At 68.6% G+C, this 216521-nt stretch carries 182 protein-coding genes, 2 tRNA genes and 2 pseudogenes (1 of these 186 only partly in view); 90 read left to right on the forward strand and 96 right to left on the reverse strand.

Features of this window, described 5'->3' with window-relative positions:
- The 4 genes from LRR16_RS10395 to LRR16_RS10410 all read right to left on the reverse strand — a co-directional run.
- Positions 1–1292, reverse strand: the 5' portion of a protein-coding gene (locus LRR16_RS10395) for an intermembrane transport protein PqiB (protein WP_006577949.1). Its footprint begins 358 nt before the window's first position; only the first 1292 of its 1650 coding nucleotides appear in the window; its start codon is at positions 1290–1292; its stop codon lies off the left edge, out of view.
- Between the two features lie 102 nt (positions 1293–1394).
- On the reverse strand, positions 1395–2198 hold the full coding sequence (locus tag LRR16_RS10400) for a paraquat-inducible protein A (protein WP_232205801.1): 804 nt from the start codon (positions 2196–2198) through the stop codon (positions 1395–1397).
- Positions 2195–2884, reverse strand: a complete 690-nt coding sequence (locus LRR16_RS10405) for a paraquat-inducible protein A (RefSeq protein ID WP_370646785.1) — start codon at positions 2882–2884, stop codon at positions 2195–2197. Before LRR16_RS10405 ends, LRR16_RS10400 begins: the two co-directional genes overlap by 4 nt.
- A 276-nt stretch (positions 2885–3160) precedes the next feature.
- Entirely contained in the window at positions 3161–3583 is a 423-nt protein-coding gene (locus LRR16_RS10410) for an Lrp/AsnC family transcriptional regulator (protein ID WP_064575770.1), read from the reverse strand.
- A 175-nt stretch (positions 3584–3758) separates the two neighbouring features.
- On the opposite strand from LRR16_RS10410, the gene LRR16_RS10415 reads away from it, so the two are divergent.
- Together LRR16_RS10415 and LRR16_RS10420 are read left to right on the forward strand one after the other, a co-directional pair.
- A complete protein-coding gene (locus LRR16_RS10415) occupies positions 3759–4679 on the forward strand; it encodes an arginine deiminase-related protein (protein WP_232205802.1) in 921 nt (306 codons plus the stop codon).
- A 42-nt stretch (positions 4680–4721) separates the two neighbouring features.
- Positions 4722–5801, forward strand: a complete 1080-nt coding sequence (locus LRR16_RS10420) for an ornithine cyclodeaminase (protein WP_232205803.1) — start codon at positions 4722–4724, stop codon at positions 5799–5801.
- Between the two features lie 112 nt (positions 5802–5913).
- Here LRR16_RS10420 and LRR16_RS10425 read toward each other — a convergent pair whose 3' ends face one another.
- The 5 genes from LRR16_RS10425 to LRR16_RS10445 all read right to left on the reverse strand — a co-directional run bounded on the left by LRR16_RS10425 (position 5914) and on the right by LRR16_RS10445 (position 12131).
- Positions 5914–6285, reverse strand: a complete 372-nt coding sequence (locus LRR16_RS10425) for a hypothetical protein (RefSeq protein WP_052511248.1) — start codon at positions 6283–6285, stop codon at positions 5914–5916.
- 196 nt (positions 6286–6481) lie between these two features.
- Positions 6482–7810 carry a sigma-54 dependent transcriptional regulator gene (locus LRR16_RS10430; protein WP_232205804.1) on the reverse strand — a complete coding sequence of 443 codons (1329 nt, stop codon included), beginning with the start codon at positions 7808–7810 and terminating at the stop codon, positions 6482–6484.
- Positions 7791–9653 carry an ATP-binding protein gene (locus LRR16_RS10435; protein ID WP_064575779.1) on the reverse strand — a complete coding sequence of 621 codons (1863 nt, stop codon included), beginning with the start codon at positions 9651–9653 and terminating at the stop codon, positions 7791–7793. The genes LRR16_RS10430 and LRR16_RS10435 overlap by 20 nt, the downstream gene beginning before the upstream one ends.
- 235 nt (positions 9654–9888) lie before the next feature.
- On the reverse strand, positions 9889–11199 hold the full coding sequence (locus LRR16_RS10440; protein WP_232205805.1) for a dicarboxylate/amino acid:cation symporter: 1311 nt from the start codon (positions 11197–11199) through the stop codon (positions 9889–9891).
- Positions 11200–11618: 419 nt separating this feature from the next.
- Complete coding sequence (locus tag LRR16_RS10445; protein WP_232205806.1) at positions 11619–12131, reverse strand: cupin domain-containing protein; 513 nt, start codon at positions 12129–12131, stop codon at positions 11619–11621.
- Positions 12132–12463: 332 nt separating this feature from the next.
- On the opposite strand from LRR16_RS10445, the gene LRR16_RS10450 reads away from it, so the two are divergent.
- On the forward strand, positions 12464–14266 hold the full coding sequence (locus tag LRR16_RS10450; protein WP_232205807.1) for a hypothetical protein: 1803 nt from the start codon (positions 12464–12466) through the stop codon (positions 14264–14266).
- A gap of 28 nt (positions 14267–14294) precedes the next feature.
- Here the strand turns inward: LRR16_RS10450 and LRR16_RS10455 are convergent, their stop codons facing one another.
- Positions 14295–17741, reverse strand: coding sequence for a diguanylate cyclase (locus LRR16_RS10455; RefSeq protein WP_232205808.1), 3447 nt, complete (start codon positions 17739–17741; stop codon positions 14295–14297).
- Between the two features lie 486 nt (positions 17742–18227).
- Here LRR16_RS10455 and LRR16_RS10460 point away from each other — a divergent pair, with 486 nt between their 5' ends.
- The 3 genes from LRR16_RS10460 to LRR16_RS10470 all read left to right on the forward strand — a co-directional run bounded on the left by LRR16_RS10460 (position 18228) and on the right by LRR16_RS10470 (position 21752).
- Positions 18228–18638 carry a hypothetical protein gene (locus tag LRR16_RS10460; RefSeq protein ID WP_006578197.1) on the forward strand — a complete coding sequence of 137 codons (411 nt, stop codon included), beginning with the start codon at positions 18228–18230 and terminating at the stop codon, positions 18636–18638.
- Positions 18639–19015: 377 nt separating this feature from the next.
- Positions 19016–19474, forward strand: coding sequence for a (2Fe-2S)-binding protein (locus LRR16_RS10465; RefSeq protein WP_232205809.1), 459 nt, complete (start codon positions 19016–19018; stop codon positions 19472–19474).
- A gap of 19 nt (positions 19475–19493) precedes the next feature.
- On the forward strand, positions 19494–21752 hold the full coding sequence (locus LRR16_RS10470; protein ID WP_232205810.1) for a xanthine dehydrogenase family protein molybdopterin-binding subunit: 2259 nt from the start codon (positions 19494–19496) through the stop codon (positions 21750–21752).
- Between the two features lie 141 nt (positions 21753–21893).
- On the opposite strand, the gene LRR16_RS10475 is transcribed toward LRR16_RS10470, so the two are convergent.
- Positions 21894–23825, reverse strand: coding sequence for a hypothetical protein (locus LRR16_RS10475; protein WP_232205811.1), 1932 nt, complete (start codon positions 23823–23825; stop codon positions 21894–21896).
- Between the two features lie 224 nt (positions 23826–24049).
- On the opposite strand from LRR16_RS10475, the gene LRR16_RS10480 reads away from it, so the two are divergent.
- The 7 genes from LRR16_RS10480 to groL all read left to right on the forward strand — a co-directional run bounded on the left by LRR16_RS10480 (position 24050) and on the right by groL (position 31778).
- Positions 24050–24340 carry a helix-turn-helix domain-containing protein gene (locus tag LRR16_RS10480; RefSeq protein WP_006578193.1) on the forward strand — a complete coding sequence of 97 codons (291 nt, stop codon included), beginning with the start codon at positions 24050–24052 and terminating at the stop codon, positions 24338–24340.
- 299 nt (positions 24341–24639) lie between these two features.
- Positions 24640–26277 (forward strand): alpha-amylase family glycosyl hydrolase, encoded by a 1638-nt coding sequence (locus tag LRR16_RS10485; RefSeq protein ID WP_232205812.1) that lies wholly within the window; start codon positions 24640–24642, stop codon positions 26275–26277.
- A gap of 63 nt (positions 26278–26340) precedes the next feature.
- Positions 26341–27966 carry an alpha-amylase family protein gene (locus LRR16_RS10490; RefSeq protein WP_232205813.1) on the forward strand — a complete coding sequence of 542 codons (1626 nt, stop codon included), beginning with the start codon at positions 26341–26343 and terminating at the stop codon, positions 27964–27966.
- A gap of 48 nt (positions 27967–28014) precedes the next feature.
- Positions 28015–28413, forward strand: a complete 399-nt coding sequence (locus LRR16_RS10495; RefSeq protein ID WP_006578150.1) for a sensory rhodopsin transducer — start codon at positions 28015–28017, stop codon at positions 28411–28413.
- Between the two features lie 40 nt (positions 28414–28453).
- Positions 28454–29431, forward strand: coding sequence for a TIGR03885 family FMN-dependent LLM class oxidoreductase (locus tag LRR16_RS10500; RefSeq protein ID WP_232205814.1), 978 nt, complete (start codon positions 28454–28456; stop codon positions 29429–29431).
- A gap of 304 nt (positions 29432–29735) precedes the next feature.
- Positions 29736–30026, forward strand: coding sequence for a co-chaperone GroES (groES, locus tag LRR16_RS10505; RefSeq protein WP_006578153.1), 291 nt, complete (start codon positions 29736–29738; stop codon positions 30024–30026).
- Between the two features lie 108 nt (positions 30027–30134).
- Positions 30135–31778: a chaperonin GroEL gene (gene groL, locus LRR16_RS10510; RefSeq protein ID WP_023265060.1), complete on the forward strand. Its 1644-nt coding sequence runs from the start codon at positions 30135–30137 to the stop codon at positions 31776–31778.
- Between the two features lie 343 nt (positions 31779–32121).
- On the opposite strand, the gene LRR16_RS10515 is transcribed toward groL, so the two are convergent.
- The 18 genes from LRR16_RS10515 to LRR16_RS10600 all read right to left on the reverse strand — a co-directional run bounded on the left by LRR16_RS10515 (position 32122) and on the right by LRR16_RS10600 (position 49817).
- Positions 32122–33777: an ATP-binding protein gene (locus LRR16_RS10515; protein ID WP_232205815.1), complete on the reverse strand. Its 1656-nt coding sequence runs from the start codon at positions 33775–33777 to the stop codon at positions 32122–32124.
- Positions 33767–34315, reverse strand: a complete 549-nt coding sequence (locus tag LRR16_RS10520; RefSeq protein ID WP_232205816.1) for a HEPN domain-containing protein — start codon at positions 34313–34315, stop codon at positions 33767–33769. The genes LRR16_RS10515 and LRR16_RS10520 overlap by 11 nt, the downstream gene beginning before the upstream one ends.
- A 400-nt stretch (positions 34316–34715) precedes the next feature.
- Complete coding sequence (locus tag LRR16_RS10525; protein ID WP_232205817.1) at positions 34716–35528, reverse strand: metallophosphoesterase; 813 nt, start codon at positions 35526–35528, stop codon at positions 34716–34718.
- A gap of 190 nt (positions 35529–35718) precedes the next feature.
- Positions 35719–36702: a type II secretion system F family protein gene (locus LRR16_RS10530; protein WP_232205818.1), complete on the reverse strand. Its 984-nt coding sequence runs from the start codon at positions 36700–36702 to the stop codon at positions 35719–35721.
- A gap of 9 nt (positions 36703–36711) precedes the next feature.
- Positions 36712–37725, reverse strand: a complete 1014-nt coding sequence (locus tag LRR16_RS10535; protein WP_064575798.1) for a type II secretion system F family protein — start codon at positions 37723–37725, stop codon at positions 36712–36714.
- Between the two features lie 12 nt (positions 37726–37737).
- Positions 37738–39117 (reverse strand): CpaF family protein, encoded by a 1380-nt coding sequence (locus LRR16_RS10540; protein ID WP_023265057.1) that lies wholly within the window; start codon positions 39115–39117, stop codon positions 37738–37740.
- A 61-nt stretch (positions 39118–39178) separates the two neighbouring features.
- On the reverse strand, positions 39179–40366 hold the full coding sequence (locus LRR16_RS10545) for an AAA family ATPase (RefSeq protein ID WP_232205819.1): 1188 nt from the start codon (positions 40364–40366) through the stop codon (positions 39179–39181).
- A 35-nt stretch (positions 40367–40401) separates the two neighbouring features.
- Positions 40402–40872, reverse strand: coding sequence for a TadE family protein (locus tag LRR16_RS10550; protein WP_043440475.1), 471 nt, complete (start codon positions 40870–40872; stop codon positions 40402–40404).
- A complete protein-coding gene (locus tag LRR16_RS10555) occupies positions 40869–41375 on the reverse strand; it encodes a TadE/TadG family type IV pilus assembly protein (RefSeq protein WP_006580052.1) in 507 nt (168 codons plus the stop codon). Before LRR16_RS10555 ends, LRR16_RS10550 begins: the two co-directional genes overlap by 4 nt.
- A 98-nt stretch (positions 41376–41473) precedes the next feature.
- Positions 41474–42739: a pilus assembly protein TadG-related protein gene (locus tag LRR16_RS10560; RefSeq protein ID WP_006577578.1), complete on the reverse strand. Its 1266-nt coding sequence runs from the start codon at positions 42737–42739 to the stop codon at positions 41474–41476.
- Positions 42740–42806: 67 nt separating this feature from the next.
- Positions 42807–43148 (reverse strand): hypothetical protein, encoded by a 342-nt coding sequence (locus tag LRR16_RS10565; protein ID WP_006577579.1) that lies wholly within the window; start codon positions 43146–43148, stop codon positions 42807–42809.
- Between the two features lie 21 nt (positions 43149–43169).
- Positions 43170–45092: a type II and III secretion system protein family protein gene (locus LRR16_RS10570; protein ID WP_232205820.1), complete on the reverse strand. Its 1923-nt coding sequence runs from the start codon at positions 45090–45092 to the stop codon at positions 43170–43172.
- Positions 45093–45175: 83 nt separating this feature from the next.
- Positions 45176–46027 carry a Flp pilus assembly protein CpaB gene (cpaB, locus tag LRR16_RS10575; protein ID WP_006578847.1) on the reverse strand — a complete coding sequence of 284 codons (852 nt, stop codon included), beginning with the start codon at positions 46025–46027 and terminating at the stop codon, positions 45176–45178.
- Between the two features lie 78 nt (positions 46028–46105).
- Positions 46106–47545 carry an ATP-binding protein gene (locus tag LRR16_RS10580; RefSeq protein ID WP_232205821.1) on the reverse strand — a complete coding sequence of 480 codons (1440 nt, stop codon included), beginning with the start codon at positions 47543–47545 and terminating at the stop codon, positions 46106–46108.
- 25 nt (positions 47546–47570) lie between these two features.
- Positions 47571–48110 carry a prepilin peptidase gene (locus LRR16_RS10585; RefSeq protein WP_006578845.1) on the reverse strand — a complete coding sequence of 180 codons (540 nt, stop codon included), beginning with the start codon at positions 48108–48110 and terminating at the stop codon, positions 47571–47573.
- Between the two features lie 53 nt (positions 48111–48163).
- Complete coding sequence (locus tag LRR16_RS10590) at positions 48164–48334, reverse strand: Flp family type IVb pilin (RefSeq protein ID WP_082928505.1); 171 nt, start codon at positions 48332–48334, stop codon at positions 48164–48166.
- A gap of 93 nt (positions 48335–48427) precedes the next feature.
- Positions 48428–48601 carry a Flp family type IVb pilin gene (locus LRR16_RS10595; protein ID WP_006578843.1) on the reverse strand — a complete coding sequence of 58 codons (174 nt, stop codon included), beginning with the start codon at positions 48599–48601 and terminating at the stop codon, positions 48428–48430.
- A gap of 817 nt (positions 48602–49418) precedes the next feature.
- Positions 49419–49817, reverse strand: coding sequence for a hypothetical protein (locus LRR16_RS10600; protein ID WP_232205822.1), 399 nt, complete (start codon positions 49815–49817; stop codon positions 49419–49421).
- Here LRR16_RS10600 and LRR16_RS10605 point away from each other — a divergent pair.
- Positions 49795–51075, forward strand: a complete 1281-nt coding sequence (locus tag LRR16_RS10605; RefSeq protein ID WP_232205823.1) for a glycosyltransferase family 87 protein — start codon at positions 49795–49797, stop codon at positions 51073–51075. The two genes, LRR16_RS10600 and LRR16_RS10605, sit on opposite strands and share 23 nt — an antisense overlap.
- Before the next feature lie 199 nt (positions 51076–51274).
- Positions 51275–52318: a glycosyltransferase family 2 protein gene (locus tag LRR16_RS10610; protein ID WP_023264417.1), complete on the forward strand. Its 1044-nt coding sequence runs from the start codon at positions 51275–51277 to the stop codon at positions 52316–52318.
- 80 nt (positions 52319–52398) lie between these two features.
- Here the strand turns inward: LRR16_RS10610 and LRR16_RS10615 are convergent, their stop codons facing one another.
- The 4 genes from LRR16_RS10615 to LRR16_RS10630 form a co-directional block, all read right to left on the reverse strand.
- Positions 52399–53175 carry a bifunctional 2-polyprenyl-6-hydroxyphenol methylase/3-demethylubiquinol 3-O-methyltransferase UbiG gene (locus LRR16_RS10615; protein WP_064575806.1) on the reverse strand — a complete coding sequence of 259 codons (777 nt, stop codon included), beginning with the start codon at positions 53173–53175 and terminating at the stop codon, positions 52399–52401.
- Positions 53176–53184: 9 nt separating this feature from the next.
- On the reverse strand, positions 53185–55434 hold the full coding sequence (locus LRR16_RS10620; RefSeq protein ID WP_232205824.1) for a GtrA family protein: 2250 nt from the start codon (positions 55432–55434) through the stop codon (positions 53185–53187).
- 52 nt (positions 55435–55486) lie between these two features.
- The gene (locus tag LRR16_RS10625) at positions 55487–56863 is read right to left on the reverse strand and encodes a sigma-54 dependent transcriptional regulator (RefSeq protein ID WP_232205825.1); all 1377 of its coding nucleotides are present in this window, start codon (positions 56861–56863) and stop codon (positions 55487–55489) included.
- A 904-nt stretch (positions 56864–57767) separates the two neighbouring features.
- Entirely contained in the window at positions 57768–58718 is a 951-nt protein-coding gene (locus tag LRR16_RS10630) for a LysR substrate-binding domain-containing protein (protein ID WP_064575809.1), read from the reverse strand.
- Between the two features lie 134 nt (positions 58719–58852).
- On the opposite strand from LRR16_RS10630, the gene LRR16_RS10635 reads away from it, so the two are divergent.
- The gene (locus LRR16_RS10635; protein ID WP_232205826.1) at positions 58853–60130 is read left to right on the forward strand and encodes a nitrate/nitrite transporter; all 1278 of its coding nucleotides are present in this window, start codon (positions 58853–58855) and stop codon (positions 60128–60130) included.
- Between the two features lie 12 nt (positions 60131–60142).
- On the opposite strand, the gene LRR16_RS10640 is transcribed toward LRR16_RS10635, so the two are convergent.
- The 4 genes from LRR16_RS10640 to hemL form a co-directional block, all read right to left on the reverse strand.
- On the reverse strand, positions 60143–60676 hold the full coding sequence (locus LRR16_RS10640; protein WP_232205827.1) for a TPM domain-containing protein: 534 nt from the start codon (positions 60674–60676) through the stop codon (positions 60143–60145).
- 12 nt (positions 60677–60688) lie between these two features.
- A complete protein-coding gene (locus LRR16_RS10645; RefSeq protein WP_052511478.1) occupies positions 60689–61510 on the reverse strand; it encodes a YgcG family protein in 822 nt (273 codons plus the stop codon).
- 110 nt (positions 61511–61620) lie between these two features.
- Complete coding sequence (locus tag LRR16_RS10650) at positions 61621–62265, reverse strand: LemA family protein (RefSeq protein WP_006577066.1); 645 nt, start codon at positions 62263–62265, stop codon at positions 61621–61623.
- Between the two features lie 118 nt (positions 62266–62383).
- Positions 62384–63676 carry a glutamate-1-semialdehyde 2,1-aminomutase gene (hemL, locus tag LRR16_RS10655; protein WP_232205828.1) on the reverse strand — a complete coding sequence of 431 codons (1293 nt, stop codon included), beginning with the start codon at positions 63674–63676 and terminating at the stop codon, positions 62384–62386.
- A gap of 202 nt (positions 63677–63878) precedes the next feature.
- Between hemL and LRR16_RS10660 the strand changes: the two genes are divergently transcribed.
- On the forward strand, positions 63879–64049 hold the full coding sequence (locus LRR16_RS10660) for a rubredoxin (protein ID WP_006577065.1): 171 nt from the start codon (positions 63879–63881) through the stop codon (positions 64047–64049).
- A gap of 110 nt (positions 64050–64159) precedes the next feature.
- Here the strand turns inward: LRR16_RS10660 and LRR16_RS10665 are convergent, their stop codons facing one another.
- Both LRR16_RS10665 and LRR16_RS10670 read right to left on the reverse strand, forming a co-directional pair.
- The gene (locus LRR16_RS10665; protein ID WP_006577064.1) at positions 64160–64402 is read right to left on the reverse strand and encodes a hypothetical protein; all 243 of its coding nucleotides are present in this window, start codon (positions 64400–64402) and stop codon (positions 64160–64162) included.
- The gene (locus tag LRR16_RS10670; RefSeq protein WP_064576124.1) at positions 64395–65831 is read right to left on the reverse strand and encodes an aldehyde dehydrogenase family protein; all 1437 of its coding nucleotides are present in this window, start codon (positions 65829–65831) and stop codon (positions 64395–64397) included. Before LRR16_RS10670 ends, LRR16_RS10665 begins: the two co-directional genes overlap by 8 nt.
- 206 nt (positions 65832–66037) lie before the next feature.
- Here LRR16_RS10670 and ppa point away from each other — a divergent pair, with 206 nt between their 5' ends.
- A complete protein-coding gene (gene ppa / locus LRR16_RS10675; RefSeq protein WP_006577062.1) occupies positions 66038–66565 on the forward strand; it encodes an inorganic diphosphatase in 528 nt (175 codons plus the stop codon).
- Positions 66566–66607: 42 nt separating this feature from the next.
- On the opposite strand, the gene LRR16_RS10680 is transcribed toward ppa, so the two are convergent.
- Positions 66608–68179: an ankyrin repeat domain-containing protein gene (locus LRR16_RS10680; RefSeq protein WP_232205829.1), complete on the reverse strand. Its 1572-nt coding sequence runs from the start codon at positions 68177–68179 to the stop codon at positions 66608–66610.
- A 301-nt stretch (positions 68180–68480) separates the two neighbouring features.
- On the opposite strand from LRR16_RS10680, the gene LRR16_RS10685 reads away from it, so the two are divergent.
- On the forward strand, positions 68481–73850 hold the full coding sequence (locus LRR16_RS10685; protein WP_232205830.1) for a putative nucleotidyltransferase substrate binding domain-containing protein: 5370 nt from the start codon (positions 68481–68483) through the stop codon (positions 73848–73850).
- Between the two features lie 172 nt (positions 73851–74022).
- Here the strand turns inward: LRR16_RS10685 and LRR16_RS10690 are convergent.
- Together LRR16_RS10690 and LRR16_RS10695 are read right to left on the reverse strand one after the other, a co-directional pair.
- Positions 74023–74760 (reverse strand): annotated as a pseudogene (locus LRR16_RS10690) (slipin family protein); the annotation flags it as partial.
- Positions 74757–76316, reverse strand: coding sequence for a nodulation protein NfeD (locus LRR16_RS10695; RefSeq protein ID WP_232205832.1), 1560 nt, complete (start codon positions 76314–76316; stop codon positions 74757–74759). The pseudogene LRR16_RS10690 and the gene LRR16_RS10695, both read right to left, overlap by 4 nt.
- A 209-nt stretch (positions 76317–76525) precedes the next feature.
- Between LRR16_RS10695 and LRR16_RS10700 the strand changes: the two genes are divergently transcribed.
- The 6 genes from LRR16_RS10700 to LRR16_RS10725 all read left to right on the forward strand — a co-directional run bounded on the left by LRR16_RS10700 (position 76526) and on the right by LRR16_RS10725 (position 81011).
- Positions 76526–77782 (forward strand): YbfB/YjiJ family MFS transporter, encoded by a 1257-nt coding sequence (locus LRR16_RS10700; RefSeq protein ID WP_370646787.1) that lies wholly within the window; start codon positions 76526–76528, stop codon positions 77780–77782.
- Between the two features lie 135 nt (positions 77783–77917).
- Complete coding sequence (locus LRR16_RS10705; RefSeq protein ID WP_023263398.1) at positions 77918–78703, forward strand: class II aldolase/adducin family protein; 786 nt, start codon at positions 77918–77920, stop codon at positions 78701–78703.
- A gap of 55 nt (positions 78704–78758) precedes the next feature.
- On the forward strand, positions 78759–78947 hold the full coding sequence (locus LRR16_RS10710) for a 4-oxalocrotonate tautomerase (protein ID WP_006578927.1): 189 nt from the start codon (positions 78759–78761) through the stop codon (positions 78945–78947).
- 79 nt (positions 78948–79026) lie between these two features.
- Complete coding sequence (locus LRR16_RS10715; RefSeq protein WP_006578928.1) at positions 79027–80058, forward strand: low specificity L-threonine aldolase; 1032 nt, start codon at positions 79027–79029, stop codon at positions 80056–80058.
- Positions 80059–80140: 82 nt separating this feature from the next.
- Positions 80141–80728, forward strand: coding sequence for an NUDIX hydrolase (locus LRR16_RS10720; RefSeq protein ID WP_232205833.1), 588 nt, complete (start codon positions 80141–80143; stop codon positions 80726–80728).
- 55 nt (positions 80729–80783) lie between these two features.
- Positions 80784–81011 carry a sulfurtransferase TusA family protein gene (locus LRR16_RS10725; RefSeq protein ID WP_006578930.1) on the forward strand — a complete coding sequence of 76 codons (228 nt, stop codon included), beginning with the start codon at positions 80784–80786 and terminating at the stop codon, positions 81009–81011.
- 67 nt (positions 81012–81078) lie between these two features.
- On the opposite strand, the gene LRR16_RS10730 is transcribed toward LRR16_RS10725, so the two are convergent.
- The 4 genes from LRR16_RS10730 to LRR16_RS10745 all read right to left on the reverse strand — a co-directional run bounded on the left by LRR16_RS10730 (position 81079) and on the right by LRR16_RS10745 (position 85886).
- Positions 81079–81507: a HEPN domain-containing protein gene (locus tag LRR16_RS10730; protein ID WP_232205834.1), complete on the reverse strand. Its 429-nt coding sequence runs from the start codon at positions 81505–81507 to the stop codon at positions 81079–81081.
- Complete coding sequence (locus tag LRR16_RS10735; RefSeq protein WP_064576133.1) at positions 81504–81842, reverse strand: nucleotidyltransferase domain-containing protein; 339 nt, start codon at positions 81840–81842, stop codon at positions 81504–81506. The genes LRR16_RS10730 and LRR16_RS10735 overlap by 4 nt, the downstream gene beginning before the upstream one ends.
- A 160-nt stretch (positions 81843–82002) precedes the next feature.
- Positions 82003–82872, reverse strand: coding sequence for a UTP--glucose-1-phosphate uridylyltransferase GalU (gene galU, locus LRR16_RS10740; RefSeq protein ID WP_006578933.1), 870 nt, complete (start codon positions 82870–82872; stop codon positions 82003–82005).
- A 146-nt stretch (positions 82873–83018) separates the two neighbouring features.
- Complete coding sequence (locus tag LRR16_RS10745) at positions 83019–85886, reverse strand: valine--tRNA ligase (RefSeq protein WP_232205835.1); 2868 nt, start codon at positions 85884–85886, stop codon at positions 83019–83021.
- A gap of 369 nt (positions 85887–86255) precedes the next feature.
- Between LRR16_RS10745 and LRR16_RS10750 the strand changes: the two genes are divergently transcribed.
- Both LRR16_RS10750 and LRR16_RS10755 read left to right on the forward strand, forming a co-directional pair.
- Positions 86256–86954 (forward strand): TetR/AcrR family transcriptional regulator, encoded by a 699-nt coding sequence (locus LRR16_RS10750; RefSeq protein ID WP_172682429.1) that lies wholly within the window; start codon positions 86256–86258, stop codon positions 86952–86954.
- A gap of 100 nt (positions 86955–87054) precedes the next feature.
- A complete protein-coding gene (locus LRR16_RS10755) occupies positions 87055–89415 on the forward strand; it encodes a UvrD-helicase domain-containing protein (protein ID WP_053822245.1) in 2361 nt (786 codons plus the stop codon).
- Positions 89416–89590: 175 nt separating this feature from the next.
- On the opposite strand, the gene LRR16_RS10760 is transcribed toward LRR16_RS10755, so the two are convergent.
- The 4 genes from LRR16_RS10760 to LRR16_RS10775 form a co-directional block, all read right to left on the reverse strand.
- The gene (locus LRR16_RS10760) at positions 89591–90385 is read right to left on the reverse strand and encodes a BPSS1780 family membrane protein (RefSeq protein ID WP_006579445.1); all 795 of its coding nucleotides are present in this window, start codon (positions 90383–90385) and stop codon (positions 89591–89593) included.
- A 68-nt stretch (positions 90386–90453) separates the two neighbouring features.
- A complete protein-coding gene (locus tag LRR16_RS10765; RefSeq protein WP_232205836.1) occupies positions 90454–91437 on the reverse strand; it encodes a homoserine kinase in 984 nt (327 codons plus the stop codon).
- Between the two features lie 179 nt (positions 91438–91616).
- Positions 91617–92057, reverse strand: coding sequence for a hypothetical protein (locus tag LRR16_RS10770; protein WP_064576136.1), 441 nt, complete (start codon positions 92055–92057; stop codon positions 91617–91619).
- Between the two features lie 178 nt (positions 92058–92235).
- A complete protein-coding gene (locus LRR16_RS10775; protein ID WP_023263557.1) occupies positions 92236–93204 on the reverse strand; it encodes a TIGR00730 family Rossman fold protein in 969 nt (322 codons plus the stop codon).
- A 4-nt stretch (positions 93205–93208) separates the two neighbouring features.
- Here LRR16_RS10775 and polA point away from each other — a divergent pair, with 4 nt between their 5' ends.
- The 4 genes from polA (at position 93209) to LRR16_RS10795 (ending at position 99656) form a co-directional block, all read left to right on the forward strand.
- Positions 93209–96022, forward strand: coding sequence for a DNA polymerase I (gene polA, locus LRR16_RS10780; protein WP_232205837.1), 2814 nt, complete (start codon positions 93209–93211; stop codon positions 96020–96022).
- Positions 96023–96158: 136 nt separating this feature from the next.
- The gene (locus LRR16_RS10785) at positions 96159–97487 is read left to right on the forward strand and encodes an NAD(P)/FAD-dependent oxidoreductase (RefSeq protein ID WP_232205838.1); all 1329 of its coding nucleotides are present in this window, start codon (positions 96159–96161) and stop codon (positions 97485–97487) included.
- Positions 97488–97693: 206 nt separating this feature from the next.
- Positions 97694–98569, forward strand: coding sequence for a dienelactone hydrolase family protein (locus LRR16_RS10790; protein WP_232205839.1), 876 nt, complete (start codon positions 97694–97696; stop codon positions 98567–98569).
- 262 nt (positions 98570–98831) lie between these two features.
- Positions 98832–99656, forward strand: a complete 825-nt coding sequence (locus LRR16_RS10795; RefSeq protein ID WP_006579668.1) for a ZIP family metal transporter — start codon at positions 98832–98834, stop codon at positions 99654–99656.
- A gap of 50 nt (positions 99657–99706) precedes the next feature.
- Here LRR16_RS10795 and LRR16_RS10800 read toward each other — a convergent pair whose 3' ends face one another.
- The 3 genes from LRR16_RS10800 to LRR16_RS10810 all read right to left on the reverse strand — a co-directional run bounded on the left by LRR16_RS10800 (position 99707) and on the right by LRR16_RS10810 (position 103195).
- Positions 99707–100585 (reverse strand): sulfurtransferase, encoded by an 879-nt coding sequence (locus LRR16_RS10800; RefSeq protein ID WP_064575849.1) that lies wholly within the window; start codon positions 100583–100585, stop codon positions 99707–99709.
- Between the two features lie 275 nt (positions 100586–100860).
- Positions 100861–101781: a DMT family transporter gene (locus LRR16_RS10805; RefSeq protein ID WP_232205840.1), complete on the reverse strand. Its 921-nt coding sequence runs from the start codon at positions 101779–101781 to the stop codon at positions 100861–100863.
- Positions 101782–102091: 310 nt separating this feature from the next.
- On the reverse strand, positions 102092–103195 hold the full coding sequence (locus LRR16_RS10810; protein ID WP_006578973.1) for an aromatic ring-hydroxylating dioxygenase subunit alpha: 1104 nt from the start codon (positions 103193–103195) through the stop codon (positions 102092–102094).
- A gap of 337 nt (positions 103196–103532) precedes the next feature.
- Here LRR16_RS10810 and LRR16_RS10815 point away from each other — a divergent pair, with 337 nt between their 5' ends.
- From LRR16_RS10815 to folE2, 4 genes are all read left to right on the forward strand, one after another.
- The gene (locus LRR16_RS10815) at positions 103533–103817 is read left to right on the forward strand and encodes an exodeoxyribonuclease VII small subunit (protein ID WP_006578972.1); all 285 of its coding nucleotides are present in this window, start codon (positions 103533–103535) and stop codon (positions 103815–103817) included.
- Complete coding sequence (locus LRR16_RS10820) at positions 103814–104698, forward strand: polyprenyl synthetase family protein (RefSeq protein ID WP_232205841.1); 885 nt, start codon at positions 103814–103816, stop codon at positions 104696–104698. Before LRR16_RS10815 ends, LRR16_RS10820 begins: the two co-directional genes overlap by 4 nt.
- A 71-nt stretch (positions 104699–104769) precedes the next feature.
- Complete coding sequence (gene dxs / locus LRR16_RS10825; RefSeq protein WP_232205842.1) at positions 104770–106707, forward strand: 1-deoxy-D-xylulose-5-phosphate synthase; 1938 nt, start codon at positions 104770–104772, stop codon at positions 106705–106707.
- A 207-nt stretch (positions 106708–106914) separates the two neighbouring features.
- Positions 106915–107730: a GTP cyclohydrolase FolE2 gene (gene folE2, locus LRR16_RS10830; RefSeq protein WP_232205843.1), complete on the forward strand. Its 816-nt coding sequence runs from the start codon at positions 106915–106917 to the stop codon at positions 107728–107730.
- A gap of 89 nt (positions 107731–107819) precedes the next feature.
- Here the strand turns inward: folE2 and tsaD are convergent, their stop codons facing one another.
- Positions 107820–108854: a tRNA (adenosine(37)-N6)-threonylcarbamoyltransferase complex transferase subunit TsaD gene (tsaD, locus tag LRR16_RS10835; protein ID WP_064575865.1), complete on the reverse strand. Its 1035-nt coding sequence runs from the start codon at positions 108852–108854 to the stop codon at positions 107820–107822.
- 220 nt (positions 108855–109074) lie between these two features.
- On the opposite strand from tsaD, the gene LRR16_RS10840 reads away from it, so the two are divergent.
- The 9 genes from LRR16_RS10840 (at position 109075) to LRR16_RS10880 (ending at position 119874) form a co-directional block, all read left to right on the forward strand.
- Positions 109075–110322 (forward strand): NAD(P)/FAD-dependent oxidoreductase, encoded by a 1248-nt coding sequence (locus tag LRR16_RS10840; protein WP_370646788.1) that lies wholly within the window; start codon positions 109075–109077, stop codon positions 110320–110322.
- Positions 110323–110392: 70 nt separating this feature from the next.
- The gene (gene rpsU / locus LRR16_RS10845; RefSeq protein WP_006576196.1) at positions 110393–110605 is read left to right on the forward strand and encodes a 30S ribosomal protein S21; all 213 of its coding nucleotides are present in this window, start codon (positions 110393–110395) and stop codon (positions 110603–110605) included.
- Between the two features lie 152 nt (positions 110606–110757).
- Positions 110758–111207, forward strand: coding sequence for a GatB/YqeY domain-containing protein (locus tag LRR16_RS10850; protein ID WP_064575871.1), 450 nt, complete (start codon positions 110758–110760; stop codon positions 111205–111207).
- Between the two features lie 188 nt (positions 111208–111395).
- The gene (gene dnaG, locus LRR16_RS10855; RefSeq protein WP_232205844.1) at positions 111396–113207 is read left to right on the forward strand and encodes a DNA primase; all 1812 of its coding nucleotides are present in this window, start codon (positions 111396–111398) and stop codon (positions 113205–113207) included.
- Between the two features lie 285 nt (positions 113208–113492).
- Positions 113493–116000, forward strand: a complete 2508-nt coding sequence (gene rpoD, locus LRR16_RS10860) for an RNA polymerase sigma factor RpoD (protein WP_082928510.1) — start codon at positions 113493–113495, stop codon at positions 115998–116000.
- Between the two features lie 61 nt (positions 116001–116061).
- Positions 116062–116140, forward strand: a tRNA-Ile gene (locus tag LRR16_RS10865).
- A 75-nt stretch (positions 116141–116215) separates the two neighbouring features.
- Complete coding sequence (locus LRR16_RS10870; protein WP_006578331.1) at positions 116216–116428, forward strand: KTSC domain-containing protein; 213 nt, start codon at positions 116216–116218, stop codon at positions 116426–116428.
- 53 nt (positions 116429–116481) lie between these two features.
- Entirely contained in the window at positions 116482–117258 is a 777-nt protein-coding gene (locus tag LRR16_RS10875; RefSeq protein WP_232205845.1) for a type II CAAX prenyl endopeptidase Rce1 family protein, read from the forward strand.
- Between the two features lie 174 nt (positions 117259–117432).
- The gene (locus tag LRR16_RS10880; protein ID WP_232205846.1) at positions 117433–119874 is read left to right on the forward strand and encodes a DNA polymerase II; all 2442 of its coding nucleotides are present in this window, start codon (positions 117433–117435) and stop codon (positions 119872–119874) included.
- 57 nt (positions 119875–119931) lie between these two features.
- On the opposite strand, the gene LRR16_RS10885 is transcribed toward LRR16_RS10880, so the two are convergent.
- The 3 genes from LRR16_RS10885 to LRR16_RS10895 form a co-directional block, all read right to left on the reverse strand.
- The gene (locus LRR16_RS10885; RefSeq protein ID WP_006578570.1) at positions 119932–120618 is read right to left on the reverse strand and encodes a hydrolase; all 687 of its coding nucleotides are present in this window, start codon (positions 120616–120618) and stop codon (positions 119932–119934) included.
- Positions 120619–120785: 167 nt separating this feature from the next.
- Positions 120786–121751, reverse strand: a complete 966-nt coding sequence (locus LRR16_RS10890) for a LysR family transcriptional regulator (RefSeq protein ID WP_232205847.1) — start codon at positions 121749–121751, stop codon at positions 120786–120788.
- A gap of 214 nt (positions 121752–121965) precedes the next feature.
- Entirely contained in the window at positions 121966–122751 is a 786-nt protein-coding gene (locus LRR16_RS10895) for an IclR family transcriptional regulator C-terminal domain-containing protein (RefSeq protein ID WP_232205848.1), read from the reverse strand.
- A 271-nt stretch (positions 122752–123022) separates the two neighbouring features.
- Here LRR16_RS10895 and LRR16_RS10900 point away from each other — a divergent pair, with 271 nt between their 5' ends.
- Positions 123023–124711, forward strand: coding sequence for an acyl CoA:acetate/3-ketoacid CoA transferase (locus tag LRR16_RS10900; protein ID WP_232205849.1), 1689 nt, complete (start codon positions 123023–123025; stop codon positions 124709–124711).
- Between the two features lie 284 nt (positions 124712–124995).
- Positions 124996–125994 (forward strand): tripartite tricarboxylate transporter substrate binding protein, encoded by a 999-nt coding sequence (locus tag LRR16_RS10905; protein WP_006579843.1) that lies wholly within the window; start codon positions 124996–124998, stop codon positions 125992–125994.
- 270 nt (positions 125995–126264) lie between these two features.
- Here the strand turns inward: LRR16_RS10905 and LRR16_RS10910 are convergent, their stop codons facing one another.
- A complete protein-coding gene (locus LRR16_RS10910; RefSeq protein WP_232205850.1) occupies positions 126265–127713 on the reverse strand; it encodes a D-serine ammonia-lyase in 1449 nt (482 codons plus the stop codon).
- Between the two features lie 157 nt (positions 127714–127870).
- Here LRR16_RS10910 and LRR16_RS10915 point away from each other — a divergent pair, with 157 nt between their 5' ends.
- Both LRR16_RS10915 and LRR16_RS10920 read left to right on the forward strand, forming a co-directional pair.
- Positions 127871–128884 carry a LysR substrate-binding domain-containing protein gene (locus LRR16_RS10915; protein ID WP_232205851.1) on the forward strand — a complete coding sequence of 338 codons (1014 nt, stop codon included), beginning with the start codon at positions 127871–127873 and terminating at the stop codon, positions 128882–128884.
- Between the two features lie 313 nt (positions 128885–129197).
- On the forward strand, positions 129198–130706 hold the full coding sequence (locus LRR16_RS10920) for a DEAD/DEAH box helicase (protein ID WP_023264864.1): 1509 nt from the start codon (positions 129198–129200) through the stop codon (positions 130704–130706).
- A gap of 97 nt (positions 130707–130803) precedes the next feature.
- Here LRR16_RS10920 and gluQRS read toward each other — a convergent pair whose 3' ends face one another.
- Positions 130804–131745, reverse strand: coding sequence for a tRNA glutamyl-Q(34) synthetase GluQRS (gene gluQRS, locus LRR16_RS10925; RefSeq protein WP_232205852.1), 942 nt, complete (start codon positions 131743–131745; stop codon positions 130804–130806).
- A 6-nt stretch (positions 131746–131751) separates the two neighbouring features.
- Complete coding sequence (locus LRR16_RS10930) at positions 131752–132675, reverse strand: LysR family transcriptional regulator (RefSeq protein ID WP_006579087.1); 924 nt, start codon at positions 132673–132675, stop codon at positions 131752–131754.
- A 150-nt stretch (positions 132676–132825) separates the two neighbouring features.
- On the opposite strand from LRR16_RS10930, the gene LRR16_RS10935 reads away from it, so the two are divergent.
- Positions 132826–133524 (forward strand): pirin family protein, encoded by a 699-nt coding sequence (locus tag LRR16_RS10935; RefSeq protein WP_053822219.1) that lies wholly within the window; start codon positions 132826–132828, stop codon positions 133522–133524.
- A gap of 240 nt (positions 133525–133764) precedes the next feature.
- Entirely contained in the window at positions 133765–134757 is a 993-nt protein-coding gene (locus tag LRR16_RS10940; RefSeq protein WP_232205853.1) for a CobD/CbiB family protein, read from the forward strand.
- Between the two features lie 89 nt (positions 134758–134846).
- Here the strand turns inward: LRR16_RS10940 and LRR16_RS10945 are convergent, their stop codons facing one another.
- The 3 genes from LRR16_RS10945 to LRR16_RS10955 all read right to left on the reverse strand — a co-directional run bounded on the left by LRR16_RS10945 (position 134847) and on the right by LRR16_RS10955 (position 137597).
- A complete protein-coding gene (locus tag LRR16_RS10945; RefSeq protein WP_023264867.1) occupies positions 134847–135152 on the reverse strand; it encodes a putative signal transducing protein in 306 nt (101 codons plus the stop codon).
- 214 nt (positions 135153–135366) lie between these two features.
- Complete coding sequence (gene rsgA / locus LRR16_RS10950) at positions 135367–136353, reverse strand: ribosome small subunit-dependent GTPase A (protein ID WP_082928512.1); 987 nt, start codon at positions 136351–136353, stop codon at positions 135367–135369.
- Entirely contained in the window at positions 136350–137597 is a 1248-nt protein-coding gene (locus tag LRR16_RS10955) for a M48 family metallopeptidase (RefSeq protein WP_232205854.1), read from the reverse strand. The genes rsgA and LRR16_RS10955 overlap by 4 nt, the downstream gene beginning before the upstream one ends.
- A gap of 139 nt (positions 137598–137736) precedes the next feature.
- Between LRR16_RS10955 and orn the strand changes: the two genes are divergently transcribed.
- Both orn and LRR16_RS10965 read left to right on the forward strand, forming a co-directional pair.
- Positions 137737–138402 (forward strand): oligoribonuclease, encoded by a 666-nt coding sequence (gene orn / locus LRR16_RS10960; protein ID WP_006578132.1) that lies wholly within the window; start codon positions 137737–137739, stop codon positions 138400–138402.
- Positions 138403–138526: 124 nt separating this feature from the next.
- Complete coding sequence (locus LRR16_RS10965; protein WP_232205855.1) at positions 138527–139408, forward strand: AEC family transporter; 882 nt, start codon at positions 138527–138529, stop codon at positions 139406–139408.
- A gap of 266 nt (positions 139409–139674) precedes the next feature.
- Here LRR16_RS10965 and mog read toward each other — a convergent pair whose 3' ends face one another.
- Positions 139675–140319, reverse strand: coding sequence for a molybdopterin adenylyltransferase (gene mog / locus LRR16_RS10970; RefSeq protein WP_006578129.1), 645 nt, complete (start codon positions 140317–140319; stop codon positions 139675–139677).
- Positions 140316–140930, reverse strand: a complete 615-nt coding sequence (gene yjgA, locus LRR16_RS10975; protein WP_304524538.1) for a ribosome biogenesis factor YjgA — start codon at positions 140928–140930, stop codon at positions 140316–140318. The genes mog and yjgA overlap by 4 nt, the downstream gene beginning before the upstream one ends.
- Before the next feature lie 137 nt (positions 140931–141067).
- Between yjgA and pmbA the strand changes: the two genes are divergently transcribed.
- Entirely contained in the window at positions 141068–142438 is a 1371-nt protein-coding gene (gene pmbA / locus LRR16_RS10980) for a metalloprotease PmbA (RefSeq protein WP_006578127.1), read from the forward strand.
- A gap of 211 nt (positions 142439–142649) precedes the next feature.
- Here pmbA and LRR16_RS10985 read toward each other — a convergent pair whose 3' ends face one another.
- The 3 genes from LRR16_RS10985 to LRR16_RS10995 all read right to left on the reverse strand — a co-directional run bounded on the left by LRR16_RS10985 (position 142650) and on the right by LRR16_RS10995 (position 144801).
- Positions 142650–143141, reverse strand: coding sequence for a dihydrofolate reductase (locus LRR16_RS10985; protein ID WP_064575895.1), 492 nt, complete (start codon positions 143139–143141; stop codon positions 142650–142652).
- Positions 143138–143932 carry a thymidylate synthase gene (locus tag LRR16_RS10990; protein ID WP_232205857.1) on the reverse strand — a complete coding sequence of 265 codons (795 nt, stop codon included), beginning with the start codon at positions 143930–143932 and terminating at the stop codon, positions 143138–143140. The genes LRR16_RS10985 and LRR16_RS10990 overlap by 4 nt, the downstream gene beginning before the upstream one ends.
- Before the next feature lie 170 nt (positions 143933–144102).
- Positions 144103–144801: a TerC family protein gene (locus LRR16_RS10995; protein ID WP_006578124.1), complete on the reverse strand. Its 699-nt coding sequence runs from the start codon at positions 144799–144801 to the stop codon at positions 144103–144105.
- Positions 144802–145479: 678 nt separating this feature from the next.
- On the opposite strand from LRR16_RS10995, the gene egtD reads away from it, so the two are divergent.
- Positions 145480–146607 (forward strand): L-histidine N(alpha)-methyltransferase, encoded by a 1128-nt coding sequence (gene egtD, locus LRR16_RS11000; protein ID WP_232205858.1) that lies wholly within the window; start codon positions 145480–145482, stop codon positions 146605–146607.
- A gap of 165 nt (positions 146608–146772) precedes the next feature.
- The gene (locus LRR16_RS11005; RefSeq protein WP_232205859.1) at positions 146773–148047 is read left to right on the forward strand and encodes an SUMF1/EgtB/PvdO family nonheme iron enzyme; all 1275 of its coding nucleotides are present in this window, start codon (positions 146773–146775) and stop codon (positions 148045–148047) included.
- 124 nt (positions 148048–148171) lie between these two features.
- Here the strand turns inward: LRR16_RS11005 and LRR16_RS11010 are convergent, their stop codons facing one another.
- From LRR16_RS11010 to LRR16_RS11040, 7 genes are all read right to left on the reverse strand, one after another.
- A complete protein-coding gene (locus LRR16_RS11010; RefSeq protein WP_023264137.1) occupies positions 148172–149848 on the reverse strand; it encodes an L-lactate permease in 1677 nt (558 codons plus the stop codon).
- 352 nt (positions 149849–150200) lie between these two features.
- Positions 150201–150845: a glutathione S-transferase family protein gene (locus tag LRR16_RS11015; RefSeq protein WP_232205860.1), complete on the reverse strand. Its 645-nt coding sequence runs from the start codon at positions 150843–150845 to the stop codon at positions 150201–150203.
- 46 nt (positions 150846–150891) lie between these two features.
- Positions 150892–152079 (reverse strand): PLP-dependent aminotransferase family protein, encoded by a 1188-nt coding sequence (locus LRR16_RS11020; RefSeq protein ID WP_006579864.1) that lies wholly within the window; start codon positions 152077–152079, stop codon positions 150892–150894.
- A gap of 105 nt (positions 152080–152184) precedes the next feature.
- The gene (locus LRR16_RS11025) at positions 152185–152649 is read right to left on the reverse strand and encodes a RidA family protein (RefSeq protein ID WP_064575904.1); all 465 of its coding nucleotides are present in this window, start codon (positions 152647–152649) and stop codon (positions 152185–152187) included.
- Positions 152650–152681: 32 nt separating this feature from the next.
- Positions 152682–153623, reverse strand: coding sequence for a DMT family transporter (locus LRR16_RS11030; protein WP_232205890.1), 942 nt, complete (start codon positions 153621–153623; stop codon positions 152682–152684).
- Positions 153624–153755: 132 nt separating this feature from the next.
- A complete protein-coding gene (locus tag LRR16_RS11035; RefSeq protein WP_232205891.1) occupies positions 153756–154409 on the reverse strand; it encodes a LysE family translocator in 654 nt (217 codons plus the stop codon).
- 5 nt (positions 154410–154414) lie between these two features.
- Positions 154415–155251 (reverse strand): alanyl-tRNA editing protein, encoded by an 837-nt coding sequence (locus tag LRR16_RS11040; protein WP_370646790.1) that lies wholly within the window; start codon positions 155249–155251, stop codon positions 154415–154417.
- A 237-nt stretch (positions 155252–155488) separates the two neighbouring features.
- Here LRR16_RS11040 and LRR16_RS11045 point away from each other — a divergent pair, with 237 nt between their 5' ends.
- The 4 genes from LRR16_RS11045 to LRR16_RS11060 all read left to right on the forward strand — a co-directional run bounded on the left by LRR16_RS11045 (position 155489) and on the right by LRR16_RS11060 (position 160767).
- Positions 155489–157105: a PLP-dependent aminotransferase family protein gene (locus LRR16_RS11045; RefSeq protein WP_232205861.1), complete on the forward strand. Its 1617-nt coding sequence runs from the start codon at positions 155489–155491 to the stop codon at positions 157103–157105.
- 190 nt (positions 157106–157295) lie between these two features.
- Positions 157296–159215 carry a molecular chaperone HtpG gene (gene htpG / locus LRR16_RS11050; protein ID WP_232205862.1) on the forward strand — a complete coding sequence of 640 codons (1920 nt, stop codon included), beginning with the start codon at positions 157296–157298 and terminating at the stop codon, positions 159213–159215.
- Positions 159215–159766, forward strand: a complete 552-nt coding sequence (locus LRR16_RS11055; RefSeq protein ID WP_232205863.1) for a DNA-deoxyinosine glycosylase — start codon at positions 159215–159217, stop codon at positions 159764–159766. The genes htpG and LRR16_RS11055 overlap by 1 nt, the downstream gene beginning before the upstream one ends.
- A 98-nt stretch (positions 159767–159864) precedes the next feature.
- Positions 159865–160767: a spermidine synthase gene (locus LRR16_RS11060; RefSeq protein WP_232205864.1), complete on the forward strand. Its 903-nt coding sequence runs from the start codon at positions 159865–159867 to the stop codon at positions 160765–160767.
- A 176-nt stretch (positions 160768–160943) separates the two neighbouring features.
- On the opposite strand, the gene LRR16_RS11065 is transcribed toward LRR16_RS11060, so the two are convergent.
- The gene (locus LRR16_RS11065) at positions 160944–162593 is read right to left on the reverse strand and encodes an ABC transporter substrate-binding protein (protein WP_232205865.1); all 1650 of its coding nucleotides are present in this window, start codon (positions 162591–162593) and stop codon (positions 160944–160946) included.
- Between the two features lie 225 nt (positions 162594–162818).
- Here LRR16_RS11065 and LRR16_RS11070 point away from each other — a divergent pair, with 225 nt between their 5' ends.
- Complete coding sequence (locus LRR16_RS11070) at positions 162819–163496, forward strand: tRNA (guanosine(46)-N(7))-methyltransferase TrmB (protein ID WP_232205866.1); 678 nt, start codon at positions 162819–162821, stop codon at positions 163494–163496.
- A 127-nt stretch (positions 163497–163623) separates the two neighbouring features.
- Here LRR16_RS11070 and LRR16_RS11075 read toward each other — a convergent pair whose 3' ends face one another.
- The 7 genes from LRR16_RS11075 to LRR16_RS11105 all read right to left on the reverse strand — a co-directional run bounded on the left by LRR16_RS11075 (position 163624) and on the right by LRR16_RS11105 (position 172987).
- On the reverse strand, positions 163624–164826 hold the full coding sequence (locus LRR16_RS11075) for a DUF2863 family protein (protein WP_006579014.1): 1203 nt from the start codon (positions 164824–164826) through the stop codon (positions 163624–163626).
- A gap of 198 nt (positions 164827–165024) precedes the next feature.
- On the reverse strand, positions 165025–165174 hold the full coding sequence (locus tag LRR16_RS11080) for a hypothetical protein (RefSeq protein WP_023264052.1): 150 nt from the start codon (positions 165172–165174) through the stop codon (positions 165025–165027).
- A gap of 191 nt (positions 165175–165365) precedes the next feature.
- Complete coding sequence (gene acnA, locus LRR16_RS11085; protein WP_064575918.1) at positions 165366–168071, reverse strand: aconitate hydratase AcnA; 2706 nt, start codon at positions 168069–168071, stop codon at positions 165366–165368.
- A 321-nt stretch (positions 168072–168392) separates the two neighbouring features.
- Complete coding sequence (locus LRR16_RS11090) at positions 168393–169847, reverse strand: bifunctional 2-methylcitrate dehydratase/aconitate hydratase (RefSeq protein ID WP_232205893.1); 1455 nt, start codon at positions 169845–169847, stop codon at positions 168393–168395.
- A gap of 101 nt (positions 169848–169948) precedes the next feature.
- A complete protein-coding gene (locus LRR16_RS11095; protein ID WP_232205867.1) occupies positions 169949–170569 on the reverse strand; it encodes a hypothetical protein in 621 nt (206 codons plus the stop codon).
- Positions 170570–170783: 214 nt separating this feature from the next.
- Complete coding sequence (locus LRR16_RS11100; RefSeq protein WP_006578854.1) at positions 170784–171764, reverse strand: CoA ester lyase; 981 nt, start codon at positions 171762–171764, stop codon at positions 170784–170786.
- A 239-nt stretch (positions 171765–172003) separates the two neighbouring features.
- A complete protein-coding gene (locus tag LRR16_RS11105) occupies positions 172004–172987 on the reverse strand; it encodes a malate dehydrogenase (RefSeq protein ID WP_232205868.1) in 984 nt (327 codons plus the stop codon).
- A gap of 413 nt (positions 172988–173400) precedes the next feature.
- Between LRR16_RS11105 and LRR16_RS11110 the strand changes: the two genes are divergently transcribed.
- From LRR16_RS11110 to LRR16_RS11225, 25 genes are all read left to right on the forward strand, one after another.
- A complete protein-coding gene (locus LRR16_RS11110; RefSeq protein ID WP_232205869.1) occupies positions 173401–174261 on the forward strand; it encodes a GntR family transcriptional regulator in 861 nt (286 codons plus the stop codon).
- 339 nt (positions 174262–174600) lie between these two features.
- Positions 174601–175011: a succinate dehydrogenase, cytochrome b556 subunit gene (gene sdhC / locus LRR16_RS11115; RefSeq protein WP_006578084.1), complete on the forward strand. Its 411-nt coding sequence runs from the start codon at positions 174601–174603 to the stop codon at positions 175009–175011.
- 66 nt (positions 175012–175077) lie between these two features.
- On the forward strand, positions 175078–175389 hold the full coding sequence (gene sdhD / locus LRR16_RS11120; RefSeq protein WP_052511249.1) for a succinate dehydrogenase, hydrophobic membrane anchor protein: 312 nt from the start codon (positions 175078–175080) through the stop codon (positions 175387–175389).
- 3 nt (positions 175390–175392) lie between these two features.
- On the forward strand, positions 175393–177171 hold the full coding sequence (gene sdhA, locus LRR16_RS11125; RefSeq protein WP_006578086.1) for a succinate dehydrogenase flavoprotein subunit: 1779 nt from the start codon (positions 175393–175395) through the stop codon (positions 177169–177171).
- A gap of 42 nt (positions 177172–177213) precedes the next feature.
- Positions 177214–177915: a succinate dehydrogenase iron-sulfur subunit gene (locus LRR16_RS11130; RefSeq protein WP_006578087.1), complete on the forward strand. Its 702-nt coding sequence runs from the start codon at positions 177214–177216 to the stop codon at positions 177913–177915.
- Between the two features lie 52 nt (positions 177916–177967).
- A complete protein-coding gene (locus LRR16_RS11135) occupies positions 177968–178252 on the forward strand; it encodes a succinate dehydrogenase assembly factor 2 (protein ID WP_006578088.1) in 285 nt (94 codons plus the stop codon).
- Positions 178253–178294: 42 nt separating this feature from the next.
- A complete protein-coding gene (gene gltA / locus LRR16_RS11140; protein ID WP_006578089.1) occupies positions 178295–179596 on the forward strand; it encodes a citrate synthase in 1302 nt (433 codons plus the stop codon).
- A gap of 175 nt (positions 179597–179771) precedes the next feature.
- Complete coding sequence (locus LRR16_RS11145; RefSeq protein WP_232205870.1) at positions 179772–181571, forward strand: methyl-accepting chemotaxis protein; 1800 nt, start codon at positions 179772–179774, stop codon at positions 181569–181571.
- A gap of 280 nt (positions 181572–181851) precedes the next feature.
- The gene (gene leuC / locus LRR16_RS11150) at positions 181852–183261 is read left to right on the forward strand and encodes a 3-isopropylmalate dehydratase large subunit (RefSeq protein ID WP_006578092.1); all 1410 of its coding nucleotides are present in this window, start codon (positions 181852–181854) and stop codon (positions 183259–183261) included.
- Positions 183262–183294: 33 nt separating this feature from the next.
- On the forward strand, positions 183295–183945 hold the full coding sequence (leuD, locus tag LRR16_RS11155; protein WP_023263465.1) for a 3-isopropylmalate dehydratase small subunit: 651 nt from the start codon (positions 183295–183297) through the stop codon (positions 183943–183945).
- Between the two features lie 82 nt (positions 183946–184027).
- Positions 184028–185095, forward strand: coding sequence for a 3-isopropylmalate dehydrogenase (gene leuB, locus LRR16_RS11160; RefSeq protein ID WP_232205871.1), 1068 nt, complete (start codon positions 184028–184030; stop codon positions 185093–185095).
- Positions 185096–185269: 174 nt separating this feature from the next.
- On the forward strand, positions 185270–185404 hold the full coding sequence (locus LRR16_RS24405; RefSeq protein WP_255674109.1) for a hypothetical protein: 135 nt from the start codon (positions 185270–185272) through the stop codon (positions 185402–185404).
- Between the two features lie 89 nt (positions 185405–185493).
- A complete protein-coding gene (asd, locus tag LRR16_RS11165; protein WP_006578096.1) occupies positions 185494–186630 on the forward strand; it encodes an aspartate-semialdehyde dehydrogenase in 1137 nt (378 codons plus the stop codon).
- A 310-nt stretch (positions 186631–186940) separates the two neighbouring features.
- Complete coding sequence (locus LRR16_RS11170) at positions 186941–188758, forward strand: FimV family protein (RefSeq protein ID WP_370646791.1); 1818 nt, start codon at positions 186941–186943, stop codon at positions 188756–188758.
- A 23-nt stretch (positions 188759–188781) separates the two neighbouring features.
- A complete protein-coding gene (gene truA, locus LRR16_RS11175; RefSeq protein WP_006577315.1) occupies positions 188782–189606 on the forward strand; it encodes a tRNA pseudouridine(38-40) synthase TruA in 825 nt (274 codons plus the stop codon).
- Complete coding sequence (locus tag LRR16_RS11180; protein WP_232205873.1) at positions 189590–190342, forward strand: phosphoribosylanthranilate isomerase; 753 nt, start codon at positions 189590–189592, stop codon at positions 190340–190342. The genes truA and LRR16_RS11180 overlap by 17 nt, the downstream gene beginning before the upstream one ends.
- Positions 190343–190456: 114 nt before the next feature.
- Complete coding sequence (trpB, locus tag LRR16_RS11185; RefSeq protein WP_232205874.1) at positions 190457–191650, forward strand: tryptophan synthase subunit beta; 1194 nt, start codon at positions 190457–190459, stop codon at positions 191648–191650.
- Positions 191650–192630 carry a site-specific DNA-methyltransferase gene (locus LRR16_RS11190; protein ID WP_232205875.1) on the forward strand — a complete coding sequence of 327 codons (981 nt, stop codon included), beginning with the start codon at positions 191650–191652 and terminating at the stop codon, positions 192628–192630. The genes trpB and LRR16_RS11190 overlap by 1 nt, the downstream gene beginning before the upstream one ends.
- Positions 192631–192632: 2 nt before the next feature.
- Positions 192633–193436 (forward strand): tryptophan synthase subunit alpha, encoded by an 804-nt coding sequence (gene trpA, locus LRR16_RS11195; protein ID WP_064575940.1) that lies wholly within the window; start codon positions 192633–192635, stop codon positions 193434–193436.
- A gap of 223 nt (positions 193437–193659) precedes the next feature.
- Entirely contained in the window at positions 193660–194532 is an 873-nt protein-coding gene (accD, locus tag LRR16_RS11200) for an acetyl-CoA carboxylase, carboxyltransferase subunit beta (protein ID WP_006579934.1), read from the forward strand.
- Positions 194533–194775: 243 nt separating this feature from the next.
- Complete coding sequence (gene folC, locus LRR16_RS11205) at positions 194776–196086, forward strand: bifunctional tetrahydrofolate synthase/dihydrofolate synthase (protein WP_232205876.1); 1311 nt, start codon at positions 194776–194778, stop codon at positions 196084–196086.
- A 108-nt stretch (positions 196087–196194) separates the two neighbouring features.
- The gene (locus LRR16_RS11210; RefSeq protein WP_232205877.1) at positions 196195–196989 is read left to right on the forward strand and encodes an SPOR domain-containing protein; all 795 of its coding nucleotides are present in this window, start codon (positions 196195–196197) and stop codon (positions 196987–196989) included.
- Positions 196990–197017: 28 nt separating this feature from the next.
- Positions 197018–197515: a CvpA family protein gene (locus LRR16_RS11215; RefSeq protein WP_006578036.1), complete on the forward strand. Its 498-nt coding sequence runs from the start codon at positions 197018–197020 to the stop codon at positions 197513–197515.
- Positions 197516–197610: 95 nt separating this feature from the next.
- The gene (gene purF / locus LRR16_RS11220) at positions 197611–199137 is read left to right on the forward strand and encodes an amidophosphoribosyltransferase (RefSeq protein WP_232205878.1); all 1527 of its coding nucleotides are present in this window, start codon (positions 197611–197613) and stop codon (positions 199135–199137) included.
- A gap of 192 nt (positions 199138–199329) precedes the next feature.
- A complete protein-coding gene (locus LRR16_RS11225; protein ID WP_232205879.1) occupies positions 199330–200535 on the forward strand; it encodes an O-succinylhomoserine sulfhydrylase in 1206 nt (401 codons plus the stop codon).
- Between the two features lie 153 nt (positions 200536–200688).
- On the opposite strand, the gene LRR16_RS11230 is transcribed toward LRR16_RS11225, so the two are convergent.
- From LRR16_RS11230 to fdxA, 8 genes are all read right to left on the reverse strand, one after another.
- The gene (locus LRR16_RS11230) at positions 200689–201558 is read right to left on the reverse strand and encodes an ABC transporter permease (protein ID WP_255674110.1); all 870 of its coding nucleotides are present in this window, start codon (positions 201556–201558) and stop codon (positions 200689–200691) included.
- A gap of 49 nt (positions 201559–201607) precedes the next feature.
- Positions 201608–202519, reverse strand: coding sequence for a nodulation factor ABC transporter ATP-binding protein NodI (nodI, locus tag LRR16_RS11235; RefSeq protein WP_232205880.1), 912 nt, complete (start codon positions 202517–202519; stop codon positions 201608–201610).
- 136 nt (positions 202520–202655) lie between these two features.
- Complete coding sequence (locus LRR16_RS11240; protein WP_232205881.1) at positions 202656–203057, reverse strand: VanZ family protein; 402 nt, start codon at positions 203055–203057, stop codon at positions 202656–202658.
- A 208-nt stretch (positions 203058–203265) separates the two neighbouring features.
- Positions 203266–203478: a 30S ribosomal protein S21 gene (rpsU, locus tag LRR16_RS11245; RefSeq protein ID WP_006578041.1), complete on the reverse strand. Its 213-nt coding sequence runs from the start codon at positions 203476–203478 to the stop codon at positions 203266–203268.
- Positions 203479–203712: 234 nt separating this feature from the next.
- A tRNA-Asn gene (locus tag LRR16_RS11250) sits at positions 203713–203788 on the reverse strand.
- Positions 203789–203821: 33 nt separating this feature from the next.
- Positions 203822–204055, reverse strand: a complete 234-nt coding sequence (locus tag LRR16_RS11255) for a hypothetical protein (RefSeq protein ID WP_157072095.1) — start codon at positions 204053–204055, stop codon at positions 203822–203824.
- 16 nt (positions 204056–204071) lie between these two features.
- Complete coding sequence (locus LRR16_RS11260) at positions 204072–205178, reverse strand: NAD(P)/FAD-dependent oxidoreductase (protein WP_006578042.1); 1107 nt, start codon at positions 205176–205178, stop codon at positions 204072–204074.
- Between the two features lie 109 nt (positions 205179–205287).
- Positions 205288–205611, reverse strand: a complete 324-nt coding sequence (fdxA, locus tag LRR16_RS11265; protein WP_006578043.1) for a ferredoxin FdxA — start codon at positions 205609–205611, stop codon at positions 205288–205290.
- Positions 205612–205957: 346 nt separating this feature from the next.
- On the opposite strand from fdxA, the gene pncB reads away from it, so the two are divergent.
- The 5 genes from pncB to rmuC all read left to right on the forward strand — a co-directional run bounded on the left by pncB (position 205958) and on the right by rmuC (position 211972).
- Positions 205958–207133: a nicotinate phosphoribosyltransferase gene (pncB, locus tag LRR16_RS11270; RefSeq protein ID WP_006578044.1), complete on the forward strand. Its 1176-nt coding sequence runs from the start codon at positions 205958–205960 to the stop codon at positions 207131–207133.
- Between the two features lie 97 nt (positions 207134–207230).
- Positions 207231–207917: a lactate utilization protein C gene (locus LRR16_RS11275; RefSeq protein WP_023265151.1), complete on the forward strand. Its 687-nt coding sequence runs from the start codon at positions 207231–207233 to the stop codon at positions 207915–207917.
- A 126-nt stretch (positions 207918–208043) separates the two neighbouring features.
- Positions 208044–209489 (forward strand): sodium:proton antiporter, encoded by a 1446-nt coding sequence (locus tag LRR16_RS11280; RefSeq protein ID WP_232205882.1) that lies wholly within the window; start codon positions 208044–208046, stop codon positions 209487–209489.
- Between the two features lie 8 nt (positions 209490–209497).
- The gene (locus LRR16_RS11285; RefSeq protein ID WP_064575950.1) at positions 209498–210523 is read left to right on the forward strand and encodes a D-glycerate dehydrogenase; all 1026 of its coding nucleotides are present in this window, start codon (positions 209498–209500) and stop codon (positions 210521–210523) included.
- A 63-nt stretch (positions 210524–210586) separates the two neighbouring features.
- Positions 210587–211972: a DNA recombination protein RmuC gene (gene rmuC, locus LRR16_RS11290; RefSeq protein ID WP_232205883.1), complete on the forward strand. Its 1386-nt coding sequence runs from the start codon at positions 210587–210589 to the stop codon at positions 211970–211972.
- 97 nt (positions 211973–212069) lie between these two features.
- Here the strand turns inward: rmuC and LRR16_RS11295 are convergent, their stop codons facing one another.
- The 5 genes and pseudogenes from LRR16_RS11295 to LRR16_RS11315 all read right to left on the reverse strand — a co-directional run.
- Complete coding sequence (locus LRR16_RS11295) at positions 212070–212348, reverse strand: hypothetical protein (protein ID WP_006576515.1); 279 nt, start codon at positions 212346–212348, stop codon at positions 212070–212072.
- A 186-nt stretch (positions 212349–212534) separates the two neighbouring features.
- Complete coding sequence (glp, locus tag LRR16_RS11300) at positions 212535–213854, reverse strand: gephyrin-like molybdotransferase Glp (protein WP_232205884.1); 1320 nt, start codon at positions 213852–213854, stop codon at positions 212535–212537.
- Positions 213855–213964: 110 nt separating this feature from the next.
- Positions 213965–214564 carry a molybdenum cofactor guanylyltransferase MobA gene (mobA, locus tag LRR16_RS11305; RefSeq protein WP_064575957.1) on the reverse strand — a complete coding sequence of 200 codons (600 nt, stop codon included), beginning with the start codon at positions 214562–214564 and terminating at the stop codon, positions 213965–213967.
- A gap of 66 nt (positions 214565–214630) precedes the next feature.
- Complete coding sequence (gene moaA, locus LRR16_RS11310; RefSeq protein WP_064575960.1) at positions 214631–215755, reverse strand: GTP 3',8-cyclase MoaA; 1125 nt, start codon at positions 215753–215755, stop codon at positions 214631–214633.
- 170 nt (positions 215756–215925) lie between these two features.
- A pseudogene (locus tag LRR16_RS11315) lies at positions 215926–216521 on the reverse strand (ribonuclease E/G); the annotation flags it as partial.

The raw sequence follows: 216521 nt of genomic DNA on the forward strand, positions 1-216521 counted from the left end.
TCGTCCAGCGCGCCCGGCATGGTCGGCAGCTCGGCGATCGCCGTATCGGGCGGCGCCTTGACCGGCTTGGCGTTGGGGAAGAAGTCGAGCGCCACGTACAGCTGACCGGTCAGCAGGTTGCCGGTGCGCAGCTGCGCGCGCAGGCCGCGCTCGATCAGCCCCAGCATCAGCTGGCGTGCGCGTTCGCGGTCGGCCAGGTCGCGCTCGCGGAAGCCCATCCGCGACGGATAGAGCTCGACCACGACCGGCAGCCGGAACGACCGGGTTTCGCGCACGTAGTCGATGCCGATCGACCGTACCTGGCCGACCACCACGCCGCGGAAGTCCACCGGCGCGCCCGGGGCGAGGCCGCGCACCGATTGCTCGAAGTTCAACACCGCCAGCGTCGGCGCGAGCTCCTCCGGCTCCTTCATCGCGTCGGCCTGGTCGCCGGCCAGCAGGAACTGCGTGTTCTCCTTGGCGGCCTCGGTCACGTACGAATTGGGCGGCGCCTGGAAGGCGACCCCGCCGAGCAGCATCGTCACCAGCGACTGCGTATTGAGCTTGAAGCCGCCTGCATCGAGCTTCAGGTCGACGCCGCTGGCATGCCAGAAGCGCGTGTCCGCGGTGACCAGTTCGTCGTAGGGCTTGTTGATGAAGACCCGCAGCGTGATGTCGCGACCGGCCGGTTCGAGCTGATAGGCGACCACCTGGCCGACCTGCACGCGCCGGTAGTAGACCGGCGAACCGATGTCGAGCGAGCCGAGGTCGGCGGCGCGCAGCACGAACTGCTTGCCTGAGGAGTCCGTCGTGACGACCGGCGGGGTTTCCAGGCCGACGAACTCGCGCTGGGTTTCCTCGGACTTGCCGGCATCGACGCCGACATAGGAGCCCGACAGCAGCGTCTCCAGTCCCGACACGCCGCTGACGGCCAGCCGCGGGCGCACCACCCAGAAGCGCGTGTCCTTGACGGCGAAGTTCTCCGCGTCCTTGGACAGGTCGATGGTCGCGACCACATGCGAGCGGTCCGGCGCCAGCCGTACCTGCTTGACCAGGCCGATATCGACGTCCTTGTAGCGCACCGGCGTCTTGCCCGGCGCCAGCCCCTCGGCGGTGCGGAAGGTCACCTGGATCTCTGGGCCGCGCTGCGACAGCGTATGGAACAGCAGCGACAGCCCGACCACGGCGGCGACGATGGGGATCAGCCAGACCACCGACGGCAGCCAGCGCGCGCGGCGCCGGCGCGCCGGCTCCCGGGGCTGCGGCGGCTGCGGCGGAGGAGGGGAGGAGGAAAGGTTGTCCGGATCGGGCATCGAAAAAAGTCCAGCGTACGTCGGTGTTCGGTATGGGTGATCGGTTCGGTGATCGGTTCGGTGTTCGGATCGGTGCCGGTATTCGGTAGCCGTCTCGGCGGCTTAGTGGTTCGCCCGTGCCGCAGCGGGGGCCGCACCGCCGGGCGCCTCTCCTTCCCCGTGGTTGTTCGCGTGACCGTCCACGTGGTCGTGCGCATCCCACAGCAGCCGCGGGTCGAACGACAGCGAGGCCAGCATGGTCAGCACCACCACCATGCCGAACGCCGCCGCGCCGGTGCCCGGGTCGACCTGCGCCAGCGCGCCCGCGCGCACAAGCGCGGCCAGCAGCGCCACCACGAAGATATCGAGCATCGACCAGCGGCCGATCAGCTCGACAAGACCGTACAGCTTCGTCTGCTGCCGCAGCCGCCAGGTCGAGCGCAGATGCACCGACAGCAGCAGGAAGGTCAGGATCATCATCTTCAGCAGCGGCACCACGATGCTGGCGATCAGCACCACGATGGCGAGCATGCGCGAGCCCGACACCCACAGATAGATGATCCCCGACAGGATCGTGTCCTCCTGCGTGCCGAGGATCGAGCGGGTGACCATGATCGGCAGCACGTTGGCCGGAATGTACAGAATGTAGGCCGCCAGCAGAAAGGCCCAAGTCCGCGACAGGCTGGCCGGCTTGCGATGGTGCAGCGTCGCGCCGCAGCGGCGGCACGGCTGGCCTTCCTGGTCGAGCGGGCTGAGCGCGTCGCAGGCATGGCAGGACAGCAGGCCCATCGACGTCGCGGTGGGCACCTCCGGCAGCGGCGTGCGCTCGTCGTCGTCGGCCAGCTCGTGCACCACGCCGGCGACCACCTCGCGCGAGCGGCGCAGCGCGCGCTGGCGCGCCGAGGGTTTGGGATCGGCTGGGTTCATCGCTGGCCGGCCTCCTGGCGCCGCTCGGCGTGGCGCCACAGGTCGCGCGGATCGTAGGTCAGCATCGTCGCCAGCACGATCACCAGCGCGCCGAACGACCACAGCGCGACGCCGGGCAGCACCTGGGCCATCGTCGACAGCTTCACCAGCGTGACCAGCACGCCCATCATGAAGACCTCGAGCATGCCCCAAGGGCGGGTCTGGCGGATGCCGCGCATGATCCGTTCGAAGCCCGGGGGGACGGTGCCGCGCATCAGCGGGACCAGCAGATAGGCCATCATCAGCATCTCGGTCAGCGGGAACACGATGGTGGTGGCGAACACCAGCAGTGCCACCAGCGTCATGTTGTCGGCATGCAGCGCCTGCACCGCGCCCCACAGCGTGGTCTGGGTGCGCACGCCCTGCAGGTCCATCTCGACGATCGGATAGGCGTTGGATACGACGAACAGGATCAGCGCGGTCAGCACCAGCGGCAGCAGCCGCCGATAGGCGCGCCGGCTCTCGTGGTACAGCTCGCCGCCGCAGCGCAGGCACTGCGCGCGCTCGCCGGGGCCGAGCACCATGCGGCGGTAGACCGCATCGCAATATTCGCAGGCCACCAGCCGGTCCAGCTCCGCGCGGTCGGGGACGGCAGGGCCCGGCGGGACCCGCTCCATCGACTTCTCAACCGGATTGCCGGACGTCATTCGAACAGATCTCCAACTGCCCGCCTCGTGGGCGGGAAACACGTCAATATATCGGAATTTGGTGGTGGGGCTTTTGAATCACTGCTTGTCCAGTGGTGGGCGGCGCGGGTTGAGCGACCGTCGTTGCCCTCTCCCCGGCCCTCTCCCGCGAGCGGGAGAGGGAGAGCACCCTCGAGCATCTCCACCGCCTGTGGTTTGCTCCCCTCTCCCGCTTGCGGGAGAGGGGCGGGGGAGAGGGCAGGCGGCATTCCCCATCCCGACAGCTTCCGGTCGCCCTCACAGCTTGTAAGTCGACAACAGGATGCTGGTCTCCGTCGCCGCGATCCCCTCGATCAGCCGGATCCGGTCCAGCGTCCGGTCGAACGCCTCCAGCGTGTCGGCGCGCAGCTCCGCGATGATGTCCCAGCGCCCGTTGGTCGTATGCACCGTCTGCACGTTCGGCTCGCCCCGCAGCGCCTGCAGCACCTTGCCGATGCGGTTGCCTTCCACCGCAATCGTCGTCAGCGCGCGGATGCGATGCGGCTCCGCCTCGGGCTTGAGCCGCACGGTATAGCCGACGATCACGCCGGCCTCCTGCAGCTTGTCGATCCGGTTCTGCACGGTCGCGCGCGACAGCCGCAGCGCCTTGGCCAGCGCGGTGGTCGGGGTGCGCGCATTGTCGCGCAGCAGCGCCAGCAACTGGCGGTCGATGTCGTCCATGGCGGCTCGCTGTTGGTGCGGAAAAAGAGGGTTGGCATAACGCTAGCCCGTGCCGGCATTCTGTCATGGTCACCGCGCTTTTTGCGCATTTTGTGCGCTATCCGCTGGCGTCCATGTGCACCACAATCCATTCCGACAACAACTGACAACAACCCGAAATGGAAGGAGCGCCGGCGTGATCACCGAACCCACCATCCTGCTCGTCGAGCCGACCCACTACGACGTGTCGTACAGCATCAATCCGTGGATGGACCCGCTGCGCTGGGCCGCCGATCCGCATGGCATGCATCGCGGCGCGCTGCGGGCCTTCGCCGAGCTCGGCGACGCGCTGCAGGCGGCCGGCTTCGCGGTCGAGGTCGTGGCCGGCGAGCCCGGCCTGCCCGACATGGTGTTCCCCGCCAATGCCGCGGTGGTGCTCGACGGCCGCGCGCTGCTGGCGCGCTTCCGCTATCCGCAGCGGCAGGGCGAGGAGGCGCCGTTCGCGCGGATCTTTGCCGGGCTGCGCGAGCGCGGCCTGCTCGACGAGGTCGCGGCGCTGGCCGACGGCTGCTACCAGGAGGGTGCGGGCGATTGCATCTGGGACGCGGTGCGCGGCCACTTCTGGGCCGGCTTCGGCCCGCGTTCGGCGCGCTGCGCGGCCGACGCGGTGAGCGCGTACTTCGGCCGCGAGGTCGTCGCGCTGGAACTGGCCACCGCGCAGAGCTACCACCTGGACGTCTGCTTCTGCCCGCTGGCCGGCGGCGAGATCCTGTACTACCCGCCGGCCTTCACCGAGGCCTCGCTGCGCGAGCTGCACGCGCGCCTGCCCGCCAGCCAGCGCATCGAGGCGAGCGCCGACGACCTGCGGCACTTCAGCGTCAATGCGGTCAATCTGCACGACCGCATCGTGATGGCGCGCACCACGCCGCGGCTGCGCGATGCGCTGGGCAAGCGCGGCTATCGCGTGCAGGAGATCGATCTCGCGCCGTTCATGCTGTCGGGCGGTGGCGCCTATTGCATGACGCTGCGGCTCGATCGCAGCAGTGGACTGCAGCAAGGGAGCGGCGTAGCCGGCGACGAAGCAGCGGGCGGGCAGGCCACGGTCGCCGCGGCCTGACGCACGCACACCGCTTCAGAGCATACCGACGAGGAGACGACGATGAAGGAAACCGCGATGACCCGCTTCCTGGACGCGACGGCAGTCGCGGCCCTGGTGCGCAGCATCGGCGTGCCGACCGCACTGCGGCAGCTGGCCGAACACGTGCGGCAGGACTTCCTGCGCTGGCAGCGCTTCGAGAAGTCCGCCCGGCTGGCCAGCCATTCGCCGGTCGGCGTGATCGAGCTGATGCCGGTCACTGATGGCGAGCAGTACGCGTTCAAATACGTCAACGGCCATCCGCGCAACGCCGCGCACGCGATGCCGACCGTGATGGCGTTCGGCGCGCTGGCCGAGGTGTCGACCGGTTTTCCGGTGCTGCTGGCCGACATGACGCTCGCCACCGCGCTGCGCACCGCGGCGACCTCGGCGGTGGCGGCCAGGGCCATGGCCCCGCACGGCACCACGACGATGGCGCTGATCGGCAATGGCGCGCAGGCCGAATTCCAGGTGCTGGCCTTCCACGCGATGCTGGGCGTGCGCGAGATCCGCGCCTACGATGTCGACCCGGCGGCGACCGCCAAGCTGCGGCGCAACCTGGCCGGCCTGACCGATAGCGGCGCGCTGCACATCCTGCCGGTGGCGTCGGTCGACGAGGCACTGGCCGGCGCGCATATCGTCTCGACCGTGACCGCCGACAAGACCCGCGCGACGATCCTGCGCGACGAGCAGATCGCGCCCGGCGTCCATATCAACGCGGTCGGCGGCGACTGCCCCGGCAAGACCGAGCTGGCCCCGGCCCTGCTGCGGCGCGCCCGCGTTGCGGTCGAGTACGAGCCGCAGTCGCGGCTCGAAGGCGAGATCCAGCAGATGCCGGCCGATTTCCCGGTCATCGAACTGTGGCGGATCTTGAGCGGCGAGGTCCCCGGCCGCACCACGGTCGAGGATGTCACGCTGTTCGATTCGGTCGGCTTCGCGCTGGAAGACTATTCGACGCTGCGCTGGCTGCATGCCGCCGCCTGTGCACGCCATGCGGGGCGCTTCGTGGAGCTGGTCGCCACGCCGGACGATACCCGCGATCTGTATGGCTGGTTGATGCGGCAGGACGAAATGCAGCGCGGCGCGCGCCGGGTAGCGGCGTGACGCCATCGTTCGTAGACGCAAACCTGTCGTCCCCGCGTACGCGGGGATCCAGCGGCGTTCAGAGACACTGGGTTCCCGCCTGCGCGGGAACGACCCAATAGAAACCGGGGGGCTACACCCACACCGCCGGATGGCGCATCAATCGCTGCACCCGCACGAAGGCCTCGACTTCGTCGTCGGTCGGTGCCTTCAGGAACACCATGATGCCCCAGCGCTGCAAGGTCTCGGCCATGCCGCGCGCGGCCTCGTCGGGCGCCACGACGGCGAACAGCACATGGCGCGCGGTGCAGAACGACTGCAGCTTTTCCAGCGGCTCCAGATCGCTCTCGCGCAGGCGCTCGACCTGGCACAGCACCAGCGTCGGGTGCGAATCGCCGGCGCCCATATAGGTGATCAGGGTCGCCTTGCCGCGCGTCAGCACGGTCCTCTCGAACGGCGACCGGTGGCTCGACATGCCGGCGCAGGATCTGGGATCGGGCTTCATCGCGGGGCTTCCTGGCAGGGAACGGGCCGGGCCGGCCGCCGTGCGGCCGCTCCGGGCATCGTGCCGCGAATCGTGGCCGCGGCGCTTTGCCCTGAGTATCCCCGTTGCGGCGGGCGCTGCTCTGTTCGCTAGCGGACAGAGGCAGCGGGGCCGGCACCGGCCCGGCAGGGCGCCGGCACGGCCCCGCTGCCTTCGCCTACAGCCCGTACTTCCTGACCTTGTCGAACAGCGTCGTCTTGGCCACGCCCAGCGCCTCGCTGGCCCGGCTCAGGTTCCCTTCATGCCGGCGCAGCGCATCGGCGATCAGCGCCCGCTCGAACTGCTCCACCGCCTGCGCCAGCGGCAACAGCGCCGGCTCATCCGTGCCCTGTTCGGGATTGCAGCCCAGTCCCAGCACATGCCGCTCGGCCAGGTTGCGCAGCTCGCGCACATTGCCCGGCCACGGATAGGCGACCAGCCGCGCCAGCTCGGCGGGGGAGGCCGGCCGCGCGTCGCGCTCGAAGCGCAGCGCCGCCTGCGCGACGAAGTGGTCGAACAGCAGCGGCACGTCCTCGCGCCGCTCGCGCAGCGGCGGCAGCTCCAGCGTGATCACGTTGAGCCGGTAGTAGAGGTCGGCGCGGAACTGGCCGGCGTCCGACAGCGCCTTCAGGTCGGCCTTGGTCGCCGCCACCACGCGCGCGTCGACCGGCACCGGCGTGTTGGAGCCGAGCCGCTCGACCACGCGCTCCTGCAGCACGCGCAGCAGCTTGATCTGCATCGACATCGGCATGCTCTCGATCTCGTCGAGGAACAGCGTGCCGCCCTCGGCGTGTTCGATCTTGCCGATGCGGCGCTTGGCCGCGCCGGTGAAGGAGCCGGCCTCGTGCCCGAAGATCTCGCTCTCGAACAGCTGCTCGGGCAGTCCGCCGCAATTGATCGGCACGAAGTTGCGCGCATGGCGGGTGCTGGCGTCGTGCAGGCAGCGCGCCACCAGTTCCTTGCCGGTGCCGGTCTCGCCGTGGATCAGCACGTTGGCGCTGGTGTCGGCGAGATCCGCGATCAGCCGGCGCAGCCGCTCCATCGCCGGCGACACGCCGATCAGCCGCGCCTCGAGCCGTTCGCGGCCCGCCAGCCGGTCGCGCAGTTCGGCGACCTCGAGCGCGAGCCGGCGCTGTTCGAGCGCGCGGCGCGCGACCTCGACCAGCCGCTCGGGGGCAAAGGGCTTTTCCAGGAAGTCGTAGGCGCCTTGCTTCATCGCCTGCACCGCCAGGCCGACGTCGCCATGGCCGGTGATCATCATCACCGGCAGCGCGGCATCGCGCGCCTTCAGCTGCGTCAGCAGCGCCATGCCGTCGATGCCGGGCAGGCGGATGTCGCTGACGACGATGCCGGGGAAGTGCGGGGCCACCGCCTGCAGCGCGGCCTCGGCGGTGCCGACGGCGCGCGTGGCGATGCCCTCGAGGCGCAGCGCCTGTTCGCAGCCGAGCCGGACGTCGGGGTCGTCCTCGACGATCAGCACCGACAGGTCATTGAGTTTGGGCGCCATCGTGCGTCTCCTTGCCGGCCATCGGCAGCACCATCGTGAAGCAGGCGCCGCCGTCGGGATGATTGCTGGCGACCAGCGTGCCGCCGTATTCGTCGAGGATGCCGGCCGACAGCGTCAGGCCAAGGCCCAGGCCCTGTCCGGCCGGCTTGGTCGTGAAGAACGGTTCGAACAGCCGCGCGAACGCTTCCTCGGACAGGCCGGGACCATTGTCGCGAATGGTGCATCGGACCATGCCTTCAGCCACCGCCGCGCGAAGTTCGAGCCGCGGCGGCTGCGGCCGTTGCGCCGGCCCGGCCGCCATCGCGTCGAGCGCGTTGCCGATCAGATTGACCAGCACCTGTTCGAGCCGGTTCGGATCGCAGGCGACCGCGAGCGTGCGGTCGACATCGCGAACGATCTCGGGCCGCACCGCCTGCACGCGCGTCTCCAGCAGGAACAGCGCGTTGTCGACCGCATCGGCCAGCAGCGCGCTGCCCTTGCCGTTGCGGCCCGGCTTGCGGGCGAACGACTTCAGCGCGCCGGTGATGCGGCCCATCTTCTCGACCAGGCCGATGATGGTGCCGAGGTTGTCCTGGGCCGTGGCCAGGTCGCCGCGCGCGAGGAATTTCTGCGTATTGCCCGACAGCGTGCGCAGCGCGGCCAGCGGCTGGTTCAGCTCGTGCGCGATGCCGGTCGACATCTGTCCGACCGCGGCCAGCTTGCCGGCCTGCAGCAGGCCGTCCTGCGCCTGGCGCAACTCGCGCTCGGTGCGGATCCGTTCGGCGATCTCGGTCTGCAGCAGATGGTTGGCGCTGGTCAGGTCGGCGGTCCGCTCGGCGACCTTGCGTTCGAGCTCGCTGTTGGCGGCCTCGAGCGCGGCGCGCGCGGCCAGCCGCTCGCTGACGATGCGCCGGCGCACGTTCCAGGCGGCGCCCAGCAGCAGCACGAAGGCGGTCAGCACGCCGCACAGCGCCGCGGTGTTCAGCGCGGCCATGCGCGCCTGCGAGGTATCGGTCAGCAGCGTCAGCTGCCATTCGGTGCCGGGCAGCATCGCGTTCTGTTCGAGCATCGACGGGCCGCGGCGCATGCGCACCAGCGCGTCGCCGTTGTTCATCGCGCGCACGCGGGTGAACTCCAGGGGCGCCAGCGGCGCGCGGTTGTACTGCAGGCTGCGGTTCAGCCGCTCGCGTTGCGCGGCGCTCAGCTCGCGGCGAGCGCGCAGTTTCCACGACGGCTCGGAAGCGAGGATCACGACGCCGTTCTCGTCGGACAGCAGCATCTGCATGTCGGCGCTCTGCCAGCGCTGCTCCAGCGGCTCGAGCCCGACCTTGACCACGGCGACGCCGCCGGGGCGCTGGCCGTTGCCGTTGCCCAATGGCGCCGACAGGTAGTAGCCCGATTCGTCGCGCGTGGTGCCGACGCCGTAGAAGCGGCCGAGCTGGCCGTCGATCGCGGCCTGGAAGTAGGGGCGGAAGCTCAGGTCCTCGTCCAGATAGCTGTCGGGGCGCTGCCAGTTGCTGGTCGCGCGCACGCGTCCCTGGCGGTCGAGCACGAACACCGCCAGCGTGCCGGCGCGCGCATTGACCGCGGCCAGGTGCGCATTGGCCGCGGCGACGCGGGCCGGATCGTCGGGGCGGGCCAGCAGCGCGCTGATTTCGTCGTCCAGCGACAGCAGGCTCGGCACGAAGTCGTAGCGCGCCAGTTCGCTCGACAGCGCCTGGCCGTACAGCCGCAGCTGCACCTGGCCGCGCTCGGCCTGGCGGGCCAGCGCGGCGTCGAACGTATAGCGGTAGCCCAGCCAGCCGGCCAGGCCGACCAGCCCTGCCAGCGCCAGCAGCGCAAGCAGCTGCGCGGCGGCCGCCATGCCGCGCTGGCGGCGGGGCGGGCGAGGGTGCGGAGATCGGGCCGGTCGGGAAGGGGCGGAAGGGGACGAAGACGACACGGCGGAGGACTGGCGATTCGGCATTGCGGTTGTCTGCATGCGCTTCCTTTTATCACACCCGGTGAGCCAGCTCGGGAATGCCATCGCCAAAGAAAAAGGCCCGGCCGCCGGATTGGCGGTCGGGCCCCTGGCACGCCCCGTGGAGCAGGCAGGGAGGCTACTTGCTCGCGAGGACCTGGACGGGTGCCAGGTCGGTAGCGCCGTCATCAGCGGTGTCGTCCGCTTCTTCCGGCACCGGCGCGCCGATCGCGCCTTCGCTTTTGGCGACGACGGTCGTGGCAATGGCGTTACCGAGCACGTTGGTGACGGTACGGCCCATATCGAGGACATGGTCGATGCCCAGCACCAGCAGGATGCCGGCCTCCGGCAGGCCGAACATCGGCAGCACGGCGGCGACCACCACCAGCGAGGCGCGCGGCACGCCGGCGATGCCCTTGCTGGTGACCAGCAGCACCAGCAGCATCGTGATCTGCTGGGTCAGCGTCAGCTCGATGCCGTAGACCTGCGCGACGAACAGCGCCGCGAACGAGGTGTACATGATCGAGCCGTCGAGGTTGAACGAGTAGCCGAGCGGCAGCACGAAATTGGTGATGCGCTCCTTGACGCCGAAGCGGGTCAGCTGGTCGATCACCTTCGGATAGGCCGACTCGCTGCTGGCGGTGGCGAAGCCGATCATCAGCGGCGCGCGCAGCGTCTTCAGCAGGCGGAACACGTCGCGGCCGAGGAACAGATAGCCGCCGAAGATCAGCGCGACCCACAGCAGCGCCAGCGCCAGATACAGGCTGCCCAGCAGCTTGGCGTAGACCGTCAGCACGCCCAGGCCTTCGGCGGTGATCACCGCGGCGATGGCGCCGAACACGCCGACCGGGGCGAACGCCATCACATAGTTGGTGACCTTCAGCATCACCTTGGCCAGGCCCTCGATCGCCGCCAGCAGCGGCTTGCCGGGACCGTCCTTGACGGCGCCCAGCGCGAAGCCGAAGAACAGCGAGAACACCACGATCTGCAGGATCTCGTTGCTCGCCATCGCCTCGGCGATGCTCTTCGGGAACATGTGGGTGACGAAGTCGCGCAGGTTCAGCGCGCCGGTCTTCAGGTTCGAGGTGGCGTCGGCGGGCGGCAGCGGCAGGTTCATGCCATGGCCCGGCGTCAGCAGGTTGGCCATCACCAGGCCGAGCAGCAGCGAGGTCACCGAGGCGACCACGAACCAGCCCATCGCCTTCATGCCGATCCGGCCCACCGCCTTGCCGTCTCCCATGCTGGCGATGCCGCTGACCAGCGTGGCGAACACCAGCGGGCCGATGATCATCTTGATCATCCGCAGGAACACGTCGGTCAGGATCGACAGATGGCCGGCGATCGATTTGGCCGCGGCGGCGTCGGGCGCCAGGTGGTGCGCGGCGGTGCCGGCCAGCAGGCCGAGCAGCATGGCGAACAGGATCAGGGTAGGCAGTCGGTTCAGTTTCATCGTGATTCAAACCTGAGGCGTCCGGCACGGGGCCGGACAGCTTGGGAAACGAAAGACGCGCAAGGCGGCGCACCGCCCCGCACAGGTCGACGGACGCCGAGGCGCCCGCGCGGCGACGCGCGCCCGCTTCAGGGCTGCGGGCGCGGACGCGGTCGGGAACGCTGTGTGGGCCAGGCAGGCGGGGTGGGGGCAGCCATGTCGTTTCCTCCATCGTTCTGGCGCAGCCGGGGGCGGCGGCGCTATAGATGGGGGCCCTAGTTCGCACGAGGCGTGCCAGCTTGCGAAGGCGGAAGGTGCCGTGCAAGTGCTTGAAACGAAAGGAAAAAGTTTGGTGGCTCGGCGGCGGCGTTCGGATTTCCGGGTGCGCGTGCCGTCGGCGTGTTCGGATTTCCGAACGGCGCGTCAGCCGATCCCGATGGTCACGGGGCCGAGGACATGCCGGCGTCGCCGCCTGCGCGCCGCCACGCGCCGCCGGCGGGTCTGAGCGCGCGTGCCCGTTCCAGCAGCCGATCGAGCGCCCGCGTCGCCAACCGCAGCGGCCACGGCACCTCGCGCCGGCAGAAGGCGATCTTGCGCACGTGGCCGTCGACCTCCCACAGCCAGGTCGTATGCGCCGGGAAATGCCCGACGTCGCCGGCGCGCAGCGTGCGGACCTGTCCGCCGGGGCTGGTCACGCGCACCTCGCCGTCGAGGATCAGCACGGTCTCCTCGACGCTGAAGCGCCAGGCGAAGGCCCCGGCGCTGCACTCCCACAGATGCGTGGACGCCAGTCCGTCGCGCGCCGTCGCATGCGTCGCGGCGCGCGCGTGCGGCTGGCCGGCGCGCACCCAGTCCGGTTCGATCGGGCAGTCCTCCAGCGTCATCGCGTCGACGCGGCTGAACACGCCTTCGGTGCGCGCGTCGTGCGCGGGGGCGGACCTGCGTGGCGGCATGGCGCGGTCTCCTGTCTGTTGCGGTAGCGCGAAAGCGTCCGGGACGGGCGTTGGCCCAGCGTAGCGAGGCCGCATACCCGGTCTCTGTGCGTTCACGCACGATGCCATCCCGCCTTTGCGGACCAAGATCGAGCCGAGGTTCTTCCGATTCGCTTGCCCGGAAACTAAAGAAGCACGCATTCCGCGTGACTTTTGCAGTTGCACACGTCGTACATTCCCGCCATCCCGAGTTCGATAGTGCGCCGCACCATGCGGTGCGTCGGTCTTGTGTCTGCAGTGTATTTGCGACGTGTCGCCCGCCGACGCCGGCGACCGTTGCGGGGAAGACCATCATGCCTCCAACCGGTTTTGCATCCTCCTTTGCGGGTTCACCGCTGACGACGCCCTGGCGGCAGGGCCCGCTGCCGCCGTCCCCGCCAGTCGGCAAGGTCGGCGCCGACGCCGCGGTGCTCGGCGGTGTGGTGTGCCGCATCACCGCGCACAAGGCCAAGCGGCCGTTTTCCCGGCTCGGCAAACTCGAGGCCGCGCTCTATGTGTGCTGGGACGCCGTGGCGGTCGCGTTGACCTCGGCGCGCGCCGCGCAACTGCCCGCGATGCTGCGCGACGGCGTGCCCCCCGGTTTCTTCGCCACGCTGAGCTTCAAGATCGGCGCCGCAATGCCGTTGCTGGCGGCGGTGGAGATCGCCGTGGCGTTTGGACGATTCCGCGGGGCGGTCGCCAAGCGCGGGCGCCTGGACGCGCGCCTGCGAGACAGCGCGGCCGATCACCAGCTGTGCGAAGCGGCGTTGCGCCGGCGGCTGGCATCGCGCAGCGAGGCGGCGCCGCCGGCCGAGCGCGCGATGCGGCGGCAGCAGCGGCAGGCACTGCGCGACGACGGCTACCTCGACGCCTTCCTCGCGCATCGTCAGACGCGGGCCGAGCGGGGCGACTGCGGCGGCAAACTGTTCCACAGCGGCCTGACCATGGCGCGCGACGGCATCGTGCAGAGCGGCGCGGCGGGGTTCTCCGCGATCCAGGTGCTCGGCCACCTGTTTCCGTTGATCGCGACCGCCTTGCCCTGGACGGGTATCGCGGGATGCGCGGCGTCGATGGCCATGTCGGCGGCGCATGTCGTCACCGGGGTCTTGCAGCTGCGCGACAGCGGCAAGCAGCGCGCGGCGTTGCATCGGCGGCGCGAGCTGCTGCGGCGTTCCCCGCTCGCGGCCGCGCTGGCCGGCCTCGAGCGCAACGGCGCGGCGGCCACCGTCTGCAAGGCGCAGCCGCTGTCGGCGCGGCAGCAGGCCATCGTCGGCGAGGCGGACCCCGGGCAGCTACGCCAGACGGCGGCGTTCTATCGCACCGCGATGCAGTACTGCGACGGCAGGCTCGGCGAGGCCATCGACAACGCCAACCGGGAGGGCCGCAACGCGAAGTTTCGGATCGCTTACGGCGCCGGCACGCTGGCGGTCAACGGCACGGTGCTCGGCCTGACGGTGGCCGCGCTGACCACGTTGACCGCGGCCACGGCCGGTATGGGACTGGCGGTGGCCGGCGCGGCCCTGGGCATGTGTTGGCTCGGCTTCGCGGTGTACAAGATGTATCGCTGGTACAAGTGCCGGCGGGCGTTGCAGGCCGCCGCGCGGACGGCCCGGCGGACGCTGCGGCCCGCCGGCGGCAACGACGCCGCCACCGCCAAGGCGATCGGCACCGCCTGCGCGCAACTCGATGCCGGCAACGCCAACACGCATCGTCATCTGATCGCGACGCGCGTGATCCAGCATCTGCAGGCGCGCGGTTCCGCGCAGGCGCTGGCCGAACGCAGCATGGCGCGCGCGCTGATGCGCACGCTCGGTGCCGATGCCGAAGTGGTGGCCGCGATCGAGGCCGCGCAGACGCCCGAGCAATGCCGGCTGGCGTTGAAGCTGGTGCAGCGCCATCTCGACGGGCGCTGCATCGATCCGGCGCGCGCGCAGCAGGCAGCGCCGATGCGCGAAGCCGATGGCGCGTCGACGTCGCCGGAGGCGGCGCGGTACGAGGCAAATCATGATGCAGATCACGACGCAAATCGCGATGCCCAGGAAGACGACGCCCGCACGCCGCTGTTGCGGCGGATGGCCGACAGCGCCGGTGCCGGTCTTGCTGCCAGCCACGGTTGAACCGCCGGGTAGCGGCGGCGCGCTGGCGCTACCTTGACGGCTGCGCGGTCCCGCCTGGCAGGCCCCTCGCGCAGCGCGCCAGGTAGTCTTCCAGCGGCATCGGCCGCCCGATCGCATAGCCCTGCGCATAGTCGACGCCGATCTCGCGCAGCACGTCCAGCGTCGCTTCGTCCTCGACCGATTCGGCCACGGTCAGGATGCCGAGCCGGTGGCCGATGTCGTTGATCGAGCTGACGATCTCGCGATCGACGGCGCTGCTGGCCAGATGCCGGATGAAGCTGCCGTCGATCTTCAGGTAGTCCACCGGGAACTGCTTCAGATAGGCGAACGACGACAGGCCGGCGCCGAAGTCGTCCAGCGCCATCGTGCAGCCGGCCTTGCGCATGTCGGCGACCAGCCGGTTGGCCGCGGCCATGTTGTTGATCAGCGCGGTCTCGGTGATCTCCAGCCGGATGCGGCTGGCCGGCAGCACCGAGTTCGACAGCTCGGCATGCAGGAGCGGCAGCAGGAAGGGCTCGCCCAGCGAATTGGCCGACAGGTTGATCGACACCGACAGCCCGGGTACCGCCAGCAGCCGCGCGCCGAAATCGCGCAGCACATGCTGGATGACCCAGCGGTCCACATGGCCCATCAGGTCATAGCGCTCGGCCGCCGGAATGAAGGCGCCGGGCATCACCAGGCTGCCCTGCTCGTCGACCATGCGCACCAGGATTTCGATATGGGATGCGGGCGCCGATGCCGGCGATGCAGGCGCCGATGCAGGCGACGAGGCTGGCGACGCCGGTCCGGACCCCGGCGCCAGCGCGCGGATCTCCTGCGCGAACAGCCGGAAGCGGTTGGCCTCCAGCGCCGAATGGATGCCCGCGGCGACCTGCAGCTCGCGATGGTGGCGGCGCGCGTCGCTCTCGTCGCGGCGATAGACCGACACGCGGTTGCGGCCGGCGGCCTTGGCGGCGTAGCACGCCACGTCGGCACGGCTCATCAGCTCGCCCAGCGGCGGCGCCTCGCGATCGATCGCGGTGATGCCGACGCTGGCGCCGACATCGTAGACCCGGCCTTCCCACGGGAAGCGCCGCGCGCGGATCGCGTCGATGACCTTCAGGCAGACGCGCTCGCCCTGGTCCACCGAGCAGTTGCGCAGCAGCAGCGCGAACTCGTCGCCGCCCAGGCGGGCCAGCAAGTCGTCCGGCCGCACCTGGCTGCGGATCACGTGGCCCAGCTCGCGCAGCAGCACGTCGCCGGCGGCATGGCCCGCCGTATCGTTGACGATCTTGAAGCGGTCCAGATCGATGAAGCACAGTGCATGGTGCTGGTCGAACTCGCGCGCCGACTCGCAGGCCTCGCGCAGGCGCTGCTCGAACCAGATGCGGTTGGGCAGCCCGGTCAGCGCGTCGTGCATCGCCGAATGCGCGAGCTTGCGCTGCAGCGCGCGGGCCGCCGTGATGTCCTGGAACACCAGCACCGCGCCGATCACGTCGCCGCGCGGCGTCAGCACCGGCGCGGCGGAGTCCTGCACGTCGTGGCGCTCGCCATGGCGGCTGATCAGCACCGCGCCATCCTCGAGATAGACCGGCCGCAGCGTCTGCAGGCACTTGGCGACCGGGCAGGCGATCGGCTGGCCGCTGGTTTCGTCGACCACGTGGAACACCGTGGCCAGCGGCCGGCCGTCGGCCTCGGCCATGGTCCAGCCGGTCAGCTGCTCGGCGATCGGATTGATGAAGGTGATGCGCAGCGACGCATCGGTGCAGATCACCGCATCGCCGATCGATCGCAGCGTGATATGCAGGCGCTCCTTCTCCTCGAACAGCGCCTCGGTCAGCCGATGGTGCTCGGTGATGTCCCAGTTGGTGCCTACCATCGACAGCGCGGTGCCGTCGTCGGCGCGCGACACCACCGCCATCGCGCGGATATGCCGCACCTCGCCGTCGGGCCGCAGGATCCGGTACTCGGTATCGAAGGGCTGCGCGCCCTTGACCGCCTGGCGCATCTCGTGCCGGGCGCGTACCACGTCGTCGGGATGCACCAGCGCGATCCAGCCGTCGAGGTCCGGTGCGCCGTCGGCGGCCGCGGTGCCGTGCAGCGCGTGCATGCGGCGGTCCCACGACAGCGTGCCGGCGGCGATGTCCCATTCCCAGATGCCGACCCGGCCGGCCTCGACCGCCAGTTCGGTGCGCCGCGACAGCGCCTCGAGCCGCTGCTGCGCGAGCTTGTGTTCGTGGATGTCCTCGACCTGCGCGATGAAATGCAGCGGCGCGCCCGTGGCCTCGTCGCGCACCAGCGATACCGCCAGCAGCGCCCAGATGAAGTTGCCGTCCTTGCGCCGGTAGCGCTTTTCCATCCGGTAGCTGTCGATGTCGCCGGCAACCAGCCGTTCGAGCTGCGCCAGATCGGCGGCCAGGTCGTCCGGATGCGTGATGTCCTGGAACGGAATGCGGCTGAGCTCGGTCGCGCTGTAGCCGAACAGCTCGCAGATTGCGCGGTTGACCTGCTGCCAGCGGCCATCGACGCTGACCAGCGCCATGCCGATCGCCGAATGGTGCATCGCCTGGCGGAAGCGCCGTTCGCTGCCGCGCAACTCGCTGCGGTCGCGGCGATTCTGTTCGCTCAGATAGGCGATGCAGACCGGGAACACCAGGATCAGGCTGGTCGACAGCTTCATCGCGTGGGTCAGGAACTGCGGCGCGTCGACCAGCCCGGCCTGTGCCGCGGCCAGTCCGAGCATCACCGTGACCAGCATCGACAGCAGCGTCAGCAATGCGGTGGCGAACGGGTTGGTAAACAGCGCGGCGACCACCAGCGGCAGCGACAGCACGCCGAACGGATCGTGGGTTTGCACCACCGCCACGCCGCCGACGGTCGCGGTCAGCAGCAGCAGCCCGGCCACCCGCGGCAGCCGCGTGCGGGGGAAGGTGTCGCGCAGCCGCTCGCGCGAGTAGGTCACCGACAGCGGCACCAGCATCAGCATGCCCATCGCGTCGGCGCTCCACCAGGTCGACCAGATGTCGCCGATGGGCCGGCCATAGGCGAGCGAAATTGCAGCGGAGCCGATGGTGGCGCCGATCACCGGGGCCAGCGTGCACGTCGCGCCCAGCATCAGCGCGAAGCGGGCCAGCGGCACCGCGCTGGCGCGGCCGATGCCGCCGCTGATGCTGGGCGCCAGCCACGCGACGAACAGGATCTCGGCGATGTTCGAGGCGCCCAGCACCAGCGCGAGCCACCACGGGTCGCCGAACATCGCGTTGGCGGCAATGCCCGCCACCAGCATGCCGGCCAGCATCCAGGCACGCTCGCGCGGCGGCTGGTGCAGCGTCACGCCGGCACCGAAGGCGGTGGCCAGCCAGACGATGGCGGCGTTGCCCGGATAGCGCGTCAGCGCGATGCCGGCGACGGCCAGCAGGAAGAACAGCGCGGACACAAGCGAGACGCGTTGCCAGCGGGGCAGGGCGGGCAGGGGCGGTTCCGGATCGGACGTCATGGGAACGTGGGTGGGCGCATGGCGTGGTGCCGGCGGCGGGCGGACAAGGTGCGGGGCCAGGGGTGTCCCCCCCCATGCGGCGCGGTGCCGGGCAAAAGGGGACCATGCCGGACGCGGGTCCGGCAGCATCGGGCGACTATAGCGCCGGGCCGATGCCGGCCATGCGCCGATCAGGCGCAAAGTCGGGGCGCATTTGGGGGTGGCGTTGGGCGGCGTTTTGAGGTAGGCGGGCCCGGTAGTGCGGCGAGTGGGGGATTGGGGCAGGGATTGGGGCGGGGATTGCGGCGGGGATTGCGGCGGCGATTGCGGCGGGGATTGGGGTGGCGTTTGGCGTGGGGATTGGTGCGGCGTTTGGGCGGAGATTGGCGCGGCGATTACCTCGCAGGTCATCGCATTGCGCACGGCCGGCGACGATGATGAAGCCATCGCAACCGCTTCCTCCTTTTCTTCCCTTCGCCTTTCCCCTGACCCCTACGGAGATCGACCATGCAAACCGTCCAACCGACCCGCCTGCTGCGCCATGTCCTTCTCGCCGACGCCATCGTCAGCGGCCTGATGGGCCTGCTGATGGTGTTCGACGCCAACGTGCTGTCGAACTGGTTCGCGATTCCGGCGTCGTGGCTGCGCTATGCCGGCCTGGTGCTGCTGCCCTATGCCGCGATCGTCGGCCTGCTGGCGACCCGCAACCCGATGCCGCGCGCGCTGGTGCTGGCCGTGATCGTCTGCAACGCGCTGTGGGCGATCGACTGCATGCTGCTGCTGGTCACCGGCTGGCTGTCGCCGACCTGGCTGGGCAGCGCCTTCGTGCTGCTGCAGGCCTGGGGCGTGGCGGTGTTTGCCTGCCTGCAGTGGGTCGGCCTGCGCCGCGCGCAGGGCCAGCGCAGCGCGATGGCCTGAGCGACGAAGCTTGGCTCGCACCGGCCTCGAACAACGCCCGCGCATGCGGGCGGCTTTCCTTGTTCAGCGATCCGTGAAGTCACTGGGTCCCCGCGTTCGCGGGGACGACGGTATCGCGGTCACGTCGTCCCCGCGCAGGCGGGGACCCAGCGTCTTTCTCCCCGGCAGAGGCCCAATCTGACACGAAGCTGTCAGCAGCCTTGCACCGCGCTGACAGCGCCGATTTCGGTCCCAACAAACGCGAAACTTTGCACTATGCTTGCGTGGTTTTCGCGCGCCCGGCATTCCGCCCCTTCTCTGCCTCTTTCTCTGCCCCCTTTCGCGGCGCGCGTTGCTGGCGGTCCCAAAAAGGGGCGGCACGACAAGGAACGATCCCCATGACGACGCTGGAAATCAACGGCAAGCCGATGCAGGTCGACGCCGACCCGAGCACGCCGCTGCTGTGGGCGCTGCGCGATCAGCTGCGGATGACCGGCACCAAGTTCGGCTGCGGCATCGCGGCCTGCGGCGCCTGCACGGTACACATGAACGGCCAGCCGATCCGCGCGTGCGTGACGCCGATCTCCGCGCTGCAGGGCGCGCGTATCACGACGATCGAAGGCGCCGGCACCGACAAGGTCGGCCGGGCGGTGCTCGAAGCCTGGGTCAGGAACGACGTATCGCAGTGCGGCTATTGCCAGAACGGGCAGGTGATGAGCGCGATCGGGCTGCTGCGCAACAAGCGCAAGCCGACCGATGCCGATATCGATCAGGCGATGGCCGGCAACCTGTGCCGCTGCGGCACCTATCAACGCATCCGCGCCGCCATCAAGGACGCGGCGCGCACGCTGGGCTGATCCGGGGCCGGGAGACATCATGCAAATGCAACGACTTGGAGCGCGGATAGCCGCGCTGTCCGGCGCCGCCGCCTCGGGCTCGCACGATGCGCCGGCAGCCGGCATCGACCGGCGCACCTTCCTGAAGCTGGGCGGCATCGCGGGCGGCGGACTGGCGCTGGGCATCGCGCCGCTGGCAGCGGTCCATGCCGATGAAGCGGCCGTGCCCGCGGCCAAGGGCCCGGCCGCGGCGCCACAGGCCTTCATCGTGATCGCGCCCGATAACACCGTGACGATCGCGGTCAACCGGCTCGAATTCGGCCAGGGCGTGCATACCGCGCTGCCGATGATGCTGGCCGAGGAGCTCGACGCCGACTGGCGCAACGTGCGCGCGGTGCTGGCGCCGGCCGGCGATCCGTACAAGGACCCGGCGATGGGCATCCAGATGACCGGCGGCTCGACCGCGGTCAAGCACTCGTACCAGCAGTATCGCGAGCTCGGTGCCCGTGCTCGCGCGATGCTGATCGCCGCGGCCGCGCAGCGGTGGGCGGTCGAGCCGTCGGCGTGCACCGCCGCGAACGGCGTGGTGACGGCCGGCAACCGCCGCGCGACCTATGGCGAGCTCGCGCAGGCCGCGATGGAGATGCCGGTGCCGCAGCAGGTCACGCTCAAGGATCCGTCGCGCTTCACGCTGATCGGCAAGCCGACGCCGCGGCTGGATACGCGCGGCAAGCTCGACGGCGCGGTCGGTTTCGGCATCGATACGCAGCTCGACGACCTGAGGGTCGCCGTGGTCGCGCGGCCCCCGCGCTTCGGCGGCAAGGTGCGCCGCTTCAATGCCGAGGCGGCGCGGGCGATCCAGGGCGTCATTGAAGTGCTGGAGGTGCCCACCGACGGCGGCGGCACCGGCGTCGCCGTGGTCGCCAATGGCTATTGGCCGGCCAAGCAGGGGCGCGATGCGTTGCAGGCCGAATGGGACGACAGCGGCTCGACGGTGTCGAGCGCGGCGCTGTTCGAGGAGTACGCGAAGCTGGCGCGCCAGCCCGGTAGAACGCCGCGCGCCGACGCCTTCGACCTGGCCGGGGCCGCGCGCACCGTCGAGGCCGAGTACCGCTTCCCCTATCTGGCGCACGCGCCGATGGAGCCGCTGAACTGCACGATGCAGGCCGAGGTGGCCGGCGGCAAGCCGACCCGCGTCAAGGTCTGGGCCGGCACGCAGTTCCAGACCGTCGACCACGGCGCGCTGGCCAAGGCCTTTGGCCTGCCACCCGAGCAGGTCTCGATCGTGACGATGATGGCCGGCGGCGGTTTTGGCCGGCGCGCGGTGCCGACCGCGGACTATCTGGTGGAGGCCGCGCAGTTGATGCGCGCCTGGGTCGCCAAGGGTCATCGAGAGCCGGTCAAGGTCATCTGGAGCCGCGAGGACGATATCCGCGGTGGCTACTACCGGCCGCTGCATCTGCACCATGCGCGCATCGGCATCGATGCGCAGGGCAGGGTGCTGGGCTGGGAGCACGCGATCGTCGGCCAGTCGCTGACGATGGGGTCGCCGTTCGAGGCCTTCCTGGTCAAGGACGGCGTCGACCACACGATGACCGAGGGCATCGTCGACCATGACTATGGTTTCCCGCTGCGGCTGTCGGTCCATCACCCGAAGGTGCAGGTGCCGGTGCTGTGGTGGCGCTCGGTCGGCCATACGCACACCGCCTTCGTCAAGGAGACGCTGATCGACGAACTGGCGACGGTGGCGAAACAGGACCCGGTCGCCTACCGGCTCGCACGGCTCGATCCGGTCAAGGGTGCGCGGCAACGCGCGGCGCTGCAGCTGGCGGTGGACAAGTCCGGCTACGGCAAGCGCAGGTTGCCGGCGGGACGCGCCTGGGGCGTCGCGGTGCACCAGTCCTTCGATTCGGCGGTGGCCTATGTGGTCGAGGTCTCGCTGCAGAACGGGCAACCGCACGTGCATCGCGTGACCGCCGGCGTGCATGCCAACCGCGTGATCAATCCACTGTCGGCGCGCGCGCAGATCGAGGGCGGCTGCGTGTTCGGGCTGGCGATGATCCGGCCGGGCTTTGCGATCGAGATCGACAATGGCGCGGTCAGGAACAGCAACTTCGGCGACTTCCCGCCGGTGCGCATCAATGATGCGCCGCCGGTCGAGGTGCACTTCGTGCCGTCCGACGATCCGCCTACCGGACTGGGCGAGCCCGGCGTGCCGGTGATCGCGCCGGCGGTCGCCAACGCGGTGTTCAAGCTGACCGGCAAGCGCCAGCGGCAGTTGCCGTTCGTGATGGCGTAGAGGGTGACGTTGGCGTTGGCTGTCGCGGCATCGCGGGTTGTCGTCCCCGCGCATGCGGGGACCCAGTGGCTTTGAAAGACGCTGGGTTCCCGCCTGCGCGGGAACGACATGATGGCGCTCGGGACGCCGTAGGTGCGTGGATTACAGCGCCAGGTAATGCGCCATCAGTCGCGGCATCGACATCAGCCGCACCGTTTCCGCGCCGTCCGTGCCTGGCAGGGCGACGCGAATCAGGCCGGACTGGTCAGCCGACAGTGCGCCCTGGCGTGCGACCGGGGTGTGCCGCGTCAGCGAGACCGAGCCCGACACCGCGCGCTGCCCAGCGGCCGCATCTTCGATCACCAGCGGCTGCGGCGTATCGATCTCGACGGCCATGCTCATGCCGCGCAGCTTCAGCGCCGCCCTGCCGCTGCCTGTGACCGAACCCGAACCGAAGTCGCTGCTGGCATCGAGCCGCACCTGCATGCCCTGCGTCATCGCAGTGGCGCCGCCGGGCGGCGTCATCATGAAGTACTGGCTGTCGATGCGCACCAGCGGCGTGGTGCCCGCCAGCAGCGGCCCGCTCGCGCTGAGCGGATCGCCGAAGGCCAGCCAGTCGGTCCACATGCCGGCCGCCTGCAGCAGCGGCTGCGCGTCGGTCGCCTTGGTCGGGTCCGGCCGCGACAGCGCGATGTCGAACTGCACCTGACCGCTGGCGCCGAAGACGCCGGGCTCTCCGGCGAAATAGGTCACCGTCATCCGGCCCGAGCGCGCCAGCACCAGGCCGGACAGCGGTTCGCGCGTCAGGCACTGGCGATAGTCCAGCGTGAAGATGTCGCCGTGGTCGAGCACGCCATTGGGCGTGGCGTCCTCGTAGGCGATCGTGACCTCGCCCTGCGTGCGCTCGCCGGCGGCACAGGCATAGGTCACCGAGCCCCTGGTCCGCGCCTCGTCGAGCCGCGCCGGCGTTTCGGCGCGCAGCAGCAGCGGCAGCGCGGCGGCGCGCATCGTCGCGGTCAGGTCTTCGCTGTCGACCGGCGCCTGGCTGGCGCTTTCCCGGGCGCGCGCTGTCGGATCCGGAGGACTGGTCATATGGGCCTGCATCAGCACCGTGGCGCGGTCGGCGACCGCGCGAATGTCCATCGCGCCTTGCGCGGCAAGCAGATCAATGCCCTGGGCGACGGCTTGCGCGACATAGGCCTGGGTCCAGTCGCTGATTCCCGCCGCCGTGCGGGACGCCTGGCTTTCCCGAATGGCCCTGGCGGCCCAGACCGCGAAGTTCTCGAAGCTGTTGGCGGACATCGGCGACAGGCCGGGGGCGGCCGCGTACTGCCGCTCGCGCAGCGCATGCAGCGTGGCGGCGACGACGCCGCGGGTGTCGGACGGCAGCGCCGAATTGCCCGACAGCGGTTGCGAGATCGGCGTGGGAACGACGCGCGCATAGTCGGCCGGCAGCAGCAGCGCCTTGGCGATCTCCGCCTCGAGTTCCTGCTTCAGCTGGTCGATCGCGGCCGTCATTTCCTGCTTGAGCCGCGCGGCCTCGGCCTCGTTCGCGGTCTGGATCGCTTCCTGGTTGGCGCGCAGCGAGCCGACCACCGGCGACGGCAGGTGCAGCAACAGCTCGTCGAGCATGCTGACCGGCTTGGTGCCCTCGACCTTGCAGATGTCGGGGACCAGCGCGCGAACCTTGTCGGCGGTGCTCAGCGCCTGCTGCTTTCCGGTGGCCTCGTCGAAGAAGACCGCGGAGGGGCCGCCGCTGACCGTGATCAGCCCCGGGCCGCAATTGGCGGCGGGGATCGTCAGCGTGATCTGGCCGACGTCGCCGATCGTGCCCGAGGCGATGACGCCCTTGCCGTCCAGTCCACCCACCGTGACCAGGCCATGCAACACCGTACCCAGATGCGGCTGTACCGTCAGCGAGTAGGTGGCGGGCGCCGTCGGCGTGCCGTTGTTGCCGCCGGTGTTGCCGCCGGTGTTGCCATTACCGGCCTGGCCGCCGCCACCGTCATCGCCGCCGCCGCAAGCCGCCAGCGTGCCGGCGACGACGGCCGCCAGCGCCCGCAGCGCGATGCGCGCTGTCCTGCCTCGATTCATTTCCCTTCTCCCGTCCAAGGTATCGGTGCGCGCCCGTCGGGGGCGACGGCCCGATGCCGACCCGTTGTTGAGTGTGGTTGTGTGTGGCTCTGTATGGATCTGCGTCCCCGGTGCGCCGCCATTTCGCGCCGCGCACCGGCGGCGCGTAGGCTAGCACAACGGTTGCGTGTGTCATCCCCCGAACGCGGCTTGCCATTGCAGGATGTGGCGCCTAATGTACGGACATGGACCCCAAGCAGGAAGCCACCTTGAGCTATGCCTTGCTGGCCGATCCGGCGCGCGCCGACATCTGCCGCGCGCTGCTGGAGGCCGGCGATGTCTGCGTGCCGGCCGCGGACCTGGCCGCCGCCGCGGGCCTGACCTTGCGCCGCGCGGGGCGGATCTTCCAGGAACTGCTGCAGGCCGACATCGTGGCGCTGACCGTGCAGGACCGGCAGGTCTGCTACAGCCTGAAGGCACGCCGCGAGATACGGCAGGCCCTTGGCTATATCGAGGACTCGGGGCTGTTGTCCTAGCGTCCTGACGCTTGTCGAAGCCCCGCACCGCCAGCTTCTCCCTTCTCTCCCTTCCCAGCCTTCTTCGCTTCCGCCGGGCACTCTTTTCGCTTCCCGGGCCGTCACGCCGACCGCTTGTCGGAAAAAATTACCGCGGCCGCGCAGGATTTGCGCATCGTGGCGCTGGCGGCGCCGCGCCCATATCGGTTCGCCATCGGACGACACCATGGACGACACCGTGGACGACACCGCGGATGCCGCCAGACGGGCATGGAAGCTGCATCGACAGGCGGATGACAACCGTCTTCGCCCGCGAGCCCATGAATGTGAATGTCCGTGCCACCGCACCGGCCGGCGCCATGCCCGGCCCTCCGCCCGATCCCTCGCAGACTGTCGAAGCAACGCGCGACACCTCGGTCTGGTGGAAGAGCGCCGTGGTCTACCAGATCTACCCGCGCTCCTTCGCGGATGCCAATGGCGACGGCGTCGGCGACCTGGCCGGCATCATCGAGCGGCTCGATCACGTGCGCGCATTGGGCGCCGACACGATCTGGATTTCGCCGATCTATCGCTCGCCGATGGCCGATGCGGGCTATGACATCAGCGACTACTGCGACGTCGATCCGGTGTTCGGCTCGCTGGCCGATGCCGACCGCCTGATCGGCGAGGCCCATGCGCGCGGCTTGCGCGTGCTGCTCGACTTCGTGCCGAACCACACGTCGGATCAGCATCCGTGGTTCATCGAATCGCGCTCGTCGCGCGACAACCCCAAGCGCGACTGGTACATCTGGCGCGACCAGCCGAACGACTGGCGCGCGGCGCTCGGCGCCGGCAGCGCATGGACATGGGACGAGGCTACCGGCCAGTACTATCTGCATCTGTTCCTGCCGCAGCAGCCCGACCTGAACTGGCGCAATCCGCAGGTCGTGCAGGCGATGCACGGCGTGCTGCGCTTCTGGCTCGACCGCGGCGTCGACGGCTTTCGCATCGACGTCGCCCATTGCACCGGCAAGGACCCGACCTTCGCCGATCATCCGCGCTGCCTGGCCGGCGAGCCGCTGGCCGACTTCAACGACGATCCCTACAGCCACGAGGTGCTGCGCGGCATCCGCAAGCTGGTCGACAGCTATCCCGGCGACCGCGTGCTGGTCGGCGAGGTCAATATCCGCTCGACCGCCACCGTGGTGCAGTACTACGGCGCCGGCGACGAGTTGCACATGTCGTTCAACTTCCCGCCGCTCGATGCGCCGTGGGACCCGGTGGTGTTCCGCACCTGCATCCGCGAGGTCGATGCGCTGCTGCAGCCAGCGGAGGCCTGGCCGACCTGGGTGCTGTCGAACCACGACAACGAGCGCCATCGCACCCGCTACGGCGGCTCGATGCGCCGCGCCCGCGCCGCGGCGGTGATGCTGCTGACGCTGCGCGGCACGCCGTTCATCTTCCAGGGCGAGGAACTGGGGCTGGAGGACGTGGTGGTCGAAGCGGGCCAGCGCGTCGATCCCGGCGGGCGCGACGGTCCGCGCGGACCGATCCCCTGGGACTTCGCGCCGCCGCATGGCTGGCGCGCGGCGCGGACCTGGCTGCCGTTCCCGCCCGAGGCCGCCACGCTGTCGGTGCAGTCGCAATGGTCGCAGCCCTCGTCGATGCTGCATCTGTACCGCACGCTGATCGCCGCGCGCCGTGCCAGTGCGGCGCTGCGGCTGGGCAGCTGGGAAGAACTGCCGTCGCCGCCCGAGGTGCTGGCCTATCGCCGCCGGCATGGCGAGGACGAGCGCGTGGTCTGCATCAACTTTGCCGAGCGGCCGCTGCCGGTCGATCTCGACGGCGACTGGCGCGTCGCGATCGACAGCCTGCCCGAAGGGGCGGACCGGCGTTTCGACGGCATGCTGCAGCCCGAGCAGGCCGTGCTGCTGGAGCCGCTGTCGCTGCCGAAGCCATCGCAGCCATCGCAGCCGTAAGCGCTGCGGGCGGTGCAGCCCGGGCCGCCCGCTGCCGCCGTTCAACCGTCAGGAGGAGGACCCATGCGTTCGCTCTGGTACCGCAATGCGATCATCTACCAAATCGACGTCAGCGTATTTCGCGACGGCAATAACGACGGATGGGGCGATCTCCAGGGCTTGACGGCGCATCTCGAATACCTGCGCGGACTCGGCGTGACCTGCATCTGGCTGTCGCCGTTCTACCAGTCGCCGTTTCTCGATGGCGGCTACGACATCACCGACCATCTCGCCGTCGATCCGCGCTTCGGCAATCTGGCCGACATGGTGGCGCTGCTAGAGAAGGCCGAAGAGCTCGGTATCCGCGTGATGGTGGAGCTGGTGGCGCACCACACGTCGGATCAGCATCGCTGGTTCCAGGAAGCGCGGCGCGACCGCAATTCGCCGTACCGCGACTACTACGTCTGGGCCGACGAACCGGAGGAGACCCACGTCAAGCCGATCTTCCCGACCGTCGAGGACAGCGTCTGGACCTGGGACGAGGAAGCGGGGCAGTACTACCGGCACGCCTTCTATTCGCACCAGCCCGATCTGAACATCGCCAATCCGGCGGTGCGCACCGAGATCGAGGAGATCATGTCGTTCTGGCTGCGGCTCGGCGTATCCGGCTTCCGCATCGATGCGGCGGGGCACATGATCGATGGGGCCAAGGAAGCGGACCCGCGCGACGACGGCTTCTGGCTGCTGAACGACCTGCGCGCGTTCGCGACGCTGCGCCGCTCCGACGCGGTGCTGCTTGGCGAGGTCGACGTGCCGGTCGAGGACTACGCGCGCTATTTCGGCAAGGGCCACCGGCTGACGCTGGTGTCGAACTTCTTCCTGAACAACCTGCTGTTCCTGGCGCTGGCGCGCGAGCGCGCCGAGCCGATCGAACGCGCGCTGCGCGAGCAGCCCGATCCGCCCGAGCGCGCGCAATACGCGGTGTGGGTACGCAATCACGACGAGCTCGATCTGGAGCGCCTCAGCGAGGCCGAGCGCGAAGAGGTGATGCAGCGCTTCGCGCCGGATCCGGACATGCGCGTCTACAACCGGGGTATCCGCCGCCGGCTGCCGCCGATGCTTGACGGCGACCAGCGCCGCATCGCGCAGGTCCATGCGCTGCTGTTCTCGCTGCCCGGCACGCCGATCCTGCGCTACGGCGAGGAGATCGGCATGGGCGAGGACCTGTCGCTGAAGGAGCGCCACGCCGTGCGCACGGCGATGCAATGGTCCGACGAGGTCAATGGCGGCTTCTCGCCCGCCGATCCCGAATCGCTGCCGGTGCCGGTGATCCGCGAGGGCCCGTTCCGCTACGACCAGGTCAATATCTACGACCAGTTGCTGCGCGACGATTCACTGCTGGCGAAGACCGGCAAGATGATCCGCGCGCGCGTCGGCATGCCGGAGATCGGCTATGGCGAATGCACGGTGATGGAGGTCGGCTGTCCGTCGGTGCTGGCGCTGCGGCACGAGCTGGACGGGCAGGTGGTGTTCACGTTCGCCAATCTGTCGGACAAGGACGTCGAGGTGAAGCTGCCCGAGGTCGAGGTCGGCGAGCTGCGCGACATGCTGGTCGATGGCCCGTACCCGCCGGCGCAGACCGCGCATACGCTGAAGCTGCGCGCCTACGGCTACCGATGGCTGCGGCAGCGGCCGTGCTTCGGGCCGTGATCGGCAGCATCAGTCCGGCAAAGACAGCGACAACCAGGGAGAAACGCGATGGAAGCGATCGGACAACGGCGCTGGGTCATTGCGGAAGGCTATCTGCCGCCGACCGACCCGGCCGCCAGCAGGCAATTGAACAGCCATGAAGCGGCCTGCCTGCTCAATACCGGCGATGCCCCGGCCCATGTCACGGTGACGATCTTCTATGCGGACCGCGAACCCGTCGGTCCGTACCGGCTCACGGTGCCGGCGCGCCGCACCTTGCATCTGCGCTTCAACGATCTGCGCGACCCCGAGCCGATCCCCGAGGACACCGACTACGCCAGCGTGATCGAGTCCGATGTGCCGATCGTCGTGCAGCACACCCGGCTCGATTCGCGCCAGGCCGCGCTCGCGCTGATGACCACGCTGGCCTATCCGGTCCCGGCCTCGGTGTCCGCGGCGTCCGGCTGACCGCGCCGCACCCGATCCCCATTTCGCCCAGGAGTCCGCCATGCCCTTGATCGGCTATCACGCCTCGCACGAACAGTTCTCGCCGGGCGACCTGCTGCGCTATGCGCGCGCCGCGCAGCTGGCCGGTTTTACCGCGCTCAGCAGCTCCGACCACTTCCATCCGTGGAGCGAGCGGCAAGGGGAGAGCGGCCATTCCTGGTCCTGGCTCGGCGCCGCGATGGCGACCGTCGACCTGCCGACGGGCGTGGTCGCCTGTCCGTTCGGGCGCTACCACCCGGCCGTGGTCGCCCAGGCCGCCGCGACGCTGGAGGCGATGTTCCCGGGCCGCTTCTGGATCGCGCTGGGCACCGGCGAGGCGCTGAACGAACACATCACCGGCCGGCCGTGGCCGCCCAAGCCCGAGCGGCAGGCGATGCTGTCCGAGTCGGTGGACGTGATGCGCGCGCTGTGGCGCGGCGAGGAGGTGACGCACCGGGGCAGCATCGTCGTCGATCGCGCCCGGCTGTACACGCTGCCGCAGCGTCCGCCGCCGATCTTCGCCGCCGCGCTGACCGAGCAGACCGCGCGCTGGGCGGGACAGTGGGCCGACGGCCTGATCACGATCTCGGCGCCACGCGAGACCATGCGCGCGGTCATCGACGCCTTTCGGGAGGGCGGCGGCGGAGGCAAACCGGTGCATATCCAGGCCAAGATCGCCTACGCCGACCCCACGCAGGGCGACGAGGCCGCGCGCCGCATGGCCTACGAGCAGTGGCGCACCAATGTGTTCGACAGCGAGACCGCGGCGAACCTGGCGACCCCGGCCGAGTTCGATGCCCGCGCCCGCACGGTGTCGCCGGACGACATCGAGCGCGCGGTCCGGATCTCCTGCGACGCCGCGCAGCAGGCCGCCTGGCTTGCCGAAGACCTGGCGATGGGCGCCGACGCGGTCTTCCTGCACAACGTCTGCGGCAACCAGCAGGCCTGGCTCGACGCCTGCGCGCAGACGGTGCTGCCGCAACTGCGGGGCGGGGTCTGAACCCGCCTCGTTGGCACCCGCTGGCGACATTCGCCTGAAAAAACCGGGCCGCACAATATAAGAGACAATGCCCGCCGGGCCTTGCACCGCGCCGGCCCGGGGCAAATTCCCTGCTTTTGTGCGGGTAAACCCGTATTCAGGCCTCGTCTTGAAAACCCGAAACCCCGTCCCTATAATTAGCACTCGCCGGGTGCGAGTGCTAACAGCGTGCTGTAATCTCCATCCGGCGTCCGATTTCAAGGGCCTCCGCAGTCCCGCGGCGGCCACTTTGCAAATAAATGCTCACTTGTACTAAGGAGTCCGTATGAATCTGCGTCCTTTGCACGACCGCGTGATCGTCAAGCGTCTGGACAACGAAACCAAGACCGCTTCCGGCATCGTGATTCCCGACAATGCTGCCGAGAAGCCCGATCAGGGCGAAGTGCTGGCCATCGGCCCGGGCAAGAAGGATGACAAGGGCGCGTCGATCGCCCTCGACGTCAAGGTGGGTGACCGCGTGCTGTTCGGCAAGTACGCCGGCCAGACCGTGAAGGTGGATGGCCAGGAACTGCTGGTCATGCGCGAAGAAGACATCATGGCGGTCATCAACAAGTGATGTCGCTGTCCGGGCGCCGCGCGTCCGGAACCCCCGGGGCGCACGGTTTCGCCGCTGCGGCGATCGCGCCCGGGACTTTTCCCGTACAGAATTCTGGAGATCTAGAACATGGCAGCTAAAGACGTAGTGTTCGGCGACAGCGCTCGCCACAAGATGGTCGAAGGCGTGAACATCCTGGCCAACGCGGTCAAGGTCACCCTGGGTCCGAAGGGCCGCAACGTGGTGCTCGAGCGCAGCTTCGGCGGCCCGACCGTGACCAAGGACGGCGTGTCGGTCGCCAAGGAAATCGAGCTGAAGGACAAGCTGCAGAACATGGGCGCCCAGATGGTCAAGGAAGTCGCTTCCAAGACCAGCGACAACGCCGGTGACGGTACCACCACCGCGACCGTGCTGGCCCAGTCGATCGTGCGCGAAGGCATGAAGTACGTTGCCGCCGGCATGAACCCGATGGATCTGAAGCGCGGCATCGACAAGGCCGTGGGCGCCGCCGTCGAAGAGCTGAAGAAGCTGAGCAAGCCGACCACGACCAGCAAGGAAATCGCCCAGGTTGGCGCGATCTCGGCCAACAGCGACGAAGTGATCGGCAAGCTGATCGCCGAAGCGATGGACAAGGTCGGCAAGGAAGGCGTGATCACCGTTGAAGACGGCAAGTCGCTGGCCGACGAGCTGGAAGTCGTCGAGGGCATGCAGTTCGACCGCGGCTACCTGTCGCCGTACTTCATCAACAACCCGGACAAGCAAGTCGTCCAGCTCGACAACCCGTTCGTGCTGCTGTTCGACAAGAAGATCTCGAACATCCGCGACCTGCTGCCGGTGCTGGAGCAAGTGGCCAAGTCGAGCCGTCCGCTGCTGATCATCGCCGAAGACGTCGAAGGCGAAGCGCTGGCGACCCTGGTGGTCAACAACATCCGTGGCATCCTGAAGACCGCCGCCGTCAAGGCGCCTGGCTTCGGCGACCGCCGCAAGGCCATGCTGGAAGACATCGCCATCCTGACCGGCGGCACCGTGATCGCCGAGGAAGTCGGCCTGACGCTGGAAAAGGCCACGCTGCAAGACCTGGGTCAAGCCAAGCGTGTCGAGATCGGCAAGGAAAACACCATCATCATCGACGGTGCCGGTGACGCCGCCGCGATCGAAGGCCGTGTCAAGCAGATCCGCGCCCAGATCGAGGAAGCGACCTCGGACTACGACCGCGAGAAGCTGCAAGAGCGCGTGGCCAAGCTGGCCGGCGGTGTTGCTGTGATCAAGGTTGGTGCCGCCACCGAAGTCGAAATGAAGGAAAAGAAGGCACGCGTCGAAGACGCGCTGCACGCCACCCGCGCTGCCGTTGAAGAAGGCATCGTCCCGGGCGGCGGCGTGGCCCTGCTGCGTGCCCGCGCTGCGATCTCGAGCCTGACCGGCGAGAACCCCGACCAGAACGCCGGCATCAAGATCGTGCTGCGCGCGATGGAAGAGCCGCTGCGCCAGATCGTGCTGAACGCCGGCGAAGAAGCCTCGGTCGTCGTGGCCAAGGTCATCGAGGGCAACGGCAACTTCGGCTACAACGCCGCCAGCGGCGAGTACGGCGACCTGGTCGAGATGGGCGTGCTGGATCCGACCAAGGTGACCCGCACCGCGCTGCAGAACGCCGCTTCGGTCGCATCGCTGATGCTGACCACCGACTGCGCGATCGCCGAAACGCCGAAGGAAGAGTCGGCGCCGGCAATGCCGGGCGGCATGGGTGGCATGGGCGGCATGGACGGCATGATGTAATCACGCCGGCCGTCGGCTTCGGCCGACTGCCCTGACTGCGCGAACCGCGTCAGTCGAAAACCCCCACGGGTGCAAGCCCGTGGGGGTTTTTGTTCATCCATTTCTTCGCGGGCTGTGAGGTGTAGAGATTGCTGCGAGATGCGGGCGATCCACCCTCGTACTCGGCCAAAGCAGCCCAAGACGTCGCCGCGTAAGACTGCTGGTGTTGGCTATGTCGCACTTCACACTCATAGGCTTTTCTTGATTTAACTACTGTTGTGAAGCGGAGACGTAGTGGTTATCCGCCGGCATGTACGTGACGCTGCCGTACCAAATCAGATGCCTCGATTGGCGTCTATTATTCTCACAAATCTGCTGACAAGCGAGAGGTGGCCGTTAGACTCGATAGTTCAAACGTTGGAGCTCTCCGAAGAAGAGCTACCAGTTTTAGAACGGTGTCTCCTATCCGAGCCGGCTCGGTGCTCCGTGTCCGTTTTAAAACCATGTGCCCACGCTCGAAGTCTAATACGTGAATACCTTGCTTAAGACGGGACCCAGAATATTGACTAAGATCGAGCAAGTACACTTCTGACCTCTGCCCGGCTTGGTGTTGATCGGAAAGGCTCGGATTGATCAAATGGAGCATTCTGAGATCGGCCAATGCCTGTAGAACCCGATACTCGGCCGAATGAGCCTCTTTGTCCCGAAAGTCCACCCGGAAATAGGTAATTTCCTTTTCAGATAGCAAGAAATCTCTGACGATGTTTAGGGAGGCTATGAGTTCACTAGAGCGGCCCCTCGTTGCCGCTGCATCGTCCTCTAATTCTTGAACTTTTGTTTGACCAGCAATACCGGCAGCATTGTTAACATCTTGCACCCCGACTGTCTTTGCATTTGGCCGTTGTCGTGCCTTCTCGATTGACGCGGCGCATAACGTCAAGAAGTCGCGCGGTACACCACCAGATGCAAGGACAAGTCGATCCAATGCCTGCGAACTCAGAACATTACTGAGAGGAAGGGCGTTGCACTCTTCTACATACCCTCTGAGTACGCTTTCAAGGAATTTCTTTGCTCGTTCCGGGTGTTCCAGCGTAACGTCCAAGTTGATGATCGTAGCATCATGACCCGTCTGCAGACCGGTCGGTGGAACAGGTATAAACCACCTGGTTTGATGTTGAATGCCGGCGATCTTTAGCCAAACGAGATTGTCCCTTGTTACACCATGCAGAAGATCCAGAAAATGCGGAACATCACCACTTGGAAGGTAATGTATATCATCAATAAATAAAAAAATCGTTCGCTGCGCTTGTAAGGTAAACCGGGAACACTCTTGCTGGAGTAGCGGAACCAATAGAGCGACGTCGTTTAGCGACGCGCCATTAGCGGCGAATCGCTGCTCGATCTTTGCACGAAGGGCGCGCAACGCATCAAGACCGGCCTGGGAAGGACGAACCGCGTCTTGAGATGACAGCAAAAGATCACAGAGCTTTAGGGCTACTGTCAAGAATGCGTTTCCAGTACCAAGACTCCGCAGAGATTGCACGTTGACCCATAGTACGTACGCGCCTTGATTTTCCAACAGTCTTTTTGCTTCCAACAAAAGAGAGGTTTTTCCCACTCCTCGACGGCCGAATATCAGGTGATGCCGGGGTGTAATCGCGACGCTGAGTCTTTCCTCGACGTCTTTAATATATTTAAGGCTCGGCTGACTCTCCGAAGTTCTTGAGCGCGTGCTCAGCAAGCTAAGCAAATCACCCACCCGAAGATCGTGGACCCCTACGACGGGGGTGTGTGCCCTCTTGACATTTCCCGCTTTGCCTTGTCGGACGGTTACGAAGCCGTTTTCGATCTGCGCGTCTAGCTCCTGAGCAATCGCCAGTGCACGTTGATAGTCCCGGTCGACTTCTACGATGGCGATTACCTCGCCCGGGAAGGTTCTAATCTGTACCGAAATGGGAACGATCCCAGCCTTCTGCATTTCCCGTTCGATTAGCCCTCTAATATCCGACTCAGGAACCATTTTTTGACCTTATTTCTTGATTGATATACCGCTGTGCTACGCGAATTAATTCTGTTGCGTCCTGAATAAGTGCGTCACAAGTGTCTTCGAATGCCGTATCGTCAACAGGATAGGGATCATAGTCAGCACGATTTCGCTCCAGTCGTGCGAACTTCAACTTGTTTCTCCACTGCTCCAGATCTGGGAAATTTGCGGGAAGTTTGCTGGGGAGAGCAGAATGTTCTTCGTGATCATCGCCCCCGTATGATAAATAGGTCGCGGCACGAGCCGCGTGGTACATGGCGTAATAAGCTCGGCTGACTGCTGCGCGACTGAGCTTCGGGGTTAATGCGGCCGATTTGATCGCGTCATTCAATTGCAGTTGTGCCAGTCTTAAGCGATCTTTGGCCACCCTCGCCCGCAAACGGTCGATGGTCGATCGTGATCTCCGACAGATAGAAACACCGTCTGCGAAATTCCTGAGTTTCTCCAATTTCGCTTTAGAAATCAGCAGTAGCTCGCTTTCAGTAATTCTCGCCATATTGTTGTTAGTTTGCAACGAATTTTGATCGAACGACACTGCTTGAGGCAGCGGGCCGCTCCTATCAATTCAAGCGGTCCGAAATTGTCTCACATCAGGTCTGATGGTTTGTTCGATTCTCAACCACGAGCTCCCCAATCTGCGCGGTCGCTGCGGCATGGGCTGCTGTCGAATTGCAATGCCGTCGCCAACCTATGCGGTAGCTAAAGAAGAGCTAGGGCAAGGTGCGGAGTCCACTCATGGAGCATGGGCTCAGTAGCGGACCGATACCTCTGCTGCATTGCTATACAAAGGGCGGCAACCAGCCCTCCATATTCGATGCGGCTCTTGACAATTCGAATACAGCCGTGCCCACATGACATGAAGGGCGTGCAAGACCAGCGTTTATGGTGTCGACAATACGCGAGTAGCGGTATTGTCACTGCGCGCTTCCGACCTCCACCACATATCCCCAATCGAACCTCGCGTTCTCCAGCGCCCCGTCGCCGCGCCGCACATAGCCACGCGGGTTGCAGACGACGCGGGCGCCGTCGACGCGGTAGTCGAAGCTGGTGTGCGTATGGCCGTGGATCCACAGGTCGGCGCGCTGGACCAGATCGGGCCGGCGCGAGATGAAGCCGGCCGACGCGAGATCGTGCGCATAGCGGGGGTCGAGGCTGCCCAGGTCCGGCGCATGGTGGGTGACCACCACGGTCGCGCCGTCGAACGGCGTTTCCAGCTCGGCGGCGAGCCACGCGGACTCGGCCCGGTGCCGCGCCAGCGCATCGGCCGGCGTGAAGCGCCGCAGGCCGCCTTCACCATCATCGCTGTCTGCTTCCACCGAGATCAGCCGATGGTCGAGCATCACCTTGGCGCAGGCCTGCATCGCGTCGTCGATGCGCTCGCGGCCGAACAGCGCGTAGTCGGCCCACCAGGTCGTGCCGAGCACGCGGACCGGCGCCTCGCCCGGCAGTTCGAACACCGCCACGCCGGCGGTCAGCAGATGCACCTGCGGATGCGCGGCCGCGGCGGCGGCCAGTTGCGCATCGACCCGCGTGAAGGTGCTGTCGTAGTACTCGTGGTTACCGGGCACATAGACGATCGGCCCGCGCAGATGACGGGCCGCCCAGTCGATGCCGTCGCGGCCGTTGGCGATGTCGCCGGCCAGCACGACCACGTCGGCATCGCAGTCGGGGACCGACTCGGGGGTATGGTGTTCCAGATGCAGATCGCTCAGAACGCGTAGCTTCATGCCGCCTCCAGCTGGCCTCCAGACGGGCCTGTGCCATCGGAGTGTTCAGCATGCAGCGGGGACGGTCAAGTGCGGACATGGCGGACCGGCACGGCGAACATACGCGCCAGCGAAAAAAGCCCGGACGAATCCGGGCGAAGGCTGTCCGCTTTGCCTGGGTGTGATGGCGGGCAGCCGAGGGACTTGCGGGTCAGCCACCCTGTCCGGTCATCGTCGGCAGCAGCACCCGCACAATCTGGATGAAAGCCGGTCCCAGCAGCACCACCAGCAGCGAGGGGAAGATCAGGAAGATCAGCGGGAACAGCAGCTTCAGCGCGATCTTGGCCGCCTGTTCCTCGGCCAGCATCCGCCGCTTGGTGCGCAGCATGTCGGACAGCACCCGCAGCGATTCGCCGAGGCTGGTGCCGAAACGGTCGGCCTGCACCAGCATCGCGGCGAAGCGCTCGACGTCGTCGACGCCGGTACGCAGCGCGAGGTTGGACAGCGCCTTCTCCTTCGAGAAGCCCGAGCGCATCTCCAGCAGCATCAGCTCGAGTTCGTTGGCCAGCACCGGGCAGCGCAGCGACAGCTCGCCGGCGACCCGCATCAGCGCCGCGTCCAGCCCGAGCCCGGCCTCGACGCAGACCGTCAGCAGGTCGATCGCATCGGGAAACTCCTCGAACACGGCGCGCTTGCGCTGCACGATCCGGCGTGCCAGCACCGCGTTGGGCAGGTAGTAGCCGACCGCGCAGATCGCGATCAGCAGCATCGCGAGCAGCGCGCCGTCGCTGGCCAGCGGCGTGCCGACGGTCGCCACCAGCGCCGCCAGCGGCAGTGCCAGCGCGAGCACGGTCTTGGCGGCGAAGTACAGCGTCGGCGCGGCGGTGCCACGCCAGCCGGCGTTCATGAAGCGTACCCGCAGCGCGGAATTCTCCCAGCCTTCCCGGGGCAGCGCCAGGCGCGACACCGGCCTGGCCCATTCGCTGAGCCGCGCACTCCAGCCGCCGCCGGCCTGCGCCGCGCCCGACGCGGCGCCCGATCCCGCGGTGCCCGCGCCGCCAAGCCGTTCGAGCCGCTCCAGCCGCGCGCGCAGCCGGTTCGGCGAACACACCAGCATCAGGCCGAGCGCCGCACCGAACGCGGCGACGAACACCAGACCGAGCAACAGCCATTGTTGTGTCTGCATGGCTTGCATGATTCCTCCCTATACCCGGATGCGGATGATCTTGCGCATCCACAACACCCCCAACGCCATCATGACCAGCGCCGTGCCCGCCATGCGGATGCCGGCCGGGTCCTGCCACAGCACGTCGAGAAAACCCGGGTTCAGCACCGAGATCAGCCCGGCCGTGCCGAACGGCAGCAGGCCGAGGATCCACGCCGACAGCCGGCCTTCCGCGGACAGCACGCGGATCTTGTCGAACAGCTTGAGCCGCTCGCGCACCAGCCGGCTGATCGTGTCGAGCACCTCGGCCAGGTTGCCGCCGCTTTCGCGCTGGATCAGCACGGCGATCACGAAGTAGCGCAGGTCGCCGACCGGCACCCGCATCGCCAGGCTCGTCAGCGCATCGTCGAGCGAGACGCCGTAGTTGATCTCTTCGAAGGCAAGCCGGAATTCAGGCCCGAGCGGGGCCTTCATTTCCTGGCCGACGGTGCCGAGCGCGCCGGCGAACGAGTGCCCGGCGCGCAGCGACCGGCTGATCATGTCGATCGCATCGGGCAGCTGTGCCTCCATGCGCTTCAGGCGCCGTTGCCGCTGCGCCAGCGTGCGCAGGCAGGGCAGCGCGGCGGCCAGCAGCGCGCCGCCGGCGGCCAGCCAGAACGGCAGCGGCAGCAGCGACAGCACGGCGAACGCGATCAGCAGGCTGGCGGCGCTGAAGCCCAGCAGCTGGCCGACCGACCAGGTACTGCCCGACTGCTGCAGCCAGCGGTCCAGCGCGGCCACGCGCGGCACCCGCATCAACAGGCGCTGCATGCGCGGGCTGCCGGCCAGCATCCGTTCCTTCAGGATCGACATCTGCTCGCGGCCGATCTGGCCGCCAGCGGACAACGCGCGGATACGCGCGTCGATGCGCCGTGCCGATGCGCCATGATGGCTGTTCCACCACAGGTAGACGGCCTCGATGGCCAGCACGACCGCGATGAACAGCAACACGCCGAAGGCGTACAGCGCATAGTGTCCCAGCTGTCCCCACTGTGCGAATGGGCCGAGGTTCATGATCGCTCTCCGTCAGGCCGCGGTGCCCTGGATCTCGAAGCGCCGCGACGGATCGTAGGTCTCGTCCGGCAGTGCGACGCCATAGACGCGCAGCCGCTCGGCGAACTTCGGATAGACGCCGGTGGCGCGAAAATGGCCGCGCACGGTGCCGTCCTGGCCGACGCCGGTGCGCTGGAACGTGAAGATCTCCTGCATGTTGATGACGTCGCCCTCCATGCCGGTGATCTCCTGGATGCTGACGATCTTGCGGCTGCCGTCGCTTAGCCGTGCCGCCTGCACGATCACCGTGATCGCCGACGCGATCTGGTGGCGGATCGCCTTCGGCGGCACGTTCATGCCGGCCATGCTGACCATGTTCTCGAGCCGCGTCAGTGCATCGCGCGGCGTGTTGGCGTGGATCGTGGTCAGCGAACCTTCGTGGCCGGTGTTCATCGCATTGAGCATGTCCAGCGCCTCGGCGCCGCGCACCTCGCCGAGGATGATCCGGTCAGGCCGCATCCGCAGCGCATTGCGCACTAGCGAGCGCTGCGTGATCTCGCCCTTGCCCTCGATATTGGGCGGGCGCGTCTCCAGACGCAGCACGTGGGGCTGGCGCAATTGCAGTTCGGCGGCATCCTCGATGGTGACCACGCGCTCGTCGATCGGGATGAAGCCGGACACGATGTTCAGCAGCGTGGTCTTGCCGCTGCCGGTGCCGCCCGATACCAGCAGGTTGACCTTGGCGTGCGCCAGCGCCTGCAGCAGCTGGGCCATCGGCGGCGTCAGGCTCTGGTACGCGACCAGGTCGGCGACCTGCAGCGGATTGACGGCGAAGCGCCGGATCGACAGCAGCGGCCCGTCGATCGCCGACGGCGGGATGATCGCATTGACGCGGGAGCCGTCGGGCAGCCGCGCATCGACCATCGGGCTGGTCTCGTCGATGCGGCGCCCGACGCGCGACACGATCTTCTCGATGACCTTCATCAGATGCGCGTCGTCGTAGAACGTGATGTCGGTCAGTTCCAGCTTGCCGCGGCGCTCGACATAGGTCTGGCGTGCGGTATTGACCAGGATGTCGGACACCGTCGGATCGCGCAGCAGCGGCTCGAGCGGACCGAAGCCGAACATTTCGTCGTAGATCTCGCCGATCAGCTGGCGGCGCTCGGCATCGTTGAGCAGGACCTTGTCCTCGTCGACGATCGCGCCGACCAGCAGGCCGATCTCGTGCCGGACTTGTTCGAGCGGAATATGCGCAAGCCGTTCCAGTTCGACCCGTTCGAGCACGGTCTCGTGCACGGTGCGCTTGAGCGCGCGGTAGCCGGTACCGGCGGGCAGCGCGGTGGCCGCGTGGCCGTTGACGGACAGGGCGGCAAAGCCCGGGCTGGCGTTCGACAGTTGTTCGCGGATCGACATGGCGGTCTCCGGCTAGAGTGGTTGGCGTGCGCGTTGCGTGTTGGCGAGCGATCGGCGCCGCTCAGGCGGCCTTGACCCGCAGCAGCAGCCGGCGCAGCGACGACGGCTCGCTGCCGCCGGCCTGCGCTTCCGGTTCCGCGGCGGCCAGCTGCGCGGCCAGCGACTGCAGCGCGCGCGCGATCGCGCTGCGCCGGTGCATCGCCAGTACCGCCTCGCCGTGGCTGATCGCCGCGGCGACCGTGGCCGCGTCCTCGGGCAGGGCGTGCCAGACCGGGGTGCCGCAGATCTGCTCGAGCGAGGTCCGGTCCAGCTCGTTGCGGCGATCGTCGCGGTTCAGCAGCACGCGGATCCTGTCGTCGGGGTAGCGCAGCGCCCGCAGGATGTCGAGCAGGCGCCGGCCAGTGCGCGCGTAGGCGATGGTCGGCTGCAGCACCACGCCGATGCGGTCGCTGCGGTCGAGCACGCCGATCGACACCGGATCGATCGCCTGGCCGGCGTCGACCAGCACGAAGTCGTAGTGGGGCAGCGCCAGCGACAGGATCCACTCGACCTGTTCCTTGCGCACCGACGCCGCCTTGATCGGATCGGCCGCACCGGCCAGCACGTCCAGGCCGTCGGCCACCGGCGTCAGGCACGCTTCGAGGAAGGCCGCATCCATGCGGTCGATCTGCGCGCAGACGTCCGGCAGCGTCGCCGGCGGCGTACGGTCGCAGATGGTATGCACCAGATCGCCGAACTGCCGGTTCAGGTCCAGCACCAGCACGCGCTTGCCCTGCGCGGCCAGCGCATGGCCGAGGTTGGCGGTCAGGAAGGTCACGCCGGCGCCGCCCTTGCACGACAGCAGCGATATCAGCCGCGCGGCGCGGCGGCGCCGCTGCGTGCCGGCGGCCTGCAGCCGGCGCAGCGCGTCGCCGAGCTGGCCCTGCTCCAGCGGCCATGCCAGCACGTCCCGGATGCCGCTGCGCAGCGCCTTGATCAGCAAATCGGGGTCGACCGCGTCGGTGATCAGGATGCACGGCAGCTCGGGATGCTGCTGCCGCATCGCCTCGATGCCCTGCATCTGCGCCGGTCCCATGCTGCCGTGCGCGATCACCAGCATGTCCGCCAGCGCCAGCTGGCTTGCATGGGACGCGATGCGCGCCGGCGCCTCGGCCAGCGCCAGCGTCTGGAACGAGCCGCACTGCGTGCATAGCCGGGTGATCTCGGACAGCCGGTCGGTTTGCTCGGAGGCGATCAGAATCGTCAGCATGGCGGCTTCTCCTGTTCGTTGTTCTGTGCGCATGTTCAGCTGCAGACGGGGCCGCCGGTCGCGCTGTTCATGCTTTCGCGCGACAGCGTGGTGGCGAACGGCGGCACCGGCAGCGTCATCGGAATCATCGGCACCAGCGTCTGCACGGTCAGGCCGGTGACGCTGACCGTCACGCTGGCGCAGCTGGCGCGCGCGGTATCGGGATCGCTGTCGCAGCCGGCAGGCTCGTAGTCGAGCGCGATGTTCGACGGCGCCAGCTGCGGCATCAGCGTCGCCATGCGGGTCTTGATGATCGCGGCATTGGCATCGCAGACCACGGCCATGCGCGCGCCCCAGCGCGTCGCCTCGCTGGCGGTGTTCCAGTGGAACAGCACGCGCGCCATCTCGACCACGCCGATCAGCAGCGTGAAGAACAGCATCGCGACGATCGCGAACTCGACCACGGTGGCGCCGCGCTGGCGCGCGCGCCGCATGCGCATGGCGCGACGGCGGAGAGCGGGATTCATAGCACTTGCCTCATCACGGTCATCACATCGGAAAAGACCAGGCCGCTGACATCGATCAGCGGCTGGATCGGCGAGTAGGCGAAGCCGGTGATCTTGACCGCCACCAGGTTGACCGTGCCGGCCGGCACACCGGCGCCGGCGCCGTTGTCGTAGGTATTGACGTTGGCGAAGGCCATGCCCGGACAGCCGCCCGCATCGACGCGGTCGCAGATCACCACCATCGCGGTACTGAGGCCGCCGACCAGCGGCGCACCGGTGCAGCCGGTGTTGCCATGGACCGCCATGCATTTGGCCTGCGCGGCCGGATAGCCGGCGTCGTCCGGCGAGAACTGCGACAGGTAGCGCGTGGCGCCGCGCGTGGCCTTGGTCAGCGCGTCGTACTGGTAGATCGCGCGGCCGAACTCGGCGACGCCGCACAGCATCAGCAACAGCGGGATCAGCAGGATCGCGAATTCGACCGCGGCCACGCCGCGCTGGCGCTTGCGCGCGCCGGCGCGGCGCAGCGCGAGCCGGTGCTGGCGCGCGGCAATGCCGGTGGCGGAGCGGGGGATCGGCGTGTTCACGATGGCCTCCTGATTGCGTCGCTGCTGTGCGGCCGCCGCTACTGCACCAGCACCGGCACCAGCGGGCCAGGCCCGCTGCCCAGGCCGGGGATGCCTTGCGTCGCGCAAGGACTGCCCAGCGAGCTCGATGCGCCCCGGTATTCGAGCCGCACCGAGTTGATGTTGCCGCCCCATTGCATCGGCTCGATCATCAGCAGGCAGGCCCACTCGAGCACGCTGGCCTTGTGCGTGCCGGATACCGCGAAGCCGCTGCAGTCGACCACCGGCGCCAGCACCATGCGCCGGTCGGCACCGCCCTGATGCGCGGCGGTGCTGGACGGCGAGCCCTTGGTATCGATCATCGCGACGCTGTCGCCCTGGTACGGCGCATAGGCCTTGCGCCTGGCGGTGAAGTCCGGATACGCGTTGGCCTTGGCCGGCCAGGTGGTGTCGTTGTAGGCATGGCCGGTGAAGTCCGGCACGCCGGCCACCTTGCCCGCCTTGACGATGCCGAAGCGGCTGTTCCACTCGTCCGCCAGCGACGACTTGTTGCCGGTGGTGCCGATCTCGGTGCCAAGCGAGGGCAGGTTGCATTGGCCCGAGCCCTTCAGCTGTTCGGCCAGGCTCTTGGTGCCGCTGCCGCCGCCGAGATCGGCCCAGCCGAAATTGCCGCCGCCATATTCGCCCTTGTTGCCCGCATCGAGCTTGGAAACCAGCCACTGGCCCACGGTGTAGGGCGGCTCCGGCGGGTCCAGGGTCTCGGGCTTGCAGACGAACACCGGGATCGCGCATGCGGTCTGCGCGGCGCCGACGGTGGCCACCGCGAATGACGACACCGTGCTCGGCCCCACGTTGCCGCCCGGCAGCAGGTTCAGCACCTGGGCGAACCAGTTGGCGATGCCCGCCCGCGAGGCCGCGCACTTGACGTACTTGATGGTGTCGAGCGCGTACGGCACGCTGCTCTTCGGGTAGAAGGGATTGGCCAGCGCGTCGCTGTAGGTGACGCTGCTGTCCGCGGCGAACTGCACCGATTCGCTCTGGAACAGCGCCAGATTGCGATAGCCGGCGGTGATGCCCGCTGCCTCGGACACCGCCAGCGGCGTGGCGCCGGTCAGGTCGCGCGCCGCGGCCAGCGCGCAGGCGTCGGCGCCGTTCTGCAGCTCGCTCTTGGCCACGTAGAGCTTGCCGAGGTCGAGCGCCAGCCCGAGAAAGCCCACCATCGCGACCAGCGCCAGCGCGACGACGATCGCGACGGCGCCTTGCTGGCGCCGCGGCGTCGCGGCCCGCCGGCGTGGACGCGGTCTCGCTGTGTTCGGCTGCATCATGGCTCTCTCCCTGGCTTGCGAACTGGCTGGCGAGCTGACTCGCTGCGCTGCACCGCGCCGCTGCGCGTCAGCGCGTGCCGATGCCGCCCGACATGCCGATGCCGCCCTGCATGCCGGCCCCGTTGCCATAGGCGCCGCCAGGCGACAGCCGCTGCAGCGAGCGGTCGTAGTTGCCCATCGCCGCGACGGCGGCCTTGCCGTCGACGCCGGTCAGCGAAGGCAGGCCCGCGGGCGCATTCGGGTTGATGATCTGGGCCTGCTTGACCGCATGGACCGACTGTCCGAAGCGGCTGTCCCAGACCGGCGTGGTGCTGATGCAGGCGGCCAGCAGCGGTGCGGCGAGCAGGGCAGCGAGCCCGGCGCGTACGCGCGACGATGGCGAGGGCTTGTGAATGGCGTGCTTGTTCATGGCGTTCTCCTGACGGTGCGCTTAGTTCAGGGCGGCGGGCTTGCCGTCCGCGCCCGCGGGCGTTGCCGCACGGGCACGGGCGAGCCGCGCGGCGGTCGCCTCGATCCGGGCGATCCGCTGGGCCTGCGACTCCTCGCGCGCCGCCGGTGCGGCAGCGCTTGCGACGGACGGCGCCGCGGATGGCGTGGTACGCGAGGCCGATGTTTCCGCCGCCGTGGGCGCTTCCGCGAGCGGCCGGCCCACCGGCAGCGCGGTGCGCGGCACCGGAGAGGGGGAGGCCGGCGGAGAGGACGGCGGCGGCGCCAGCGTGGCCGGTTGCGGCGCGGAGCGAGGGGCCGGCGCTTGCGGCGCCGGTGCGGGCGCGGGCGATTGCGGTGCGGCCGGCGCGGGCTTGCCGGTGGAGCCCTCCATATTGCCGAGCAGGTACAGCTCGAGCGGATTCGGCGTCGAGAAGCTGTCGGTCGGCAGCGGGGCGCCCGCTTGCTGCATCGGCTGCACCAGCCGCGGCGTGATGATGAAGATCAGCTCCGACATGTCCTGCTGGAACGACGTGCTGCGGAACAGCGCACCGAGCACCGGCACTTCGCCGGCACCGGGCAGCGCCTTCAGCGCGCCGCGCGCGTTGTTCTGCAGCAGCCCGCCGATGGCGAAGCTCTCGCCGTCGCGCATCTGCACGGTGGTGGATGCGCGCCGCGTGGTGATCACCGGCAGGATGGTCTGGCCCGTCAGCGTCGCGCCGGTGACGGTGGCGCCGGTCGGCGACAGCTCGGACACTTCCGGTGCGACCTTCAGGTTGATGCGGCCGTTGGCCAGCACGGTCGGCGTGAACTTCAGCCCCACGCCGAATTCCTCTTCCTGCAGCGTGATGGTCGGCACGCCGCCCACCACCGCGTTGCTCTGCGCCACCGGGATATAGATCTTGCCGCCGGCGAGGAAGCTCGCCTCCTGGCCGCTCAGCGTGACCAGGTTCGGCTCGGCCAGGATCTTGACCAGCGAGTCGTTCTTCTGCGCATCGATCGCGATATCCAGCGGCAGGTTGTTGGCCTTGCTGCCGAAGATGGCGGTGCGCGAGCCGGTCAGCAGCGAGGTGACCAGGCCGCCGGTCCACGAGCCGATGCCGCCCTGCAGGTTCAGCTGCGAGCCGAGCTGGTTCAGCAGCGTCTTCGAGACTTCGGCGACCTTGACCTCGAGCATCACCTGCTGCGGCGTGTCGACGCTCAGCATGTTCAGCACGCCGCCGTTCTTCGCCTCCTTGTCGCCCTGGGCGACCGCGGCATAGGCGCGCGCGATCTCGACCGCCTGCTGGGCCGCCTGCGCGCTCGACACGCTGCCGGTCAGCACCAGGTTGTCGGCCGCGGTGGCGACGCGGATGCCGCGCTCGGTGGGCATCAGCTGCGCCAGCGAACCCTGCAGGCCGCCGGCATCGACGTTGACCGCGATATTGATCACGCTGCAGGCGCCGCTGCGACCCTGCACGATCATGTTGGTGGTGCCCAGGCTGCGGCCGAGCACGTACATCGTCTGCGGCGACACCATGGTCGCCTGCACGACCTCGGGGTTGCCGACGGTCCGGTTGCGCACCGGCTCGGGCAGCGGGATCAGCGTCGACTTGCCGATCGGCACCACCACATGGCTTTCCTCGCGTACCGCGCCGCTGCAGTTCGGCCCGCGCGTGTCGGCGGCGGGCACCGGTGCGCGCGCCGGCGCCATGCTGATGGTCATCTGCATCGGCGCGCCGGATGCTGCGGCCGCGCCGCCATTCCCGGCCGGGCGGGCCCCGGCCGCGGGCGCCGTGCCCTTGGCAACCGTGCCGGCCTCGGCCGCAGGCTGCGCGCCGGCACTGCCCGCATTGCCGGCAAGCGCCAGCAGCAGGCACGCCGTGCCCGCCCCGCCCAGCGTGCCCGCGTTGCGCGCGCCGTCCCTCTGCTTATGGTTCGTTTTCATATCTCCCCCCGGAGAGAATTGGTGCTGCGTGATTCGCGGCATGCCCAGTCATGCCGTTGCCGTGCTGCCGGAAACCTTCGGCGTCAGAAACATTCGAGACTGCCCTGCACGCCGGACAACACGCCGATGCAGTGGCCGGCGCGGGCCGGCGCCGCCGGACGCGGGCGCGCCGGTGCGCTGACCTTGACCGGCTTGAGCGGCGCGGGCACCGGTGCGGCGGCGGGCGTGCCTAGCAGCGTGGTCTTCGTGGCGCCCTCGGTGTCGACCGCGGCCAGGTCGACCTGATTGCGCAGCACCAGCGACAGCGTGCCCACGCTGCGCGCGACGTCCAGCTTCTCGGCCTGTTCGGGCGTGACCTCCAGCGTCACCGCGTTGACCACCTTGGGCTGGGTATCGTCCCGGCTCACCTGCTGCGCGACCGCCAGCACCAGGATCTTCTCCAGCACGATCTTCGAGATGCTGGCGTCGCCGCTGCCCGCGCCGTTGCGCCTGGCGTCGGCGGCGGTGTTGACGATCACGTCGACCAGATTGCCCGGCAGCGCGAAGCCGGCCACGCCGACCACATCATTGACGCGCACCGTGATCGCGCGCCTGCCTTCGCCGATCACCGCCGACAGGCCGCCTTTTGTGCCCTGCGGCGCCAGCTTGGCCTCGAGCACCGGTTCGCCGCGCAGCACGCTGGTGCGTGCGACACGGCCCTGCAGCAGCGCGGCGTTGGTGAAGGCGCCGGGCGGCACGCTGGCGCTGGGCCAGCTGACCAGCCGCAGGTTTTCCGGGCCGATCGGCTGGCCCAGGTTGATGTCGCTGGCGGCGACCACCACCTGCGCGACCGAGTTCGATGACTGCTGCATCAGCCAGCGCGAGGCCGCGACCACGGCCGCTACCCCGGCGGCCAGTGCGACCAGAAGCATCAACATTGCCCGTGCGTTTTTCATGGAAGCTCTCCCCTGAGGTTGCCCTCGTTTCCATCGTTTTTTCGTTGTTTCCTTGTCCGTCGTCCGAGCTCGACGAAGCTATCGCGCCGTAGCGCGCGAGCCGCTGCGCCAGCGCATGCCGTCGCCGATCTCGCGGCCGAAATACGCGTGCCAGGCGCGCCGCAGCGCTTCCTCGCTGACGCGTGGCTCGCCGCCGTGATAGCGCCTGGCCGAGTCGACCAGCTTGAGCAGGTCGCCCGGGATGCAGGCCAGCAGCGGAATGCCGTCGGCCAGGTGCAAGCCCTCGAGCAGGAAGCGGAACACGTCGTCGGCGCCGTGCAGGCCCAGCGCGCGGGCGGCGCGCGCATAGACCTCGCGGTAGTCATCCTCGGCGAGCGGGCCGACGAACAGCTTGCTGCCGAGCCGGCGCAGGAAGGCGTCGTCGCCGAGCGCGCCCAGGTCCAGGTTGGTCGAGAACACCGGCCATACGTCGAACGGCACCGAGAAGCGCACGCCGCTGTGCAGCGTGAACATGTCGACGCCGCGGTCCAGCGGCACGATCCACCGGTTCAGCAGCTCGTTGACGCCGACCAGCTGGCGGCCGAGATCGTCGACGATGTAGACGCCGTTGTTGGCCTTCATGTGCGGTGGCGCCTGGTAGTAGCCGGCGACCGCGTCGTAGCGCAGGTCCAGCATGTCCAGCGTCAGCTCGCCTCCGGTCAGCACCGCGGGGCGGTGGCACAGGATCCAGCGCCGGTCCGCGCCGCGCCCCCAGCCGGGGTAGGCGCCCTCGTCGAAGGGCACGTGCACCAGCGGATCGAACACCTGGATGATCTCGCCGGCCACGGTGATCGCGTGCGGCACCGGCACCGCGCCCGGCATCAGTTCGCGCAGCCGGCGCGCGAGGAACGTCTTGCCGCTGCCGGGCGGACCGTACAGCAGCAGTGCGGTGCTCGAATTCAACGCGATGCCGGCCTCGTCGACGATATGGGGCGCGGCCACCATGTCGCCGAGCGCGGCGGCCACATCGGCCTTCGACACGCTGGCGTCGCGCACCGAGTGGTGCCGCACCGCTTCCAGGTAGGCGTCGAGCGTCACCGGCGCCGGGCCCGCATAGCTGCAGCGCGCGGCGAACTCGGCGGCGCGCGCATAGCCGGCGTCGGTCAGCCGGTAGCGCACGTCCAGGTCGCTGGCGCCGCGATGCGCGATCTCCAGCAGCCTCTCGCGCACGCAGGCGGTCGCGATCTCGCCGATCACCGAGCCGGGCAGGCGCAGCGTCTCGGCCAGCTGCAGCAGCGTGACGTTGCGGTACAGATAGGCGGCCTTCATCAGCAGGGTGCCCAGCATCGTGATGTCGATGCCCGTATCGGCAACGGTGCGCGGGGCCACATGCCATGGTTGCGGCTGGGCGCATTCTGTGGCGCATTCCGTGGCGGCGTTGGCCGGCGCGCGCGAGTGGCCATGGCCGCCGGCATTGGCCGCGGCATTGGCCACGCCCGGCAGACCGTGTATCGGCGCATTCGGTGTTTGCTCGATCATGGGATCCCCCGCTCTGTGCTGGTGGCTATGCCGACGCGAACAGCATCGCGATCGTGCCGGCGGCGATGGCCACGCCGTAGGGCATCGCGCCGACCGACACCGACGCGTCGAGTACCGCGGGCTTGCGCCGGTCCGGGTTGAACGCGCCAGGCGCCAGCACGATCCGCACTACGTTCTCGCGCAGCTGGCGCAGATTGCCGTGCCACAGCGTCCAGCCCAGTGCCCAGACGCCGCCCAGCACGAAGGCCGTCAGCGCGATGTCGAAGGCCATGCCCGCGCCCAGCCAGGCGCCGACCGCGGCCATCAGCTTGACGTCGCCGGCGGCCATGCCGCGCAGCAGATAGATCGGCAGGAACATCGCCAGCCCCGTCAGCCAGCCCGCGGCCCAGGACAGCGCACCGGCGCCGAGGCCGGACAGCACCAGCTGTACCGGCAGCGCCAGCAGCCAGGCGCCGAAGGTCAGCCAGTTGGGAATGCGGCGGCAATGCAGATCGCTGGCCGCGGCGGCCAGCACCAGCAGCATCGCGGCAGGTCCGATCATCGTGGCGAGATGCGGGTTCGGCATGGCGGGCTCCGGTCGCACGGTGCAGGGCGTTGGGTCGGGGCAAGGCCGCGTCGTCAGAACGAGGACGCGACCTTGTCGAAGATATTGCTCAGGGCCTCGCCGGCGGCCTTGACCGAGACGATGATCACCAGCGCGATCAGCATCGCGATCAGCGCGTACTCGATGCTGGTGACCGCGTGATCGTCGTCGACGAAGCCGCGGAGGGAATTCGCTTGCGCGCGCATCGGTGTCTCCAGTAGGTGGCGCGGGCCCGCGGAGCCGGAACGCCGGCCTCCGCGGGTATCGATCGCGCCGAGCGCATCGGCGCGTGGCTCGGCTTACTTCAGCGCGGACTGCACCTTGTCGAACACGGCGCTCAGGTTCTGTCCGACCAGCTTGACGCCGGCGATGATCACGATGGCGATCAGCGCGGCGATCAGGCCGTACTCGATGGCGGTGACGCCGTCATCGTCCTGGGCGAACAGCTTGGCTTGTTGAATCAGGTCTTGCATGGCTCTCTCCTTCGGTTGGAATGCAGGGCACGACTTGCGTTGAACTGCTGCGGTTGAACTGCTGCGGTTGAACTGCGGGGGGCCGCGGCGCGCGGAGGACCGCAGGCGGCGCAGGCATCGAAGGGCCAGCGGCCGTGTCCGCCGCCGTGTCCAGGCGGACGGCTGTCGCGGCGGCCGCCGTGGTGACCTTCCGCTTCCCCCGCCGCCGGGCGGCGCACGCGGCGGTGCGTGTGCTCGCGCCGTGCATGGCGCGGCGTGGCATGCGGCGGTGCCGAAGCCTCGCCGCGGCGCGAGCCGTGCGACAGCGGCGCGCGATGCGGACGCGATCCCCGCGAGGCGGGGCGCTGCGTGAGGCGATGCGGATTGGTCAGCATGATCGGTGTCCTGTCGCTGTGCGGTGCGTCTGCGGTCGAGGCCGCTCGCGTCGTCGCCGCGTGGTTCGCTTTGCGGTCCGGGTGCGGCGGCGGTTGCGGGCGGCGTTGTCGCCGGCTGCCTTGTCGCCGGCTGCCTTGTCGCCGGCCGCCTTGTCGCCGGCATAAGGCAAGAGCTTTGCCAGCCCGCTGCAATGCCTTGCGCCACAAGGCCGTGCGGTCGGCCGGCGCTTGCCGGCAAGCTGGGCGGCAGGGGTGCGAACCGGCGATCGTTTCCGCGCGGAAACGCCGGGCGATGGTGTGGCACGTGGGCGTGGCGAGGTGGGGGCGCGGTGGGGGTGTGGTGGAGCCGCGCTGGTCCCGTGATTCCGGCGGCGGTCCTCGCCGCAATGGACGAGGCTGGCCATCCGGCGCCGATGTCGTCGCGGTGCGCGTGCAGGCGAAGCTCATCCTTTTGCACGAGAGCGGCGCGCTCGCGCATCGCCGTGGCGCTCATCCATCTGGCGCGGCTGTTCCAAGCCGGTACCGTGTTTCCCGTTTGAAACGTTGCCGCTCGACACGGCGCTGTCCCGCGCCGGCGGCATTGCCCGATGGCCGTCGATCGGCGGCCTGCCGACAACGCGCAAAGCGGCGCCGGACGCGGCAATCGCAGGCGGCACGGCGCGCCGGTGCGTCGTGCTTCCGCGCGGAAACGTCGGCGCGCGCAGCGCCCGCGCCGCCGTCGATGCGGCGGCCGGCCCGCCTTGCGCCGCGGACAGCGTCTGATAGAACGAAGAGCAAGGCGACCGCGTGTCGCCGTTCGACGCCAACGAGAGCGACCCGATGACCGTCCACTCCGTTTCCATTGCCGCCACACCGCCGCGCGCACGCCCGCATTGGCTGACGCTGGAGCGCATGCGCCTGTATGCAGGTGCGATGCTGGTCGCGCAGCTGTCGATCGTCTGTGCGTGGGCGTGGATCACGCAGGGCTTCACGCTCGATACGATCGTTCGGCCCGGTGCCGACTTCTCGGTGTTCTGGAGCGCGTCGCACCTGCTGCGCGGCGCCGGGGCGCTCGCGGTCTACGACTACGCGCAGCTGCAGCCGGTGATCGCTGCGCATGGCTCGGTGCCGCCCGACTCCGGCTTCTATCTGCCCTGGCTCTATCCGCCGACCTTCCTGTGGGTGGTGCTGCCGCTGGCGTGGTTGCCGTTCGCATGGAGCTATGCCGCCTTCATCGGCCTGTCGGCGGCCGGCTATCTCGCGGCGCTGTTGCGCGTGACCGCGCTGGCTGCCCCGCCAAGGGCCGCGCGCGGCGCGGTGCTGCTGTCGCTGCTGGCCTTTCCCGGCCTGTTCCTCGCCGCGACCATCGGCCAGAACGCGTTGCTGACCGCGGCCCTCGCCGCATGGGCGCTGGTGCTGCTGCCGCGCCGGCCGGTGCTGGCCGGTGTGCTGATCGGCCTGCTGGCGATCAAGCCGCAGCTGGCGCTGATGTTTCCGGTGGCATTGATCGCCGGGCGCGAATGGCGGGCGCTGGCCGCCGCGGCGCTGACCGCGGCCCTGCTGGCGGCGGCCAGCATCGCCGCGTTCGGCTGGCATACGGTGCCGGCCTTCCTGACCGCGACCGCGGATGTCGGTGACATGCTGATTCATGAAGGCATTCGCGCCTGGTACGTCAGCCCGACGCTGCTGGCCTCGGTGCGGCTTGCCGGCGGCGCGCCGGCGCTGGCCTACGCGTTGCAGGCGGTGCTGTCGCTGGCGACGATCGGGGCGCTGGCGTGCGTCTGGCATCGCCATCGCGATACCGGCCTGCGTGCCGCCGCGCTGGCCCTGGCGGCGATGCTGGCCACGCCGTATCTCTGGTACTACGAGCTGGCGTGGCTCGGCATCGCGGTGGCGGGACTCGCGGTGGAAGGCGCGCGGCGCGGCTGGATGCCGGGGGAGCGTCTGCTGCTGGTCGCGCTGTGGTGCATGCCGCTGCTGATGTTCGCCAATGCGTTGGCGCAGCAGTGGCAGGGTGGGGTGCAGCTGCTGGCGTTGGGCATGGCCGCGGTATTGCGCCGTGCATGGCGCAGCGGCACCGATGTCGCCACCGACGGGGGAAATGGACATGTCACGACATGACAGGATCGGCGGAGCGGCCGCGCGCCGCCGCGACCCTGCTGGAGCGGGGAGGAGAACCGCCGGGGGCGCCGGGGAGGGCGCCCCCAAAGGCGGCCAGCATGGCGCCGCGGAGGACGGTCGGTGCTGTGCTTCATCTGCTGGCCCGGATGGCGATGTCGCGGGCGATGCATCGCCCAGCGCTTCCTTCGCTTCCCCGTTGATGGCGTCCCGCGATCGCCGGACGCCCTGGCAGCGCGATACCCGCCTGCTGTCGCTGGTCGCGCCCTGCTACAACGAGAGCGACGCGATCGTGCCGTTCTTCTCGCGCGTGATCCCGGTGCTCGAAGCGATCCCCGGCATCCGCTTCGAGATCGTCTGCGTCAACGACGGCAGCGGCGACGACACGCTGCCGCGGCTGCTGGCGCAGGCCCGCGCCGATCCGCGCATCCGCGTGATCGACCTGACCCGCAACTTCGGCAAGGAGGCTGCCCTGACGGCGGGCATCGACGAGGCGTTCGGCGATGCGGTGGTGCCGATCGATGTCGATCTGCAGGACCCGCCCGAACTGATCGGCGAGATGGTGGCGCGCTGGTGCGACGGCGCCGAGGTGGTGCTGGCCCAGCGCGTCGACCGTGCCTGCGATTCGTGGCTCAAGCGCGTGACCGCCGGCGCCTACTACCGGCTGCACAACCGCATGTCGGAACTGCGGCTGCCGGAGAACGTCGGCGACTTCCGCCTGATGGACCGCGCGGTCGTCAACGCGCTGAAGAGCCTGCCCGAGCGGCGCCGCTTCATGAAGGGACTGTTCGCCTGGGTCGGGTTCCATACGGTGACCGTTCCGTACACGCGCGAGCCGCGCAGCGCGGGGCAGTCCAAGTTCTCCGGCTGGCGGCTGTGGAACTTCGCGCTCGAGGGCATCACCAGCTTCAGCACGGTGCCGCTGCGCAGCTGGACCTATATCGGCCTGGCGGTCGCCTTCGCCGCCTTCTGCTATGGCAGCTTCATCATCGGCCGCACGCTGTGGCTCGGCGTCGACGTGCCGGGCTACGCCTCGCTGCTGTGCGCGCTGCTGTTCTTTGGCGGACTGCAGTTGATCGGCGTCGGCGTGGTCGGCGAATACGTCGGCCGGATCTATCACGAGACCAAGGGCCGTCCGATCTATCTGGTGCGCCGGCGCTACCAGGAGCGTCCCGCCACGCAGGGGATCGGCGGCCGCCGCGTGATCGAGCTGGCGGCGGTGCAGCGTGGCGCGCGTACGCGCTGACGCTTGGCCCCATCGATCAGCGCCAATTGCGCCGCGGCAGGCGACGGCCGCGGCGTTTTCCTGTCGGCGGCGGCCGTCCGCTAGACCGCGCGCGCCACCGCCAGCAGCGATACCCCGAACGGCAAGGTGCCATGCCGCAGCCAGAGCCGCTCGCTGCGAAACAGCGCGTACAGCAGTGCGTTCAGCAACGCCGGCGGCATCGCGGTGCCGGTCGAGCCGCCGGCCTCGCCGGGCACGCCATGCTCGGGGTGCCGCGCATGCAGCGCGTCGCGCAAACGGTCGTGCCAGCGCGCCGCCACCGCCAGTGGAAACAGCACGGTGTTGAAGTAGCTCAGCGTTTCCACGCGCAGCCCGGCGTTACCGAGGCGCGTGCTCAGCGCGGTACGGCGATAGCGGCGCTGATGGTGCAAAAAGACATCATGGCGGCTCCAGAGCCACGGATGTGCCGGCACGGTGATCAGCGCTGCGCCGCCGGGCCGCAGCAGTCCACGCACCGCCAGCAGCGCGCCGGCATCGTCGGCGATGTGCTCGAGGCAGTCGAGCAGACAGACCAGATCGAAGCTGCCCGGGCGGAACGGCATCGTGTCGGGACAACGGCCGTCGGCAATCGGATAGCGGCCGGCCGTCTTGGCCACGGCCAGCCGTCGCGCCATCGCGTCCATTTCGAGTCCGCTGACCGTGCCGAAGCGCGCCAGCATGTCGAGATTGCCGCCGGTGCCGGCGCCGATCTCGAGGATCGCGGCGCCGGGCGGGAGCGCCAGCTGCGCGAGCACCGCGGCGACGATGTCGCGGCGCGCGCGGAACCACCAGTGGTCGGCTTCGGTCTGCGCCATTTCGAGATAGGCTTGCGGCGACATGATGCTCTCCTAGGGTAGAGGCCGCTCGGCTGGCGGCGGGCAATCGCGCGTGGCGTACAGCGACCAGTGCCCGGCGGAGCGCACCGATTCGACACGGCAGTCCGCCGTGGCGAAAAAGCCCGTGGGCAGAGGCGTCGCGCGCCGCACGAACAGATAGCGATAGCGTCCGGCGCCGTGGCGGTGCCAGTCGAAGCTGGCCGGGAAGGCGTTGTCCAGCATCTCGGCGGGGCCAAGGGGCGGCGCATGGCCGCCGCGATAGCGGACGATCTGCGGCAGGAACCAGGCGAAGTTGAAATCGACCAGCCCCTGCCGCCGGGCCTGGTACCACAGCGGGAAGTGCTGATAGGCGCCGGGATGCGCGGCGGCCTTGCTGCCGGCCTCGAATATCAGCATCAGGGCGCGCTGGCCGGGCGCGGCCGCGGCGAGCACCGCGTCGAAATCGCGCGTCTCGTCGGCGAAGGCCAGCGCGCGCCGCGCCTGCCAGCCCAGGTGCAGCGCGCACGCCGCGCACAGCGCGACCGCGCACCAACGCGCGCGCATCGCGCGCCTCGGGCCGGCAGTGCCGGCCGGCATCGCGAACAGCAACGCATAGCAGGGCAGCAGCAGGATCCCGAAGCGCTGGAACAGGAAGGCGGTGCGCATCGCGTAGTGCGGCACGCACAGCCAGATCAGCAGCACGGCGGCGAGGGGCAGCCAGGCGTGCGGCAGATGCCAGCGCGGCCGCAGGCCCATCGCCCACGGCGCCGCCAGCATCAGCAGTGTGGCCAGTGCGAACGGCAGATGCGCCGACCACGCGCCCCAGGGCGACACCAGCAGCAGCGGCAAGCGCATCCAGTCCCAGCGCCATTCGATGGCCGGCCATGCGTAGTCGAGCGTGGCTTCGAGCCGCTGGGCATGACCGGCATACAGCAGCGCGAGCAGCGCCAGCACCGCGTAGGGCATCAGCGCGAACAGCAAGCTGCGCGGCGTCGGTGGTGCCGGTGTCGTCGGTCGTGAGCCGTCATGGCGGGCGAATGCGAACAGCACGCTGGCAGCGCCCACCGCGCCGGCGAACAGGAACACCAGCCCATGCGCGACGAACAGCAGCGCGCCGCCGAGCACGATCGCCGCGCCGGTCCGCAGCGTCGGCGCCCGCGCGTGGCGCCAGGCGGGCAGCAGGAACAGCAGGCCCAGTGGCACCGCCAGCAGGAAGGTCAGGAAGCCCCATTCATAGGCGAAGCCGAAGAAGCCCGGCACGAACAGCCAGTCGAGCCGCGCATCGGCGCCGACGCGCCGGCGCAGCGCGATACCGGCGCCGACATAGGCCAGGTATGCCGCCGACAGCAGCAGCTTCAGCGCGGCCGTCACCGGCATCCACCACGACAGCGCCAGCGCGGCGCCATAGCCGAGCAGATAGGGCGTGAACGGATTGATGCGCAGCTCGTGCCGCCATGGCGAGGTGCCGGCCAGCAGATCGCGCAGCGCGGCGACCTGGCCGGCATGCTGCGGCAGGTCGATCATCGCGGGATACGGGGCGAGCCAGGGGAGCGTCGCGCCCGCGGCGACCAGGGCGAGCAGCGGGAGCCGATTGGCAATGGCGCGAAGGCCAGCGGCGCGCGTGCGCGTGGGGCGAACGCCTGTTGCCTTCTCCCCCAACCCCTCTCCCGCAAGCGGGAGAGGGGACGCGCGGGGGCCGGCGCCTGCCGAGCCACGACCGGGCGCATGGTGTTCTTCCTCGCCCGTATGGTGTTCTCCCTCTCCCGCTTGCGGGAGACGGTCGGGGAGAGGGCCGGGGAGAGGCTCGGGGAAAGGGCCGGGGAAAGGGCCGGGGCCGGGCGCTCGCATGGCCGCCGTCGTTCGTCCCTGCATCGTCCGCCTCTGCGGAAACGCCCAATGCCGCGCGCCCAGATACGTCAGCACGGTATAGACGATCATGCCGCCGCATTGCGCGAGCAGGCTGCGCGGTCCCAGCTCGCCGGACAACATCAGTACCATCGCCAGGTTCGCCGCGTAGCCGAGCGCGCAAACGATGCCGAACCGCCACAGGCTGGCGGGCACATCGCCGCGATGCGCGAACGTCCAGCGCCGGTTCAGCGCGTAGCTCCACAGGAAGCCCACCGCATAGCCGGCCGCGTTGGCCGCGGCCGGCTGCCAGTCCAGTCCGCGCAGCGCGAGCCAGATCGCGGCGAAGCCTAGCGCGGAATTGCTGGCGCCGACCAGCAGGTAGCGCAGGCCGGTGTGGCGGACGGCGGCGTGCGGCCGCGGGCTGGCGGATGGCATGCGGGCGGCCTCCGGGCGCGATCGGTCACGGGACGCGATGGTGCGAGGGCGCTCAGCCCTCGCGCACCACCAGTCCGAGGTCCTGCCGGCGTACCTGCAGCTTGTAGTCGCGCATCATCCGGAACAGCGTCACGCGCGATACGCCGAGTTCGGCCGCCACATCGATCAGCCGCTCGTGATGGCGTTGCAGCGCTTCGCGGATCGCGTTGCACTCGGCGGCCTCGCGCACCGCGGCCAGCGTGCAGGGATGCGTCTCGGCGGGCGGCTGCAGGTCGAGATCGGCGGGACGGATCACGCCGCCCTCGCACATCGCCGCGGCATGGCGGATCCGGTTGATCAGTTCGCGCACATTGCCTGGCCATCGATGCACGGTCAGCGCGCGCATCGCCGAGTTGGAAAAGCCCTTGATGCGGGCCGGCGACTGGCGGCGAATCTCGTTCAGGATGTGTTCGGCCAGCAGCACGATGTCGCCGCCGCGCTCGCGCAGCGCGGGCTGACGGATGCGCAGCACGCACAGCCGGTGATACAGGTCCTGGCGGAAGCGGCCGGCGGTCACGGCGGCCTCGAGGTCGACGTGCGTGGCCGACACGATGCGCGCATCGACGGCGACCGATTCGGTGCCGCCCAACCGCTCGATGCAGCCGGTCTCGAGAAAGCGCAGCAGGCTGGTCTGGCTCTCCAGCGGCATGTCGCCGATCTCGTCGAGAAACAGCGTGCCGCCCTGGGCCAGCTCGATGCGGCCGGGTTTGCGCTTGAGCGCGCCGGTGAACGCGCCGCGCTCGTAGCCGAACAGTTCGGACTGCAGCAGCGCGGGCGGGATCGCCGCGCAGTTCAGCGCGACGAAGGGCTGCGCGGCACGCGCCGAGGCGCGATGAATCGCCTGCGCGGCCAGTTCCTTGCCGGTTCCCGATTCGCCGCCGATCAGCACCGGTGCGTCCCAGCGCGCGACCTTGGCGATGCCGCGGAACAGCGCCTGCATCGCCTCGCATTCGCCGACCATGCCCGAGGGACCCAGTGCACGCGCATTGGGTGCCTGGCTGTCCTGGCGCAGTTGCACCATGCCCCAGGCGTGCCCCAGCCGCTGCGCCAGCGTCACCGATTCGAACGGCGCGGTCAGATAGTCGATGAAATACAGCCCCAGCAGCCGGCGGGCGGTCGGGGTCAGCCGGTCGCGGCAGTCGACCATCGCGATCCACGCGACATTGGGCTGCGCGAACCAGGGCTCGAGCGCCTCCAGTTCGATGTCGTCGATCTCGCCGCTCAGGTCGAGCAGGCCGGCGATCGGCTGCTCCTCGAGCGGGTGCGCTTCGATCTCGTGCGCGTTGGCGGCGAACAGCAGCTTCCAGCCACGCTGGCTGAGGAAGCGGCAAAGATTGGCCTCGTGGTGCTGCGATACGAACAGCAGCGGGCGGGTGATGGAGCCGCTCATGGTGATTCCCCCGGATTCTTCTTATTGCCATGGCGGGCGCGGGAAAGGTCCCGCGCCCGCCACGGTTCCGGCCGGCGCCAAGCCGTCCCAGACAGACGTGCCCGTCGCCGCTCTCCGCTTGCGCGAAGACGCCCATCCCCAACCAGGCAATGAGCAGACCCTCCCATTGCCCGACCGCTGCTTCGAAATGACCAGTGGCCAGTGGCGCATCGCCTGTGTTGTGGCGCCGCGCATGGCGGTCATGGTGCCGCCTTTATCTGCCCGGCGTTGCGGCGTGCCTTGCATGAGGCCGCACGCGTTTTGTAACGATTCGCTCAGCGATGAGCGTGCCACGCGTCATAAGGCGTTGATTTTTATGACGTTTACTTTCGTGCACTTGTTACATCGACGGGATCTTGTAACACCTTGTATCCGGCATGGAACGAGGCCCGGCCGCGGGGCGATGCACTCCAGTGCATAAGGCGCGAAGGATGAGGCGAACGATTCTTATTCTTCGGTCCGAAAGTAGCGTAAAAGGCAGTTTTCGTCGGACACCTGGCACATGACTTCATCCGCACTGGCAGCGGGGAAGGGTTTTCTCCGATGGGGCAGCAGGTCCGCCAGCCGAGCCAAATGGTTGCAAAACCTTTACAGCACTGCACTACCAGGGAAACGGCGACTCGGAGCGCTGCATGCGCCGCGGCATGGTGGCATCGGCTGGATGGGCGGCGTGCGCATGAGCCGGTGAGGGCGAACTGGTGACGCCGGCAGCGCATGTGTGCCACATAAGGGCGCAAGACTCATCCATTTGACGTAAGCGGTGCGCCTACGGCGCCGCGGATCCGCGCCCGGCCGAAGTGTTCCGGCTGTGAAACACGCGACGCGAAAGGGTTACCTGGCTGGCCCCCGCCGATACGCCGCTGTGTCAGTCGAGCGCACCGGCATCGGCATCGGCACCGGCATCGGCATTGCCGTCGGGCAGGCGCGACGCCTCGATCTGCTGGCGCAGCCACGCGTGCATGCGCCGGATCGCGCTTTCGTGCGGATGGCCTTCGCGCCAGATCATCCAGTACTGCAGCGTCGACGGAATCCGCGTGGCGCCAATCTGCACCAGCGCGCCGCTGACCAGGTAGTCGTGCGCCAGCAACGCGCGCGCCGTCGCCACGCCGACGCCGGCGACCGCCGATTGCAGCAGCATGCCGGCATCCTGGAAGATCGGCCCGCGCTCCGGCTCGTGGGTCGGCAAGCCGGCCTGCTCGAGCCAGTCGCGCCAGGAGCGCAGCGCGAAGCGCAGCATCGGCAGGCGCGGCAGGTCCGTCACCGTGAAGCCGGGATAGCGGGCCAGCAGCGCGGGGCTGGCCACCGCGATCACGGTGTCCTCGATCAGCCGGTGGCATTCGAAGCCGGGCAGGTCGACGCGCTGGTGCCAGATGCCGACGTCGACCGAATACGGGTCCGGCGGCGGGATCTCGGCGTGCAGGCGCAGGTGCACGTCGAGCATCGGCATCGCCTCGTACAGGCTCGGCAGCCGCCGGATCAGCCAGGCGTTGGCCAGGTCCGCCATCACGCTGACCTCGAGCCGGACCGCGGGTTGCTCGCCCTCCCCGCCGGCCTCGTTCAGCGCCTGCTGCAGCCCGTCCAGTGCGGCGCGGACCCGTTCGGCCAGCCGCGCGCCGACGCTGGTCGGCAGCATGCGGGCGCCGGCGCGCTGGAACAGCTTGGTGCCCAGGCTCTGCTCCAGCGCGCGCACATGGTGGCTGATCGCGCTGTGCGTCAACGCCAGTTCCTCGGCGGCGCGCGAGAAGCTGCGATGGCGCGCCGCCGCCTCCAGCGCGCGCAGCGCCTGCAGCGGGGGAAGATGCGGAACCTGGGCCATGGGTCGATGGAAGAGACGAGGGAAAAAGAGATGGAGGAAGCGGCACAATCGGACGCGCGCCGTCAAATTCTACTCACAATCCGGGCTGGAATTCTTCGTTGGTGCCGGCACGCCGGAGCGCGGACAATCCGCGCATGACAACCGCAACGCATTCTCCTTCCGGCCTCCCGTCGGGCCTTCCCGCCGCCGCCAGCGCCCTGCGCTGGCGCGTGCTGGCGATCTTCTCGCTCGGCTTCTTCGTTTCCTACGTCTACCGGGGCGTCAATTTCGGCTTCGCGCCGTATCTGTCGCGGGAGTTGGGGCTGTCTGCCGCCGATCTCGGCCTGCTGACCAGTTGCTATTTCCTCGGCTTTGCCTGCGCGCAACTGCCAGCCGGCCTGCTGCTGGACCGCTTCGGCCCGCGCCGTACCGAGGCCGCGCTGCTGCTGGTGGCGGCGGCCGGCACGCTGCTGTTCGCGCTGGGCGAGGGCATGGCGGCGCTGGCGGCCGGGCGCATGCTGATCGGCGTCGGCGTGTCGGTCTGCCTCGGGGCCGCGATCCAGGCACTGTCGATGTGGTTTCCGCTGTCGCGCATGCCGCTGCTGAACGGGTTGGTGATGGCGATCGGCGGCCTCGGCGCGGTGGTCGTCGGTACGCCGCTCGACTGGCTGTTGTCGCTGGTCGACTGGCGCGCGGTCTGCATGGGACTGGGCGGCGTCACGCTGGCGATGGCGCTGCTGCTGTGGTTCGGCGCGCCCGAGGCGGTGCGGCCCGGCGCGCGCGAAAGTCTCGGCGCGCAATGGCGCGGCACCGTCGCGATCCTGCGCAGCGCGCCGTTCTGGCGCGTGGTGCCGCTGACGCTGCTGAACCAGGGCGTGTTCCTGGCCGTGCAGAGCCTGTGGGTCGGCGCCTTCCTGCGCGATGTCGGCGGCGTCGGGCCGGCGCAGGCGGCGCGGCTGGTTTCGCTGATCGGCTTCGCGATGATGGGCGGCTGCGTGGTGACCGGCTGGGCGGCACGCCATCTGGAGCGGCTCGGCGTCAGCCTCTACGTGTTCGCCGGGGCCGGCATGACGATGTTCATCGTGGTGCAGGCGCTGCTGATGGCCGGCGCGCCGTTGCCGGCCTGGCTGCTGTGGGCCGGCTACGGCGTGTTCGGCTCGACCGGCATCCTGACCTACGCGGTGCTGGCGCGCCAGTTCGACGGCGCGATGATTGGGCGTGCGACCACCGCGCTGACGCTGACGGTATTCCTGGCGATCTTCGTCTGCCAGCTCGGCATCGGCATGGTGCTCGACCTGTGGCCGGCGGTGGAGGGCCGCTATCCGGTGCGCGCCCATCTGGCGGCATGGGCCGTGCTCGTCGGCTTGCAGGTGCTGGCGGCGATCTGGTACTGGATGGGCGCGCGGCGGCATCGCGGCGCGACCGCGGCCTAGCGTAGCGCCGCGCTACAGCACGATCGGCCGGTCGTCGAGCTCGTTCGGATTGCCGTCGCCGTGCTGCGGGAAATGCCGGGCCAGCAGCGCGTGGACCTGCGCCACGGTGGCCAATACCGGCTCGATCGACAGGTCGGTGGCGAGGCCGTGCGCCAGCGACTGGCACAGCGCGGCCCAGGTCTCGCGGTCCACGCGCGCATCGATGCCGCGGTCGGCCAGCAGCTCGACCGCATGATCGGCCAGGTTGATATAGAGCAGCACGCCGGTGTGGTCGGCGGTGTCCCAGACCTCGAGCGCGGCGAACAGCGCGCGGGCGCGCTCGCGCGGCGTCACGCCGGCCCAGGCCTGCGCCGCCGGCAGGCTCGACTCGATGACCACGCGCACTTCGCCGCGATGCTGGCGCTCGCCGTCGCGCACCGCGCGTTGCAGCCGCGACAAGGCATCGGGCGGGAAGTGCCGGTGCGCGAACGAGACCGGGGTCAGCGCATGGCGCAGCGCGCGCCGCAGGCCGCGCGAGGGGGAAGGTGAGCGGGAAGGGGTGGGCATGATGTCGTTCCCTTACCAGTTGCCGGAGGCGCCGCCCCCATCGAAGCCGCCGCCGCCTCCACCGCCGAAGCCGCCACCGCCACCAAAACCACCACCACCGAAGCCGCCGCCGCCATGGTGGCGGCCCCAGCCGCCACCGAGGCCACCGAGCCCGCCGAGTCCCCCCAGCGTGCCGGCAGCCGTATCCCAGCCGCGCCGGCCGACGACGATCTGGCGCCGGCGTCCGCGCGTCGCCGAGAACAGGAAGAAGGCGATGATCAGCAGCGGAAACAGCACCGGCAGCCAGTCGTCCAGTCCGCTCTGCCGAGCCTGCTTGCGCGCCTGCGGCCCGGGCAAGCCTTCCTTGTCGATGGTCGCCTGGATCGCCGAGATGCCGGCCGCCAGGCCGCCATAGAAATCGTTCTGGCGGAAATGCGGCGCCATGATGTCCTGCAGGATCCGTTTGGACATCGCATCGGTCAGCGAGCCCTGCACGCCGCGGCCGACTTCGAGCCGCATCTTGCGCAGCCCGGGCGGATTGTCCTTGGCGATCAGCACGATCACGCCGTCATCGATGCCCTGGCGGCCGGCGCGCCAGGCGTCCGCCACGCGGATGCCGTAGGCGTCGATCGTTTCCGGATCGGTGGTCGGCACCATCAGCACGAAGATCTGGCTGCCGCGCGTGCGCTCGTATTCGCCCAGCACGTTTTCCAGCGCGCTGCGCTGCGCGGGCGCCAGCGTGCCGGTCAGGTCGGTGACGCGCTGGGTCAGCGGCGGCACGGCGACGAAGCCGTCGGCCTGCGCCTGTGCCTGCGCCGCGCCGGCCACGCCGAGCAGCATCGCCAGCGCGAGCATCGGCGCAAGCACCGGCACCAGCATCGGCATCAGCATCGGCATCAGCATCGACGCCGGCGATGCGCGCAGCCAGCGCCGGAGTCCTGCGGCGAAGATCATCGGCACGAGGATCAGAACTTGACCGCGGGCGGGGTCGAGATCGCCTTCTCGTTCTCGACGGTGAACGAGGGCTTGACCTCGTAGTTGAAGATCATCGCGGTCAGATTGGTTGGGAAGCTACGGGCCAGCACGTTGTAGTCGCGCACCGCGGCGATATAGCGCTGGCGCGCGACCGTGATGCGGTTCTCCGTTCCTTCCAGCTGCGATTGCAGGTCGCGGAAGGCGGCGTCGGCCTTCAGTTGCGGATAGTTTTCGGCGACCGCGAGCAGCCGCGACAGCGCGCCGCTCAGTTCGCCCTGCGCCTGCTGGAAGCGCTGGAACGCTTGCGGGTCGTTCAGTGTCTCGGGCGTGACCTGGATGCTGGTGGCGGTGGCGCGCGCGCGGGTCACGGCTTCGAGCGTCTCGCGCTCATGCGAGGCGTAGCCTTTGACGGTATTGACCAGGTTCGGAATCAGGTCGGCGCGGCGCTGGTATTGATTGACGACCTCGCCCCAGGCCGCCTTGATGGCTTCGTCCTTGGCCTGGAAGTCGTTGTAGCCGCAGGCGCTCAGCAGGCTCGCCAGCCAGGCCAGCAGCAGCCAGCGCAGCGGCCGCAGCGACGACAGGGAAAATCGCGACGAAGCGAAGGTCGGCGACGAAGAAAGGAAGGCGCGCATCGGAAAACTCCGTGGATCATCGGAACGCCAGCAGTGTAGCGCACCAGCCGCTTGATGCATCCACGGAGCGGGCCCTTGCGCAGGGCCCTTGCGCAGGGCCTTCAGGCTGGCCGCGGCCTTACAGCGCGGCGAACGCCCGGCGCGCGGCCTCGAAGGTTGCCTCGAGGATCGCGTCGTCGTGCTGCGCGCCGACGAAGCCCGCCTCGAAGGCGGACGGCGCCAGGTAGACGCCGTTGTCGAGCATCGCGTGGAAGAAGCGGTTGAAGCGCGCGGTATCGCATTGCGTGACCTCGGCAAAGCTGGCCGGCACGCCCTCGCGGAAATACAGCCCGAACATGCCGCCGACCGAATCCGCGGCGAACGGCACGCCCGCGGCGCGCGCGGCCTCTAGCAGGCCATCGGCAAGCTTGCGGGTTTGCGCGGCGAGCCGGTCGTGGAAGCCCGGCGCCTGGATCAGCTTCAGCGTCGCCATGCCGGCCGCCACCGCCAGCGGGTTGCCCGACAGCGTGCCGGCCTGGTAGACGCCGCCCAGCGGCGCCAGTTTGGCCATGATGTCGCGGCGGCCGCCGAAGGCCGCCGCCGGCATGCCGCCGCCGATCACCTTGCCCAGGCACGTCATGTCGGGCGTGATGCCGTAGTGCGCCTGCGCGCCGCCCAGCGCGACGCGAAAGCCCGTCATGACCTCGTCGAAGATCAGCACGGCCCCATCGGCGCTGCACAGCTTGCGCATCGCCTGCAGGAAGGCATCGCTGGCGCGCACCAGGTTCATGTTGCCGGCCACCGGCTCGACGATCACCGCGGCGATCTCGCCGGCGTGGGTGGCGAAGGCCTGTTCCAGCTGCTCGACGTTGTTGTACTCGAGCACCATCGTGTGGCGCGTGACGTCCGCCGGCACGCCGGCCGACGACGGCGCGTTCTGCGTGGTGTCGGCGAAGGTCAGCAGGCCCGAGCCGGCCTTGACCAGCAGGCTGTCGGCATGGCCGTGATAGCAGCCTTCGAACTTGATGATCAGATCGCGCCCGGTGAAGCCGCGCGCCAGCCGCAGCGCGCTCATGGTTGCCTCGGTGCCCGACGACACCAGCCGCACCTGCTCGATCGACGGCACCAGCTTGCAGATTTCCTCGGCCATTTCGATCTCGGCCTCGGTCGGCGCGCCGAACGAGAAGCTGCCGGCGGCGACCTGTTGCACGGCCCGGACCACGTCCGGATGGGCGTGGCCGACGATCATCGGGCCCCACGAGCCGATGTAGTCGATATAGCGCTGGCCGTCCGCATCCCACATATAGGGACCTTCGGCGCGCTCGATGAAGCGTGGCGTGCCGCCGACCGAGCGGAACGCCCGCACCGGCGAATTGACGCCGCCGGGAATGGTCTGCTGGGCGCGGTCGAAAAGCTGCTGGTTTCGTGACATGTCGTGATCTGCCTGGAGGAGGAGGGGCGGCGCTGCCGGGGACGGATGCGGGCGGACGCCAATTCGCGCGAACCGTATGCGATCGGCCGCAATCCGCGTCAATCGCCATCGATATCGGCGCCAAATACCGGGATGCCGGTGGCGCGCCGCGCGTCGATTCGGTACCATCTGCGCTGAATTTTAATCGAGACGTCACCACCCTATGGAATACAAGACCTGGATGTGCCTGATTTGCGGATGGATCTACGATGAAGCCGCCGGCGCGCCCGAAGATGGCATCCCGCCCGGAACCAAGTGGGAGGATGTGCCGATCAACTGGACCTGCCCGGAATGCGGCGCCCGCAAGGAAGACTTCGAGATGGTGGCGATCTGAGGGAAGCTCGACGTTCCCGCCCTTGATATTCGTCCGGTATTACGCACGGATCCCCGCACAAGAAACCAGCCGACGGCGGCCATCGCCGCCACCGTCCGGCCGCGGCCGGCCTAGCCCGAGAACGGCCCGCGCCCCCGCAGCGCATTGGCCACCATCATCAGCGCCAGCAGGAACGGCAGCGCCACATACAGGCACCAGTGGACCCGGTCGCCGATCGTTTCGCCCCATTTGCGCTTGAACACCTGCAGCCGCGGCATGCCAGACGGATTGGTGGCGCGCTTGTGGTTGACGTGCCAGGCCATCCAGAAAAAAAAGATGGCGAAGGCGACCGAGAGGAAATTGATATTACCCATGGTGGATGGCGATGGTTTTGAGGGTGGTGAAGCCGTATAGCGCCTCGAAACCCTTTTCGCGCCCGTGGCCCGACTGTCCGGAGCCGCCGAACGGCAATTCGACGCCGCCGCCGGCGCCATAGTTGTTGATGAAGACCTGGCCTGCGCGCACCTTGCGGGCAAGGCGCAGCTGGCGCGCGCCGTCGCGCGTCCAGATGCCGGCGACCAGCCCATAGGGCGTGCCGTTGGCCAGCGCGATCGCGTCCTGCTCGTCGTCGAAGGGCATCGCCGCCAGCAGCGGGCCGAACACCTCTTCCTGCGCCAGCCGGTGCGTCGCCGGCACGTCGCGCAGCAGCATCGGCACCTGGTAGTAGCCGGTTTCCGGCGCGTCGGCGACGATCTGGCCCTGCGCCATCACCGGAATGCCGGCGTGCTGCGCGTCGGAGACAAAGTCCCAGACCCGCTGCTGCTGCTTGCGGCTGATCAGCGGTCCGCATTCGAGGTCCTGCTCCGCGGGGCCGACCCGCAGCGACTCGAACACCATCGCCAGCCGGTCCAGCAGCGCGTCGTACAGCGGCCGCTCGACCAGCAGCCGGCTGCCGGCCGAGCAGGTCTGCCCGGCGTTCTGCACGATGCCGCGCACCACGACCGGCACCAGCGCATCGACATCGGCGTCGGCGAACACGATCTGCGGCGACTTGCCGCCCAGCTCGAGCGTGACCGGCACATGGTTCTCGGCGGCCATCTGCGCGACCATCCTGCCGGTCTGCGGCGAGCCGGTGAACGACAGGTGGTCGATGCCGGGATGGCGCGCCAGCGCCGCGCCGGCCTCGTGCCCATAGCCGGTCACGACGTTCAGCGCGCCCTCGGGCAGGCCCACCTCGGCGGCCAGTTCCGCCACGCGCAGCAGCGACAGGCAGGCGTCCTCGGCGGGCTTGACCACGCAGGCGTTGCCGGCGGCCAGCGCCGCGCCGACGCTGCGGCCGAAGATCTGCAGCGGATAGTTCCACGGCACGATATGGCCGGTGACGCCATGCGGCTCGCGCACGGTCAGCACCGTATAGCCGTTCTGATACGGGATGGTCTGGCCGTGCAGCTTGTCGGCCGCGCCGGCGTAGAACTCGAAATAGCGGGCGATCGCGCGGGCATCGGCGTGCGCCTGGCTCAGCGGCTTGCCGGTGTCGCGCGCCTCGAGCGCGGCCAGTTCGGCCTCGTGCTCGGCGAGTTTGCGCGCCAGATCGGTCAGCAGCCGGCCTCGCTCGGCGGCGGCCAACGCGCCCCAGGCGCCATCGAAGGCCTGGCGCGCGGCATAGACCGCGGCGTTGATATCGGTCGCGTTGCCGCGCGCAATCTCGGCGAAGGGCGCGCCGGTGGAGGGGTCGAACACCTTGATGCGCATGCCGGAATCCGGCGCCATCAGGCGGTTGGCAACGAAGTGCTGGGCGTGCATCGTCATGCTCCGGCTGAAATTCCAAGCCGGCATTATCGCCCAGCCGGACCGGGTAACCGCAACGCACGGCGCCGGCACAGGCCTGCGCAGGCCGGTTGCCGCGTGTCGTCCGCCTGTCGGTTCCGGGTCAGACCGAGCCGCTATAATGCCGGCCATCGTCAAACCTTGGCCAAATACCGGCCGAACACAGGCATCTGGAGAACCGCATGAGCTTCAATCTCGTCCCGCCGGGCAAGGACATCCCGAACGACTTCAACGTGATCATCGAGATCTCGGCCCAGAGCGATCCGGTCAAGTACGAGGCCGACAAGGAAACCGGCCTGCTGTTCGTCGACCGCTTCATCGGCACCGGCATGCGCTATCCGGCCAACTACGGCTTCATTCCGCAGACGCTGTCGGGCGACGGCGACCCGGTCGACGTGCTGGTGATCACCCCGTTCCCGATCCTGGCCGGCGCGGTGGTGCGCTGCCGCGCGCTGGGCATGCTGAAGATGACCGACGAAGCCGGCGTTGACGCCAAGCTGGTGGCGGTGCCGGTCGACAAGCTGTCGCCGGCCACGGCTTACATGAAGGGCCTGTCGGACGTGCCGCAGAACACGCTGGACCAGATCAAGCACTTCTTCGAGAACTACAAGGCGCTCGAGGCCGGCAAGTGGGTCAAGGTCGAGGGCTGGGGCGGCATCGAGGAAGCGCACAAGGAAATCACCGACGGCGTGGCCAACTACAAGAAGTAAGACTCTTCTGTTCGGGCTGCGCGCTCCCCCGGCGCGCACCGATCAGAACCATTGCCGCAGGCGCCGCAGCGCCGGCGGCAGACGCGGCACCGGCCTCGCCTTCGAGGTCAGGTCCGCGGCAGCGGCCGCCGTTGCGACCCGCTGCTCCGCCTTCCCTTTCATTCCTTCCCCTGCCGTTGTCCCGTCGGCGCCCATCGCGGCGGCGTTGACCGCGGCATGGACTGCGGCGTGCACGGCCGGCACCGTCTGCGCCAGCGCGGCCCGCAGCGGCGTACCGCAGGCTTGCGCGACCGCGGTCTCGCCGACCATCCCGCCTTGCTGCAACTGCCGGCGCTCGTCCGCGTCGAGCCACAGGCCGGCGTCGAGGAAGGCCCGCATCGCATCGACGCGTCCCGCCCTGCAGGCCTCGAAGATCGGCCGCTCGCCCGCGCCGTTGCGCGCCTGCGGGTCCGCGCCGCGCGACAGCAGCAGCGACACCGTGGCGGCATGGCCCGCGGCGGCGGCCGCATGCAGCGGCGTGCGTTGCTGCCGGTCGCGCTCGGCCAGGCTCGCGCCCTGTTCGAGCAGCCAGCCGATCGCCGCGCGGTTGCCGTGATAGGCGGCCTCGTTCAGCGCGCTGCGCCCATTGTCGTCGCGCGCCAAGGGGTCGGCGCCCTGGATCTTCAGCCACGCCAGCAGCGTGCGCGTGCGTTCGCCATGGTCCTCGTGCGTGGCCAGCTGCATCGGCAGGCGGCCGGCCTCGGTCCGCCTGTGCGGATCGGCGCCAAGCTTCAACAGCGATACCGCGAGCGCGAATTCGTGATGCTCGCAGGCGAGATGGAAGGCGTTGCGGCCGTCCGGGCCGGCACGGTCGACAAAGGCGCGGCGCTCGCCTTGCGGCACGGTCTGCACGACCGCCTGAACCACATCGAGCCGGCCCTCGCGGCAGGCCTGCAGCCAGCCCTGATGCAGCCCCGCATCGACCACGCCGGCATGGCGCTCGCCACGCAGCCGCGCCACCGCCTGCGCAATGCGCGCCTGCTGCTCGACCGTGGGCAGGTTCAAGGCGTCGAGCTGTTCCTTCAGCTCGCACAGCATCGCTTCGAGCGCGCTCCATTCGTGCTCGAGATCCGCGCGCAAGGCCGCCCACCGCTGCGGCGGCCCGAAGGCGAAGCGCCGGTGCACGGCCATCTCGTCGTCCAGACGTTGGCCAAAGCGCGCGACCCGGCGCGCCAGTTCGCCGGCGTCGAGCGGGACGAAGCCACTGCCGTCCTCGGCCACGACCTGCGCGGTCTTCGTATCGGGCATGCGCGCCTCGATGGTTTCGCGATAGCGGGCGGCGATCGTCGCGGCCAGCGCGTCCAGCTCGGTGAGATAGTGCTGCGTCAAAGCCTGCTGCGCCTGCTGCGTGCCGATGGCCCGTTCGGCGGTCTTTTCGGCGGCCTCGGCCTCAGCCTCGGCATCGCGCAGCAGCGTCAACTGAAGATGCAGCACCTGCGAGCGCCGGCTCAGCCATCGCTCCAGTTCCTCGATCGGTGACACCACCGGATGGTGGGCGATGGCGGTCCGCGCCATCTGCTGCGTCAGCGCGTCGGCGCGCGCGCTCAGGGCGTTGTGAGCGGATATGGACAGCATGGCGATCTCCGGCTGAGACGGGCGCAATACGGAGGTGCAATACGGGCGCGCAAGTTGGGCGCGCAATACGGGCGCGCATTACGGTTGCGCATTCCGGGCGACCCGAGCAGGGGCGACCGAATGGGGTCCGAATCTAACGGCCCCGGTGTGCCGCCCTGTCGGAATTGGCATCGTCTCTGTCGCGAATGGTCAGTGCCAACTGGTTGGCGGCGATGGCATCGCCTACCGTTCGCTGCGCCGCCGGTGTCCGCAGGCCGGTGGAGCGAACGACAAACGGAGCGGGTCCGGGAGGTCCATCGCCATGTTGAGCACCGTCGGCACACGTATCGGCACGCTGGTCCAGCTCGGGGCCGGCCTGGCGCGAGACATCGAGCGCGAGATTCAGAACAACCTGCAGCGCAACGGCCAGCGCGACCCCGGGTGCGACCCCGGGCGCGACATCGAGCCGCAAGCGCTGCGCGAAGCCGTCTTCGCCGGCGACCGGCGGCGGGTCAAGGATCTGCTGGCCGGCAGGCCCGCGTTGGCACGCACCGCCGACGACGAAGGGGACGCGCCGCTGCACTGGGCCGTGCGCGCCGCGGCGCGCCACGACGCCGACGATTGGCGCGTGATCGTGACCTGCCTGCTGGAGGCGGGCGCCGATTGCACGGCCAGGAACCGGCAGGGCTTGACGCCGCTCGAGCTCGCCGCGCAGGTGCCGTACGACCCGGCCGTGCTGGGCGTGCTGCGGGCCGGCGGTCCGCGTGCGGCGCAGCGCATCGCCACCGGCGTCAGCGATGCCACCGACGCTGCCGACGCCGAGGGCCGCATCGGCGAGGGCGGCGCCGCCGACCGCGACAGCATGACGGTCCAGCAAGGCCTGCAAGGCATCGCGGCCATGCTGCGCGCGCAAGTACCACCGGCGGGTGGCGAGGCTCGGCTGCTGCGCAAGCTGTCCGCGCTGTATCGGGACGCCGATGCCGACTGCGCCAAGGCCTGCCTGTCCTGCCTGCGCCTGCTGCTGCAGCGGTACCCGGCGCTGGACCAGACCCGCCGCGACGACATGGTCGCGTTGTACGAGGCGCTGGTGCGCGTGTGGATGCGCGGCAGCCATTGGAAGGAGGGCTTTTGCTACGCACATCATGCACGGCGCCTGCTGCCCGCCGGCGGGCGCGGTGGCGCGGTACTCGATGCGGCGATCGATCGGCTCGAAGCGGCGATGGTGCGCGAGCATCTGTCGCAGTGGGCGCCGCGGGCGCAGGTGCTGCTGCGCGCCGCGCTGTTCGATCTCGGCACGCAGTGCGTGTCGAAAGCCTCGCCATTGCGCATGCTCGAGCGCGCGCATTGTCTGTTCCAGGCGCTCGCGCGCATGGAATCGCTGATGGCCGTGCACGGCATGGCGCTCGCGCCGGAGGAGGACCCGCGCGAGGCCCTGCCGACACGCCAACTGTCCGACGCGATCGCCACGGCGCTGGACAGCCTGCGCCGGACCGCCAAAGGCGCCGCCGAGTTCATCGAGGTCGCGCAGCGTGTGCTGCTGCTGGCGGAATCGGCCGGGGCGATCGGCCTGCATGCGCATGGCGCGGCATGGTGCGACAGCGTGGTGCGCAACGTCGTGCAGGAGGAGTGCGTAGCGGCGCTCAAGAGCTACGACTGCGGCGCGCATCGGCGGATGGCGCAGACCTTGCGCAGCGGCGCGGCGGCAGTGGCGGCACCCGCCGAGCCGCCGCGGGCGCTGTGGCGCGCGCTGCGCGACAGCCTCGATGCGTTGCGGGCGCAGGCAGCGGCCGATCTGGCGCAAGCGGAACTGCCCGAGGCAAGCGATCGCGCGGCACTGTGCGATTGGCAGACCCCGCTGCCCATCGAGGCGTTGCAGGAACGGCTGACCGCGCGCTACAGGACGCTGGTCGCGCAGATCGCGCGCGCCTGCCGGCACTGGATGCTGGCCGAGCCGCCGTGCGCATTCGCGATCGTCGGATTGGGCTCGATGAGCCGCGGCGACATGAGTCCGTACTCGGACTTCGAGTATGCGCTGCTGCTGGCCGAGCCCGCGCCGGCCGACAGCCTCGCGCAGGCATGGTTCATCCGGTTCCGGCGGCTGTTCGACCTGGCCGTCTGCAGTCTCGGTGAAACGGCGCCGGGCGCCGATCATCCGTTGCCGGCGCCGGGCGGATTCGAGGTCGATGCGGGCGTGCGCGTGGCAGCGTCGGCGCTGGCCTGGACCGGCACGCCGGAGCAGCTTGCCGACATGCTGCGCCAGCGCAGCGCGGCCAACGCCAACGCCCATCCGGATGCGGACCAGGGCCTGCACTTCTCGTTGCTGACGCCTTGCCTTGCGCATGGCGAGCCCGCACTGATGCAGCGGCTGTCGCTGGCGATGGCCGCTGTGCTGGACGTGCCGTTGCGCGTGGACGATCCCGGGCGGCTGTGCGCGCGCGAGGATCTGGCGCTGCGCCAGCTGCAGGCCGACATGATGCGGCTCGGCGACGCGGAGACGCATCATGCCGACAGCGGCGTCGACCTCAAGCATGGCTATCGGGGACCGCTGGTGCACACGCTGACCTCGCTGTCGCTGCTGTTCGGCCGCCATGAAACGCCGCCGCGCGCGGCGCTGGAACGGCTCGATGCGCTCAAGCGATTCTCGGCGCCGTTCCTGGCGGACTGGCGCTGGGCCATGGCGGTGGTGCAGACGCTGCGCTGGCGGCTGCAACTGCGGGCGCACCGGCGCGAGGACCTGGCCGATGCGGCATGGAGCCACTCGGAGCGCCGCCTGCTGCAGGCCGTGCAGGACCGCGTGGTGGGGCCGCTGCGGGCGGCGCTGTCGATGCTCGCCGGCATCGGTCAGGTGCCTGCGTGGCCGGTCGGCGAGGCGGTGCGTGCGCTGCGCCGGCTCGACGACTGCGATCCGGCGCTGCATCCGCTCGTGCTCGCTGCGGCGGCCCGGCCGCCGTCGCTGGAGGCAACGCGAAGTGTGGCCGCCACGCTGGCGGTGCGGCGTGCGCCGGCAGCCGAAATGCGCCGTCATTACGAGGCCGCCATGGCAGCGGTGCCGCGCGAGGACGCCATGGGGCGCTGGGGCGTCTGGCGCGATGCGCTGTGCGCGGTGCCGGGCAACGAAGGCCGGATGCGCGCGCTCGGGATCGTGCCGTGGCCCGACGGCTGGCGCGCGCAATGGGCGGAACGGCAGGGCGCCTTTCGCGGACGCCTGGACGGCTGGCTGGTCGATGGCGGGAATCAGGCAAGGGCGGCGTGGGGAGCCGCATGGGACGCCGTGCAGGTGCGTGTGCTGGCGTCGCGGGCCATCGTGGAACGCACGCTGGCGCCGGAGATCGCGCGGCAGTTGTTCGACGAGCACGGCAATGTCCTGCCGAAGCCCGCCGGCCAGCCGGGCACGCATCGCGTGCTGACGGTCCGCTTCGAGGCGGATGGACGCGAGCACGTCTATTGGGTCAAGTTCGATGCGCAGGCGGCGGGCAGCGAGGCGATCTGGCATGCGCTGGACCGGCGCCTGACCGGTGGGCGGGGCATGCCGGCCAGCGTGCCGATGCAGCTGTGCAGTGGCACGCGGATCTTCGATGTGCAGGTCATCGAGGATGTCGCTGGCCGCTCGCTGGCACAGCTGCTGCGCGAGGAGCCCACCGCGTTGCGCGCGATCCATCCCGCCTCGTTCACGCGGGCGCTGCTGCGCGAACTGGCCGGCGGGCCCGGCGAGCAGGCCGGCGATCCAGCGGACGACCATGTCGTGGTCGAGCGCGGCTCCCGGCAACTGCTGAAGCGGATCGGCAACGGGCGGGCCGCGCTGGCCGCGATGGGGCTGGCCGCACCGGGGCGGAGCACGCTGCCGGTGCGCAGCCATCTGCTGTGCCTGGACCAGATGATGCAGCCGCTCGACCTTGCGGTGCTCGAGGAAGTGGGCCGGCTGCAGCCGGACGCGGTGCTGCGCGGCTGGCTCGAGGATGCGGCACGCCTGCAGCAGGACCTTGGGGCGTTGTTTGCCGGCGCGGACGGTGCAGGAGCGAACGAGATGTGGCCGCACGCGGGCCTGGTGGGGGCGATTCCGGCCGAGGCGCTGCCGGCGCTGCGCCAGCGTGTCGAGACCATCGTCGGCATGGCCGCCCTGGCCGCGCGCCTGCGCATTGCGCCCACCGGCATCGCATGGTTGCGCAGCCTCGAGCCGGAACTGGCGGCGCCCTATGTGGCGGCGTTCGAGCGCCATCCGGTGCGCGCCAGCGAGCCGGCGGCGCCAGCCTTGCGTTTTGCCTGTCTCGACGAGGCGCTTGCCCGCCGGAACGCGAATGGACGCTATGGCGCCACGGATGCGGCCACGCATGCCGCCCGCTTCGGTCTGACGGCGATCCATCCGCGGCCCGATCCGTTGCCGTGGCGGCCCGCCGATGCGATGCAGACCGCGCCGGGCGGCACCATGTCGGCCACCGGCGCGTTGTCGCGGCTGGCCCAATCTCCCGCGCGCGATCTCGCCGCGATCGTGCTCGGCGTGCTGAGCGGACGCGATGGCGCCGCGCGGACCTTCGCCGCGCTGCCGGCGCGCCAGCGCACCGCGGTGTTCGACGCGATCGGCATGGCGCTGTATGCCGACGCGCGCGCCATCGCGGTCGACGACCAGCGCCGGCTGCTGACGGCGCTGGCCGGCACGCCGCTGGCCTGCCTGGATCTGAGCCCCTTCGCCGGGGCGCTGACCGACGCGCTGCTGGAGACCCTGCTGGCCGGCACCGGCGCGTCGCTGCGTCGGCTGGACCTGAGCGGCTGCTCGCGGCTGACGCCGCAGGCGCTGCGTCACGTGCAGGCGTATGCGCCGGCGTTGCGTACGCTGGACGTGCGCGCGATGCGGATGCCGGGCGACTGGATGCCGGGCGAACCAACGCTGGCCGAGCGGGCCGCCGCGCCGCTGGTCGCGCAGCCCGGCCCACCGCAATCGCCGCTGCTGCATCTGCCCGCGCTCGAGGCGCTCGATCTGCGCGACAACGGCGCGCTGCAGACCGTGCGGCTCGACGCGCCGGCGCTACGCGTGCTGCGGCTGGACGGCTGCGCGGCGCTGCGCGAACTGCGGCTCGATGGCGCACGGCGGCTGAGCCGGCTCGACGCGCGCGGATGCATCGCGTTGCCCGAGGCGGCGCTGCGCGCGCTGGCGCGCGACAACCCCGCGCTCGACGAGGTGCAGCTCGCGGGCTGCGGCCAGCTGCGCCATGCGGCGCTGTGCGAGGCGCATCCCTGGTTGCTGGCGTGGCCATGGGACGGCTGGACGGAACGTGGCCTCGCGCGGCTGCGCGAGTCGCTGTCCCGGCCCGACGGCGGCGCCTACCGGCCGATGCCGCGCTACGTGGTCCGGCAGGTCAACGAGTGGCTGCGCGAACGCGAACGGGCGGTGCAGGCGCTGAACCGGGTCTATCGCGACGCGAGCACGCCGCGGCGGCTGCGCGAGGCCGCCGAAGCGGCGCTGCTCGGCCGCGAAAGCGTGGCCCAGCGGGAGGTGGGCCAGGCCGCCGCCACGCTGATCGGCAATGCCACCGATTCGCAGCCGGCGCTGGGCATCGCCATGCTGCTGCCGGCGCTGTCTGCGGCCGGTAGCGAGGCCAGCCGCGCCGCGGCGGCGGCCGCGCTCGGCGGCCTGATTGCCATCCCTTCGCGCGACGATGTCGCGCGGTGGGCGCAGCGCGATGCCGCGTCGCGGTAGCGGTGCGGTAGCTGTACGGTAGCGGTGCGGGGCCGGCCGCGCCGGATCAATGCGGCGGCTCGTTGCTGTCCGCCGCGCGGGTGGCGGGGCCCACTGCCGCGCCGGTGCCCGTCGCCGCTGTCCCCGCCGTCGCGTCCGCGCCCGTCCCAGCGCCGACGCCACGCAGGTGCGGCCGCAACACCTCCATCATCTCGATCGGCACCGGAAACACGATGGTCGAGCTCCGATCGCCGGCGACCTGCGTCAGCGTCTGCAGATAGCGCAGCTGCATCGCCTGCGGCTGCCGGGACAGCATCTGCGCCGCCTCGAGCAGCTTTTCGGAGGCCTGCAGCTCGCCCTCGGCGTGGATCACCTTGGCGCGCCGCTCGCGCTCGGCCTCGGCCTGGCGCGCAATCGCCCGCACCATCGATTCGTTCAGGTCGACATGCTTGATCTCGACGTTGGAGACCTTGATGCCCCAGGCGTCGGTCTGCGCGTCCAGCACCTTCTGGATGTCCAGGTTCAGCTTCTCGCGTTCGGACAGCATCTCGTCCAGATCGTGCTTGCCGAGCACGGCGCGCAGCGTGGTCTGGGCAAGCTGGCTGGTGGCCTCGAGAAAGTTGGCCACCTGGATGATCGCGTTCTGCGGATCGACGACGCGGAAGTAGACCACCGCGTTGACCTTGACCGAGACGTTGTCGCGCGAGATCACGTCCTGGGCCGGCACGTCCATCACCACGGTGCGCAGGTCGACCCGCACCATCTGCTGGATCACCGGCAGCACCAGCACCAGCCCCGGTCCCTTGACGCGCCAGAAGCGGCCCAGCATGAACACCACGCCGCGTTCGTACTCGCGCAGCACGCGGAAGGCGGAGAAGATCAGCAGGGCCAGCAGGATGACGAGGGTGCCGGCGCTGAGGCTGAAGATCATGGTCGGTCTCCTTGTGGGGACGTGGGGGACGTGGGCGATGTGGAAGAGGGCGGCGGTGGCCGCGCGGGCGATTCGTCCATGGGCACACCGTCGGCCGGCTCGACGTCGAGCACCAGCCCCTGGCGGCCGGTCACGCGCACGGCCTGGCCGGTCTGCAGCGGCGCCGCGCTGCGCACGCGCCAGCGTTCGCCCTGCACCTCGGCCCAGCCGTCATCGATGATGCGGCCGGCATTGCCGACCACGCGGGTGTCGGCGATCACCGCCGGCTGGCGGCGCGCGCGCACGGCGGCGGCAGACACGCCGAAGCTGAGCGCGGCGGCGGCCAGCGACAGCGTGCCGATCATCCACAGCGGCACGCCGAAGCCCGGGATGTCGGTGTCGATCAGCATCACGGCGCCCAGCGCGAACGCGACGATGCCGCCCAGGCCGAGCGCGCCGAAGCTCGGCAGGAAGGCCTCGGCCACCATGCAGCCGATGCCGAGCGCGATCAGCGCCAGGCCGGCGTAGTTGATCGGCAGCATCTGCAGCGCGAACAGCGCCAGCAGCAGGCAGATCGCGCCGGCCACGCCGGGCAGCACCATGCCGGGCGTCGAGAACTCGAAGATCAGCCCGTAGATGCCGATCATCATCAGGATCAGCGCGACGCTCGGTTCGGTCAGCACGGCCAGCAGCCGATAGCGCCAGTCGGGTTCGAGCTCGACCACGCTGGCCTGCGCGGTGCGCAGCGTGCGCGAGGCGCCGGCCGCGACCACCGCGCGCCCATCGACCGCGCGCAGCAACGCCGGCACGTCGGGCGCGATCAGGTCGACCACGCGCTGCGCCGCGGCCTCGTCGGCCGACAGGCTGACCGCCTCGCGCACCGCGCGCTCGGCCCATTCGGCATTGCGCCCGCGCAGCTGCGCCAGGCCGCGGATATAGGCGGCGGCATCGTGCAGCTGCTTGCGCTCGAGGGTGTCGAGCCTGTCGTCTTCCTTGCTGTCCTTGTCCTTGCGCTCCGAGGCGGCGCCGCCCGGTGCGCTGGCGGCGCCCGCGGAAGCCGGACCGCGGTCGGCCGGCCGCTCGGCGCGCTGGCGCCGCTCCAGCTCCCGTTCCCGCTCTCGCTCCGGACCGCCGATGCCGAGCCGCACCGGGCTGGCCGCGCCCAGATTGGTGCCCGGCGCCATCGCGGCCAGATGGCTCGCGTACAGGATGTAGGTGCCGGCGCTGGCGGCGCGGGCCCCGCCCGGATAGACGTAGCCGAGCACCGGTACCGGGCTGGCCAGGATGTCCTGGATGATCTGCCGCATCGACGGGTCCAGGCCGCCGGGCGTGTCCATCTCCAGCACGATCAACTGGGCGCCGGCCTGGCGCGCCTGCTCGAAGCCGCGCCGCACGAAGCTGGCGCTGGCCGGGCCCACCGCGCCCTTGAGCGGAATCAGGTAGACCGGCGCGGCCGCCGCGGGCTGCGCGCGCGCACGGTCCGCCGTGCCGCCGGGCTGGGCCAGGGCCAGCGTCATGCCGACAATCAGCAGCAGGACGGCGGCGAGCCGCCGCGCGAAGCTTGCCTGGGCGTTCATGGGTCTGCGCTCGCGAAAGGCGAAAGGGGGGAGGGCCGGACATGGCGGTCACAGCCGTCCGAGGCACGTCGCGACCCGATTCCAGTGTAGGCGACACGACACCGCTTGCCCGGGACGGGGGCGTGGTCTTCGGGGCGGCGCCGTCGCGCCTTGCCGGCTGCGGGTACGATGGCGGGATTGCCGACGCGCCAGAACGGAGAATCCGCATCGTGTCAGTCTCGCCCTCCCGCAATCCCGAGCTTGTCCACGGCGCGCTCGCCGGCAGCGAAGCCGGTCGCCCCGGCGCCTGGGCGGTCGCGCTCGGCGGCCTGGTCTCGCTGGCCGTCGCCATGGGCATCGGCCGCTTCGCCTTCACCCCCTTGCTGCCGATGATGCTGCACGACGGCAGCGTGACGCTGCACCAGGGCGGCTGGATCGCGACCTGGAACTACATCGGCTATTTCGCCGGCGCGCTGGCTTGCCTGCTGATCCGGCCCGATGCGGCGCGCATGGTGCGCTGGGGGCTGGCCGCCACCGTCGCGCTGACGCTGGCGATGGCGCTGCCGCTGGGCATGCTGTCGTGGTCGCTGTGGCGCGCCGCGGCCGGCGTCGCCAGCGCCTTCGTGCTGGTCTATACCGCGGCCTGGTGCATGCAGCGGCTGGCCGAGGCCGGCAAGCCGGCGCTCGGCGGCCTGATCTTCTGCGGACCGGGCATCGGCATCGTCGCCACCGGGGTATCGGCCTTCGGCATGGTCGGCATGGACTGGAGCGCGGCGTGGGGCTGGATCGCGTTCGGCGTGCTGGCGCTGCTGCTGGTCGCGGCCGTATGGCGCATCTTCCGGCCCGACGCGGCGCCCCGGGCGGGGGCGGCGCCGGCCTCGGCCACCGCCGCACCGGCCCGGATGGCGGCGATGTCGGGCGAGGCGTGGGCGCTGACCCTGGCCTACGGGCTGGCCGGCTTCGGCTACATCATCACCGCGACCTTCCTGCCGGTGATCGCGCGCGAGGCGATGCCCGGCTCGCTGTGGGCGGACCTGTTCTGGCCGCTGTTCGGCGCCGCAGTGGCGCTCGGCGCGCTGACGGCCGTGCGCATCGGCGTGCGGCACGACAACCGCGTGCTGCTGGCGCTGGCCTATGGCATGCAGGCGACGGGCGTGGCAATCGCGGCGGTGTGGCCGACGCTGGCCGGCTTCGCGCTGAGCAGCCTGCTGGCCGGCTTGCCGTTCACCGCGCTGGTGCTGTTTGCCATGCACGAGGCGCGCCGGCTTGCCGGCGACCAGGCGCCGCGGCTGATCGGCCTGATGACCGCGGCCTACGGGCTCGGGCAGATCGTCGGGCCGCCGTTCGCGACCGCGCTGGTGGCCCGCACCGGCGGCTTTGCCGCGTCGCTGGCTGGAGCGGCACTGGCGCTGCTGGTCGGCGCGCTGATCTACCTGTGGCTGCGCCGGGTCGCGCCGCTGCCGTCCGCCGCGGCGCCGCACGCCTGAGCCGGTCACCTGGGCCGGTCCCCTGAGCCGGCTGGGGCGGTCCACGCGCCCGCGCGCTTCGGCTACAGTATCGCCTTCGCCGCCATCGGCGGCCGGCTTCCGGGCCGGCATCGCCGAACGCGCAAGGAGCCATCGATGTCCTTCGCCCTGCAACCCGCCCGCGCCACCGGCGCTTCCGCCAACGCTCCGGCCACCATGTCCGAAGCGGAGCGCACCATGCGCGTCGACCTCGCCGCGGCGTATCGGCTATGCGCGCTGGCCGGCTGGGACGACCTGATCTACACGCATATCTCGGCCACGGTGCCGGGCGAGCCGGACCACTTCCTGATCAATCCGTTCGGCCATGCGTTCGACGAGATCCGCGCATCGGACCTGGTCAAGATCAACGGGCGCGGCGAGGTCGTCGGCGACAGCCCGCATCCGGTCAACGTCACCGGGTTTGCGTTGCATGCGGCCGTGCACGCGGCGCGTCCGGACGCGGTCTGCGTGATGCACCTGCACAATACCGCGGGCGTCGCGGTATCGGCCCAGGCCGACGGGCTGCTGCCGCTGTCGCAGCATGCGATGCGCTTCCACGGCCGGCTCGCCTATCACGACTACGAGGGCCTGGCCTTCACGCCGGCCGAGGGCGCGCGGCTGACCGCCTCGCTGGGCGGCCATCCCGCGATGCTGCTGCGCAACCACGGCACGCTGACGGTCGGCCGTACCGTGGCCGAGGCCTATGTGCTGATGGCCACGCTGATCAAGGCCTGCGAAATCCAGCTCGGCGCGCTGACCGCGACGCGCGTGGTGCTGCCCACGGTCGAGGTCGCGACGCGGACCTCGGCGCAGCTCGACGACGGCGGCGCCGTCGAGGGCGCGCTGGAATGGCCGTCGCTGCTGCGCAAACTCGATAAAATCGATCCTTCCTATCGGGACTGACGGCCGCGGCCGCATCAGTCTGCGCACCATCCATCGATAACAACAGGAGCCATCCATGCCGACTTTCCACGTAGAGATGTTCGAGGGCCGCACCGTCGAGCAGAAGCGCAAGTTCGTCGAGGAAGTGACCCGTGTCACCTGCGAAACCCTCGGCTGCTCGGCCGGCGCGGTCGACATCATCATCACCGACGTCAAGCGCGAGAACTGGGCCACCGGCGGCGAGCTGTGGGCCGACAAGAAGTAACACGCGCAATCATCGCCATCCTCGTTCCTTTCCCCGGGCATCCACGAACCGGCGCCTCGCGCCCCTGTACGGAACCGTCATGCAGCATTTCGCCTCGGACAACTACGCCGGCTTCTGCCCGGAATCGCTGAAGTACTTCCTCGAAGCCAACGGCAGCGGCCACGAACAGGCCTACGGCGACGATTCGTGGACGCAGAAGGTCTGCGATCGGATCCGCGACCTGTTCCAGACCGATTGCGAAGTGTTCTTCGTGTTCAACGGCACCGCGGCCAATTCGCTGGCGCTGTCGGCACTGTGCCAGTCGTACCACTCGGTGATCTGCCACGAGCTGGCGCATATCGAGACCGACGAATGCGGCGGGCCGGAGTTCTTCTCCAACGGCTCGAAGCTGCTGACCGCGCCCGGCATGAACGGCAAGCTGACGCCGGACGCGGTCGAGGCGCTGGTCACGCGCCGCAACGACATCCACTATCCGAAGCCCAAGGTGGTATCGCTGACGCAATCGACCGAGGTCGGCACCGTCTATACCGTCGAGGAAGTGCGCGCGATCTCGGCGATCGCCAAGCGGCGGCAATTGCGGGTGCATATGGACGGCGCGCGCTTCGCGAACGCGGTGGCGTCGCTTGGCGTGCATCCGTCCGAGATCACCTGGCGCGCCGGCGTCGATGTGCTGTGTTTCGGCGGCACCAAGAACGGCCTGCCGGTCGGCGAGGCGGTGGTGTTCTTCGACCGCAAGCTGGCCGAAGACTTTGCCTACCGCGTCAAGCAGGCCGGCCAGCTGGCCTCGAAGATGCGCTTCATCTCGGCGCCGTGGCTGGGCCTGCTGGAAAACGACGTGTGGCTGGCCAACGCGCGCCATGCCAATGCGATGGCGCAGCTGCTGCACGATCGCATCGCCAGCATTCCCGGCGTGCGCATCATGTTCCCGACCCAGGCCAATGCCGTGTTCGCCGAGCTGCCGTTGCCGGCGATCGAGGCGCTGCGCGCGCGCGGCTGGCGCTTCTATACGTTCATCGGCGCCGGCGGCTGCCGCTTCATGTGCTCGTGGGATCTGCAGCCCGAGACCGTCGAGGCGCTGGCGGCGGACATGCGGGCGGTCTGCGCCGCATGATCGCCGCATGATCGCCGCCTGAGTCCGGCGCCTCGCGCCATCGAACAGCCATCAGCGCAAACCGCAAACAGGAAATCGAGCCATGCCCTCCTATCGCTACTGTCCCCATTGCGGCACGCCGCTGATGGCGCTGCCGATGTCCGGGCGCGAACGCATGGCCTGCGTGCAGGACGATTGCCACTTCGTCCAGTGGGACAACCCGCTGCCGGTGCTGGCCGCGGTCGTCGAGTACGAGGGCAAGCTGCTGCTGGCGCGCAATGCCGCGTGGCCGGCGTCGATGTACGCGCTGGTCACCGGCTTTCTGGAGCGCGACGAGACGCCGGAAGCGGGCGTGGCGCGCGAGCTGAAGGAAGAGACCAATCTCGACGCGCAGTCGGTGTCGCTGATCGGCGTCTACGAATTCATGCGCAAGAACGAGCTGATCATCGCCTACCACGTGCGTGCCACCGGCACCATCGCGCTGTCGGAGGAACTGGCCGACTACAAGCTGGTGGCCCCGGAAAAGATGCGGATCTGGAATGCCGGCACCGGCTTCGCGGTGGCCGACTGGCTGGCCGCGCGCGGCTATCCGGTGCGCTTCTTCGACCGCCAGACCGGCGAGGACATCCCCGACCCGCGCGAGGCCGCCCGGGCGGCGGCGGCGGGCGCGACGCTACAATACCGGCCATGAAGCCTCACGGAAGGCTTGCCGACATCGCCCATACCAAGGAAGCAAGGAAGAGACCATGGAGTTCCAGAAGGAAGTGGACGCGCGCGGGCTGAACTGCCCGCTGCCGATTTTGCGGACCAAGAAGGCGCTGGCCGATATGGCGAGCGGAGAAGTGCTGAAGGTGCTGGCCACCGATCCCGGCGCGACCCGCGACTTCCAGGCCTTCGCCAAGCAGACCGGCAACGAACTGCTGTCGCACCAGGAGGTCGACAAGGTCTTCGTGTTCTACATGAAGCGCCGGTAAGCAGACCGCGTTGCAGACGACAAAGCCGCCCTCGGGCGGCTTTTGTTTTGCCATTCGACGGCCCAGGTCACCTGGCCTTTGCCTGGCCATCCTCGAAGCCCGCCGACGGAAATGCGGCGCGCATGGCGCCCACGAACAATTCCGCTTGGCCAACGAGTTCCGCGGCGTCGGCCAGTTCGACCGAGTTGCTTTTGTAGTCGGCCACCAAGCGGACTTCCTCGGCCCGTTTCAGCAAACGCCCCATCTCCTTCGGTATCGGCCCATGCTTGATCAGGTGCTCGCCGAAGGCCTTGATCAGACCGCTGTGCGTTTTGCCGATGTCGGCCCTTACCGCGGCGCCGGAGGCCAGCAGCGCGGCTCGAGCTGCGTCGAACATGGCGTAGTAGGCGCGGTTGCGTGCTCCGTCCATGTCGCCCAGCTCCAGCAGCGCGTGCGCCGATGCGCAGGCACGATCTGTCTTTGCCATCAATGTGGCAGGCGTCAGTTTTCCGTTCACAGGCGGACACCTTCGGCCGCGATGTTCCGCAGCAGGGCCGGATTGTCGTACGCCTCAGGATGCTCCCACTCGTCCAGCCAGACCGGTAACGGCGAAATATTGACGCCCGTTTCGAGCAGGACATCGAAGGCGACGTCCGCCATCGCCAGTTTGGTTGGCAGAAATCGTTGATGTTCGCCGGCGAGAAGAACGGCCACGTCGGCATCGCTGTCCGGGCGGTGCGTGCCACGTGCGCGGCTGCCGTACACGATGGCGCCCGCGGTCGGATAACGGCGGGATATCAGGCGCAGGAAGTGCCGGACGGCGGCTTCGGTGTCATGGTCGAGGCGATTCACGAGGGGCTCCCACGGCAAATACTGCTCGCATACCGCAGCCATGATAGTGCAATGCCATCCGCTGGACCATATGGCCCATGGGTGGGGCGACAGCATGCGCTGCCGCCCTTGCGCGTCCCTTGTGCCACGGCGGCCGGGACAACGCTGACTTGCGATTCGTTCAGATCCGCTCGCGCAGATAGCTGCCGAACTCGTCGCGGACCTCGGGATGCTTCAGCGCGAATTCGACCATCGCCTTCAGATAGCCGAGCTTGCTGCCGCAGTCGTAGCGCACGCCCTGGTAGCGGTAGGCCAGCACCTGTTCCTGGCCCAGCAGCGACTGGATCGCGTCGGTCAGCTGGAATTCGCCGCCGGCGCCGGGCTTCAGGTTGCGGATATGTTCGAAGATGCGCGGCGTCAGGATGTAGCGGCCGACCACGCCCAGGTTCGACGGTGCCACTTCCGGATCCGGCTTCTCGACGATGCCGGCGACCTTGATCACGCCTTCGTCCCACTCGCGGCCGTCGACCACGCCGTAAGATTTACTCTGCTCGGGTGCAATTTCTTCCACACCGAGGATCGAGCAGTTGTAATGGTTGTAGAGGTCGACCATCTGCTTCATCACCGGCGGCTGGCCATCGAGCAGGTCGTCGGCCAGCATCACGGCGAACGGGGTGTCGCCGACCAGCTTCTCGGCGCACAGCACCGCATGGCCCAGACCGAGCGCCTCGGGCTGGCGCACATAGAAGCATTCCACATGCGACGGCTTGATCGAGCGGACGACCTCGAGCAGTGCCTGCTTGTTCTTCGCCTCCAGCTCGACCTCGAGCTCGTAGGCCTTGTCGAAATGGTCCTCGATCGCACGCTTGGAGCGGCCCGTCACGAAGATCATCTCCGTGATGCCGGCAGCCATCGCCTCTTCGACCGCATACTGGATCAGCGGCTTGTCCACCACGGGCAGCATTTCCTTGGGGCTCGCCTTGGTAGCGGGCAGGAAACGGGTGCCGAGCCCGGCTACCGGGAATACGGCCTTGGTGACGCGGGTTTCCATAAAAGAGGCTCCTTCTCAGTTTTGATGTCGTCAGCCTTGCGTCAAAGCAAGGCGCATGCCCTGAACCACGTTGCCGGCCTCGAGGCCGGCCCGGACACCGACATCGAGATCGCCGCCGACGCCGTCACCGGCGCAGGCGGCCAACCTCATGCCGGCAGCCGTTGCAACTGGTCCTGCAGCTTGGCCAGCGTCTGCTCGAAGTCGGCCAGCCGCTGGTTTTCCTGTTCGACCACCGCGGCCGGCGCCTTGGCCACGAAGCTCTCGTTGGCCAGCTTGCCGCGGGCCTTGGCGATCTCGCCGCCGATGCGCTGGATCTCCTTGCCCAGGCGCACGCGTTCGGCGGCAATGTCGATCTCGATCTTCAGCAGCAGGTGACTGCCGCCGACGATGGCGACCGGTGCACCGGCGCCTTCGGTCATCAAGGTCTGCTCGTCTTCGAAGACGCGAACCTCGGAAAGTTTCGCCAGTGCCTGGATATAGTCCTTCGCCGCGTGCAGGAACGCGTTGTCGCCGTGCGCGTACAGCGGGATCCGCTGCGCCGGCGAGATGTTCATTTCGCCGCGCAGATTGCGGCAGGCATCGACCATCGCCTTGAGCTGCGCGACCCAGCCCTCGGCCGTTTCGTCGATCTTCGCGGCGGCCGCCAGCGGGTAGGGCTGCAGCGCGATCGATTCGCTGCCGTCGCCCTTGCCGCGGCCGGCCAGCGGGCCGACCTTCTGCCACAGTTCCTCGGTGATGAACGGGATGATCGGATGGGCGAGCCGCAGCACGGTCTCCAGCACGCGCAGCAGCGTGCGGCGGGTGGCGCGCTGCTGCGCCGGCGTGCCGTTCTGGATCTGCACCTTGGCCAGCTCCAGATACCAGTCGCAGTACTCGTCCCAGACGAACTTGTAGATCGCGTTGGCGATATTGTCGAAGCGGTATTCGGCGAAGCCCTTGTCGACCTCGGCCTCGACCCGCTGCAGCAGCGACACGATCCAGCGGTCGGCCTGCGAGAAGTCCAGATAGCCGTCCGGCCCGCAGTCCTGGTTGCACGGTCCCATGCCGCAGTCGTGCCCCTCGGTGTTCATCAGCACGAAGCGGGTCGCGTTCCACAGCTTGTTGCAGAAGTTGCGGTAGCCCTCGCAGCGGCCGGTGTCGAAGTTGACGTTGCGGCCCAGCGTGGCCAGCGAGGCGAAGGTGAAGCGCAGCGCGTCGGCGCCGAAGGCCGGAATGCCGTTGGGGAATTCCTTCTTCGTCTTGGCCTCGATCTTCGGCGCATCCTTGGGCCGGCGCAGGCCGGTGGTGCGCTTCTTCAGCAGTTCGGGCAGCTCGATGCCGTCGATCAGGTCGACCGGGTCGAGCGTGTTGCCCTCGGACTTGCTCATCTTCTTGCCTTCGAAGTCGCGCACCAGGCCGTGCACGTACACGTCCTTGAACGGGACCTGGCCGGTGAAGTGCTTGGTCATCATGACCATGCGCGCGACCCAGAAGAAGATGATGTCGTAGCCGGTGACCAGCACCGACGACGGCAGGAAGTGCTGCAGCTCGGGCGTCTGCTCGGGCCAGCCCAGCGAGGAGAACGGCACCAGCGCCGACGAGAACCAGGTGTCGAGCACGTCCTCGTCGCGGCGCAGCGTTCCTTCGAAGCCGGCCGCCCGCGCCTGCGCGCGCGCTTCCTCTTCGGTGCGCGCGACATAGCAGTTGCCGGCCTCGTCGTACCAGGCCGGGATCTGATGTCCCCACCACAGCTGGCGCGAGATGCACCAGTCCTGGATATTGGCCAGCCACTGGTTGTAGGTGCTGACCCAGTTTTCGGGGATCAGGCGGATCTCGCCGCTCTGCACGGCATCGAGCGCGACCTCGGCGATCGAGCGGCCGGGGTAGAAGGTGCCCTCGGGCGCCGGCTTGCTCATCGCGACGAACCACTGGTCGGTCAGCATCGGCTCGATCACGCTGCCGGTGCGCTCGCTCTTGGGCGTCATCAGCTTGTGCTTCTTGACCTCGGCCAGCAGGCCCTGAGCGTCGAGGTCGGCGACGATGCGGCGGCGCGCCTCGAAACGGTCCAGGCCGACGTACTGCGCCGGCGCGTTGTCGGCGATCTTCGCGTCGAGCGTCAGCACGGACAGCTGCGGCAGCTGGTGGCGCAGGCCCACCGCATAGTCGTTGAAGTCATGGCCCGGCGTGACCTTGACCACGCCGGTACCGAATTCGCGGTCGACGTAGTCGTCGGCGATCACCGGGATCTCGCGATCGGTCAGCGGCAGTTTGGCCATCTTGCCGATCAGGTGCGCGTAGCGCTCGTCCTCGGGATGGACCATCAGCGCGACGTCGCCCAGCATCGTTTCCGGACGCGTGGTGGCGACCGTCAGATGGGTCAGGCCGGTGCGCGTGTCCGCCTCGACCAGCGGATAGCGGATATGCCAGAGCGAGCCTTCCTCCTCGACGCTCTCGACCTCCAGGTCCGACACGGCGGTGCCCAGCACCGGGTCCCAGTTGACCAGCCGCTTGCCCCGGTAGATCAGCCCCTGCTCGTGCAGCCGCACGAACACTTCGGTGACCACGCGCGACATCTTCGGGTCCATCGTGAAATATTCGCGGCTCCAGTCGATCGACGCGCCCATGCGCCGCACCTGCCGCGTGATGGTCGAACCCGATTCCTCCTTCCAGGCCCATACCTTCTCGACGAAGGCCTCGCGGCCGAGGTCGTGCCGCGAAACGCCCTGCGCGTCGAGCTGGCGCTCGACCACGATCTGCGTGGCGATGCCGGCGTGGTCGGTGCCCGGCACCCACAGCGTGTTGGCGCCCCGCATGCGCGCGTGGCGCGCCAGGCCGTCCATGATGGTCTGGTTGAACGCGTGTCCCATGTGCAGCGTGCCGGTGACGTTGGGCGGCGGCAGCTGGATGGCGAAATCGGGCCGGTCCGGGTCGAGGGTGGGCTTGGCGATGCCCCGTTTTTCCCACTCGGGGCCCCATTTGGCCTCGATGGCGGCGGGTTCGAAGCTCTTGGCTAGGGACTGGTCTTGGGCGGTCATGCTGGGATGTCGATCGATGCGTGAAGGCCGTGCGAGCCGGTGCGGCTCTTGCGGTCTGGTGCGCGCCTGCAGGGCGCGGCCAAAGGGAGACAAGCCCTAAATTATAGGGGAGCCCGCTCGGTGACGCCCAAAATGCCCATGCGGGGCGCGCCTGCCCGCCGCGCGCCGCCTCGTATCCACCGCAGGACGAACCGCAGTATGGCGGCTTCGCGGCGGCCGATGCGTTCGCTAGAGCACGGTCGCGGCACGCCGCGGGGCCTATCGTCTGCGTTGGGGGCTCGGGCAGGGGACGCCGCATGGCGGTCCGGGCGGGTTGCCGGGGCGCGGGCGGGCCCGGCGGTGCAGTCGGCCGACGGCCGGGTCGTGGACATGAACCAGAACGAAAACGAACACAATCAGGGAGGCGCCGCCGGCCACAGCCTGGCGCCGCTGCTGCTGCGCCTGCGCCGGGCTCCGGTGCGGGCGCGCGGCCGGGTCACCTTCGAACGCATTCTCGATACCACCGCGTCGCTGCTGGACGAGGTCGGCGTCGAGCGGATCACCACCAATCTGATCGCCAGCCGCGCGGGCATCAATATCGCCACGCTGTACAAGTACTTTCCGAACAAGCTGTCGGTCATCAACGCGCTGTTCGAGCACCAGATGCGCCAGCGCGCCGCCGATTCGCTGTCGGTGCTGCCGTCGGCGGGGACGGTGGCGGACTGGCGCGCCGTAGTCGATGCGGTGTTCGACCAGGTGCGCAGCGCGCGCAGCCGCCAGCCGGGCAGCATCGCGCTGCGCCGGGCGATGCAGTCGTCGCCGGAACTGCGCCGGATCCACGATGCCACCAGCCGCGAGGTCGCCGAACTGTTGGCGCGCTGGCTGATGCAGAACCAGCAGGTGGCCGAGGACGACGCGCGGCTGACCGCGCGCTGCGCGATCGAGGTGCTGACCGCGCTGATGGACCTGGGCGAGGGCGAGGACGAGGCCGTGCGCGAGCGCATCCACGGCGAGGCCCGGCGCCTGTTGAAGGCCTGCCTGGCGCCGTGCTTCGAGCCGCGGGAGCGCGACGGCGCCGCGGTGCCATAGGGCACGGGGCAGGGCCGGGGCCCGCGCGACGGGCAGGGGAGCCGAGGGTCCGGGGAAGGTCGCGCCGTTATAATGGCCCGATTCCTCAAGGCCCCTCCCGATGTCCGACCTGCTTGCCAATCTGAACGCCGAACAACTTGCCGCCGTCACGCTGCCGGACGAACCGGCGCTGATCCTGGCGGGCGCGGGCAGCGGCAAGACGCGGGTGCTGACCACGCGCATCGCGTGGCTGATCCAGAACGGCCGGGTGTCGCCTGCGGGCATCCTGGCGGTGACCTTCACCAACAAGGCCGCCAAGGAGATGCAGACGCGGCTGTCGTCGATGCTGCCGATCAATACGCGCGGCATGTGGATCGGCACCTTCCACGGGCTGTGCAACCGCATGCTGCGCGCGCATTTCCGCGATGCCGGCCTGCCGCAGACCTTCTCGATCCTCGACAGCCAGGACCAGCTGTCCGCGCTCAAGCGCCTGCTCAAGTCGCTGAACGTAGACGACGAGAAGTACCCGGCCAAGAACCTGCAGTACTTCATCAACAGCGCGAAGGAGCAGGGCCTGCGCGCGGCCGATGTCGAGGCCAACGACGACTTCAACCGCCGCTTCGTCGATCTGTATGCCGCCTACGACGAGCAGTGCCAGCGCGAGGGCGTGGTCGATTTCGCCGAGCTGCTGCTGCGCTGCTACGAGCTGCTGCGCTACAACGACGCGATCCGCCAGCACTATCAGCACCGCTTCCGCCACGTGCTGGTCGACGAGTTCCAGGACACCAACGTGCTGCAGTACCAGTGGCTGAAGCTGCTGGCGGGCTTCGGCACCGGCAATGCGGCGGCGGTGTTCGCGGTCGGCGACGACGACCAGAGCATCTACGCGTTTCGCGGCGCCAATGTCGGCAACATGCGCGACTTCGAGCACGAATTCCGCGTGCGCCATCTGATCAAGCTCGAGCAGAACTACCGCTCGCACGGCCATATCCTCGACTCGGCCAACCACCTGATCGCCCACAATGCGCGCCGGCTCGGCAAGAACCTGCGTACCGACGCGGGCCATGGCGAGCCGGTGCGGGTGTTCCAGGCCGGCACCGACGGGCAGGAGGCCAGCTGGCTGGTCGAGGAGATCCGCGACCAGATCGCGCAGGGGGCCAGCCGCGCGGAGATCGCGATCCTCTATCGCAGCAACGCGCAGTCGCGCGTGATCGAGCACGCGCTGTTCTCGTCCGGCATTCCGTACCGCGTCTATGGCGGCCTGCGCTTCTTCGAGCGGGCCGAGGTCAAGCACGCGCTGGCCTATCTGCAGCTGCTGGAGAATCCGCGCAACGACGCCGCCTTCGCCCGTGTGGTCAACTTCCCGGCCCGCGGCATCGGCGCGCGCTCCATCGAGTCGCTGCAGGACGCCGCGCGGCAGTACAACTGCGCGCTGTCGGAGGCCGTCGCCTATGTCGCCGGCGCGGCCGGCGGCAAGCTGGCGTCGTTCGTCCGGCTGATCGACCAGATGCGCTTCGAGACCCGGCAGATGACGCTGGCCGAGACCGTCGAATACGTGATCAATACCAGCGGGCTGATCACGCATTACCAGGCCGAGAAGGAAGGCCAGGACCGCATCGAGAACCTGCGCGAACTGGTGACCGCGGCGCAGGCCTTCGTGGTCGAGGAGGGCTACGGCCTCGACGCGCCGGCCAACGCGATCCCGGTCAGCCGCCGGCAGAGCCTCGATCGTCCGCTGCCCGCGCTGGCCGAGGGCGACCAGGAGCAGCAGGTGCTGGACCCCGAGGCGCTGCCCGAGGTGATGACGCCGCTGGTCGCCTTCCTGACCCACGCGTCGCTGGAGGCCGGCGACAACCAGGCACAGGCCGGCCAGGACGCGGTGCAGATGATGACCGTGCACGCGGCCAAGGGCCTCGAATTCAATGTGGTGTTCATCACCGGACTCGAAGAAGGGCTGTTCCCGCACGAGAACAGCATGCTCGACGCCGATGGCCTCGAGGAAGAGCGCCGGCTGATGTACGTGGCGATCACGCGGGCGCGCGAGCGGCTGTATCTGTCGTTCGCGCAGAGCCGCGTGCTGCATGGCCAGGTGCGCTACCACATCCGCTCGCGCTTCTTCGACGAGTTGCCCGAGGGCGCGCTGAAGTGGCTGACGCCGCCGGCGCAGAGCTACGGCGCGCAGCGGCGCCAGTCATCGGAAAGCGCGTGGGGCCGCGACTGGTACAAGCGCGCCGAGGACGTGCCCTATACCGGCAGCCGCGCGACCGGCGGCATGGACACCGGCAACGGCTACGCCGACCAGAAGCGGCAGGCCGAATCGGGCTGGCGCATCGGCCAGCAGGTCTTCCACAACAAGTTCGGCGAGGGCGTGATCAAGGCGCTGGAAGGCGAGGGCGCCGACGCGCGCGCCAATATCGAATTCAAGCGCCACGGCGCCAAGTGGCTGGCGCTGTCGGTGGCGAAGCTGGACGCGATCGATTGAGGTGGGGCGGCGGGCGGGCGCCGCTTGCCCTCTCCCCCGGCCCCTCTCCCGCGAGCGGGAGAGGGGAGCAAGCATGGGGTCTCCGAAAATCCGCGGGCGTTGAGTTTGCCCTTGGTGTTCCCCCTCTCCCCCTCAGGGGGAGAGGGCCGGGGAGAGGGGGTGGTTTCAGCGAAAGTCAGGCGGCGGCCTCGCCGTTCCCCTCCGGCGGCGCGATATTGAAGCAGCCGCGATAGGTCGCGTAGAACGAGCAGTACAGGACCGCCAGCATCAGCAGCGAATAGGGCGTGACGAGGAACGACAGCACGCCCTCGGCGCCGAAGGCGCTGAAGATCGCCTCCAGGAAGAACGGCACCGCCACCAGCAGCAGCGCGAACAGCAGCGCATAGGTGAAGAAGGCTCCGCGGTTGCGCCAGCAGGCGGTCCAGCTGAAGAACAGCGCCTTGACCGGCGGCACGTTGTGCCAGGCGGCCAGCAGCGGCGCGAACCAGAACAACATCGCGATCGGCGTGTACAGCGCCGCGCCGATCAGCAGCGCGTAATACAGCTGGCGGATCGCCTCCTCGGTCGGCGGCTCTTCCTTGAGCAGCACCGGCAGCAGCGCGCGCATGTCGACCAGCGTACCCGCGATCAGGCTGAGCACGAACACCAGTCCCGCATAGATGCCGCCCAGCATCAGCAGATGGCGCGCGGCCTGCTTGCCGTTGCTGCGAAAGCCGGCCAGCAGCACGGTGGGCATGACCTTGCGGTTCTGGATCACCTCGCGGCACGCGGTCATGATGCCGACCGACAGGCCAGGCGTCAGCACCAGCAGCGCGACGATGCCGATCAGCGGAATGAAGATCGCGATCTGCGCGGCGATCAGATAAATGAACAGCAGCATCAGGAAGGTCAGCGGGTTCTTGCGGAACAGCCACAGACCCTGGCGAAACCAGACGTAGCCTTCCTTGGCGGGAACTTCCAGTAGTTGCATGACGAATCGGGTCCGAATCAGGTGCGGCAATCAGGTGCGACAAGCGGGGCTGCCATCGGCGGCGCCCGTCAAGTCCAGGGGAGCGCGGTGGCGGCGATGCGCCGGCGCAGGATGCGTTCGAAGTGGGTCGGGTCGTGCGGCTGCAGCATGTCAGCCTCGCGCGGCAGGTGGTAGTCCCACAGCCGCGAGACCCAGAACCGCAGCGCGCCGGCGCGCAGCATGTGCTGCCAGTGCGCGGCCTCGACCGCGTCCAGCGGTCTGACCGCATGATAAGCCCGCAGCAGCGCCGTCGCGCGCGGCGCATCCAGTTCGCCGCTGGCCAGGTCGATGCACCAGTCGTTGACGGTCACGGCCAGGTCGAACAGCCACTTGTCGTCGCCGGCGAAGTAGAAATCGAAGAAGCCGCCCAGCCGCGATTGGCCGTTGCCGGCGTCCTCGAACAGCACGTTGTCGCGGAACAGGTCGCAATGGCAGGGGCCGCCCGGCAGCGCCGCATAGTCGGCGCCGCCGAAGAACGCGCCCTGGAACGCGAGTTCGTCCTGCAGCAGCGCGCGCTGGCTGTCGTCGAGGAAGGGCAGGATCTCGCCCTCGGTCTCGCGCCACCACGCGAGGCTGCGCAGGTTCGGCTGCTGGCGCGGATAGCCGCGGCCCGCCAGGTGCATGCGCGCCAGCATGTCGCCGACCTCGGCGCATTGCTGCGCGTTCGGCGACAGCTGCGAGCTGCCCGGCAGCCGCGTGACGATGGTGGCGGGCTTGCCCTTGAGCGCGCGCAGGATCTCGCCGTCCTTGCCCGGCATCGGCGCCGGTACGCGGATGCCGCGCTCGGCCAGATGCGCCATCAGGTGCAGGTAGTACGGCAGCTGTTCGAAGCGCAGGCGCTCGAAGATGGTCAGCACGTAGTCGCGCGCCTGGCCGTCTTGCTCCATCGTCACGAAGAAATTGCTGTTCTCGATGCCCGAGGGAATGCCGCGCAGCGCGCGCAGCGTACCAAGGTCATAGTCGAGCAGCCATTGCGCGATCTCGTCGTGCGAGACCGTGGTGAATACAGCCATACTGTCTTGTCTGGTTGGAACCGGATGTAAAGCCGGATGGCGCCGGCGGGCAGGGCCCGCGGCATGCCGTGGCGCCGCGGGCAGCGGCGTCCGGCGCGGCCCGGAAGCGAACCCCCGGGCCGGGAGCGGTGAAACGTCGGATGGCGCGCGCGGATGGGGCGGCCCCGTCCGCGGCAGGCTCAGAACTGCAGCACGCGCACCGAAGGCACGCGATTGACTTCGCGTTCGCGGATGCGCGGCGAGCTGTCCTCGGGACGGCTCATCTGGTACTGCGTGCCCGCGCCGGACCTCACTTCGATATCGACCTGCTGGCCGCGGCGGTCGCGGTATTCGCGCACCTGCGTGCCATCGGCCTCGTTCAGCTGGAAGCTCGGCTCGCGTGGATGATTGAGCTGGGTCTTCGCCGACGGCGCGATGGGCTGGTTGTTGATCTCGTTCAGTTCCTGCTGGGACAGCGCGCCGTTGTCGTCGGCGGCCTGCTGGGACGACTGCTGGGCCAGCGCGGCCGGCGCGGCGATCAGCGCGAGCACCGCCGCGGCCAGCGTCAGGCCGCGTCGCGCAACCCCGGGCAGGGGCTCCGGCTCGTCCGCGCCGGCGGCCGGAAAGGATTGGGAGGTCATCTCGGGCTCCTGTGCGATGCGCGCGGCGTGCCGGCGCATCCGAATGGGCGTCGCGGACGGCAGGGCCAGGCGCGACTCGGGCATCAGGCTTGCATTCTAGCAATTCCTGCCGTCCGCGGGCCCGTGGCGAGGCGGTTCGGGCACTCGGAACAAGCGGGCAGCGGCCCGCCGGCGCCACTCACAGGTAGAACATCTCTTCCTTCGGCGGGATCGGCGTATCGCCGCCGCGGCGCTCGTAGTAGTCGTAGACCGCTTCGAGCACCTCGTGCGGCTCGTCGACGATCTGCATCAGATCGAGGTCGTGCTCGGCGATCAGGCCCATCGGCAGCAGCGTGAAGCGGAACCAGTCGAGCAGGCCCTTCCAGAAGCGGCTGCCGACCATCACCACCGGCACCGCGCGCGACTTGCCGGTCTGCACCAGCGTCAGCACCTCGGCCAGTTCGTCGAGCGTGCCGAAGCCGCCCGGCATCACGATGAAGGCGTCCGAGTTCTTGACGAAGGTCACCTTGCGCGTGAAGAAATGGCGGAAGCGCATGGCGATGTCCTGATACGGATTGCCCTGCTGCTCGTGCGGCAGTTCGATATTGAGGCCGACGCTGGCGGACTTGCCCGCGTGCGCGCCCTTGTTGGCCGCTTCCATGATGCCGGGGCCGCCGCCGGAGATCACGGCGAAGCCCGCGTCGGAGAACAGCCGCGCGATGTCGATGGTCTGCTGGTAGTACGGCGAATCCTCGCGCAGGCGCGCGCTGCCGTAGATCGAGACGGCCGGCCGGACCTCGGACAGGTACTCGGTCGCCTCGATGAACTCTGCCATAATCGTGAACATTTGCCACGAGGCGCGCGCCTTCTTGGCGGTCGCGCGGTCTTCGTCGGCCAGCGCACGCAGGCTGGGAATCATCTTGCGCGGGTTGGACCGCGCCGCCTTGGCGGACGCCGGTGCATCGGCGGGCGAGGCGGTATCGCCCGGGCCATCGTCGGCGGGGCCGACGGTGACGTTCACATCCATATCCGCAGCCGTGGTGATCTTGCCTTCGTTGGCACGGACCGCCGCGGTCACGGGGTTGCTGCGGCTGCCGGCCACGCCGTTGGCGTGGTCGGGGGCGGTGGGATCACCGCTTGCCGCGGCACCAGTCAATTTCGAGTCCATGGGAATGTCGGATAGTCCTAAAACACTGCTGCTCGTCGATGGGTCGAGCTATCTGTATCGCGCTTATCACGCGCTGCCGGATCTGCGCAACGGCGAAGGCCTGCCCACGGGGGCCATCTACGGCATGATCAACATGCTGCGCAAGCTGCGCAACGATTACCCGGCAGAGTATAGCGCCTGCGTGTTCGACGCCAAGGGCAAGACCTTCCGCGATGCGCTGTACCCCGCATACAAGGAACATCGCCCGTCGATGCCCGACGATCTCGCCAGGCAGATCGAGCCGATCCACGAGGCGGTGCGCGCGCTGGGCTGGCCGATCGTCGTGGTCGATGGTGTCGAGGCCGATGACGTGATCGGCTCGCTCGCCTGCCAGGCCACCGCCGAGGGCATCCGCACCGTGGTGTCCACCGGCGACAAGGACCTGGCGCAGCTGGTGAACGACAGCGTCACGCTGGTCAATACGATGAGCGGCGAAGTCCTCGATCCGCCGGGCGTGGTGGCCAAGTTCGGCGTACCGCCCGAGCGCATCGTCGACTATCTGTCGCTGATCGGCGATGCGGTCGACAACGTGCCCGGCGTGCCCAAGGTCGGTCCCAAGACCGCGGTCAAATGGCTGACCGAATACGGCACGCTCGACGGCATCATGGCCAATGCGGACAAGATCAAGGGCGTGGTCGGCGAGAACCTGCGCAACACGCTCGAGTGGCTGCCGCGTGCGCGCGAGCTGGTGACGGTGAAGATCGACTGCGACCTGTCCGAGCCGATCCCCGACTTCCATGCGCTGCGCGACATGGGCGAAGACAAGGAGAAGCTGATCGCGTTCTTCTCGCGCTACGGCTTCAAGACCTGGCTGCGCGAGCTGACCGGCGAGAAGCTGCCCGACGCGCGCGCGCAGGCCGCGGCCGCGGCCTCGCGCAACGGCGCGGGCCAGGGCAGCCTGTTCGATGGTCCAGGCGCGGCAGCGGGCGACCAAGCACCGGCCGAAGCGCCCCCCGCCGAGATCCGCTACGAGACCGTGGTCACCGAGTCCGCGCTCGAGGAATGGGCGTGCCGGATCGAGCGCGCCGAGCTGACCTGCATCGATACCGAGACCACGTCGATCGATCCGATGCAGGCGCAGCTGGTCGGCATCTCGCTGTCGGTCGAGCCCGGCATCGCCTGCTATATCCCGGTCGCGCACCAGGGGCCCGACGTGGCCGGCATGGAAGGCCGCGGCCAGTTGCCGCGCGACGTCGTGCTGGCGCGGCTGCGCGCGTGGCTGGAAGATCCGGCGCGCTACAAGGTCGGCCAGCATCTGAAGTACGACGTCCATGTGTTCGCCAACCACGGCATCGCGCTGCGCGGCATTCGCCATGACACGATGCTGCAGAGTTACGTGCTGGCCTCGCACCGCAATCACGGCATGGACAGCCTCGCCGAACGGCTGCTGAACCTGAAGACGCTGACCTACGAAGAGGTCTGCGGCAAGGGCGTCAACCAGCTGTGCTTCGACCAGATCGATCTGGCGCGCGCGACCGAGTACGCGGCCGAGGACGCCGACGTGACGCTGCGCCTGCATCGCAAGATGTATCCGCAGCTGGAGGCGGCCGACGGCCTGCGCTACGTCTACGAGCGCATCGAGATGCCGGTGTCGGTGGTGCTGCAGAAGATCGAGCGCAACGGCGTGCTGATCGACGCGCCGCGCCTCGCCGCGCAGAGCGCCGAATTGGGTCAGCGCATGATGGAACTGGAGCAGCGCGCCTACGAGGCCGCCGGCCAGCCGTTCAATCTGGGCTCGCCGAAGCAGATCGGCGAGATCCTGTTCGGGCGGATGCAGCTGCCGGTCGTCAAGAAGACCAGCAGCGGCGCACCGTCGACCGACGAAGAGGTGCTGCAGAAGCTGGCCGAGGACTATCCGCTGCCGCGGCTGCTGCTCGACTATCGCGCGCTGTCCAAGCTGAAGTCGACCTACACCGACAAGCTGCCGCGCATGGTCAATCCGGCCACCGGCCGGGTGCATACCAGCTACGGCCAGGCCACCGCGGTGACCGGCCGTCTGGCATCGACCGAGCCGAACCTGCAGAACATCCCGGTGCGTACCGAAGAGGGCCGGCGCATTCGCGAGGCCTTCATCGCGTCGCCGGACCATGCGATCGTGTCGGCCGACTATTCGCAGATCGAGCTGCGCATCATGGCCCATATCTCGGGCGACGAGAACCTGCTCGGCGCCTTCGCGCGCGGCGACGACATCCACCGCGCCACCGCGGCCGAGATCTTCGGCGTGGCGGCCGATGCGGTCAGCAGCGAGCAGCGCCGCTATGCCAAGGTCATCAACTTCGGCCTGATCTACGGCATGAGCGCGTTCGGACTGGCGAGCAATCTAGGCATCGAACGCGAGGCGGCCAAGCACTATATCGACCGCTATTTCATGCGCTATCCGGGCGTGGCGCGCTACATGGAAGAAACGCGGCAGACGGCGCGCGAGCAGGGCTATGTCGAGACCGTGTTCGGCCGCCGCCTGTGGCTGCCGGACATCAACGGCGGCAACGGCCCGCGCCGCCAGGCCGCCGAGCGCGCGGCAATCAACGCGCCGATGCAGGGCACGGCGGCCGACCTGATCAAGCTGTCGATGATCGCCGTGCAGGACTGGATTGAACGCGAGTCGCTCGGCACGCGCCAGATCATGCAGGTGCATGACGAGCTGGTGCTCGAGGTGCCGACGGCCGAGCTGGAACTGGTGCGTGCGCGCCTGCCCGAACTGATGTGCGGTGTGGCCGAGCTGCGCGTGCCGCTGGTCGCTGAAACCGGCGTCGGCGCGAACTGGGAAGAAGCCCACTGAGCAAAAGGGGCCTGCCCGGCTCCGTCTTGCCAACCTTGCTGCATTGCAGCAAACTGGCGCAAACGGAAGCAATTCAAAGCAAGACGGCAGTACCCGCCGGCATGCCGGCGGTCCGACCATCCAGAACGGATAGAACATGCAAACAAGCGCGCATCGGATTGTCGTAGTCGGCGGTGGAGCAGGTGGGCTGGAACTGGTAACGCGTCTCGGCGACAAGCTGGGCAAGCGCGGCGCCGCGCATGTCACGCTGGTCGACCGTTCGCCCACGCATATCTGGAAACCGCTGCTGCATGAGGTCGCCGCCGGCAGCATGGACCAGAACACGCACCAGCTCGAATATGCCGCGCAGGCGCTCTGGCACCACTTCGAGTTCCAGCAGGGCGAGCTGACCGGCCTCGATCGCGCGCGCAAGACGATCTCGGTCGCGGCCTGCGTCGACCAGGACGGCATCGAACTGCTGCCCGCGCGCGAGATCCCGTATGACACGCTGGTGCTGGCCATCGGATCGGTCACGCATTTCTTCGGCACGCCTGGAGCGGCCGAGCACGCGATCGCGCTCGACACCGTCGAGCAGGCAGAGCGCTTCCGCCGCCGGCTGATTTCCGCCTGCGTGCGGGCCCAGAACGGGCTGGCGCGGGACGACGACGATGGCGATGGACGCCCCGACGTCGATGTCGTGATCGTCGGCGCCGGCGCGACCGGCGTCGAGCTGTCCGCCGAGCTGCGCAATACCGCGCAGGTGCTGAACGCCTACGGGCTGCATCGCCTGGACCCGCGCCGCGACATCCATATCACGCTGATCGAGGGCGGCCCGCGCATCCTGCCCGCGCTGTCCGAGCGGGTGTCGAAGGAAACCGCCGAGCTGCTGGGCAAGCTGGACGTGCGCATGCTGGTCGGCGAGCGTGTCACCGAGATCGCGCCCGATGCGGTACTGACCGCCAGCGGCAAGCGGATCCCCGCCGAGCTGACGGTCTGGGCGGCGGGCATCACGGCGCCGCCGGTGCTGAAGACGCTCGGCCTGCCGTTGAGCCGGCAGGGCCAGATCGTCGTCAGGCAGACGCTGCAGAGCGAGGGCGACCCGGACATCTTTGCGTTCGGCGATTGCGCCAGCTGTCCGTGGCCGGCCAAGCAGACCACGGTGCCGCCGCGCGCGCAGGCCGCGCACCAGCAGGCCAGCTTCCTGTACGACGCGCTGCGCGCGCGGCTGGAAGGACGGCCGTTGCCGGAATTCCAGTTCAAGGATCTCGGCTCGCTGGTGTCGCTGGGCCGCTTCACCGCGGTCGGCAATCTGATGGGCGGGCTGATCGGCGGCTCGATGTTCATCGAGGGGCTGATGGCGCGGCTGATGTACACCTCGCTGTACCGGATGCATGTGATGGCGCTGCACGGCGCCGTGCGCATGGGCCTCGATACCGTCGCCCACTGGCTGCGCAGCAAGACCCATCCGCGCGTGAAGCTGCACTGAGCGATTCGCCGCCGCGTGGCCAAGGTGCGGCGGGGTGCGGCAGGGCGACAAGGCGCGACAAGGCACAGCGAGGCGACGGCGCGGCTGCCGCGTGCCGCCGCCTGCAGCGTGCGCTGGACACCATGTTTGCTTAGAATCGCCTTCCTGATGCCCCGGCCCGTCCGCTGGCGCAGCGTCCGCCCGTTCGCCAACATCAGGAGACCCGCATGCTCAAGCCCGAAGTGGAAAGCCTCGTTCCCGGCCAGACGTTCGACCGGCGCAGCTTCGTCAAGACCGCCCTCGGCTCTGCCTTCGCCGCCGCCGCGCTGCCGGTCACCGCGCAGGCGATCAAGACCGATTTCGATGGGCTGACGGCCGGCGAGGTCACGATCCCGTCCGGCGACTTCAAGATGCCGATCTACCGGGCGATGCCGCAAGGCAAGCGCGACCTGCCGGTGGTGCTGGTGATCAGCGAGATCTTCGGCGTGCACGAATACATCGCCGACACCTGCCGGCGCCTGGCCAAGCAGGGCTATCTGGCGATCGCCCCCGAGCTGTTCGCGCGCCAGGGCGATCCGACCAGCTTCGGCACGATCCAGGAACTGCAGCGCGAGATCATCGCCAAGACGCCGGACAGCGAGGTGCTGGGCGACCTCGATGCGGCGGTCGCATGGGCCGGCGCCAACGGCGGCAATGTCGGCAAGCTCGGCATCACCGGCTTCTGCTGGGGCGGCCGCATCGTCTGGCTCTACGCCGCGCACAGCAGGCAGCTGAAGGCCGGCGTCGCCTGGTATGGCCGGCTCGGCGGCGACACCACGCCGCTGCAGCCGCGCCATGCGGTCGATATCGCCGCGCAGCTGAAGGCGCCGGTACTGGGTTTGTACGGCGGCAAGGACACCGGCATCCCGCTGGAAGCCGTCGACAGGATGAAGGCGGCGCTGGCGGCGGCCAACAATCCGGCCGCCAAGGCCTCGAAGTTCATCGTCTACCCCGAGTCCGGCCACGCCTTCCATGCCGACTACCGGCCCAGCTATCGCGAGGCGGACGCGAAGGACGGATGGCAGAAGTGCCTGGCGTGGTTCAAGGAGCACGGGGTGGCGTAGCGCTTCCCGGCATATCCCCAGATTCGGTACGTTCGTACCCATTTTGGGGATATCCGCGGCAAGCGGGCGGTTCCCGGTGACGCGCCGGCTTCCGCAACGGAAGCCCGGCCCATTGCAAAATCCCCCGACCTCCGTACAATGCGGGCTTTGCGCCTCTTGCAACAGTGTTGCGTTTATACGGACCGATGCGGCCTGGCCGCGCGGCCCGCGACACGGGCAGGGGCGAACCCTCCGGGAGCCCATCATCTTTTCCACGCTCGTCTTGATCCTGCTGGCCACCACGATTTCCGGCGTGGGCAGCATTCTCGGTGCCGCCTTGCTGTCGCTGACCGCGGCGTCGCGCGCGGTGGAGCGCATGGTCAGTTTTTCGGTCGGCGTGCTGCTGGCCACCGCCTTGCTGCATTCGTTGCCGGAGGCGTTCGCCTCGGGCGCCGATCCGCGCGCGCTGTTCGGCACGCTGCTCGCTGGCCTGCTCGGCTTCTTCCTGCTGGAAAAGATCTCGCTGCTGCGCCATTCGCACCATCACGAGGGCGACGGCCATCATCACCATCACGGCCATGATCGCGAGGAGGCTGGCCGCAGCGGCCTGACGATCCTGGTCGGCGATACCTTCCACAATTTTGCCGATGGCATCGTGATCGCCGCGGCGTTCCTGGCCGATCCCAAGATCGGCATCGTCACCGCGCTGGCGATCGCCGCCCACGAGATCCCGCAGGAAGTCGGCGACTTCATCGTGCTGCTCAATGCCGGATTCTCGAAGGCGCGCGCCTTTGCCTTCAATCTGCTGTCGAGCCTGGCCGCGGTGGCGGGCGGGCTGGTCGGGTATTTCCTGCTCGACGAGATGAGCGGCTGGGTGCCGTATGTGCTGGTGATCGCCGCCAGCAGCTTCCTCTATATCGCGGTCAGCGACCTGATGCCGCAGATGCAGCGCAAGCCGCGCTGGCGCGAGTCGATCGTGCAGGTGGTGCTGGTGGCCGCCGGCATCGCGGCGATCGTCTGGGTGACCGACGGCGTCCACGATCACCACGGCCACGGCGAGGCGGGCCATGGCGGAGCCGGCCATGCGCACGCGCATGCCGACCACTGAGCTGTTGCAGCCGCCGCGCCACGCGGGCGGCTGCCGTCGCTAGCGCCGGCTTACCGCTCGCCGGTCGCGACCGGCCGCGCCGGATCGGCGCACCACTCGCTCCACGAGCCGGGGTAGAGCGCCGCGCCCGATAGTCCCGCCACTTCCAGCGCCAGCAGGTTGTGGCAGGCGGTGACACCGGAGCCGCACTGCATCACCGCGCGCTCGGCCGGGGTCGCGCCCAGCACGCCGCCAAATTCGCCGCGCAGCGTTTCGGCCGGCTTGAAGCGGCCGTCGGGCTGCAGATTGTCCTTGAAGCAGCGGTTGACCGCGCCGGGGATATGGCCGCCGACCGGGTCCAGCGTTTCGTTCTCGCCGCGGAAGCGATCCGGCGCGCGGGCATCGACCACCTGCAGGCTCGGCGACTGCAGATTGGCCATCAGCGTATCGGCATCGACCGTGCCGACCAGCGACGGCCGGCGCGTCAGATGGCCGCCCGCGTGCGCTTCCGGTTCCGGCGTGGTGCCGCTCTCCAGCGGCAGGCCGGCCGCGACCCAGGCCTGCTTGCCGCCGTCGAGCACGGCCACCGCTTGATGGCCGATCCAGCGCAGCAGCCACCAGGCGCGCGCGGCGTACATGCCGCCCTGCGCGTCGTAGACGACCACCTGGGTGTCGTCGTTGACGCCGAGCGCGCGCAGGCGCGCGGTCAGCGCGTCGGGATCGGGCAGCGGATGACGGCCGTTGCGGCCGGTCTTCTCGCCCGACAGCTCGTTGTCCAGATGCAGGTAGAAGGCGCCGGGCAGATGGCTCTGGTGGTAGGCCGCGCGGCCGGCGGCCGGATCGGCCAGGTCGAAGGAGCAATCGATCAGCACGCTGTGCCGGCCCGCATCCTGGCGCAGCGCCTGCAGATCGGCGCAGGAGATCAGCGTGGTCCAAACGGCTTGGGGCATCGTAAAACCTGTCTAGTGGCGACGGATCGTCGAGGAATTCCGATGATCGCCGAAAGTGGCGCCTGCCGCCATCGGAGCGAGGCTGACGCGGGGGGGCAGGCCTGCTCGCCTAGCCCATTCGCCGGGGTGTTCTCCCTCTCCCGCTTGCGGGAGAGGGCCGGGGAGAGGGAGAGGGCGTTGGCCATTGCCGCTGACGTTCGCGGATCCACCGCCGCCTCCCTCTCCCCCGAGCCCTCTGCCACAAGCGGGAGAGGGGAGTTCCAGGGCCTCGAGACCTACACCTCGGGATGCACCTCCGCCTCGGCCGACTTGACCGGCGTCGCCGCCGTCGGCTGGCTGGTGCTCTCGCGCGCGCGGGTCAGCGTGGTGGCGATGCCGCTCGCGATGATCAGGCCCATGCCGAGCCACGACAGGCAGTTCAGCGCGTCGTCCCAGATCATCATGCCCCACAGGCTCGAGAACACGATGCCGGCGTATTGCAGATTGGCGGTCAGCAGCGTGTTGCCGCGCTTGTAGGCGCGCGTCATCGCGGTCTGGCCGAGGGTGGCGAGGATGCCGATGCCCAGCAGCAGGCCGGCGCCGTGCCAGGTGTGGCTGCTGACGCCCGAGAACATCATCCAGACCACCCCGGCCAGCGTGCCGACCAGCGAGAAATAGAACACGATGCGGCCTTCGGGCTCGCCCAGCTGGCCGAGCTGCCGCACCTCGACATAGGCCAGCGCCGTGAACATGCCGGAGATCAGCCCGACCAGGCCGCCGGTCAGCTGATCCTTGCCGACCGACGGCTGCAGCAGGCAGATCACCCCGGCGAACGACATCACGATGGCGCCGATCAGCTTGCGGTCCGCGCCGCCGGCGGTGCCCGCCAGCGCCGCGCCGGCGCCGACGATCAGCGCGATCCAGACCGGCGACATGTAGTTCAGCGTCATCGCCGTGGCCAGCGGCAGCAGGCTGATCGAGGTGAACCAGAGCATCAGCGCGGTCACGCCGAACAGGCTGCGCTTGATATGCGTGGTCATATGCGGCGTTCGCACCGAGATGCCGCTGGAGGCCAGGATCGCCCAGATGATCAGCATGCTGATCAGGCTTCGGTAGAAGACGATCTCGCCGGTGGTGTACATCTCGGAAGCCAGCTTGACGCCCACCCCCATCAGCGAGAACGAGAAGGCGGCGAACAGCATCCAGAGCGATTGCATGGCGAGGGAAGGCGAGGACGGCGGGAATTCGGGAACCGCGGCGCGGCGCCTCGCGGCGCGGCAGCGTGCCGGGCGGCAAGTGAGGTGGCAGCCGCTTTGGCGAGCCGATTGTAGCAGTGCTGATGCATTGCACCAAAGTCCGATGGGCGGTCATCGCCCATTGCGTGCTTGGCAGCGGCGGCTACGCGGCCGCGAATGAAAACGGACCGCCGTGGCGGTCCGTTTTGCCGGAGCGCGGGGCACGGTGCCCGCCGCTCATTTGATGCTCATTTGGCGCTCATTCGACGCTCGTTGGACGCTCATTTGACGCTCAAGCAGCCGATCCCATCGCGCGCCGATACCACTCGTGGAAGTGCTGCATGCCGTCTTCCATCGGCGACTGGTACGGGCCGACCTCGTTCTCACCGCGCTTCATCAGCGCCAGCCGCCCGGCATCCATGCGCTCGGCGATCTCGTCGTCCTCGATGCAGGTCTCCATATAGGCGGCCCGCTCGGCCTCGACGAACTCGCGCTCGAACAGCACGATTTCCTCGGGGTAGTAGAACTCCACGACGTTGCGGGTCTTGCGCGGGCCCATCGGGTGCAGCGTCGAGATGACCAGCACGTTGGGGTACCACTCGACCATCACGTTCGGGTAGTAGGTCAGCCAGATCGCGCCATGCTTGGGCAGCTCGCCGTTGTTGAAGCGCAGCACGGCGTCGTGCCACTTCTGGTAGGTCGCGCTGCCGGGCCGCTTCAGGCCGGCGTGCAGGCCGACGGTCTGCACGCTGTACTGCTCGCCGAACTCCCACTTCAGGTCGTCGCAGGAGACGAAGCTGCCCAGGCCCGGGTGGAAGGGCACGACGTGGTAGTCCTCGAGATAGACCTCGATGAAGGTCTTCCAGTTGTAGTCGCAGTCATGGACCTCGACGTGGTCCAGCATGTAGCCGTCGAAGTTCAGGTCCTGCGAGACGCCGAGGCGTGCGAGATCGGCGCGCACGTCGCGCTCGCCCTCGAACAGCAGGCCGTTCCAGTTCTGCAGCGGCGAACGTTTCAGGTGCAGGCAGGGCTGCTGGGCGAAATGCGGCGCGCCGAGCAGCTCGCCCTTCAGATCGTAGGTCCAGCGGTGCAGCGGGCAGACGATATTGGAGGCGTTGCCGCGCCCGTTCAGCATGATGGCCTGGCGGTGGCGGCAGACGTTGGACATCAGCTCGATGCCCTCCGGATTGCGCACCAGCATGCGGCCTTCTTCCTCGGCGGCCAGCGTATGGTAGTCGCCGACTTCGGGCACCATCAGCGCGTGGCCGACATAGGCGGGGCCCTTCTTGAACAGCAGATCCAGTTCCTGTTGATGCAAGGCCTCGTCGAAGTACGCACGGACGGGCAGCTGTGTATCAGCCGGCGCAAGCTTCAGCGCGGTGCTGAGATTGGACATTATCCCCACTCCCTAATAAACAGGCGAAAGCAGTGAACAACCCAACCATCGAAATTGAAATCGATATGGGAAAGACGGTCAGACCGGGAGCCCGTGGCATGGTGCCGCGGTTTTCGCTGACGAACCGGGGATTGTACCCCAGCCCGGGGATAAGGGCCTGATTTTTTTGCCTTTTTGGCGCGGCCGCGAACATTGGCCGGCCTCAATGTGGCGTTTTGTGCTCACGAACACGCGATGCCGCCCGGTGTGCCGGCCGGGCCGCGCCGATCCCCCCATCGGTTCGGGCTTGGCCGGGACGATTTGCCGTAAAATCGCGGTTTCTGGATCAAAACCCCATATGCCAAAGACAACCACCGTGCCGGCCGGCGACGGCGACCAGGTTCCCACCAGCGCGCCGCCAGCCTCGTACGAGGCCGCCATGGCCGAGCTCGAAGCGCTGGTCACCAGCATGGAAAGCGGGGCGTTGCCGCTGGAGGAATCGCTGGCGGCCTACCGGCGCGGTGCCGAACTGGTCAAGTATTGCCAGCAGATGCTCGAGCGCATCGAGCAGCAGGTCAAGGTGCTCGAGGGCGACGCGCTCAAGCCCCTGGCCGAGCCCGGCAGCCAGGCAGATACCGAATGACCGCCTTCGCGCAGTGGATGCAGGACCGCGCCGCCCGTACCGAGGCGGCGCTGGCGGCCGCGTTGCCGGCCGCGGACCGGTTGCCGGCGCGGCTGCACGAGGCGATGCGCTACGCGGCCATGGGCGGCGGCAAGCGGGTGCGCCCGCTGCTGGTCCATGCGGCCGGCGAGGTCGGCGGCGCCGACCCGAGCGCCTGCGATGCCGCGGCCTGCGCGGTCGAGATGATCCACGCGTATTCGCTGGTGCACGACGACATGCCCTGCATGGACGACGACGACCTGCGCCGTGGCCGGCCGACCGTGCACAAGGCCTATGACGAGGCCACCGCGCTGCTGGTCGGCGATGCGCTGCAGACCCAGGCCTTCATCGTGCTGGCCGAGGCGGATACGCTGGAACCGGCCGCGCGGCTGCGGCTGGTCGGCGAACTGGCGCGCGCTTCGGGCTCGGCCGGCATGGCCGGCGGCCAGGCGATCGACCTGCAGCACGTCGGCCAGGCGATGTCGCTGGACCAGTTGGAGACGATGCACCGGATGAAGACCGGCGCATTGCTGCGCGCGAGCATCCGCATGGGCGCGCTGTGCGGCCGCATCGACGGGGCGGGCTTGGCGGCGCTGGACCGCTACGCCGCCGCGATCGGTTTGGCGTTCCAGGTGGTAGACGATATTCTGGACGTTACCGCCGATACCGCCACACTGGGCAAGACCGCCGGCAAGGATGCCGAGCAGCACAAGCCGACCTATGTGTCGCTGCTTGGCCTGGAACCGGCCCGCGAACTGGCCGCCCGGCTGCGCGACGACGCCCGCAAGGCGCTGGGCGAATTCGGCGACCGCGCGGCAAGGCTGGCGGACCTGGCCGACCTGATCGTGCTGCGCACGCATTGACAGCGGGCCGCGCGACCGATCGCCGTAAAACGACGAGCCGGACGGGAGAATCCGGCGGCAGGACGGATACCATGACTTACGCATTGCTCAATACCATCGACGACCCCGCGGACCTGCGCAAGCTCGACCGCCGCCAGCTGGCCACGCTGGCCGACGAACTGCGCGCCTTCGTGCTGGAGTCGGTCTCGCAGACCGGTGGCCACCTGTCGTCCAATCTCGGCACGGTCGAACTGACGATCGCGCTGCACTATGTGTTCGACACCCCGGTGGACCGGCTGGTGTGGGACGTCGGCCATCAAAGCTATCCGCACAAGATCCTGACCGGGCGGCGCGAGCGCATGAACACGCTGCGCCAGTGGAACGGCATCTCGGGCTTTCCCCGCCGCAGCGAAAGCGAGTACGACACCTTCGGTACCGCGCATTCGTCGACCTCGATCTCGGCCGCGCTCGGCATGGCGCTCGGCGCCCGCACGCTGGGCGAGCAGCGCGTGTCGATCGCGGTGATCGGCGACGGCGCGATGACCGCCGGCATGGCCTTCGAGGCGATGAACAACGCCGGCGTCTACAAGGACCTGCCGCTGGTGGTGGTGCTCAACGACAACGACATGTCGATCTCGCCGCCGGTCGGCGCGCTGAACCGCCATCTGGCGCGCCTGCTCAGCGGCCAGTTCTATGCGGCGACCAAGAAGGGCATCGAGCGCGTGCTGTCGGTCGCGCCGCCGGTGCTCGAGTTCGCCAAGCGCTTCGAGGAACATGCGAAGGGCATGGTGGTGCCGGCCACGCTGTTCGAGGAATTCGGCTTCAACTACATCGGGCCGATCGACGGCCACGATCTCGATTCGCTGGTGCCGACGCTGCAGAACATCCGCCGCCGCGCGCTGGAAGGCGCCGGCCCGCAGTTCCTGCATGTCGTCACCAAGAAGGGCCAGGGCTACAAGCTGGCCGAGGCCGACCCGATCCTCTATCACGGCCCCGGCAAGTTCAATCCGGCCGAAGGCATCCGCCCGGCCGCCAAGCCGGCACGCAAGACCTATACGCAGGTGTTCGGCGAATGGCTGTGCGACCAGGCCGCGGCCGATCCGCGGCTGATCGGCATCACGCCGGCAATGCGCGAAGGTTCGGGTCTGGTCGAATTCGAGCAGCGTTTTCCGGACCGCTACTACGACGTCGGCATCGCCGAGCAGCATGCGGTGACCTTCGCCGGCGGCATGGCGTGCGAGGGCCTGAAGCCGGTGGTCGCGATCTACTCGACCTTCCTGCAGCGCGGTTACGACCAGCTGATCCACGACGTCGCGCTGCAGAACCTGCCGGTGGTGTTCGCACTGGATCGCGCTGGCCTGGTCGGCGCCGATGGCGCGACCCACGCCGGTGCCTACGACATTCCCTATCTGCGCTGCATCCCCAACATGATGGTGATGACGCCGGCGGACGAGAACGAGTGTCGCCAGCTGCTGAGCACGGCCTTCGCGCAGGACTGTCCGACCGCCGTGCGCTATCCGCGCGGCGCGGGCCCGGGCGTGGCGACGCAGGCCTCGCTCGACACGCTGCCGGTCGGCAAGGGCGAGATGCGCCGCAGCTGCGGCGCGCGCGCCGGCCAGCGGGTCGCCGTGCTGGCGTTCGGCTCGATGCTGCATCCCGCCTTGGGCGCGGCCGACAAGCTCGACGCCGCGGTGGCCAACATGCGCTTCGTCAAGCCGCTCGATGTGGAGCTGGTGAAGACGCTGGCGCGCGAGCACGACTACCTGGTCACGGTGGAAGAGGGCGTCGTGATGGGCGGCGCCGGCAGCGCGGTGCTCGAGGCGCTGGCCGCGGCCGGCATCGAGATCCCGGTGCTGCAGCTGGGCCTGCCGGACCACTTCGTCGATCACGGCGATCCCGCCTTCCTGCTATCGCAATGCGGCCTCGATGCGGCCGGCATCGAGCGCTCGGTACGCGAGCGTTTCGGCCTGACGATGCCCGCCGCCACGGCCGCGTCCGCCGCATCCGCGGCGGCAACCAAGGCCGCCTGAGCGGGCGTCCGCACGCCCCCGCACCGGCGGCTGCCAGCCCGGTGCGGGCGGCATCACCCGAATTCCCTTAGAATCGCTGGTTTTCGTGTTCGCAGCTGCGGGCTGGCGCCGCCGTGTTTTCCGGCGCGCCCGTGGTTTCACACTCGTTGCGCGGCAAGGTGGACTGCGAAGATGCCGCGACCGTAAAGGAAACCGAGGAAATCCGTCATGAATGACATCAATCCGGCCTTCGTGATGCCCGACGTGCAATCGAGCCTGGACACGCGTCAGATTCCGATCCAGCGTGTCGGCGTGCGTGGCGTGCGCTATCCGCTCACGATGCGTACCCCCAGCGGCGTGCATCCGACCGTCGGCACCTTCAACCTCGACGTGCACCTGCCCGCCGACCAGAAGGGCACCCACATGTCGCGCTTCGTTGCGCTGCTCGAGGACGAGCGCGAGCCGCTCGACCTGGCGTCGTTCCGCGAACTGCTCGACAAGATGCTGCAGCGGCTCGAGGCGCAGGCCGGCCGTATCGAGGTCACCTTCCCCTATTTCATCAACAAGGTCGCACCGGTGTCTGGCGTCGCCTCGCTGATGGACTACGAGGTCACGCTGATCGGCGAAGCGCGCGATGGCGTCACCCGGGTCTGGCTGAAGGCGCTGGTGCCGGTCACCAGCCTGTGCCCGTGCTCGAAGAAGATCTCGCAGTACGGCGCGCACAACCAGCGCTCGCACATCACGATGTGCGTCGAGCTGGCGGCCGACCTGCCGGTCGAGGCGCTGGTGCGGATGGCCGAGGAAGAGGCCTCGTGCGAACTGTGGGGTTTGCTCAAGCGTCCGGACGAGAAGTACGTGACCGAGCGCGCCTACGAGAATCCGAAGTTCGTCGAGGACCTGGTGCGCGATATCGCGATGCGGCTCAATGCCGATGAGCGCATCGTGGCCTACGTGCTCGAGGCCGAGAACTTCGAGTCGATCCACAACCACAGCGCCTATGCGGTGATCGAGCGGGACAAGCGGCTGAGCCAGCTGGCTGCCTGAGCGAGCGACGCAAACGACAACGCCACCCGACCGGGTGGCGTTTTTCATTGATGCAGCGCGCGCGCGGGCGGGCGCGGATCAGGCGCGGATCACTGCGCAGCCGGCAGCCGCAGATCCGCCAGGTCCCAGCGCGGCGTGACGCCGTAGCCGTACTCGCGCTGCGCCAGTTGCGGCGCGGCCTGCAGCCGCATTGCGCCGGCGAACGCGATCATCGCGCCGTTGTCGGTGCAGAAGGCCAGGTCCGGATAGAAGACCTGCGCGCGCCGCCTGGCCGCCAGTTCGTCGAGCCGCTCGCGCAGCTGGCGATTGGCGCCGACGCCGCCGGCGACGACCAGCCGCTTGTGGCCGGTTGCCTTCAGCGCCGCCATCGACTTGGCCGCGAGCACGTCGACGATCGCATCGACGAAGGCGCGCGCCAGATTGGCGCGATCCTGCTCGCAGATGTTGCCGAGCTTGCGCGCCTGCGTCAGCACCGCGGTCTTCAGGCCGGCGAACGAAAAGTCGAGATTGCCCGAATGCAGCATCGGCCGCGGCAGTTCGTACGCCCCGGGCAGCCCGAACTCGGCCAGCCGCGACACTTCGGGGCCACCGGGGTAGCCCAGGCCCAGCAGCTTGGCGGTCTTGTCGAAGGCCTCGCCGGCCGCGTCGTCCAGCGTCTCGCCAAGCAGCGCGTAGTCGCCGATGCCGCGCACCTCCATCAGCTGCGTGTGGCCGCCCGATACCAGCAGCGCGACGAAGGGGAAGGCGGGCGGATTCGGCGTCAGCAGCGGCGACAGCAGATGGCCCTCCAGATGGTGCACGCCGAGCATCGGCACATCGAGGGCGAATCCCAGCGCATTGGCCACCGAGGCGCCGACCAGCAGCGCGCCGGCCAGTCCCGGCCCCTGCGTGAAGGCGATCGCGTCGATGTCGCCACGCTGGCGTCCGGCCTCGTCCAGCACCTGTTGCAGCAGCGGCAGCACGCGGCGGATATGGTCGCGCGAGGCCAGTTCGGGTACCACGCCGCCGTAGTCCCGATGCATCGCGATCTGCGAGTGCAGCGCGTGCGCGAGCAGGCCGGCCTCGGTGTCGTAGAGGGCCAGGCCGGTTTCGTCACAGGAGGATTCGATGCCGAGAACGAGCATGGTGTGGTGCGGATGGAGGCGAAGCGCCAGGGCCGCGGCGCAAAGCCTGCGAGGGTAGCACAGCGGGCCGCTGCGCGCTTTTCGCTACAATCGCCGATTCTCCAGCAGGATCGTCATGTCAGAGTCGCACTCAGCAGCGCAGCCAGCGGCGCGCCCATTATCGCGCCGCCCGTCGCCGTCGTCGCCGTCCTCGCCGTCCTCCGGGGCCCGACGTTACGACGTGGCGGTGCTCGGTGCCGGGGCGGCCGGCATGATGTGTGCCGCGGTCGCGGGCCAGCAGGGCGCCCGCGTCGTGCTGATCGACCATGCCACGCGGCTCGCCGAGAAGATCCGCATCTCCGGCGGCGGGCGCTGCAATTTCACCAATCTGCACGCCGGGCCGGCCAACTACCTGTCCGACAATCCGCATTTCTGCCGCTCGGCGCTGGCGCGCTATACGCCCCAGGATTTCCTCGCGCTGATGCGGCGCCATCAGATCGACTGGCACGAAAAGCATCGCGGCCAGCTGTTCTGCAACGACAGCGCCGAGCAGGTCATCGAGATGCTGCGGGCCGAGTGCGGCGCGGGACAGGTCCATTGGCGCACCGGCTGCACGGTCGCCGAGATTCGCCGGGAAGGCGACGACTTTCTGCTGCTGACGCCTGATGGCCCGGTGCGGGCGGGTGCCCTCGTGGTCGCCACCGGCGGGCTGTCGATCCCCAAGATCGGTGCCACCGATTTCGGCTACCGGATCGCTCGCCAGTTCGGCCTGCCGGTGGTCGAAACGCGGCCCGCGCTGGTGCCGCTGACCTTCGACGGCGCCGCCTGGCAGCCGTTCGCGCCGCTGGCGGGACTGTCCCGCGAGGTCGATATCGCCACCGGCAAGGGCAAGGAGGCCGGCGCCTTTCGCGAGGACCTGCTGTGGACGCACCGCGGGCTGTCCGGCCCGGCGGTGCTGCAGATCTCCAGCTATTGGCGCCCCGGCACGCCGATCACGATCGACCTGTTCGAGGGCGAGGACGCCGCGGCCTGGCTGCTGGAGGCCAAGAACGGCACCCGCAAGCATCTGGGCAACCTGCTGGCCGCCCGGATGCCGGCGCGCCTGGCCGACGCCTGGTGCCGCGCCGCCGGGCTCGACGCCGCGAAGTTGCCGCACGATCTGCCGGACAAGGCGCTGCGCAAGCTGGGCGAGGCGCTGAACCGCTGGCAGCTGGTGCCGTCCGGTACCGAGGGCTACCGCAAGGCCGAGGTCACGCGCGGTGGGGTTGACACGCGAGCGCTGTCGTCCAGCACGATGATGGCGCGCTCGGTGCCGAATCTGTACTTCATCGGCGAGGTGGTCGACGTCACCGGGTGGCTCGGCGGCTACAATTTCCAGTGGGCCTGGGCGTCTGGTGTGGCGGCTGGCAAGGCGGTCGCGGAGAACGTGCGGACCATCGCCGAGGCGCCGAAGGCGCGGCCGGATCTCAGTGGTAAACCCGAGCCGTAAACCGGCACGCTTGACGAATTTCGTGCTAGACTCCAAATCTTCGTAAAACCGCTAACTCCACTTTTGGCACATGACCACGATTCGCCTCAAAGAAAACGAGCCGTTTGAAGTTGCGATGCGACGCTTCAAGCGCACCATCGAAAAGAACGGTTTGATTACTGAACTGCGGGCGCGCGAGTTTTATGAAAAGCCGACGGCAGAGCGGAAGCGCAAGAAGGCGGCGGCGGTGAAGCGCCACTACAAGCGCATTCGCAGCCAGATGCTGCCGAAGAAGCTGTACTGATCGACCGGTCGATCGGCTGAACGCCTTTCCGCGTCAGCATCCAGACCCGCTGTGGGCCTCGCTCCGGCGGGTTTTTGTGTTGGTGCTCCGCCTCCCTGTCCGCCCTCGCTCGTTATCGTTTTGTGCTGACGAGTCCACCTGGAAAGATTGCCATGTCCCTCAAGCAACGAATCACCGATGACATGAAGGCCGCCATGCGGGCGCGCGAGTCGGAGCGGCTCGGCACGATCCGGCTGCTGCTGGCAGCGATCAAGCAGCGTGAAGTCGACGAGCGGACGGAACTGGACGACGCTGCCGTGCTGGCGGTGGTCGAGAAGCTGATCAAGCAGCGCAAGGACTCGATCTCGCAGTTCCAGCAGGCTGGCCGCACCGACCTGGTGGACAAGGAGAGCGCCGAGCTGGAGGTGCTGCAGGTCTACATGCCGGCTGCGCTGTCCGACGCCGAAGTGGCGGCCGAAGTCGCCAACGCGGTGGCCGAGAGCGGCGCCGCGGGTCCGCAGGACATGGGCAAGGTCATGGCCCTGTTGAAGGGCCGGCTGGCGGGCCGCGCCGATATGAGCGCCGTGTCGGCCCAGGTCAAGGCGGCGCTGACCGCCAAATAGCGCCCAGCGCCAGTGCGTTCGCCTGCGGCGGTGCCGCATAGTGGCAATACAGTCACAAATTTCTGGCAAGCTGCGATCGACGCACTACAATAATTTCACTCTTCGCCGGGTGAGACACCGCCCGGCTTGCATTTCTACAAGGGCCGCCCGAAGTTTGCGGCGGCCGCGTCGTCAGGACGGCCAACCGGGTGATTCCGCAATCCTTCATTCAGGACCTGCTGAACCGCGTCGACATCGTCGATGTGGTGGGCAAGTATGTCCAGCTGAAGAAGGGCGGCGCGAACTTCATGGGGCTGTGCCCCTTCCATAACGAGAAGTCACCATCGTTCACAGTGTCGCCGGCCAAGCAGTTCTACCATTGCTTCGGCTGCGGCGCGCATGGGTCGGCCATCGGCTTCCTGATGGAATATTCCGGGCAGAGCTATCCCGACGCGGTGCGCGAACTGGCGCAGTCGGTCGGCCTGTCGGTGCCCGAAGAGCGCGACCGGTTGCCGCCGGCCCAGCGTGCCGAACAGCAGGCGAAGTCGCTGGCGCTGTCCGACGCGATGACGCGGGCCAGCGAGTTCTATCGGCGCCAGCTGCGCGGAGCGCCCGGGGCGATCCAGTACCTGAAGGGTCGCGGCCTGACCGGCGAGATTGCCGCGCAGTTCGGCCTGGGCTATGCCCCGGACGACTGGCAGGGGCTGGAGTCGGTGTTCGGCAGCTATCGCGACGACGCGATCGCGGGGCCGCTGATCGAGGCCGGCCTGCTGATCGAGAGCGAAAAGCGCGATGCCGACGGCAAGCCGCGCCGCTACGACCGCTTTCGCGACCGCATCATGTTCCCGATCCGCAATACCAAGGGGCAGGTGATCGGCTTTGGCGGCCGCGTGATGGGCCAGGGCGAGCCCAAGTACCTGAACTCGCCCGAAACGCCGCTGTTCAGCAAGGGCACCGAGCTGTACGGGCTGTTCGAGGCGCGGCATGCGATCCGGGAAACCGGCTATGTGCTGGTGGTCGAAGGGTATATGGACGTGGTGGCGCTGGCGCAACTGGGCTTTGCCAATGCGGTGGCCACGCTGGGCACCGCCTGCACGCCCGTGCATGTGCAGAAGCTGCTGCGCCAGACCGACGCGGTGGTGTTCTCGTTCGACGGCGATGCCGCCGGGCGCCGTGCCGCGCGCCGCGCGCTGGAGGCGTGCCTGCCCTATGTCGCCGACAACAAGACCATCCGCTTCCTGTTCCTGCCCGCCGAGCACGACCCCGACAGCTACGTCCGCGAGGAAGGCACCGAGGCCTTCGCCGCGCAGGTGCGCGATGCGATGCCGCTGTCGCGCTTCCTGCTGCAATGCGTGACCGAGGAGCAGGACCTGCGGCAGCCAGAGGGCCGTGCGCGCGCGCAGTACGAGGCCAAGCCGCTGCTCAAGGCGATGCCGCCCGGCGGCCTGCGCCTGCAGATCGTGCGCGAGCTGGCCGAGGCCACCGGCACCACGCCGGCGGAGATCGAGGCGGTGTGCGGCCTGGGCAGCGATGCCGCGCGCGTCGGCCGCTTCGCCCAGCCGCGCGCGCGGGCGCGGCGGCAGGCGCCCGCCGGGCTGGAGCAGCGCGTGCTGCAACTGCTGATGCGCTATCCGGCGCTGTCGGCGCGGCTCGACGACGATGCGCGCGCGCTGCTGCTCGATGCCGAGGCCGGCGGCTCCGAAGTGCTGGCCCATCTGGTCGCCAGCTGCGACGCCTTGCAGGGCGAGGTCAACTTCGCCGCCTTCAGCGAGCAGCTGGCGCAGTCGCCGTTCGCCGACGTCTATGCCAATGTGCGCGCCGGCGTGCTGCGCGAGGACATCGACGAGGAGCCGGCGACGCTGGAATTCGACGCGGCGATCGCCAAGCTGCTGGTCGAGCCGCTGCAGCGGGAGTTGGCGCAGTTGCAGTCGGCGGTCGAGAACGGCACGGCCGACGAGGCGGGCAAGACGCGCATGCGCTGGCTGATCGCGGAGATCCACCGGCGCAAGCGCCTTGGTTGAAAAACGGAATTCGGCCGCCATACCGGAAACAGGTACGCGGCCAGGTGGCAGAAGGACAGCATAAACAAGGCAAAGTCCGTTGGTTTTGGGCTTAAGCCTTGATTTTTCAGGTGAAAACCTCACCTGTCGGGAAGGCCGGCTAGTGGCGACGTGCTACAATAGCCGGTTTGGATTGCGAAATCTTTCTCTCCAGTTCTGGTGAAAGTGAGCGTGCCAATGGCAAAGGCCAAAGCAACCGAAAAGGTTTCCACTAAGGCTCCCCGAGCGGGGAGCGGCAAGGCGTCGATGCAAGCCGCGGCGGAAAAGCCCGCCACGCGATCTGCGACGCAAGCCAGGTCTGCGCCAGCCAAGTCAGCGCGTCCCGCCAAGGCGGCCGCAACGACGACACCCACCAGAACCCGCGCATCCGAGAAACAGCCCTCGACTTCGGCACGCGAGAGCGGCAAGAACGCCAATGCAAGCGCGAGCGCAAGCGCGCATACGGCAACAGCGGGCGGCAAACGTGCCGCGTCCGAACCTGTTAAAGGCAAGAGTATCCCCGTGGCGAAACAGCAGAACACCGAAGTCGAGAGCAAGCGAACGGCAGCCGCCGGCGCCAAGACCGCCAGCGCCAAGTCCGGCGCGACCGCGGCGGCGTCCAAGGCGCGCGCCGCCACCTCCGCACCCGTAGCATCCCAGCGTCCCGCTGCGGCCGTCGCGCCGGAGCCGAAGAAGCGCGGCCGCAAGCCCAAGGCCGAGATGCTGCAAGACGACAGCCATACTGACGACGTGAACGACGAGCTTTACGAAGACGACACGCGTGCCGCCGCGCCGGCGGCCGCCCCGAAGACCGAGAAGCAGAAGGCCAAGGACCGCAAGGCCAAGGAAAAGGCGCTGCTCAAGGAGTTTGCCTCGGCCCAGCAGGGCACCGAGGAAGAGCTCGAGGCGCGCCGCCAGAAGCTCAAGGCGCTGATCAAGCTGGGCAAGTCGCGTGGCTACCTGACCTACGCCGAGATCAACGATCACCTGCCGGACGACATGGTCGATTCGGAAACGATCGACACGTTGGTCGCGACGCTGAACGACATCGGCATCGCCGTCTACGAACAGGCGCCGGATGCCGAGACGCTGCTGCTCAACGACAATGCCCCGTCCGCCACCAGCGAGGAAGAGGCCGAGGAAGAGGCCGAAGCCGCGCTGTCGACGGTCGACTCCGAATTCGGCCGCACCACCGACCCGGTCCGCATGTACATGCGCGAGATGGGTACCGTCGAGCTGCTGACCCGCGAAGGCGAAATCGAGATCGCCAAGCGGATCGAGGCCGGCCTGAAGGACATGGTGATGGCGATCTCGGCCTGCCCGGTCACGATCTCCGAGATCCTGGCGCACGCCGAGCGCGTGGCCAATGACGAGATCAAGATCGACGAGTTCGTCGACGGCCTGATCGATCCGAACGCCGAGGAAGCGGTCGAGGAAGTCGGCGTGACGCCGGCGGCCGCCGCTGCCTCGGACGACGAGGAACTGGAATCGGACGACGAGGAAGCCGACGAGGAAGACGATGACGACGCCGCCGGCGGCGGTGCCTCGGCACGCCAGCTGGAAGAGCTCAAGGTTGCCGCGCTGGAAAAATTCCGCGTGATCGCCGACCAGTTCGACAAGATGCGCCGCGCCTTCGAGAAGGAAGGCTACAAGTCCAAGCCTTACATCAAGGCGCAGGAAGCGATCCAGAACGAGCTGATGGGCATCCGCTTCACCGCCCGCAACGTCGAGCGCCTGTGCGACACGCTGCGCGGCCAGGTCGACGAAGTGCGCAAGCTCGAGCGCGCGATCCTGAACATCGTGGTCGACAAGTGCGGCATGCCGCGCGCCGACTTCGTGGCCCGCTTCCCGGGCAACGAGACCAACCTGGACTGGATCCACACGGTCGTCGCCGACAACAAGCCGTACAGCACGATTGTCGAGCGCAACGTGCCGGCCGTGCACGAGCTGCAGCAGAAGCTGATCGACCTGCAGGCGCGCGTGGTGCTGCCGCTGAAGGAACTGAAGGAAGTCAACCGCAAGATGTCCGAGGGCGAGAAGCGCGCCCGCGAGGCCAAGCGCGAGATGACCGAGGCCAACCTGCGTCTGGTGATCTCGATCGCCAAGAAGTACACCAACCGCGGCCTGCAGTTCCTCGACCTGATCCAGGAAGGCAACATCGGCCTGATGAAGGCGGTGGACAAGTTCGAATATCGCCGCGGCTACAAGTTCTCGACCTACGCGACCTGGTGGATCCGTCAGGCCATCACGCGTTCGATCGCCGATCAGGCGCGCACCATCCGTATCCCGGTGCACATGATCGAAACGATCAACAAGATGAACCGCATCTCGCGCCAGATCCTGCAGGAAACCGGCAACGAGCCGGATCCGGCGACGCTGGCCGAGAAGATGGAGATGCCCGAGGACAAGATCCGCAAGATCATGAAGATCGCCAAGGAGCCGATCTCGATGGAAACGCCGATCGGCGACGACGACGATTCCCATCTGGGCGACTTCATCGAGGACACCAACACGCTGGCGCCCGCCGAGGCCGCGCTGCACGGCTCGATGCGCGACGTGGTCAAGGACGTGCTCGACTCGCTGACGCCGCGCGAAGCCAAGGTGCTGCGCATGCGCTTCGGCATCGAAATGAGCACCGACCACACGCTGGAAGAGGTCGGCAAGCAGTTCGACGTCACCCGTGAACGGATCCGTCAGATCGAGGCCAAGGCACTGCGCAAGCTGCGCCACCCGAGCCGCTCCGACAAGCTGAAGAGCTTCCTGGAAGGCAGCTGATAGAACTGCCCTGATGGCCGGCAAGCATCCATAGTGCGGCGGCTATTGGGACCGGTTTTTGGGGCCTCTAGCTCATGCCTGGTTAGAGCAGCGGACTCATAATCCGTTGGTGCCGTGTTCGACTCACGGGAGGCCCACCACTGTAGTAAAAAGGGGTTACGTGCGAACGTAACCCCTTTTTGTTTGCGCTTCAGGCCTGCACGAGGACCGCAGCCATGCATCTCGAACCCGTCGAATCGTCCGTCGTGGCCGCGATCGGCTACGACTACCAAGGGCGCAAGCTCTTCGTCGAATTCGTCAGCGGCAATCTCTATCGCTACTTCGGCGTCCCGGCCAGCGTCCATCGCGATTTCATGGATGCCTCGTCGAAGGGCGGGTATTTGAACGACTACATCCTCGGCGCCTACGAGTACGAGCAGATTCGGTAGCCAATCGGCTGGCCAATCCGTTACCAGCGCCGTTGGCAGATTCCACAAGAACAATGCAGACGCAAGCCATCGACACCAAGCCGCTTCCCGCGCGCAATCCGACCCGCCGCCTGTTCCTGCTGACCTGGTGCGCGGGCCTTCCCGGCGTGATCGCCATGGTCTGGCTCGGCGTGCCCGTGCTGCTGCAGCACCAGCGCCTTCCGGTGCCGATGTGGGCGGTCGGCCTGGCCAGCGGCGTGCAGAGCGCGCTGTTGCTCGCGCTGGCGGCGTTCGTCGGGGCGAGGCTGGCCGGCAAGGTCGGGCTGCGGGCGCCCGCCATCGCGGCGCTCGCGTCGGGCGGGGCGCCGTGGCGCGCGCTGCGTCCGCAGTGCTTGCCGGGCCTGCTCGGCGGCCTGCTTGCGGGCGTGCTGCTGTGGGCCTTGATTGCCACGGCGCCGCAAGCGGCGGCACCGGTCCACAACGTGTCGATGCCGTTGGCCGTGCGGCTGCTTTACGGCGGCGTGACCGAGGAAGTGCTGGTGCGCTGGGGCTTGATGAGCCTGCTGGTGTGGATGCTGTGGCGGGGGCTGCAGCGAGGCGCCGGCACGCCGGGTCCGGTGCTGGTATCGATGGCCATCGCGATCAGCGCGCTGGTGTTCGGGCTCGCGCATCTGCCCGCGGCCGCAGCGCTCGCCGGACCGCTGGCGTGGCCGGTGGTGCTGCATCTGACGGCGGCCAACGCGGCCTTCGGGCTGATCGCCGGCTTGCTGTTCTGGCGCTACGGCCTTGAGGCGGCGATCATCGCGCATGTGGTGGCGCATTTGACGATGGCCGCGCTCGTCGGCAGGTGAACCTGCCAATGAGCGGACCAATGAGCGGACCAATGAGCGGACCAATGAGCGGACCAATGAGCGGGCCAACGAGCGGGCCAATGAGCGGACCAACGAGCGGGCCAATGAGCGGGCCAATGAGCGGCGAAGCCCCATGGTAGACTCGCCGCCGACTGTCGGCCGCCCGCGCCGCAGATGCCCGCATCCTCGAACGTTTCCCGACACCCCACCGTGGCCCCGCCGCAGCACGGCTTCATCCTGACCCGCCATTGGCACGACATGCCGGCCGGCACCGAGATCGAGATCTGGCTGGCCACGGATGACGGTCCGCGGCGCCTGCGCCTGCCGCCGCAGCCGTGCGTCGCCTTTGTCCCCGAGGAGCAGCGCCCGCGCGTCGAGGCGCTGCTGAGCGGCGAGCCGCAGGCGGAAGTGAAGGCCCTGGCGTTGAAGGACTTCAGGCTGCGGCCGGTCATCGGCGTCTATTGCCGCCACTACCGTCAGCTGCTGCGCATCGAGAAGACGCTGCGGCAGGCCGGCATCGACGTCTACGAGGCCGACATCCGCCCGCCGGAGCGCTATCTGATGGAGCGCTTCATCACCGCGCCGGTACAGTTTTCCGGCCGGCCGGACGCGGACGGCGCGCTGGTCGACGTGCAGATCAAGCCGGCCGCCAGCTATCGCCCGCGGCTGCGCTGCGTGTCGCTCGATATCGAGACCAGCATGCAGGGCGATCTCTATTCGATCGCGCTGGAAGGCTGCGGCGACCGCACAGTGCTGATGCTTGGCCCGCCGACCGGCAGCGATGCCGGCACGCAAGATCCCCGCCTCGACCCCCGCCTCGACCCCGGCGTCGATTTCCACCTCGAATATTGCGACAGTCCCGCCGACATGCTGCACCGGCTGATCGAATGGTTCGACCGGCACGACCCCGACGCGATCATCGGCTGGAACCTGGTGCAGTTCGACCTGCGCGTGCTGCGCCAGCATGCCGAGCAGTTGAAGGTGCCGCTGCGCCTGGGCCGCGGCGGCGCGCCACTCGAATGGCGGCAGCACGGCACGCGCGAGCACCATTACTTCGCCGCGCTGCCGGGCCGGCTGATCATCGACGGCATCGAGGCGATGCGGTCGGCGACCTGGAGCTTCGCCTCGTTCAGCCTGGAGTTCGTCGCGCGCTCGCTGCTGGGCGAGGGCAAGGACATCGACGATCCCTACGACCGGATGGACGCGATCGACCGCATGTTCGCGACCGACAAGCCGGCGCTGGCGCGCTACAACCTGAAGGACTGCGAGCTGGTCACGCGCATCTTCGAAAAGGCCGAGCTGCTGCAGTTCCTGCTGGACCGCGCCACCGTCACCGGCCTGGAGGCCGATCGCAGCGGCGGCTCGGTGGCCGCCTTCACGCATCTGTACCTGCCGCGCATGCACCGGCTCGGCTATGTGGCGCCGAACCTTGGCGACCAGCCGGAGCAGGCCAGTCCCGGCGGCTTCGTGATGGACTCGCGCCCCGGGCTGTACGACTCGGTGCTGGTGCTCGACTACAAGAGCCTGTATCCGTCGATCATCCGCACCTTCCTGATCGATCCGGTCGGGCTGGTCGAGGGTATGCACAGCGACGACCCGGCGGCCACGGTGCCCGGCTTTCGCGGCGCGCGCTTCTCGCGCGACAGCCACGCGCTGCCGGCCATCGTCGCCGAGATCTGGCAGGGCCGTGACGCCGCCAAGCGCGACGGCAACAAGCCGCTGTCGCAGGCGCTGAAGATCATCATGAACGCGTTCTACGGCGTGCTGGGTTCGACGGGCTGCCGCTTCTTCGACGCGCGGCTGGCGTCGTCGATCACGATGCGCGGCCACGAGATCATGCGCAGGACGCGCGAGCTGGTCGAGGGGCGCGGCTATACCGTGATCTACGGCGATACCGATTCGACCTTCGTCGCGCTCGGCCGCCGTCATGCCGACGAGGAGGCGGACCGCATCGGGCGCGAACTGGTCGCGCACATCAACGGCTGGTGGCGCGAGCATCTGCGTCGGCAGTACGGCCTCGACAGCGCGCTGGAGATCCAGTACGAGACCCACTACCGGCGCTTCCTGATGCCGACGGTGCGCGGCGCCGAGGACGGCAGCAAGAAGCGCTATGCGGGCCTGGTGCGTGGTGCCGACGGCAGCGAGCAGATGGTGTTCAAGGGCCTGGAGGCGGTCCGCACCGACTGGTCGCCGCTGGCGCAGGCGTTCCAGCAGGAGCTGTATCGGCGTGTGTTCCAGGGCGAGCCGTATGCGGACTACGTCCGCGATTACGTCGCCAGGCTGCTGCGCGGCGAGCTCGATGCGCTGCTGGTCTATCGCAAGCGCCTGCGCCGGCAGCTGGACGACTACCAGCGCAATGTGCCGCCGCATGTGCGCGCGGCGCGCGTCGCCGACGACTTCAACCGTGAGCGGGGCCGGCCGCTGCAATACCGGCAGGGCGCGTGGATCCAGTACGTGATGACGATCGCGGGCCCGGAACCGCTGGAGGTGCGGCGGGCCCCGATCGACTACGACCACTATCTGACCCGGCAGCTGCAGCCGGTCGCCGACGCGATCCTGCCCTTCGTCGGCGACGCCTTCGACAACGTGGTCAGCCGGCAACTGGGGCTGTTCTAACTGTTCCAGCCGCCGGCGCGGCGTCGCGTCGGTTCAGTCGTTCAGTCGTTCAGTCGTTCAGTTCGCCGCCACCGGCGCGATCGACTCGTGCGGCGTGGCGGTGCGCTGCGCGGCCTTGTGGACCATCGTGTAGGCGTAGTCGATGCCCATGCCGTAGGCACCCGAATGTTGCTGCGCCATGCCGATCACCGCGTCGTAGGTGCCGCGGCGCGCCCAGTCGCGTTGCCATTCCAGTGCGACCTGCTGCCAGGTCACCGGCACCACGCCGGCCTGGATCATCCGCTGCATCGCGTAATCATGCGCGTCCTTCGAGGTGCCGCCCGATGCGTCCGCCACCATGTAGATCTCGTAGTCGCCTTCCAGCATCGCACTCAGCGCAAACGTGGTGTTGCAGACCTCGGTCCACAGCCCGGCAACGACCACCTTCCTGCGGCCGTTGGCGGCCAACGCGTCGCGCACCTTCTGGTCGTCCCACGAGTTCATCGAGGTCCGCTCGAGCGTCTTCTGGTTCGGGAACACATCGAGCAGTTCCGGATACGTGTAGCCCGAGAACGATTCGCTCTCGACCGTGGTGATGACGGTCGGAATCTCGAAGATCTTCGCGGCCTTGGCCAGGCCCACCACGTTGTTCTTCATCAGCTGGCGGTCCATCGACTGCACGCCGAAGGCCATCTGGGGCTGGTGGTCGATGATGATCAGCTGGCTGTTTTGCGGGGTCAGGACTTCGAGCTTCGGGTTCGACATGGTGGTTCCTTTGGTCAGTTTTTGTGAAATTCGTTGAATCCGTCGCGGCGCGCCTCGTTTCGGTGTCGTGCTGCGATGGGGTGAACTATACGGACCAAGGAAACCGCAGAGCCGGCCGGTTTGAGAAGAAGTTGTTCAGTATATTTGAATTGAGATCGGCGGCGCTTTCAGCCCGTGGCAACGCCGCCGTCGTCGACCGTGCCGGCAGTTCCGTCGCACAGCGTCGCACCCGGCCATTTCCCTTTGCGCACCAGCGTGCGCGCGACATCGGTCAGCACCACGCGCGCGGCCAGCGCGGCGGGCGACAGTTCGTCGTCGTTCAGGCTGACCAGCAGGTTCGGCCGGACCGCGCGCTCGTCGAGCAGCGGCACGCTGGCCAGCCGGTCGCTGTGGGTGCGCGCCAGCGCCGCGCCGGGCTGGATCGTCGCGGCGAGGCCGCCCTGCACGGCGTCCATCAGCACCGCCAGCCCGTCGACCTCGGCGACGATGCGCGGCTGTGCCTTGGCGTCATGGAAGCAGCTGGTCACCAGCGCGCGCAGTCCATGCGTGCCGCTCGGCAGCACCAGCGGCAGGCCGGCCAGCGAGGCCATCGCCACGCCTTCGCCGTCGGGCATGCCGGCGAGCGAGCGTACGCCGATCACGAACAGCCGTTCGTCGAGCAGCGGCTGCACGGTCCAGCGCTGCGCGGGTTCGTCGTTGAACAGCATCGCCAGATCGATCTGGCGCGCGTTCAGCATCGCGGCCAGATAGCCCGACAGGCTTTCGACCATGCGCAGCCGCACGTCGGGGTAGCGCTCGGCCATCGCGCGCATGAAGGGCAGGCCGAGCACGCTGGCGGTGGTAGGGGCGAGCCCGACGCTGACATGGCCGGACAGGCGCGCATGCCGCGCGGCCTCCGCGGCGTCGTCGATATGCCGCAGCGCCAGTTGCGCCTGGCGCCAGAAGGCGAGGCCGGCATCGGTGGGCAGCACGCCGCTGGAGGTCCGCTGCAGCAGCCGCGTCGACAGCTCGCTCTCGAGCCGGCTGATCTGCTGGCTCAGCGCCGAGGTGACGACGCCCAGTTCGAGCGCCGCCTTGCCCATGCTGCCGTGCTGCACCACGGAGACGAAGTAGCGCAGTTGTCTGAGTTCCATGCCGGATCCGCCGTGGTGCTGTTCAAAGGCCGAATGGTAGCGAAGATGCCGATCAACCCTACAGGCGGGTGATGTGCGCGGGCCAAACCTTGAGCAAGATAGCGGCCGTGGGCCCGAATGCATGTCGGCCCCGCTACCACTGTGCCCCGCAGCTCCCCGGCTTGCGGGGCTTTTTTTGTGTTGAGCCCGAATCCGGCCGGTGGGCGTTGCGCGCTCAGCGGGCGCGCAGCACCGCCTCGATCGCCGCGGCCGCCTCGCGCAGCGGCGACAGATAGCGCTCGACCAGCGTGCCGGCATTGCGGCTGCCGAGCACCATGCTGAAGCCCAGGCCGGCGACCACCTTGCCGGTCTGGTCGTGCAGCGGCACCGAGATGCCGGCGAAGCCGTCGACCAGCTCGCTGACCAGCACGCAGTGGCCGTCCTCGCGCACCTGCGCGAGCGTGGCGCGCAGCGCCTCGCGCGAATCGATCGTGAATGGCGTCAGCTTGTGCAGCTTGGCGTGCGCCAGGTGGCGCTCCAGCGCCTCGTCGTCCAGTCCGGCCAGCAGCACGCGCCCCAGCGAATGCGCGTACGCCGGCATGCGCCGGCCGATCGCCATGTCCACGCGCAGGATCTGGCGCGGCTCCTCGCGCGCGACCAGCACCACGGCGTCGTCGTCCAGCATGCCGACCGAACACGTCTCGCCGCAGCGGCTCGCCAGCGCGCGCAAATGCGGCTGGGCCAGCCGCGGCAGGCTCATCGACGCGAAGTAGGCGTAGCCAAGCTCCATGACGCGCGGCGTCAGGGAGAACTGCCGGCCGTTCTGCGCCAGATAGCCGTTGTGGTGCAGCGTCAACAGCAGCCGGCGCGCCGCTGCCCGCGTGACATCGAGCCGATCCGCGACGTCCTGCATCGTCAGGCTCTCGACGCCGCTGGCGAACAGCCGCAGCAGCGCCAGCCCCTTGTTCAGGGAGTCGAGCAACTCATCCTTCTTCTGCGTCGGCGCCTCGGCTTCGGGCATGGCGTGGGTCCTGGAGGAAGCGTTGAAGTGACGTGGAATATACGTCGCGGTGGTTGCGGCGATTTTAGTGCCGACTTCGGACTTGCGCGACTCGGCAGGTCGTCCGTATGATACGGCGTTCCGCGAACAAATGTTCGCGAAAACGCAACCCCGATTTTTGCACCCGCTTTTTACGCCCGCTTTTTACGCCAACAAGCGCGCTCCGATGCCGGGCGCCGGCGGCGACAGCGGCACCCGCATCGGCGGACGTGCCGCAGCATCAGGAGACAGCATGAAGGTGATCACCGCGGACCAGGCGGCGGCGCTGGTACAGGACCGATGGACGGTGGCGAGCGCCGGCTTCGTCGGGGCCGGCCATGCCGAGGCGGTGACCGAGGCGCTCGAGCGCCGTTTCCTGCAGAGCGGCCTGCCGCGCGACCTGACGCTGGTCTATTCGGCCGGGCAGGGCGACCGCGGCGCACGCGGCGTCAATCACTTCGGCAATGCGGGCATGACCGCCTCGATCGTCGGCGGCCACTGGCGCTCGGCGACCCGGCTCGCCGACCTGGCGATGGCCGAGCAGTGCGAGGGCTACAACCTGCCGCAGGGCGTGCTGACGCACCTGTACCGCGCGATCGCCGGCGGCAAGCCCGGCGTGATGACCAAGATCGGCCTGCACACCTTCGTCGATCCGCGCAGCGAGCGCGATCCGCGCTACCACGGCGGCGCCGTCAACCGGCGCGCCCGCGAGGCGATCGCCGCGGGCCGCGCCAATTGGGTCGAGGCGGTGTCCTTCCGCGGCGACGACTACCTGTTCTATCCGAGCTTCCCGATCCATTGCGCGCTGATCCGCTGCACCGCGGCCGACCCGCGCGGCAACCTGAGCACGCATCGCGAAGCCTTCCACCACGAGCTGCTGGCGATGGCGCAGGCCGCGCACAACTCCGGCGGCATCGTGATCGCGCAGGTCGAGCAGCTGGTCGACCATCACGACAACCTGCAGGCCATCCATGTGCCGGGCATCCTGGTCGACTACGTGGTGGTCAGCGAGGACCCGGCCCATCATCAGATGACGTTCGCCGAGCGCTTCAACCCGGCCTACGTGACGCCGTGGCGCGGCGAGTCGGCGGCGAAGAACGCGGCGAACGATGCAGCGCCGGCCCGTGTCGACGCCGATGCGCGCGTGGTGCCCGATGCCGACCCGGCGCCCGCGGCGCTCGTCGCCCGCACCATTGCGCAGCGTCGCGCGGTGCTGGAGCTCGCCAGGCGCCGGCCGCGCGTGGTCAACCTGGGCGTCGGCATGCCGGCCGCGGTCGGCATGCTGGCCGAACAGGCGGGGCTGGACGGCTTCACGCTGACGGTCGAGGCCGGCCCGATCGGCGGCACGCCGGCCGACGGCCTGAGCTTCGGCGCGTCGGCCTATCCCGAGGCGGTGATCGACCAGCCCTCGCAATTCGATTTCTACGAGGGCGGCGGCATCGATCTGGCCATCCTGGGCCTGGCCGAGCTCGACGGCCACGGCAACGTCAACGTCAGCAAGTTCGGCGAGGGCGCGCAGGCGCTGATCGCCGGCGTCGGCGGCTTCATCAACATCACGCAGAGCGCCAAGGCTGTGGTCTTCATGGGCACGCTGACGGCCGGCGGACTCGAGGTCCGCGCCGAGGGCGGCCAGTTGCAGATCGCGCGCGAGGGCCGCGTCAGGAAGATCGTGCCCGAGGTCTCGCACCTGAGCTTCAACGGGCCATACGTGGCCTCGCTGGGCGTGCCGGTGCTGTACATCACCGAGCGCGCGGTGTTCGAGATGCGTGCCGACGCCAACGGGGAAGCCCGCCTGACGCTGATCGAGATCGCACCCGGCGTGGACCTGCAGCGCGATGTGCTGGCGCAGTGTGCGACGCCGATCGCGGTCGCGCCGGATCTGCGCCCGATGGACGCCTGCCTGTTCCGGCCGGGACCGTTTTCGATCGCCACGGCGGGCTGAAGCGCAATAACGCGTGCCAACGGGCGCCAACGCGCCATTGACTCAGAGACCGATTCGCGGGGCGGAGCATCGACCGCCCTTCCTCCACGACAACGACAAGGCCGGACCACCGGCCACGCTGTACACCAAGGAGACCAACCACGCCTTGTTTCGACTGGAAATGACGGGATCGATTTGCGCTCCAGGGGCCCGCGGGCTGCCCTGCGAGTTGCCAAGCGTTACCTGTGTCGCCGGCGCGCCCGACGCGGATCGCGCCGATTTCGGATGACGTTTCTCTTGTTGCCATGCAGAACACAAGCCGCCGTACCTTCGCGCGCCGCCTCGGCGCCGCCATGCTGACCGTTTCGCTGCCGCTGTGCGCCACCCAGGCGTTCGCCGACAGCTATCCCGCCAAGCCGATCCGGCTGGTGGTGCCGTTCCCGCCGGGCGGCCCGACCGATACCGCCGCCCGCATCATCGGCCAGAAGCTCAGCGATTCGCTGAAGCAGCCGGTCGTGGTCGACAACCGCCCCGGCGCCTCGGGCACCATCGGCGCCGAGACCGTGGCCAAGAGCCCGGCCGACGGCTATACGCTGCTGGTGCTGGCCACGCCGACGCTGATCGCGCCGCACCTGATCAACCGCAAGGGCTACGACCTGTTCAAGGACTTCGCGCCGATCGGCGCCGCCTACGATCTGCCGATCGTGATGGTGGTCAATCCGAACGCGCTGCCCGACGTGACCACGCTGCAGCAGTACATCGCCAAGGCCAAGGCCAAACCGGGCGAGATGAACTACACCAGCGCCGGCAACGGCAGCTTCGGCCATCTGTCGACCGAGCTGCTGCAGAACCTGGGCAGCTTCGACGTGCAGCACGTGCCGTACAAGGGCAGCGCGCCGGCGATGTCCGACCTGCTCGCTGGCCAGGTGCCGATGATGTTCTCCGACATGATCGCCGCGCTGCCGCATATCAAGGCCGGCAAGCTGCGCCCGATCGCGGTGGGCTCGGCCAAACGGGTCAGCTTCACGCCCGAGGTCAAGACCGTGGCCGAGCAGGGCTTCCCGGGCTTCGAGGCGACCGCCTGGGGCGGCCTGCTGGCGCCGGCCGGCACGCCGAAGGAGATCATCGCGAAGCTGTCCGCCGAGCTGAAGGCGGCGCTGGCCGATCCGACCGTCCAGCAGAAGATGCTGGGCGCGGGCACCGTGGCGGCCTATATGCCGCCCGAACAGTTGGCCGCGCGGATGCGCGCCGACGACAAGAAGTGGGGCAAGGTCATCCAGGACAACGGCATCAAGGGCGACTGATACGCCCGCGCCCGTCATGGGCGCACCGTAGCTTGCCTGTCTTAGCGGGGTAGGGTGAGGGCCGGCGATCGTATGGTCGCCGGCCCTTGCTCTTTGTGGCGGCCCTCGATGGTTGCCAGCGATGGCCGCCGTAAATGTCTGCGCTCGCCGCCGCGCTCGCTGATTGCGCTCGCTAACTGCGCTCGCTGATTGCGCTCGCTAACTGCACTCAATGGCTGCGCGCGATGGCTGTGCTCGATGGCTGCAGCCGATCGCGGTGTGCTCGGGCGCTTACTGCCCTGCCGACGAGCCCGCCAGCGCCTCGCCGCGCGCGAGAAAGCGCCGGTACTCCTCCGGGGGAACGAACAGGCCGCCGGTGGTCCAGACCAGATGCGTGGCGGTGCCCATCGCGTCGGCCAAGCCATGGCGGGCCAGATAGGCCTGCCCGGCCTCGGTGCCTGTCAGCATCGCCGGTCCGCTGAAGCCGGCGGCGGCCGATGGCTCGATCTCGATGCCGGCGTCGCGCCTGGCCAGGTACAGGTCGCGGAACAGCCGCTCGTCGGCCACGGTGTAGACGCCCGACAGCAGTTCGCGCATCGCCGCCGCGGCCAGCTCGGAGGCGCGCGGCACCGCGAGGCCGTCGGCCTCGGTGCGATTGCTGAGCCCGTAGTCGTAGACCGAGGGATTGCCGCCGGCGCCGTTGACCTCGGCGCCGATCATCTGCACCAGGAAGCAGGGCGACTGGGTCGGCTCGGCGAAGAAGCAGTGCGCGTGCGGACCGTACAGCTGCTTCAAGCCGAAGGCGATGCCGGCCGGCGCGCCGCCGACGCCGCAGGGCAGGTAGACGAACAGCGGCCGCTGCGCGCCGGGCGCGATGTCATGCTCGCGCAATTGCGCGTCCAGCCGCAGCACCGCCGCGCTGTAGCCCAGCAGCAGCGACAGCGAACGCTCGTCGTCGACGAAGTGGCAGGCCGGGTCCTGCTGCGCCTGCGCGCGGCCCGCGGCCACCGCCTGCTGGTAGTCGCCCTCGTGCTCGATCACCTCGACGCCGCGCGCGCGCAGCCGGTCCTTCTTCCACGGCTTGGCGTCGGCCGACATGTGCACCACGGCGCGCAAGCCCAGCGCGGACGCCATCACGCCGATGCTCAGGCCCAGATTGCCGGTCGAGCCCACCGCGACCTGGTAGCGCGAAAACACCGCGCGCGCCGCCGGTTCGGCCAGCCGGCGATAGTCGTCGGGGCCGGCATCCTCGGTCACCAGCCCATGTTGCACGGCCAGCCGTTCGGCGAATTCCAGCACCTCGTGGATGCCGCCGCGCGCCTTGATCGACCCCGCCACCGGCAGGCTGTGATCGGCCTTGATCCACAGCGCGCCGCTGCCGGGCGGCAAGCCGACGGATGGTGCCAGCGCCGCGGCCGGCAGCACTGGCGATTCGATGGCGCCGCCGCTGTCCGCTAGTTCGGGAAACAGCCGCTGCAGCAGCGGGGCAAAGCGCTCGAAGCGGGCGTGCGCCGCGTGGACATCAGCTAGACTAATATCCTTCGCGCCTGCGCGGACTGCGGCCGGGGTTTGCGGCGCGAGTAGCGGATTGGTCCACAGGCATGGCCGGGCCTCGCCGAGCGCCGCCAGCAGCGTGGCATCGGCGGCGCGCACCGGAGCGCTTGCCGCTGCGGAATGGGTGTGTTCGCGCGGGGAAAACGTGGTGTTCTGGTTGGAGTCGTTCATTTCGGTGGTCGGCATGGGAACGCCATTCGAGCGCGGTTGGCGTTGTTCTGCGGCGATCGGGCAGGCAACCCTCGGCCGGCGCCTGTTCCGCATTGTTCTCCCAGGCATCGATTCCGGCAAATCATTCGTGCTCGGCCACGCATTAGTGCAGCTAATGATGACGGTGACAACGATGACAACGACGCTCTCTTCCTCGCTGCTGGCCTGGCTGCGCTGCTTCGAAGCCGCTGCGCGCCACCGCAGCTTTACCCGCGCCGCCGAGGAGCTGTGCGTGACGCAGGGCGCGGTCAGCCAGCAGGTCAAGCAGCTGGAGCAATGGCTGGGGCGCCCGCTGTTCGTGCGCACGCCGCGCGCGCTGATGCCGACGCCCGAGGGCGAGCGGTTGCGCGTGGTGCTGCGCGAGTCGTTCGAAGCGATCGCGGGTGCGCTGAGCCAGTTGCGCCGGCGCGGCGAGGCCGGGCCGGTCTCGCTGTCGTGCTCGCCGTCGTTCGCGATGCGCTGGCTGACGCCGAGGATGGGCAGCTTCTTTCGCGACCATGCCGACATCGGACTGCGCGTGCATGGCGAATTCCAGGCGCTGGACCGCAGCCGGATGCTGCGCGAGGGCATCGATGCGGCGGTGCGCTTCGATCCCGGGGCGTACCGCGACGTGCATGCGCGGCGCTTCCTCGACGAATGGCTGCTGCCGGTGGCCAGCCCCGCCTTCGTCGCCGCGCATCCGGAACTGCGCTCGCCGGCCGATCTGCGCGGGGAACTGTTGCTGCACGACGCCAGCCCCTGGGACGGCGCCGGCGAGTTCGACGAATGGGCCGCGTGGCTGCAGCAGGCCGGCGTCACGGTGCCGGATCTGGAGCAGGGCCAGCGCTTCAACCTGTCGCAACTGGCGATCGGCGCGGCGCTGGCGGGGCAGGGCGTCGCGATGGGACGGACCGCGCTGGTGCTGGAAGACCTCGAGGCGGGCCGGCTGGTCGATCTGTTCGGCCTGCATCTGCCGAGCCCGGCCGCCTATCACTTCGTTTCCGCCCAGGGACAGCGAGCCGAGGTGGCCGCGATCGAGGCGTGGCTGGTGTCGGAAGGGGCGGCATTCGGCGCGCAACGGGACCAGTGGCGCCAGGCCTCTGGCAAGGCGCGGACACCGGCGACGCGCCCGCCCCGTAGGCCTCGTACGCGACGGCCAGGGCAATGAGTCGTCGCGCCGGGGCGCTACCACAGCGCCGCGCGCTGTACTACCCCGCATCTGCCCGCTGTTGTAGAATCTAAGTCTTTGATTCTGTAGCGCTATTGATCGGCGTGCCCAGATATTGCCGATCTGGTTGCCGATCTCGGCGCGGCAGGGGCCTCGAAGTCGGTGCCGGAACGTGGCGCCGGCCCCCAGTCCCCATCCGCCCGATTCGCCCTTGCCGCCCAGGCCAAGCGCTGCGCGGCTACCGCCAGTTCCATTGCGTTCGATCGATGCGTGTCCGCTGGCGCCGGGTTCGCCTTCGCCAGACACCCATACCATGACCACCACCACGAACACGAACACCTCTGCTGTACCGACTCCCGCCGACGACATCACGTTCGACAGCTTCGGCCTCGACCCGCGCGTGCTGCGCGCGCTGTCCGAGCAGGGCTATACCAAGCCGACGCCGATCCAGGCGCAGGCAATCCCGGTGGTGCTGCTGGGCAAGGACGTGATGGGCGCCGCGCAGACCGGCACCGGCAAGACCGCGGGCTTCGCGCTGCCGATCATCCAGCGCCTGCTGCCGCTGGCCAACGCCAGCGCCTCGCCGGCGCGGCACCCGGTGCGCGCGCTGATGCTGACGCCGACGCGCGAACTGGCCGACCAGGTCTACGACAACGTGGCCCGCTATGCGCGCCACACCGACCTGCGCAGCACCGTGGTGTTCGGCGGCGTCGACATGAATCCGCAGACCGACGCGCTGCGGCGCGGCGTCGAGATCCTGGTCGCGACCCCGGGCCGCCTGCTCGACCACGTGCAGCAGAAGTCGGTCAACCTGTCGCAGGTGCAGATGCTGGTGCTCGACGAGGCCGACCGCATGCTGGACATGGGCTTCCTGCCGGACCTGCAGCGCATCATCAACCTGCTGCCGGCCAAGCGCCAGACGCTGCTGTTCTCGGCGACCTTCTCGCCCGAGATCAAGAAGCTGGCGGCCAGCTACCTGCACCAGCCGGTGACGATCGAAGTGGCGCGCAGCAACTCGGCCAACGAGAACGTGCGCCAGACCGTGTACCAGGTCCAGGACGGCCAGAAGCAGGAGGCCGTGGTGCATCTGCTGAAGCAGCGTGCCGACCAGGGCCTGTCGCGCCAGTGCATCGTCTTCGTCAACAGCAAGATCGGCTGCTCGCGGCTGGCCCGTCATCTGGAGCGCGAGGGCATCAATGCCGCCGCGATCCACGGCGACAAGACGCAGACCGAACGGATGCAGACGCTGGAGGGCTTCAAGCAGGGCACCATCGACGCGCTGGTGGCGACCGACGTCGCCGCGCGCGGCCTGGACATCGCCGACATGCCGTGCGTGATCAACTTCGATCTGCCGTTCAACGCCGAGGACTATGTGCACCGGATCGGCCGTACCGGCCGCGCTGGCGCCACCGGCGATGCGCTGTCGATCTTCGTGCCCGGCGACGAGCGTCTGCTGGCCGATATCGAGAAGATGCTGAAGCGGCAGATTCCGCGCGCGCAGCTCGAAGGCTTCGATCCGTCGGCGGCGCGCTTCCGTGCCGCCGACGACGATCGCCGCCGCGGCCGCTCGACCGAGCCGCGCCGCCCGCGCGCCGACAGCGAGGAGCGTCCGCGCAAGCCCGACCACGGCAATGCGCGCAATGCCTTCCGCGCCTCGGACGACCCGTTCTTCTCGCGGCCCTATGAACCCAGCCCGAGCGCGTCGTCGGCGTCGTCCACGTCCAGCGAGTCGACCCTCGATCCGCGTCAGGTTGGCCTCGCGCGCGCCCGGCCGAAGCGCCCGGTTGCCGCGCTGCTCGGCGGCGTGCCGCGCAAGTCCTGATCGCGTCGGGCTGAGGCGATCCGTCTTTCCCGCGAACGCGGGAAGCCAGCGTCTTCCATTTTGCCGGGTCCCGTCTGCGCGGGGACGGCAAGGCCGCTCAGTTCGCCACCCACCGCGCCGCCCACTGCGCGGTCGCCTCGGCCAGCCAGCCTTCCACATCGGCGCGGCCGCTGCGCAAGTCCAGATGCGCGCCGGCGGCGCGCAGCGCGTCCAGCGGCGCCAGCGCGTCGATCGCTTCGGCGCCGGTCTGCTTGCTCAGTTTTTCCCCGATCTCGTTGACCACGACGGGCACATGCAGATAGGCCGGTGTCGGCAACCCCAGCAGCCGCTGCAGATGGATCTGCCGTGGCGTCGAGTCCAGCAGGTCGGCGCCGCGCACGATATGCGTGATGCCCTGCAGCCCGTCGTCGACCACCACCGCCAGTTGATACGCCCACAGGCCGTCGGCCCGGCGCAGCACGAAGTCGCCGAGCTCGGTGGCCAGGTCCTGGCATTGCCGGCCCTGCCAGCGGTCGTCGAAGCACAGCATTGCCGCCTCGCCGTCCGGCACGCGCACGCGCCAGGCGCGCGGCAGCTTGCCGTGCAGGCCGCCGCGGCAGGTGCCGGGGTAGGCCAGCGTCTGATGGCGCTCGCGGACGTGGCGCAGCGAGTCGGCGATCTCCTTGCGCGAGCAGCCGCAGGGATAGACCAGCCCGGCCGCCTCGAGCCGGTGCAGCGCGTCGGCGTACAGCGGCTCGCGCCGGCTCTGCCAGACCGGCTCCTCGTCCGGATGCAGGCCGAGGCGGTCGAGCGTATGCAGGATCTGCCGGTCCGCGTCGCGCACGCAGCGCGGATAGTCGATGTCCTCGATGCGGACCAGCCACTGGCCGCCGTGGGCGCGGGCATCGAGCCAGCTGGCCAGCGCGGTGACCAGCGAGCCCAGATGCAGCGGGCCGGTGGGGGAGGGGGCGAAGCGGCCGCGGTATTGCGGGTTTGGCGGCCGAGGATGGGTCGGCGGACGATCGGACGGCTGATCCGTCTGCCCGGGTACTGCGCTCATGTCTGGCTACTCCGGCGCGCCCGGTTGCTGCGACAGCAGCGCCTGCGCCAGCCGGGGATTCTGCAGCTTGTCGGTCCACCACTGCAGCGCCTTGCCGCGATTGCTGGTGCGCCAGGCGATGGTGAAGGTTCCGGGCGCGCGCACCTCGACGGTCTCGCGCACCTGCAGCACGCCGCTCTCGATATGCGGCTGCGCCATCGGCGCCGGCAGCCAGCCGCAGCCCAGGCCGCGGATCTGCGCATCGAGCTTGTCGCGCATGGTCGGCACCACCAGCATGTCCTGCCCGGCCAGCACGCCGTGCGTGCGCGCCGGCAGGTTGCGCGAGGTATCGCCGACCGCGACGATCCGGTGCCGGGCGATCTGCGTGCTGGTCAGCGGCCCCGGTTCGCTGGCGAGCGGATGGTGGGCGGCCACGGCGAACACGAACGGCATCGCGCCGAGCGAACGGATCTGGAAGCCCTGGGTGCTGGGCGCATCGTAGGCGCCGCCGATCACCAGGTCGGCGCGGTTGCTGACCAGCGCGTCCCAGGAGCCGCCCAGCACCTCCTTGGCGAAGCGCAGACGCGTGGCGCTGTTCTCCGCGTAGAAGTCCTGGATCACCGGCAGCAACGCACGGAAATTGATCAGGTCGTCGACGACGATATTGAGGCTGGCCTCCCAGCCGGTGGCCAGCCGCTTGACGCGGCGCGCCAGGTCGTCGGCCGCGTGCAGCAGGTGGCGGCCCTCGTCGAGCAGCGCGCGGCCGGCCGGCGTCAGCTCGGCGCGGTGGCGGCGCCGGTCGAACAGCAGCACGTCGAGGTCTTCTTCCAGCCGGCGCACCACATAGGTCAGCGCCGACGGCACCTTGCCCATTTCATGCGCGGCGGCTGCGAAGCTGCCCTTGCGTTCGATCGCGTCGAGAACTTCCAGGGATTCGAGAGAGAGTGGCATATTCAGAAATTCTGAATGAGTGCTTGCAAATGGCCCGCCGCAAATATAGCGCAGCCGTCCTAAACTTCCTAGCATCGTTGCAGAACAGACGGTCTATATGCAAGTCCGGCAGGACGAAGCAGCGGACCACTAGCCAGGAAGGACATCAAAATGATTGAAATTCGCAAGTCCGCAGAACGTGGTTACGCCGACCATGGTTGGCTGCAGTCGTATCACAGCTTCTCGTTTGCCGACTACTTCGACCCGCGCCATGTTCAGTTCGGGCCGCTGCGAGTGATCAACGAAGACCGCGTCGCGCCCGGCATGGGCTTCGGCACCCATGGTCATCGCGACATGGAGATCATCAGCTATGTGCTGTCGGGCGAATTGGCGCACAAGGACAGCATCGGCAACGGCAGCGTGATCCGCCCCGGCGACGTGCAGCGGATGAGCGCCGGCACGGGCGTGCGGCACTCGGAGTACAACCACGCCGCGCACGACACCACGCATTTCCTGCAGATCTGGATCGTGCCCGATCGCAACGGCATCGAACCGGGCTACGAGGAGAAGCACTTCGACGCCGCCGACAAGCGCGGCCGGCTGCGCCTGGTCGGCAGCCCCGACGGTGCCGACGGCTCGGTGCGGATCCACCAGGACGTGCGCCTCTTTGCCGGCCTGTTCGACGGCGACGAGGCCGCCACGCTGGCCCTGGCCCCGGGACGGCGCGCCTATGTGCACGTCGCCCGCGGCGCCATCACGGTCAACGGCCAGGCGCTGGAGGCTGGCGATGCGGCCAAGCTCGAGGGCGTCGATGCGGTCAGCCTGGCGCAGGGCGACGCGGCCGAGGTGCTGGTATTCGATCTGCCGTGACATGCCGGAGGTCGTCCCCGCGAAAGCGGGGACCCCGTGACGCATTTCTGTGTCGCAAGCCGCTGGCTTCGCGCAGGCGCGGGGACGACGGGATTTCGGCAAGCAGATGTAACGCGAAGTCCCGGCGCGGCAGGGCAGGCGGAAGCGCTGTGCTATCTTCTCGCTATAGATAAGCGCCCGGGCCAGCACATGGTCCGGGACGGCCCGGCAGCTCGCCTTGCCGCCCATTTCCGACCCGAGATGACCTTCGTTTCCGTCCTTCTTGCGCTGATCGCCGAGCAGTTCCGCGCCCTGGGCCGCAACAATCCCATTTATGAAATGGTGCGGGCGCTCGCCGAACGCGCCGAGCGCGCCTTCGACACCGGCCGGCCGCGCGACGCGGCGCTGGCGTGGATGACGGTGGCGCTGCCGCTGACGCTGGCGGCGCTGGCGGTCTACCATCTGCTGGCGACGATCAGCGTGGCGCTGACGCTGGCGTGGAACGTGTTGCTGCTGTACCTGACGCTGGGCTTCCGCCAGTTCAGCCACTACTTCACCGATATCCACGACGCGCTGAACCGCGACGATCCGGCCACTGCCCGTGCGTTGCTGCACGAGTGGACCGGGCTCGACACCGTCGACATGCCGGTCAGCGAAATCGTGCGCCACACGCTCGAGGCGGCCATCGTTGCCGTGCACCGGCACGTGTTCGGCGTGTTCTTCTGGTTCCTGCTGCCGATCGGCCCGGCCGGCGTGGTGCTGTACCGCGTCGCCGAATATCTGTCGCGCCAATGGAACCTGCCGTCGTCCGAGCGCAGCCCGGCGTTCGGCCGGTTTGCCGCGCGCGCCTTCCATCTGATGGACTGGGTGCCGTCGCGGCTGACGGCGATCGGCTTTGCGATCGTCGGCAACTTCGAGGACGCGGTCTACGCGTGGCGCAACCATGCGCGCAAGTGGCGCGACGAGACCAACGGCATCCTGCTGGCCAGCGGGGGCGGCGCGCTCGGCGTGCGGCTCGGCACGCCGCTGGCCGAGGACGACACCAGCGTGGTGCTGGCCACCCCGGGCACCGGCGCCGCGTTCGACTATGCCCCGGGCATGGAGGATGACGGCGCGCCGGAGCCGGCCGCGCCGGAGCTCGGCGCCGATCCCGGCGTACGGGCGCTGCAGTCGGCGGTCGGCCTGGTCTGGCGCGCGGTGGTGCTGTGGATGCTGCTGCTGGCGATGCTGTCGCTGGCCAGCTGGGTCGGCTGAGGTTCGCCAGGGGTACGGCCAAGGTGGGAGCAAGTTCCGGCAGGCCGGGAGGGCGGCCGGAACAGCGGCCGGAACAGGTCACCTCCGATTCAGGGCCGCGGGCTGCCGCACTGCCAGCAGGCGCCGAACTGCGCCTCGTGCCATTCGCCGCAGCGCGCGCAGCGCCAGCGCGGGCCCGGCGCCGGATTGGCGGCGGCATCGAGTACCGCCCACGCTTCCTCTTCGCGCGCATCGTCGAGCAGCCACACCTGCGGCGCGCTCTCCTGAAACGGAATATCGCCGGTCGCACCGGCCAGCCACGTATTGCGCAATTGCGCGCGGATGCCCGCGGCCAGCAGCAGATTGCGGCAATGGGCCGCATGCACCAGCGAGGGCGTCGACAGCAGCAGTTTCATCGGCGTCACCGGCAGTGGGGATGCTTTGGACCTTAGCACGGGCGCGGTGCCAAGGCAGCAAATCACGCGATGAGCCGCTCCCTCTCCCGCTTGCGGGAGAGGGTTGGGGAGAGGGCAGGGGGCGGTGCAAGGGCCAGGGCATTGGCCAATGCCGCTGCCCTCTCCCCCGGCCCCTGTCCCGCGAGCGGGAGAGGGGAGACCATCTACAGCACTGCTACCACGGCTTCTGCTGCCGCGACTCGTGCAGCAGCTGCAGGTAAAGCTGATGCCGCCGCGGCGCGATGCCGCCGGCTTCGACCGACGCCAGCACGCCGCAGCCCGGCTCGTTGATATGGTGGCAGTTGTAGAAGCGGCATTCGGTCAGCCGCGGGCGGAATTCGGGGAAGGCGCGCTCGAGCATGCCTTCGGACAGATGGTGCAGGCCGAACTCCTGAAATCCGGGCGAATCGATCAGGCTGCCGCCCTGGCCCCAGTCGTCGGGCAGGTGGTATAGCCGCGTGAACGTCGTGGTGTGCTTGCCCGAATCGAGCTTGGCCGAGATCTCGCGGGTTTGCGCCTCGACGCCGGGAATCAGCAGGTTCAGCAGCGACGACTTGCCCATGCCGGACTGGCCGATCAGGATCGTCGCGCGCCCGGCGGTCAGCGGACGCAGCTGCGCCAGCGCGTCGTCGGGATTGCCGTGCACCGACAGCTCGACGGTGCGATAGCCCAGCTGCCGGTACAGCGTCAGCCGGCGCCGCGCGTCCTCCAGCCGGTCGGTCAGGTCGGTCTTGTTCAGCAGGATCAGCGGCGCGATTTCCAGCGCCTCGGCGGACACCAGCGCGCGGCCCAGCAGGTCCTCGGAGAAGCTCGGTTCGGTCGCCAGCACGATCGCGACCTGGTCGATATTGGCGGCCAGCAGCTTGGACTTGAACTGGTCCGAGCGATGCAGCAGATTGCGGCGCGGCTCGACCTCGACGATCACGCACTGATCGGCCGCGGCACGTTCGACGCGCACGCGGTCGCCGACCGCGCATTCGCTCTTCTTGCCCCGGGGAAACGCATGCATGCGCGTGCGCTCGCCATCGTCGAGCTCGATCACATAGTGGCGGCCGTGCGCGGCCACGATCAGCGCGGATTCGCGCGCGGCGGCGTTGGGCACGGCGGCGCCGGCGGATCGGCGCTGGGCGTCGCCGCCGCGTAGTCGGGCGGGGCGGCTCATGCGTGCGCCAGCAGACGGTCGATGCGCTGCGCCGCGGGCGGGTGCGAATAGTAGAACGCGCTGTAGAGCGGATCGGGCGTCAGCGTCGACGCATTGTCCTTGTACAGCTTGACCAGCGCCGACACCAGATGGCCGGCATCGGCATGCTCGGCGGCGAACGCATCGGCCTCGAACTCGTGCCGGCGCGAGGTCAGGCTCGACAGCGGTCCGAGCAGGAACGTGAATACCGGCAGCGTCAGGAAGAACAGCACCAGCGCCAGCGCGTGGCTGTCGGACATCAGGTTCGGCAGCACGCCCAGGCCCGTGTAGAACCACGCCTGCGTCGACAGCCAGCCCAGCAGCGCCAGGAAGGCCAGGCTCAGCGCGAAGGTCACGACGATGCGCTTGACGATATGGCGCCGCTTGAAGTGGCCGAGCTCGTGCGCGAGCACCGCCTCGATCTCGTCGGCGTTCAGCCGCGACAGCAGCGTGTCGAAGAAGACGATGCGCTTGGCCGCGCCGAATCCGGTGAAATAGGCGTTGCCGTGCGCGCTGCGGCGCGAGCCGTCCATCACGAACAGGCCCTTGCTGGCGAAGCCGCAGCGGCGCATCAGCGCTTCGATGCGCTGCTTCAGCGTCTCGTCGGTCAGCGGCTCGAACTTGTTGAACAGCGGCGCGATCCAGGTCGGGAAGATCACCAGCAGCACCAGGTTGAAGGCCATCCAGACCATCCAGGTCCACAGCCACCACCACGTGCCGGTCCGGTCCATCAGCCACAGCACCGCCAGCAGCAGCGGCAGGCCCAGCACCGCGGCGACCACCAGCATCTTGATGGTGTCGACGAGCCACAGCCGCCAGGTCATCCGGTTGAAGCCGAAGCGCTGCTCGATGCCGAACTGCGCGTACAGCGTGAAGGGCAGCTCGGCCAGCCCGCCGATCAGCGCGACGCTGGCGATCAGCGCGACGCCATAGGCATAGCCGGGGCCGAAGGTGCCGTACCAGAACTGGTTCAGCGAGTGCAGGCCGCCGAGCAGCGTGAAGCCGATCAGCACGGCGGCGCCGGCGAGCACCTCGAGCATCGACAGCCGCGTGCGGGCGATCGTGTAGTCGGCGGCCTTGCGGTGCGCGGCCAGCGAGATCGTATCGGCGAAGCGCGGCGGCACGGTGTCGCGATGCAGGCCGACATGGCGAACCTGGCGCGCGGCCAGCCACAGTTTGGTGAGCACCATCACCACCAGGGCGACGAGAAAAAGCAGCGTGAACATCGGGTCCTTGCCTTGTGGGGCGGTCTAGTGCCTTCGATATGCGAGAATTATATGACTTCGCGCCGGCACACCCGCCAGGGCCCACGATGCCGACGCACGATATTCCCATCTCTCCGCTATCCGATCCTCACGCAGTCCGATGACAAGCTCCAGCCCCGCCGCCTCCGTACCCGCCGCCGCGCCCGCCTCCGCCCCGCCCGCCGTCAAGTCGGTCAAGAGCGAAAACAACCTGGTCTGGCTCGATATGGAGATGACCGGGCTGTCCCCCGAGAACGACCGCATCATCGAGGTGGCGGTGGTGGTCACCGACTCCGAGCTGCATATCCTGGCCGAGGGTCCGGTGCTGGTGATCCACCAGGACGACGCCGTGCTCGACGCGATGGACAACTGGAACAAGGGCACCCATGGCCGCTCGGGCCTGATCGACAAGGTCAAGGCCTCGACGCTGACCGAGGCGCAGGCCGAAGCGGAACTGCTCGCCTTCCTCAAGCGCTGGGTGCCGGCCGGCAAGTCGCCGATGTGCGGCAATTCGATCTGCCAGGACCGCCGCTTCATGGCGCGCTACATGCCCAAGCTCGAGGCGTTCTTCCACTATCGCAACCTCGACGTGTCGACGCTGAAGGAGCTGTGCAAGCGCTGGGAGCCGGCGATCCACAAGGGCTTCATCAAGCGGCAGCTGCATACGGCGCTGGCCGACATCCTCGAGTCGATCGAGGAGCTGCGCTACTACCGCACGCATTTCATTCGCAGCAGCCAGCAGGCGGCGCCGGCGCAGGACGCGGCGGGCTCCACCGGCGCAGCCTGACCCAGCCGGTTCGTCGTTCCCGCGGATGCGGGAGCCCAGTGACTTGCGATGAGCCGCTGGGTCCCCGCCTGCGCGGGAACGACGGGCATCGCGGCTCGATTCGATCCTTCCTCCCCATCCCGCCATGCTTGAGCGCATCGTCTCGATCATCACGCCCGTCATCCTGATCATCCTGGTCGGCTGGCTGTACGGGCGCAAGGCCCATCCCGACATGGCGGGCATCAACCGCGCGACGCTCGACGTGATCGCGCCGCTGCTGGTGGTGTCGGCCTTCGTCAGCAAGGAGTTCGTGCTGGCCGACCAGCTCGCGCTGCTGGCCTGCGCGGTCGGCGTGGTGCTCGGCTCGGGCCTGCTCGCGCTCGGCGCGGCGCGGCTGATGGGCGCGGACCCGCGCACCTTCGTGCCGCCGATGATGTTCAACAACTCGGGCAACATGGGGCTGCCGCTGTCAGTGTTCGCCTTCGGGCCGGCCGGGCTGGCCCCGGCGGTGGCGCTGTTCGCGGCCTCGAACCTGATGCACTTCACGCTGGGGCTGAAGATCGTCAACCGCCATGCCTCGCTGGCGCAGATCTCGCGCAACCCGATGGTGCTGGCGACGATCGCCGGCGTCGGCCTGTCGCTGGCGCGCCCGTGGTTCGCGCTGCCCGATCCGGTCTATCAATCGATCAAGCTGCTGGGCGACGCCACCGTGCCGCTGATGCTGTTCGCGCTGGGCGTGCGGATGAAGGACGTCAATCTGCGCAACTGGGGCATGGGGCTGGCCGGCGCGGTGATCTGCCCGCTGACCGGCATCGCCTGCGCGCTGGCGCTGGCGGCGGTGGTGCCGCTGACCGAGCTGCAGCGCGGCCTGCTGTTCGTGTTCGCCGCGCTGCCGCCGGCCGTGCTGAATTTCCTGGTGGCCGACCATTTCCGGCAGGAGCCGGACCAGGTCGCGTCGATCGTGCTGCTGGGCAATATTGCCGCGGTGGTGTTCGTGCCGGTCGGGCTCTATCTGGGGCTGCGGTAGGCGTCCGCCTCCGGGCTGCCCTCTCCCCCAGCCCCTCTCCCGCAAGCGGGAGAGGGGAGCGAGTGCCGAGCGAGCGCGACCAGTGCTTTCGATGTGTCCCTCTGCCCCAAGCGGGAGAGGGGAGCGAGTGCGGGAGATGCCTTCGGTGTCTGATCTTCCGGCAAGCGGGGGAAGGGGTAGAGCTCGGCAAATGCCCTCGGTGTTTCCCTCTCCCGCCTCTCCCGCGTGCGGGAGAGGGGCAGGGGCGAGGGCAACCTCGGCGCCGCTCAGCCCTTCTGCCGGATCGCGTGCTTCGGCCGCCAGGCCTTGACCACGGCCTCGTCGGTCTCGATGTAGGGGCCGCCGATCAGGTCGATGCAGTAGGGCACCGCGGCAAAGATGCCTTGCACGACGGGCTTGCCGTCGTCGCCGCGCAGCCCTTCGAGGGTTTCGCGGATCGCGCGCGGCTGGCCCGGCAGGTTGATGATCAGCGCCGCACGGCTCGGCGTTTCGCGGATCACCGCCACCTGGCGCGACAGGATCGCGGTCGGCACGAAATGCAGGCTGACCTGGCGCATCTGCTCGCCGAAGCCAGGCATTTCCTTGGTGCCGACCGCCAGCGTGGCTTCCGGCGTCACGTCGCGGCGCGCGGGACCGGTGCCGCCGGTGGTCAGCACCAGGTCGCAGCCGGCCACGTCGACCAGCTCGATCAGCGTGCGCGAGATCTGCGCCTGTTCGTCGGGGATCAGCCGTTCCACGCCCTGCCACGGCGAGGTCAGCGTACGGCCGAACCATTCGCGCAGCGCGGGGATGCCCTCGTCCTGATAGGTGCCCGCGGACGCGCGGTCCGAGATCGACACGAAGCCGACGACAAGTTCGTCGGGGTGGCGGCGAGCCACGGGCTGGCCGATGGTTTGGGCAAGGTCGCTCATGCGGGCTCCTGATCCTCTCCGGTTGAAGGCGCGGCGGACGCCGCACCGGGCTGCTCGCGCGCCTCGAGCGCGCTCTTGATCGCCTGGAACAGCTCGCGGAAATGCTTCGGCGGCTTGGCCAGCTGCTGTTCCTTGCGCGCGTTGCGGATCAGGCTGCGCAGCGCCTGCACGTCGACGCTCGGATGCTCGGCGAGGAAGCGCGTCAGCGCCTCGTCGTCCTTGAGCAGCAGTTCGCGCCAGCGCTCGATCAGATGCAGCCGGGCGGTCTCGGCCTTGCTGGTGCCCTTGAAGCCGTCCAGCGCGCGCCGAATGGCGTCGATCTCGTCGTCGTTCAGGCCGCGCATCACCTTGCCGACATACTGCATCTGGCGGCGCTTGCCTTCGTGGCTGGTAATGCGGCGGGCCTCGCGGATCGCGTCCTCGAGCACCTCGGGCATCGGCACGCGCGCCAGCCGGTCCTTGGGCAGCGCCTCGAGCTCGCTGCCAAGGTCCTGCAGCGCATGCATGTCGCGCTTGCGCTGCGACTTGCTCTTGGGCGAATCGTCTTCGGGCTCGGGGGCAAAGGCGCCGGGAAAGCCGGCGCTGGGGGAGTGGCGGGGATGTCGCGTCATGGGCGGCATTTTATCTTGCTATGATTCCCGTTTGGGTTTCCGTTTGCCCTTCCCGGCTCCCACGGCGCCCCGGCTCGCCGCCGGAATCGCCTCCGCCACGCCCGACCTTCGCCAGACCTACCAGGCCAGACTTACGCATGTCCGATCTCATGACCGACCAGAACGTCCACTTTACCTATACCCAGGCGCAACTGAGCGAAATGGCAGCCGATGTGCTGCGCGTCGCCCGCGAACTGGGCGCCACCGATGCCGCCACCGAGATTTCCGAGGGCAGCGGCCTGTCGGTCTCGGTGCGCAAGGGCGAGGTCGAGACGATCGAGCAGAACCGCGACAAGGTGGTCGGCGTGACCGTGATGATCGGCAAGCGGCGCGGCAATGCCAGCACGTCGGACTTCTCGCCGGCCGCGCTGCGCGCCACCGCCGAGGCCGCCTACAACATCGCGCGCTTCACCGCCGAGGACGACTGCGCGGGCCTGGCCGAAGAGGAACTGCTCGAACGCGATCCGCTCGACCTGGACCTGTTCCACCCGTGGGCCATCGACGCCGAGCAGGCTATCGAGATCGCGCGCCGCGCCGAGGCCGCGGCCTTCGCGGTGTCGCCGCGCATTCGCAACAGCGACGGCGCCAGCGTATCGGCGCAGCATTCGCAGTTCGTGCTGGCCACCACGCGCGGTTTCGTCGGCGGCTATCCGTATTCGCGCCATTTCGTCTCGTGCGCGCCGATCGCCGGCAGCGGCGGCGGCATGCAGCGAGACGACTGGTATTCGTCCAAGCGCGCGCCCGAGGCGCTGGCCGAGCCCGAAGCGATCGGCCGCTACGCTGCCGAACGCGCGCTGGCGCGGCTGCATGCGCGCAAGCTGTCGACGCGCCGCTGCCCGGTGCTGTTCGAAGCCCCGCTGGCGGCAGGACTGCTGGGTGCCTTCGTGCAGGCGGTATCGGGCGGCGCGCTGTATCGCAAGTCGACCTTCCTGTACGACACGCTGGGCAAGCCGGTCTTCGCTCCGCATATCGACATCCATGAGCGTCCGCATGTGCCGGGCGCGATGGGCAGCGCGCCGTTCGACGAGGAGGGCGTCAAGACCCGCGCCCGCGACGTGGTGCGCGATGGCGTCGTGCAAGGCTATTTCCTGTCGACCTATTCGGCCCGCAAGCTCGGCATGCAGACCACCGGCAACGCCGGCGGCTCGCACAATCTGTCGCTGACCAGCAAGCTGACGGAGCCGGGCGACGATTTCCCGGCGATGCTGCGCAAGCTGGGCACCGGCCTGCTGGTGACCGAACTGATGGGGCAGGGCGTCAACTACGTGACCGGCGACTATTCGCGCGGCGCCTCGGGCTATTGGGTCGAGAACGGCGTGATCCAGTACCCGGTCGAGGAAATCACGATCGCCGGCAACATGGCCGAGATGTTCCGCCAGATCGTCGCGATCGGCGCCGACACGCTGGTGCGCGGCACCAAGGAGACGGGCTCGATCCTGATCGAGCAGATGACGATCGCGGGGAATTGACAGGGAAGCGCGGTCGCTCGCGCGGAGCCGAAGGTGTTCTCCCCTCTCCCGCTCGCGGGAGAGGGGTAGGGGGAGGGGGCAGCAGCATTGGCCAATGCCGCCACGGCTTGAACCGCCCGGCCCCTCTCCCCAACCCTCTCCCGCAAGCGGGAGAGGGAGTGCCGCCCGTGCAGTGCGCACGGCGACAGCGCTGGCAGATTGCTGCCGCAGACTACTCCGGCGCCCGTTCGTACGTCACGAACGCATAGTCGAAGCCATTCGGCTCGGAATGATGCCGCTCCCGCTCGGTGGCAATCCAGCGTTGCGGATCGATGTCGGGGAAGTGCGCATCGCCGTCGATGTCGGCGTCGATCTCGGTGACGATCAGCCGGTCGGCGCTGGGCAGCGCCTCGGCATAGAGCTGCGCGCCGCCGATCAGGAACACCTGCTCGACGCCGACGCACAGCCGCAGCGCGTCCTCGAGCGAGGAAGCGGTTTCCGCGCCATCGAGCCGCAGTTCGGGATTGCGGCTCACCACGATATTGCGGCGGCCCGGCAGCGGCCGGCCGATCGATTCCCAGGTCTTGCGGCCCATGATCACCGGAGCGCCCATCGTGGTGCGCTTGAAGTGCGCCAGGTCCTCGGGCAGCCGCCACGGCAGCGTGTTGTCGCGGCCGATCACGCCATTGCGCGCGCGCGCGACGATCAGCGTCAGCAGCGTCATACCGCGACCGGGGCCTTGATGGCCGGATGCGATTGGTAGCCGACCAGCGCGAAGTCCTCGTAGCGGTAGTCGAAGATCGAATCGGGCTTGCGCAGGATTTCCAGCTTCGGCAGCGCCATCGGTTCGCGCGCCAGCTGCGTGCGCACCTGTTCCTCGTGATTGCTGTAGATATGGCAGTCGCCGCCGGTCCAGACGAAATCGCCGACTTCGAGACCGGTCTGCTGCGCGATCATGTGCGTCAGCAGCGCATAGCTGGCGATATTGAACGGCACGCCGAGGAAGATGTCGGCGCTGCGCTGGTACAGCTGGCACGACAGCCGGCCGTCGGCCACGTAGAACTGGAAGAACGCGTGGCAGGGTGGCAGCTTCATGCGCGGGATGTCGCCGACGTTCCAGGCCGACACGATCAGCCGGCGCGAATCCGGATTGCTGCGGATCTGCTCGATCAGCTGGGCGATCTGGTCGATATGCTCGCCGTTCGGCGCCGGCCACGAACGCCATTGATAGCCGTAGATCGGGCCGAGCTCGCCGTTCTCGTCGGCCCATTCGTCCCAGATCGTGACGCCGTTTTCCTGCAGCCACCGCACATTGGTCGAGCCCTGCAGGAACCACAGCAGCTCATGGATGATCGACTTCAGATGCAGCTTCTTGGTGGTGACCACCGGGAAGCCTTCGCGCAGGTCGAAGCGCATCTGATAGCCGAACACCGAGCGCGTGCCGGTGCCGGTGCGGTCCGCCTTGACGGTGCCATGCTCGTACACATGGCGCATGAAGTCGAGATACTGTTTCATCGGCGTCGGAAAGGAAAAAGGGCCGCAGCGCAGCGGCATGCGGGCCAGGGCGTCATTCTAGCCGATGCGCTCCGATGGGGCGCCGGCATGAAAAAAGGGCGGCCCCGATGGAGCCGCCCCTTGATCGGATCGCTGTCGTTCCCGCACGGGCGGGAACGACAGCTTGCCGCTTACTGGCTTTCGACCGCCGGCGCGCGGCGCTTCTGCACCATATAGCCGGCGCCCAGCACGCCGCCGATGATCACGGCATACAGCAGCCAGGCCAGCGCCGGGTTGGCGGCGAAGAACGGCTTGACCAGCGGTTCGCCCAGGATCATCTTGGCCGCGGTGAACGCCAGCACGCCGGAGCCCAGGTAGATGATGATCGGGTAGCGGGCCATCAGCTTGAGCACCAGGCGCGAGCCCCAGACCACGATCGGGATGCTGATCAGCAGACCCAGCACCACCAGCAGGAAGCTGCCGTGCGCGGCGCCGGCCACGGCCAGCACGTTGTCGACGCCCATCACGGCGTCGGCGATGATGATCGTCTTCATCGCGCCGGCCAGCGTGGTTGCCGGGGCGCCATGCTCGTCCTCGCCGTTTTCGTCGGACAGCAGCTTGTAGGCGATCCACACCAGCGCCAGGCCACCGACCAGCATCAGGCCAGGAATCTTCAGCAGCCACACGACACCGATGGTCATGGCCGAACGGACCACGACGGCACCGATGGTGCCCCAGACGATGGCCTTCTTTTGCAGGTGCGGCGGCAGGTTACGCGCCGCCAGCGCGATCACGATGGCATTGTCGCCAGCGAGCACCAGGTCGATGACGACGATCGACAGCAGTGCCGTCAGAAACTGCATCGTGAACAGATCGGTAAGCCACTCCATGAACTCTCCTGTTGGAAACGTGAAATATCGGTTCGCCTGGAGTCATGCAGCCGCGGACGGGAGCCTCTGCAAACCATGAATCCAGGTTGCAAAGGTCTTGCTCGACCGATCTGCGATATTGCCGAAACGCCGATATCGCCGGTACGGTCAGCACAACCGGAGGCCGCAATGGGCGCGGCGCTCGTAATGACGATTGTGCTAAGGGCGGGCTGCCCTGGAGCTACTCCCCTTTGAAGGGGCTTGGCCGTGGTCGGCCTTGCTTGGGCACGGATTATAAACGAGGTTCATGGCGATTGTCGCCTTTGCGGCAAATGGCGTTTACCCGGCCTCGCGCCACGCCTTTACCCGCTTCCAGCCCCACCTGGCCCGCCATGGCCCGGAATAGCGCCGGGCGCGTGTCGGAGGCAGGCGGGCAGGCAGACGAGGCCGATAGCGCCTATTCTTACCGGATCGGCAGTGGCCGATGCGCCGCCGGACAGCGATGGCGGCGTGTCCTCTGCCCACACCGGCCGTTTGCTGGCGTTCGCTGCGTTTGCCGAGACGGCGGCGGCGGTGTGACCGGGGTTCGGGGTTGCGCCGCGCTCAGTGCTCAAGGCTCGCAGCGCGGTGCCCAGTGTCATCCAGCCACATCAACCGACCACAAGGAACAAGAACCCTATGCCGGCTGACCCGATCGGTATGCCATCGCGCCGCATCCGCCAGGACAACGGATCCGCACCGCGCGCCGCCTCTTCACCGTCCCCGTCTTCCGCAGCGTCCTCATCGTCTTCCTCGTCTTCCTCGTCTTCCCCGCCTTCTCGATCCGCCGCCGCGGCCTCGTCGCTGGCCAGGGCGCGCTCGCGCTTCGGCGATCCGCTCGCCTTCGTGCAGCAGTACCGCCACGACGACGAGGCCGAGCGCGCCGAGCTGATCGACGGTCTGCTGGCTCCGCACGCCAGCGTCCAGCCCAAGCACTTCTACGACGTGCTCGGCTCGCGGCTGTTCGAGGCCATCACCGCGTTGCCCGAGTACTATCCGACGCGCACCGAGGCGGAGATCTTCGCCGCGCATGCGAGTGCGATCGGCGCGCGCTGCGGCAGCGGCGGCGTGCTGATCGACCTCGGCGCCGGCAATTGCCAGAAGGCGGCGCGGCTGTTCGGCGTGCTGCGGCCCGCCCAATATGTTGCGCTCGATATCTCGGTCGAGTTCCTGCGCGACACGCTGGCCGGACTGCAGCAGCAGCATCCGCAGATTCCGATGCTGGGGCTGGGCGCGGACCTGTGCGCGCCGCTCGCGCTGCCGGCGCCGATCCGGCACGGCCGGCGGCTGTTCTTCTATCCGGGCTCGAGCATCGGCAACTTCGCGCCCGACGCCGCGCTGGCGCTGCTGCAGCGGCTGCGCGCGGCAGCGCGGCAGGGCGACGGCGTGTTGATCGGCGTCGATCTGGTCAAGGACGAGGCGCAGCTGGTAGCGGCCTACGACGATGCGCTGGGCGTGACTGCGGCGTTCAACCGCAACGTGCTGCGCAACGTCAATCGCGCGATCGATGCCAACTTCGCGTTGGCCGACTGGCGCCATGTCGCCAGCTTCGACCGGCAGCGTTCGCGTATCCGGATGCATCTGGAGGCGGTGCGCGATGTCGAGGTCCACTGGACCGGCGGCGGCCGCGCCTTCCATGCCGGCGAGCGCATCCATACCGAGGACTCGCACAAGTACCGCGTCGACGGGTTTGCCGCGCTGCTCGAAGAGGCGGGCTTTGCCGATCCGGTCTGCTGGACCGACGCGCGGCAATGGTTCGCGGTGTTCCACGCGCGCGTGCCGGCCTGAGGGTCGAGGACCAGGCGGAAGAGGCTGGCCGAAGAGGCAGGCCGAAGAGGCAGGCCGAAGGGAAGGGGAAAGGGAAGGGGAAAGCCGCGGTGTCATAATGCCCGCTGACATGCCGCTCGCACTGCGCGCGGTTTTCCAGCGGCTTTTGACGAGGCGGGCAATCCGATGAGCGGCTTCACCATGCTTCCCGATCTGTATTTCGCCGGCGGCCGGCACGACTGGAGCGATGCGCGGCGGCTGCCGCGCGAGGGCTTGGCGCAGGCGCTGGTCGACAGCCGCAACCGCACGCTGGCCTGGCTGGCCGCGTTCGGCGCGGCCCGGCGCGGCTGGATCGTGCCGCGCCAGTACGATGCCGATCCGCCGCTATGGACGCTGGGCCATCTCGCCTGGCACGCCGAATGGTGGTGCCTGCGCGACGTCCAATGGCAGGACCGCGGCGGCGTGCTGCTGCCGGTGCCGGCCGCGCCGGCGATGCTCGACGGTGCCGACGAGTGGTTCGATCCCGAACGCATCGGTCCCGATGCGCGCTGGGAAGCCGCCCTGCCCGATGTTGCCGCACTGAAGCACTACGCGGCCTCGGTGCTCGACGCGGTGCTGCGCCGGATCGCGCTGCTGCCCGACGATGGCGACGACACGCTGTATCCCTACCGCCGCGCGCTGCAGCACGAGGACGCGCAGATCGAACGGATCGCCGCACTGCTGCAGGCGCTGGCGATGGCGCCCGACGATCCCGCGCTGACCCGCCCGCCGGTCAGCGTGCCCGACGCCGGCACGCTGCAGTTTCCCGGCGGCCGTTTCACGCAGGGCTGGAGCGAGCCGGACGGCTTCGCGATGCCCGACGAACTGCCCGCGCAGCCGACTTATGTGCCGGCCTTCGAGATCGACGCCGCGCCGGTCACCAACGCGCAATACCTGGAGTTCGTCGACGACGGCGGCTACGAGCGGCCCAACTGGTGGTCGCCGGCCGGCCGCCAGTGGCTGATGACGCAGGAGCGCTCGGCGCCGCGCTACTGGGAGCGCCATGCGCAGACGCGCGCCTGGATGGCGCAGCGCTTCGACATGCTGCGCACGCTCAATCCCGACGAGGCGGTGCGGCACGTGACGCTGTACGAGGCGCAGGCCTGGTGCGCGTGGGCCGGACGCCGGCTGCCGGACGAGGCCGAGTGGGAGATGGCCGCGGTGCAGAATCGCGGTGGCTTCCGCTGGGGCATGGTGCGCGAATGGACCGCGACACCGTACGAGCCCTATGCCGGCTTTGCCGAGTTGCCGGCGCACCCCGGCCCCGGGGACAGCGAGATGCAGGCGCGCTTCGGCGTCTGCCAGGCCGTGCGCGGCGCCTGCTTCGTCGGCCCGACGCGGCTGCGCCATGCACGCGCGCGGCTGGCGCTGGCGCCGGAGGAAGACGCAGCCTTCGTGGGGTTTCGTACCTGCGCGCTGTGAGCGAAAAAAAAGCCCCGCAGGAGCGGGGCGCAGTTTGCCGTTGGATTGGTCGTCCCCGCGCAGGCGGGGACCCAGTGGCTTTGCCAAGACGCTGGATTCCCGCCTACGCGGAACGACGGCGATATCAGTGAATCACCATCCGCGTGAACGGCTCCACATAGGCCTGCAGCGTAACGAACAGGCCGACGAGAATCGCCAGCACGACCGAGTGGAAGAACACGTAGCGCAGGATGTCGCCCTCGTGGCCGTACCACTTGGTCGCGGTCGAGGCCACCACGATCGACTGCGCGTCGATCATCTTGCCCATCACGCCGCCCGAGCTGTTGGCCGAGGCCATCAGCACCGGCGACAGGCCGAGCTGCTCCGCGGTGGTCTTCTGCAGCCCGCCGAACAGCACGTTCGACGCGGTATCCGAGCCGGTCAGCGCGACGCCCAGCCAGCCCAGCATCGTGCCGAACAGCGGGTAGAACACGCCGGTGTGCGCGAACGCCAGGCCCAGCGTCGCGTCCAGGCCCGAGTAGCGGGTCAGGTAGCCGACGCCGAACATCGCGCAGATCGTCAGCAGCGAGTAGCGCACCAGCTTGATCGTGTTCCAGTACTCGCGCAGCAGGCGCGGCACCGAATAGCCCATCAGCAGCCCGCCGACCACGGCGGCGACCAGGATGCCGGTGCCCGCCATCGACAGCACGTTGAAGTTGAACACCGCAGCCTCGGCGATCTGCTGCGGCACCACCGGCGGCACCTTCAGCACCGCCTTGTCCAGGCCCGGGATCGCGTACTTCCACGACCAGATCGCGTCGAACGCCTTCTTGATCTGCGGCACGCCCCAGATGAAGACGAACACGGTCAGGATCACCCACGGCATCCACGCCTTGGCGGTCGAGATGCCGGCGGCAGCGGCGTTGGCGCGCGCCTCGGCGGCGACCGCCTCGGGATCGTCGACCTTCGATTCGTCGTGGCGGCCCAGGATCTTGGTGGTGGTCCAGATCTTCTTCGGCTTCCAGACCTTCAGGAACAGCGCCAGCGAGCCCATCGACACCAGCGCGGCGATCACGTCCACCAGCCACGGGCCGTGGTAGTTCGACACCAGGAACTGCGGGATCGCGAAGCTGACGCCGGCCACCAGGATCGCCGGCCAGACCTCGAGCATGCCGCGGAAGCCGGCAAAGGCCCAGATCAGCCAGAACGGCACCAGCACCGAGAACAGCGGCAGCTGGCGGCCGATCATCGCCGACAGGTCGAGCAGGTCAAGGCCGGTGACGGCCGACAGCGCGATGATCGGCGAGCCGAGCGCGCCGTAGGCGACCGGCGCGGTATTGGCGATCAGCGCCAGGCCCGAAGCGGCCAGCGGCGAGAAGCCCAGGCCGATCAGGATCGCGCCGGTCACCGCCACCGGCGTGCCGAAGCCGGCCGCGCCCTCGAAGAACGCGCCGAAGCTGAACGCGACCAGCAGCAGCTGCAGGCGCCTGTCTTCGGTGATGCCGGCGATCGAGCCCTGCAGCACCTTGAACGAGCCGTTCAGCGTGGTCAGCCGGTGCAGGAAGATGATGTTCAGCACGATCCAGCCGATCGGGAACAGGCCCGATGCGATGCCCAGGCCGGCGGCCTTGCCGGCCATCGCGGCGGGCATGCCGAAGATCGCCGAGGCGACCACGATGCCGACCACCAGCGCCAGGCCGGCGGCCAGATGGGCCTGCAGATGAAAGAACGCCAGCGCGCCCAACAGCACCGCGACCGGCACGCCCGCGGCGAGCGTGGACAGGGCCATGCTGCCGAGCGGGTCGTAGACTTGACTCCACACGATTGAATCCTCCTCAGTGATGGGCCGGCGAGCCATCCTTCTGCGGGCGATCCTCGCCGGTTTGCCTGCGCACGCGAGGGACGCGCAGGGGTGACCCAAGCTTCGCGCACGAGCAAGCGAAGGATTGTAAGGACGGCTATACGTCACCCGCGATACATCGCGTCACGATGGGCGTGAACCGGATTCAGGAATCAGGGTTTGCCCGGGGCGCGCGTCCGGTGTGCAGCGTACTCCAATTGTTGCGGAACGGAAATGTCTGCTTGCCGGCACGGCGGCGATGGAACGGGGAGGAAAGGCCGCTGCGGGGGAGAGAGAGGCGGGCGGCCGGCGTCGATGCGGGCACCCGCATGGATCAAGCCAGCGGCAACACCAGGATGCCCGACGCCGCCGGCCGCGCGCGCATCTTGGCCAGCCAGCGCTCCAGTTCCGGACGCGGCTCGCGCCGGATCGGCATGCCCATCCAGCGGTGCGCGGCGCAGGCCAGCGAGATGTCGGCCATGCTGAAGCGGTCGTCGCAGATGAACTCGCGCCCGGTCAGCGCCTTGTCGAGCAGCGCGGCCAGCGGCTCGGCACGCGCGATCGAGCGGGCCACCGCATCGGCGTCGCGGCGCTCGGCCGGCGTGCGCACCGTCTGCACGAAGGCGTCGACCATGGCCGGCGTGAAGGCGGTGTTCTGCCAGTCCATCCAGCGGTCGGCGGAGGCGCGCGTGCGCACGTCCTCCGGCCACAGCGTGCCTTCGCCATACTGCGCGCACAGGTAACGCACGATCGCATTCGATTCCCACAGCACGAACGGCTCGCCGCCGATATCGGTGCCGCGGAAGTCCTCGATCACCGGGATCAGCCGGTTCGGGTTCAGCCGGACGTAGGCCTCGGTGTCGAGGTCGCCGCGCGTGATGCCGATATCGATCCGCTCGTGATCGAGATGCAGTTCGCGCGCGCACCAGACGACCTTCTGGACGTTGATCGAAGAGAGCCGGCCCCAGATGCGCAACATATCGGTCTTCCTTGTTCTGGTCGGTGCCGCGGCCTGTCGACGCGGATCAGGCCGCCTTCGCCTGGCCTGCCTGCGCCGCGATGGCCTCGGCGAACAGCTTGCCGAGGATCGCCACGCCTTGCTCGATGCGCTCGGGCGGCACGGTGACGAAGGCCAGCCGCAGCGTATTCTGCCGCGGATTGGTGGCGAAGAAGGGGGCGCCGGGCACATAGGCGACGTTGCGCTTGACCGCCTCCTGCAGGATCGCCATGCTGTCCAGCCCCTCGGGCAGCGACATCCAGATGAACATGCCGCCCTCGGGCTGGTTCCACTTGACGCCGGCCGGCATATGGCGCGCCAGCGCATCCAGCATGTAACGGCACTGGTTGCCGTACAGCTCGCGGATGGTCGGGATATGCGTATCGAGCAGGCCGTCGCGGATGGTCTCGTAGGCGACGCGCTGCGTGAAGCTCGGCGTATGCAGGTCCGAGGCCTGCTTGGCCTGGCACAGCTTGAAATGCAGATCGGGCGGGGCGATCACATAGCCCAGGCGCAGGCCCGGCGCCAGCACCTTCGAGAACGAACCCATGTAGATCACGCCGTCCGGATTCATCGACAGCAGCGTCGGCAGCTGGTTGCCGGTGTAGCTGAGTTCGCCATACGGATCGTCCTCGATCAGCAGCACGTTCAGCTCGCGGGCGCGCTGCACCAGCGCCTGGCGGCGCTCCAGCGGCATGCGGCGGCCGGTCGGATTCTGGAAGTTGGGCAGCGCGTACAGGAAGCGCGCGCCGGCGGTCAGCTCGGCGGTCAGCGCCTCGGGCTGCAGGCCCTGGTCGTCGCTCGGCAGCGAGACGAACTCGGGCTCGAACAGCGAGAAGGCCTGCAGCGCGCCAAGATAGCTCGGCGTCTCGACCAGCACCGGGCTGCCCGGATCGATCAGCACCTTGGCCAGCAGGTCCAGTGCCTGCTGCGAGCCGGTGGTGATCAGCACGCGCTCGACATCCACGCCATGGCGGCGCGCGATGAATTCGCGCAGCGGCAGATAGCCCTCGGTGGCGGTGTACTGCAGCGCCGCGTGCGGGTTGTCGGCGAATACACGGGCCACCGCCTGTTCCATCGCGGCGACCGGGAAGGTCGCGGGCGACGGCAAGCCGCCGGCGAACGAAATGACTTCCGGACGCTCGGTGACCTTGAGGATTTCGCGGATGGCCGAGCTGGTCAGTTGTTGCGCCCGGCGGGAGATGGCCCAATGCATGATGGTCTCTTGGTGTGGTTCTCGCGCGGCGGCGCCGCGCGATGTCGGTCAAATCGATGTGGCGGTGCGCGCGGGGCGCGCACGCCTGAAACGGTGGGGCCGGCCTTACTGGACCGCTTGCACTTCGACGATCATCTCGATCTCGACGCAGGCGCCCAGCGGAATCTGCGCGACGCCGAACGCGCTGCGGGCATGCTTGCCCTTGTCGCCGAACACTTCGGCCAGCAGCTCGGAGCAGCCGTTGGTGACGAGGTGCTGCTCGGTGAAGTCCGGCGTCGAATTGACCAGGCTCATCACCTTGACGATGCGCGCGACGCGGTTCAGGTCGCCGACATGCGCGTGCAGCGTCGCCAGCAGGTCGATCGCGATCGCGCGCGCCGCCGCCTTGCCCTCTTCGGTGCCCAGCTGGTCGCCGAGCTTGCCGACCCACGGCTTGCCGTCCTTGCGGGCGATATGGCCCGACAGGAAGACCGTGGTGCCGGTCTGCGCCGCCATCACGTAGGCGGCGGCGGGGGCGCCGGCGGTCGGCAGTTCGATGCCCAGGCGGGCGAGGGTGTCATAGACGGACATGAAGACTCCTGTTCTCGAGAGTTCGGGGTGGTTCAGCGGGATCGTGCCGGCGGCAGGCCGGCGGACGCGGCGGCGGCAGCCGTGGCGGCAGTCGCAGCAGCGGGCGCGGCACGCACCGCGGTGCGGCGGCCCAGCGCCACCACCGCGATCACCGCGACGGCGAAACCGATGGTGGGCGCGTCGAGCGGCTCGGCCAGCAGCCAGGCGCCGCCGGCCAGCGTCATGAACGGCTGCAGCAATTGTATCTGGCCGACGCGGGCCACGCCCCCTTTCGCCAGTCCGGCGTACCAGAAGACGAAGCCGATGAACATCGAAAAGAGCGAGACGTAGGCCATGCCGAGCCATGCGCGCGCCGACGCGGCGGCGATCTGCGGCAGCGTCTGCGCGGCCAGCCAGGCGACCGTCGGCAGCACCGCCGGCAGCGAGACCACCAGCGCCCAGCTGATCGTTTCGAGGCCGCCGAGCTCGCGCGACAGCTTGCCGCCTTCGGCATAGCCGAGCGCGCCCAGCACCATCGCGGCGAACAGCAGCCAGTCGGCGTGCTGCAGCGCGCCGGCGCCTTGCCACAGCGCGAAGGCGACTACCAGCGCGCTGCCGGCGACCGCCGCGGCCCAGAACGCCATCGACGGCCGCTCGCGGCCGAACCAGGCGGCGAACACCGCGGTGGCTAGCGGCAGCAGCCCGACCACGATTGCGCCGTGGCCGGCCGGCACTTCGCGCATCGCCAGCGACGAGAACAGCGGAAAGCCGATCACCACGCCGAGCGCGGTCACGGCGAGCCGGAACCATTGGCCGCCGCGCGGACGGCGCGCCGCCGACAGCGCGCCACGCTGCCACAGCAGCGCCAGCGCCAGCAGCGTGGCCACCAGCGCGCGCGCCAGCGCGACGAAGGTGGCATCGAGCTCGGCCACCGCCATCCGCGTAAACGGCAGCGTCTGGCTGAAGATCGCCACGCCGATGAAGCCGAGCAGCATGCCGCCGCTCGGCGCGTCGGCCTGCGTGGCGGCAGTCGGGGGACAGGGCGCGGCGGTGTCGCGTTGCGTCATGACAGGGTCCTGGTGGCGTTCATGCGAGGCTTTGTTGGGCGGCCGTATTCCGGCGTGGCACTACGAAATCGCGGGCCGCCCGGCGACGGCGATCCACAGCGCGGTGGCCGCCAGCGCCAGCCCCATCGCGCGGTTGAACCAGCGGATGCGCTGGCCGACCTGCAGCCACTGGCGCAGCGACGCGCCCATCGCGCCGTAGGCGCCGTTGCTGAGAAAGCCGAACACGCCGAACACCGCGCACACCAGCAGGCCGCGCTGCAGCGGCGACGCGGCGCCCGACATGTACGAGGCCGCGATCGCCAGCGCCAGCATCCAGGCCTTGATGTTGGCGTACTGCAGCGCCACCGATTGCCAGACGGACAACGGCGCCAGCACCTGCCGGTCGCTGAGCGCGGCGCTGCGGCCGATCTTCGCGGCCAGCCACAGCAGATAGGCCACGCCGGCCAGATGGACGATCGTGGCCAGCACCGGGCTCGCCACGATCAGCGCGCCGACACCGGCCGCGCACAGCGCGAGGATGCTGGCGAAGCCGAGCGCGACGCCGATGCAGTGCGGCAGCGTCGCGCGCAGGCCGAAGTTGGCGCCGGTCACCGCGGCGATCGTGGTGTTGGGCCCGGGCGTGAACAGGCCGACCGTCATCAGCGACAGCAGCGCGGCAAACTGGGTCACGCTGAGCCCGGCGAGCCAGCCGGTCAGCGCGGCATCCATCGGCATCGCACTCATGCGGCGGCGCGCGCCGGGCCCGCGCTGGCGTCGGCGTCGGAAGCGGCGGCGGAAGCGGCGGCGGAAGCGGCGGCGGAAGCGGCGGCCTGCCCGGCCCCCTCGGCGAAGTTGACCACCACGCGCCGGTTGGTGCGGCTCTTCTTCTCGATCCTGGTCACCGCCACCGGACCGATCTCGCCGACCGCGGCCACATGGGTGCCGCCGCAGGGCTGACGGTCGATGCCGGGGATCTCGATGATGCGGATCTGGCCGGTGCCTGCCGGCGGCGCCGCGCCGATGGTGCGCACCAGCTCGGGCTCGGCCGCCAGCTGCTCTGGCGTGATGCGGTCGATGCGGACCGGCGTATTGGCGGCGATCAGGGCATTGAGCCGCTCGCTGAGCTCGGCCTTGTCGAGCGTCGATTCGGGCAGGTCGAAGTCGATCCGCGCCGTGTCCGGGTTGATGTTGCAGCCGGTGACGGGCACCGGGATCAACGCGCCGAGCAGATGCAGGCAGGTGTGCAGCCGCATCAGCCGATGGCGGCGCGCCCAGTCGATCGCGACCGTGACGCGGTCGCCGGGGGCCACTACCGGCAGCGCCTGATCGGGCGCGGGCACGTGCAGGATCGCGCTGCGATCCGGTGCGTAGACGGTTTCGGCCAGCGCGATCGTGCTGCCGTCGGCGAGCGTCAGCGTCCCGGTATCGCCGGCCTGGCCGCCGCTGCGCGCGTAGCAGACCGTTTCATCGAGCACGATGCCCTCGGGCAGTACCGCGAGCACGGTGGCGTCGCAGCGGTCGAGATAGGCGTCCTCGTCGAAGCGCTTGCGCGTGGGCGGCAGCGGGGTGTCGGACATCGGGGGTCTCCTTGTTCTGCGGGGTGTCGGTATGTGGGCCGGTATTGGCCGAGCGCCGGAGCCTGTACCGGTGCGGCCGCCTGTGCCGGCATGGCCTTGCCGGCCGGACAGCCGGGCACCGGTTCGCCGGGTGACGCCGGACCGGCTTTTATCGTGTGTCGATGTTAGACAAGGTTGTCGGTACAGTACCGATACAGTTATTCTGCTGATCCTCAGTACAGTTTTCGGGGGCCGTCCATGGAAACAGGAAATCAGGCCGGGTCGCCGCACGGCGAGACCGGGCAAACGCCGCCGGCCGGGCAGGCGATCGGCCAGGGCAAGGACGAGGCGGCCGGCAGGCCGGCCCGTGCCGCCAGCCGCCGTCCGCTGCGGCTGGTGTTGCCGTCGGCCCCTCCGGCATCGGGCGAGCTGTCGGCCGCCGACAGCCTGCCCGACCCGGTGCCCTCGGCGCAGATGACGCTGGTCGGGCAACTGACCGAATGGGCGCGGATGCGGATCGAGGAGCGGGTGTTCCGCCCCGGCATGCGCATGCCGTCGATCCGCCAGCTGGCGCAGGACAAGGGCATCTCGCGCTTTACCGTGGTCGAGGCCTACGACCGGCTGGTCGCGCTGGGCTATCTCGAATCGCGGCGCGGCTCCGGCTTCTTCGTGCGCGAGCGGGGGCCGTCGATCGGCCCGGGCCTGGGCGCCGGCATGCCAAGCGAGGGCGCCACGGCGCCGCATGCGTCGCGCAACATCGACGTGCCCTGGCTGCTGCGCAACATGTTCCACCGTGCCGAGCCGCGCAAGGCGCCGGGCCTGGGCTTCCTGCCCAACGACTGGCTCGATGGCGAGCTGATCGGCAGCGCGCTGCGCGGCCTGGCGCGCCAGCCGGGCAGCCATTTCCTGGCCAGCGGCACGCCCGAGGGCTTCCTGCCGCTGCGCCAGCAGCTGCGCACGCGGCTGGCGGAGCTGGAGATCGGCGCCGCACCCGAACAGATCGTGCTGACCTCGGGCATCACGCAGGCGCTGGACCTGATCGCGCGGCTCTATGTCCGGCCCGGCGATCCGGTGCTGGTCGGCGATCCCGCCTGGTTCGTGATGTTCGCGCGCTTCGCCGCCCAGGGCGCGCAGGTGATCGGCGTGCCGTACACGGCCGAGGGACCCGACCTCGAGGCGCTGGAGCGCATCGTGCAGGCCCACCGTCCCCGGCTGCTGGTCCTCAATTCGGTGCTGCACAACCCGACCGGCACCTCGCTGTCGGCCGCCAAGGCCTTCCAGCTGCTGCGGCTGGCCGAGCAGTACGACTTCCTGGTGGTCGAGGACGACATCTACTGCGACCTGTGCCCGCCCGGCCATCCTGCCACGCGGCTGGCGAGCCTGGACCAGCTCAAGCGCGTGATCTACCTCGGCAGCTTCTCCAAGACGCTGGCAGCCAACCTGCGGGTCGGCTTCGTCGCGGCGCGTCCCGAACTGGCGCAGAGCCTGACCGACGCCAAGCTGCTGGCCGGGCTGGCCACGCCGGAGATCAACGAGCGCGTGCTGTACAAGGTGCTGACCGAGGGCCACTACCGCAAGCATGTCGAACGCGTGCGCAACCGGCTGGAGCGCGCCCGCGACGAGACGCGGCACGCGCTGGAGAAGCTCGGGCTGACGCTGTTTCCGGGCCAGCATGCCGGCATGTACCTGTGGGCCGATACCGGCCGCGATACCAATGCGATCGCCACGGCCGGACACGAGGAGGGCTATCTGTTCGCGCCCGGCAGCCTGTTCTCGCCGTCGCAGCTGCCATCCGGCTGGATGCGCTTCAACGTCGCCTGCGGCCACGATCCGCAAATGCTGGACTTCCTGGCGCGCCAGCTCGACCGGCTATAGCCCCCGGCCGCCCGGGGCTGCACCGGGGCTGACCCGGGCCTCGGGCTTGCCACTTGAAAATCCGCCGGGGCGTCCCTATCTGGCCGCCACCGGCGCCGCCATGCCACCCGCCCGCGGCGCACCGAACTGAATGATGGGCGCTGCCGCCTTTGCGCGGCGGCGGCGCCGGGACCCATTGACGAGGAGAACCATGAACGCCACGCACGAGACGATGAGCTTCCAGGCGGAAGTCAAGCAGCTGCTGCATCTGATGATCCACAGCCTGTACAGCAACAAGGAGATCTTCCTGCGCGAGCTGATCTCGAACGCCTCGGATGCCACCGACAAGCTGCGCTTCGAGGCGATCGCCAATCCCGCGCTGCTCGAGAACGACGCCGACCTGGCGATCCGCATCGAGACCGACAGCCAGGCCCGCACCATCACGATCACCGACAACGGCATCGGCATGAGCCGCGACGAGGCGATCCGCAACCTGGGCACGATCGCGCGTTCGGGTACCAAGGAATTCTTCGAGCAGCTGTCGGGCGACCAGCAGAAGGACGCCGCGCTGATCGGCCAGTTCGGCGTTGGTTTCTACTCGGCCTTCATCGTCGCCGACCGCGTCACCGTCGAGACCCGCCGCGCGGGCGTGCCCGCCTCGGAGGCGGTGCGCTGGGAGAGCGGCGGCGACGGCGAGTTCACCGTCGATGCGATCGAGCGCGCCGAGCGCGGCACCGCGATCACGCTGCATCTGCGCGAGGGCGAGGACGACTTCCTGTCGGCGTGGAAGATCAAGGACATCATCCGCAAGTACTCCGACCATATCTCGCTGCCGATCCGCATGCCCAAGGAGGTCTGGGACGCCGACACCAGCGCGTACAAGCGCACCGACGAGTGGGAGAGCGTCAACCAGGCCAGCGCGCTGTGGACCCGGGCCAAGAGCGACATCACCGAGGAGCAGTACGTCGCGTTCTACCAGCACATCGCGCACGACCACGAGAAGCCGCTGGCATGGACGCACAACCGCGTCGAAGGGCGCAACGAATACACGCAGCTGCTGTACATCCCGGCGCGCGCGCCGTTCGACCTGTGGGACCGCAACCATCGCGGCGGCCTGAAGCTGTACGTCAAGCGCGTCTTCATCATGGACGACGCCGAGCAGCTGCTGCCGAACTACCTGCGCTTCGTCAAGGGCGTGATCGATTCGTCCGACCTGCCGCTGAACGTCTCGCGCGAGCTGCTGCAGGAAAGCCGCGACGTCAAGGCGATCCGCGAAGGCAGCACCAAGCGCGTGCTGTCGATGCTCGAAGCGATGGCCGACAGCGAGGACCAGGCCGAGCGCGACAAGTACGCCAGCTTCTGGCAGCAGTTCGGCCAGGTGCTCAAGGAGGGCCTGGGCGAGGACACCGCGAACCAGGAACGCCTCGCCAAGCTGCTGCGCTTCGCCTCGACCCATCAGGATTCGGCCGAGCAGACCGTGTCGCTGGCCGACTATGTCGGCCGCATCAAGGAAGGGCAGGACAAGATCTACTACGTGACCGCCGACACGTGGAATGCCGCCAAGGCCAGCCCGCATCTGGAGGTGTTCCGCAAGAAGGGCATCGAGGTGCTGCTGCTGACCGATCGCGTCGACGAATGGATGCTGTCCTTCCTGAACGAGTTCGACGGCAAGGAGCTGGTGTCGGTGGCGCGCGGCGGCCTGGACCTGGGCGCGCTGGCCGACGAAGAGGAAAAGGCCGAGCAGCAGAAGGCCGAGGACGAATGGAAGGACGTGCTGACGCGCGCCAAGGAGGTGCTGGCCGACAAGGCCAAGGACGTGCGCGTGACGCTGCGGCTGACCGACTCGGCCTCGTGCCTGGTGTCGGACGAGGGCGAGATCAGCGGCTATCTGCAGCGGCTGCTGAAGCAGGCCGGCCAGAAGGCGCCGCAGACCAAGCCGATCCTCGAACTGAACCCGTCGCACGCGCTGGTGGGCAAGCTGCGCCAGCTGGCCGGTGCCGATGCGGGAGCCGAGGGCGATGCGTTCGCCGACCGCGTGCACGTGCTGTTCGACCAGGCGCTGCTGGCCGAGGGCGGCATGCTGGAAGACCCCGCGGCCTACGTGCAGCGGATCAACAAGCTGCTGGCCTGATGCCGGCCAGGCGCGGCGTGCCCCGGGTGGTACCGTCGGCGGCGTCGCCAGAGGCGCCGCCAGACCTGCAGCAAGGCCTGCCGCCGGTGATCGACCGCCATACCCGCGTGCTGATCCTCGGCAGCTTCCCCGGCGCCGCGTCGCTGGCCGCGCGCCAGTACTACGCGCATCCGCGCAACCAGTTCTGGCCGCTGCTCGGCGCGCTGCTCGGCGAACCGCTGCCCGAGCTGCCCTATGCCGAGCGGCTGACGCGCGTGCTGGCGCATCGCGTCGGCATCTGGGACGTGCTGGGCGCCTGCGTGCGGCCCGGCAGCCTCGATTCCAATATCCGCCATCCGCAGGCCAACGATTTCGAGCGCCTGCGGCAGCTGGCGCCGGCGCTGCGCCGCGTCGGCTTCAACGGCGGCACCTCGGGCCGCTTCGCGCCGCAGTTCGCCGCTGCGGGATACGAGACCGTGGTGCTGCCCTCGTCGAGCCCCGCCCATGCCGCGCGCACCTTCGAGCAGAAACTGGAGTTGTGGCGCGCGCTTCTGTCACAATCGCGGCCGTGATTGACGCCGGACCGCCTCTTCGAATGGGGCGGTCTTTCCGTAGCCCGCCGCATTGCTGACTGCGTTGCGGACCGCATTGCCGACCGCATTGCCGACCCATGACCCTGTTGAAAAGAAAATCGATCGAAGCCGTGGCTTCGCGCCGCCCCGCGCGCGGCGAACGCGAGCGCGCCGCGCGCCGCCACGATCGCGACACGGCCGCCGACCGTGACCCGAGCGACGAGAAACGGATGACGCCGCGCTTTGCGCCGGTGACCTTCTCCGAATGGAACGGCGTGCGCTATCTGCATTTCGGCACCGAGTGGGTGCAGGGCGCGATGCGGCTGCGCAAGCCCGATGCGATCGAGCTGGAGTACGCGCAGCAGATGATGGCGTGGCTGTTGTTCCTGTCGCCGTCGCAGCGCGATTTCCATATCGCGCAGCTGGGCCTGGGCGCGGCCTCGCTGACGAAGTTTTGCCACCGGCATTTCGCCAGCGCGCGCGTCACCGCGGTGGAGCTCAATCCCGCCGTGATCGTCGCGGGTCGCAGCATGTTCGGCCTGCGCGAGAACGACGCGCGGCTGACCGTGCGCGAACAGGACGCCTGGGACTATGTGATGGACCCCGCCAGCACCGGCGCGCACGACGTGCTGCAGGTCGACCTGTACGACGCCACCGCGCGCGGGCCGGTGCTCGACACCACGGCGTTCTACAAGGCCTGCCGGCGCGTGCTGAAGGACCCCGGCGTGATGACGATCAACCTGTTCGGCGACCACGACAGCTTTCCGAAGAACATCGTGCGGATCTGCGAGGCGTTCGACGATCGCGTGCTGGTGTTTCCCGAGGTGCACGACGGCAACGTCATCGCGCTGGCCTTCAATGGGCCGGCGATCGACATCGATTGGGAAACGCTGGACCAGCGCGCGCGCGTGGTGCAGGAAGCGACGGGCCTGCCGGCGCGCCAGTGGGTCAAGGGCTTGCGCAGGGCGAATGCGCGGCAGGAGGAGCGGTTGAGGATCTAGGCGGACTATATTGCCGGCCGTGGTGTTCTCCCTCTCCCCCTCAGGGGGAGAGGGCTGGGGAGAGGGAGGTGGTTTTCGAGCGCGGCGGTGTCGGGACCGCCGTTGCCCTCTCCCCCAACCCCTCTCCCGCGCGCGGGAGAGGGGAGCCGCTAGCCCGATTCGGGCGCTATCTGTCGCTATTCCTTGCGGAAGAACTGCGCCAGCGACCATTCGTCGGTGCGCGCTTCGTAGCGGATGCCCTTGCGCATCGCCCACATCGCCAGCTGGCTGTGCGACGGAATGATGGCGTGGTCGGCCAGTGCGAATTTGGCGGCGGTGCGGGCGTTCTCCTCGCGCGCCTTGTCGCTGCTGATCGTGGTCAGCGAGGTCTCGATCAGCTTGTCCAGCTGCGGATTGCTGTAGCGCCCCCAGTTCCACGTGCCATAGCCGGTCTTGGGATCGGGCGTGCCGGTGATCGAGCGCAGCGCGACGTCGGCCGCGGCCGAGCCCCAACCCAGCATCTGGAACGAGAAATCGCCCTGGCGCGCGCGCGTGAAGTACGCCGCCACCGGCATGGTCTCCACCTTGGTCTGGATGCCGATGCGCGTCAGCATGCTGGCGGTAGCCTGCGCCACCTGCGCGTCGTTCAGGTAGCGGTTGTTGGTCGCATGCAGCGTCAGGCCGAAGCCGTCCGGGTAGCCCGCCTGCGCCAGCAGCTGCCTGGCGCGCTGCGGATCGTAGGCGTCGGGCTTGGTGCCCGGATGGCCGAAGATCTGCGGCGAGACGATCGACGAGGCGGGCACCGCCAGGCCCTCCATGATGCGCGAGACGATCGCGTCGCGGTTCAGCGCGTGGCTGATCGCGGCGCGCACGCGCGCGTCCTTGAACGGGTTCTTGCCGAGCGGCTTGCCGGCGCGGTCGGTCACATAAGGCGGGTTGTCGCGCGACTGGTCCATCTGCCAGAAGATCGTGCGCCACGAGACCTGCTGCTCGATGCGAAAGCGTGCGTCCTTCTTCAGCTTCGCCACGTCGGCCGACGGCACGCTCTCGATCACGTCGACATCGCCGGCCAGCAGCGCCGAGGTGCGCGCGCCGCTGTCGGTGATGATGCGGAACACCGCGCGGTCCCACTCGGGTTTCGGGCCCCAGTAATCCGGATTGCGCTCCATCACGATCTCGCTGCCGCGCGCGAAGCGGACGAACTTGAACGGCCCGGTGCCGATCATCGCCTTGCCGCTGTCGAAGTCCGTCTGGTTCAGCGTCGCCGCGATGCGCTTGGGCATGATCGGCACGCTGTTCAGGTCGTTGGCGAGGTTGGCGTAGTTGCGCACGTTCATCGTCAGCCGCACCGTCAGCGGGTCCGGCGTGTCGATTCGCGCGATCGGCTTGGTGTAGCTGGTGAACGAGCCCGGCGCGTTGGTCAGCTTCTCGGGGCGCTGCAGCGACGCCTTGACGTCCTCGCTGGTGAAGGGCGAGCCGTCGTGCCACTTGACGTTGGGACGCAGCTTGATTTCCCAAGTGGTCGCGTCGATCGGCTTCCACGACAGCGCGAGCCCCGGGATGTAGCGGGCGTTCTTGTCCATGAACACCAGCGATTCGAAGATATGCAGTGCGATCGCGTTGTTGGGCCCCGCGTTGTTCCAGTGCGGGTCCATCGACGTGACGTCGGCCGCCAGGCCGATGCGCAGGTCCTCGGCCTGCGCGGCGCCGGCGGGCAGCAGCGTGAAGGCCGCGCTGGCACCGAGCGTGGCCAGCAGCGCGGCGCTGGCCTGCAGCCAGCCGCGGCGCGATGGCAGGGCAGGGGTGGTCTGGCGAAACGGGTGAAGGGGGCGTTGGCGGTGCGGCATCGTTGCTTGGCTCCTGGTACGGGCCTGCGCGGTGGCTGCTGGTGTGCTGTTGCTGCTGCTGCGGCCGAGGCGGGCAGGCGGGTTCGCGGATGGCTTTGATGCGCATTGTGCCGATAAATGGCGGGCCGCGTGCGATGCGTGCGTCATATGCTTATGGCGAGCGCGGGCGCCAATGGGGCTCGGCGAATCGCGCCGGGCGGAATCGCCCCCGGTAGAATCGCGCCCATGTTCGCCAACTCCCGCCCGATCGCATCGGCCCAGACTGATGCCCACCAGCAGCTCGCCACCCGTGTCGCCCGCCATCTCGCCGAGCCGTTCCGCAAGCCGATCGGCGAGGTCAGCCGGCGCGCGCTCGATGCGGCGCTGGCCAGCTGGCAGGCCGCCGGCGGGGCGCCGCTGATTCTCGATGCCGGCTGCGGCGTCGGCGAAAGCACGCTGCGGCTGGCACAGGCGCATCCCGACCACTTCGTCATCGGCGTGGACCAGTCGGAGAAGCGGCTGACGGCCGGCAAGGACTGGTGGCAGGGCGCGCTGCCGGACAACTTCGTCTGGGCCCGCGCCGATCTGGTCGACGTCTGGCGCCTGCTGCAGCGCCACCGCATCGCGGTGGCGCGCCACTACGTGCTGTATCCGAATCCGTGGCCGAAGATCGGTCACCTGGGGCGGCGCTGGCATGGCCATGCGGTGTTCCCGGCGCTGGCCGCTTGCGGCGACTATCTGGAGTGCCGCAGCAACTGGCCCGTCTATATCGACGAATTCGCGCAGGCGCTCGCGCTGGTGGGCCGGCCCGCGCGTACCGAGCCGTTGCATCCCGAGCCACCGATGACGCCGTTCGAACGCAAGTACCAGGCCTCGGGCCATCCGCTGTGGCGCTGCGTCAGCGAGGGACCGGCGCCCCAATGAAAACGGCCCGCATCGCTGCGGGCCGTGGACCTGTCTGTCGTCCTCGCGAAAGCGGGGATCCAGTGACTGCAGTGGTTCGCAAGACGCTGGGTCCCCGGCTGCGCGGGGACGACGGGGATGCGAAACCTCAGTGGAACAGCGGCTGCTGCGTCGGCGCGTCCTCGGGCAGTTCGGCGTGCACGATCTCGCCGGAACGGTCGGCGTACAGCGGCGTGCCGCAGTCCTCGCAGTATTCGGGATCGAACAGCGAGGCGTGGCGAAAGATATCGTCGACGCCGGCGTTGCGCAGTTCCTCGCAGATCTGTTCGAGCGGATTGCCTTGCCCGCTGTCGTCGATCTCGCCCGACTCGCGGCCGTAGACCGGCCAGACGATGCCGTAGATCACGTCCTTCTCGCCGCGCATCGTGAACGCGACGCGGTATTCCTCGACCTCGTCCTCGCCGAATGCCGCGGTCACCGCCGCCAGCTGGCCCGCGGTGATATCGAGCGTGCCGCACAGATAGTTGACCGCGGCCCGCACCGTCAGCGGACGGATGCTCTTGTCCGACTCGCGGCACGACAGGAAGAAGGCGTCGGGCAGCAGCAGCTCGAATTCGCAGCCGGGCAGCAGCAGCGCCAGCGAGGGCTGGACCTGCGTGCGCCATTGCTCGAGGCAGACCGAGCGCTCGGCGTGGTGTTCTTTCGACTCTTCTTGCCAGCGGAACAGCGGCTGCTCGTGCTCGGCGACGACCACCGCCAGCAGATAGCGCGGGTCGGCCAGGATGGGCGCCGTCTCCGGCAGGTCGCGCAGGTCGACCTTGGGCGCGACGCCGGCCAGCGCGGCCGAGATCAGCTTGTGGGTCAGCGCGAAGGTGTCGCTATGGGTGCGCGGCAGCTGGTCGATGCTGTACAGATAGGGCGACAGCGCCATGCGGGCGTTGGAGGCCACCACATGCGCCTGCAGGTGCACGGCCAGCGTCTGCGCCTGCTCGGGCTTGAGCGCGCCGGACGGAATCGCGTAGCGGGTGTGGGCCAGGATCGGCGCCGCGATCAGCAGCGCGTCGTAACGCACGCCGTCGATCTCGACCGTGGCGGATTCGGCCAGCGTCTCGGCCTGCTCGGCGAGCACGTCGGAGGCGTCGACGTTGTGCTTGAACAGATGCTCGAGCGCGGCGTCCAGCGCGGACTGGCTGCCGTTTTTCAGCAGCCGGCCCAGGCGTTGCGATAGGCGCCGTTCCCAATACGCGTCCTCCATGCGGCTACCGGACGCGTCGAGCGCGAGCGCGTCGGCGACCAGACGCTCGGCGTCCGGCGACAGTCGTTGAGAGGCCTTGGGGCGAAAACCTGCCATATGCTGAGTTCATCCGTTTTTCGGTAAAACGGTATTCTACTCGTTGCGTTGACACGGCCCAGCGAACGCATGGGCAAACCCTGATGGATCGGCCATGTGCCGCTGGGGCGGCGTGTCGGCGTCCGGCGCCTGTCCGGCACAAGTGTGACGCCTCGGAACGGTGTCCGCCTGGGATTCGGGCCCGTCAGGGCCGCCGGGTCACTTCTGGGTCGCGGTCTCGCCCGAGGCCGGTGCGTGGGTTTCGGCGCCGTGCTGCTCGCCGCCCATCGAGACGTCGCCGCCTCCCTGCATCAGCAGCATCAGGGCGGCGCCGGCGATGACGATAAAGGCGATCAGGATCTTGGCCATGCTTGTCTCCTAAGTCTCGATGGCGGCCCCTGGAGCGGGGCCGCGCTGTTCTACGAATGAGACCGAGTGTGGCAGCGCAGCCTTGCGTGGAACTTACATACGTGCGCGCTGGAGCCATGACAGATTCATGACACGGCCATGGCGCCCGGTCGCACCGGACCCGGGGCCATGGCGCGGCGCCTGAGCAGCGACTAAGCCACCAGCAGCTGCCGCAGCACGAACGGCAGGATGCCGCCGTGGTTGAAGTAGTCGACCTCGATCGGCGTGTCGATGCGCAGCAGCAGCGGCACGCGCTGGGTCTGGCCGCCGTCGCGGTGGATCACCAGCGTGACGTCCTGCTGCGGGCGCAGTTCGCCCTCGATGCCTTCGATGTCGAAGGTCTCGGTGCCGGTCAGGCCCAGCGACTGCGCGCTGTCCTCGCCCTTGAACTGCAGCGGCAGCACGCCCATGCCGACCAGGTTCGAGCGGTGGATCCGCTCGAAGCTGCGCGCGATCACGGCCTTGACGCCCAGCAGCTGCGTGCCCTTTGCCGCCCAGTCGCGCGACGAGCCGGTGCCGTATTCCTCGCCGCCGAACACCACGGTCGGCGTGCCTTCGGCGATGTACTGCATCGCCGCGTCGTAGATCGACAGCTGTTCGCCAGACGGCTGGAACAGCGTGTAGCCGCCCTCGACGCGGGTGCCGTCTTCCCGCGGCGGGATCATCAGGTTCTTGATGCGGACATTGGCGAACGTGCCGCGCATCATCACCTCATGGTTGCCGCGGCGCGAGCCGTAGCTGTTGAAGTCGGCTTTCAGCACGCCGTTCTCGAGCAGGTACTTGCCGGCCGGCGAGGTGTCCTTGATCGAGCCCGCGGGCGAGATATGGTCGGTGGTCACCGAGTCGCCAAAGATGCCGAGCGCGCGGGCGCCGCGGATGCTGCGCGCGCCGCTGTCCGGCTCCATCGTGAAGTTCTCGAAGAACGGCGGCTGCGCGATATAGGTCGACTTCGGCCAGTCGTAGACCTGGCCCGAGGTGCCCTTGATCTTGCCCCACAGCGTGCTCGGCTTCTTGACCTTCTCGTAGTTGTCCTTGAAGGTCTCCTCGTCCATTGCGAAGCGCATCAGCGCGTTGACCTCGTCCGAGGTCGGCCAGATGTCGCCGATATAGATGTCGCGCCCGTTCTTGCCCTTGCCCAGCGGCTCGGTCATCAGGTCGCACAGGATATTGCCCGCGATCGCATAGGCCACGACCAGCGGCGGCGAGGCGAGGAAGTTGGCGCGGATGTTCGGATGGATGCGCGCCTCGAAGTTGCGGTTGCCGGACAGCACCGCGGCGGCCACCAGGTCGTTCTGCACGATGGCCTCGTTCAGCGACGGGGTCAGGTCGCCGGCATTGCCGATGCAGGTGGTGCAGCCGTAGGCGGTGACGCCGAAGCCCAGCTTCTCCAGGTACGGCAGCAGGCCGGCGGCCTTCAGGTATTCGGTGACCACGCGGCTGCCGGGGGCGAGCGACGTCTTGATGTGCGGCGCGACGTGCAGGCCCGCCTGCACCGCCTTCTTGGCCAGCAGCCCGGCGGCCAGCATCACGCTGGGGTTCGACGTGTTGGTGCACGAGGTGATCGCCGCGATCAGCACGTCGCCGTTGCGCACCGAAATGCCGTCCGAGGTCTTGTAGACGCGCTCCAGGTCGGCCGGGTCCTTGCTGAAGCCGTTCTCGGCGACCGGCTTGCTGAACAGGTCGGCGAAGGTCTGCTTGACGTTGCCGATCTCGATCCGGTCCTGCGGACGCTTGGGGCCGGCCAGCGACGGCGCGACGGTCGACAGGTCCAGCGTCAGCACCTTGGTGTAGTCGATCTCGCCGGCGCGCGGCACGCCGAACAGTTGCTGGGCGCGGAAATAGGCCTCGAACGCGGCGATCTCCTCGGGCGTGCGGCCGGTACCGCGGAAATACTCGATGGTCTTCTCGTCGACCGGGAAGAAGCCCATGGTCGCGCCGTACTCCGGCGACATGTTGCCGATGGTGGCGCGGTCCGGCACCGACAGGCTGGCGGTGCCTTCGCCGAAGAACTCGACGAACTTGCCTACCACCTTCTCGCGGCGCAGCATCTCCGTGATCGTCAGCACCAGGTCGGTGGCGGTGACGCCTTCGCGCAGCCGGCCCTGCAGTTCGACGCCGACCACGTCCGGCGTCAGGAAGTAGACCGGCTGGCCCAGCATGCCTGCCTCGGCCTCGATGCCGCCGACGCCCCAGCCGACCACGCCGATGCCGTTGATCATCGTCGTGTGCGAATCGGTGCCGACCAGCGTGTCCGGGTAGTAGACGCCTTCCTTCTGGTGGACACCGCGCGCCAGGTATTCGAGATTGACCTGGTGCACGATGCCGAAGCCGGGCTGCACCACGCCGAAGGTGTCGAACGCCTGCATGCCCCACTTCATGAACTGGTAGCGCTCGTTGTTGCGCTGGAATTCGAGCTGCATGTTCAGGTCCAGCGCCTTCTTCTCGCGGAAGTGGTCGACCTGCACCGAGTGGTCGACCACCAGGTCGACCGGCACCAGGGGCTCGATCTTCTTCGGGTTCTGGCCCATCTTCTCGGCCACGTTGCGCATCGCGGCCAGGTCGGCCAGCAGCGGCACGCCGGTGAAGTCCTGCAGCACCACGCGGGCGACCACGAACGGGATCTCGTCGACGCGCGCGCCGTTCGGGTCCCAGTTGGCCAGCTGGCGCACGTGTTCCTCGGTCACCTTCTTGCCGTCGCAGTTGCGCAGCACCGATTCGAGCACCAGGCGGATCGACACCGGCAGGCGCTCGACGGCGACGCCCAGGGCCTTGCCCAGCTGCGGCAGCGAGTAGAACTGTCCCTTGGTGGAAGGGCCGATCTGGAATTCTTTGAGCGTGTCGTTCAAGTTGTGGGGCATTGCCTGACTCCAATCGAAGAGGTGCTGTTTGCGGGACTTCGTGCGGACTTCGTACGGGACGTTGTGTGAGCTTCGCTGCGCGTCGGCATCACGTGGCGGATGGCCATGGCGGAGAACGCGGTGCTGGGTGACGGCATCAGCATTACTTTATGCGTCACCTCCGGCACGGGCAACCCGCACGCCACTTGGGGCTTTGCGCATGCTATACCAGTAAAAGAGCGGAACAAATCACATCTTGGGATGGTTACCCGAGACGCCCGATCGGTAACCGAAGGGCAACCCAAGGATGCCGCGCCGGGGCCGATACGACTTTTCACGGCGCTAGATGACATACAGATCGACGTACTCGTGCACCGGCATGGCCTCCAGCGCCGCCTGGTCCAGCGACACGTCGAGGATCGCCTGCTGCTGTTTCGGCGGGAAGCGGCGTGCCAGGTTCGTCCTGAACTTCTCGACCAGCAGCGGGATGCCGTCCGCGCGGCGGCGCCGGTGCCCGATCGGGTATTCGACCGCCACCTCGGGCAGCACCGTGCCGTCGGCCAGCTCCACCGTCAGCGCATTGGCGATCGAGCGCTTGTCCGGATCGTGATAGTCGGCGGTAAAGCCGGCATCCTCGACGCAGACGATCTTTTCGCGCAGCGCGTCGATGCGCGGATCGGCGGCGACACTGTCCTCGTAATCCTCGGCGGTCAGCCGGCCGAACAGCAGCGGCACCGCCACCATGTACTGGATGCAGTGGTCGCGGTCGGCCGGATTGGCCAGCGGCCCCTGCTTGTCGATGATCCGCAGGCATGCCTCGTGGGTGCGGATGGTCACGCGCCGGATCTCGGCCGCGCCCCGGCCCATGCCGTTCAGCAGCCCGTGCAGCGTCATCGCGGCTTCGACCGCGGTCTGGGCGTGGAATTCGGCCGGGAACGAGATCTTGAACAGCACGTTTTCCATCACGTAGGAGCTGTACGGGCGCTGGAAGCGGAACGGCTTGCCGCCGAACAGCACGTCGTAGAAGCCCCAGGTCTTTGCCGTCAGCACCGAGGGATACCCCATCTCGCCGGTCCTGGCGATCAGCGCCAGCCGCACCGCGCGGCTGGTGGCGTCGCCGGCCGCCCAGCTCTTGCGGCTGCCGGTGTTCGGCGCATGCCGGTAGGTGCGCAGGCTCTGGCCGTCGACCCAGGCCAGCGACAGCGCATTGACGATCTCGTCGCGCGACAGGCCCAGCATCTGCGCGACCACCGCGGTCGAGGCGACCTTGACCAGCACCACATGGTCCAGCCCGACCTTGTTGAACGCGTTCTCCAGCGCGATGCAGCCCTGGATCTCGTGGGCCTTGATCATCGCGGTCAGCACGTCCTTCATCGTCAGCGGCTTTCTGCCGGCCGCGACGCGCTGGCGCGACAGCCAGTCGGCGGTGGCCAGGATGCCGCCGAGGTTGTCGGACGGATGGCCCCATTCGGCCGCCAGCCAGGTGTCGTTGAAGTCCAGCCAGCGGATCATCGTGCCGATGTTGAAGGCGGCCTGTACCGGGTCCAGCTGGAACTGGGTGCCGGGGACCCGGGCGCCGTGCGGCACCACGGTACCCGGCACGAGCGGGCCGAGCAGCTTGGTGCAGGCAGGGTAGGACAGCGCCTCGAGGCCGCAGCCCAGCGTATCGATCAGGCAGTTGCGGGCAGTGTCGTAGGCGAGGGCGCTCTTGACCTGGTACCGGGTCACATAGTCGGCAATGTCGACCAGTACCTGGTCCGGCTCGGGACGGGCGTCCGGACGGAGGTCCGGACGCAGATTCGGATGGAGATGCGGATTGGCTGCCGACACGACACTTCCCCTCGGTGTGGTGCTGCGTGGCCCCGCGGGCAGGCACCCGCGGGGCCGGGTGCCGCGTCTTACTGGCGCGGCGCCGCTTGCTGCTCGGTGGCGCCGGCAGCCGGAGCCGCGGCGGCCGGAGCGGCCGGAGTGGCCGCGGCAGGCTCGGTACCCTGGGCCGGCGTCGACGGCGCGACCAGCAGCGGCCGGGTCACCGGGGCGCGCAGCGCGCCGGACTGGGTCGGCGCGGCGGCGCCGGCCAGCATCGCGGAGGTCTGGCACTCGTCCGCCAGGCGCTGGCCGTGGTTGCGGTCGAACAGCATGGCCTTGCTCGGGATCACCACCAGGTCCAGGCCCGATTGCGGGTCGAAATAGCGGTCGGCGCCGGTCACCGTGGCCTGGCGCGGCAGGCGGTGGTTGCGGCCGTCCCAGTGCACGGTGATCACTTCGTCGCGCAGCATGTTGCCGGCGACGTACAGCGACTTGCCCAGTTCGCACTGCCACTTCTCGCCTTCCGGTACCACCGGGGCCGCGGCGGCCGCGGCCTTGGTCGTGCGTTTCTTGCTGCTGGCCTTGGCCTTCGGTTTGGCGGCGCTCTTCTTGGCCGTGCTGGCCTTCTTGGCGGTTTCCTGGGCGATGGCGGCGCTGCCGGCCGACAGCGTGAAGACGCCGAGGCAGGCGGCGAGCAGGAGGTGTTTCATCGGATACTTCCTCGAGATGATGGGTGGATGCGGAAATTGCAGGTTTGATTCTGCGGATTCTGCGCTGTCGCGCTTGTTGTTGTTGGCCTTGCGGGCATGCCGGTCCGGGTTCGGCCCGGACGCGGCGCCGCTATTCTCTCCGATTTGCCGGACCGCCGGCGCACCGTCTTTCGCGATGGCTGCGATGGCTCCGGTCGTGGGCCCGGCAGCCGGCTCAGCCGAAAAACAGTTCCGTCACATTGGCCGGCAGCGTGGCGCCGGTCGCATGGGCACGCTGCAGCAGCGCCCAGTAGTAGCGGTAGCTGGCGCGGTCGTGCAGTTCGCCCTGGTGCCGGATCGGCGCCCAGTTGTTCTCGTGCGCGGCCAGCAGGATCGCGCTGGCCAGGCCGATTTCCTCGTGGCCCGGCTGGAAGGCCCGCACGATCGGGCCGATCTGCGCCGGATGGATGCTCCATTTGCGCAGGAAGCCCAGTTCGGCGCGGGCGCGGCGGGCGTCCTCGCCGGCGCGCTCGGGGTTCTGGATATCGGTGCTGACGTTGTGCGACGGCACCTTGCCGTGGCGATGGCAGGCCGCCGCGATCTCCAGCATGGCGCGGCGCACCAGCGGATGCTCGAACTGCTGCGGCGAGCGCATCGCCTCGCCGGGAATCGCGCCGTGATGCGCCGAGACGAAATCCATCAGGCCGAAGCTCAGGCATTCGACCTGCACCAGCGAGGCGATGCGGAACACCTGCTCGAGCGCCGCGTGGGTTTCGATCAGCACATGGATCGGGATATGGCGCGCGATGCCGGCCGCGCGCGCGGCCTGGTTGACGCGGTCGGTCACGCGGGCGACCTCGACCACGTCGGTGACCTTGGGCACCGTCACATAGGCTAGCCGGGCGCCTGCGCCGGCAACCAGGATATCGACGTCGTCGCCCCAGCTCGGGTGCGCCGGGTCGTGGATGCGCACGCCGACGCGGTTGAACAGGTTCAGCGGGCCGTTGATCAGCTGCGCGCACAGCTGCGCGTGTTCGCGCTCGCTGCCGACCGCGGCGCCGTCCTCGCAATCGAGGGTCAGGTCGAACACCGGGCCGAGCTCCTGCTGCAGCGCCAGCGATTTGCGCATCAGCTTCTCGCTGCCGGCATAGTGGTCGCAGACCGGCAGCTGGACCGGTACGGCTTCGCCCTGGAACAAGACTTCGGATGGATGCACGTCGTCTTCGTCTTTAACGGTGTCAAAGGGAATCGGGAAAATGCGGAAAGCGGGTTGGTCCGCCGTGCCGCCTTGCGACAGGCAAGACAACGACGGCAAACGCCGGAACCACCCGTTTACAGCGAAGGCGGCGCGGCCGGTATCGGACGTACGCCTACGCGGGGACCAACAAAAAACCGGGGCCCGCTTCGATGGTTCGATGCGGTGCCCCGGTTTCGCATGCGGCGAAGGGAAGGGTATCAGCCCAGCAGGTGCTGCACGCCGGCGCGTTCCTCTTCCAGTTCCTTCAGCGTGATGTTGATCTTTTCCTGGCTGTAGGCGTCGATCTCGAGGCCCTTGACCAGTTCGTACTTGCCGTTGGCCGTGGTGACCGGGAAGCCGAACATCACGTCCTGCGGAATGCCGTACGAGCCGTCCGACGGGATGCCCATCGTGACCCACTTGCCGTTCGAGCCGAGCACCCAGTCACGCACGTGGTCGATCGCCGCATTGGCGGCCGAGGCAGCCGACGACAGGCCGCGCGCCTCGATGATGGCGGCGCCGCGCTTGCCGACGGTCGGCAGGAACACGTCGTTGTTCCAGGCGTGGTCGTTGATCAGGTCCTTGACGCTCTGGCCGTCGACGGTCGCGTAGCGGTAGTCGGCGTACATGGTCGGGCTGTGGTTGCCCCAGACGAACAGCTTCTCGATCGACGACACCGGCTTGCCGGTCTTGGTGGCGATCTGCGACAGCGCGCGGTTGTGGTCCAGGCGCAGCATCGCGGTGAAGTTTTCCTTCGGCAGGTTCGGTGCCGACTTCATCGCGATGTAGGCGTTGGTGTTGGCCGGGTTGCCGACCACCAGCACCTTGACGTTGCGGCTGGCGACTTCGTCCAGCGCCTTGCCCTGCACCGTGAAGATCTGCGCGTTCGCTTCGAGCAGGTCCTTGCGCTCCATGCCCTTGCTGCGCGGACGGGCGCCGACCAGCAGCGCGACGTCGGCATCCTTGAACGCGACCTTGGGATCGTCGGTGATCACCACGCCGGCCAGCAGCGGGAACGCGCAGTCTTCCAGCTCCATCACGACGCCCTTGACGGCGTTCTGGGCCTGCGGCAGGTCCAGCAGCTGCAGGATGACCGGCTGGTCTTTGCCGAGCATGTCGCCGTTGGCGATGCGGAACAGCAGGGAGTAGCCGATCTGGCCAGCGGCGCCGGTCACTGCGACGCGCATGGGGGCTTTAGCCATCTGTAAGTCTCCAAACGAAGAAAGGGAAACCGGCCGGTGCGGCACGAGGCGCGGCGCGCGATCTGTCGCGCGATCGCGCCGGGGCACACCGGGAGGGAGGTTGTCGCCACGGGCGGCGGCGCACCGTCCGGCGCCGGGCTCGGCAGGGCGGGCGGGGGTGCGGCGGCTGCGGAAGACCGCGGATGACGACAAGGCGTAAGTCTACTGCGAAGCCGCGGACCGCATCCAGCCGTATTCCGGCGGAGGCGGACGCGACAGCACCACAGCGCACCCGCAGCGCGCACCGGGGGCGCACGAGACGGCGCGAGTGTAGGCGCCGTGGCATGCGCTGTCAATTCATATGTCTTATATAAGACATAAGACATTTGATGCAGCGCTGGACGCGCTTTGCCGATCTGTGGTGAAATCCGCCTATGTCCACGTTGCCCACGTCCCTCGCCGCCGCCGTACCGGCCGCGCAAGACGGCGCCGCCACGCCCGGCGCCGGGACGTCGGCGTCCGCGCCCGCCAGTGTGCCGCCGGCTTCGGCCGCCTCCAGCGCCGCCGCCGGCGGCGTCTCCCCGACCTTCAGCCCGCTGTACCAGCAGATCAAGTCGCTGATCCTGCAGAGCCTGCAGTCCGGCGAATGGAAGCCGGGCGAGATGATTCCGAGCGAAATGGAGCTGGCGGCCCGCTATAAGGTCAGCCAGGGCACGGTGCGCAAGGCCATCGACGAGCTCGCCGCCGAGAACCTGGTGGCGCGCCGGCAGGGCAAGGGTACCTTCGTGACGACCCATCACGAGGACGTGGTGAAGTTCCGATTCCTGCGGCTGGTCCCGGACGAGGGCGAGCCGCACTACGGCGCCAGCCGGGTGCTCGAATGCAAGCGCCTGCGGGCGCCCGCCGAGATCGCGCGGCTGCTCGATATCCGCACCGGCGACAGCGTCGTGCAGATCCGCCGCGTGCTGTTCTTCTCCGGCGAAGCCACCGTGCTCGACGACATCTGGCTGCTGGGCGCCAACTTCAAGGGTCTGACGGCGGAAAAGCTGACCGAGTGGAAAGGGCCGATGTACGCGCTGTTCGAGGCCGAGTTCGGTACGCGCATGGTGCGCGCCACCGAGAAGATCCGCGCGGTCAGCGCCGACGAGACCGCCGCCGCGCTGCTGTCGGTCGAACCCGGCTCGCCGCTGCTGTCGGTCGAGCGGGTCTCGTTCACCTACGGCGACCGTCCCGTCGAAGTACGGCGCGGGCTGTATGTGACCACGCGGCACTATTACCAGAACGATCTGAGCTGACCGGCGCCGCGCGCTCAGGCGCGAACTGGGCGAAGACGCGGGCGATTGTCGGGGCGATTGTCGGAGCGATTTTCTGGGCGATTGTTGCGCGCCTTGCCGCCAACCGCGGCCGGCATTGCGCAGGGCGATCGGAATGCGCGGCAAAGGGTGGAAATCCGGTTCGCGCGGCCGTCGCGCGATCGTCGCAAAGCGGCGTTGCACGCGATTGTCGCGGCCGCCATGTTGGTGTGCGATAGTCGAAAATTATTGGTGCGCCGCGCAACAAAGGCGCTAAAATCACGTGGATTTGCACATTGTGCATTCGGCTCTTTCGTTTTTTTATCGCTAATGGGGTCTCGCATGGCTGAAGCCGTCAAACAAGCCAGGCCGGAGTTCCGGAATATCGGTATCGGGCAACTCGCACGCTACCGGTTGCCCTGGGCCGGCAAGGTGTCCATCCTGCATCGCGTCAGCGGTGCGCTGCTGTTCCTCCTCCTTCCTTTCATCCTCTACCTCTTCGAGCAGAGCGTCACTTCCGAACTGAGCTTCGCAAAGTTCTCGGCCCTTCTGTCCGGTGGCTTCGTCAAGCTGGTTCTGCTGGTTCTGATCTGGGGCTATCTGCATCATTTCTGCGCCGGTATCCGCTTCCTTCTGCTGGACATGCACGTCGGCGTCGACAAGCCGTCGTCGGCCAAGTCGGCCATCGCCGTGCTGATCGTCAGCCTGCTGCTGACCGCGGTGTTCGGCCTGAAGCTGTTCGGCGTGTTTTGAGGAGCATGCAAGGTGGCAAATAACAATATCGGTCCCAAGCGTCTGGTCGTCGGTGCCCACTACGGCATGAAGGAATGGCTGGTCCAACGCGTGACCGCCGTGGTGATGGTGATCTACACCGTCGTGCTGGCGGTGGCGTTCCTGTTGTCGAACGGTGCCTCGTATGAGGGCTGGGCAGGCCTGTTCGCCAATCAATGGATGAAGATCCTGACGTTCGTCACGATCCTGTCGCTGCTCTATCACGCCTGGATCGGCGTGCGCGACATCTGGATGGACTATGTGAAGCCGATGGCGGTTCGCCTCGTGCTGCAAGTTCTTACGATTCTGTGGCTCGTCGGATGCGCGGGCTACGCTGCTCAGATTCTCTGGAGGGTGTAATTCATGGTCGCAGTCAAGACTGGATTGCCGCGTCGGCGCTTTGACGTGGTCATCGTCGGGGCGGGCGGCGCCGGGATGCGCGCATCCCTCCAGCTCGCGGAAGCCGGCCTGAACGTCGCCGTGCTCTCCAAGGTGTTCCCCACGCGCTCGCACACGGTGGCGGCGCAGGGCGGCATCGGTGCCTCGCTCGGCAACATGAGCGAGGACAACTGGCACTATCACTTCTACGACACGGTCAAGGGCTCGGACTGGCTGGGCGACCAGGACGCCATCGAGTTCATGTGCCGTGAAGCGCCGAAGGTGGTCTACGAGCTCGAGCACTTCGGCATGCCGTTCGACCGCAACCCCGACGGCACGATCTATCAGCGCCCGTTCGGCGGCCACACCGCCAACTACGGCGAGAAGCCGGTGCAGCGTGCCTGCGCCGCGGCCGACCGTACCGGCCACGCGCTGCTGCACACCCTGTACCAGCGCAACGTCCGCGCCAAGACCCACTTCTTCGTCGAGTGGATGGCGCTGGACCTGATCCGCGACCAGGACGGCGACGTGCTGGGCGTGACCGCGCTGGAAATGGAAACCGGCGAGGTCTACATCCTCGAGGCCAAGACCACGCTGTTCGCCACCGGCGGCGCCGGCCGCATCTACGCCGCGTCGACCAACGCCTTCATCAACACCGGTGACGGCCTGGGCATGGCGGCGCGCGCTGGCGTGCCGCTGGAAGACATGGAGTTCTGGCAGTTCCACCCGACCGGCGTGGCCGGCGCGGGCGTGCTGATCACCGAAGGCGTGCGCGGCGAAGGCGGCATCCTGCGCAACAAGGATGGCGAACGCTTCATGGAGCGCTACGCGCCGACGCTGAAGGACCTGGCGCCGCGCGACTTCGTCTCGCGCTCGATGGACCAGGAAATCAAGGAAGGCCGCGGCTGCGGTCCGAACGGCGACTACGTGCTGCTCGACCTGACCCACGTCGGCGCCGAGAAGATCATGAAGCGCCTGCCGTCGATCCGCGAGATCGGCCTGAAGTTCGCCAACGTCGACGCGATCAAGGAACCGATCCCGGTCGTGCCGACCATCCACTACCAGATGGGCGGCATTCCGACCAACTACTACGGCCAGGTCGTGGTGCCGAAGAACGGCAATCCGAACGAGGTCGTCAACGGCTTCTACGCGATCGGCGAATGCTCGTGCGTGTCGGTGCACGGCGCCAACCGCCTGGGCACCAATTCGCTGCTGGACCTGGTGGTGTTCGGCCGCGCCGCCGGCAACCACATCATCTCGACCGCGCTCAAGCAGAAGGAACACAAGCCGCTGCCGGCCGACGCCGCCGACCTCGCGCTGTCGCGCCTCGCGAAGCTGCAGTCGTCCTCGTCGGGGGAGTATGCGCAGGACGTCGCCAACGACATCCGCCGCAACATGCAGTCGCACGCCGGCGTGTTCCGCACGCAGAAGCTGATGGACGAAGGCGTGCAGCGCATCCTGGAAGTGGCCGAGCGCGCCGACAGCATCCACCTGAAGGACAAGTCGAAGGTGTTCAACACCGCGCTGGTCGAGGCGCTGGAAGTGGCCAACCTGGTCGAAGTGGCCAAGGCCACGATGATCTCGGCGGCGGCCCGCAAGGAATCGCGCGGCGCCCACGCCCACAGCGACTTCCCGACCCGCGACGACGAGAACTGGCTCAAGCACTCGCTGTTCTACAGCGAAGGGAACCGTCTCGACTACAAGCCGGTCAAGATGCAGCCGCTGACGGTGGAAAGCGTTCCGCCCAAGGCCCGCACCTTCTAAGCACCGCGTAGGCGACTACAGACGACTACAGGACCCACAGAAATGAAGCGTATTTTCGAAGTCTACCGCTACGATCCGGACAAGGACGCGGCGCCCCGCATGCAGACCTACGAGGTCGAGCTCGACGGTCACGAACGCATGCTGCTCGATGCCCTGGTCAAGCTCAAGAAGCTCGACGAGAGCATCTCGTTCCGCCGCTCCTGCCGCGAAGGCGTGTGCGGTTCGGACGCGATGAACATCAACGGCAAGAACGGCCTGGCGTGCCTGACCAACATGCGCGAGCTGCCGGACCGCATCGTGCTGCGTCCGCTGCCGGGCCTGCCCGTCGTGCGCGACCTGATCGTCGACATGACGCAGTTCTTCAAGCAGTACCACTCGATCAAGCCGTTCCTGATCAACGACGAGCCGCCCCCCGAGAAGGAGCGCCTGCAGACGCCGGAAGAGCGCGACGAGCTCGACGGCCTGTACGAGTGTATTCTGTGCGCGAGCTGCTCGACCTCGTGCCCGTCGTTCTGGTGGAACCCGGACAAGTTCGTCGGCCCGGCCGGCCTGCTGCAGGCCTACCGCTTCATCGCCGACAGCCGCGACCAGGCCACCGGCCAGCGTCTGGACGACCTGAACGACCCGTATCGCCTGTTCCGCTGCCACACCATCATGAACTGCGTGGATGTGTGCCCGAAGGGACTGAATCCGACCAAGGCGATCGGCAAGATTCGGGAATTGATGGTTCGCCGCGCGGTCTGAACCTGCTGGACCGGACGACGCCGCGCGGCGTCGTCCGTGAAGGCCAAGCCATATGACGGATCACCCCACCACTTTCTCCCATCAGGCCGACCCGCACAAGCGGGCGCGACTGCGCTGGCGCGCGCGCCGCGGCCTGCTGGAGAACGACATCATCGTCGAACGTTTTTTCAACCGTTACGAGGAGAGCCTGTCCGACGAGGACGTGGCATCGCTGAGCGAGCTGCTCGAGCTCAGCGACAACGAGTTGATGGACCTGCTGCTTGCCCGCAAGGAGCTGGACGGTGAGCTCGACACGCCGCCGATGCGCAAGCTGCTTGGCCTGCTGCGCTCGGTGTGAGTTTGGTCAACACTATTATTCTTAGCATTTGAAGGAACCGACATGACGCCGTCCGATGTGAAAGCCACGCTATCGTTCTCCGATGGGTCCCCCAGCGTCGAGCTGCCGATCTACAAGGGTACCGTCGGCCCGGACGTGATCGACATCCGCAAGCTGTACGGCCAGACCGGCAAGTTCACCTACGACCCGGGATTCATGTCGACGGCCTCCTGCAATTCCCGCATCACCTACATCGACGGTGACAAGGGCGAACTGCTGTACCGCGGCTATCCGATCGAGCAACTGGCCGAGAAGTGCGACTTCCTCGAAGTCTGCTACCTGCTGCTCAAGGGCGAGCTGCCCAACGCCAAGCAGAAGGAAGAATTCGTCGGCCGCGTGATGAACCACACGATGGTTCACGAGCAGATGCAGTTCTTCATGCGGGGCTTCCGCCGCGATGCGCACCCGATGGCCGTGCTGACCGGCCTGGTGGGCGGCATGTCCGCGTTCTATCACGACGCGATGGACATCAACGATCCGCACCAGCGCGAAATCTCGGCGATCCGCCTGATCGCGAAGATGCCGACCCTGGTCGCGATGTCCTACAAGTACAACATCGGCCAGCCGTACATCTACCCGCAGAACGACCTGTCGTACACCGGCAACTTCATGCGCATGATGTTCGCCACGCCGTGCGCGCCGTTCCAGGTCAACCCGGTGCTCGAGCGCGCGCTGGACCGCATCTTCATCCTGCACGCCGACCACGAGCAGAACGCGTCGACCTCGACCGTGCGCCTGGCCGGTTCGTCGGGCACCAACCCGTTCGCGGCGATCGCCTCGGGCGTGGCCTGCCTGTGGGGCCCGGCTCACGGCGGCGCCAACGAAGCGGCGCTGAACATGCTGGAAGAGATCGGCAGCGTCGACAACATCGGCGAGTTCATCAAGCAGGTCAAGGACAAGAACTCGGGCGTGCGCCTGATGGGCTTCGGCCACCGCGTCTACAAGAACTACGACCCGCGCGCCAAGCTGATGCGCGAGACCTGCCACGAGGTGCTGAACGAGCTGGGCCTGCACAACGACCCGCTGTTCAAGCTGGCGATGGAGCTGGAAAAGATCGCGCTGGAAGACGAGTACTTCGTCAGCCGCAAGCTGTACCCGAATGTCGATTTCTACTCGGGCATCGTGCAGCGCGCGCTGGGCATCCCGACCTCGATGTTCACCTGCATCTTCGCGCTGGCCCGCACCGTGGGCTGGATCTCGCAGTGGGAAGAGATGATCACCGATCCGGAGTACAAGATCGGCCGCCCGCGCCAGCTGTTCAACGGCGCCGCGACCCGCGACGTGCCGGAGATGGGCAAGCGCTGATCCGCGCTCGCGCCAACCGCGTCGAAGAACGCCCCGTGCCCCGGCACGGGGCGTTTTTTATTGGGGGCGGATTTCTGAACAGGGATTGTCCCTACTCAACCCTTTCGGCTGATGCGCCGTAAATCGATGCAGCAATCGTCTGCATCCCGCCCATCACAAGAGAAGGGGTAATCACATGTTCGGCTCGCTGCGCGCGCGCATCGTTGGATTCTCGGTGGCCATCGTCGTCGTCGCGCTGGTCTGCAACGCCGTGGTCAACCATCTGGTTGCCTCCCGCTACAACGACGAAGCCATCCGCAACAATCTGCGCGCGGTGCAGGCCGGCCATGTCGACGCGATCGCCGAATGGGTGTCCGCCCATACGGCCAGCATGGCCGCGCTGCACGAGGCGGCGCTGCAGGAGGACCCGGGTCCGGTGCTGAAGCTGATCGTCGAGGCCGGCGGCTTCCTGAACACCTTTGTCGGCTACCCCGACAAGCGCCACCATTTTTCCAATCCCGAGAGCGTCAAGCCTGGCTTCGACCCGACCTCGCGGCCGTGGTACAAGCTCGCGTCGGCCGCCGGCAAGCCGGTGGTCACGCCGCCTTACGTGTCGGCCAGTACCGGCAAGATGGTGGTGACGTTCGCGGTGCCGATCATCCGCGACGGCAGCCTGCGCGCGGTGGTTGGCGGCAATGTGCCAATGGACGGCGTCGTCGAGAACGTGCGTTCGATCCATCCGACCCCGAGCAGCTTCGGCATCCTGGTGGCGCGCAACGGCCAGATCGTCGCGTATGGCGACGACAAGCTGATGCTCAAGCCGATCGGCGAACTGATCCCCGGCCTGGACGGCGACAAGCTGGCCGCGCAGCTGGGCATCGACACGCCGATGGAGGTGATGGTCGGCGACGAGGCCAAGCTGCTGGGCGTGACGGCCGTGCCGGGCACCGACTGGATGGCGGTGATCGCGCTGGACAAGGCCGAGGCCACCGCCGGCATGCGCTCGGTGCTGGTCGCCTCGGTGATCTCGCTGGTGGTGGTGGCGCTGGCCGCCGCGCTGATCATGGCGGCCGTGACGGCGGTCTCGTTCCGCCGCCTGTCGTCGATTCGCGATGCGATGGCGGCCATCGGCAGTGGCGACGGGGACCTGACGCGCCGGCTGCCGGCGCAGGGCAAGGACGAGGTCGCGCAGATCGCCGGCGCCTTCAACGCCTTTGCCGACAAGCTGGTCGGCGTGATGCGGCAGATCCGCGATGCCAGCGAGGCCGTGCACGGGGCCGCCAACGAGATCGCCGCCGGCAATGCCGACCTGTCGCGCCGCACCGAATCGGCGGCCGCGAGCCTGCAGCAGACGGCGGCGTCGATGGAGCAGATCACCGCGACGGTGGGGCAGTCCGAGGCGTCGGCCCGCGCCGCCGAGCGCTCTTCGGTGCAGGCCAAGCAGGTCGCCGACGAGGGCGGCCACGCGATCCAGGCCGCGGTCCGGACCATGGGCGACGTGCAGCAGGCGGCGGTCAAGGTGTCGGACATCACCGGCGTGATCGACGGCATCGCGTTCCAGACCAATATCCTGGCGCTGAATGCGGCCGTGGAAGCGGCGCGCGCCGGCGAGCAGGGGCGGGGCTTCGCGGTGGTGGCGGGCGAGGTGCGCTCGCTGGCGCAGCGCAGCTCGCAGGCGGCCAGGGAGATCAAGACGCTGATCGAGTCGACGGTCAGCAGCGTCAACGCGGGCTCCGAGCAGGTCGAGCGCAGCGGCGGCACCATGCGCGAGATCGTCGGCAACGTGACCAGCGTGTCGCAGGTGATCTCCGAAATCCTGCATGCGGCGCAGGAGCAGACGCGCGGCATCCAGGAGGTCAACGCCGCCGTGGGGCAGCTGGACCAGATGGTCCAGCAGAACGCGGCGCTGGTCGAGCAGTCGACCGCGGCCGCGACGATGCTGCAGGACCAGGCGGGCCGGCTGGCCGGCGTGGTGCGGACCTTCCGGCTCGATTGAAGGGGTGCCGGGGCCGGCCTGCGCAGCCCCTTGCCGACGAAAACGCCGCGAAAAAACGGCGTTTTCGCCATCCGCGAAATCCCCCTTTCGCCAATCACATTACATCGCCGCCGGCGGCAAACCCTTGTTTCGCCGGGGTTTCCGGCATAATTCCCCCCGAAGTCAAGCAAACGCAGCCACGCAGCCCCGCGCTGCCTTCGACGCTGCGAAGACCTCCTCCCCGCAACTTCTATCAGCGGTGCCGGCCCGCCTCGGCGAGGCTGTCGCCGCCCCCCGCGACATGGCCAAGACGCTCTACGACAAACTCTGGGACGACCATACCGTGCACGTCGAGGAAGACGGCACCACGCTGCTCTATATCGACCGGCACCTGCTGCACGAGGTGACCAGCCCGCAGGCGTTCGAAGGGCTGAAGCTGGCCGAGCGGCCGGTGTGGCGCATCAGCGCGAACCTGGCGGTGTCGGACCACAATGTGCCGACCACCGACCGCAGCCACGGCATCGCCGACCCGATCTCGAAGCTGCAGGTCGACACGCTGGACGCCAACTGCGACGCCTACGGCATCACGCAGTTCAAGATGACCGACCACCGCCAGGGCATCGTGCACGTGATCGGACCGGAGCAGGGCGCGACGCTGCCCGGCATGACGGTGGTCTGCGGCGACTCGCACACGAGCACGCACGGCGCCTTCGGCGCGCTGGCGCACGGCATCGGCACTTCCGAGGTCGAGCACGTGCTGGCCACGCAGACGCTGCTGGGCAAGAAGGCGAAGAACATGCTGGTCAAGGTCGAGGGCAAGCTGCCGCGCGGCTGCACGGCCAAGGACATCGTGCTGGCCATCATCGGCAAGATCGGCACCGCGGGCGGCACCGGCTACACCATCGAGTTTGCCGGCTCGGCGATCCGCGACCTGACGATGGAAGGGCGCATGACCGTCTGCAACATGGCGATCGAAGCGGGCGCGCGCGCCGGCCTGATCGCCGTCGACGACGTCACGCTCGACTACGTCAAGGGCCGTCCTTATGCGCCGCAGGGCGCCGAGTGGGAGCAGGCGGTCGCCTACTGGCGCACGCTGCATTCGGACCCGGGCGCGCATTTCGACCGCGTGGTCGAGCTGCGGGCCGAGGAAGTGCGACCGCAGGTCACCTGGGGCACCTCGCCCGAGATGGTGATCAGCATCGAGGACCGCATCCCCGATCCGGACAAGGAAAAGGATCCGAACAAGCGCAACGCGATCGAGCGCGCGCTGCAGTACATGGGCCTGCAGCCGAACGTGCCGATCCAGGACGTGCGCATCGACAAGGTCTTCATCGGCTCGTGCACCAACAGCCGGATCGAGGACATGCGCGCCGCCGCCTGGGTGGTGCAGAAGCTGGGCCGCCGCATCGCCTCCAACGTCAAGCTGGCGATGGTGGTGCCGGGCTCGGGCCTGGTCAAGGAACAGGCCGAGCGCGAAGGGCTGGACAAGGTCTTCAAGGCCGCCGGCTTCGAATGGCGCGAGCCGGGCTGCTCGATGTGCCTGGCGATGAATGCCGACCGGCTCGATCCGGGCGAGCGCTGCGCCTCGACCTCGAACCGCAACTTCGAGGGCCGGCAGGGCGCCGGCGGCCGCACGCATCTGGTCAGCCCGGCGATGGCGGCGGCGGCCGCGATCGAAGGCCATTTTGTCGATATCCGCCAGCTCGGCTGACGCCTCGCCGACCCCGGAACCAAGGACGAGACCATGGAAAAGTTCACTGTACACAAGGGCCTGGTGGCGCCGCTCGATCGCGCCAACGTCGATACCGACGCGATCATTCCCAAGCAATTCCTCAAGTCGATCAAGCGCACCGGATTCGGTCCGAACCTGTTCGACGAATGGCGCTATCTCGATGTCGGCCAGCCGGGCCAGGACAACAGCAAGCGCCCGCTGAACCCGGACTTCGTGCTGAACCAGCCGCGCTACCAGGGCGCGTCGATCCTGCTGGCGCGCGACAACTTCGGCTGCGGCAGCTCGCGCGAACACGCGCCGTGGGCGCTGACCCAGTACGGCTTCCGCGCGGTCATCGCGCCCAGCTTCGCCGACATCTTCTTCAACAACTGCTACAAGAACGGCCTGCTGCCGGTGGTGCTGACCGAAGCCCAGGTCGACCAGCTGTTCAACGAGACCAATGCCTTCAACGGCTACCAGCTGACCATCGACCTGGAGCGCCAGGCCGTGATCACGCCGTCGGGCGCCGGCTTCGAGTTCGACATCGCGCCGTTCCGCAAGTACTGCATGCTGAACGGCTTCGACGATATCGGCCTGACGCTGCGCCACGCGGACAAGATCCGCGCCTTCGAGGCCGAGCGCGTGGCGAAGATGCCGTGGCTGAACCACCGGCTGGTCGGCTGACGCCGGCGTAGCACCGCGCAGCGCGCTGCCTGCATTGCAGGCAAACCGCAACGAACCGAAACGACAACAAGGCAAACACAGCATGAAGATCGCAGTCCTGCCGGGCGACGGCATCGGCCCCGAGATCGTCGAACAGGCCGTCAAGGTCCTGAACGCCCTCGACGAGAAGTTCGAGATGGAAACCGCGCCGGTGGGCGGCGCCGGCTACGAGGCCAAGGGCCATCCGCTGCCCGAGGAAACGCTGAAGCTCGCGCAGCAGGCCGACGCGATCCTGTTCGGCGCGGTGGGCGACTGGAAGTACGACAGCCTGGAGCGCGCGCTGCGCCCCGAGCAGGCGATCCTGGGCCTGCGCAAGCATCTGCAGCTGTTCGCCAACTTCCGCCCGGCGATCTGCTATCCCGAGCTGACGGGCGCCTCCAGCCTGAAGCCCGAGCTGGTCGCGGGCCTGGACATCCTGATCGTGCGCGAGCTGAACGGCGACATCTACTTCGGCCAGCCGCGCGGCGTGCGCACGGCGACCGACGGGCTGTTCCCCGGCGCGCGCGAGGGCTTCGACACGATGCGCTACAGCGAGCCGGAAATCCGCCGCATCGCCCACGTCGCGTTCCAGGCCGCGGCCAAGCGCGGCAAGAAGCTGTGCAGCGTCGACAAGGCCAACGTGCTCGAGACTTTCCAGTTCTGGAAGGACATCGTGATCGAGGTGTCGAAGGAGTATCCGGACGTCGAGCTGTCGCACATGTACGTCGACAACGCCGCGATGCAGCTCGTCAAGGCGCCCAAGAGCTTCGACGTGATCGTCACCGGCAACATGTTCGGGGACATCCTGTCGGACGAGGCCGCGATGCTGACGGGCTCGATCGGCATGCTGCCGTCGGCCTCGCTGGACGCCAACAACAAGGGCCTGTACGAGCCGTCGCACGGCTCGGCGCCGGACATCGCCGGCAAGGGCGTCGCCAACCCGCTGGCGACCATCCTGTCGGCCGCGATGATGCTGCGCTATTCGCTGAACAAGGCCGAGCAGGCCGACCGCATCGAAAACGCCGTCAAGACCGTGCTGGCCCAGGGCTACCGCACCGCGGACATCCTGACGCCGGGCTGCAGGCAGGTCGGCACCCGCGAGATGGGCGAGGCGGTACTGGCAGCGTTGTAAGGATCGAGGGCGCTGGTTGCCCCCCTCCCCCGGCCCCTCTCCCGCGAGCGGGAGAGGGGAGAGAACCGGCAGCGTGGTTCAGTGCCGCTGGTGTACTCCCTCTCCCGCATGCGGGAGAGGGCCGGGAAGAGGGCAGCCCCAGCTCAACCCCGGAAAATCGTGTAGACTGCGCCGATGCCCCGAATCGCCCGATTCCTCCCGACGGAAATTGCCTTGCCGGCCGCCCTGCGCGCCACGGCGGGCGCGGGTACGCGCGGCGCCATCACCGCAACGACGATTAAAACCATTATCAAAACCACGATCGCCTAGATCGTTCGTCGTGCCTGCCCGTCTTCCCCGCGCAGCCACGCCGGGCGAGGAAAATGCGGGGAAGTTTTCAATCACATCCGAGGTTAGTCATGATTGTAGGTCTCGTCGGTTGGCGAGGAATGGTCGGCAGCGTGCTGATGCAACGCATGCAGGAAGAGCGCGACTTCGACCATATCGAGCCGGTTTTCTTCAGCACGTCCAACGCAGGCGGCAAGGCGCCGGCGATGGCCAAGAACGAAACCACGCTGCAGGACGCCAACGACATCGAAGCGCTCAAGCGCTGCGACGTCGTGCTGACCGCCCAGGGCGGGGACTACACCAACGAGGTCTTCCCGAAGCTGCGGGCCGCCGGCTGGAAGGGCTACTGGATCGACGCCGCTTCGTCGCTGCGGATGAAGGACGACGCGATCATCGTGCTCGATCCGGTCAACCAGGGTGTGATCAAGGACGCGCTGTCCAAGGGCGTCAAGAATTTCATCGGCGGCAACTGCACGGTCAGCTGCATGCTGATGGGCCTGGGCGGGCTGTTCCAGCACGACCTGGTCGAGTGGATGACCTCGATGACCTACCAGGCCGCCTCGGGCGGTGGCGCCCAGCACATGCGCGAGCTGCTGACCCAGTTCGGCACGCTGAACGCCGCGGTCAAGCCGCTGCTGGACGATCCGGCCTCGGCGATCCTGGAAATCGACCGCACCATCCTGGCGACCCAGCACGGCCTGTCCGCCGACGAAACCAAGCAGTTCGGCGTGCCGCTGGCCGGCAACCTGATTCCGTGGATCGACAAGGACCTGGGCAACGGCGTGTCGCGCGAGGAATGGAAGGGCGGCGCCGAGACCAACAAGATCCTGGGCCGTGGCGACGGCTTCCTCGGCGCCACCGGTGCCACGCCGATCGCGGTCGACGGGCTGTGCGTGCGCATCGGCGCGATGCGTTGCCACTCGCAGGCGCTGACCATCAAGCTGCGCCGCGACGTGCCGCTGGACGAGATCGAAGGCATGCTGGCCGCCCATAACCCGTGGGCCAAGGTCGTGCCGAACACCCGCGAAGCCAGCATGACCGACCTGACGCCGGCCGCCGTGACCGGCACGCTGACGATCCCGGTCGGCCGACTGCGCAAGATGCAGATGGGCGGCGAATACCTGTCGGCCTTCACCGTCGGCGACCAGCTGCTGTGGGGCGCCGCCGAGCCGCTGCGCCGCATGCTGCGGATCCTGATCGAGAGCTGATCGCCTGCCGACCGGCTGACGTGGCGTTGCGGCGAGCCGACACCCCGGCCGCCGCGCCGCCACCCGCTGGCCAACGACGCCGCGCCGATGCGCGGCGTTGTCGTTTCCGGACATTGTCCCGTCGGGGTCTTGGGTCACAATACCGTGCTTTCGCGCGATCGCCCGTCGAACCCCCACCCCGCATGAGGTCCCAGTGAGCCACCATCGCCGCCTCCCCACGACAGAGCACCCACACCGTCCACCTCGTCCACCTCGTCCGCATGGCCCACGCCGGCCGCGCCGCCACGCGCTGGCGGCCGCCGCCCTCGGCGTGCTGCTGAGCCAGGCGCTGCCGCCTTCGGCCGCTGAAGCGGCGTCGCTGGGATCGCTGCAGGTGCTCTCGGCGCAGGGCCAGCCGCTGCAGGCCGAGATCGAGCTGCGCGATGTCGCGGCCGGGGAGGCCGAGGGTTTGACGCTGGCGCTGGCCTCGCCCCAGGCCTATGCGGCGGCGGGACTGACCTATCCGGCGGGGGCCGAGGGGCTGCAGATCCAGCTGGCGCGCAACGCCGACGGCCGCCATGTGGCGCGGCTGCGCTCGGCGCAGCCGATGGGCGGGAACTTCATCGATCTGCTGCTGGAGTTGCGCGGGCCGGGCGGGGCGGCCGGCGCCGTCGGGGCGACTGCAACGACAACCCGGGCCTACACCGTGCTGCTGGCCGCGCCGCCGGCGGATCCGGCCATCGCCGCCCAGCCGGACGCCGGTACGACGCCGCTGGTGCAGGCCGCCACGCCGGAGCCGGCCGCGCCGGCGGTTGCTCCTCCCGCGCAGCCGCCGGCCGCCGCGGCCGCCGGCTCGGCCATGAAGCCGGCCACGAAGCCGGCCGCCAAGCCTGCCACGAAGTCGCCGGGCATGGCCGGCGGCAGCTACACCGTCCGCCGCGGCGACCATCTGTACGGCATCGTGCGCGAACTGGTGCAGCAGCGCGACGCCGTCTCGCTCGATCAAATGGTGGTCGCGCTGTACCGCGCCAATCGCGATGCCTTCATCGCCGGCAACATGAACCGGCTGAAGGCGGGCGCGGTGCTGTCGCTGCCGTCGGCGCAACAGTCCGGATCGATCGCCGGGCCGGAGGCGCGCCGCGAGATCGTCGCGCATACCCGCGCCTTCGATGCCTACCGCAACCGGCTGGCCGATGCGGCCGCGGCGATGCAGGTGCAACCGCAGAGCGGCCAGCAGCAGCGCGGGCAGATCACCGCGCGCGTGCACGACGCCGCCGTGCCGGAGCAGGCGCGCGACGAACTGCGGCTCAGCAAGCCGGAGGCGGGCGCCGTGGCGCCCAACGGCGAGAGCGCCGAGGCGAAGCTCGCACGCGAGCGCCAGTTGCGAGAGGCGGAGGAGCGCCTGACGCAGTTGCGCAAGAACGTCGGCGACATGCAGCGCCTGCTCGAGATGAAGAGCGCCGAGCTGGCCAGGCTGGGGCAGGACGGCAAGCCGGAGCAGCCGGGGCAGGGCGCCAGCGCTCCGGCAGCGCCGGCCACCGTCGCGCCAGGCACGCGGCCCAGCGCGGCCGCGCCGGCGGCCTCCGCATCGCCATCGGGTGCCGCCTCGGCCCCCACATCGCCGCTGCACGCCTCGGCCTCCTGGTTCGATACGTTGCTGCAGAGCCCGTGGACCTTGCCGGGCGGTGGCATCGCACTCGCGCTGCTGGGCGGCTACGCGCTGTACCGGCGCCAGCGCCGTCCGCTGGCCGCAGAGCCGGGGGAGCCTGGGGCTCCGACCGCTGGCGCCGATATCCTCGCCGGAGCCCCGATCGCGCTGACTGGCCTGAGCCTGCCGCTGGATGCCTTTCCGGCGCCCACCGGCGACCAGCCGATCGCCGCGCCGGCGTCCGCGGCGCAGGCGTTCGCCGACCTCCCGGTGGAGGCCGACGACGGCCAGGACATCGAGGCCGACGAGCCGCACACGCCGCGCACGACCGCGCCCGCGCCTCGTCCGCTGGCCTTCGACCTCGGCGGGATCTCGCTCGATCTCGATGGCGGCGATGCCGGCACCCGTTCCGCCAAGGGCTCGCCTGATATCATGGCGCCCCCCGATACGTCCTCCGATACGTCCTCCGATACGTCCCCCGGCACGCCGCCGCGTTCGTGAGCCCGCATCCAAAACGCGCATCCATGACCCGTCTCGCCCTCGGCCTCCACTACGACGGCACCGCCTTCTCCGGCTGGCAGTCGCAGCCGCACCGCAATACCGTGCAGGACGTGCTGGAGGACGCCATCGCGCAGTTCGCCGGCGAGCGGCTGCCGACCACGGTGGCGGGGCGGACCGACGCGGGCGTCCATGCGCTGGGGCAGGTGATCCACCTTGATACCGTGCTGTCGCGCGAGCCGTTCTCGTGGGTGCGCGGCGTCAATGCCTTCCTGCCGCCGACCATCGCGCTGCAATGGGCCAAGCCGGTCGACGAGGCGTTCCACGCCCGCTTCGCCGCGTTCGAGCGGACCTACTACTACGCGCTCTACACCGGTCCACACCGCGCGCCGCTGGTGCACGGCCGCGCCGGCTACCTGATGCTGCCGCCGGGCAAGCGGCTCGACGTCGACGCGATGCGCGAGGCCGCCGCCTGCCTGATCGGCGAGCACGATTTCTCGGCCTTCCGCGCCGCCGAGTGCCAGGCCAGGTCGCCGGTCAAGACGATGTACGAGATCCGCATCCACGCCGACCGCGATTGGGTATTCCTGCGTTTTCGCGCCAGCGCCTTCCTGCACCACATGGTCCGCAACCTGATGGGCTGCCTGGTGGCGGTGGGGCGGGGGCGCTATCCGGCCTCGTGGCTGCCTGAGGTGCTGGCCTCGCGCCAGCGCAGCATGGCCGCGCCGACCTTCATGCCGGACGGCCTGTATCTGGCCGGCGTCAGGTATCCTGAGCCCTATGGCATCCCGGCTGCTGATCCGGCCGGCAGCCTGTTTCATGGAGTGTTTGCCGATGCCTTCGCCAACTAGCGTGCCCGGCGCCGAGGCGCAGTTCGTGCCGGTCCGCCCGCGCACCCGTATCAAGATCTGCGGGCTGACCCGCGAGGACGACGTGCGCGCGGCCGTCGATGCCGGCGCCGACGCGATCGGGCTGGTGTTCTATCCCGGCAGCCCGCGCCATGTCGATGTGGCCCGCGCCGCCGCGCTGGCCGAGGCCGCCGGCCCCTTCGTCGCGGTGGTCGGCCTGTTCGTCAATGCCGACGCCGAGGAGATCGCCCACGTGGCCGAACGGGTGCCGCTGTCGCTGCTGCAGTTCCACGGCGACGAGAGCGCGCAGGACTGCGCGCGCGCCGCCCAGCGCTGCCGGCTGCCGTTCCTGCGCGCGGCGCGTGTGCGCCCCGGTCTCGATTTGGTAGAATTCGGCGATCAATATCGTGACGCCGCAGCCATCCTGCTCGATGCCTTCGTCGAAGGCTATGGCGGCGGCGGCCACGCCTTCGACTGGACCCTGATCCCTCCCGGATGGATTGCGCCTGATCCCGGCACATCGACATGCAACGGCAATCGAACCGCAAGCGCCGCTCCTCGCATCGTTTTGAGTGGTGGGTTGAACGCGCAAAACGTGGCTGGCGCGATTGAGCGCGTGCGCCCCTACGCCGTCGATGTCAGCAGCGGCGTGGAGGCGGCCAAGGGCGTCAAGGACCCCGCCCGCATCGCCGACTTCGTGCGCGCGGTGCGCGCCGCGGATGCCAACCACGCCGCCTGAGCCTGGCGACCGACCGGCGCCGATCACAGACATCGCGCCGGTCCCGCAAGCCACCCTGTTCCCCTGCCGCGGCCGATCCAACGAAGACGGCCGCGCCACCCGGAAGCCCCACTCATGTACAACCTGCCCGATTCCCGCGGCCACTTCGGCCCCTATGGCGGTACCTTCGTCTCCGAGACCCTGACCTACGCACTGGACGAACTGCGCGAGGCCTATGCCAACCTGCGCAACGACGCCGAGTTCGAAGCCGAATTCCGCCGTGAACTGAAGCATTTCGTCGGCCGTCCGTCGCCGATCTACCATGCGCAGCGCTGGAGCGAGACGCTCGGTGGCGCGCAGATCTACTTCAAGCGCGAGGACCTGAACCACACCGGCGCGCACAAGATCAACAACGTGATCGGCCAGGCGCTGCTGGCCCGCAAGATGGGCAAGCCGCGCGTGATCGCCGAGACCGGCGCCGGCCAGCACGGCGTGGCCACCGCGACCATCGCCGCCCGCTTCGGCATGGAGTGCGTGGTCTATATGGGCGCCGAGGACGTCAAGCGCCAGGCCGCCAACGTCTACCGGATGAAGCTGCTGGGCGCCACCGTGGTGCCGGTCGAGAGCGGTTCGAAGACGCTGAAGGACGCGCTGAACGAGGCGATGCGCGACTGGGTCACCAACGTCGAGAACACCTTCTACATCATCGGCACCGTCGCCGGCCCGCACCCGTATCCGGCGATGGTGCGCGATTTCCAATGCGTGATCGGCGAGGAGGCCAAGGTGCAGATGCCGGAGATGACCGGCCGGCAGCCCGATGCGGTGATCGCCTGCGTCGGCGGCGGCTCCAACGCGATGGGCATCTTCTATCCGTATATCGACCACCAGGACGTCAAGCTGATCGGCGTCGAGGCGGCCGGCGACGGCATCGACACCGGCCGCCACGCGGCCTCGCTGAGCGCCGGCTCGCCCGGCGTGCTGCACGGCAACCGCACCTACCTGCTGCAGGATCCGAATGGCCAGATCATCGAGACGCATTCGGTGTCGGCGGGGCTGGATTATCCGGGCGTCGGTCCGGAGCACGCGTGGCTCAAGGACAGCGGCCGTGCCGAATACGTCTGCATCACCGACGACGAGGCGCTGCGCGCCTTCCACGATTGCTGCCGGATCGAGGGCATCATCCCGGCGCTCGAATCGAGCCATGCGATCGCCTACGCGTGCAAGCTGGCGCCGACGCTGCCCAAGGACAAGCTGCTGCTGGTCAACCTGTCGGGCCGCGGCGACAAGGACATGCACACGGTCGCCGAACGTGCGGGGTTGACGCTCTGATGCGCACGCTTCCCGAAGCCGCACCGGGCGCCGCCGCCGACACCATCACGCCGACGGTCGGCGGCGACGCGATCGCGCTGACCGCCGCGCCGGCGCTGCCGGCCCTGCTGTACCAGGAGGACGTACTCGACGGCGTGCGCCGGCTGGCCGACGGTTCGATCGATCTGGTGGTCGCCGACCCGCCCTACGGGCTCGGCAAGGACTACGGCAACGATTCGGACCGGCTGTCCGGCCAGGCCTATCTGGAATGGTCCGAGCGCTGGATCGACGCGGTGGTGCCCAAGCTGTCGCCGCGCGGCTCGCTGTACCTGTTCTGCACCTGGCAGTACTCGCCCGAGCTGTTCGTGATGCTCAAGCGCCGGCTGACGATGGTCAACGAGATCATCTGGGACCGGCGCGTGCCCAGCATGGGCGGCACCACGCGCAAGTATTCGTCGGTGCACGACAACATCGGCTTCTTCGCCAAGGCCCGCGACTACTACTTCGATCTGGACTCGGTGCGGGTGCCGTACGACGCCGAGACCAAGAAGGCGCGCAGCCGCCCGCGATTCGAGGGCAAGAAGTGGCTGGAGGTCGGCTACAACCCGAAGGACCTGTGGAGCGTGCCGCGCATCCATCGGCAGGACCCGGAGCGCGCCGACCATCCGACGCAGAAGCCGCTGCAGATCGTCGAGCGGATGGTGCTGTCCAGCTGTCCGCCCGGCGGGCTGGTGCTCGATCCGTTCACCGGCAGCGGCACCACCGCGGTCGCCTGCGCGCGCCACGGGCGCCGCTTCGTCGGCTTCGAGATCAATCCCGCCTATGTCGACGTCGCCCGTGCCCGTGTGGCTTCGGTGATGCCGCTGGCCCGGGCCGATGCGGCGCAAGCGGCGGAAGCCGCCGAAGCCGCCGCCGCCGCTTCGATCGCCGCCGTCCCGTCTACTCCGGCAGCCGCCAACGACGCCGGTCCGGCGGACGCGCTGCCTCACCTCGCATCCTGACCATGTCCCGCATCCAAACGACTTTCGCGGCGCTGTCCGCACAAGGCAGGAAGGGCCTGATCCCCTTCATCACCGCCGGCGATCCCGAGCCCGGCCTGACCGTCGCGCTGATGCATGCGCTGGTCGAGGGCGGCGCCGACGTGATCGAGCTGGGCGTGCCGTTTTCCGACCCGATGGCCGACGGCCCGGTGATCCAGCGCGCCTCCGAGCGGGCGCTGGCCAACGGCGTCAGCCTGACCCAGGTGCTGGGGTGGGTGCGCGAATTCCGCCAGCGCGACGCCGCCACGCCGGTGGTGCTGATGGGCTATGCGAATCCGATCGAGCGGATGGGCGAGCGCGCCTTCGCGCAGGCCGCCCGCGAGGCCGGCGTCGACGGCGTGCTGGTGGTCGATTACCCGCCCGAGGAGTGCGAGGCGTTCGCCCAGCTGATGCGCGAGCACGACGTCGATCCGATCTTCCTGCTGGCGCCGACCACCACCGACGCCCGCATCGCGCAGGTCGCCAGGGTGGCCAGCGGCTATCTGTACTACGTGTCGCTGAAGGGCGTGACCGGCTCCGGCGCGCTCGACCTCGACAGCGTCGCCGCGCGCCTGCCGGTGATCAAGCGCCACGCCAACCTGCCGGTCGGCGTCGGTTTCGGCATCCGCGACGCGCAGACCGCGCGCGCGATCGCCAGCGTGGCCGACGCGGTCGTGATCGGCAGCCGGCTGGTGCAACTGCTGGAGGAAGCGCCGCGGGAACAGGCGGTACAATCGCTGCGTTCGTTTATCGCGGAGATCCGCGCGGCGCTGGACGGCAAGGCGTGACGCATTAGCCTCATATTGGCGCACTTCGGCGATATTTCACCGCCGGCAGCCGCCGATCCCTGCCTTCCGCAGCACAGAAAGTCGGCCCCTGGGCGGCGAGCGTGGTACATTCGCCGCCTTGGCCGATGGCCGGGCCTGCACCTGCGCGCACGTGCGCCGTAACAAGCGGCAATGCCACGCTGCGATGCGCCGGGCCGCGGCCTTATCCGAAAGGAGCGTTTTGATGAGCTGGTTGGATAAACTCCTGCCCCCGAAGATTCAACAGACCGACCCCTCGTCCCGCAAGGGCATCCCCGAGGGCCTGTGGGTCAAATGCCCGTCGTGCGAGTCCGTGCTGTACCGGACCGACGTCGAGGCCAATCTGCATGTCTGCCCCAAGTGCGACCACCATATGCGCATCCGCGCGCGCGAGCGGCTCGATTCGCTGCTCGACGCCGAGGGCCGCTATGAGATCGGCCAGGAAATCGTGCCGGTCGACGCGCTGAAGTTCAAGGACTCGAAGAAATATCCGGACCGGATCAAGGCCGCGATGGACGAGACCGGCGAGACCGACGCGATGGTCGTGATGGGCGGCGCGATCCACACCATTCCGGTGGTGGTCAGCTGCTTCGAATTCGCCTTCATGGGCGGCTCGATGGGTTCCGTGGTCGGCGAGCGCTTCGCCCGCGGCGCGCAGGCGGCGCTGGAGCAGAAGGTGCCGTTCATCTGCATCAGCGCCACCGGCGGCGCGCGCATGCAGGAAAGCCTGCTGTCGCTGATGCAGATGGCCAAGACCACCGCGATGCTGAACAAGCTGTCGGCGGCCAGGCTGCCGTTCATCAGCGTGCTGACCGACCCGACCATGGGCGGCGTCTCCGCGAGCTTCGCCTTCCTGGGCGACGTGGTGATCGCCGAGCCGAAGGCGCTGATCGGTTTTGCCGGCCCGCGCGTGATCGAGCAGACCGTGCGCGAAAAGCTGCCCGAAGGCTTCCAGCGCGCCGAGTTCCTGCTGCAGAAGGGCGCCATCGACATGATCGTCGACCGGCGCAAGCTGCGTGCCGAGCTCGCGCAACTGCTGGCGCTGCTGCAGAAGCAGCCGGCCGACGCGGTGGCCTGAACGGACGCCGATCGCCGAAGGATGGTTTGACGACGCGGACCTGGTCCGCGTTTTTCATTGAGTAGTATCGATTCACGGGTGCTGTTCTCCCTCTCCCCCTCAGGGGGAGACGGTTGGGGAGAGGGGGTGGCTTGGAACCCGCCCAGGGCCTGCCGCCACCGCTTGCCCTCTCCCCCAGCCCTTCTCCCGCAAGCGGGAGAGGGGAGCGGTGGCCCGCGAACCGCAGCTGATCACCGCAGCATCATGCCTATCTTCTCCTCCCTCCCCGAGTGGCTGGCCCACCTCGAAACCGCGCATCCGGTCGGCATCGACATGGGCCTGACCCGGATCAGCCGGGTCAAGGAAGCGCTCGGCCTGCGCATCGACGCGCTGGTCTTCACCGTGGGCGGCACCAACGGCAAGGGTTCGACCTGCGCGATGCTCGAACGCATCCTGCTGGAAGCAGGCTACAAGGTCGGCTGCCATACCACGCCGCACCTGCTGTCATTCAACGAGCGCGCGCGCATCAACGGCGAGATCGCCACCGACGCCCAGCTGCTGCCGCATTTCGAGGCGGTCGAGCGCGCCCGCACCAGCTTCGCCGACCCGGTCAGCCTGACCTATTTCGAGTTCACCACGCTGGCGATCGTCCATGCCTTTGCCGCCGCGCAGCTCGACGCGATCATCCTGGAGGTCGGGCTGGGCGGCCGGCTTGACGCGGTCAATGTGTTCGATCCCGACTGCGCGATCGTCACCAGCGTCGATATCGACCATGCCCAGTACCTGGGCGACACGCGCGAGAAGATCGGCTTCGAGAAGGCCGGCATCTTCCGCCCGCATGTGCCGGCGATCTGCGGGGACCCGATGCCCCCGGCCTCGCTGGTCGAGCACGCCGAGACGATCGGCGCCGACCTGTGGCTGGTCGGCCGCGATTTCCAGCACCAGGCCGCCAAGGGCCAGGAGCGGCTGCAGTGGGACTGGAGCGGCCGCGGCCGCAAGCTCAATGGTCTGGGCTATCCGGCGCTGCGCGGCGCCAACCAGCTGCTGAACGCGTCGGCCGCGCTGGCCGCGCTGCAGGCGGTGCGCGACCGGCTGCCGGTCAGCGCGCAGGAAGTGCGCAATGGGCTCGCCTTCGTCGATCTGCCCGGGCGCTTCCAGGTGATGGCGGGCCGTCCGACGGTGATCCTCGACGTCGCCCACAACCCCCATGCCGCCGCGACGCTGGGCCAGAGCCTCGACAACATGGGGTTCTTCCGCTACACCTACGCGGTGTTCGGCGCGATGGCGGACAAGGACATCGCCGGCGTGCTGCGCCACCTGAGCGACAAGGTCGATCACTGGTGCCTGTGCGACCTGCCGACGCCGCGCGCGGCCAGCGCGCAGGACCTGCTGGAGCACTTGGAGCAGGGTGGCTTCCAGCCGGGTCCGGATGCCACCGCGGCGTGCTTTGCGAGCCCCGAGGCGGCCTATCGGGACGCCATCGAGCGTGCCACCGAGAATGATAGAATCCTGGTCTTCGGATCGTTCTACACCGTGGCCGGCGTGATGGCGTACCGCGCGACCCAGGCCAACTAGCCTGCGGACCATTTTCCAGGGCACTACGCGGGCACTTCCGGGGCACGCGCCGCGGTCGAGCGACAAACCAAGGGGCGGCCGCGCCTGCCGCCCGCACCGAACCAATCTATGGGCCTGCTTTCGCTGTTTTCCTTCCGCAAGGGCAAAGACGCGGCACCGGAGCGCGCACGGCGCGCCCGCGGCGACGCCGGGGCCGCCGGCACCCGCGCCGGCAGCCGCGATACGCGCCGGGGTGCCGATCGAGGTGCCGACGATTATGCGGACGACATGCTGGACCCGGAATTCCCGCAGAAGCAACGCGCGCGGCGCCGCCTGATCGGCGCGCTGGTGATGACGGTGGCCGCGGTCATCGTGCTGCCGATCGTGTTCGAGACCGAGCCGCGTCCCGCCGCCGACCAGATCGCGGTGCGCCTGAGCGGCGGCCAGGGCGAGGCGCAGGCCAGGCCCGAGCCGCGCAAGGCGGCGCCGCTGGCCCCGCAGCAGCAATCCCGCCTCGATGCGCAGGCGCTCGATGCCGGCGAGGAACTGGTCAGCGCACCGGCAGCCCGTGGGGTCGACAAGCCGGCCGACAAGCCGGCGGAAAAGCCCGCCGAGCGCACCGAAGCGGTGGCCAAGGCCGATCCCAGGCCGGAATCGAAGCCCGAATCCAGGACGGAAGCCAGATCGTCCGGCAGCGGCAAATATGTGATCCTCGTCGGCGCCTTCTCGACCGAGGACAAGGCGAAGCAGTGGATGAGCAAGTTGAAGGCGAACAAGGTGCCCGCATATATCGAACGCAAGGCGCTGGCCGACGGCGAACGCATCCTGCTGCGCGCCGGCCCGTTTTCCGACCGCGATGCCGCCGACGCCGCCGAGAAGCGGGTCCGCGCGGCCGGCCTGACGGCCCGCGTGGTCGAGCTCTGAGCGGCGGCGGACAGCGGTGCTGGCGGGAATGCAGCTGACGTTCTTCGACTACGCGGTCGTGTTCGTGCTGATCGCCTCGGGGCTGGTCGGCGCGCTGCGCGGCCTGATGCGCGAACTGCTGTCGCTGGTGGGCTGGATCGCGGCGTTCTTCGTGGCCTACAACTATGTCGGGGTCGCGGCGCAATGGATGCCCGAGTCGCTGCCCGGCGGAGCGCTCGCGCGCAGCGCCGCGGGATTCGCGGTATTGTTCTTCGGCACCGTGATCGGTGCGGCGCTGGTCGGCGCGGTGATCGGCCAACTGCTGGAGACCACCGGCCTGAAGCCGGCCGATCGCGGGCTGGGACTGGTGTTCGGAGTGGCGCGCGGCGCGCTGGTGGTGATGCTGCTGGTCACATTGGCCGGCTTCACCAAATTGCCCGACGAACCTTTCTGGCGCGACGCGGTGTCGCGCCCCTATGTGATCGCCGCGATGGAGTCGCTGCGGCCCTGGTTGCCGCCGGAAATCGCCAAATACGTCAGAACTTGAGGCCGGGCACCCGCCCGGCATGAAATTTTCGCGCCTGGTCTGCCGTCGGCAGCGCGCAGGGCGCGCCGAATCAAAGCCTTTCCTGGGAGCTTGGCATGTGCGGTATCGTCGGTGTGGTGTCTGCCACGCCCGTCAATCAGTTGATTTACGACAGCCTGCTGCTGTTGCAGCACCGCGGTCAGGACGCCGCGGGCATCGCGACCGCCAACGGCAGCACCTTCCACATGCACAAGGCCAACGGCCTGGTGCGCGACGTGTTCCGCACGCGCAATATGCGCGGCCTGCCGGGCGCGGCGGGCATCGGCCAGGTGCGCTACCCCACCGCGGGCTCGGCCTCCAGCGAGGAAGAGGCCCAGCCGTTCTACGTCAATGCGCCGTACGGCATCATCCTGGCCCATAACGGCAACCTGACCAACTGGCAGCAGCTGCGCGAGGAGATGTTCCGGCGCGATCGCCGCCACATCAATACGCATTCGGATACCGAGGTGCTGCTGAACGTGCTGGCCGACGAGCTGCAGCGCGCCAGCAACGGCACTTCGCTCGATCCCGAGATCATCTTCGCCGCGGTGGCCGGCATGCACCGCCGCGTGCGCGGCTCGTATGCGATCGCCGCGCAGATCGCCGGCTACGGCATGCTGGCGGTGCGCGATCCGTTCGGCATCCGTCCGCTGTGCCTGGGCAGCGTCGAGACGCCCAACGGCAAGGAATGGATGGTCGCGTCGGAGTCGGTGGCGCTCGAGGGCATCGGCTACAAGCTCGAGCGCGACGTGGCGCCGGGCGAGGCGATCTTCATCGATCTGGACGGCAAGCTCTACACCAGGCAGTGCGCCGACAATCCGCTGCTGAACTCCTGCATCTTCGAATACGTCTACCTGGCTCGGCCGGATTCGTGCATCGACGGCGTGCCGGTCTACGATGCGCGGCTGCGCATGGGCGACTACCTGGCCGAGAAGATCCGCAGCGAGGTCAGCGCCGGCGATATCGACGTGGTGATGCCGATTCCCGATTCGAGCCGGCCCGCGGCGATGCAGGTTGCCAACAAGCTGGGCCTGAACTATCGCGAGGGCTTCTTCAAGAACCGCTATGTCGGCCGCACGTTCATCATGCCCGGCCAGGCGGTGCGCAAGAAGTCGGTGCGCCAGAAGCTCAACGCGATGGGCGTCGAGTTCAAGGGCAAGAACGTGCTGATCGTCGACGACTCGATCGTGCGCGGGACCACCTCGTTCGAGATCGTGCAGATGGCGCGCGATGCGGGCGCCAACAAGGTGATCTTCGCGTCCGCGGCGCCGCCGGTGAAATTCCCGAACGTCTACGGCATCGACATGCCGACCCGCAGCGAGCTGGTCGCGCATGGCCGCAGCCATGACGAGATCTGCCGCATCATCGGCGCCGACCAGCTGGTCTATCAGGACGTCGAGGCGATGAAGCAGGCGGTGCGCGACATCAACCCGGCGCTGAAGGACTTCGAGGCCTCGTGCTTCGACGGCAAGTACATCACCGGCGATATCGACGAGGCCTATCTGGACCGCCTCGAGACCGCGCGCAGCGAAGCCGACCGCGAGGGCGGCGGCGACACCGAGCGTTCGCAGCTGCATCTGCAGCGCTCGGGCGGCAACGAGTAAAGTTTCACGGCTGTCTTCCCAGGCGCCGACTTTCTCCCCTCTCCCACTGGTGGGAGAGGGGCGGGGGAGAGGGCAGGGCATTCGTCATGGCAAGGACGTTGGCATGGCGAGCGCCCTTTACCGTCTCCCCCAACCCCTCTCCCGCGAGCGGAAGAGGGGAGCCAGTCCATCACTACCCACGAATTCCCGACCATGAACGAACCGCTCGACCTCGACTCCCTCGGCATTGATACGCTCGGCGTGCGCGCCGGCACGCTGCGCAGCGAGTTCATGGAGCATTCGGAGGCGATGTACCTGACGTCGAGCTTCTGCTTCGGCAGCGCCGCAGAGGCCGCGGAGCGCTTCGCCAACTCGGAACAGGGCTATACGTACTCGCGCTTCACCAATCCGACCGTCAGCATGTTCCAGCAGCGGCTGGCCGCGCTCGAAGGCGCGGAGGCCTGCATGGCGACCGCCTCGGGCATGAGCGCGATCCTGTCGGTGGTGCTGTCGTCGATGCAGGCCGGCGACCACCTGGTCAGCTCGCGCGCGATCTTCGGCTCGACGATGACGCTGTTCTCGAACATCTTCTCGAAGTTCGGCGTCGAGACCACCTTCGTCGACGGCACTGACCTGGCCGGCTGGCGCGCGGCGGTCAGGCCCAATACCAGGCTGTTCTTCCTCGAGACGCCGTCGAATCCGCTGACCGAGGTGTCCGACATCGCGGCGGTGGCCGAGATCGCGCACGATGCCGGCGCGCTGCTGGTGGTCGACAACTGCTTCTGCTCGCCGGCGCTGCAGCAGCCGCTGCGCTTGGGCGCCGACATCGTCGTGCATTCGGCGACCAAGCATATCGATGGCCAGGGCCGCGTGCTCGGCGGTGCGGTGCTGGGCAAGCAGGATTTCATCATGGGCAAGGTGTTCCCCTTCGTGCGGACCGCCGGCCCGACGCTGTCGGCCTTCAACGCCTGGGTCATGCTCAAGGGCATGGAGACGCTGGCGATCCGCATGGAGCGCCATTCGGCCAGTGCGCTGGCGCTGGCCCAGTTCCTCGAATCGCATCCGGCGGTGGCGCGCGTCTATCACCCCGCGCTGAAGTCGCACCCGCAGCACCAGATCGCGATGCGCCAGCAGAGCGGTGGCGGTGCGATCGTGTCGTTCGAACTGAAGGGCGCGACGCCGGAACAGCAGCGCGCCAATGCCTGGCGCGTGATCGACAGCACGCGGCTGTGCTCGATCACCGGCAACCTGGGCGACACGCGCACCACGGTGACCCATCCGTACACCACCACGCACGCGCGCGTCAGCCCCGAGGCCAAGGCCGCGGCCGGCATCGGCGAGGGCCTGATCCGCATGGCGGTGGGGCTGGAGTCGGTCGAGGACCTGAAGGCGGATCTGCTGCGCGGGCTGCGCGACTGATCCCGGCTCGCTGGCCAACAAGAACAAAAGCCGGCCCCGGGGCCGGCTTTTTGCTTTCAGCCAGTCCGTCGTCCCCGCGCAGGCGGGGACCCAGTGGCTATCCACGACGCTGGGTTCCCGCCTGCGCGGGAACGACGCCGACGGTGTCCCGCCTCAGCGCAGCATCCGCCGGCGCAGCAGCATCAGCGCCACGACCAGCGCCACCGCCGCATACGCGCCCAGCACGGCCAGATGCAGTCCCGCTTGCTCGACCGGGCGGTCCAGCATCAGCGGCCGGATCAGCGCCACCGCGTGCGCCAGCGGCAGCGCCTGCGTGGCGGACTGCACGCCGGGCGGCAGCTGTTCCAGCGGGAAGAACACGCCCGACAGCAGCAGCATCGGCGTCATCACCAGCGTCTGGTAGAACATGAAGAAGTCGTAGCTGGGCGCCAGCGCGGTGACGATCATCGCGAGGCTGGCGAAGGCGATGCCCGCCAGCGCGATCACGGGCAGCGCCAGCAGCGCGTTGGGCATCTGCGCATAGCCGAGCGCACTGGCCACCAGCATGATCGCCACGCCGGACAGCACCGCCTTGCTGGCGGCCCACAGCACCTCGCCGAGCACCACGTCGCCCAGCGTCAGCGGCGCGTGCATGATGGCCTCCCAGGTGCGCTGCACGTGCATGCGGGAGAACGCCGAATACATCGATTCGAAGCTGGCCGACATCATCACGCTGGAGGCGGTGGTGCCGGCGGCCAGGAAGGCGATGTAAGAGACGCCGTCGACGCGGCCGACCAGCAGTCCCAGCCCCAGCCCGAGGCCGAACAGATAGATCATCGGATCGGCCAGGTTGCCGATCATCGACGGGATCGCCAGCTTGCGCCAGACGCGGTAGTTGCGGTACCAGACCATGGTCCAGTTGCGCAGGTTCAGCGGCCACAGCGGCTGCGGATAGCGCCGCGCGGCAACGGTCGCGCCGCCGGCCGGGGCCGCCGCGGTGGCCAGCTTGCCGTCGTTGCCCGGGTCCGGGTCTCGTTCGCTCATGGTTTCTCTCGATGGTTCGGTGCGTCGCGGGCGGGTTGGTGAATGGCGATCAATCCCGCATCTCGCGGCCGGTCAGCTTCAGGAACACATCCTCCAGATTGGCCGGACGATGCAGATAGCGGATGCCGCCATTGCCGTGCAGCGCGGCCAGCAGCGGCTCGGGCTCGCGCACGTAGCAGAACAGCGTCTCGCCGCTCTTCTCGGTGCGCTCGGCCAGCGGCGCCAGCCGCTCGCGCAGCGCGTCCAGTTCCTCGCCATAGACCTCGACCACGTCGCAGCCGATCTGCCGGTCGATCAGCTCGTGCGGCTTGCCTTCGGCGATCTTGCGGCCGCCGTCGATCACGCACAGATAGTTGCACAGCCGCTCGGCCTCCTCCATGAAATGCGTGGTCAGCAGGATGGTCTTGCCGGCGGCCAGCAGCGACTTGAGCCGGTCCCAGATCAGATGGCGCGCCTGCGGATCGAGCCCGGTGGTCGGCTCGTCCATCACCAGCAGGTCCGGATCGTTGATCAGCGCACGCGCCACGGTCAGGCGCCGGCGCATGCCGCCGGACAGGTCACGCACATGCGCGTCGGCGCGGTTTTCCAGGCGGGCGAATTCGAGCAGCATCGGCACGCGCCGTTCGATCTCGGCGGCTGGCAGGCCGAAGTAGCGGCCGAAGATGCGCAGGTTCTCGACCACGGTGAAGTCCGGGTCCAGATTGTCGAACTGCGGCACCACGCCGACGCGCATGCGGGCCTGCGGCGCGCGTGCGGGAACCGGTTCGCCGCACAGCGTCAGCTCGCCGGAGGCCGGCGTGGCCAGCCCCAGCAGCAGGCGCAGCGTGGTGGTCTTGCCGGCGCCGTTGGGGCCCAGCAGGCCGAAGCATTGGCCGCGCTGCACCTGCAGGCTCAGATCGTCGACGACGACGGTATCGCCGTATTGCTTGCGCACGTGGCGCAACTCGAGAATGGCAGTCAACGCAGCGTTCCGGTGAAGCGCGCCTGGCGCAATCCCGCCATTATGCCGATCCGCCTGCGATCGGTCCTTGGCGCGCCGCAGCACAAGCGGCGCGGTCCTGCGTCTGTCTGGCCCGTCGCGGTACGGGTCGCGGCTGCTAGGCCGTGGGTCCGGCCCGCAGGCGGCGCATCAGCGAACGCACCAGCCCGTGCAGCAGCCAGCCCAGCGCCAGGCCGAGGCCGTCGGCCAGCACGTCGATCGCGTCGGCGGAGCGATAGGGCGTCATCGACTGCAGCCACTCGATCAGTCCGCCATAGACCAGCAAGCCGATCGGCACGAGCCAGGGCCGCGACGGATAGGCGCGCCATCCGAGCACGCCAAGCGTGGCAAAGGCCAGCAGATGATTGCTCTTGTCCCAGCCGGTGGTCGGCATCGGCGCGGCCGGCGGCATCAGCGCCAGCGTCAGCACGGCGCACAGGCACAGCCAGAACGCGAGACGCCATGGCGACCGACCGATCGTCAGACTGGATGACGGACGGAAAGGCGTGCGGGAAGACATGCGGAAACGGTTCCTGAGGCGAGACAACAGGAACGTAATGTAGCAGCCGGGGCAGGTGCCCGATATCGGCTGGCGGGATGGGTGGCGCAGCGGGTGTCGTCGGCCAGAAGGCTGGACGAGGGGGCGCTCCCAGGCAGGGAAGAGCGGCAGGGGGTCACGCGGTGGGCGATGCGCCGCGCCCGCGGGACTCCCCGGCAGTCGAAGAGGCTTAGTACATCTTCTTCGGCAGCATCTGCATGCGCAGACGCTTGCGCAGGCGCGACTCGGCGGCCTTCTTCTTGCGCTTGCGCTCGGTCGTCGGCTTCTCGTAGGCCGTGCGGCTCTTCAGTTCGACGATCAGGCCATTTTGCAGAATGGCCCGGCGGAATCGCCGCATGGCGACATCAACCGGTTCGCCCGGCTTCAAAACGATCTTGGTCAAAGCGTGTCCTTCGGGGTGCCGCTGCTGCGGCGGGGTGGAACGGTGAGCCTCGGCAGCCTCGAGCCTGCGCTCGCTGCCGATACCCGCGGAGCTGGGTGTTGGCAAAACCCCGCAAGCGTGGCGGGGCAGTGGACCGGAAGGGTGGGCGTGCGAGTCGCGACGACGTCGGTCACGCAAGATGCCAGCGCACCAGTGAAAAGGCCCGCCATCTCGGATGGCGGGCCTTTTATTCTTTGGCTCCCCGACCTGGGCTCGAACCAGGGACCTGCGGATTAACAGTCCGTCGCTCTACCGACTGAGCTATCGGGGAACAGCTGAGAAAAGGATTATAGCCAGTTTCTCGTTACTTCGTCAACAACGTTTCGACATTTTGTTGTCGTTGCGTCATCCGCCAAACGTTGCGCCGAAGTGTCCGGCTTGCCTGCCCATTCGTTGGGTCGGAAGCCGTGGGGCCGATCCGGTGCCGCGAATGTGCGTTGGCGAGGGGCGCATTATAGACGGCGAGCGCCGCGAATGCCAAGAAGAATTTGCGGGGCGCAACAAAAAACCGCCCGAAGGCGGTTTTCTGGTTCGTCATCCGATCGCGAAATCGCTCAGTCGAACACCGGCGATTCGACGCCGAGGATCTTGTGCAGCTTCGGCGAGGTCGTCGTGTACTGCATGTGGATCTTCTTCTCGGGGAAGATGTACGGCGCGGCGCCGAAGGCGGCCAGCGCGGCCTCGTGGAAGCCCGACAGGATCAGTTTCTTCTTGCCCGGATAGGTGTTGATGTCGCCGACCGCGAAGATGCCCGGGATGTTGGTCTCGAACTTCTCGGTATCGACCTTGATCTGCTTGCGCTCCAGGTCCAGGCCCCATTCGGCGATCGGGCCGAGCTTCGGCGACAGGCCGAAGAATACCAGCAGATCGTCCAGCGGCATGCGGCGCGTCACGCCGTCGCCGCCGGTGACCTTGATCTCGGTCAGCACGCCGTCCTTTTCCTCGTAGCCGGTGACCTGGCCGACCATGAACTGCATTTCCATCTGCTCGCACAGTTCCTTCATCTTCGCCACCGAGGCGGGCGCGGCGCGGAAGCCGTCGCGGCGGTGGATCAGCACCACCGACTCGGCCTTGCCGACCAGATCCAGCGTCCAGTCCAGCGCCGAGTCGCCGCCGCCGACGACCACCAGATTGCGGCCGTGGAAGCGGCTCGGATCCTTGACGCGGTAGAACAGCTGCTTGCCGTCGAACTTGTCCAGGCCCTCGACCTTCAGCGTGCGTGGCTGGAACGAACCGACGCCGGCGGCGATGAAGATGGTCTTGGTCAGGAAGCGGGTGCCGAGCGAGGTCTCGACGAAGAAGCGGCCGTCCTCCTGGCGCTCGACCACCGAGACTTCCTGGCCGAGGTGGAAGGTCGGCTCGAACGGCTCGATCTGCTTGAGCAGGTTGTCGGTCAGCTCCTGGCCGGTGCAGATCGGTACCGCGGGGATGTCATAGATCGGCTTGTCCGGATACAGCTCGACGCACTGGCCGCCGACGACCTTCAGCGAGTCGATCACGTGCGCCTTGATCTCGAGCAGGCCGAGTTCGAAGACCTGGAACAGGCCGACCGGACCGGCGCCGACGATCAGCGCGTCGATTTCGAGGGGCTGGCCACCGCCAGCGTTGCCGCCGACCTGGTTGGTGGTGTCCGCGACGGGGTTGGGGATGCTCAAGTCCATATGCGTCCTGATACGTTTGGGGGCACGGTCTGTGCCCGGCATTGCGGGAAAGCGCGTGGGGACGGCTTTCTCTTTGTCGCTATCGGGTGGGTGCGGCCGGCGCGTCGGCTCAGCGCTCCAGGTATTGCAGCTTGCCGGTGGCGTCCTTCCATTCCTCGGCCTCGGGCAGCGGGGCCTTGGTCTTGGTGATCGAAGGCCAGCTGCGGGCCAGTTCGGCGTTCAGTTCGATGAACTGCTGCTGGTCGCCCGGCACGTCTTCCTCGGCATAGATCGCGTTGACCGGACACTCGGCGACGCACACCGCGCAGTCGATGCACTCGTCCGGATCGATCGCGAGGAAGTTCGGGCCCTCGCGGAAACAATCGACCGGACACACGTCAACGCAGTCGGTATAGCGGCAACGGATGCAGGATTCGGTGACAACGTGAGTCATTTCGGTTCCAGGAAAACGGATCGGCTTCGATGGGAGACTGTTTTTGGCCGCTTGTGTCGGTACTGGTGCCCGTACAACGCCCGCACGCGCGGGGACGAGCGTCGACCGCGGCCTTTCAAAGATCGGTATTGTAGCCGACCCGTTCGTCCCGCACAGCGGCCCTATATAGCCGAATCAGATAGTTTTCTTATTTCTTTATGCGAGCCTGTTCGGCATTGGCGCACGGTCATCGGGTGCTGGTTTGCCGGTGCGATGCGCAACGGTCTTGTATTGGCCCCATGCACGACGAGGTCGCGCGATGGGGTAGCATGTGGGCCTGATTCGGCACACTTGTGCGGGTTACGCCATGATCATCCAGTCTCTGCTCGACACCGACCTCTACAAATTCACGATGATGCAGGTGGTGCTGCATCATTTCCCGGCGGCCCAGGTCGAGTACCGCTTCAAATGCCGCAATGCCGGCGTGGATTTGACGCCGTACGCGGACGAGATCCGCGCGCAGATCGAACTGCTGTGCCAGTTGCGCTTCACCGAGGACGAACTGGAATACCTGCGCGGCTTTCGCTTCATCAAGAGCGATTTCGTCGATTTCCTCGGGCTGTTCCAGCTCAACGCCAAGTACGTGTCGGTCCGCCCGTCGCCGACGCACCCCGGCGAGATCGACATCACGATCCGCGGCCCGTGGCTCCATACCATCCTGTTCGAGGTGCCGCTGCTGGCGATCGTCAACGAGGTGTACTTCCGCCATACGCAGCCGCAGCCCGACTGGGAAGAGGGCCGGCGCCGCCTGGTCGACAAGCTGGCGCTGCTGCGCATGCCGGGCCGCGACGACTGCGTGATCGCCGACTACGGCACGCGCCGCCGCTTCTCGCGCGACTGGCAGGGCGAGGTGCTGGCCTCGATGCAGCAGCTGCTCGGACCGCAGCTGGCCGGCACCAGCAACGTGCATTTCGCCCGCCAGCACAACCTGACGCCGCTCGGCACGATGGCGCACGAATATCTGCAGGCCTGCCAGTCGCTGGGGCCGCGGCTGCGCGATTCGCAGGTGTTCGCGCTCGAGACCTGGGCGCGCGAATATCGCGGCGACCTCGGCATCGCGCTGTCGGACACCTACGGCTTCGACGCCTTCCTGAACGACTTCGATCTGTACTTCTGCAAGCTGTTCGACGGCGTGCGGCACGACTCCGGCGATCCGGTGGCCTGGGGCGAACGGATGCTGGCGCACTACACCAGGAACCGCGTCGATCCGCGCAGCAAGACGCTGATCTTCAGCGACAACCTCAATATCCCGCGCGTGATCGAGCTGTATGAACGCTTCGGCGGCCGCTGCCGGCTGGCGTTCGGTGTCGGCACCAACCTGACCAACGACCTGGGTTACACGCCGCTGCAGATCGTCATCAAGATGGTCCGCTGCAATGGGCAGCCGGTCGCCAAGCTGTCGGACACGCCGGAGAAGACGATGTGCGACGACCCGGCCTACCTCGGCTATCTGCGCCAGGTGTTCGGCGTGGAGACCGCCTGAGCCAGCCTGATCCTGGCGCCGTTTTCCGTCGAAGGGCGCGGGCAGGGGGACTTATAATGCCCGCTGCTCCCGCCTCCCGACTCCGATCGCCCGAACCATGAATACCGATTCCGCTCGCGACCGCATCTTCGCCCGTATCCGTGCCGCCCAGGGGCGGCCGGCGCAACCGACCCGGGGCGAGCGCGAGGCGGTGGCCGACTATCTGGCGCGCCATCCGCAGGGGCCGCGTCCCGGCGTGGCCGGCGATCTGGTCGAAGCCTTCAGCGTGCAGGCGCGCAAGATGGCCTCGACGGTCGAGCGCGTCGCCACGCTGGCCGACGTGCCGGCGGCGGTGGCGCACTATCTGAGCGGGCTGGCCTTGCCGCCGCGCGCGGTCGCCTGGCCGGCGCTCGGTGCGCTCGACTGGCAGGCACAGGGCATCGCGGTCGAAGCGCGGCCACCGCTGCGCGATCCGCAGGCCGACCGCGAGCATGGCGACCTGGTCGGCATCACCGGGTGCTTCTGCGCGATCGCCGAGACCGGTTCGCTGATGCTGCTGTCCGGACCGGAGACCTTCGCCTCCGGCGCGCTGCTGCCCGAGACCCATATCGCGGTGGTGCCCGCCGGGCGCATCGTCGCCGACCTCGAGGAAGCCTTCGCGCTGGTGCGCGCCGAGCGCGGCGAGCTGCCGCGCGCGACCAACATCATCAGCGGTCCGTCCCGTACTGGCGATATCGAACAGACCATCGTGCTCGGCGCGCACGGACCGTATCGCGTGCACGTGGTGCTGGTCGAACAGGCCTGAGCGAGCCTGCGGCACGGCACGCGGGACGTCGCCGCTGCAGGCCTCTCACCCCATTGCATCTCGCCGCCTTCGCACGGAGGCGGGCATCCCGTTTCGAACAAGACCAATGACAGGAGACCGAACACGATGCAGTCCGCCTTCGCGCCGCGCGTAATCAACGCGCCCCGGCTGGCGCTGCCGGCCATGCTGGCGATGTTCCCCGCGCTGGCCGGCGCCGCCGAGCTCGACGGCGCCACCCTGGGGCCGCTGTGGGCCTTGCCGTTCGCCGGCATCCTGCTGTCGATCGCGCTGTTCCCGCTGCTGGCGCCGCGCTTCTGGCATCACCACTTCGGCAAGGTCGCGGCCGCCTGGGGCCTGCTGTTCCTCGTGCCGTTCGCGCTGGCCTTCGGCACGCATGCCGCGGCGGCCAACGTCGTGCATGCGCTGCTGGCCGAGTACATTCCGTTCATCGTGCTGATCGGCGCGCTGTATATCGTCGCCGGGGGCATCTGCGTGCAAGGCAATCTGCATGGCACGCCGAAGCTCAATACCGGCATCCTCGCACTCGGCACCTGCCTGGCCAGCGTGATGGGCACCACGGGCGCGGCGATGCTGCTGATCCGGCCGCTGCTGCGCGCCAACGACAACCGGCGCCATGTCGCGCACGTCGTGGTCTTCTTCATCTTCCTGGTCGCCAATGCGGGCGGTTCGCTGACGCCGCTGGGCGATCCGCCGCTGTTCCTAGGCTTCCTGAAGGGGGTCGAGTTCTTCTGGACCACGCGGCACATCTTCCCCGAGACGCTGTTCCTGTGCGCCGCGCTGCTGGCGATCTTCTATTTCGTCGATCGCTACTACTTTCTCAATCGCGAAGAAGAGCTGCCGCCGCGGCTCGATCCGACGCCGGATTCGCCGGGCATCCGCATCGAGGGCAAGGCCAATTTCGCGCTGCTGCTGGCGGTGATGGCGCTGGTGCTGATGAGCGGCCTGTGGAAGCCGGGCATCGAATTCGACGTACTGGGCACGGTGGTGCCGCTGCAGGCGCTGGTGCGCGACGTCGCGCTGGTGGTGGTGGCGCTGGTGTCGCTGGCCATCACGCCGCACAGCGCGCGCGCCGGCAACGAATTCAACTGGGATCCGATTCTCGAAGTCGGCAAGCTGTTCGCCGGCATCTTCCTGACGATCATCCCGGTAATCGCGATGCTGAAGGCGGGCACCGACGGCGCCTTCGCCGGCGTGATCCGCGCGGTCAGCGACAGCAACGGCCAGCCGATCGACGGCATGTATTTCTGGGCCACCGGCCTGCTGTCGTCGTTCCTCGACAACGCGCCGACCTACCTGGTGTTCTTCAATACCGCGGGCGGCGACGCGGCCACGCTGATGACGCGCGACGCCACCACGCTGGCGGCGATCTCGGCCGGCGCGGTGTTCATGGGCGCCAACACCTATATCGGCAATGCGCCGAACCTGATGGTCAAGGCGATCGCCGAGAACCGCGGCGTGCGCATGCCGAGCTTCTTCGGCTATATGCTGTGGTCTTGCGGCATCCTGGTGCCGCTGTTCGGGGTGATGACCCTGCTGTTCTTCCGCGTCTGAGGTACACGATGGCTTCGCAACCGCAACCGCAATCCGCTTCCTCGCGCCCCGCCGTGCTGGTCACGCGGGCGATCTTCCCCGATGTGATCGAACGCCTCGCGCAGTATTTCGACGTCGATCACAACCAGCCCGACGTGCCGCTCGACGCCGCCGCGCTGAAGGCGCGCCTGGCCGGCAAGGCCGGCGTGCTCTCCAATGCCGCCGATCGCATCGACGCGGATTTGATCGGCGCGCTGCCGCAGCTGCGCGCGGTCTGCAACATGGCGGTCGGCTACAACAATCTGGACCTGCCGGCGCTGACGGCGGCGGGCATCGTCGCCACCAACACGCCGGACGTGCTGACCGAGACCACCGCGGACTTCGGCTGGGCGCTGCTGATGGCGACCGCCCGGCGCGTCACGGAGTCCGAGCACTTTTTGCGCGCCGGCAAATGGGAGCGCTGGTCCTACGACATGTTCCTCGGCATGGATCTGCACGGCAGCACGCTGGGCATCCTCGGCATGGGCCGCATCGGGCAGGCGCTGGCGCGCCGCGCCGCCGGCTTCGGCATGACGGTGCGCTATCACAACCGCAGCCAGCTGCCGGCAGAGATCGAACAGGGGCTGGGCGCGCGCTACGTCAGCAAGGCCGAACTGCTGCGCGAGTCCGACCATCTGATGCTGGTGCTGCCGTACAGCGAGCAGAGCCACCATGCGATCGGCGCGGCCGAACTGGCGCAGATGAAGCGGTCCGCGACGCTGATCAACCTCGCGCGCGGCGGCATCGTCGACGACGCGGCGCTGGCCGAGGCGCTGCGCGAGAAGCGCATCTTCGCCGCCGGTCTGGATGTGTTCGAAGGCGAGCCCAAGGTGCATCCCGCGCTGCTCGAGGTGCCCAACGTCGTGCTGACCCCGCATATCGCCAGCGCCTCGGAAAAGACGCGGCGCGCGATGGCGAATCTGGCGGCCGACAATCTGATCGCGGCGCTGGGCGCCGGCCCCGATGCCGGCAGGCCGCCCTGCGCGCTGAACCCGGAAGTGCTGGCGCGCCGCTAGCGCACCGTCGCCGTCGCGGTTGCCCTGGCCGCGGCGGCGCCTTGTTTGACGACCCCGTCCCCGATGTCCTCCTCCTCGCTGATCCTGATCGCCCTGGCGGCAATCCTGCTGCTGTCCCTGCTGACGCTGGTCCTCTTGCTGACGCGCGGGCGCGACGGCGGCCACGCGGAATTGCTGCAACGGCTGGCGGACTGGCGCGAACGCGGCGAACGCGACAGCGAACGGCTCGAACGCAGCCTGCGCGGCGAGGTCGCCGAGGCCGCGCGACTCGGGCGCGACGAGACCAGCGAGCAGATGATGCGCTTCCAGCAGACGCTGTCGGCGCAAATGACGCATATCGCCACGCTGCAGAACAACCAGATCGACATGTTCGCGCAGCAGCTGGCCAAGCTGACCGAATCGAACGAGCGGCGCCTGGGCGAGGTGCGTACCACGCTGGAACAGAAGCTCAAGGACATCGAGGCCAACAACGCCACCAGGCTCGACGAGATGCGCCGCACCGTCGACGAGAAGCTGCACGCGACGCTGGAGCAGCGGCTGGGCGAATCGTTCCGCATGGTGTCGGACCGGCTCGAGCAGGTGCATCGGGGCCTGGGCGAGATGCAGATGCTGGCGCAGGGCGTCGGCGACCTGAAGCGCGTGCTGACCAATGTGAAGACGCGCGGCACCTGGGGCGAGGTCCAGCTCGAGATGCTGCTGCAGCAGATCCTGACGCCCGAGCAATACGCGCGCAACGTCGAGACCGTGCCGAATTCGGGCGCACGGGTCGAGTTCGCGATCCGGCTGCCCGGCAAGGAGGTCGGCGTCGGCAACGCCGCGGGTAATAGCAACGGCAACGGCACGGTCTGGCTGCCGATCGACGCCAAGTTTCCGAAAGAGCAGTACGAACGGCTGACCGATGCGCAGGAACATGGCGATGTCGATGGCGTGGCCGCCGCCGGCCGAGAACTCGAAGTCGCGATCAAGCGCGAGGCGCAGACCATCGCCGAGAAGTACCTGTCGCCGCCGGCCACCACCGATTTCGCGATCCTGTTCCTGCCGACCGAGGGACTCTATGCCGAGGTGCTGCGCCGGCCGGGACTGACCGACCTGCTGCAGCGCAATCACCGCGTGACGGTGGCCGGCCCGACCACGCTGACCGCGGTGCTCAACAGCCTGCAGATGGGCTTTCGCACGCTGGCGCTGGAAAAGCGCTCGAGCGAGGTGTGGGAGGTGCTGGGCGCCGTCAAGACCGAGTTCGGCAAGTTCGGCGACGTGCTGGCGCGCACCCGGGACACGCTCGAGCGCGCCGCCCGCAATATCGAGCAGGCCGAGGTGCGCAGCCGCCAGATGGCGCGCAAGCTGCGCAAGGTCGAGGCGCTGCCGTCGGAGGCGGCCGAGCAGCTGCTCGGCTTGCCGGAGCAGGACGACGGCGAAGCTGGCGGGAAGGATGCCGGTCCGGCGCCCTGAGCCCGGCCTGCGGCAGCGTTGGGGCGTTGCCGACAAAAAAAGCGCATCCGTCGGGATGCGCTTTTTTTTTTGCGGGGGAGGGCCGGGCGGCCGGAGCCTATTGCCCTTCGTTCGGCAGATTGCGGATCGTCACCTCGATGCCGCCGAAGCGGGCCGCCACCCAGTTGTAGGCCTTGCAGGCCAGCCACAGCAGGCCGAAGCCGACCAGCGCGTTCAGAATCAGCGCGGTGAACACCGTGATGCCGGGCAGATCGCCATAGCGGACAAAGGCCACGAACAACCCCATCGACACGATCGGCACCGAGAAGCACAGATAGACCAGGACGAGCGCGCGTGCGGTCTTGACGGGGTGGAGGTAAGCGATCTCCTGATTCATGACAGCGTGGCAGTGGGGAAGAGTTGGGTTGCGGCAAGTGTAGCGAATGGGTGGCGTGGCGCATAGCCTCGCCCCGCCGGGCCGGCCAAAAGCGGCCGCCGGCACGGCTTCGGTAAGCAAAAAAACGACAGTGGAGCGGGGCGGTGCCGCCGTGCCGCGGTGGGGCGAATGGTGGGGGCAGCGACCTTACAGCAGGCCCTCGAACAGCATGACCTCGACCGGATCGCCGGCCGCGACGCCGCCTTGCTCGTGTGCCAGCACGATGAAGCAGTTGGCCTCGCTCATCGAGCGCAGCACGCCCGAGCCCTGCTGGCCGGTGATGCGCACCTCCCACTGGCCGTCGGCGCCGCGCGCGAGGATGCCGCGCTGGTATTCGGTGCGGCCCGGCTTCTTGCGGATCGCCTGGGCGCTGCGCACGCGCATCAGCGGCGGCGGCGCGATGTCCGCGCCCATCATCCGGTGCAGCGCGGCGCGGACGAAATGGTAGAAGGTCACCATCACCGCGACCGGATTGCCGGGCAGGCCGAACAGCAGCGCCTGATGGCCGTTCGACGCGATGCGGCCGAAGGCCATCGGCCGGCCGGGGCGCATCGCGATCTTCCAGAAGGTCACGTCGCCGAGTTCGGCCATGATCTGCTTGGTGTAGTCGGCCTCGCCGACCGACACGCCGCCGGAGGTGATCACCGCATCCGCGTTTTCGCAGGCGCTGCGCAGCGCGGCCTCGAGCGCGGCGGGATCGTCGCGCACCACGCCCATGTCGATCAGATCGACATGCAGCCGTCGCAGCATGCCGTGCAGCGTGTAGCGGTTCGAGTCGTAGACGCAGCCGGCGTCGAGCGGCTCCCCGATCGAACGCAGCTCGTCGCCGGTCGAGAAGAAGGCCACGCGCAGCCGCCGCCGGACCTTGACCTCGGCGATGCCGAGCGAGGCCAGCAGGCCGAGGTCGGCGGGCTGCAGCACGCGGCCCTGCCTGAGCGCGGGTTTGCCGCGCGCCAGGTCTTCGCCGCGCAGGCGGCGGTTGTCGCCGGCCCGCACCGCGTCGGCGGCAAAGCGTACGGTCTCGCCTGCTGCCTCGCCCGCTGTCTCGCCTGCCCCCTGCGCTACGCGCTGCGTGAATTCCTGCGGGATTACCGTATCGCAGCCGGCCGGCATCACCGCGCCGGTCATGATCCGTACCGCCTCGCCGGCGGCCGGGACCAGGCCGTGCGCCTCGCCGGCCAGCGCGGTGCCGATGACGCGCAGCGTCACCTCGCCGCCGCTTGCAGCCTGCAGCGCGGCGCTGGCGAAGGCATAGCCGTCCATCGCCGAGTTGTCGTGCGCCGGCACGTCGAGCGGCGACACCACGTCCTCGGCCAGCACGCGGTCCAGCGCCGCGCGGATCGCGACCTGCTCGATGCCGCTGACCGGTTCGACTACGTCGGCGATGATCCGGTTGGCCTGCGCCACCGGCAGCGCGGTGGGATCGTAGTCGGACAGGCAGGAGATCACGGATTGCAGGGACGGCATGGCAGGGTTCGGGTAGGGATCAGGTTCGGGGTTGGGTTCGGTTTGGGCGCAGCGGGTGCCGGTCGGAATGCGGAGCCGCGGGCCGGCCGGGGCCGCGCCCTTTGCTCCGCTCAGCGCGCCTCGAAGGTGCGCAGTTCGTCCAGCGTGTTGATATTGGCGAACGGCGCCGCATCGTCGAACGGCACTTCGGCCAGCCGGTGCTGCGAGGCCCACGCCTCGATCTTGCGGCCGCCGCCGTTCAGGAAGGCGACCAGGCTGTCCAGCGCGGTATGCGGCATCAGCAGGAACACCGGCTGCGTCTGGCGGCGGCCCTGCTCGTCGAGGGTGACCGGCATCGCCATCTCGGCCCCTTCACGTTCGATCGCCTGCGCCAACCGCGCCACCAGATCGGTCGGCAGGAACGGCGAATCGCACGGCGCGGTGACCATCCAGCGCGTCTGGCACTGTTCCAGGCCGGCCAGCATGCCGGCCAGCGGGCCGGCGAAGTCGGGCACCGAGTCGGTGACCACCGGCACGCCGAACGACTCGTAGGCGGCCAGGTTGCGGTTGGCATTGATCAGCAGCGCGCCGGTCTGTGGCGAGAGCCGCATCATCGTGTGCATCGCCATCGGCGCGCCACGCAGCGACTGCAGGCCCTTGTCGGTGCCGCCCATGCGGCTGCCGCGTCCGCCGGCCAGGATCAGGCCGGTAATGTCTTCGCGTTCGATCATCGCGGTGCAGGAAAAAAAGAGGTAAAGCGTTGAAGCGTTGATGGGATCGGAGCCGAGGCGGCGCGCCTAGCCGCCGATATAGGACATCTCGATCTTGCGCGCCGCGCGGGCCGCGCGCACCTGCTCGTCGCCGCGCTGCTCCGAATAGTTGTCGGTGCGCTCGCGCCAGACGCCGGCGATCGCGTTGGCGATCTCGAGGTCGCTGTGCCCGTCGCGCAGCAGCGTGCGCAGATCGTAGCCCTCGGTGGCAAACAGGCACAGATAGAGCCGGCCCTCGGTCGACAGCCGGATGCGGCTGCAATCGCCGCAGAAGGCGTGCGTGACGCTGGAGATCACGCCGATCTCGCCGGCGCCGTCGCGGTAGCGCCAGCGCTGCGCGGTCTCGCCGCTGTAGTTGGCCGCGATCGCCTCGAGCGGAAACTCCGCGTCGATGCGCGCGACCACTTCGTCCGACGGCAGCACCTCGTCCATGCGCCAATGGTTGCTGGCACCGACGTCCATGAACTCGATATAGCGGACGATGATGCCGCTGCCGCGGAAATGGCGCGCCATCGGCACGATCTCGGCGTCGTTGGTGCCGCGCTTGACCACCATGTTGACCTTCAGCGGCGCCAGCCCGACCGCCTGCGCGGTCTCGATGCCCTTGAGCACGTCCGCCACGGCGAAGTCGACGTCGTTCATGCGGCGGAAGGTGGCGTCGTCGATCGCATCGAGGCTGACCGAGACCCGCGTCAGCCCGGCGTCGCGCAGCGCACGCGCCTTGCGGGCCAGCAGCGAGGCATTGGTGGTCAGCGTCAGGTCCAGCGGCTTGCCGGCCGGCGTCTCGATGCGCGCCAGCATTTCGACCAGCTTCTCGATGTTCTTGCGCAGCAGCGGCTCGCCGCCGGTCAGCCGGATCTTTTCGACGCCATGGGCGACGAACAGGCGCGCAACGCGCTCGATCTCCTCGAAGCTGAGCAGCTCCGAATGCGGCAGGAAGGTGTAGTCCTTGTCGAACACCTCCTTCGGCATGCAGTAGACACAGCGGAAATTGCAGCGGTCGGTCACCGAGATGCGCAGGTCGTGCAGCGGCCGTCCGCGGCGGTCGGCCAGCAGCCCGCTCGGCGTTTCCAGCCGCGCGGGGATCGCGGGCTTCATCGAGTGGTATCGATGCTCGCGCAGATCGAAGATGGGAATGACGGATTCGGTCATGTCGTGATAGGTCGCCGCCAGCCCGGCGCCGTTCTGCCGCCATTCTAGCCGAGCTTGCGTCGAGGGATCGCCGGGACGGCCGGTTGGCGCGAGCGGGCAAAGAAAAAGGGGACGGCGGTGCCGTCCCCTTTCTGCCGTCGTGGCGCCGACAGGCGCCTGTCCGTCGCGCCTTACTGCTGCGCGGCCGACTGCTGCGAGTCCATCGTGACCTCGCGGCCGCCGGTCTCGACCAGCACCATCGGGCCCTGCGGCAGCGGCGGCAGCGGCTTGCGCTCGCGCGGCACGCGCGGCGCCGGCACGATGCGCGCGGCGGCTTCCTGCGCGGCACGGTACTTGGCGCTGTCGGTGTGCACCCATTGCAGGCCGGCGGCATTGAGCATCGGCTCGAGCGCGTCGGCCGACAGCGCCGTGGCCGGGGCAGGGGCCGGGGCCGCTTGCGGCTGCTGCGCTGCCGGTGCGCTGACCGCTTGGACGGCCGGCTTGACGGCCGCTTCGTCGGCCGCTGTCAGCGTCGATACCGGCGTCGATACCGGCGCGGCTTCCGTCGTCACTTCGGCCGCCGTTGCGGGCGCGGCTTCGGTGGCGGCCTGGTTGGCGGATTGAGTGGCGACCTCGGCGGGCACCTGCTCGGCGGCTGCCGTGACAGGCGCCTGCGGGGCCGGCGCGGTCGGGTCGACGGCTTCGGCCGGCGACACCTGCGTCGCGGCCGAGCGGCCCGGCGCCAGTTCCGCGGCGATCACCGGAGCGGGGGCCGGTTCGGCCGGCA

Source organism: Cupriavidus sp. UGS-1, from assembly GCF_021213615.1.
In the GTDB taxonomy this organism is placed as follows: Bacteria; Pseudomonadota; Gammaproteobacteria; order Burkholderiales; family Burkholderiaceae; genus Cupriavidus.

Excerpts from the sequence above, each read along its gene's own strand:
- LRR16_RS10440 (WP_232205805.1), bottom strand. The coding sequence starts at position 11,199 with ATGAAACTGAACCGACTGCCTACCCTGATCCTGTTCGCCATGCTGCTC.
- LRR16_RS10660 (WP_006577065.1), top strand. The coding sequence starts at position 63,879 with ATGGAATACAAGACCTGGATGTGCCTGATTTGCGGATGGATCTACGAT.
- LRR16_RS11020 (WP_006579864.1), bottom strand. The coding sequence starts at position 152,079 with ATGCATTGGGCCATCTCCCGCCGGGCGCAACAACTGACCAGCTCGGCC.
- LRR16_RS11070 (WP_232205866.1), top strand. The coding sequence starts at position 162,819 with ATGTTCGCCAACTCCCGCCCGATCGCATCGGCCCAGACTGATGCCCAC.
- groES (WP_006578153.1), top strand. The coding sequence starts at position 29,736 with ATGAATCTGCGTCCTTTGCACGACCGCGTGATCGTCAAGCGTCTGGAC.
- LRR16_RS10475 (WP_232205811.1), bottom strand. The coding sequence starts at position 23,825 with ATGAATCGAGGCAGGACAGCGCGCATCGCGCTGCGGGCGCTGGCGGCC.
- LRR16_RS11280 (WP_232205882.1), top strand. The coding sequence starts at position 208,044 with ATGCAGTCCGCCTTCGCGCCGCGCGTAATCAACGCGCCCCGGCTGGCG.
- LRR16_RS10875 (WP_232205845.1), top strand. The coding sequence starts at position 116,482 with ATGCAGACGCAAGCCATCGACACCAAGCCGCTTCCCGCGCGCAATCCG.
- gltA (WP_006578089.1), top strand. The coding sequence starts at position 178,295 with ATGACGCCGTCCGATGTGAAAGCCACGCTATCGTTCTCCGATGGGTCC.
- truA (WP_006577315.1), top strand. The coding sequence starts at position 188,782 with ATGACCCGTCTCGCCCTCGGCCTCCACTACGACGGCACCGCCTTCTCC.
- acnA (WP_064575918.1), bottom strand. The coding sequence starts at position 168,071 with ATGCCCCACAACTTGAACGACACGCTCAAAGAATTCCAGATCGGCCCT.
- LRR16_RS11285 (WP_064575950.1), top strand. The coding sequence starts at position 209,498 with ATGGCTTCGCAACCGCAACCGCAATCCGCTTCCTCGCGCCCCGCCGTG.
- orn (WP_006578132.1), top strand. The coding sequence starts at position 137,737 with ATGACAAGCTCCAGCCCCGCCGCCTCCGTACCCGCCGCCGCGCCCGCC.
- LRR16_RS10580 (WP_232205821.1), bottom strand. The coding sequence starts at position 47,545 with ATGATCGAGCAAACACCGAATGCGCCGATACACGGTCTGCCGGGCGTG.
- LRR16_RS10565 (WP_006577579.1), bottom strand. The coding sequence starts at position 43,148 with ATGAACAAGCACGCCATTCACAAGCCCTCGCCATCGTCGCGCGTACGC.
- LRR16_RS11215 (WP_006578036.1), top strand. The coding sequence starts at position 197,018 with ATGCAGCTGACGTTCTTCGACTACGCGGTCGTGTTCGTGCTGATCGCC.
- LRR16_RS11145 (WP_232205870.1), top strand. The coding sequence starts at position 179,772 with ATGTTCGGCTCGCTGCGCGCGCGCATCGTTGGATTCTCGGTGGCCATC.
- LRR16_RS11130 (WP_006578087.1), top strand. The coding sequence starts at position 177,214 with ATGAAGCGTATTTTCGAAGTCTACCGCTACGATCCGGACAAGGACGCG.
- LRR16_RS11060 (WP_232205864.1), top strand. The coding sequence starts at position 159,865 with ATGACCCTGTTGAAAAGAAAATCGATCGAAGCCGTGGCTTCGCGCCGC.
- LRR16_RS10760 (WP_006579445.1), bottom strand. The coding sequence starts at position 90,385 with ATGCAACTACTGGAAGTTCCCGCCAAGGAAGGCTACGTCTGGTTTCGC.
- LRR16_RS10680 (WP_232205829.1), bottom strand. The coding sequence starts at position 68,179 with ATGCTGTCCATATCCGCTCACAACGCCCTGAGCGCGCGCGCCGACGCG.
- LRR16_RS10935 (WP_053822219.1), top strand. The coding sequence starts at position 132,826 with ATGATTGAAATTCGCAAGTCCGCAGAACGTGGTTACGCCGACCATGGT.
- glp (WP_232205884.1), bottom strand. The coding sequence starts at position 213,854 with ATGCCGTCCCTGCAATCCGTGATCTCCTGCCTGTCCGACTACGATCCC.
- LRR16_RS10635 (WP_232205826.1), top strand. The coding sequence starts at position 58,853 with ATGACAACCGCAACGCATTCTCCTTCCGGCCTCCCGTCGGGCCTTCCC.
- LRR16_RS10790 (WP_232205839.1), top strand. The coding sequence starts at position 97,694 with ATGCTCAAGCCCGAAGTGGAAAGCCTCGTTCCCGGCCAGACGTTCGAC.
- LRR16_RS10550 (WP_043440475.1), bottom strand. The coding sequence starts at position 40,872 with ATGAATCCCGCTCTCCGCCGTCGCGCCATGCGCATGCGGCGCGCGCGC.
- LRR16_RS10705 (WP_023263398.1), top strand. The coding sequence starts at position 77,918 with ATGTCCTTCGCCCTGCAACCCGCCCGCGCCACCGGCGCTTCCGCCAAC.
- LRR16_RS11055 (WP_232205863.1), top strand. The coding sequence starts at position 159,215 with ATGCCGGCCAGGCGCGGCGTGCCCCGGGTGGTACCGTCGGCGGCGTCG.
- LRR16_RS11240 (WP_232205881.1), bottom strand. The coding sequence starts at position 203,057 with ATGTCTTCCCGCACGCCTTTCCGTCCGTCATCCAGTCTGACGATCGGT.
- LRR16_RS11225 (WP_232205879.1), top strand. The coding sequence starts at position 199,330 with ATGAACGAACCGCTCGACCTCGACTCCCTCGGCATTGATACGCTCGGC.
- mog (WP_006578129.1), bottom strand. The coding sequence starts at position 140,319 with ATGAGCGACCTTGCCCAAACCATCGGCCAGCCCGTGGCTCGCCGCCAC.
- fdxA (WP_006578043.1), bottom strand. The coding sequence starts at position 205,611 with ATGACTCACGTTGTCACCGAATCCTGCATCCGTTGCCGCTATACCGAC.
- LRR16_RS10400 (WP_232205801.1), bottom strand. The coding sequence starts at position 2,198 with ATGAACCCAGCCGATCCCAAACCCTCGGCGCGCCAGCGCGCGCTGCGC.
- LRR16_RS10820 (WP_232205841.1), top strand. The coding sequence starts at position 103,814 with ATGACCGCCTTCGCGCAGTGGATGCAGGACCGCGCCGCCCGTACCGAG.
- LRR16_RS10420 (WP_232205803.1), top strand. The coding sequence starts at position 4,722 with ATGAAGGAAACCGCGATGACCCGCTTCCTGGACGCGACGGCAGTCGCG.
- LRR16_RS10915 (WP_232205851.1), top strand. The coding sequence starts at position 127,871 with ATGACAACGACGCTCTCTTCCTCGCTGCTGGCCTGGCTGCGCTGCTTC.
- LRR16_RS10620 (WP_232205824.1), bottom strand. The coding sequence starts at position 55,434 with ATGCCATCCGCCAGCCCGCGGCCGCACGCCGCCGTCCGCCACACCGGC.
- LRR16_RS10615 (WP_064575806.1), bottom strand. The coding sequence starts at position 53,175 with ATGTCGCCGCAAGCCTATCTCGAAATGGCGCAGACCGAAGCCGACCAC.
- LRR16_RS10810 (WP_006578973.1), bottom strand. The coding sequence starts at position 103,195 with ATGTCCAATCTCAGCACCGCGCTGAAGCTTGCGCCGGCTGATACACAG.
- LRR16_RS10465 (WP_232205809.1), top strand. The coding sequence starts at position 19,016 with ATGACGACGCTGGAAATCAACGGCAAGCCGATGCAGGTCGACGCCGAC.
- LRR16_RS10985 (WP_064575895.1), bottom strand. The coding sequence starts at position 143,141 with ATGACGCTGCTGACGCTGATCGTCGCGCGCGCGCGCAATGGCGTGATC.
- LRR16_RS10590 (WP_082928505.1), bottom strand. The coding sequence starts at position 48,334 with ATGCGCGCGCAAGCGAATTCCCTCCGCGGCTTCGTCGACGACGATCAC.
- LRR16_RS10725 (WP_006578930.1), top strand. The coding sequence starts at position 80,784 with ATGGAGTTCCAGAAGGAAGTGGACGCGCGCGGGCTGAACTGCCCGCTG.
- LRR16_RS10910 (WP_232205850.1), bottom strand. The coding sequence starts at position 127,713 with ATGCCGACCACCGAAATGAACGACTCCAACCAGAACACCACGTTTTCC.
- LRR16_RS10765 (WP_232205836.1), bottom strand. The coding sequence starts at position 91,437 with ATGGCTGTATTCACCACGGTCTCGCACGACGAGATCGCGCAATGGCTG.
- LRR16_RS10885 (WP_006578570.1), bottom strand. The coding sequence starts at position 120,618 with ATGTCGAACCCGAAGCTCGAAGTCCTGACCCCGCAAAACAGCCAGCTG.
- LRR16_RS10650 (WP_006577066.1), bottom strand. The coding sequence starts at position 62,265 with ATGCGCGCCTTCCTTTCTTCGTCGCCGACCTTCGCTTCGTCGCGATTT.
- LRR16_RS11260 (WP_006578042.1), bottom strand. The coding sequence starts at position 205,178 with ATGGACTTGAGCATCCCCAACCCCGTCGCGGACACCACCAACCAGGTC.
- yjgA (WP_304524538.1), bottom strand. The coding sequence starts at position 140,930 with ATGACGCGACATCCCCGCCACTCCCCCAGCGCCGGCTTTCCCGGCGCC.
- rmuC (WP_232205883.1), top strand. The coding sequence starts at position 210,587 with ATGTCCTCCTCCTCGCTGATCCTGATCGCCCTGGCGGCAATCCTGCTG.
- cpaB (WP_006578847.1), bottom strand. The coding sequence starts at position 46,027 with ATGAAAAACGCACGGGCAATGTTGATGCTTCTGGTCGCACTGGCCGCC.
- LRR16_RS10710 (WP_006578927.1), top strand. The coding sequence starts at position 78,759 with ATGCCGACTTTCCACGTAGAGATGTTCGAGGGCCGCACCGTCGAGCAG.
- LRR16_RS10560 (WP_006577578.1), bottom strand. The coding sequence starts at position 42,739 with ATGATGCAGCCGAACACAGCGAGACCGCGTCCACGCCGGCGGGCCGCG.
- LRR16_RS10900 (WP_232205849.1), top strand. The coding sequence starts at position 123,023 with ATGAAGGTGATCACCGCGGACCAGGCGGCGGCGCTGGTACAGGACCGA.
- LRR16_RS10530 (WP_232205818.1), bottom strand. The coding sequence starts at position 36,702 with ATGCAAGCCATGCAGACACAACAATGGCTGTTGCTCGGTCTGGTGTTC.
- LRR16_RS11095 (WP_232205867.1), bottom strand. The coding sequence starts at position 170,569 with ATGAAACACCTCCTGCTCGCCGCCTGCCTCGGCGTCTTCACGCTGTCG.
- LRR16_RS10610 (WP_023264417.1), top strand. The coding sequence starts at position 51,275 with ATGGCGTCCCGCGATCGCCGGACGCCCTGGCAGCGCGATACCCGCCTG.
- rpsU (WP_006576196.1), top strand. The coding sequence starts at position 110,393 with ATGACCACGATTCGCCTCAAAGAAAACGAGCCGTTTGAAGTTGCGATG.
- LRR16_RS10685 (WP_232205830.1), top strand. The coding sequence starts at position 68,481 with ATGTTGAGCACCGTCGGCACACGTATCGGCACGCTGGTCCAGCTCGGG.
- LRR16_RS10470 (WP_232205810.1), top strand. The coding sequence starts at position 19,494 with ATGCAAATGCAACGACTTGGAGCGCGGATAGCCGCGCTGTCCGGCGCC.
- LRR16_RS10695 (WP_232205832.1), bottom strand. The coding sequence starts at position 76,316 with ATGAACGCCCAGGCAAGCTTCGCGCGGCGGCTCGCCGCCGTCCTGCTG.
- LRR16_RS10595 (WP_006578843.1), bottom strand. The coding sequence starts at position 48,601 with ATGCAAGACCTGATTCAACAAGCCAAGCTGTTCGCCCAGGACGATGAC.
- LRR16_RS10805 (WP_232205840.1), bottom strand. The coding sequence starts at position 101,781 with ATGCAATCGCTCTGGATGCTGTTCGCCGCCTTCTCGTTCTCGCTGATG.
- LRR16_RS10540 (WP_023265057.1), bottom strand. The coding sequence starts at position 39,117 with ATGTCGATCCGCGAACAACTGTCGAACGCCAGCCCGGGCTTTGCCGCC.
- LRR16_RS11065 (WP_232205865.1), bottom strand. The coding sequence starts at position 162,593 with ATGCCGCACCGCCAACGCCCCCTTCACCCGTTTCGCCAGACCACCCCT.
- LRR16_RS10445 (WP_232205806.1), bottom strand. The coding sequence starts at position 12,131 with ATGCCGCCACGCAGGTCCGCCCCCGCGCACGACGCGCGCACCGAAGGC.
- LRR16_RS10410 (WP_064575770.1), bottom strand. The coding sequence starts at position 3,583 with ATGGACGACATCGACCGCCAGTTGCTGGCGCTGCTGCGCGACAATGCG.
- LRR16_RS10870 (WP_006578331.1), top strand. The coding sequence starts at position 116,216 with ATGCATCTCGAACCCGTCGAATCGTCCGTCGTGGCCGCGATCGGCTAC.
- LRR16_RS10450 (WP_232205807.1), top strand. The coding sequence starts at position 12,464 with ATGCCTCCAACCGGTTTTGCATCCTCCTTTGCGGGTTCACCGCTGACG.
- LRR16_RS10715 (WP_006578928.1), top strand. The coding sequence starts at position 79,027 with ATGCAGCATTTCGCCTCGGACAACTACGCCGGCTTCTGCCCGGAATCG.
- ppa (WP_006577062.1), top strand. The coding sequence starts at position 66,038 with ATGAGCTTCAATCTCGTCCCGCCGGGCAAGGACATCCCGAACGACTTC.
- moaA (WP_064575960.1), bottom strand. The coding sequence starts at position 215,755 with ATGACCGAATCCGTCATTCCCATCTTCGATCTGCGCGAGCATCGATAC.
- purF (WP_232205878.1), top strand. The coding sequence starts at position 197,611 with ATGTGCGGTATCGTCGGTGTGGTGTCTGCCACGCCCGTCAATCAGTTG.
- mobA (WP_064575957.1), bottom strand. The coding sequence starts at position 214,564 with ATGATCGAACGCGAAGACATTACCGGCCTGATCCTGGCCGGCGGACGC.
- LRR16_RS10640 (WP_232205827.1), bottom strand. The coding sequence starts at position 60,676 with ATGCCCACCCCTTCCCGCTCACCTTCCCCCTCGCGCGGCCTGCGGCGC.
- LRR16_RS10815 (WP_006578972.1), top strand. The coding sequence starts at position 103,533 with ATGCCAAAGACAACCACCGTGCCGGCCGGCGACGGCGACCAGGTTCCC.
- LRR16_RS11075 (WP_006579014.1), bottom strand. The coding sequence starts at position 164,826 with ATGGCAGGTTTTCGCCCCAAGGCCTCTCAACGACTGTCGCCGGACGCC.
- htpG (WP_232205862.1), top strand. The coding sequence starts at position 157,296 with ATGAACGCCACGCACGAGACGATGAGCTTCCAGGCGGAAGTCAAGCAG.
- LRR16_RS11190 (WP_232205875.1), top strand. The coding sequence starts at position 191,650 with ATGCGCACGCTTCCCGAAGCCGCACCGGGCGCCGCCGCCGACACCATC.
- LRR16_RS11025 (WP_064575904.1), bottom strand. The coding sequence starts at position 152,649 with ATGTCCGTCTATGACACCCTCGCCCGCCTGGGCATCGAACTGCCGACC.
- LRR16_RS10940 (WP_232205853.1), top strand. The coding sequence starts at position 133,765 with ATGACCTTCGTTTCCGTCCTTCTTGCGCTGATCGCCGAGCAGTTCCGC.
- LRR16_RS11210 (WP_232205877.1), top strand. The coding sequence starts at position 196,195 with ATGGGCCTGCTTTCGCTGTTTTCCTTCCGCAAGGGCAAAGACGCGGCA.
- LRR16_RS10435 (WP_064575779.1), bottom strand. The coding sequence starts at position 9,653 with ATGGCGGCCGCCGCGCAGCTGCTTGCGCTGCTGGCGCTGGCAGGGCTG.
- LRR16_RS10490 (WP_232205813.1), top strand. The coding sequence starts at position 26,341 with ATGCGTTCGCTCTGGTACCGCAATGCGATCATCTACCAAATCGACGTC.
- LRR16_RS10800 (WP_064575849.1), bottom strand. The coding sequence starts at position 100,585 with ATGCCCCAAGCCGTTTGGACCACGCTGATCTCCTGCGCCGATCTGCAG.
- trpB (WP_232205874.1), top strand. The coding sequence starts at position 190,457 with ATGTACAACCTGCCCGATTCCCGCGGCCACTTCGGCCCCTATGGCGGT.
- LRR16_RS11105 (WP_232205868.1), bottom strand. The coding sequence starts at position 172,987 with ATGGCTAAAGCCCCCATGCGCGTCGCAGTGACCGGCGCCGCTGGCCAG.
- tsaD (WP_064575865.1), bottom strand. The coding sequence starts at position 108,854 with ATGCTCGTTCTCGGCATCGAATCCTCCTGTGACGAAACCGGCCTGGCC.
- LRR16_RS10785 (WP_232205838.1), top strand. The coding sequence starts at position 96,159 with ATGCAAACAAGCGCGCATCGGATTGTCGTAGTCGGCGGTGGAGCAGGT.
- LRR16_RS10755 (WP_053822245.1), top strand. The coding sequence starts at position 87,055 with ATGTCCGACCTGCTTGCCAATCTGAACGCCGAACAACTTGCCGCCGTC.
- LRR16_RS11030 (WP_232205890.1), bottom strand. The coding sequence starts at position 153,623 with ATGCTGCTCGGCTTCATCGGCGTGGCGATCTTCAGCCAGACGCTGCCG.
- LRR16_RS11110 (WP_232205869.1), top strand. The coding sequence starts at position 173,401 with ATGTCCACGTTGCCCACGTCCCTCGCCGCCGCCGTACCGGCCGCGCAA.
- LRR16_RS11035 (WP_232205891.1), bottom strand. The coding sequence starts at position 154,409 with ATGCCGATGGATGCCGCGCTGACCGGCTGGCTCGCCGGGCTCAGCGTG.
- LRR16_RS10965 (WP_232205855.1), top strand. The coding sequence starts at position 138,527 with ATGCTTGAGCGCATCGTCTCGATCATCACGCCCGTCATCCTGATCATC.
- LRR16_RS10515 (WP_232205815.1), bottom strand. The coding sequence starts at position 33,777 with ATGGTTCCTGAGTCGGATATTAGAGGGCTAATCGAACGGGAAATGCAG.
- polA (WP_232205837.1), top strand. The coding sequence starts at position 93,209 with ATGTCGGATAGTCCTAAAACACTGCTGCTCGTCGATGGGTCGAGCTAT.
- LRR16_RS11045 (WP_232205861.1), top strand. The coding sequence starts at position 155,489 with ATGGAAACAGGAAATCAGGCCGGGTCGCCGCACGGCGAGACCGGGCAA.
- LRR16_RS10890 (WP_232205847.1), bottom strand. The coding sequence starts at position 121,751 with ATGGAACTCAGACAACTGCGCTACTTCGTCTCCGTGGTGCAGCACGGC.
- LRR16_RS10770 (WP_064576136.1), bottom strand. The coding sequence starts at position 92,057 with ATGACCTCCCAATCCTTTCCGGCCGCCGGCGCGGACGAGCCGGAGCCC.
- LRR16_RS10775 (WP_023263557.1), bottom strand. The coding sequence starts at position 93,204 with ATGGACTCGAAATTGACTGGTGCCGCGGCAAGCGGTGATCCCACCGCC.
- folC (WP_232205876.1), top strand. The coding sequence starts at position 194,776 with ATGCCTATCTTCTCCTCCCTCCCCGAGTGGCTGGCCCACCTCGAAACC.
- LRR16_RS10430 (WP_232205804.1), bottom strand. The coding sequence starts at position 7,810 with ATGGCGCCCAAACTCAATGACCTGTCGGTGCTGATCGTCGAGGACGAC.
- LRR16_RS10585 (WP_006578845.1), bottom strand. The coding sequence starts at position 48,110 with ATGCCGAACCCGCATCTCGCCACGATGATCGGACCTGCCGCGATGCTG.
- galU (WP_006578933.1), bottom strand. The coding sequence starts at position 82,872 with ATGGAAACCCGCGTCACCAAGGCCGTATTCCCGGTAGCCGGGCTCGGC.
- LRR16_RS10955 (WP_232205854.1), bottom strand. The coding sequence starts at position 137,597 with ATGTTCACGCTGCTTTTTCTCGTCGCCCTGGTGGTGATGGTGCTCACC.
- LRR16_RS10905 (WP_006579843.1), top strand. The coding sequence starts at position 124,996 with ATGCAGAACACAAGCCGCCGTACCTTCGCGCGCCGCCTCGGCGCCGCC.
- gluQRS (WP_232205852.1), bottom strand. The coding sequence starts at position 131,745 with ATGAGCGCAGTACCCGGGCAGACGGATCAGCCGTCCGATCGTCCGCCG.
- LRR16_RS11005 (WP_232205859.1), top strand. The coding sequence starts at position 146,773 with ATGAGCGGCTTCACCATGCTTCCCGATCTGTATTTCGCCGGCGGCCGG.
- LRR16_RS24405 (WP_255674109.1), top strand. The coding sequence starts at position 185,270 with ATGCCCCGAATCGCCCGATTCCTCCCGACGGAAATTGCCTTGCCGGCC.
- LRR16_RS10920 (WP_023264864.1), top strand. The coding sequence starts at position 129,198 with ATGACCACCACCACGAACACGAACACCTCTGCTGTACCGACTCCCGCC.
- LRR16_RS10880 (WP_232205846.1), top strand. The coding sequence starts at position 117,433 with ATGCCCGCATCCTCGAACGTTTCCCGACACCCCACCGTGGCCCCGCCG.
- LRR16_RS10745 (WP_232205835.1), bottom strand. The coding sequence starts at position 85,886 with ATGACCGCCCAAGACCAGTCCCTAGCCAAGAGCTTCGAACCCGCCGCC.
- LRR16_RS10425 (WP_052511248.1), bottom strand. The coding sequence starts at position 6,285 with ATGAAGCCCGATCCCAGATCCTGCGCCGGCATGTCGAGCCACCGGTCG.
- leuC (WP_006578092.1), top strand. The coding sequence starts at position 181,852 with ATGGCCAAGACGCTCTACGACAAACTCTGGGACGACCATACCGTGCAC.
- LRR16_RS11180 (WP_232205873.1), top strand. The coding sequence starts at position 189,590 with ATGCCTTCGCCAACTAGCGTGCCCGGCGCCGAGGCGCAGTTCGTGCCG.
- leuD (WP_023263465.1), top strand. The coding sequence starts at position 183,295 with ATGGAAAAGTTCACTGTACACAAGGGCCTGGTGGCGCCGCTCGATCGC.
- LRR16_RS11080 (WP_023264052.1), bottom strand. The coding sequence starts at position 165,174 with ATGGCCAAGATCCTGATCGCCTTTATCGTCATCGCCGGCGCCGCCCTG.
- sdhA (WP_006578086.1), top strand. The coding sequence starts at position 175,393 with ATGGTCGCAGTCAAGACTGGATTGCCGCGTCGGCGCTTTGACGTGGTC.
- LRR16_RS10945 (WP_023264867.1), bottom strand. The coding sequence starts at position 135,152 with ATGAAACTGCTGCTGTCGACGCCCTCGCTGGTGCATGCGGCCCATTGC.
- LRR16_RS10720 (WP_232205833.1), top strand. The coding sequence starts at position 80,141 with ATGCCCTCCTATCGCTACTGTCCCCATTGCGGCACGCCGCTGATGGCG.
- LRR16_RS10665 (WP_006577064.1), bottom strand. The coding sequence starts at position 64,402 with ATGGGTAATATCAATTTCCTCTCGGTCGCCTTCGCCATCTTTTTTTTC.
- LRR16_RS10460 (WP_006578197.1), top strand. The coding sequence starts at position 18,228 with ATGCAAACCGTCCAACCGACCCGCCTGCTGCGCCATGTCCTTCTCGCC.
- leuB (WP_232205871.1), top strand. The coding sequence starts at position 184,028 with ATGAAGATCGCAGTCCTGCCGGGCGACGGCATCGGCCCCGAGATCGTC.
- LRR16_RS10545 (WP_232205819.1), bottom strand. The coding sequence starts at position 40,366 with ATGCTGACGATTCTGATCGCCTCCGAGCAAACCGACCGGCTGTCCGAG.
- hemL (WP_232205828.1), bottom strand. The coding sequence starts at position 63,676 with ATGTCACGAAACCAGCAGCTTTTCGACCGCGCCCAGCAGACCATTCCC.
- folE2 (WP_232205843.1), top strand. The coding sequence starts at position 106,915 with ATGAATGACATCAATCCGGCCTTCGTGATGCCCGACGTGCAATCGAGC.
- LRR16_RS11040 (WP_370646790.1), bottom strand. The coding sequence starts at position 155,251 with ATGTCCGACACCCCGCTGCCGCCCACGCGCAAGCGCTTCGACGAGGAC.
- rpoD (WP_082928510.1), top strand. The coding sequence starts at position 113,493 with ATGCAAGCCGCGGCGGAAAAGCCCGCCACGCGATCTGCGACGCAAGCC.
- LRR16_RS11015 (WP_232205860.1), bottom strand. The coding sequence starts at position 150,845 with ATGTTGCGCATCTGGGGCCGGCTCTCTTCGATCAACGTCCAGAAGGTC.
- LRR16_RS11135 (WP_006578088.1), top strand. The coding sequence starts at position 177,968 with ATGACGGATCACCCCACCACTTTCTCCCATCAGGCCGACCCGCACAAG.
- LRR16_RS10525 (WP_232205817.1), bottom strand. The coding sequence starts at position 35,528 with ATGAAGCTACGCGTTCTGAGCGATCTGCATCTGGAACACCATACCCCC.
- LRR16_RS10485 (WP_232205812.1), top strand. The coding sequence starts at position 24,640 with ATGAATGTGAATGTCCGTGCCACCGCACCGGCCGGCGCCATGCCCGGC.
- LRR16_RS11255 (WP_157072095.1), bottom strand. The coding sequence starts at position 204,055 with ATGACGAACCAGAAAACCGCCTTCGGGCGGTTTTTTGTTGCGCCCCGC.
- sdhD (WP_052511249.1), top strand. The coding sequence starts at position 175,078 with ATGAAGGAATGGCTGGTCCAACGCGTGACCGCCGTGGTGATGGTGATC.
- LRR16_RS10605 (WP_232205823.1), top strand. The coding sequence starts at position 49,795 with ATGACCGTCCACTCCGTTTCCATTGCCGCCACACCGCCGCGCGCACGC.
- rsgA (WP_082928512.1), bottom strand. The coding sequence starts at position 136,353 with ATGAGCCGCCCCGCCCGACTACGCGGCGGCGACGCCCAGCGCCGATCC.
- pncB (WP_006578044.1), top strand. The coding sequence starts at position 205,958 with ATGATCATCCAGTCTCTGCTCGACACCGACCTCTACAAATTCACGATG.
- LRR16_RS10570 (WP_232205820.1), bottom strand. The coding sequence starts at position 45,092 with ATGAAAACGAACCATAAGCAGAGGGACGGCGCGCGCAACGCGGGCACG.
- LRR16_RS10600 (WP_232205822.1), bottom strand. The coding sequence starts at position 49,817 with ATGGAAACGGAGTGGACGGTCATCGGGTCGCTCTCGTTGGCGTCGAAC.
- groL (WP_023265060.1), top strand. The coding sequence starts at position 30,135 with ATGGCAGCTAAAGACGTAGTGTTCGGCGACAGCGCTCGCCACAAGATG.
- LRR16_RS10990 (WP_232205857.1), bottom strand. The coding sequence starts at position 143,932 with ATGAAACAGTATCTCGACTTCATGCGCCATGTGTACGAGCATGGCACC.
- LRR16_RS10405 (WP_370646785.1), bottom strand. The coding sequence starts at position 2,884 with ATGACGTCCGGCAATCCGGTTGAGAAGTCGATGGAGCGGGTCCCGCCG.
- LRR16_RS10495 (WP_006578150.1), top strand. The coding sequence starts at position 28,015 with ATGGAAGCGATCGGACAACGGCGCTGGGTCATTGCGGAAGGCTATCTG.
- LRR16_RS10455 (WP_232205808.1), bottom strand. The coding sequence starts at position 17,741 with ATGACGTCCGATCCGGAACCGCCCCTGCCCGCCCTGCCCCGCTGGCAA.
- LRR16_RS10500 (WP_232205814.1), top strand. The coding sequence starts at position 28,454 with ATGCCCTTGATCGGCTATCACGCCTCGCACGAACAGTTCTCGCCGGGC.
- accD (WP_006579934.1), top strand. The coding sequence starts at position 193,660 with ATGAGCTGGTTGGATAAACTCCTGCCCCCGAAGATTCAACAGACCGAC.
- LRR16_RS10645 (WP_052511478.1), bottom strand. The coding sequence starts at position 61,510 with ATGCTCGCGCTGGCGATGCTGCTCGGCGTGGCCGGCGCGGCGCAGGCA.
- LRR16_RS11295 (WP_006576515.1), bottom strand. The coding sequence starts at position 212,348 with ATGAATCAGGAGATCGCTTACCTCCACCCCGTCAAGACCGCACGCGCG.
- LRR16_RS10625 (WP_232205825.1), bottom strand. The coding sequence starts at position 56,863 with ATGAGCGGCTCCATCACCCGCCCGCTGCTGTTCGTATCGCAGCACCAC.
- pmbA (WP_006578127.1), top strand. The coding sequence starts at position 141,068 with ATGTCCGATCTCATGACCGACCAGAACGTCCACTTTACCTATACCCAG.
- dxs (WP_232205842.1), top strand. The coding sequence starts at position 104,770 with ATGACTTACGCATTGCTCAATACCATCGACGACCCCGCGGACCTGCGC.
- LRR16_RS10895 (WP_232205848.1), bottom strand. The coding sequence starts at position 122,751 with ATGCCCGAAGCCGAGGCGCCGACGCAGAAGAAGGATGAGTTGCTCGAC.
- LRR16_RS10930 (WP_006579087.1), bottom strand. The coding sequence starts at position 132,675 with ATGCCACTCTCTCTCGAATCCCTGGAAGTTCTCGACGCGATCGAACGC.
- LRR16_RS10670 (WP_064576124.1), bottom strand. The coding sequence starts at position 65,831 with ATGCACGCCCAGCACTTCGTTGCCAACCGCCTGATGGCGCCGGATTCC.
- asd (WP_006578096.1), top strand. The coding sequence starts at position 185,494 with ATGATTGTAGGTCTCGTCGGTTGGCGAGGAATGGTCGGCAGCGTGCTG.
- LRR16_RS10630 (WP_064575809.1), bottom strand. The coding sequence starts at position 58,718 with ATGGCCCAGGTTCCGCATCTTCCCCCGCTGCAGGCGCTGCGCGCGCTG.
- LRR16_RS10750 (WP_172682429.1), top strand. The coding sequence starts at position 86,256 with ATGAACCAGAACGAAAACGAACACAATCAGGGAGGCGCCGCCGGCCAC.
- trpA (WP_064575940.1), top strand. The coding sequence starts at position 192,633 with ATGTCCCGCATCCAAACGACTTTCGCGGCGCTGTCCGCACAAGGCAGG.
- sdhC (WP_006578084.1), top strand. The coding sequence starts at position 174,601 with ATGGCTGAAGCCGTCAAACAAGCCAGGCCGGAGTTCCGGAATATCGGT.
- egtD (WP_232205858.1), top strand. The coding sequence starts at position 145,480 with ATGCCATCGCGCCGCATCCGCCAGGACAACGGATCCGCACCGCGCGCC.
- LRR16_RS10850 (WP_064575871.1), top strand. The coding sequence starts at position 110,758 with ATGTCCCTCAAGCAACGAATCACCGATGACATGAAGGCCGCCATGCGG.
- LRR16_RS11275 (WP_023265151.1), top strand. The coding sequence starts at position 207,231 with ATGAATACCGATTCCGCTCGCGACCGCATCTTCGCCCGTATCCGTGCC.
- LRR16_RS11230 (WP_255674110.1), bottom strand. The coding sequence starts at position 201,558 with ATGAGCGAACGAGACCCGGACCCGGGCAACGACGGCAAGCTGGCCACC.
- LRR16_RS10480 (WP_006578193.1), top strand. The coding sequence starts at position 24,050 with ATGGACCCCAAGCAGGAAGCCACCTTGAGCTATGCCTTGCTGGCCGAT.
- LRR16_RS10535 (WP_064575798.1), bottom strand. The coding sequence starts at position 37,725 with ATGAACCTCGGCCCATTCGCACAGTGGGGACAGCTGGGACACTATGCG.
- LRR16_RS10995 (WP_006578124.1), bottom strand. The coding sequence starts at position 144,801 with ATGGAGTGGCTTACCGATCTGTTCACGATGCAGTTTCTGACGGCACTG.